Origin of the sequence: Methylomonas sp. HYX-M1 (assembly GCF_040741385.1) — a bacterium.
Taxonomy (GTDB): domain Bacteria; phylum Pseudomonadota; class Gammaproteobacteria; order Methylococcales; family Methylomonadaceae; genus Methylomonas; species Methylomonas rhizoryzae.
Genome location: NZ_CP160405.1, coordinates 114,859 through 345,544 on the forward strand (window position 1 = coordinate 114,859; position 230,686 = coordinate 345,544).

200 protein-coding genes, 1 tRNA gene and 2 pseudogenes (2 of these 203 running past the window's edge) are annotated in these 230,686 nt (G+C 52.7%); 100 read left to right on the forward strand and 103 right to left on the reverse strand.

From position 1 onward, the window contains the following. The 4 genes from AB0A83_RS00545 to dnaN all read right to left on the reverse strand — a co-directional run. Positions 1 to 1,290: the 5' portion of an N-6 DNA methylase gene (locus AB0A83_RS00545; RefSeq protein ID WP_367155114.1), read on the reverse strand. The gene continues 1,071 nt to the left of window position 1, outside the view; 1,290 of the gene's 2,361 nt are visible here — the first part of the coding sequence; the start codon lies at positions 1,288 to 1,290; its stop codon lies beyond the left edge, outside the window. A gap of 309 nt (positions 1,291 to 1,599) precedes the next feature. Next, entirely contained in the window at positions 1,600 to 4,005 is a 2,406-nt protein-coding gene (gene gyrB / locus AB0A83_RS00550; protein WP_150046055.1) for a DNA topoisomerase (ATP-hydrolyzing) subunit B, read from the reverse strand. Between the two features lie 105 nt (positions 4,006 to 4,110). After that, a complete protein-coding gene (gene recF / locus AB0A83_RS00555) occupies positions 4,111 to 5,184 on the reverse strand; it encodes a DNA replication/repair protein RecF (protein WP_150046056.1) in 1,074 nt (357 codons plus the stop codon). 8 nt (positions 5,185 to 5,192) lie between these two features. Beyond that, entirely contained in the window at positions 5,193 to 6,299 is a 1,107-nt protein-coding gene (gene dnaN / locus AB0A83_RS00560) for a DNA polymerase III subunit beta (RefSeq protein WP_150046057.1), read from the reverse strand. Between the two features lie 336 nt (positions 6,300 to 6,635). Here dnaN and AB0A83_RS00565 point away from each other — a divergent pair, with 336 nt between their 5' ends. Continuing rightward, positions 6,636 to 8,204 (forward strand): bifunctional aminoglycoside phosphotransferase/ATP-binding protein, encoded by a 1,569-nt coding sequence (locus AB0A83_RS00565; RefSeq protein WP_150046058.1) that lies wholly within the window; start codon positions 6,636 to 6,638, stop codon positions 8,202 to 8,204. A gap of 39 nt (positions 8,205 to 8,243) precedes the next feature. Here AB0A83_RS00565 and AB0A83_RS00570 read toward each other — a convergent pair whose 3' ends face one another. Further along, a complete protein-coding gene (locus tag AB0A83_RS00570) occupies positions 8,244 to 8,807 on the reverse strand; it encodes a TetR/AcrR family transcriptional regulator (protein ID WP_150046059.1) in 564 nt (187 codons plus the stop codon). Positions 8,808 to 8,915: 108 nt separating this feature from the next. Between AB0A83_RS00570 and AB0A83_RS00575 the strand changes: the two genes are divergently transcribed. Continuing rightward, positions 8,916 to 9,566 (forward strand): glutathione S-transferase family protein, encoded by a 651-nt coding sequence (locus AB0A83_RS00575; protein ID WP_367155115.1) that lies wholly within the window; start codon positions 8,916 to 8,918, stop codon positions 9,564 to 9,566. A 115-nt stretch (positions 9,567 to 9,681) separates the two neighbouring features. Here AB0A83_RS00575 and AB0A83_RS00580 read toward each other — a convergent pair whose 3' ends face one another. The 8 genes from AB0A83_RS00580 to AB0A83_RS00615 all read right to left on the reverse strand — a co-directional run bounded on the left by AB0A83_RS00580 (position 9,682) and on the right by AB0A83_RS00615 (position 22,268). After that, positions 9,682 to 9,957, reverse strand: a complete 276-nt coding sequence (locus tag AB0A83_RS00580; protein ID WP_150046061.1) for an acylphosphatase — start codon at positions 9,955 to 9,957, stop codon at positions 9,682 to 9,684. Continuing rightward, positions 9,954 to 12,149: a bifunctional 23S rRNA (guanine(2069)-N(7))-methyltransferase RlmK/23S rRNA (guanine(2445)-N(2))-methyltransferase RlmL gene (rlmKL, locus tag AB0A83_RS00585; protein WP_367155116.1), complete on the reverse strand. Its 2,196-nt coding sequence runs from the start codon at positions 12,147 to 12,149 to the stop codon at positions 9,954 to 9,956. Before rlmKL ends, AB0A83_RS00580 begins: the two co-directional genes overlap by 4 nt. Before the next feature lie 308 nt (positions 12,150 to 12,457). Beyond that, positions 12,458 to 14,050, reverse strand: coding sequence for a diguanylate cyclase (locus AB0A83_RS00590; protein WP_367155117.1), 1,593 nt, complete (start codon positions 14,048 to 14,050; stop codon positions 12,458 to 12,460). Positions 14,051 to 14,346: 296 nt separating this feature from the next. Further along, entirely contained in the window at positions 14,347 to 14,916 is a 570-nt protein-coding gene (locus tag AB0A83_RS00595) for a hypothetical protein (RefSeq protein ID WP_367155118.1), read from the reverse strand. Positions 14,917 to 15,317: 401 nt separating this feature from the next. After that, positions 15,318 to 15,887, reverse strand: coding sequence for a hypothetical protein (locus tag AB0A83_RS00600; RefSeq protein ID WP_367155119.1), 570 nt, complete (start codon positions 15,885 to 15,887; stop codon positions 15,318 to 15,320). Between the two features lie 386 nt (positions 15,888 to 16,273). Continuing rightward, positions 16,274 to 17,560, reverse strand: a complete 1,287-nt coding sequence (gene aceF / locus AB0A83_RS00605; RefSeq protein WP_367155120.1) for a dihydrolipoyllysine-residue acetyltransferase — start codon at positions 17,558 to 17,560, stop codon at positions 16,274 to 16,276. Positions 17,561 to 17,683: 123 nt separating this feature from the next. Then, entirely contained in the window at positions 17,684 to 20,356 is a 2,673-nt protein-coding gene (gene aceE, locus AB0A83_RS00610) for a pyruvate dehydrogenase (acetyl-transferring), homodimeric type (RefSeq protein ID WP_150046067.1), read from the reverse strand. Positions 20,357 to 20,678: 322 nt separating this feature from the next. Further along, positions 20,679 to 22,268, reverse strand: coding sequence for a YdiU family protein (locus AB0A83_RS00615; protein WP_367155121.1), 1,590 nt, complete (start codon positions 22,266 to 22,268; stop codon positions 20,679 to 20,681). Positions 22,269 to 22,359: 91 nt separating this feature from the next. On the opposite strand from AB0A83_RS00615, the gene bamE reads away from it, so the two are divergent. Further along, entirely contained in the window at positions 22,360 to 22,707 is a 348-nt protein-coding gene (bamE, locus tag AB0A83_RS00620) for an outer membrane protein assembly factor BamE (protein ID WP_150046069.1), read from the forward strand. Between the two features lie 61 nt (positions 22,708 to 22,768). Here bamE and lpdA read toward each other — a convergent pair whose 3' ends face one another. After that, the gene (gene lpdA / locus AB0A83_RS00625; RefSeq protein ID WP_150046070.1) at positions 22,769 to 24,184 is read right to left on the reverse strand and encodes a dihydrolipoyl dehydrogenase; all 1,416 of its coding nucleotides are present in this window, start codon (positions 24,182 to 24,184) and stop codon (positions 22,769 to 22,771) included. Positions 24,185 to 24,566: 382 nt separating this feature from the next. On the opposite strand from lpdA, the gene ubiA reads away from it, so the two are divergent. From ubiA to AB0A83_RS00640, 3 genes are all read left to right on the forward strand, one after another. Further along, on the forward strand, positions 24,567 to 25,424 hold the full coding sequence (ubiA, locus tag AB0A83_RS00630) for a 4-hydroxybenzoate octaprenyltransferase (protein ID WP_150046071.1): 858 nt from the start codon (positions 24,567 to 24,569) through the stop codon (positions 25,422 to 25,424). A gap of 68 nt (positions 25,425 to 25,492) precedes the next feature. Next, positions 25,493 to 26,236: a pentapeptide repeat-containing protein gene (locus tag AB0A83_RS00635; protein ID WP_232056729.1), complete on the forward strand. Its 744-nt coding sequence runs from the start codon at positions 25,493 to 25,495 to the stop codon at positions 26,234 to 26,236. 10 nt (positions 26,237 to 26,246) lie between these two features. Beyond that, positions 26,247 to 27,641 (forward strand): amino acid permease, encoded by a 1,395-nt coding sequence (locus AB0A83_RS00640; protein ID WP_367155122.1) that lies wholly within the window; start codon positions 26,247 to 26,249, stop codon positions 27,639 to 27,641. Between the two features lie 65 nt (positions 27,642 to 27,706). On the opposite strand, the gene AB0A83_RS00645 is transcribed toward AB0A83_RS00640, so the two are convergent. The 3 genes from AB0A83_RS00645 to AB0A83_RS00655 all read right to left on the reverse strand — a co-directional run bounded on the left by AB0A83_RS00645 (position 27,707) and on the right by AB0A83_RS00655 (position 32,339). Further along, complete coding sequence (locus tag AB0A83_RS00645) at positions 27,707 to 29,986, reverse strand: EAL domain-containing protein (RefSeq protein WP_367155123.1); 2,280 nt, start codon at positions 29,984 to 29,986, stop codon at positions 27,707 to 27,709. Then, positions 29,983 to 30,321 (reverse strand): hypothetical protein, encoded by a 339-nt coding sequence (locus tag AB0A83_RS00650; RefSeq protein ID WP_150046075.1) that lies wholly within the window; start codon positions 30,319 to 30,321, stop codon positions 29,983 to 29,985. The genes AB0A83_RS00645 and AB0A83_RS00650 overlap by 4 nt, the downstream gene beginning before the upstream one ends. A 230-nt stretch (positions 30,322 to 30,551) precedes the next feature. After that, complete coding sequence (locus tag AB0A83_RS00655; RefSeq protein ID WP_150046076.1) at positions 30,552 to 32,339, reverse strand: bacteriohemerythrin; 1,788 nt, start codon at positions 32,337 to 32,339, stop codon at positions 30,552 to 30,554. A gap of 318 nt (positions 32,340 to 32,657) precedes the next feature. Here AB0A83_RS00655 and AB0A83_RS00660 point away from each other — a divergent pair, with 318 nt between their 5' ends. Together AB0A83_RS00660 and AB0A83_RS00665 are read left to right on the forward strand one after the other, a co-directional pair. Then, entirely contained in the window at positions 32,658 to 33,776 is a 1,119-nt protein-coding gene (locus AB0A83_RS00660) for a hypothetical protein (RefSeq protein WP_367155124.1), read from the forward strand. A gap of 307 nt (positions 33,777 to 34,083) precedes the next feature. Continuing rightward, a complete protein-coding gene (locus AB0A83_RS00665; RefSeq protein WP_367155125.1) occupies positions 34,084 to 34,416 on the forward strand; it encodes an RHS repeat-associated core domain-containing protein in 333 nt (110 codons plus the stop codon). Positions 34,417 to 34,448: 32 nt separating this feature from the next. On the opposite strand, the gene AB0A83_RS00670 is transcribed toward AB0A83_RS00665, so the two are convergent. The 3 genes from AB0A83_RS00670 to AB0A83_RS00680 form a co-directional block, all read right to left on the reverse strand. Then, positions 34,449 to 34,679 (reverse strand): hypothetical protein, encoded by a 231-nt coding sequence (locus AB0A83_RS00670; RefSeq protein WP_150046078.1) that lies wholly within the window; start codon positions 34,677 to 34,679, stop codon positions 34,449 to 34,451. Between the two features lie 145 nt (positions 34,680 to 34,824). Then, positions 34,825 to 35,823 (reverse strand): IS5 family transposase, encoded by a 999-nt coding sequence (locus tag AB0A83_RS00675; RefSeq protein ID WP_367154089.1) that lies wholly within the window; start codon positions 35,821 to 35,823, stop codon positions 34,825 to 34,827. A 111-nt stretch (positions 35,824 to 35,934) separates the two neighbouring features. Beyond that, the gene (locus tag AB0A83_RS00680) at positions 35,935 to 37,632 is read right to left on the reverse strand and encodes a hypothetical protein (RefSeq protein WP_367155126.1); all 1,698 of its coding nucleotides are present in this window, start codon (positions 37,630 to 37,632) and stop codon (positions 35,935 to 35,937) included. 343 nt (positions 37,633 to 37,975) lie between these two features. Between AB0A83_RS00680 and AB0A83_RS00685 the strand changes: the two genes are divergently transcribed. Next, positions 37,976 to 38,227, forward strand: coding sequence for an RHS repeat-associated core domain-containing protein (locus AB0A83_RS00685; protein ID WP_150051707.1), 252 nt, complete (start codon positions 37,976 to 37,978; stop codon positions 38,225 to 38,227). A gap of 238 nt (positions 38,228 to 38,465) precedes the next feature. On the opposite strand, the gene AB0A83_RS00690 is transcribed toward AB0A83_RS00685, so the two are convergent. Further along, entirely contained in the window at positions 38,466 to 39,170 is a 705-nt protein-coding gene (locus tag AB0A83_RS00690; protein ID WP_150046081.1) for an FkbM family methyltransferase, read from the reverse strand. Between the two features lie 193 nt (positions 39,171 to 39,363). Between AB0A83_RS00690 and AB0A83_RS00695 the strand changes: the two genes are divergently transcribed. Next, positions 39,364 to 40,452, forward strand: coding sequence for an IS5 family transposase (locus AB0A83_RS00695; RefSeq protein WP_367155127.1), 1,089 nt, complete (start codon positions 39,364 to 39,366; stop codon positions 40,450 to 40,452). A 402-nt stretch (positions 40,453 to 40,854) separates the two neighbouring features. Here the strand turns inward: AB0A83_RS00695 and AB0A83_RS00700 are convergent, their stop codons facing one another. Together AB0A83_RS00700 and AB0A83_RS00705 are read right to left on the reverse strand one after the other, a co-directional pair. Next, on the reverse strand, positions 40,855 to 41,079 hold the full coding sequence (locus AB0A83_RS00700) for a hypothetical protein (protein WP_367155128.1): 225 nt from the start codon (positions 41,077 to 41,079) through the stop codon (positions 40,855 to 40,857). 575 nt (positions 41,080 to 41,654) lie between these two features. Next, complete coding sequence (locus tag AB0A83_RS00705; protein ID WP_367155129.1) at positions 41,655 to 44,546, reverse strand: autotransporter-associated beta strand repeat-containing protein; 2,892 nt, start codon at positions 44,544 to 44,546, stop codon at positions 41,655 to 41,657. A gap of 443 nt (positions 44,547 to 44,989) precedes the next feature. On the opposite strand from AB0A83_RS00705, the gene AB0A83_RS00710 reads away from it, so the two are divergent. Continuing rightward, positions 44,990 to 47,683: a cation-transporting P-type ATPase gene (locus AB0A83_RS00710; RefSeq protein ID WP_150046084.1), complete on the forward strand. Its 2,694-nt coding sequence runs from the start codon at positions 44,990 to 44,992 to the stop codon at positions 47,681 to 47,683. Positions 47,684 to 47,689: 6 nt separating this feature from the next. On the opposite strand, the gene AB0A83_RS00715 is transcribed toward AB0A83_RS00710, so the two are convergent. Beyond that, complete coding sequence (locus tag AB0A83_RS00715) at positions 47,690 to 48,274, reverse strand: TIGR02281 family clan AA aspartic protease (protein WP_367155130.1); 585 nt, start codon at positions 48,272 to 48,274, stop codon at positions 47,690 to 47,692. Positions 48,275 to 48,525: 251 nt separating this feature from the next. Between AB0A83_RS00715 and AB0A83_RS00720 the strand changes: the two genes are divergently transcribed. Continuing rightward, positions 48,526 to 49,638: a hypothetical protein gene (locus AB0A83_RS00720; protein WP_232056732.1), complete on the forward strand. Its 1,113-nt coding sequence runs from the start codon at positions 48,526 to 48,528 to the stop codon at positions 49,636 to 49,638. 169 nt (positions 49,639 to 49,807) lie between these two features. Here AB0A83_RS00720 and AB0A83_RS00725 read toward each other — a convergent pair whose 3' ends face one another. Next, complete coding sequence (locus tag AB0A83_RS00725; protein WP_150046086.1) at positions 49,808 to 50,134, reverse strand: hypothetical protein; 327 nt, start codon at positions 50,132 to 50,134, stop codon at positions 49,808 to 49,810. Positions 50,135 to 50,609: 475 nt separating this feature from the next. Continuing rightward, positions 50,610 to 52,625, reverse strand: a complete 2,016-nt coding sequence (locus tag AB0A83_RS00730) for an RCC1 domain-containing protein (RefSeq protein WP_367155131.1) — start codon at positions 52,623 to 52,625, stop codon at positions 50,610 to 50,612. Between the two features lie 139 nt (positions 52,626 to 52,764). On the opposite strand from AB0A83_RS00730, the gene AB0A83_RS00735 reads away from it, so the two are divergent. Continuing rightward, the gene (locus tag AB0A83_RS00735; RefSeq protein WP_367155132.1) at positions 52,765 to 53,058 is read left to right on the forward strand and encodes a transposase; all 294 of its coding nucleotides are present in this window, start codon (positions 52,765 to 52,767) and stop codon (positions 53,056 to 53,058) included. A 43-nt stretch (positions 53,059 to 53,101) separates the two neighbouring features. Here AB0A83_RS00735 and xerC read toward each other — a convergent pair whose 3' ends face one another. Genes xerC through AB0A83_RS00760 form a run of 5 tightly spaced genes read right to left on the reverse strand, consistent with a single transcriptional unit; the run spans position 53,102 to position 56,918 of the window. Next, positions 53,102 to 54,004: a tyrosine recombinase XerC gene (gene xerC, locus AB0A83_RS00740; RefSeq protein WP_367155133.1), complete on the reverse strand. Its 903-nt coding sequence runs from the start codon at positions 54,002 to 54,004 to the stop codon at positions 53,102 to 53,104. Beyond that, a complete protein-coding gene (locus tag AB0A83_RS00745) occupies positions 54,001 to 54,699 on the reverse strand; it encodes a DUF484 family protein (protein ID WP_367155134.1) in 699 nt (232 codons plus the stop codon). Before AB0A83_RS00745 ends, xerC begins: the two co-directional genes overlap by 4 nt. Further along, positions 54,696 to 55,526, reverse strand: coding sequence for a diaminopimelate epimerase (dapF, locus tag AB0A83_RS00750; protein WP_150046091.1), 831 nt, complete (start codon positions 55,524 to 55,526; stop codon positions 54,696 to 54,698). Before dapF ends, AB0A83_RS00745 begins: the two co-directional genes overlap by 4 nt. A gap of 4 nt (positions 55,527 to 55,530) precedes the next feature. Then, positions 55,531 to 56,778, reverse strand: a complete 1,248-nt coding sequence (gene lysA / locus AB0A83_RS00755; RefSeq protein ID WP_150046092.1) for a diaminopimelate decarboxylase — start codon at positions 56,776 to 56,778, stop codon at positions 55,531 to 55,533. A 2-nt stretch (positions 56,779 to 56,780) separates the two neighbouring features. Then, a complete protein-coding gene (locus AB0A83_RS00760; RefSeq protein WP_190303213.1) occupies positions 56,781 to 56,918 on the reverse strand; it encodes a lipoprotein in 138 nt (45 codons plus the stop codon). Between the two features lie 290 nt (positions 56,919 to 57,208). On the opposite strand from AB0A83_RS00760, the gene murI reads away from it, so the two are divergent. After that, entirely contained in the window at positions 57,209 to 58,042 is an 834-nt protein-coding gene (murI, locus tag AB0A83_RS00765) for a glutamate racemase (protein ID WP_367155136.1), read from the forward strand. Positions 58,043 to 58,087: 45 nt separating this feature from the next. On the opposite strand, the gene AB0A83_RS00770 is transcribed toward murI, so the two are convergent. From AB0A83_RS00770 to AB0A83_RS00780, 3 genes are all read right to left on the reverse strand, one after another. Then, positions 58,088 to 59,413 (reverse strand): hypothetical protein, encoded by a 1,326-nt coding sequence (locus tag AB0A83_RS00770; RefSeq protein ID WP_367155137.1) that lies wholly within the window; start codon positions 59,411 to 59,413, stop codon positions 58,088 to 58,090. Positions 59,414 to 59,486: 73 nt separating this feature from the next. Next, positions 59,487 to 59,969: a YajQ family cyclic di-GMP-binding protein gene (locus AB0A83_RS00775; protein ID WP_150046094.1), complete on the reverse strand. Its 483-nt coding sequence runs from the start codon at positions 59,967 to 59,969 to the stop codon at positions 59,487 to 59,489. Between the two features lie 100 nt (positions 59,970 to 60,069). Beyond that, positions 60,070 to 60,378 carry a hypothetical protein gene (locus tag AB0A83_RS00780; protein ID WP_150046095.1) on the reverse strand — a complete coding sequence of 103 codons (309 nt, stop codon included), beginning with the start codon at positions 60,376 to 60,378 and terminating at the stop codon, positions 60,070 to 60,072. Between the two features lie 348 nt (positions 60,379 to 60,726). Between AB0A83_RS00780 and gnd the strand changes: the two genes are divergently transcribed. The 5 genes from gnd (at position 60,727) to AB0A83_RS00805 (ending at position 69,148) form a co-directional block, all read left to right on the forward strand. After that, positions 60,727 to 62,172, forward strand: coding sequence for a decarboxylating NADP(+)-dependent phosphogluconate dehydrogenase (gene gnd / locus AB0A83_RS00785; protein WP_150046096.1), 1,446 nt, complete (start codon positions 60,727 to 60,729; stop codon positions 62,170 to 62,172). Positions 62,173 to 62,362: 190 nt separating this feature from the next. Further along, complete coding sequence (locus tag AB0A83_RS00790) at positions 62,363 to 63,676, forward strand: hemolysin family protein (RefSeq protein WP_150046097.1); 1,314 nt, start codon at positions 62,363 to 62,365, stop codon at positions 63,674 to 63,676. Positions 63,677 to 63,865: 189 nt separating this feature from the next. After that, positions 63,866 to 64,426 carry a hypothetical protein gene (locus AB0A83_RS00795; RefSeq protein WP_367155139.1) on the forward strand — a complete coding sequence of 187 codons (561 nt, stop codon included), beginning with the start codon at positions 63,866 to 63,868 and terminating at the stop codon, positions 64,424 to 64,426. Between the two features lie 84 nt (positions 64,427 to 64,510). After that, positions 64,511 to 64,816 carry an antibiotic biosynthesis monooxygenase gene (locus tag AB0A83_RS00800; RefSeq protein WP_367155140.1) on the forward strand — a complete coding sequence of 102 codons (306 nt, stop codon included), beginning with the start codon at positions 64,511 to 64,513 and terminating at the stop codon, positions 64,814 to 64,816. Between the two features lie 45 nt (positions 64,817 to 64,861). Next, positions 64,862 to 69,148: a DEAD/DEAH box helicase gene (locus AB0A83_RS00805; protein ID WP_367155141.1), complete on the forward strand. Its 4,287-nt coding sequence runs from the start codon at positions 64,862 to 64,864 to the stop codon at positions 69,146 to 69,148. A 706-nt stretch (positions 69,149 to 69,854) separates the two neighbouring features. On the opposite strand, the gene AB0A83_RS00810 is transcribed toward AB0A83_RS00805, so the two are convergent. The 14 genes from AB0A83_RS00810 to AB0A83_RS00875 form a co-directional block, all read right to left on the reverse strand. Further along, positions 69,855 to 70,751: a hypothetical protein gene (locus AB0A83_RS00810; RefSeq protein ID WP_367155143.1), complete on the reverse strand. Its 897-nt coding sequence runs from the start codon at positions 70,749 to 70,751 to the stop codon at positions 69,855 to 69,857. Positions 70,752 to 70,864: 113 nt separating this feature from the next. Further along, a complete protein-coding gene (locus AB0A83_RS00815) occupies positions 70,865 to 71,659 on the reverse strand; it encodes a hypothetical protein (protein WP_150046102.1) in 795 nt (264 codons plus the stop codon). Positions 71,660 to 71,871: 212 nt separating this feature from the next. Then, the gene (locus AB0A83_RS00820) at positions 71,872 to 73,119 is read right to left on the reverse strand and encodes a TIGR03862 family flavoprotein (protein WP_150046103.1); all 1,248 of its coding nucleotides are present in this window, start codon (positions 73,117 to 73,119) and stop codon (positions 71,872 to 71,874) included. Positions 73,120 to 73,135: 16 nt separating this feature from the next. Next, positions 73,136 to 74,008, reverse strand: a complete 873-nt coding sequence (locus AB0A83_RS00825) for an aldo/keto reductase (protein ID WP_150046104.1) — start codon at positions 74,006 to 74,008, stop codon at positions 73,136 to 73,138. Positions 74,009 to 74,098: 90 nt separating this feature from the next. After that, positions 74,099 to 74,566, reverse strand: coding sequence for a nuclear transport factor 2 family protein (locus AB0A83_RS00830; protein ID WP_150046105.1), 468 nt, complete (start codon positions 74,564 to 74,566; stop codon positions 74,099 to 74,101). Positions 74,567 to 74,630: 64 nt separating this feature from the next. Continuing rightward, complete coding sequence (locus tag AB0A83_RS00835; protein ID WP_150046106.1) at positions 74,631 to 75,992, reverse strand: sigma-54 dependent transcriptional regulator; 1,362 nt, start codon at positions 75,990 to 75,992, stop codon at positions 74,631 to 74,633. Then, complete coding sequence (locus AB0A83_RS00840; RefSeq protein ID WP_150046107.1) at positions 75,989 to 78,142, reverse strand: ATP-binding protein; 2,154 nt, start codon at positions 78,140 to 78,142, stop codon at positions 75,989 to 75,991. The genes AB0A83_RS00835 and AB0A83_RS00840 overlap by 4 nt, the downstream gene beginning before the upstream one ends. Continuing rightward, complete coding sequence (locus AB0A83_RS00845; RefSeq protein ID WP_367155145.1) at positions 78,124 to 78,708, reverse strand: DUF4390 domain-containing protein; 585 nt, start codon at positions 78,706 to 78,708, stop codon at positions 78,124 to 78,126. Before AB0A83_RS00845 ends, AB0A83_RS00840 begins: the two co-directional genes overlap by 19 nt. Continuing rightward, positions 78,683 to 79,978: a 16S rRNA (cytosine(967)-C(5))-methyltransferase RsmB gene (rsmB, locus tag AB0A83_RS00850; protein ID WP_367155146.1), complete on the reverse strand. Its 1,296-nt coding sequence runs from the start codon at positions 79,976 to 79,978 to the stop codon at positions 78,683 to 78,685. The genes AB0A83_RS00845 and rsmB overlap by 26 nt, the downstream gene beginning before the upstream one ends. Continuing rightward, complete coding sequence (fmt, locus tag AB0A83_RS00855; RefSeq protein WP_367155147.1) at positions 79,975 to 80,901, reverse strand: methionyl-tRNA formyltransferase; 927 nt, start codon at positions 80,899 to 80,901, stop codon at positions 79,975 to 79,977. Before fmt ends, rsmB begins: the two co-directional genes overlap by 4 nt. A gap of 7 nt (positions 80,902 to 80,908) precedes the next feature. Then, entirely contained in the window at positions 80,909 to 81,415 is a 507-nt protein-coding gene (gene def / locus AB0A83_RS00860) for a peptide deformylase (RefSeq protein ID WP_150046111.1), read from the reverse strand. Positions 81,416 to 81,594: 179 nt separating this feature from the next. Continuing rightward, positions 81,595 to 81,975: a VanZ family protein gene (locus tag AB0A83_RS00865; RefSeq protein WP_150046112.1), complete on the reverse strand. Its 381-nt coding sequence runs from the start codon at positions 81,973 to 81,975 to the stop codon at positions 81,595 to 81,597. Positions 81,976 to 81,979: 4 nt separating this feature from the next. Further along, positions 81,980 to 82,528, reverse strand: a complete 549-nt coding sequence (locus tag AB0A83_RS00870) for a response regulator transcription factor (RefSeq protein WP_150046113.1) — start codon at positions 82,526 to 82,528, stop codon at positions 81,980 to 81,982. After that, positions 82,506 to 83,876, reverse strand: a complete 1,371-nt coding sequence (locus tag AB0A83_RS00875) for an ATP-binding protein (protein ID WP_150046114.1) — start codon at positions 83,874 to 83,876, stop codon at positions 82,506 to 82,508. Before AB0A83_RS00875 ends, AB0A83_RS00870 begins: the two co-directional genes overlap by 23 nt. Positions 83,877 to 84,435: 559 nt before the next feature. Here AB0A83_RS00875 and AB0A83_RS00880 point away from each other — a divergent pair. From AB0A83_RS00880 to AB0A83_RS00890, 3 genes are all read left to right on the forward strand, one after another. Continuing rightward, positions 84,436 to 85,125 (forward strand): SDR family oxidoreductase, encoded by a 690-nt coding sequence (locus AB0A83_RS00880; protein WP_150046115.1) that lies wholly within the window; start codon positions 84,436 to 84,438, stop codon positions 85,123 to 85,125. Positions 85,126 to 85,544: 419 nt separating this feature from the next. Then, positions 85,545 to 89,174: a pyruvate:ferredoxin (flavodoxin) oxidoreductase gene (gene nifJ / locus AB0A83_RS00885; protein ID WP_367155148.1), complete on the forward strand. Its 3,630-nt coding sequence runs from the start codon at positions 85,545 to 85,547 to the stop codon at positions 89,172 to 89,174. Position 89,175: 1 nt separating this feature from the next. After that, the gene (locus AB0A83_RS00890) at positions 89,176 to 90,189 is read left to right on the forward strand and encodes a dihydroorotate dehydrogenase-like protein (protein WP_367155149.1); all 1,014 of its coding nucleotides are present in this window, start codon (positions 89,176 to 89,178) and stop codon (positions 90,187 to 90,189) included. 186 nt (positions 90,190 to 90,375) lie between these two features. On the opposite strand, the pseudogene AB0A83_RS00895 reads toward AB0A83_RS00890, so the two are convergent. Further along, positions 90,376 to 90,902 (reverse strand): annotated as a pseudogene (locus AB0A83_RS00895) (ATP-binding protein); the annotation flags it as partial. Between the two features lie 13 nt (positions 90,903 to 90,915). Between AB0A83_RS00895 and AB0A83_RS00900 the strand changes: the two are divergent. Together AB0A83_RS00900 and AB0A83_RS00905 are read left to right on the forward strand one after the other, a co-directional pair. Further along, entirely contained in the window at positions 90,916 to 91,284 is a 369-nt protein-coding gene (locus tag AB0A83_RS00900; RefSeq protein ID WP_367155150.1) for a hypothetical protein, read from the forward strand. 233 nt (positions 91,285 to 91,517) lie between these two features. Further along, a tRNA-Lys gene (locus tag AB0A83_RS00905) sits at positions 91,518 to 91,593 on the forward strand. Between the two features lie 369 nt (positions 91,594 to 91,962). On the opposite strand, the gene AB0A83_RS00910 is transcribed toward AB0A83_RS00905, so the two are convergent. From AB0A83_RS00910 to AB0A83_RS00940, 7 genes are all read right to left on the reverse strand, one after another. Beyond that, the gene (locus tag AB0A83_RS00910; protein ID WP_367155151.1) at positions 91,963 to 92,757 is read right to left on the reverse strand and encodes a formylglycine-generating enzyme family protein; all 795 of its coding nucleotides are present in this window, start codon (positions 92,755 to 92,757) and stop codon (positions 91,963 to 91,965) included. A gap of 308 nt (positions 92,758 to 93,065) precedes the next feature. Then, on the reverse strand, positions 93,066 to 93,569 hold the full coding sequence (locus tag AB0A83_RS00915; RefSeq protein WP_367155152.1) for an RNA-directed DNA polymerase: 504 nt from the start codon (positions 93,567 to 93,569) through the stop codon (positions 93,066 to 93,068). 55 nt (positions 93,570 to 93,624) lie between these two features. Next, positions 93,625 to 93,774, reverse strand: a complete 150-nt coding sequence (locus tag AB0A83_RS00920; RefSeq protein ID WP_367155153.1) for a hypothetical protein — start codon at positions 93,772 to 93,774, stop codon at positions 93,625 to 93,627. A gap of 274 nt (positions 93,775 to 94,048) precedes the next feature. Further along, positions 94,049 to 94,552, reverse strand: coding sequence for an HRDC domain-containing protein (locus tag AB0A83_RS00925; protein WP_367155154.1), 504 nt, complete (start codon positions 94,550 to 94,552; stop codon positions 94,049 to 94,051). A 107-nt stretch (positions 94,553 to 94,659) separates the two neighbouring features. Next, positions 94,660 to 97,530 (reverse strand): formylglycine-generating enzyme family protein, encoded by a 2,871-nt coding sequence (locus AB0A83_RS00930; protein ID WP_367155155.1) that lies wholly within the window; start codon positions 97,528 to 97,530, stop codon positions 94,660 to 94,662. 11 nt (positions 97,531 to 97,541) lie between these two features. Continuing rightward, positions 97,542 to 98,555 carry an AAA family ATPase gene (locus AB0A83_RS00935; RefSeq protein WP_367155156.1) on the reverse strand — a complete coding sequence of 338 codons (1,014 nt, stop codon included), beginning with the start codon at positions 98,553 to 98,555 and terminating at the stop codon, positions 97,542 to 97,544. Further along, complete coding sequence (locus tag AB0A83_RS00940) at positions 98,548 to 99,798, reverse strand: hypothetical protein (RefSeq protein WP_367155157.1); 1,251 nt, start codon at positions 99,796 to 99,798, stop codon at positions 98,548 to 98,550. The genes AB0A83_RS00935 and AB0A83_RS00940 overlap by 8 nt, the downstream gene beginning before the upstream one ends. A 342-nt stretch (positions 99,799 to 100,140) precedes the next feature. Between AB0A83_RS00940 and AB0A83_RS00945 the strand changes: the two genes are divergently transcribed. The 3 genes from AB0A83_RS00945 to AB0A83_RS00955 all read left to right on the forward strand — a co-directional run bounded on the left by AB0A83_RS00945 (position 100,141) and on the right by AB0A83_RS00955 (position 102,010). Beyond that, positions 100,141 to 100,395, forward strand: coding sequence for a hypothetical protein (locus AB0A83_RS00945; protein WP_367155158.1), 255 nt, complete (start codon positions 100,141 to 100,143; stop codon positions 100,393 to 100,395). Beyond that, positions 100,386 to 101,303, forward strand: a complete 918-nt coding sequence (locus AB0A83_RS00950; RefSeq protein WP_367155159.1) for a hypothetical protein — start codon at positions 100,386 to 100,388, stop codon at positions 101,301 to 101,303. Before AB0A83_RS00945 ends, AB0A83_RS00950 begins: the two co-directional genes overlap by 10 nt. A gap of 491 nt (positions 101,304 to 101,794) precedes the next feature. Then, on the forward strand, positions 101,795 to 102,010 hold the full coding sequence (locus tag AB0A83_RS00955) for a hypothetical protein (protein ID WP_367155161.1): 216 nt from the start codon (positions 101,795 to 101,797) through the stop codon (positions 102,008 to 102,010). A gap of 200 nt (positions 102,011 to 102,210) precedes the next feature. Here the strand turns inward: AB0A83_RS00955 and AB0A83_RS00960 are convergent, their stop codons facing one another. The 7 genes from AB0A83_RS00960 to AB0A83_RS00990 all read right to left on the reverse strand — a co-directional run bounded on the left by AB0A83_RS00960 (position 102,211) and on the right by AB0A83_RS00990 (position 111,576). Continuing rightward, on the reverse strand, positions 102,211 to 106,149 hold the full coding sequence (locus AB0A83_RS00960; RefSeq protein WP_367155162.1) for a YCF48-related protein: 3,939 nt from the start codon (positions 106,147 to 106,149) through the stop codon (positions 102,211 to 102,213). Positions 106,150 to 107,043: 894 nt separating this feature from the next. Further along, a complete protein-coding gene (locus AB0A83_RS00965) occupies positions 107,044 to 108,060 on the reverse strand; it encodes a tyrosine-type recombinase/integrase (RefSeq protein WP_367155163.1) in 1,017 nt (338 codons plus the stop codon). 460 nt (positions 108,061 to 108,520) lie between these two features. Further along, entirely contained in the window at positions 108,521 to 109,483 is a 963-nt protein-coding gene (locus tag AB0A83_RS00970) for a tyrosine-type recombinase/integrase (RefSeq protein ID WP_367155164.1), read from the reverse strand. A gap of 235 nt (positions 109,484 to 109,718) precedes the next feature. Further along, complete coding sequence (gene radC, locus AB0A83_RS00975; RefSeq protein WP_367155165.1) at positions 109,719 to 110,246, reverse strand: DNA repair protein RadC; 528 nt, start codon at positions 110,244 to 110,246, stop codon at positions 109,719 to 109,721. Between the two features lie 178 nt (positions 110,247 to 110,424). Next, a complete protein-coding gene (locus AB0A83_RS00980) occupies positions 110,425 to 110,748 on the reverse strand; it encodes a hypothetical protein (RefSeq protein WP_367155166.1) in 324 nt (107 codons plus the stop codon). A 108-nt stretch (positions 110,749 to 110,856) separates the two neighbouring features. Further along, complete coding sequence (locus AB0A83_RS00985; RefSeq protein WP_367155167.1) at positions 110,857 to 111,213, reverse strand: type I restriction endonuclease subunit M; 357 nt, start codon at positions 111,211 to 111,213, stop codon at positions 110,857 to 110,859. A 93-nt stretch (positions 111,214 to 111,306) separates the two neighbouring features. After that, complete coding sequence (locus AB0A83_RS00990) at positions 111,307 to 111,576, reverse strand: hypothetical protein (protein WP_367155168.1); 270 nt, start codon at positions 111,574 to 111,576, stop codon at positions 111,307 to 111,309. 564 nt (positions 111,577 to 112,140) lie between these two features. Here AB0A83_RS00990 and AB0A83_RS00995 point away from each other — a divergent pair. Genes AB0A83_RS00995 through AB0A83_RS01020 form a run of 6 tightly spaced genes read left to right on the forward strand, consistent with a single transcriptional unit; the run spans position 112,141 to position 116,166 of the window. Beyond that, complete coding sequence (locus AB0A83_RS00995; protein ID WP_367155169.1) at positions 112,141 to 113,628, forward strand: N-6 DNA methylase; 1,488 nt, start codon at positions 112,141 to 112,143, stop codon at positions 113,626 to 113,628. Further along, on the forward strand, positions 113,625 to 115,088 hold the full coding sequence (locus tag AB0A83_RS01000) for an N-6 DNA methylase (RefSeq protein ID WP_367155170.1): 1,464 nt from the start codon (positions 113,625 to 113,627) through the stop codon (positions 115,086 to 115,088). The genes AB0A83_RS00995 and AB0A83_RS01000 overlap by 4 nt, the downstream gene beginning before the upstream one ends. Before the next feature lie 12 nt (positions 115,089 to 115,100). Beyond that, a complete protein-coding gene (locus tag AB0A83_RS01005; protein WP_367155172.1) occupies positions 115,101 to 115,310 on the forward strand; it encodes an addiction module protein in 210 nt (69 codons plus the stop codon). Next, a complete protein-coding gene (locus AB0A83_RS01010) occupies positions 115,307 to 115,594 on the forward strand; it encodes a type II toxin-antitoxin system RelE/ParE family toxin (RefSeq protein ID WP_367155173.1) in 288 nt (95 codons plus the stop codon). Before AB0A83_RS01005 ends, AB0A83_RS01010 begins: the two co-directional genes overlap by 4 nt. 45 nt (positions 115,595 to 115,639) lie before the next feature. Beyond that, a complete protein-coding gene (locus tag AB0A83_RS01015; RefSeq protein WP_367155174.1) occupies positions 115,640 to 115,828 on the forward strand; it encodes a hypothetical protein in 189 nt (62 codons plus the stop codon). 17 nt (positions 115,829 to 115,845) lie between these two features. Then, complete coding sequence (locus tag AB0A83_RS01020; protein ID WP_367155175.1) at positions 115,846 to 116,166, forward strand: hypothetical protein; 321 nt, start codon at positions 115,846 to 115,848, stop codon at positions 116,164 to 116,166. 65 nt (positions 116,167 to 116,231) lie between these two features. Here AB0A83_RS01020 and AB0A83_RS01025 read toward each other — a convergent pair whose 3' ends face one another. Then, on the reverse strand, positions 116,232 to 117,320 hold the full coding sequence (locus AB0A83_RS01025) for an IS5 family transposase (RefSeq protein ID WP_367154800.1): 1,089 nt from the start codon (positions 117,318 to 117,320) through the stop codon (positions 116,232 to 116,234). A 135-nt stretch (positions 117,321 to 117,455) separates the two neighbouring features. Between AB0A83_RS01025 and AB0A83_RS01030 the strand changes: the two genes are divergently transcribed. Then, positions 117,456 to 118,406, forward strand: coding sequence for a restriction endonuclease subunit S (locus tag AB0A83_RS01030; RefSeq protein WP_367156147.1), 951 nt, complete (start codon positions 117,456 to 117,458; stop codon positions 118,404 to 118,406). A gap of 2 nt (positions 118,407 to 118,408) precedes the next feature. After that, entirely contained in the window at positions 118,409 to 121,375 is a 2,967-nt protein-coding gene (locus AB0A83_RS01035; protein WP_367155176.1) for a type I restriction endonuclease subunit R, read from the forward strand. Between the two features lie 180 nt (positions 121,376 to 121,555). On the opposite strand, the gene AB0A83_RS01040 is transcribed toward AB0A83_RS01035, so the two are convergent. Continuing rightward, on the reverse strand, positions 121,556 to 122,065 hold the full coding sequence (locus tag AB0A83_RS01040) for a hypothetical protein (protein ID WP_367155177.1): 510 nt from the start codon (positions 122,063 to 122,065) through the stop codon (positions 121,556 to 121,558). 190 nt (positions 122,066 to 122,255) lie between these two features. On the opposite strand from AB0A83_RS01040, the gene AB0A83_RS01045 reads away from it, so the two are divergent. The 3 genes from AB0A83_RS01045 to AB0A83_RS01055 all read left to right on the forward strand — a co-directional run bounded on the left by AB0A83_RS01045 (position 122,256) and on the right by AB0A83_RS01055 (position 126,189). After that, complete coding sequence (locus AB0A83_RS01045; protein ID WP_367155178.1) at positions 122,256 to 122,936, forward strand: hypothetical protein; 681 nt, start codon at positions 122,256 to 122,258, stop codon at positions 122,934 to 122,936. Between the two features lie 195 nt (positions 122,937 to 123,131). Further along, positions 123,132 to 124,988 carry a UvrD-helicase domain-containing protein gene (locus AB0A83_RS01050; protein WP_367155179.1) on the forward strand — a complete coding sequence of 619 codons (1,857 nt, stop codon included), beginning with the start codon at positions 123,132 to 123,134 and terminating at the stop codon, positions 124,986 to 124,988. A 349-nt stretch (positions 124,989 to 125,337) separates the two neighbouring features. Continuing rightward, positions 125,338 to 126,189 carry a hypothetical protein gene (locus AB0A83_RS01055; protein WP_367155180.1) on the forward strand — a complete coding sequence of 284 codons (852 nt, stop codon included), beginning with the start codon at positions 125,338 to 125,340 and terminating at the stop codon, positions 126,187 to 126,189. Between the two features lie 111 nt (positions 126,190 to 126,300). Here the strand turns inward: AB0A83_RS01055 and AB0A83_RS01060 are convergent, their stop codons facing one another. The 4 genes from AB0A83_RS01060 to AB0A83_RS01075 are packed head-to-tail and all read right to left on the reverse strand — an operon-like array spanning position 126,301 to position 127,664. Next, on the reverse strand, positions 126,301 to 126,714 hold the full coding sequence (locus tag AB0A83_RS01060) for a type II toxin-antitoxin system VapC family toxin (protein WP_367155181.1): 414 nt from the start codon (positions 126,712 to 126,714) through the stop codon (positions 126,301 to 126,303). After that, on the reverse strand, positions 126,711 to 126,986 hold the full coding sequence (locus AB0A83_RS01065; protein WP_367155183.1) for an Arc family DNA-binding protein: 276 nt from the start codon (positions 126,984 to 126,986) through the stop codon (positions 126,711 to 126,713). The genes AB0A83_RS01060 and AB0A83_RS01065 overlap by 4 nt, the downstream gene beginning before the upstream one ends. A 41-nt stretch (positions 126,987 to 127,027) precedes the next feature. Next, positions 127,028 to 127,393 carry a PIN domain-containing protein gene (locus AB0A83_RS01070; RefSeq protein ID WP_367155184.1) on the reverse strand — a complete coding sequence of 122 codons (366 nt, stop codon included), beginning with the start codon at positions 127,391 to 127,393 and terminating at the stop codon, positions 127,028 to 127,030. A gap of 10 nt (positions 127,394 to 127,403) precedes the next feature. Beyond that, complete coding sequence (locus AB0A83_RS01075) at positions 127,404 to 127,664, reverse strand: hypothetical protein (protein WP_367155185.1); 261 nt, start codon at positions 127,662 to 127,664, stop codon at positions 127,404 to 127,406. 503 nt (positions 127,665 to 128,167) lie between these two features. Between AB0A83_RS01075 and AB0A83_RS01080 the strand changes: the two genes are divergently transcribed. The 3 genes from AB0A83_RS01080 to AB0A83_RS01090 all read left to right on the forward strand — a co-directional run bounded on the left by AB0A83_RS01080 (position 128,168) and on the right by AB0A83_RS01090 (position 130,161). After that, positions 128,168 to 128,521: a hypothetical protein gene (locus AB0A83_RS01080; protein ID WP_367155187.1), complete on the forward strand. Its 354-nt coding sequence runs from the start codon at positions 128,168 to 128,170 to the stop codon at positions 128,519 to 128,521. After that, the gene (locus AB0A83_RS01085; RefSeq protein WP_367155188.1) at positions 128,461 to 128,922 is read left to right on the forward strand and encodes a hypothetical protein; all 462 of its coding nucleotides are present in this window, start codon (positions 128,461 to 128,463) and stop codon (positions 128,920 to 128,922) included. The genes AB0A83_RS01080 and AB0A83_RS01085 overlap by 61 nt, the downstream gene beginning before the upstream one ends. Positions 128,923 to 129,028: 106 nt before the next feature. Further along, positions 129,029 to 130,161 (forward strand): IS3 family transposase gene (locus AB0A83_RS01090; RefSeq protein WP_367155190.1). Its coding sequence is split into 2 segments (ribosomal slippage): positions 129,029 to 129,290 and positions 129,290 to 130,161, totalling 1,134 coding nucleotides; the frame shifts between segments, so codons are not numbered across the junction. Between the two features lie 63 nt (positions 130,162 to 130,224). Here the strand turns inward: AB0A83_RS01090 and AB0A83_RS01095 are convergent. From AB0A83_RS01095 to AB0A83_RS01125, 7 genes and pseudogenes are all read right to left on the reverse strand, one after another. Then, positions 130,225 to 131,237: pseudogene (locus tag AB0A83_RS01095) on the reverse strand (IS3 family transposase); the annotation flags it as partial. 116 nt (positions 131,238 to 131,353) lie between these two features. Beyond that, positions 131,354 to 132,481 carry a hypothetical protein gene (locus AB0A83_RS01100; RefSeq protein ID WP_367155191.1) on the reverse strand — a complete coding sequence of 376 codons (1,128 nt, stop codon included), beginning with the start codon at positions 132,479 to 132,481 and terminating at the stop codon, positions 131,354 to 131,356. Further along, positions 132,478 to 136,098, reverse strand: a complete 3,621-nt coding sequence (locus AB0A83_RS01105; protein ID WP_367155192.1) for an ATP-binding protein — start codon at positions 136,096 to 136,098, stop codon at positions 132,478 to 132,480. The genes AB0A83_RS01100 and AB0A83_RS01105 overlap by 4 nt, the downstream gene beginning before the upstream one ends. Further along, positions 136,095 to 136,778, reverse strand: coding sequence for a DUF4194 domain-containing protein (locus AB0A83_RS01110; RefSeq protein WP_367155193.1), 684 nt, complete (start codon positions 136,776 to 136,778; stop codon positions 136,095 to 136,097). Before AB0A83_RS01110 ends, AB0A83_RS01105 begins: the two co-directional genes overlap by 4 nt. Beyond that, the gene (locus AB0A83_RS01115) at positions 136,753 to 138,195 is read right to left on the reverse strand and encodes a Wadjet anti-phage system protein JetA family protein (protein ID WP_367155194.1); all 1,443 of its coding nucleotides are present in this window, start codon (positions 138,193 to 138,195) and stop codon (positions 136,753 to 136,755) included. Before AB0A83_RS01115 ends, AB0A83_RS01110 begins: the two co-directional genes overlap by 26 nt. 246 nt (positions 138,196 to 138,441) lie before the next feature. Beyond that, the gene (locus AB0A83_RS01120) at positions 138,442 to 139,704 is read right to left on the reverse strand and encodes a type II toxin-antitoxin system HipA family toxin (RefSeq protein ID WP_367155195.1); all 1,263 of its coding nucleotides are present in this window, start codon (positions 139,702 to 139,704) and stop codon (positions 138,442 to 138,444) included. Then, entirely contained in the window at positions 139,701 to 139,940 is a 240-nt protein-coding gene (locus AB0A83_RS01125) for a helix-turn-helix transcriptional regulator (RefSeq protein WP_367155196.1), read from the reverse strand. Before AB0A83_RS01125 ends, AB0A83_RS01120 begins: the two co-directional genes overlap by 4 nt. A gap of 473 nt (positions 139,941 to 140,413) precedes the next feature. Here AB0A83_RS01125 and AB0A83_RS01130 point away from each other — a divergent pair, with 473 nt between their 5' ends. Further along, entirely contained in the window at positions 140,414 to 141,412 is a 999-nt protein-coding gene (locus AB0A83_RS01130; protein WP_367155198.1) for a hypothetical protein, read from the forward strand. 9 nt (positions 141,413 to 141,421) lie between these two features. Continuing rightward, a complete protein-coding gene (locus tag AB0A83_RS01135) occupies positions 141,422 to 142,345 on the forward strand; it encodes an S-4TM family putative pore-forming effector (RefSeq protein ID WP_367155199.1) in 924 nt (307 codons plus the stop codon). Between the two features lie 244 nt (positions 142,346 to 142,589). Here AB0A83_RS01135 and AB0A83_RS01140 read toward each other — a convergent pair whose 3' ends face one another. Then, the gene (locus tag AB0A83_RS01140; RefSeq protein WP_367155200.1) at positions 142,590 to 143,786 is read right to left on the reverse strand and encodes a Fic family protein; all 1,197 of its coding nucleotides are present in this window, start codon (positions 143,784 to 143,786) and stop codon (positions 142,590 to 142,592) included. 51 nt (positions 143,787 to 143,837) lie between these two features. Between AB0A83_RS01140 and AB0A83_RS01145 the strand changes: the two genes are divergently transcribed. The 3 genes from AB0A83_RS01145 (at position 143,838) to AB0A83_RS01155 (ending at position 145,315) form a co-directional block, all read left to right on the forward strand. Continuing rightward, complete coding sequence (locus tag AB0A83_RS01145) at positions 143,838 to 143,981, forward strand: hypothetical protein (protein ID WP_367155201.1); 144 nt, start codon at positions 143,838 to 143,840, stop codon at positions 143,979 to 143,981. Positions 143,982 to 144,241: 260 nt separating this feature from the next. Then, positions 144,242 to 144,478, forward strand: a complete 237-nt coding sequence (locus tag AB0A83_RS01150; RefSeq protein WP_367155202.1) for a hypothetical protein — start codon at positions 144,242 to 144,244, stop codon at positions 144,476 to 144,478. A gap of 69 nt (positions 144,479 to 144,547) precedes the next feature. Further along, positions 144,548 to 145,315 (forward strand): tyrosine-type recombinase/integrase, encoded by a 768-nt coding sequence (locus tag AB0A83_RS01155; protein WP_367155203.1) that lies wholly within the window; start codon positions 144,548 to 144,550, stop codon positions 145,313 to 145,315. 89 nt (positions 145,316 to 145,404) lie between these two features. Here AB0A83_RS01155 and AB0A83_RS01160 read toward each other — a convergent pair whose 3' ends face one another. The 3 genes from AB0A83_RS01160 to AB0A83_RS01170 all read right to left on the reverse strand — a co-directional run bounded on the left by AB0A83_RS01160 (position 145,405) and on the right by AB0A83_RS01170 (position 148,325). Then, complete coding sequence (locus AB0A83_RS01160) at positions 145,405 to 145,692, reverse strand: ArsR family transcriptional regulator (RefSeq protein ID WP_367155204.1); 288 nt, start codon at positions 145,690 to 145,692, stop codon at positions 145,405 to 145,407. Between the two features lie 225 nt (positions 145,693 to 145,917). Then, positions 145,918 to 147,117 carry an ABC transporter permease gene (locus AB0A83_RS01165; protein ID WP_150051716.1) on the reverse strand — a complete coding sequence of 400 codons (1,200 nt, stop codon included), beginning with the start codon at positions 147,115 to 147,117 and terminating at the stop codon, positions 145,918 to 145,920. A gap of 2 nt (positions 147,118 to 147,119) precedes the next feature. Then, the gene (locus tag AB0A83_RS01170; RefSeq protein WP_150046146.1) at positions 147,120 to 148,325 is read right to left on the reverse strand and encodes an ABC transporter permease; all 1,206 of its coding nucleotides are present in this window, start codon (positions 148,323 to 148,325) and stop codon (positions 147,120 to 147,122) included. A gap of 72 nt (positions 148,326 to 148,397) precedes the next feature. Here AB0A83_RS01170 and AB0A83_RS01175 point away from each other — a divergent pair, with 72 nt between their 5' ends. Together AB0A83_RS01175 and AB0A83_RS01180 are read left to right on the forward strand one after the other, a co-directional pair. Further along, positions 148,398 to 149,309 (forward strand): DMT family transporter, encoded by a 912-nt coding sequence (locus tag AB0A83_RS01175; RefSeq protein ID WP_232056736.1) that lies wholly within the window; start codon positions 148,398 to 148,400, stop codon positions 149,307 to 149,309. 169 nt (positions 149,310 to 149,478) lie between these two features. Next, positions 149,479 to 150,411: a hypothetical protein gene (locus tag AB0A83_RS01180; RefSeq protein ID WP_232056737.1), complete on the forward strand. Its 933-nt coding sequence runs from the start codon at positions 149,479 to 149,481 to the stop codon at positions 150,409 to 150,411. Positions 150,412 to 150,434: 23 nt separating this feature from the next. On the opposite strand, the gene AB0A83_RS01185 is transcribed toward AB0A83_RS01180, so the two are convergent. The 4 genes from AB0A83_RS01185 to sucC are packed head-to-tail and all read right to left on the reverse strand — an operon-like array spanning position 150,435 to position 155,190. Next, on the reverse strand, positions 150,435 to 151,517 hold the full coding sequence (locus AB0A83_RS01185) for a hypothetical protein (protein WP_150046147.1): 1,083 nt from the start codon (positions 151,515 to 151,517) through the stop codon (positions 150,435 to 150,437). Continuing rightward, positions 151,514 to 153,145 (reverse strand): NAD+ synthase, encoded by a 1,632-nt coding sequence (locus AB0A83_RS01190; RefSeq protein WP_150046148.1) that lies wholly within the window; start codon positions 153,143 to 153,145, stop codon positions 151,514 to 151,516. Before AB0A83_RS01190 ends, AB0A83_RS01185 begins: the two co-directional genes overlap by 4 nt. 3 nt (positions 153,146 to 153,148) lie before the next feature. Beyond that, entirely contained in the window at positions 153,149 to 154,021 is an 873-nt protein-coding gene (gene sucD / locus AB0A83_RS01195; RefSeq protein WP_150046149.1) for a succinate--CoA ligase subunit alpha, read from the reverse strand. Beyond that, positions 154,021 to 155,190: an ADP-forming succinate--CoA ligase subunit beta gene (sucC, locus tag AB0A83_RS01200; protein ID WP_150046150.1), complete on the reverse strand. Its 1,170-nt coding sequence runs from the start codon at positions 155,188 to 155,190 to the stop codon at positions 154,021 to 154,023. The genes sucD and sucC overlap by 1 nt, the downstream gene beginning before the upstream one ends. Before the next feature lie 412 nt (positions 155,191 to 155,602). Here sucC and AB0A83_RS01205 point away from each other — a divergent pair, with 412 nt between their 5' ends. Both AB0A83_RS01205 and AB0A83_RS01210 read left to right on the forward strand, forming a co-directional pair. Then, positions 155,603 to 157,228 carry an ATP-binding protein gene (locus tag AB0A83_RS01205; RefSeq protein ID WP_150046151.1) on the forward strand — a complete coding sequence of 542 codons (1,626 nt, stop codon included), beginning with the start codon at positions 155,603 to 155,605 and terminating at the stop codon, positions 157,226 to 157,228. Next, positions 157,225 to 158,577, forward strand: a complete 1,353-nt coding sequence (locus tag AB0A83_RS01210) for a sigma-54 dependent transcriptional regulator (protein ID WP_150046152.1) — start codon at positions 157,225 to 157,227, stop codon at positions 158,575 to 158,577. The genes AB0A83_RS01205 and AB0A83_RS01210 overlap by 4 nt, the downstream gene beginning before the upstream one ends. A 7-nt stretch (positions 158,578 to 158,584) precedes the next feature. Here the strand turns inward: AB0A83_RS01210 and AB0A83_RS01215 are convergent, their stop codons facing one another. After that, on the reverse strand, positions 158,585 to 159,088 hold the full coding sequence (locus tag AB0A83_RS01215; protein WP_150046153.1) for a hypothetical protein: 504 nt from the start codon (positions 159,086 to 159,088) through the stop codon (positions 158,585 to 158,587). A gap of 139 nt (positions 159,089 to 159,227) precedes the next feature. Then, positions 159,228 to 161,096 carry a GGDEF and EAL domain-containing protein gene (locus tag AB0A83_RS01220; protein WP_150046154.1) on the reverse strand — a complete coding sequence of 623 codons (1,869 nt, stop codon included), beginning with the start codon at positions 161,094 to 161,096 and terminating at the stop codon, positions 159,228 to 159,230. Positions 161,097 to 161,277: 181 nt separating this feature from the next. Here AB0A83_RS01220 and AB0A83_RS01225 point away from each other — a divergent pair, with 181 nt between their 5' ends. The 6 genes from AB0A83_RS01225 to fdxA all read left to right on the forward strand — a co-directional run bounded on the left by AB0A83_RS01225 (position 161,278) and on the right by fdxA (position 167,021). Continuing rightward, positions 161,278 to 162,123 (forward strand): HDOD domain-containing protein, encoded by an 846-nt coding sequence (locus tag AB0A83_RS01225; protein WP_367155206.1) that lies wholly within the window; start codon positions 161,278 to 161,280, stop codon positions 162,121 to 162,123. A gap of 197 nt (positions 162,124 to 162,320) precedes the next feature. After that, positions 162,321 to 162,665 (forward strand): DUF2069 domain-containing protein, encoded by a 345-nt coding sequence (locus tag AB0A83_RS01230; protein ID WP_367155208.1) that lies wholly within the window; start codon positions 162,321 to 162,323, stop codon positions 162,663 to 162,665. Positions 162,666 to 162,670: 5 nt separating this feature from the next. Continuing rightward, entirely contained in the window at positions 162,671 to 163,369 is a 699-nt protein-coding gene (hda, locus tag AB0A83_RS01235; protein ID WP_150046157.1) for a DnaA regulatory inactivator Hda, read from the forward strand. After that, on the forward strand, positions 163,366 to 164,298 hold the full coding sequence (locus tag AB0A83_RS01240; RefSeq protein ID WP_367155210.1) for a ketopantoate reductase family protein: 933 nt from the start codon (positions 163,366 to 163,368) through the stop codon (positions 164,296 to 164,298). Before hda ends, AB0A83_RS01240 begins: the two co-directional genes overlap by 4 nt. 142 nt (positions 164,299 to 164,440) lie before the next feature. Next, positions 164,441 to 166,546: an elongation factor G gene (gene fusA, locus AB0A83_RS01245; RefSeq protein WP_150046159.1), complete on the forward strand. Its 2,106-nt coding sequence runs from the start codon at positions 164,441 to 164,443 to the stop codon at positions 166,544 to 166,546. A 151-nt stretch (positions 166,547 to 166,697) separates the two neighbouring features. Beyond that, on the forward strand, positions 166,698 to 167,021 hold the full coding sequence (gene fdxA / locus AB0A83_RS01250; RefSeq protein WP_150046160.1) for a ferredoxin FdxA: 324 nt from the start codon (positions 166,698 to 166,700) through the stop codon (positions 167,019 to 167,021). 82 nt (positions 167,022 to 167,103) lie between these two features. Here the strand turns inward: fdxA and AB0A83_RS01255 are convergent, their stop codons facing one another. From AB0A83_RS01255 to AB0A83_RS01285, 7 genes are all read right to left on the reverse strand, one after another. Beyond that, on the reverse strand, positions 167,104 to 167,505 hold the full coding sequence (locus tag AB0A83_RS01255; protein WP_150046161.1) for a hypothetical protein: 402 nt from the start codon (positions 167,503 to 167,505) through the stop codon (positions 167,104 to 167,106). Positions 167,506 to 167,558: 53 nt separating this feature from the next. Beyond that, complete coding sequence (locus AB0A83_RS01260; protein ID WP_150046162.1) at positions 167,559 to 168,287, reverse strand: DUF3240 family protein; 729 nt, start codon at positions 168,285 to 168,287, stop codon at positions 167,559 to 167,561. Between the two features lie 218 nt (positions 168,288 to 168,505). Then, positions 168,506 to 168,811 carry a DUF3240 family protein gene (locus AB0A83_RS01265; protein WP_150046163.1) on the reverse strand — a complete coding sequence of 102 codons (306 nt, stop codon included), beginning with the start codon at positions 168,809 to 168,811 and terminating at the stop codon, positions 168,506 to 168,508. Then, a complete protein-coding gene (locus AB0A83_RS01270) occupies positions 168,808 to 171,870 on the reverse strand; it encodes an efflux RND transporter permease subunit (RefSeq protein ID WP_367155211.1) in 3,063 nt (1,020 codons plus the stop codon). Before AB0A83_RS01270 ends, AB0A83_RS01265 begins: the two co-directional genes overlap by 4 nt. Beyond that, a complete protein-coding gene (locus AB0A83_RS01275; protein WP_150046165.1) occupies positions 171,870 to 172,964 on the reverse strand; it encodes an efflux RND transporter periplasmic adaptor subunit in 1,095 nt (364 codons plus the stop codon). Before AB0A83_RS01275 ends, AB0A83_RS01270 begins: the two co-directional genes overlap by 1 nt. Then, on the reverse strand, positions 172,961 to 174,241 hold the full coding sequence (locus AB0A83_RS01280) for a TolC family protein (RefSeq protein WP_150046166.1): 1,281 nt from the start codon (positions 174,239 to 174,241) through the stop codon (positions 172,961 to 172,963). Before AB0A83_RS01280 ends, AB0A83_RS01275 begins: the two co-directional genes overlap by 4 nt. 100 nt (positions 174,242 to 174,341) lie before the next feature. Continuing rightward, the gene (locus tag AB0A83_RS01285; RefSeq protein ID WP_150046167.1) at positions 174,342 to 174,731 is read right to left on the reverse strand and encodes a hypothetical protein; all 390 of its coding nucleotides are present in this window, start codon (positions 174,729 to 174,731) and stop codon (positions 174,342 to 174,344) included. A gap of 371 nt (positions 174,732 to 175,102) precedes the next feature. Between AB0A83_RS01285 and AB0A83_RS01290 the strand changes: the two genes are divergently transcribed. Beyond that, positions 175,103 to 176,047 (forward strand): Tim44 domain-containing protein, encoded by a 945-nt coding sequence (locus AB0A83_RS01290; protein WP_367155212.1) that lies wholly within the window; start codon positions 175,103 to 175,105, stop codon positions 176,045 to 176,047. Continuing rightward, positions 176,048 to 176,665: a class I SAM-dependent methyltransferase gene (locus AB0A83_RS01295; RefSeq protein WP_367155213.1), complete on the forward strand. Its 618-nt coding sequence runs from the start codon at positions 176,048 to 176,050 to the stop codon at positions 176,663 to 176,665. It abuts the gene before it with no gap. Between the two features lie 9 nt (positions 176,666 to 176,674). On the opposite strand, the gene nirJ is transcribed toward AB0A83_RS01295, so the two are convergent. The 3 genes from nirJ to AB0A83_RS01310 all read right to left on the reverse strand — a co-directional run bounded on the left by nirJ (position 176,675) and on the right by AB0A83_RS01310 (position 179,616). Then, positions 176,675 to 177,826, reverse strand: a complete 1,152-nt coding sequence (gene nirJ / locus AB0A83_RS01300) for a heme d1 biosynthesis radical SAM protein NirJ (protein ID WP_367155214.1) — start codon at positions 177,824 to 177,826, stop codon at positions 176,675 to 176,677. A gap of 3 nt (positions 177,827 to 177,829) precedes the next feature. After that, positions 177,830 to 178,309, reverse strand: coding sequence for an Lrp/AsnC family transcriptional regulator (locus tag AB0A83_RS01305; protein ID WP_150046171.1), 480 nt, complete (start codon positions 178,307 to 178,309; stop codon positions 177,830 to 177,832). A 290-nt stretch (positions 178,310 to 178,599) separates the two neighbouring features. Next, complete coding sequence (locus AB0A83_RS01310; RefSeq protein ID WP_367155215.1) at positions 178,600 to 179,616, reverse strand: GlxA family transcriptional regulator; 1,017 nt, start codon at positions 179,614 to 179,616, stop codon at positions 178,600 to 178,602. Positions 179,617 to 179,753: 137 nt separating this feature from the next. Between AB0A83_RS01310 and AB0A83_RS01315 the strand changes: the two genes are divergently transcribed. Then, positions 179,754 to 180,827, forward strand: coding sequence for a class I SAM-dependent methyltransferase (locus AB0A83_RS01315; RefSeq protein ID WP_150046173.1), 1,074 nt, complete (start codon positions 179,754 to 179,756; stop codon positions 180,825 to 180,827). Between the two features lie 210 nt (positions 180,828 to 181,037). Here AB0A83_RS01315 and AB0A83_RS01320 read toward each other — a convergent pair whose 3' ends face one another. Continuing rightward, positions 181,038 to 181,232 (reverse strand): hypothetical protein, encoded by a 195-nt coding sequence (locus AB0A83_RS01320; RefSeq protein ID WP_150046174.1) that lies wholly within the window; start codon positions 181,230 to 181,232, stop codon positions 181,038 to 181,040. Positions 181,233 to 181,551: 319 nt separating this feature from the next. Between AB0A83_RS01320 and yihA the strand changes: the two genes are divergently transcribed. Further along, the gene (gene yihA / locus AB0A83_RS01325; protein ID WP_150046175.1) at positions 181,552 to 182,160 is read left to right on the forward strand and encodes a ribosome biogenesis GTP-binding protein YihA/YsxC; all 609 of its coding nucleotides are present in this window, start codon (positions 181,552 to 181,554) and stop codon (positions 182,158 to 182,160) included. Between the two features lie 69 nt (positions 182,161 to 182,229). Further along, positions 182,230 to 182,763: a hypothetical protein gene (locus AB0A83_RS01330; protein ID WP_367155216.1), complete on the forward strand. Its 534-nt coding sequence runs from the start codon at positions 182,230 to 182,232 to the stop codon at positions 182,761 to 182,763. A gap of 63 nt (positions 182,764 to 182,826) precedes the next feature. Here the strand turns inward: AB0A83_RS01330 and zwf are convergent, their stop codons facing one another. Continuing rightward, on the reverse strand, positions 182,827 to 184,323 hold the full coding sequence (gene zwf, locus AB0A83_RS01335) for a glucose-6-phosphate dehydrogenase (protein ID WP_150046177.1): 1,497 nt from the start codon (positions 184,321 to 184,323) through the stop codon (positions 182,827 to 182,829). A gap of 292 nt (positions 184,324 to 184,615) precedes the next feature. Here zwf and AB0A83_RS01340 point away from each other — a divergent pair, with 292 nt between their 5' ends. The 20 genes from AB0A83_RS01340 (at position 184,616) to AB0A83_RS01435 (ending at position 206,527) form a co-directional block, all read left to right on the forward strand. Next, positions 184,616 to 185,614, forward strand: coding sequence for a hypothetical protein (locus AB0A83_RS01340; protein WP_367155218.1), 999 nt, complete (start codon positions 184,616 to 184,618; stop codon positions 185,612 to 185,614). A 103-nt stretch (positions 185,615 to 185,717) separates the two neighbouring features. Continuing rightward, the gene (locus AB0A83_RS01345) at positions 185,718 to 186,473 is read left to right on the forward strand and encodes a peptidase (RefSeq protein WP_150046179.1); all 756 of its coding nucleotides are present in this window, start codon (positions 185,718 to 185,720) and stop codon (positions 186,471 to 186,473) included. 220 nt (positions 186,474 to 186,693) lie between these two features. After that, positions 186,694 to 187,011 carry a hypothetical protein gene (locus AB0A83_RS01350; RefSeq protein ID WP_367155220.1) on the forward strand — a complete coding sequence of 106 codons (318 nt, stop codon included), beginning with the start codon at positions 186,694 to 186,696 and terminating at the stop codon, positions 187,009 to 187,011. Positions 187,012 to 187,036: 25 nt separating this feature from the next. Further along, complete coding sequence (locus AB0A83_RS01355; RefSeq protein WP_367155222.1) at positions 187,037 to 187,306, forward strand: hypothetical protein; 270 nt, start codon at positions 187,037 to 187,039, stop codon at positions 187,304 to 187,306. Between the two features lie 555 nt (positions 187,307 to 187,861). Next, complete coding sequence (locus tag AB0A83_RS01360) at positions 187,862 to 189,289, forward strand: circularly permuted type 2 ATP-grasp protein (RefSeq protein ID WP_150046183.1); 1,428 nt, start codon at positions 187,862 to 187,864, stop codon at positions 189,287 to 189,289. Between the two features lie 3 nt (positions 189,290 to 189,292). Next, positions 189,293 to 190,282, forward strand: a complete 990-nt coding sequence (locus AB0A83_RS01365; RefSeq protein WP_367155225.1) for an alpha-E domain-containing protein — start codon at positions 189,293 to 189,295, stop codon at positions 190,280 to 190,282. A gap of 31 nt (positions 190,283 to 190,313) precedes the next feature. Next, positions 190,314 to 191,081 carry a proteasome-type protease gene (locus AB0A83_RS01370; RefSeq protein ID WP_150046185.1) on the forward strand — a complete coding sequence of 256 codons (768 nt, stop codon included), beginning with the start codon at positions 190,314 to 190,316 and terminating at the stop codon, positions 191,079 to 191,081. A 154-nt stretch (positions 191,082 to 191,235) separates the two neighbouring features. After that, positions 191,236 to 194,520 (forward strand): DUF2126 domain-containing protein, encoded by a 3,285-nt coding sequence (locus AB0A83_RS01375; protein WP_367155227.1) that lies wholly within the window; start codon positions 191,236 to 191,238, stop codon positions 194,518 to 194,520. 116 nt (positions 194,521 to 194,636) lie between these two features. After that, entirely contained in the window at positions 194,637 to 195,860 is a 1,224-nt protein-coding gene (locus AB0A83_RS01380; RefSeq protein WP_150046187.1) for a hypothetical protein, read from the forward strand. Between the two features lie 452 nt (positions 195,861 to 196,312). Beyond that, entirely contained in the window at positions 196,313 to 197,392 is a 1,080-nt protein-coding gene (hisC, locus tag AB0A83_RS01385; protein ID WP_150046188.1) for a histidinol-phosphate transaminase, read from the forward strand. Between the two features lie 159 nt (positions 197,393 to 197,551). Further along, positions 197,552 to 198,151, forward strand: coding sequence for a ubiquinol-cytochrome c reductase iron-sulfur subunit (petA, locus tag AB0A83_RS01390; protein WP_150046189.1), 600 nt, complete (start codon positions 197,552 to 197,554; stop codon positions 198,149 to 198,151). Then, the gene (locus AB0A83_RS01395) at positions 198,148 to 199,545 is read left to right on the forward strand and encodes a cytochrome bc complex cytochrome b subunit (protein ID WP_150046190.1); all 1,398 of its coding nucleotides are present in this window, start codon (positions 198,148 to 198,150) and stop codon (positions 199,543 to 199,545) included. Before petA ends, AB0A83_RS01395 begins: the two co-directional genes overlap by 4 nt. 3 nt (positions 199,546 to 199,548) lie before the next feature. After that, positions 199,549 to 200,271 (forward strand): cytochrome c1, encoded by a 723-nt coding sequence (locus AB0A83_RS01400; protein WP_150046191.1) that lies wholly within the window; start codon positions 199,549 to 199,551, stop codon positions 200,269 to 200,271. Between the two features lie 169 nt (positions 200,272 to 200,440). Beyond that, positions 200,441 to 201,043: a glutathione S-transferase N-terminal domain-containing protein gene (locus AB0A83_RS01405; RefSeq protein WP_197737401.1), complete on the forward strand. Its 603-nt coding sequence runs from the start codon at positions 200,441 to 200,443 to the stop codon at positions 201,041 to 201,043. After that, positions 201,044 to 201,424, forward strand: coding sequence for a ClpXP protease specificity-enhancing factor (locus AB0A83_RS01410; protein ID WP_150046193.1), 381 nt, complete (start codon positions 201,044 to 201,046; stop codon positions 201,422 to 201,424). 76 nt (positions 201,425 to 201,500) lie between these two features. After that, positions 201,501 to 201,878 (forward strand): 4a-hydroxytetrahydrobiopterin dehydratase, encoded by a 378-nt coding sequence (locus tag AB0A83_RS01415; protein WP_150046194.1) that lies wholly within the window; start codon positions 201,501 to 201,503, stop codon positions 201,876 to 201,878. Between the two features lie 10 nt (positions 201,879 to 201,888). Then, a complete protein-coding gene (locus AB0A83_RS01420) occupies positions 201,889 to 203,148 on the forward strand; it encodes a formylmethanofuran dehydrogenase subunit B (RefSeq protein ID WP_367155233.1) in 1,260 nt (419 codons plus the stop codon). Positions 203,149 to 203,157: 9 nt separating this feature from the next. After that, complete coding sequence (locus AB0A83_RS01425) at positions 203,158 to 204,822, forward strand: formylmethanofuran dehydrogenase subunit A (protein ID WP_367155235.1); 1,665 nt, start codon at positions 203,158 to 203,160, stop codon at positions 204,820 to 204,822. Further along, entirely contained in the window at positions 204,819 to 205,715 is an 897-nt protein-coding gene (gene fhcD / locus AB0A83_RS01430; RefSeq protein ID WP_367155237.1) for a formylmethanofuran--tetrahydromethanopterin N-formyltransferase, read from the forward strand. The genes AB0A83_RS01425 and fhcD overlap by 4 nt, the downstream gene beginning before the upstream one ends. Further along, positions 205,712 to 206,527 (forward strand): formylmethanofuran dehydrogenase subunit C, encoded by an 816-nt coding sequence (locus tag AB0A83_RS01435; protein WP_150046198.1) that lies wholly within the window; start codon positions 205,712 to 205,714, stop codon positions 206,525 to 206,527. Before fhcD ends, AB0A83_RS01435 begins: the two co-directional genes overlap by 4 nt. Before the next feature lie 77 nt (positions 206,528 to 206,604). Here AB0A83_RS01435 and AB0A83_RS01440 read toward each other — a convergent pair whose 3' ends face one another. The 3 genes from AB0A83_RS01440 to AB0A83_RS01450 form a co-directional block, all read right to left on the reverse strand. Further along, the gene (locus AB0A83_RS01440; RefSeq protein WP_150046199.1) at positions 206,605 to 206,994 is read right to left on the reverse strand and encodes an exosortase system-associated protein, TIGR04073 family; all 390 of its coding nucleotides are present in this window, start codon (positions 206,992 to 206,994) and stop codon (positions 206,605 to 206,607) included. 114 nt (positions 206,995 to 207,108) lie between these two features. Then, positions 207,109 to 209,385, reverse strand: coding sequence for a Tex family protein (locus AB0A83_RS01445; RefSeq protein WP_150046200.1), 2,277 nt, complete (start codon positions 209,383 to 209,385; stop codon positions 207,109 to 207,111). A gap of 166 nt (positions 209,386 to 209,551) precedes the next feature. Beyond that, positions 209,552 to 209,749, reverse strand: coding sequence for a hypothetical protein (locus AB0A83_RS01450; RefSeq protein WP_150046201.1), 198 nt, complete (start codon positions 209,747 to 209,749; stop codon positions 209,552 to 209,554). Positions 209,750 to 209,954: 205 nt separating this feature from the next. On the opposite strand from AB0A83_RS01450, the gene pap reads away from it, so the two are divergent. The 7 genes from pap to AB0A83_RS01485 all read left to right on the forward strand — a co-directional run bounded on the left by pap (position 209,955) and on the right by AB0A83_RS01485 (position 216,078). Then, positions 209,955 to 211,451 carry a polyphosphate:AMP phosphotransferase gene (pap, locus tag AB0A83_RS01455; RefSeq protein WP_150046202.1) on the forward strand — a complete coding sequence of 499 codons (1,497 nt, stop codon included), beginning with the start codon at positions 209,955 to 209,957 and terminating at the stop codon, positions 211,449 to 211,451. Beyond that, a complete protein-coding gene (locus AB0A83_RS01460) occupies positions 211,435 to 212,298 on the forward strand; it encodes a TRAP transporter TatT component family protein (protein ID WP_150046203.1) in 864 nt (287 codons plus the stop codon). The genes pap and AB0A83_RS01460 overlap by 17 nt, the downstream gene beginning before the upstream one ends. A 23-nt stretch (positions 212,299 to 212,321) precedes the next feature. Continuing rightward, positions 212,322 to 213,332, forward strand: a complete 1,011-nt coding sequence (gene dctP / locus AB0A83_RS01465; RefSeq protein WP_150046204.1) for a TRAP transporter substrate-binding protein DctP — start codon at positions 212,322 to 212,324, stop codon at positions 213,330 to 213,332. Next, on the forward strand, positions 213,329 to 213,823 hold the full coding sequence (locus AB0A83_RS01470) for a TRAP transporter small permease (protein WP_367155242.1): 495 nt from the start codon (positions 213,329 to 213,331) through the stop codon (positions 213,821 to 213,823). The genes dctP and AB0A83_RS01470 overlap by 4 nt, the downstream gene beginning before the upstream one ends. Next, positions 213,820 to 215,103, forward strand: coding sequence for a TRAP transporter large permease (locus AB0A83_RS01475; RefSeq protein ID WP_367155244.1), 1,284 nt, complete (start codon positions 213,820 to 213,822; stop codon positions 215,101 to 215,103). Before AB0A83_RS01470 ends, AB0A83_RS01475 begins: the two co-directional genes overlap by 4 nt. Positions 215,104 to 215,125: 22 nt before the next feature. Further along, a complete protein-coding gene (locus AB0A83_RS01480) occupies positions 215,126 to 215,488 on the forward strand; it encodes a SirB2 family protein (protein ID WP_150046207.1) in 363 nt (120 codons plus the stop codon). A gap of 215 nt (positions 215,489 to 215,703) precedes the next feature. Next, complete coding sequence (locus tag AB0A83_RS01485; RefSeq protein WP_232056740.1) at positions 215,704 to 216,078, forward strand: septal ring lytic transglycosylase RlpA family protein; 375 nt, start codon at positions 215,704 to 215,706, stop codon at positions 216,076 to 216,078. Positions 216,079 to 216,149: 71 nt separating this feature from the next. Here AB0A83_RS01485 and AB0A83_RS01490 read toward each other — a convergent pair whose 3' ends face one another. Next, entirely contained in the window at positions 216,150 to 216,815 is a 666-nt protein-coding gene (locus tag AB0A83_RS01490) for a Bax inhibitor-1/YccA family protein (protein WP_150046209.1), read from the reverse strand. Positions 216,816 to 216,935: 120 nt separating this feature from the next. Here AB0A83_RS01490 and AB0A83_RS01495 point away from each other — a divergent pair, with 120 nt between their 5' ends. The 11 genes from AB0A83_RS01495 to AB0A83_RS01545 all read left to right on the forward strand — a co-directional run bounded on the left by AB0A83_RS01495 (position 216,936) and on the right by AB0A83_RS01545 (position 228,925). Beyond that, positions 216,936 to 217,352 carry a group II truncated hemoglobin gene (locus AB0A83_RS01495; protein ID WP_150046210.1) on the forward strand — a complete coding sequence of 139 codons (417 nt, stop codon included), beginning with the start codon at positions 216,936 to 216,938 and terminating at the stop codon, positions 217,350 to 217,352. Further along, a complete protein-coding gene (locus tag AB0A83_RS01500) occupies positions 217,345 to 218,106 on the forward strand; it encodes a M48 family metallopeptidase (protein ID WP_367155246.1) in 762 nt (253 codons plus the stop codon). Before AB0A83_RS01495 ends, AB0A83_RS01500 begins: the two co-directional genes overlap by 8 nt. A gap of 557 nt (positions 218,107 to 218,663) precedes the next feature. Continuing rightward, positions 218,664 to 219,485 carry a VPLPA-CTERM sorting domain-containing protein gene (locus AB0A83_RS01505; RefSeq protein ID WP_367155247.1) on the forward strand — a complete coding sequence of 274 codons (822 nt, stop codon included), beginning with the start codon at positions 218,664 to 218,666 and terminating at the stop codon, positions 219,483 to 219,485. 131 nt (positions 219,486 to 219,616) lie between these two features. Next, a complete protein-coding gene (locus tag AB0A83_RS01510) occupies positions 219,617 to 220,357 on the forward strand; it encodes a hypothetical protein (protein WP_367155248.1) in 741 nt (246 codons plus the stop codon). Continuing rightward, complete coding sequence (locus AB0A83_RS01515) at positions 220,354 to 222,030, forward strand: hypothetical protein (protein ID WP_367155249.1); 1,677 nt, start codon at positions 220,354 to 220,356, stop codon at positions 222,028 to 222,030. Before AB0A83_RS01510 ends, AB0A83_RS01515 begins: the two co-directional genes overlap by 4 nt. Before the next feature lie 40 nt (positions 222,031 to 222,070). Further along, positions 222,071 to 222,667 (forward strand): cohesin domain-containing protein, encoded by a 597-nt coding sequence (locus AB0A83_RS01520; protein WP_367155250.1) that lies wholly within the window; start codon positions 222,071 to 222,073, stop codon positions 222,665 to 222,667. Between the two features lie 350 nt (positions 222,668 to 223,017). Beyond that, entirely contained in the window at positions 223,018 to 225,657 is a 2,640-nt protein-coding gene (locus tag AB0A83_RS01525; protein WP_150046215.1) for a UPF0182 family protein, read from the forward strand. Between the two features lie 17 nt (positions 225,658 to 225,674). Next, positions 225,675 to 226,511, forward strand: coding sequence for a hypothetical protein (locus AB0A83_RS01530; RefSeq protein ID WP_150046216.1), 837 nt, complete (start codon positions 225,675 to 225,677; stop codon positions 226,509 to 226,511). Positions 226,512 to 226,559: 48 nt separating this feature from the next. Further along, complete coding sequence (locus AB0A83_RS01535) at positions 226,560 to 227,039, forward strand: histidine phosphatase family protein (RefSeq protein WP_367155253.1); 480 nt, start codon at positions 226,560 to 226,562, stop codon at positions 227,037 to 227,039. 9 nt (positions 227,040 to 227,048) lie between these two features. After that, positions 227,049 to 227,897 carry a penicillin-insensitive murein endopeptidase gene (mepA, locus tag AB0A83_RS01540; RefSeq protein WP_150046218.1) on the forward strand — a complete coding sequence of 283 codons (849 nt, stop codon included), beginning with the start codon at positions 227,049 to 227,051 and terminating at the stop codon, positions 227,895 to 227,897. A 20-nt stretch (positions 227,898 to 227,917) separates the two neighbouring features. Further along, positions 227,918 to 228,925: a hydrolase gene (locus AB0A83_RS01545; protein WP_367155255.1), complete on the forward strand. Its 1,008-nt coding sequence runs from the start codon at positions 227,918 to 227,920 to the stop codon at positions 228,923 to 228,925. A gap of 101 nt (positions 228,926 to 229,026) precedes the next feature. On the opposite strand, the gene AB0A83_RS01550 is transcribed toward AB0A83_RS01545, so the two are convergent. Next, positions 229,027 to 229,251, reverse strand: a complete 225-nt coding sequence (locus AB0A83_RS01550; RefSeq protein ID WP_150046219.1) for a HipA N-terminal domain-containing protein — start codon at positions 229,249 to 229,251, stop codon at positions 229,027 to 229,029. Between the two features lie 975 nt (positions 229,252 to 230,226). Between AB0A83_RS01550 and AB0A83_RS01555 the strand changes: the two genes are divergently transcribed. Then, positions 230,227 to 230,686, forward strand: the 5' end (the start) of a protein-coding gene (locus AB0A83_RS01555; protein WP_367155256.1) for a hypothetical protein. Its footprint extends 1,607 nt past the window's final position; the window shows 460 of its 2,067 coding nt (coding positions 1–460); its start codon is at positions 230,227 to 230,229; the stop codon falls past the right edge of the window.

Here is a 230,686-nt window from a genome sequence, read left to right on the forward strand (position 1 = left end):
GGCTTTCAGTGTGGCGTTGTCGACGATGGCCGAAAAACCATCGATAGCCTGGTATTGGTCGAAGGTGGTGACGATTTTTTCGATGTGTTCCGGCAGCAGGAAATTCTGCGCCCGGCCTTCGAAGTATTCGCGGTCGGCGTTGATGAACAGCACTTTGCCTTGGCGCTCGGTGGGTTTGCCGCTGACGCGATTGGCACCGTCCTGCACGTGTTGGCGTAACACCAAAATGCAGGCCGGAATGCCGGTGCCGTAAAACAAGTTGGGGGCGACGCCGATTACCGCCTCCAGCAAGTCGGCTTTTTTGGCGCCGAGCGGCACTTGGCCGTAACGGAAGCGCTCGGGGAATTTCGGCGCCCAGGCCGGGGTGCCGTCGGCGTTCTTTTCGGTGTTGCCCCAGTTGATCGAGAACGGCGGATTGGTGAGGATGCGGTCGAAACGGCGCAGCTCGCGGTTTTCAATGTGGCGCGGATCGGCCAGGGTGTCTTCGTTTTCCAGATCGGCGGTACTGATGCCGTGTAGCAGCATGTTCATCTTGGCGATGGACCAGACCGTACCGTTGAACTCCTGGCCGAACAGATTGGCCTTGCGGCCGTCGGCACCGTGTTCGTCGATGAATTCCTTGGCGGCAATTAGCATGCCGCCCGAACCGCAGCAGGGATCATAAACGTGGTGGTGTAGTTCCGGCTTGATCAGCCGGACCATCATCCGCACCACGGCGCGCGGCGTGTAGAACTCGCCGCCTTTCTTGCCGGCCGAGTCGGCGAACTCGCCGATCAGATATTCATAAGCGGCACCGAGCAGGTCGGGGAATTCAAAATCTTCGTTGCGCAGCCGGTGCTGGCCAAAGTGACTGATCAGCTGACGCAGTTTGATGTCGGGGATTTTGCTTTGACCGACCTTGCGGGTGAAGTCGATGTGTTCCAGTACGTCGTGCAGGCTGGTATTGGCGGTTTCGATGCCAGCCAGAGCTTTGTTCAGGTAGTCGCCGACATTATGGTGAGCATCGTTGAGCAGAAAGTCGTAACGCGAATGCAGCGGCACCCAGAACGTGCTTTCGGTTTTGTACCAGCGGGAGATTTCGGCATCGGCTTCCGCTTCCGTCTGGGTTTTGCCATTATCCAACCCAAGTTTAATCACCTCTTCCCGACGTTGCTCGAACACATCCGAACAGCGTTTCAGAAACAGCATGCCGAAGATGTATTCCTTAAATTCCGAGGCATCCATCTTGCCGCGCAAAATGTCGGCGGCTTTGAAGAGATGGCGTTCCAGTTGGGGCAGGGTTAGCGGCATTTAATGGTCCGTTATGCTTAATCCATGAATCATACAGCGCTTCGAGCCTGGTTCGAAGCCATCTAGCATTCAGCTATTCGTCTTTAAATAACGGTAAGGCTATAAGGAGAGAACTTCACCCCTCCCGACAACCAATCCCCACTAGATAAGAACTAATCTCATTTACTGCTTTTCATTTAAGGTGTGTCCCCAAAAACATGTGGTTCGCCGTTCGCAGACCACTTCAAAGCACCATTAATAAATTTTGAGATTTCACATAAGAATTGTGAGACAAATTTAAGAAATTATGAGATCTGACAGACAAACATCTTATATATCAAGATTAGCTACATCCAATGCGTTTTTAACGATAAAGTCTCTACGCGGTTCGACTATATCCCCCATTAGAGTCGTAAAAATTTCATCCGCGGTTATCGCATCTTGTATAGTAACTTGCAGCAATCGACGGCTATTTGAATCCAATGTAGTTTCCCAAAGTTGTTCCGGGTTCATTTCTCCCAGCCCTTTGTATCGTTGGATGTGTTGACCTTTCTTGATTTCTTTCATCAGCCATTCGAAAGCTTGTTTAAAGTTCGTTACCGAAATTTCCCGCTCCCCCATTTTCATCAAAGAATCCGGTCCAAATAGGCTTAGTGTTTGTGCTGCGTAGGAAGCTAACTTTTGATAGTCCGGGCCTGAAAAAAAGGTGGCGTGAAGTACGAAAGTTTTGGTGACGCCATGCAATCGCTTAGTGACTGTAACATCGAAATCGTCGGTACCTTCGTACTTTATATCCGTACTGTAATCTACATTGCGGTCACTAGCGTTTAATGCTTTTTCCAACCTAGAGAACCAATCCAGCAATTTTGTCTTATCTGTTTTGATGTATTCGCTTAACGGTTCGATATAGGTCATTTGCTCCAAGTACAAATCATCGTAACGCTTTGCCAAGCGATTAATGATCGACATTACTCTTGCAAACTCGGTCGCTAGCTTTTCCAAACCCTGGCCTTGAATGGCTGGAGTTTCAGGATTGGGTTGCAATTGAGCTTTGTCCAACGCTAGTTGTATGAGGTATTGGTTTAGCGCGTTGTCATCCTTGACATAGTGTTCTTGTTTTCCCTTCTTAACTTTGTATAAAGGCGGTTGTGCGATATAAATGTGACCTCTTTCGACTAATTCCGGCAATTGGCGATAAAAAAAAGTCAGCAACAGTGTTCTGATGTGAGAGCCATCGACATCGGCATCCGTCATAATTATGATTCGATGGTAGCGTAATTTATCAATATTGTATTCATCCTTACCTATACCGCAGCCCAAAGCGGTGATCAAGGTTCCAACCTCTTCCGATGAAATCATTTTGTCGAAACGGGCTTTTTCCACGTTCAGAATTTTACCTTTCAACGGCAATATCGCTTGGGTTCGCCTATCCCGTCCTTGTTTAGCCGACCCGCCTGCAGAATCTCCTTCCACGATGAACAGTTCGGATAAAGCGGGATCCTTTTCCTGACAATCGGCCAATTTCCCAGGCAACCCGGCTATATCCAACGTAGTCTTACGCCTAGTCATTTCTCTAGCTTTTCGTGCAGCTTCCCGAGCACGGGCTGCATCAATAATTTTACCGGCGATGGATTTAGCTATGCTTGGATTTTCCAGCAAGAAATCGTTTAATTTTTCACTCAGCGTCGATTCGACAAGCGGTTTTACTTCGGAGGAAACCAATTTGTCTTTTGTTTGTGACGAAAATTTTGGATCGGGTACTTTAACCGATAAAACAGCGGTGAGTCCTTCCCGCGCATCATCCCCGGTAGTTGCTACTTTTTCCTTTTTAGCCAGCCCATTCATTTCAATGTATTGATTTATCGTACGTGTAAGCGCCGATCTAAACCCAGCCAAATGAGTTCCGCCATCACGCTGAGGAATATTGTTGGTGTAGCAAAACACATTTTCTTGATAGGAATCATTCCATTGCATGGCGACTTCGACAGTTACCCCCTCCTTTTCCACTTGGAAATAAAAAACCTGCTCAAAAAGCGGTGTCTTATTTTTGTTCAAGTGCTGTACGAACGCACCTATTCCCCCTTCAAATTCGAATACATCCTGTTTACCGCTACGCTCATCGGTCAAGACGATTTTCACCCCGGAGTTCAAGAACGATAATTCTCGCAATCGTTTAGCCAGTACATCATATTGAAATTCGACATTAGTGAAGATTTTCGAGCTAGGTTTAAAATTGATATAGGTACCGGTCCCTTCAGCATCTCCAATCACCGCTAAAGGTTCAAGCGGCTCGCCTAAAACGTATTTCTGCATGTGCAGTTTGCCGTTTTTACGTATTTTAAGAATCAACTCTTCAGATAAAGCGTTAACGACCGACACCCCTACTCCGTGTAAGCCACCGGAGACCTTATAAGCGTTATCGTCGAACTTACCGCCGGCATGTAATACGGTCATGATCACTTCGGCAGCCGATCTACCTTCTTCCGCATGGATATCGACCGGTATTCCACGACCGTCATCGGAAACCGATACAGAACCATCCTCGTGAATGATGACTTCAACCCCCGTGCAATACCCTGCTAAAGCTTCATCTATCGCATTATCAACAACTTCAAACACCATATGGTGCAGCCCGGACCCGTCGTCCGTATCTCCGATATACATTCCGGGTCGTTTTCTAACTGCATCTAAGCCTTTAAGCACAGTAATATTTGAACTGTCGTATTGTTCGCTCATACTTTATCCATAACCTGGTTTATTAGCGCCAGCTAGGCGCTTTGCGGTTGTTCGACACCAATTGCTGTTGTTGATGCGAATTTTTATTGTGTTTCACGTGAAACACTATGCTTCAGAAATGCATCCTTGTTCCACGTGAAACACTTTATAATTTTCAATGTGCGGTAAATCACCTAAGTCTTTTGTTTCATTACAGGTAATGAACACTTGGCAATTCATCTGAGTTAAGTATTTTAACAACTTAAGTCTGTTTTCTAAATCCAATTCGGAACTAATGTCGTCTAACAAGATACAACAGTTAGCACGCGCGAATTCTTCTAGTAAATGAACTTGGGCCAACAATAGCGCCACAATCAATAATTTCAATTGCCCGCGGGAAAGAAAATCCCTCGCTAAGCCGCAGTGGTTGCGAATAATTAGGTCTGCTCTATGTGGACCGGAATGAGTAAATCCATACCTTAAATCTTTGTCCAGGTCGGATTTGCAAACTTCATTGAGAGACAACGCCTGATTCCAACCGGAAAAGAAATTAACGTCCAAGGACTGAAAAGGAATAAAGAAATCTACCAATTGAGTAAATACGGGTAAGAGTTTTGTGACATACGTTTTCCTTAGTTCGTCAATCATTAAGCCGTTTTCAATGAGTTCTTTGTCCCAGGCTGGAATTTGATTAGCGTGTCGACTTTTCAGCAAGGCATTACGTTGCACAAGCGCACGTTGATATCTGCGCCAATATTGAAAAAATCGTTCGTCATCGTTGAATACCCCCCAATCCAAAAATGCTCGTCGATGTTGCGGACCGGCTTCCAGCAAATTGAAACTTTTGGGATTGATTAATTGAATTGGAAGCAAATAGGCTAAGTCGGATTTGCTGCGGGTTTCTCGATCGATATGAATTTGGGTCTGCTTGCAGTCTATTTGAATGCCTAGATGACGGTTAACGCCGCTATGTGCGGATTGTTGGGCAACCACTACAAGTTCAGTAGCATGGTAGTGAATAGCCTGCTTAACTTGATGAGTGCGGAAAGACCGTCCTCTTCCCAGCAAAAAAACTGCTTCCAATAGAGAACTCTTTCCGCAACCGTTACCGCCGATGATGAAATTTATACCGGGGGACGGAAATATACATGCAGACCGGATATTTCTGACGAAGCGAATATCCAGCTTACGTAACGCCATAAAAGCAATTACAAACGCATAGGCATTACGATATATCGATAACCGGCATTGACATCTTCATCATCGATAAAACAGCTACTAAGATTTGCCGCAATTGTGATCAAAATAGATTCGGAATCCAAATTAGAAACGGCATCTAACAAGTATTGCGCATTAAATGAAATATTGATCGCCTGACCTTCATAGTCGATAGAAATTTCCTCTTCGGCTTCGTCGTGTTCCGGGTTATGGGTACTTAGCTTTAATATCCGGTCAATAATGTCAAAAGTTATCCCCTTGTATTTTTCATTCGCTAGAATGGCAACCCTGACTAAAGCATCTCTTAGTGCCTGTTTAGGAATGGATATAGGCACATTCATGGATTGCTGAAATACTTTGGAAAAATCCGGAAATTTTGCGTCGATGAGCTTAGACGAAAATATCATTTGTTCGTAAAATATTTTTATATGCTGCGACGAAAATTCTATTTTCAGGTCAATATCCTCGTCGTCAATAAGCCGGCTGATTTCATGTACCGCTTTTCTCGGCAAAATAATCCTGGCTTCATAACCCGTTGCGGCTTCCAAGTCGTCTTCAAAAAGTGCCAATCGGTGCCCGTCCGACGCTACTAATTTCAACTTAGAGTTGCTGATGTGTAATAACAAGCCGTTTAGATAGTATCTGACGTCTTGATTGGCCATACAAAATAACGTTTTATCCAATCCTTTCTTAAATTTTCCGCCCTTTATAGCAAGCTGATAGTCGGCTTCCGGCTCATTGAACTCAGGATAACTGTCAGCGGGCAAAGTATTTAACAGAAATCGGCTACGGCCGGATGTCACTTTTACCTTATCGTCTTGTTGTTCAAATTTGATTTCCGCACCTACGGGTAATAAGCGGCAAATGTCCAGAAATTTGCGTGCCGGAACCGTAATCTCTCCTTCGTCATTATCGTCGTTAACAACAAGAGAACTAATAATTTGAATCTCGGTATCAGTACCGGTTAGGAACAGACGATTGTCTTTTAGTTGAATCAACACATTAGACAAAATCGGCATTGTTTGCCTTTTTTCGATTACATTGACTATCCGTTGTAATACCACGAGTAGCTGGTCTCTATTAGTAATAAACTTCATATAAATATTTTATGCTTATTATTAGGTGCTGAAATAGTTGTGTATAAGTGATTAATTTATATAAAAATCAATTGTTTATGACATTTATACAGTTGTTGTTTGTTAGCAAAACAGGCTGTTGATAAGTTGTGTGTCTTAGCGAGGAATCAAACACTACACATTTTGTCCACATCATAAACCGAAAGTAGACAACAATCTTGCCCACAAACCGATTTAGCAAATTTACGGGCTGTATAATTTCTTCGCCTGGTTTTTGAGGCGCTTGTGTGCCACGCTGTTGGCCACCGCTGAAAATGACACGATTCGATTTATTTCGAGGGGAACAAGCAAATCTGAATGAACACTGGTGAACTAGACGACAGCCTGATCCAAGCGTTGATGCAACCCAATCGCTACCCGTATCCGGTAAGCGCGGTTGAACGCTTGGAAACACATATTTCCTGGCTGTTATTGGCCGGCGATTACGTATACAAAATCAAGAAGCCGGTTGATTTTGGGTTTTTGGATTTTTCCAGTCTGGAGCGGCGCCGGTTCTTTTGCCAGGAAGAATTGCGCTTAAATCGACGTTTGGCTCCAACGGTATATTTGGATGTCATCCCTATCGGCGGTAGCCCGGTGCAACCGGAATTCGGCTGTGAGCCCGCCATCGAATATGCGGTAAAAATGTGCCGTTTCGCCGAGACCGATTTGTTGGATCACAAACTGCAGCAAAACGCCTTAACCAATGAAGACATCACCGCTTTAGCCGAAACGTTGGCGGTTTTTCATGCCGAATTACCCCCGGCCGCTGCCGGTTCCGACTACGGGACGCCGGACGCCATCGCCGTTCCGGCACGGCAAAATTTCGAGCAGCTAGTACGTTTGCTTGGCACTGAGCATCAACCGCGCCTCAGTGCATTGCGTATTGCTAGTGAAAGTGAATTCCAGCGTTGCCGGCTGCAGTTCGCCGAGCGCCTGCACGCCGGCAACGTTAAGGAATGCCACGGCGATTTGCACTTGGGCAATATTGTCATGCTCAACGGTCGGCCCACTCCGTTCGACGGTATAGATTTCAACCCGAATTTGCGTTGGATAGATGTCATCAACGATATTGCTTTTTTAGTGATGGACTTGCAATTTAGGCAACGAAGCGATTTGGCCTATGGCTTTTTAAACGCCTATTTGCAATACGGCGGCGATTACCCGGCTTTACAGGTACTGCATTTTTATTTGGGGTATAGAGCCATGGTAATGGCCAAGGTCGGGGCGATACGTTCCGCGCAACAGGGTGGAGTTGAAAACGGACGCTGGCAACGCTATCTGCAGCTTGCGGAAGACTATTATGCGCCGGTCTCGTCCCGGTTGCTTATCACCAAAGGCCTGCCGGGTTGCGGTAAAACTACGGTTTCTCAACAAGTGCTGGAACAGTTACCGGCTATTCGGATCCGATCCGACGTGGAACGCAAGCGTTTGTTCGGCATGGCTGCCGAACAACGGAGCGGCTCGCCTATCGACGGTGGAATTTATACCCAAGCGGCCACTGAAAAAACTTATGACCGCTTACTGGAGCTGAGTCGCTTGATTCTACAAAGTGGATTTAGCGTGATCGTCGATGCGGCATTTTTACGTCAGGCAGAACGCTGCCGTTTTGCCGACTTGGCAAACGAATGCGGGGTGGAGTTTATGATTTTGGACATCGATTGTCCGGAGCCTTTGCTGATACAACGCATACAGCGGCGGCAAATCCAAGCACAGGACGCTTCCGAGGCTGACTTAGCCGTCTACCGGTGCTTGAAAGCTTTCAACGAACCCATAGCGGCGCAAGAGCGGCCTTATACCCTTTCTATACATAACGGGGAACATTCGCTTGCGGTAATGCCGGACGGATTGCCTTTACTGACCGCCTTACAGCGCAAAGCTAAGTAATCCGATTGAGCTTAGCCCTGTTCTTGCCGGTTACAGCATTTAGGTTGCCGCAGCCGCCAATAACATTTCGGCCGCTTGCTTGGCAGCCGGGATGACAGGCAAGCCGGTTTGCATCTGCGCCCGCACGGTCGCGCCTGCCAATAACATCAGTATCTGCTCGGCTAGGGTTTCCGGGTTGTCGCATCCGGCTTGCTTGGCCAGCTCGGTTAATGCCGTTTGCAGGGATAGGTAAAACTCGGCAACGGCTTGTGCTACCGGACTGTCGCCGTCGGCGAATTCGGCCGTGGCATTGATGAAAGGGCAGCCGCGAAAAGCGGGGTTGCTGTGCATTTCGGCAAATACGTCGAATACGGCTAATAATTGTTGTGCCGGACTCATACCCTGATGTTGGATTCCAGCCAGAATTTTCGCTCTCATGGTATCGCCGCTTCGATGCAAATGTGCCAGTACCAAATCGTCTTTGGACGGAAAATATTTGTATAAGCTCATTTTGGTAGTGCCGGCGGCTTTGACGATGGCGTCCACCCCGGTGGCTTTGATGCCCTGGCTATAAAACAAATCGGATGCGGTATTCAGAATATGTAAACGGAGATCGCGTGTCATAAAAGTCGAAAAACAAAGTTGCAAATATACAGACCGGTATGTATTATTACAACAGACCGACCGGTCTGTCTGTATATATTTATTCTTTAATCAAACGGGAGATGCACCATGATCACACTGTACGGTTTTGCCATTAGCAATTATTACAATAAAGTTAAATTTGCTCTGCTGGAAAAAAACATTCGGTTTGTAGAAGAGGTCATTCCGCCTAGCCAGGAAGAAGCCGTATTGAAACGTTCGCCGCTGGGTAAAATCCCGTTCATCGAAACCGACGCCGGCTATTTGTCCGAATCGCAAGCGATTTTGGAATATTTGGAAGACGTGTTTCCGGACAATCCCTTGTATCCGGCCGATGCGTTTCAGCGTGCGAAATGCCGCGAGTTCATTCAGCACATCGAATTGAACATGGAATTGATCGCCCGCCGTTTGTACGGCGAAGTGTTGTTTGGGGCAAAAATTTCCCAAGAAACTAAGGACGAAGTTTTACCTAAAGTAGAAAACGGTTTGAAAGGTTTAGCCCGCATCGCCGGCTTTGCGCCGTTCGCGCTAGGGGAACAGTTTACCGCCGCCGACATCGTGGCTTGGCCGCATTTTCAATTGGTCGGATTCGTGACTCAACAAATTTACGGCCGCGATTTGGTTGCCGAGCATATTCCAGGCGCCGCAGATTACATCAAATTGATAGAAAGTCGGCCGCATGCGCAAACCGTCACCGCCGGCCGTAACGCCGCGTTGGCGGAATTTTTCAAAAATCGTTGATTCTTGCTGGCTCAGGGTGCTGCTTAGACAAGATAGCGCGGGATAGGGGCCATGGACGGCAAACGCCGGATAATGCTAGGCAGGCGGTATGATCTGCCCCTAATCTAGCGTTCGCTTACTGAACGATTTCGAAACCGGCGTAGCTTTTCGGATCGGAATAAGCCGACACCAATACTTCGCTGACTTTGGCCAGCAGCGGGCCTTTATGACACCAAGCGACCAATTCCTGCAAGGCGTCGCGCTCGCCGACGGCAACGATTTCTACGTCGCCGTTGGCCAGATTGCGGGTAAAGCCGCTGATATTGCGTTTGACCGCCTGTTTTTGCGTATTGGCGCGAAAACATACACCCTGCACCCGGCCTTTGACGATGATGTGCAAACAATCCTTCATCGGCTAATCCTCCAACAATAATGAATCTTTGGGTCGCGAGCAAAATCTTCCGGTATTGTTGCCGCGCTGATGTCTTGCAGCGTCACACCGGTCAACGCCTGCTCGTCCATTTTAAAGCGACGGAAGTTGGTGGAAAAATACAATACCCCGCCCGGTACCAATAAGGCCAGCGCGTTTCGAATCAGCTGCACGTGGTCGCGTTGCACGTCGAACACTGTTTCCATTTTCTTGGAATTGGAAAAGGTCGGCGGGTCCAAAAAGATTAAATCGAATTGCGGTTTATTGCGGGCTGCGACTTGTTCGGCCAGCCATTGCACGCAGTCGGCCCGCACCAGTTTATGTCCGCCGCGGATGCCGTTTAGTTCGAAATTGCGTCCGGCCCAATCCAGATAAGTGTTGGACATATCCACCGTGACGCTGGAAACCGCTCCGCCCACGGCGGCATGTACCGTGGCGCTGCCGGTATACGCAAATAAATTCAAAAAGCGTTTGCCGGCTGCTTGCTGCTGAATCAACAAACGGATAGGCCTGTGATCCAAAAACAACCCGGTATCCAAATAATCCTCGAAGTTCACCCAAAACTTGCAGCCGCCTTCTTCCACGACATGGTAGCAGCCGCGCTCGCCTAACTTTTCGTATTGATCGCTGGCTTTCTGTTTGCGCCGGACTTTCAAAAACACTTGATCGGCTGGTACCTGCATGACTTTAGGGATTTCCGCCATGGCACCCGCCAAGCGCAGATTGGCTTTGGCCGGATCTATGCTTTTAGGCGATTCGTATTCCTGTACGCTCACCCAAATCTTTTCTCCGCGGTATACGTCCACCGCCACGGCATATTCCGGCAGGTCGGCATCGTAGGCGCGATAACAACGCACGTCGTTTTGGGCGAGCCACTTGCTGAGTTTTTTCAGATTCTTGCGCAAACGGTTGCCGAACATTTCCGCTTGCGGATCTTGCTGCTCGGTTTGTGCGCGGCGATTGATCGATTCGATACGCTCTTGCTGCGACTTGGCCTTGGGTTCGAAAAATGCTTTTTCCTCGATATTGAAACGCAATAACTTGCATTCCAGCGCAGCGTTGAACAGCGTCACCGGCCTTTGCGAACGCAGCCCCAAGCGAAACCCGAGTTCCGGATTGCTGATGATCATTGCCGCCCGCCAACCGACAAAGCGCTGTTTCAACACTTCGCCGAAACGGCGATACAACGCCGCGGTTTCCGCTTCATCCCCCAAGCGTTCGCCGTAGGGCGGGTTGCAGACTATCAGCCCCGGCGGCCAGCTTTCGGCCGACGCCGCATCGGCTATGTCGCGCTTTTCCACGTGAATCTTGCCGGCTAGACCGGCGTTTTCGATATGCTGCAGCGCGGTCGCGACCGTGCGCCGGTCTTGGTCGAAACCGGCGATGACCGGCAGTTTCGCCAAACCGGCCGCACGGCGCTGTTCGGCTTCCTCCAACAAGGTTTGCCATAACACAGCGTCATGCTGTTGCCAACCTAAAAACCCGAAATAATCGCGTCGCAAACCAGGGGCGATGTCGGCCGCCATCAACGCACCCTCCATCAGCAAGGTGCCGGAACCGCACATCGGATCCAGCAATGTGCCACCTTGCGCGGCAATTTGGGGCCAGCCTGTACGTAGTAAAATGGCCGCCGCCAAATTCTCTTTGATCGGCGCGGTAATGGCGACGTCGCGAAAACCGCGTTTATGCAGGCTATCGCCGGATAAATCCAAACTCAGCTGAGCGATATCGTTATGCAGGTATATGTTGACGCGTATCGCCGGCCGTTCGGTATCCACGCTGGGCCGTAGACCGAACTTAGTGCGCAGTTGATCGACGATGGCGTCTTTGACTTTCTGGGCGCCGAAATGGGTATGCTTGATCGCCGGGCTATTTTTAGCATTGAACGATACCGCCAGACTGGCGTCGGCTGACAAATGGCGGCTCCAGTCCGTGCGCTGCACGCCGGTGTACAAGTCTTGTTGCGACCGGACCGGAAAGCTGTCCAAGGCTAGAAATACCCGGTTAGCCACCCGCGACCACAAACACACCCGATACGCCAATGCCAAATCGCCTTGGAAACTCACTCCCGCCATTTTTTCGTTGACTTCGGCCGCACCGAGGCCGCGCAATTCGTTGGCTAAAATGCCTTCCAAGGCTTTGGGTGCGGTGGCATAGAGTTGCAATGATTTCATTGAATGCTGCGAATGGTTAAATCGGTCGCAAAGCATACCAGCGCGCCGTCGGGAAAGGGGAGATTTTTACCCCCGCCGACACGCTTCAAAGTCGGTTATTGCCAGGATAGGTGCTTGAGCCAAAGGGGGATTGCCAAGGCCGGTAAGCCAGCGCGCTTAATGTACCGGGGGGGCTTTACCAATCAAGCATTCGGGTTTATCGTCGGACAAATCCCTGTCCGGATGATTTTGGCCGAATGGGTCAACAAACAAGTTCCATTGCCTAGGAATCGCTGCTCAATATTTACAACGTGCGATCACGTCGAATCTTATGGAGAAGACATACCCCGATCTTGCATTTGCGGTTGAAAAACCCGTACACAATTTCTACCCTCGGCTTTGGCGTAATACATGGCGATGTCCGCGTGCTTGATCAGAGATTGGGTGTCTTCGGCGTGTTCCGGGTAAACCGCCAGACCTATGCTAGACGAGATATTTAATATCAATCCGTTGATTTCGAACGGTAAATTGAGCGCCTGTCTGAGTTTTTCCGCCACGTCCACCGCATTCTTTACCGCCGGTAAGGCTGGTAGTAGTACCACGAACTCGTCACCGCCGATACGCGCCGCCGAATCGGTTTTTCGTAGGCAGCCGCGGATACGTTCCGCGACAAATTTCAGCAGCAAATCGCCGATATTGTGGCCGTGCAGGTCGTTAACCGGTTTGAATTTATCCAAATCGATAAACATCAAAGCCACCATATTGCCGGTAAGTTCGGCTTCAGTCTGCGCCTGTTGCAATCTATCCAAGATCAACGACCTGTTCGGCAAGCCGGTTAACGCATCGTGATAGGCCATATGTTCGACGTGGTCTTCCTTGAGTTTGCGTTCCGTGATGTCGTAAAACCACGCTAATATTGCCGCTTTGTGTTGATATTCTATGGGCGAATAAGAAGCCAAGGTCCATTTTGTCCAACTTTGTCCATCGAGCGAACGTAGTTCCAGCAATTTATTACTGATCTGGGTACCCGCACGAATGTGTTCCGACACCGCTGTATAATCTTCGGGTTTGGCATAGTAGTCGACGGGGGAGACTCCGACGATCTGTTCCGGCGAAGCTTCGATCAACGCCAAATAACTTTGATTGACGAATAAGATCCGGTTGTCCGCCGCATCGGCAATGCAGGTCGCGATGGGACTGTTTTCCAGCATCTGCCGCAGTTTGGTTTCGTTCTCGGTGGCGATGTGCTGCAAGCGAAAATTTTCTTCCAACTGCAGCGCGGAGTGTCGGGCACTTGCTGCCAGAAAAAACAAAAACAGCGAACTCATGACACTCATGCCCAAGGACGCGCTGCCGCCTAGATTGGCGAGAAAAAACGTATGCGGCAACAAAACCGCAATCAAAAACCCGTTGATGGTCAGGCGATCTACCGCCAGCGACGATGCGGCGCCGGCGCATAAGCCTATCAGAACGAAAGACACGTAAAAGATATGCCCGGTATTGCCGGGCGGCGCCAACACCACGCCGCCTATTCCCCAAACCGTACCGGCAAGCACGGCGCCGATGCGAAACAGCAACAACCAGCGGCGCATGGCCGCGTGACTGCTTTCGTCCGCGCTTCGCCGCCATGCCGCGAATAATACCGCCCTTGCGCTCAGCACCAGCGTCAAGGCCAAAGACCATGCGGTCAGGCGTTCCGGATCGATAACCGTGGCCTGAACCGTCACCAGAATAAACGCCAACATGCCGCTGACGCCGATGGATACAGGCAGATTGGCATACAGCAGGCGCACGCGCAGGGCTTGCAAACTCTCGGCATGCAAACTGAGTTGCGGATAATTTCTAAAAACGGAGGGGGTTAGAAAGGTAGCGACCGAAAAAGACGCCGTATCCGCGTTGCGATTTGTCGATGTTTTAACCACAGCTTGTCATGCCCTTAGAACCATTTGATCACCCAATAACAACAAGCGCCCGACCGCCGTCCGAAGAGTTAAACATAGCATCATACCCATATCTTTCGCGGTTACAGCGAGTGATGTTTACCAAGCGAATCGGGGTACCGCGCTAAGGCACCAAAGAAGCGGCACCGATCCTGTTCGACAGCGGCCGATGCAAATCGGGCCGAGGGCCAGCCCGGCGGAAGCCGTCCATCCGGCTGCGCCCGCTATTAGCCCGCCTATTCCGGCGGATCGCCAGCGGCCGCTTGGCTAGACACCGCTTACAGCAACCATCTCAAGCTGTAAGGCACTAGATTACGCAAGGCGCATAGCGCCCAGGCCAAAAGGCACAGGGCGAAGATAAGGCTGAGTAAACGGTGGCCGAACAGGTAATCGGCGAAATCCTCGGCGTCGATCTTGCCCAACGCGGTGCCCTTCAGCACCTGCGTAGCCCAGGCTCTGGCGTTTGCGGCATCCGGCCCTATGCTATCGGCCCACAGCCCGGCCAGGCCCAAACTCCAGTGCAGCAGGGTCGGCAGGACGTTGGTGGCGGCCAACAGCAACAGCCACATGACCGAGGACGGATCGGCGTTGAACTGCTCGATCACGGCTGTCGGCTCCACCCCCCAACCCAGCCGGCGCAGCAAGCACAACAGGCCGGCTGCGGCGAAGTACAATGCGGCCACCAATACCACCGCCTCGTCTGCCGCCCACCACGCCAGCCGCCATTTGTCCCGCCGCATCAGGCCCAGGAAATACTGGGTAGCGCCGACCGACAGATAATCGCACACCGCGTTCAGTAGCGGCAGCCAGCCGAGGAAAAATAGCAAAACAAAACTTGGTCTATCCACTGTTGCCCAATCTGTTTGGATCCCAGAGGATAAATGCTCTAGCCATAGGGGCATGGAAGACACACCTATTAACCAACAAATCAATAAGCTCGGCAAACGAAATGAATGTTTGAAATTAACGAATGAAAACTCGCCGCTCCTTGTTTGAACCTTTGTATTTCTCAAAAATGAAAGGCAAACGACGCCGAAAACGACAGAAACCGCTGTAAACACAGCCGCTCTAATATCGGTTACATTATGGACGGCTCCCGCGTATACGAAGACGGATACTATGATTACCGTACTAACGCCGATGAACAACTCAGCCATAAACTTGGCGACTATTAAAGCTACAGTCACAGCGAAAATGACATTTACCGCTAATAAATAATCAAGTTCATCAACGAACAAACTTAATTCAATCAGCATAATGCCAACGGCAAGAACCAAAAACAAAATACAAGCCAAATACGTTCGCCACAACGATGAGTTACCCATTGGTATGCCAAAGTTAGCGCCATCGGCAAAACCACTAACATGCGCGTTGGCCAATCCAAATTGTCTGGTAATAAGGCAACTTTGCCCAACTTGCCGGAAGCCCCGCAAATCCACGGCAACAACCAAAACAGCAGGGTAAAGGCTTTCGCGAAAGCCGCCGGCGCGAACGGCAGCGGATGGTATAAGGCCGCTAATACTTGTTGCGCCGTATCAGCGGCGCTGCGGCCGGCGGCGATTTGGGAGATGCGAGCGCGGTATTTGATGCCGTAATCGACGTAGTTACGGCCGTTTTCATCCGGGCGTTCCTTTTGTAATGCTTCTGCCAACGTTTTGCGCCTGGGCAACCAACTGCTACCCAAGCCGGTAGCTTGTAGAACGTACAAAATCAGCCATACCGCGGTTAGCGTCAACGCAACGGCAAACAGCCAATCGGTTTGCCAAAGATTTAAATACCCGCCCCATAATCGGTTTTCGGTTTCCTCTAGCGTTGTCATGGCCATGCCGTCGAATTTCGAATACCTGGATTTTACCTGCTACCCGGCTTATTCGGGCAAGCTTGCGATTTGCCCGCCCGTATCTGCCCGTAAAGCTCAGCCAACCGGCATTGATCACAGGCCGGCAACAGCCGTCATATCGGCAGGGAATGCCAATGTCTAGTGCACAGGGATTTGAAAGCACGGCGCCTACCGCTTGAGTTGCCGGTCAAAGAGACGAGAACAAGCCGCTTCCTTACAGTTTGGGTTCCGGCATTCTCTGCCGGAACGAGGCGGTCTGAAACGATAGCCGATCGATCTGAAATTGCCGGTAGCGCAATCTAAGGGCGAAAACCCGAACTGCAGCGGCGGCCTTACGCCGAATCTCGGATCAGGCCGAGTGGGTTTTACAGCAACAAACGGCGAATATCCGCCAGGTTGGCCTTCAAGGCTTCCATGAAGCGGGCGCCTTCGGCGCCGTCGATGACGCGGTGGTCGTAGGTAATATCCAGCGGCAATATTAGCTTGGGCTCGAATTCCTTGCCGTTCCAGACCGGTTGTACCTTGGAGCGGGTGACGCCCAAAATAGCCACTTCCGGGGCGTTGACGATAGGGGTGAACGCGGTGCCGCCGATGCCGCCCAGACTGGAAATGGTCATGCAACCGCCTTGCATGTCGGCCGGTTTCAATTTACCCAGCCGGGCCAGTTCGCTGACCTCGGCCAGTTCTTTGGACAGTTGGAAGATACCTTTTTTATCGACGTCGCGAATCACCGGCACCACCAGGCCGTTGGGCGTATCGACGGCGATGCCGAGGTGGTAATACTTTTTCAAATACAGCTTGTCGCCTTCCGGAGACAGCGAGCTGTTGAAGGATGGAAACTTTTGCAGCGCCGCCACCAAGGCTTTCATGATGAACACCAGGCCGGTGACTTTGATGCCGTCCTTGCCTTGGCCGGCATTGACCGCCTTGCGGAAGTCTTCCATCTCGTCGATGGCGACTTCGTCGTGGTAGGTTACCAGCGGCAGGTTCAGCCAGACTCGGGTCAGATTCTGGCCGGTCAGGCGTTTGATTTTACTGAGCGGCTTTTCCTCGATTTCGCCGAATTGGCTGAAATCCACGGCCGGAATCGCCGGAATGCCGGCCCCGCCGCCGCTAGCGGTCGCGCCGGAGCTCATGACTTGCTTGACGAAGTTCTTGACGTCTTCCTGCAAAATTCTGCCCTTGCGGCCGCTGCCGGCCTGAATTTTGCTTAGGTCTACTCCGAGTTCGCGGGCGAACAGGCGCACGCTGGGCGTGGCGTGCGGTTTAACGCCTTCGCTGCCGGCTACGGCTACCGGAGCCGGTTGGGCGGCCGGTTCGACCGGTTTGGGCGCTTCCGCGACCGGCGCGGGTGTTGGCGCCGGTTCGGCTGCTGGTGCAGGTGCCGGCTTTGCAGTCGCTGCTATCGCTTCGCCGACTTCCACGGTGGCGATCAAGGTACCTTCGGCGACTTTATCGCCCGGTTTGATATGTACGGCTTTGATCACGCCGGCGGCGCTGGACGGTAAATCCATCGTCGCCTTGTCGGTTTCCATCACCGCCAGGGTTTGTTCGACGGCGACCAGGTCGCCGGGTTTGACCAATACCTCGACGATATCGATTTCCGGCACGTTGCCGACGTCGGGGACTTTTACTTCAACTAAAGAACTCATGGGTCGATTTCCGTTATTGTCGTCGCATGTCGAATGGAATGACCTCGCCCCGACCGCCGCTCACCGGCATTAGCCGGTTGGCAACGGGAAAGGCGGGTTCGATACGCAAGGTATCGGGCATGGTTAAATCAGCCAAGGGGCGGTGGCGTCCGGGTCGATACCGTATTTGGCGATGGCGACGTCGACTTTGGCCGCGTCGAATTCGCCGGCTTGCGCCAGTGCGTTCAAGGCTGCCACCGCGACGTGGTATCTGTCTACTTCGAAGAATTTGCGTAAGTTGGCGCGAGTGTCGGAACGGCCGAAGCCGTCGGTGCCCAGCACGGTATACGGCCGTTTAACCCACGGCCGGATTTGTTCGGCGAAACTGCGCATGTAGTCGGTCGCCGCAATGACCGGACCGATTGCGTCTTGCAAGCAACGTTCGACGTGCGGCACGCGTGCGGTCTCGGTCGGATGCAGGCGGTTCCAACGCTCGCAGCTGTAGCCGTCGCGGGCCAGTTCGGTGAAGCTCGGGCAGCTCCACAAGTCGGCGTCTACCCCCCAGTCGTCGTGCAGCAATTGGGCGGCATATATCACTTCGATGAAGATGGTGCCGGAACCCATTAACTGTACCCTTGGTTTATGGCTATGCGGACCGGGTTTGAACAAGTACATGCCTTTGAGAATGTTGGCTTCCGAACCCTCGACCAAGGCCGCCTGCTCGTAGTTTTCGTTCATCAAGGTAATGTAATAGAAGATATCTTCTTGCTCCACGTACATACGGCGCAAGCCGTCGTGGATGATCACCGCCAATTCGCAGGCGAAGGTCGGGTCGTAAGAGTAGCAGTTCGGCACGCTGGCGGACATCAGATGGCTGTGGCCGTCTTCGTGCTGCAGGCCTTCGCCGTTCAGCGTGGTGCGGCCTGCGGTACCGCCCAGCAGGAAGCCGCGGGTACGTTGGTCGGCGGCGGCCCAGATCAGGTCGCCCACCCGCTGGAAGCCGAACATCGAGTAGTAGATAAAGAACGGGATCATCGGCACGCCATGGGTCGAATACGAGGTACCCGCCGCGATCCAGTCGCACAAGCCGCCGGCTTCGTTGATGCCTTCCTGCAACACTTGGCCGTGCTTGTCTTCCTTGTAGAACATCAGCTGCTCGGCGTCTTGCGGCGTGTACAGCTGACCGACCTGCGACCAGATGCCTAGTTGACGGAACATGCCTTCCATGCCGAAGGTGCGCGATTCGTCCGGCACGATGGGGACCACGCGTTTGCCGATTTGTTTGTCTTTAACCAGTACGTTCAGGATGCGCACGAAAGCCATGGTCGTGGAAATTTCGTGACCTTCGCCGGTGCCTTCCAACAAGGCTTTGAAGGCGGACAAAGCCGGAATTTCCAGCGAGTGGGATTTGGCCCGACGCGACGGCAGGAAACCGCCCAGATCGGCGCGGCGTTGGCGCAGGTATTTGAATTCTTCCGAGTCTTCCGCGAAACGGATGTAAGGCAGGTTAGGCAGCTCTTCATCGCTGATCGGTAGTTGGTAGCGGTCGCGCACGGCCTTGATCGATTCCACGCTCATCTTCTTTTGCTGATGGCTGGTATTTTGTGCCTGGCCGGAATCTCCCATGCCATACCCTTTGATGGTTTTGGCCAAAATTACGGTAGGCTGGCCGTTGTGTTTTACCGCCGCGTTGAAGGCGGTAAACACCTTGATCGGATCGTGGCCGCCGCGGTTCAATTCCCAAATGTCGCGGTCGGTGTAGTCTTTGACCAGCTCCTGCAATTCCGGGGAATTGAAGAATTTTTCCCGCACGTAAGCGCCGTCTTTGGATTTGAAGGTTTGGTAATCGCCGTCTACGCATTCCATCATGCGCTTAACCACCAAGCCTTTTTTGTCGCGGGCGATGATGGGATCCCAACGCCGGCCCCAGATCACTTTGATGACGTTCCAGTTGGCGCCGCGGAAGTTGCTTTCGAGCTCTTGAATGATCTTGCCGTTGCCGCGAACCGGGCCGTCCAACCGCTGCAAGTTGCAGTTGATCACGAAAATCAGATTATCCAGTTTTTCCCGGCCGGCCATGCCGATAGCGCCCAAAGTTTCCGGTTCGTCGCATTCGCCGTCGCCCAAAAACGCCCAGACTTTGCGGCCGTCGGTGTTGGCCAGGCCGCGATCTTGGATGTAGCGCATGAAACGGGCTTGATAAATCGCCATGATGGGGCCTAGACCCATCGATACCGTTGGGAATTGCCAGAACTCCGGCATCAGCCAAGGATGCGGGTAAGAGGACAAACCGTTGCCGCCGACTTCTTGTCGAAAACTATCCAGTTCCGCTTCGCTCAAACGACCCAATAAATAGGCGTGGGCATACATGCCCGGCGCCGAATGGCCTTGAGAAAACACCAAGTCCCCGCCGTGTTTGTCTGAAGGGGCGTTCCAAAAATGGTTTTGCCCCACGTCGTATAGCGTGGTGGCCGAGGCGAAACTGGCGATGTGACCGCCGACATTGGTATGCTTGTTGGCGCGCAGCACCATCATCATCGCATTCCAGCGGACATAGGAGCGGATGGTGCGTTCGATGTCGAAATTGCCGGGAAATTTGGGTTGCTTGTCGACCGGGATGGTGTTGACGTAAGGCGTATTGGCGGAAAACGGGATATCCAAGCCCGCTTGCCGCGCGGTGCTGAGCAAGGTCTCTATCAAAAAGCTGGCGCGTTCGCTGCCCTCTTTTTCGATGACCGCTTGCAAAGCCTCCATCCATTCTTGAGTTTCCGCGGGATCAATATCGTGTTTGGCGACGTTGTCGGTATTGTTGGTCATTTCGCAACCTGGAAGATCATTAGCTTAGCCTGAAAAGGATACCTGAATTACCGGGCTTCAGCATCTTTTTTGTCCCCCCAAGGTTCGCATCGAGGCCTTCCGTTGGGAAACGGCCGGTCGGCGACTTTAGAACAAAGGTTTTTCCGCATCCGGTAATGTCAAGCGCTCGAAGTGATGTGTGAGACTAAGGCTTCCTGCCGTCGGCAATGGTGAACCGCGCATTGCCGGGATCGATGCGATTTTGCATCGCACCGCTGGAAATAGCGTAACGCCAACCAACCGCCCTGCCAAGCGTGTAGCGCCGGGTTGCGTAAAACAGCCGTTAAGAACTGCAAGACAGCATGGAACAGCCCGGTTTGTGTCGGGCCCAATCGGGGCGTTTTTCCGCGAAGCGTTCACGGCCCGGTTGTTCGTCGTAAGGTTTGCGCAATACCTCCAGCAACTCGTTGACCAGCGCGAAATCGCCTTGCTCGGCAGCGTCTATCGCTTGCTGGGCCAAGTAATTGCGCAGCACGTATTTGGGGTTGACGGCGTTCATGGCTAGCCGGCGTTGTTCCTTGGGCCTGCCGTCCTGGCGTAAGCGGTCTTGATACTGCTCGAACCAGGCTAATGCTTGCACGTGCACGTCGTCTTCCAGCGGTTTGTAGCCGGCTTTATCCATCAAGCCGGCAAACTCGGCGCCGGTCGAATCCTGATCGACCCCGGCCAACGCACGGAAGAACAAAGTCATATCGGTTTCAGCGGTGTGCAACAGCGAGAACAAATCCTTGACCAGTTGGTCGTCGCCTTGGTAACCGCTAAAGCCCAATTTGTCGGCCATCATGGTTTGCCATTGGCTGTCGAAGGTTTCGCTGAAGGCGTTAAGCGCTTGCTGCAAGGGATCGGCTTTTTTGATGATGGGATATAACGCATTGGCAAGTTGGACCAGATTCCAATAAGCGATCTTGGGCTGGTTGCCGAAGCGATAGCGGCGGCCCTGCGCGTCGGTGGTATTCGGGGTCCAATCCGGATCGTAATTTTCCAACCAGCCGTATGGGCCGTAGTCGATGGTCAAGCCCAGAATCGACATATTGTCGGTGTTCATCACCCCGTGCACGAAACCGACGCGCTGCCAATGCACGATCATTTGCGCGGTCAAACGGCAGACTTCCTCGAACCACTGCAAATAGACGGCTTTGCTCGGTTCGCCCAGGTGCGGAAAATCGGTACGCAAGGTAAAGTCCAGCAATTGAACCAGGGTGTCCAGATCGTCGCGGGCCGCGAACAGCTGAAAATTGCCAAAGCGGGTAAACGTCGGCGCTACCCGGCATACCACCGCGCCCTGCTCCAATTGCGGATTGCCGTCGTAAAACATGTCGCGGATGACTTGGTCGCCGGTCAAAATTACACTCAGCGCGCGGGTGGTCGGCACCCCCAAATGGTGCATGGCTTCGCTGCATAAAAATTCGCGAATAGAGGAGCGCAGCACGGCCAAGCCGTCGGCACTGCGCGAATACGGGGTCTTGCCGGCGCCTTTCAGCTGCAAGGCCCAACGGCGTCCTTCGGCGTTAACGATTTCTCCCAGGTTGATTGCGCGGCCGTCGCCCAATTGTCCGGCCCATTGACCGAACTGGTGGCCGCCGTAGCACATCGAGTAAGGCTGCATGCCTTTAGCGAGTTTATTGCCAGCGAAAATCTGACAAAAATCGTCGGATTGGCAATCTTGCTCCGTTAGGCCCAACTCCGCCGCCATTTCCGGCGAGTAAGCCACCAGGCTGGGTTGTTTGGCGGCGCGCGGTTGTACCCGGGAATAACAGGCTTGATACACTTGGCGACGGTAATTGTCCGGTTCTGGATCGCCCGGCAATTCCAGCACGAAGCGGTTGTCGAAATTCAGTTCGTCTAGCGGCGAACAGGCTAATGAGTCAGTCATGGCAATCGGATAAAATCGTTAACGGTCGGCGGCGGCTAAAAGGTCTGTCCGCTACTTTATAACAACCATCCCAGACATTAAGGTTCAATTTATGAAAACACTGTTTCTCAATCGCAACTTACGCGCGCTGAAACTGAGTTATCTTTTAATCGCGGCCGGTTTGGCCGCCACGCAACTGACCGGGTGTTTCACGGTAGGCCAGGAATTTGCCGGCTCCAAAGTACCGGAGATCAAAATCGGTCAAACCACCAAACAAGATATAACCAATATTTTCGGGCGGCCTTGGCGCACCGGCATGGAAGACGGCCACACCACCTGGACTTACGGCATTTACAAATATTCGCTGTTCGGTGCCGACGATACCCAGGATTTGCTGATTCGTTTCGACAATCAAGGTGTGGTGCGCTCTTACACCTTCAATTCCAGCCGCAAAAACTAAGTGTAGCGTCAGTGCTTAAATTCCGGCCGTCGCCAAGTCGGCGGCGGCCGAATGGAACCGCTTATTTTTTGACGTACAAGTCGGTAATCGTGCCGTCTATCATTTCCGCCGCAAACGCGAAGGTTTCCGACAAGGTCGGATGCGGATGAATGCTCAAGCTGATGTCGGTCGCATCGGCACCCATCTCCAGCGCCAGCACCGCCTCGGCGACCAATTCGCCGGCGCCCGGTCCGGTCATGCCGGCCCCGAGTATCCGCCCGGTTTGTTTGTCGGTCAGGATTTTGGTCAAGCCCTCATTACGGCCCAACGCCAATGAGCGGCCGCTGGCGGCCCAGGGAAAAGTGGCCTTGTCGTATTCCATGCCTTGCTGCTGCGCTTGGGTTTCGGTCAAACCCATCCAGGCCACTTCCGGATCGGTGTAGGCTACCGACGGAATGGTCAGCGCGTCAAAACCGGCTTTGTGGCCGGCGATGGTTTCGGCGGCGATTTTGCCTTCGTGAGTGGCTTTGTGCGCCAGCATCGGATTGCCGACGATGTCGCCGATTGCGAAAATGTTGGCGATATTGGTGCGGCCTTGTTTGTCGACCGGAATGAAACCGCGCTCGTCGACCGTGACTCCCGCGTGCTCGGCACCTATCAGCTTGCCGTTGGGGCGGCGGCCGACCGCGACCAACACCGCGTCGAACGTTTCGCTTTCCGGTGCATCCTTGCCTTCCATTGTTACTTTAATGCCGGCGGCAGTGGCTTCCATGGCTTTGACGCTGGTTTTCAGCCACAAGTTAGCATATTGCTTTTTGATCTTGCGTTGCAGCGGTGTGACCAAGTCTTTATCGCAACCCGGGATGATTTGGTCCATCAATTCCACCACGCTGATTTTAGAACCCAGCGCGTGGTAAACCGTGGCCATTTCCAAACCGATGATGCCGCCGCCGACGATCAACAACTTTTCCGGCACGGATTGCAGGGCTAACGCGTCGGTGGAATCCCAAACTCTCGGATCGTCGTGCGGAAAACCCGGAATCTTGGTCGGTTGCGAGCCGGCGGCGATGATGGCGTGGTCGAAGGTGATAGTCTGAGTGCCGCCGTCGCCTTCCACCGTCAAGCTGTTAGCCGAAGCGAATTGGCCGGTGCCGTGGATCACCGTGACTTTGCGTTGCTTGGCCAGTTTGCTCAGGCCTTGGTTCAAGGTGTTGGTGACGCTTTGCTTCCACTCGCGGACTTTATCCAAATCCACTTGCGGCTGGCCGAAGCTAACCCCGTGTTCGGCCATGGCCTCGGCTTCGTGGATGATTTGCGCCACGTGCAGCAATGCCTTGGACGGAATGCAGCCCACGTTCAAACACACCCCGCCCAACACCGGATGGCGTTCTACCAAAACCACTTGCTTGCCTAAATCGGCAGCGCGAAAGGCCGCCGTATAACCGCCGGGGCCGCCGCCAAGGACCAAGACTTCGGCGTGAGTTTGTGTGTTGCTCATGATAATGACACTCCTAATTGACGAATCCGATGTTGGGCGCGGCCTGTGGCGCATGCCGCCAAACCGATGGCCGGCGAGATCGGCGCACCGCCCGGCGCTTGTGCCTAACGCGGCTTGCCGCGATACGCTATGGTAGGTAGATTCTACCGGTTAGCGCGGTGGATAAAAACCGGATGCGCAGGAAAAGTTAGGCCGAGGATGACCATAAGCCGATTCAAACGGACGCTGGTCCGGTGAAATAGTAGCTGTAGCAGGGTATTTTGATCATCCAAGTGCGTTGACCGGGAATCTTGCCCTGAAACGTGCTTATGGCGCAAAAACCAGACAAACCCGTTGTTTCTAACGGAAAATAGCGGCTTTTAGAAAACAGAACGATTTCCCCATGAACATCCGCGAGCGTTTACAGCAGTATTGGTTATTGGCCCGGTTCGATAAGCCTATCGGCATTTACATTTTGTTGTGGCCGACCTTGTGGGCCTTGTGGATAGCCGGCGAGGGCAAGCCGGACGGTTTGGTATTGACCGTGTTCGTGCTGGGAGTGGTGTTGATGCGGGCGGCCGGGTGCGTGATCAACGATTATGCCGACCGCGATTTCGACCCGCACGTGGACCGCTGCAAGGCTAGGCCGATCGCCGCCGGCAAGGTGTCGCCGAAAGAAGCCTTGGCCGTGTTCGTTACCTTGTGTCTGACCGCGTTTGCGCTGGTGCTGTTACTGAACTGGTACACCATCGCACTATCGTTTATCGGCGCGTTTTTGGCCGCCAGCTATCCCTTCATGAAGCGTTACACGCATTTGCCGCAAGCCTATCTGGGCGCCGCGTTCGGCTTTGCCGTGCCGATGGCGTTCGCCGCGCAGACCGGCAGCATTCCGCCGCTCGCCTGGATTTTGTATTTGGCGGTACTGTTGTGGGCCTTGGTATACGACACCATGTATGCGATGGTGGACATAGACGACGATTTGAAAATCGGCGTCAAATCCACCGCAATCTTGTTCGGCCGTCGGGTACGCGAAATCACCGCAAGCTTGCAAATCGTCATCTTGGCCTTGCTGGGCACAGTCGGCGCAATGCGCGGCCTGACTTGGCCTTTTTACCTGGGTCTGACGGTCGCCGCCGGTTTGGCGATATACCAACAGATGCTGATTTTCCATTTTCACAAACCCGATTGCTTCAAGGCGTTTCTGAACAATCATTGGTTCGGCATGGCGGTTTTCGCCGGTATCGCCGCCGCTTACCTATGATCGACGCCGGCCTTTAGCCGGTGTTATGCTGTGGGAAAATGACAATGACAGCTATTTCGGGAGGTAACGTGACTCGTTCGATAAACCATCTGGCCGCGGTCTTGCTGGCGCTGGCCGGTTTTACATCGACCGCCGGCGAAATGAGCAGGGCGCAAGTCGAGCAACTGTTGGCTAAGGCCGATATACAGCACCCGGCCCAACTGCGCCGCAAGGATTTGACCGATCTGGATTTATCCGGCCTGGATTTTCGCAACGCCGACCTGTGGGGTGCGGATTTGCGCCGCTCGGATTTGAGCCGCAGCAATTTGTCCGGTTTGGTGTTGGATTTAACCGTGATGACGGCGATTAAACTCGTCGACGCCGATTTGTCGAACACCAGCATATTCGGGGTCAGTTTGGCGCGGGCCGACGCATCCGGCGCCAATTTCAGCGGCAGCCGGGTCATCGCGGTGATGGAAGGCGCCAATTTCAGCCGCGCCAAGATTACCCGTGCAGACTGGGCGGCGGACATGAAAAACCAGTCCATGGGCTTGATGCGCGCCAATCTAAAAGGCGCGGATCTAAGCGGCGCGGATTTGAGCGACAGTCAGTTCGGCCGGGCGCTGCTGCGCAACGCCAAATTGAAGGGCGCGAAACTGCGTAATACCGATTTGTTTTCGGCGGAAATGGCCGGCGCGGATTTGAGCGGCGCGGATTTGAGTAACGCCAATTTGTCGTCCGCCAATTTGCAGGACGCGGTGCTAACCGGGGCGATTACACAAGGCGTGCGGCTGGAAAACGCCCAAAATCTGCCGCCCAGTTTGGCGCGCTAAGGACGGTGACATGCGCATTCCTAAACAACTGTTGCAATGCAAACCGGTTGACGCCCTGACCGCGATCGAAAATAGCCTGAAACAAACCCTGAGCGCCAAGGACCTGACCCTGCTCGGCGTCGGGGCTATCATAGGCGCCGGCATCTTCGTGTTGACCGGTATTGCCGCTGCCAAATACGCCGGCCCGGCCATCACGCTATCGTTTGTGCTGGCCGGGGTGGCTTGCGCGTTGGCCGCTTTGTGCTACAGCGAACTCGCATCGATGATGCCGGTATCCGGCAGCGCTTACAGCTATGCCTACGCGACACTGGGCGAGCTGATGGCTTGGATCATAGGCTGGGATTTGGTATTGGAATATGCTTTGGCCAGCAGCACGGTGGCAATTGGTTGGGCCGGTTATTTAAATAGTTTTTTGCAAGCCTTGGGCTGGCAATTGCCTCCCTATTTAAGCACTGCCTATTTGGCCGACCCGGCGGCCGGTTTCGTCAATTTGCCGGCGGTGGTGATCGTGCTGCTGTTGACCGGTTTGCTGATCGTGGGGATACGCCAATCCGCCGTGTTCAATTTTTTTATGGTGCTGATCAAGCTAGCGGTGATCCTGGGCTTTATCGTCGCCGGCAGCGGGCACATTCAAACCGCAAACTGGGCCGATTTCACCCCGTTCGGTTTCGGCGGGGTGCTCACCGGCGCCGGCGTCATATTCTTTGCCTATATCGGCTTCGATGCGGTGTCGACCGCCGCTCAGGAAGCCGTCGACCCACAACGGGACGTGCCGTTCGGCATTATCGTTTCCCTAGCCTTGTGTACCGTGCTGTATATCGTGGTGGCCGCGGTATTGACTGGCTTGGTGCCATACACCGAATTGAACGTGGCTGCGCCTATTGCATTGGCGGCCGATCGTATCGGCATGAGTTGGCTATCGCCCATCATCAAAATCGGCGCGATAGCCGGGTTGACCTCGGTAATGTTGGTACTGTTGATGGGGCAAAGCCGGATATTTTTCGCCATGGCAAACGACAGGCTGCTGCCGCCGTTGTTTTCCAAAGTGCATCCCCGCTTTCAAACCCCGCATTTGTCTACCTTGCTGGTCGGCGTGGCGGTGGCCTTGTTGGCGGGTTTCATGCCTATCGAAAAATTAGGCGAACTGGTCAGCATCGGCACATTGTTCGCCTTTGTTCTGGTCTGCAGCGGGGTGATGGTGTTGAGAGTTAGCCAACCGGAATTGCACCGGCATTTTCGTTGTCCCGGTTCGCCCTATGTACCCGCCTGCGGAATCTTGGTTTGTTTGAGTTTGATGGCGGGGTTGCCGTTGGATACCTGGATACGTTTGTTGGTTTGGCTGCTGGTCGGATTCGCGATCTATTTCGGCTACGGCATTAAACACAGCAAACTGCGCGAACCGTGACGGCTGCGAGCGCTTCGGGCATTCCCGGCGCAAATCGTAGCGTTAAGCAGCCAAGCCAAGTTTTTTTATACCGCCTCGACCGGTAAATCCAAGCGCCGGTCTTCGCATAGCCATTCGGTCATAGTCTTAGCACTCAGCGGTTTGCAAAATAGGTAGCCTTGAATTTCGTTGCAATGGTGGCGGTGCAAAAACGCCAATTGCGCTTCGGTCTCCACTCCTTCAGCAATCACGCAAAGATTCAAGCTATGCGCGAGGCTGATGATCGAATGAGCGATGATCGCATCGTCGGGATTGCTGGTAACTTCGTTAACGAAGCTGCGGTCTATCTTCAGCCGGCTAATCGGAAAACGGCGTAAATAACTCAGGGAAGAATAACCGGTGCCGAAATCGTCTATGGATATGCTGACGCCCATGGCTTTGATTTCGTGCAATTGCTTGTTCACCGCGTTTACATCTTGCATCATCAGGCTTTCGGTGAGTTCCAGCTCCAGCATTTCGACCGGTAGACCGGTGTCTTGCAACACCCGTGTCAAAATACTGGTAAATTGTCTGTCGTAGAATTGCCGCGGCGATAGATTGACCGCCACCCGCAAATGCCCGAAACCCTGCTGCAGCCACAGTTTACCCTGCTCGCAAGCTTTACGGAGCACCCATTCGCCGATTTCGACTATCATTCCGGTTTCTTCGGCGACCGGAATGAATTCCATCGGCGGCACTTCGCCCAATTCGGCGCTTTCCCAGCGAATCAGGGTCTCTACGCCGACAACCGTGCCGCTGCCGGTATGGATTTGCGGTTGGAACACCAGGCGAAACTCGTTGCGCTCCAACGCGCGTCGCAATGCTTGCCGCAATTCGCTATAGCGTTGCGCCGCCTCATTCATGCTGGAATCGAAAAACTGGTAGGAATTTCGGCCTGCTGCCTTGGCCTGATACATAGCCGTATCCGCCGTTCGCAACAAATCGTCGATATTGACCGCATCGGTCGGAAAGATACTGATGCCAATAGATGCGGTGGTATAAAATTCGTGGTCGAGCAACGTGCAAGCCGGGGCCAACACGTCCAAGATTTTCTGCGCCACGGTGGCCACGTCTTGCAAGTCGGCGATGTCCGGCAACATTACCATGAATTCGTCGCCGGATAGTCGGGCGACCGTATCGTCTTCCCTGACGCAGGACTGAAAACGCGCTGCCACGATCTGCAGCAATTCGTCGCCAATGTTATGCCCGAATGCATCGTTGATGTGTTTAAAATTATCCAGATCGATGAACAGCACAGCCAGCTTTCCGGAGTACCTCTGGGCGTGCGCTTGGGCTTGCCTGAGACGATCCAGCGCCAATTCGCGGTTAGGCAAGCCGGTCAAGGTATCGAAATGCGCCAGATAATCCAGATGCAAGCGGGCGGTGCGAATTTCCTCGATTTCCCGCGCATTTTCTAAGACCAAGGACAGCGACCGGGCAAAACTCCAAGCGAGTAACTCGTCTTCGTCGGAAAAAGGCATCCCGTTTAACTTATCGCTGATGTATATCCGTCCGTATACCACGCTACCGCGCGATATAGGTACCGCCAGCAGCGAAGTCATGGGCGGATGGTTAGCCGGGAAGCCGATGCTATTCGGATGCTTTTTCAAATCGTCGAGCCGCAAAGCCACGTTATCCCTCGTCACTTCGCCCAGCAAACCTTTCCCTTCGGGGAATCGATCGATCAAGCTCGCCTGTTCCCTATTCACCCCGGTATAGATGAAATGCAACAATTGACCGCCGTGGTCCAAAATCCCGATGGCGCCGTATTTAGCCTCCAACAATTTGGTCAACGCCTCGATACCGACTTGCAACAAGTCTTCTTCCAGCGACGTGCGCGCCAACACGTTCAGCAAGGTACGCGAGGCTTCGTGCAGCTTTTCCAAGCGTCCGGACCACTGCTGTAATTCATTGCGCTCGAGTTTGGCGACCTGATATAGACGGCGGGTTTCCGCCAGTAACTGCATTTCCCGCCGTAACAGCTGTTGCAATATGCTGGTTTGCGTGACAACCCCGATAAATTGCCCTGCTTGATCTAAAATCGGCAGTGCGTCGCGTTTGCTTAAGTGCATCTGTTTCAGCACGTGATGCAAAGGCGCTTCGCTAGTGACGTGTAAATTAGGCCGGTGTTCGACTAAATCGGCGAATATCCACTCGGGATGTGCGGCGATATCGCTGTGCGTCGCCACTCCGCAAAAAGTCCCGCGATGAATGTCTTCGCTGAAGACGGCGTAAACGGCGCCTTCCGCTAGCGCGCCCGGTCGCTCTTCTTCCAATACCCGTTCGACCAGTGGCCACAAGCACTGGCTCGCTACCGTGGGTTTCATGTTCCGCCGCCGGAAACGATGACCTCTACATCCAACTCGAGGTGCAATACCTCGTCCGCCGCCATGATGGGTTTGATTTGCGATAGCACGAAATTTACCAATTGCTCTTGCGGCAAACGCTTCAACAAAGATTCCCGCACCAGAATGTCCGAAACGGTATCGTCGTCCAATTCGACGTGCGCATATGGGGCTTTGATCAATAGAGACAAGGCCCGGCGCATCGCCAGGCAACCAATCGGGGATTCTCGTCCCAAAACCAAGGCATCTTTGACCGGCGGAATTTTATAATCGGTGATCCGAGCGGAAAGCGCACTCTTCACGTGAGCATTAGTCATAACTATTTCTTAATAAATTTAAGGAAATCCTAACATTGGGGCATCACTACGACAAGTGCACACAAGTTCGAGCGGCTCATCGTAAACAGAAGATCGATAGGTCGAAAGAAGATTCTAGTAGAAGCGGTGGAATATCGGTGAGGCCTTACTAAGTGACGGCGAAGCGGTTTGGTCGCCTACGGGCACCAGCGGGTTGTCGGGTAGTCGAAAATAGACGGGACCGGGCTTGATTAGGGTTTATGCAGCGGATGCACCGGCAGCAATATCCGAAACAGCGTGCCGACTCCCGGTTGGGAATGGACTTCCAAGCGGCCTTGATGGTCCTGAATGATTTTGTAGGATAGCGATAAACCCAAGCCTGTCCCCTTGCCTATCGGCTTGGTGGTAAAAAACGGATCGAAGATCTTGGCCTTGGTGGCTTCGTCCATCCCGCTACCGGTATCTTCGATTTCCACGCACACCCAGTCGGCGTCGCGGTAGCCGGTGCGTATGGTGATTTTGCCGAAATTGTCTATGGCTTGGGCGGCGTTGACCAGCAAGTTCATGAACACTTGATTGAGTTGCGCGCCCACGCATTCGAACGGCTTAACCCCGCTATATTCCTTGACGACTTCGGCCTTATATTTAATTTCGTTACTGGCGATATTCAATGTGGCGTCCATGCCGGCCTCCAGGTCGAACATTTCCAGAATTTGATGGTCCACCCGGGAAAAATCGCGTAAATCCTGAACGATTTTTTTAGCTCGGGTGGCGCCTTCCAAGGATTCGCTCACCAATTCCGCCGCGTCTTGCTTCATGAAATCCAAATCGGCGCTTTGCTTAAGGCCGGCAAATGCCATGGTCAACGGATGGTCGGCAGGTAGCGACGCGGCCAAGCGTTCGGCCAAATCGGCCAGTTGCAGCAAATCCGCGACGTATTGCTGCAAGGTATGCAAATTGGAATAGATATAGCCTAAAGGGTTGTTGATTTCGTGGGCCACTCCGGCCGCCAGCTGGCCGAGGGAGGCCATTTTTTCGGACTGGATTAAGTGGCTTTGCGCCTCCTGCAATTGTCGGTTCAATTCGACTTGCTGGTTTTTTTCCCTTTGCAAGGCCAGATTGGCCGCGGTCAGAGCCTGGGTACGCTCGCTGACCCGGTTTTCCAGCTGCTGATTGACCGCGGCCAAGGCCGCTTCGGCTTGTTTTTGGCTGGTAATGTCCATGCCGCAACCCATCAAGCCGGCGAATTTACCGTCTTTGCGCACCCTGGGCACCGCGGTTTCCAGTATCCATACCGTGTTGCCGTCCGGATTGTTCAAGCGGTATTGAATTTTGAAACGTACCAATTCCTCGGCGGCTTTGCGATACGCGTCTACCACCGGTTCTCTGTCTTCCGGGTGGATGGTATTCAACCACTGATCTTTTTCGACAAAGCCACGCTGGATGCCGAAGGTTTTATACCAAAAGGTATTGCAAAAAATCGGCAAATGCCGGGCATTGGTGATCCAAATCAGGGCCTGCAGGTTATCCGCCAGTTCCTTGAAGCGGTCTTCGCTTTCCCGTAGCGCCGAATACAGATTGCTGTGCAAGATGTCCATTTGCTGGTAGCGGTCCAGTTGAATTTGCGCCGGGTCTATGCCCTTGTTCAGACTGATCGCCATCAGTTTGTCGGATTTCAAGGTGTGGTGACACACCCAATCGACCAAAAAATCCAATAAATCTTTAGAGATGCTGCCGGCGTCGGTAATGGCCTGCCGTTCGACCTGTCGGATTTTTTCGATGAATTCCCGATGCTGTTGGCAGTGCTTGGCGAAATACTCCGGGTTGTAACCGGCTTGCGCCATCAAATCTTCTTCGTGCTGGAAATGGTCTTGGGTGTAGGCCGCCAATTCCGCTATGGTATCAATGATGGTGCGTTGGTCGGCGCCCAGCGCGACCGCTTCTTCCAGGCGATTGATGGAATCCACTAATGCCTGATGTTCGCCGTCGACGTTGTCGATACCGACTGACAGTTGGTCGTTCCAGGTCAGTATGCTCATATTCACCACCGTTTCCGGCCGGATCGGCCGCCGCTAGATCTAACGCAGAAAATTATGGCAGATTACTGCAATCGCTCCGCTATTTTTAGACTGGCCTACACTTTTGTTTGACGAACTCGTGTCCGCCCAAACGCAAAACAGGCTAATAAGAACCGCGTACATACCGACTGTCTGTTCGGATAGATACCAATCAGACGCCGCCCTCGAAACGCAAACAACCGGAACATGGCGTTATGTGCCGATGAAGCGCAAGGGCAGGGGAGTTTCGTCTCTAATTTCCGCATCGTTCTTGCTGCTTTACAACTTAGGAGTTCCACCATGTCAATGAAATACGCCCTACTTCCGGCTTATCTGCTTGCACTGAGTTTATCGCCTAGCGTCTTTGCGCAAAGAGTGGTGGACTGCGACCGCGGCGCATCGCTCGCTAAAGCGCTTGCCCACAGCCATGAAGGGAAAACCATCCTGTTTACCGGTACCTGTAGCGGCCCCATCGTCATCGATACCGACGGCATCGTGCTGCAAGGCCAAGGAACGGCGGTTATCGACGGCAAGCAACAAAACGCCGTCACGGTGCGCGGCGCGCAAAACGTCAAAATGGCGGATTTGGCCGTGCGCAACGGCTTGATCGGCGTTTTGGTGGATGCGCATGGCCAAGTCACGCTGAGCAACGTCACGGCCGATCATAATGTCGTCAGCGGCCTGGACGTCGAAAACACCTCCTCCGCCACGATAACCGGTTTATTCACCAGCGAACACAATCAAGTGTTCGGCATCAACGTGAACGGCGGTTCCGGCCTGACCGTCAGCCGTGGCCAAATCGTCGCGCAAAACAACTTGTTGGGCGTACAACTGGGTACTGCGGCCAGCGGGTTTTTAGCGGACCCCAGCGCTAAAATCACCGCCGCCAACAATCAAAGTACCGGTTTGACTGTGGTGTCCGGCTCCCATCTGGTGTCTTTTGGCGGCAGCATCGTCGCCAGCGGCAACGGCCGCAACGGAGTATCGGTAAATTCCAAAGCGGGATTGGATTTGGATGCCGCGTCCGTACTGGAAAGCTACGACAACGGCGCTAACGGTGTACAGCTGGCCGAATCGTCGGTGATGACGCTGTTCAATACCACCGCGTTTTCCGGCGCGCCGGGCAGCACCACCTTGCGCGTGCACGATAACGGCGGCAATGGCGTAGCCGCATTGCATGCTTCCAATTTCACCATGGTCAACCAAGTGGCGTTGACCGGCAGCGGCAACGGCGGCGCCGGCTTTTTCGCCGATAACGGCAGTATGGCTACCTTGTTGAATGCCACCCTGAGCGGCAATGCGACCGACCTGATGCTGTCCTTCGGCGCCCGTAGCGATATTCGTGCATCGTCCGCCAACAGCATCGTCTGCGACGCCACGGTGCTAAGCCGCGGCGATTTGGTATGCCCTACGCCTTAAGCGCCTGGATTTTCTAATTAAGGTTACTAGAAGCCTGTCCGAGAATACAAAATCTCAAAAATTGACCACAAGGTGTTGAAAACCAACGGAGCCGGGCAAACCCGCTACGTTTACGACACCGCCGGCCGCTTGATCTACGAACAGGCCGGCAACGGCAGCGCCCGCAACTACGTGTGGCTGGGCGACGTGCCGCTGGCCGTGCGACCAAAAAGCCGACGGCAGCCTGGCCGCGATCTACTACATCGAAACCGACTTCGCCAACACCCCGCGCTATCTGCGCCGCGCCGCCGGCAATCTCAGCCAGCCGGTGTGGAGCTGGCCGTTCGCGGCCTACGGCGACGCCGTCGCTCAAGAAGACCCGGACGGCGACGGTGCGAAGGTGACGTTCAACCTGCGCTACCCCGGCCAATACTACGACAGCAGCACCGGTCTGCACTACAACCACACCCGCTACTTCTCGCCCCGCACCGGCCGCTACCTGCAGCCGGACCTGATCGGCCGGGAAGGCGGCACCAATGTGTATACTTACGCCAACGGCAACCCGGTGATGTTTACTGATCCGACGGGGACTTATGCCCTTGAAGCGGTTGCCGCGTTTTTCGAGGGATTTAGGGCCGTAGGTCCGATTAGCGAAGCGTAATCGGAGGAATGAAAATCCAAACATTCGTACGATTACGCAAAGCTAATCGTACCTACGCGGGCTTTGAATAAAGAGGGATAGGCATAACGACCAGCGCCGCTAAACATATAATCCTGCATGTCGTATTGAATGCTTACCTGACTCGGCGTACCTGTAATATTTGTGTTCCAAGGACGAATATGTAGGTTGTAATCTTCGGCGGATGGTGTTTTGGTACCGAATAAGTACAGTTTTATAAGTTCTATAGGATCGTAATTTGCCATGACAATATTCCTTTAAGGAACCTCTGAAAAACTGCCGTTTTGAAAATCAGCAGTGTAACTAACCGGTTAAAACTCAATAATCGACTGTATTTTTCATCAAAACAGCCGATTTTTCGCTGCCCAAGTCCCTTATCCGGGCCATTTTTCAAACTTCAGACGCAATCAGGCAGCGACATTCATAAGCGTCACCCCGAAGCACATTGGCAATCGCGGTCAGAAAGGTCAGGCGAGCAGTGTTTTTGGCTAAGCCCCGATAGCGGTTCTTGGCGTAGCCAAAGCGGATCTTAATATCCCGGAACACATGTTCGACCTTGGCGCGGCGGCTTGCCAGTTCTCTGGCTGCCGCGCGCAGTAATTGAGCCTCTTCGCTGTCGTCTTTCGTCAGCTTGGTTAGTTTGCCAGGACGCATCGCAACCACGCAGGTCGGTGGATTTTCGGCGGGCATCTCCGGGCGCTTTTCCAAGCCCTGATAACCGGCATCGCCGTGCACGAACTGTTCCTCGCCGTGCAGCAAGTGGGCGGCTTCGGCTACGTCGCTGACGTTGCCTGAGGTGACCTTGAGCGTATGCACCAAGCCGGTTTCGTGGTCAACGCCGATATGAAACTTACTGCCGAAAAACCATTGATTGCCCTTTTTGCTGGAATGCATCTCGGGGTCGCGTGACTGGCTTTTATTTTTGGTCGAGGTCGGGGCAGCAATCAGGCTGGCATCGACGATGGTGCCGGCTTTTAGAAACAGCCCGCGATCCGCCAGCGTTTGGTTGATGGCGTTGAAAATCTGCTCGGTTAGCCCGTGGGTTTCCAGCAAATGCCGGAACTGCAATATCGTGCTTTCATCGGGCACCGTTTCCAGGCGGATGCGGCAAAAACGCCGTAGCGATTCAATTTCATACAGCGCGTCTTCCATGCCCGGATCAGAGTAGTTGTAGACAATCTGCGCCACGTGAACATGCAGCATCGCACTCAAGGGAAACGGTTTGCGACCACGCCCTTGGCCGGATGCATAATGCGGTTCAATCACCGCCAGCATGACGGACCACGGCAATAAGTCTTCGAGTTGATCGAGAAACTTTTCACGCCGCGTGACTTTGCCTTTGTTGGCGTATTCGGCGTCGGCAAAACTGAGCTGTTGATATTGATCCATGCGCGCTATCTCGAAATCGGGGCTGTTGATGAATTATATCGCTCGCGGGGTATTAATCAGAGGTTCCTTAATGATAAAAACAGTGGCTATATAACTAATAAAAAAAGTCTATTAGTTCTTTATACTAAGATCGATAGGCTTATCCGGATCGAGTTTTGCTACGCAATGAGAGCTTGGCGTATCTCGAACGATGAAATAATCCTTACGTTTTCCGGTTGTAGTGTTTTTTGTTTCAAAAACGAGAAAATTCTCCATAGCGTTCGCTGCGTAACCAACATTTCCTAAAGAGGTAGGTGTTGACGATACAATAATAGGGCGAATGATTTTGCCATCCCCAATACCAATCGCATAATTGCCCATCCAAAACATTAAATCAGGCGTTCTAAATATCCTTCCAAGCAGACGAGGAAAATATTTAAAATCATCAGGTTCAGGAGTAATTGAAACATTGAGATCAGGAGTTAGCTCGCCTAGTAAGCGCCTTTTTTCTGCAGTAATTAAAATTGTCCTCTCCGATATGACAAACCAATTCAAAACTTTTTCGTTTTTTATTTTATCGAATAAGGAATTTACTTTTTTTCCGTCATAAAACAGCGCTTCTCCATCTGCTCCTTCAAACACTACGCCGCCCAACGAAGGTAATTCCTTGAAATTCACCTTAAGATGACCCCAGGGAAAAGGTGGACTTAGAACGGATTTCTCGGCTTGTTTGGCAATGGCATCGGCTAATTCCGGAGGCAGGAGTCTGGCTTGGCCGTTGACGATTTCTACTGCCGTCGCCGGTAATAAGCCGAAAAACGAGCGCCGGATGCTATAGACGAAAACCCTCTCCAGCGTTCGGCTGTAATAGCCGCTGGAACCAAAGCAGTGTAAAAAAAAGCCGGTTCCCGGCAAACATTCGTTGCCGAGCAGCGCGGATAATTCAAGCGGTTCACCGATGGTTGGTGGTGCAGTGCTAGTATCGACCGGCACCAGATAATCGGTATCGCTGCCATCCACCCACAACCAACCGTCTTTGGTTAGCGCCAGATTCCAGACGGTATAATATTCGCTGCCATTCACAGGGTCTGCCGAAAAGATGGGAACGCTTGTTACCTGTTTACCTTCGCCATCAAATAACCCCAAAAAGCCATAAATGCCATATTCAGGGAAGCCTTTCGTCAAAAATCGGTAGGGTTTGCCGCCGGCAATAAACTCCAGATTGACGAATTCCTTGGTTTGGATGTAGGGAGGAGTGAGCGAGCCGATATAGTCCGTGCCACCTTCCACGATAAAGTACCCCTTGCCGACTTTTAACTTGGTGATCCGACCTTCGTCCTGATGTGCCGACGCAATTTGCAATACCTTGTGTTGATCGTCTTGAAGGGCGACGTGGTGTCTGCCGGCGACGAGATAGTAGGTCTTGCCGTTATCTTTGTATTCGACCATTAGCGGACTGCTGGTAACCGACAGTTCGTCGTATTCATCGTCGCTCCGTTGCGCTACAGGCCGTTGGCCAAGTGCGCTCAAGCATAGGCCTTCAATAGGTTTGGCAAAGGAAATATTGGCTAAAATAAGGGATATATAGGATAGAATTGCGGTTTTTAAGAACCATTCTAAGTATTTTTCTTCACGTTTTAAACACATATATATCCTTTTAGGAGAATTAAAATATCGTGAATAGGGCCGTAGGGCGGATAAGCTTGCGTCATCCGCCGAATGAAATAAACTTGTTCCATGCCAAACTATCGACGCAATCGCATTCCGGGCGGGACTTATTTTTTCACGGTTAATTTGCTTGAGCGAAAATCGGCATTGTTGATCGAGCATATTGCCGAATTACGGGAAGCGGTCCGCGCAACTCGGCAACAACAGCCGTTTCATATCGACGCCTGGGTTGTTTTGCCGGATCACATGCACGCCATTTGGACATTGCCATCTGGTGATGATCAATACTCCAATCGATGGCGAGCTATCAAAAAAGCTTTTTCAAAAGCACTCCCAAAAATCGAATATCGCCCCCAAATCAAGGCCGTAAGGTGGAACGCGTGCCGGCTGTTGAAAACCAACAGGGCCGGGCAAACCCGCTATGTCTCCGACACTGACGGCCGCTTGATTTACGAACAGGCCGGCAACGGTAGCGCCCGCAACTGGCTAGGCGACGTGCCGCTACCTGCAACCGGATCTGATCGGCCTGGAAGGCGGCACCAATGTGTATACTTACGCCAACGGCAACCCGGTGATGTTTACCGATCCGACGGGGACTTTCGCGCTCGAAGATATTGGTTCGTACTTCGAGTCGTTTAGTTTTGGTTCGATGTTTAGTTCGATAGGTAGTGCTTTTGAGGGATTTGCTGGGGGTATAAACTCGATTGCATGGAATGTAATTTTAAATTCAGCCACTTTTGTAATAGTTTCCGAATAAAAGGGCTGACAATATCCTGAATCCGTGATTTCATCTATAAATCATTGAATGTAGGTTATTTTCCAACCGGCTTAGGTGAAATCTTAAAAACCAGTTTTCGTATTTTATTTCAATGAGTTTTAGTGGTTTTGGGTTTTAAAGTCACGGATTCAGGCATTAATACACCGCTGGCGGTTAATGCAGTAGTTTGATTATTTTTTGGAAACTTCAGACAATGAAAACTTTCATAAACTTATGATCAAAATTGTAAAGGCTGCCAGAGCTCACGTTTAAAAGCAGAAATGGATGGACATAAATCAACAGTGATCATATCTTTACGTACGAAAACAGCATCAAACTGATACAATGATTGCCCATAATAAACAATATCAACTATATCAATTAGCTGAAATCCATTGCTTTGCAGATACCCCATTCGTTCTATTGCGCTCAAATAAGTGCATTCAATAATTACGACTGACGCGAGGCTTAGTTTGGACCCAAAGCCTTTAATAACATTCAAATCCTGACCATCAACATCAACTTTTAGTAAAAAATTAGGATCTATAGTTGATGTTAACGCTAATGCATCAAATCTTTTTACGTCGATCGGCAAACAATCAACGACATCTTTGCCGTCAATCGATACCGATTGAGTACTAATCTTACTGTGAGTAACTTTCCCATCTTTATGTAATGAAGTTAGAATTAAATAAATTTGGGAGCTTTCATTGGACAAGGCAATCGGAAATAACTGGTAATTAATATTACTATAGTTCCGTTCAATATCCTTGAAGAAAAGACTTACTGGCTCAAATAAATAATGTTTTTTACTTGGAAAACATTGAATTAATTCTCCGGTACATTCTCTGACGCCCACGTCAACAATAGAAGTTACAGGTATCGCATTATAAATTCTCGCTAAAACATTTAGTTTGCTTGGCTTCGGAATAGATATACCCATAATTACCCCTATTGTTCAAATATTTTGATTGTAATGAATTATAAAGAGTGTTCTTCACTCCCAAACTATCAGGCTGTTGATTTTATCTCCCCTGTAACCCGCATTGGCTGGTTGAGTCAGATGTGTTGGTAAATCATAAAGTATTGTTCTAAATGATAAAATAGTTCTATCTCCAATCTATTGCATTGACCCCATGCGCGGCGCCGACATTACTCAAGAAGACCTGTTCAGTTACCGAACCCTGGAAAGCCGGATTCCCAAAAAGCATCCGCTACGCAAGCTGCGTCAAGTGGTCGACTTGTTGCTCGCCACGCTAAACGACGAGTTCGACGCGCTCTACGCTCGTCGCGGTCGAGATTCCATTCCGCCGGAACGCTTGTTGCGCGCCAGTTTGTTGCAAGTGCTATTTTCCATCCGTTCGGAACGGCAACTGGTGGAGCATATCGACTTCAACCTCTTGTACCGCTGGTTCGTCGGCTTGACGATGGACGACGAGGTATGGGATCACTCGACCTTCAGCGCCAACCGCGACCGTTTGCTCAACGAACGGATCAGCCGCTTGTTTTTCGAACGGGTACTGGCCTTGGCGGATTGGAAAAAGCTTGTCTCCGACGAGCACTTCTCCGTAGATGGCACACTGATTCAAGCCTGGGCCTCGCACAAGAGTTTCGTCAAGAAAGACGGCTCGACCCCGCCGCCGGAAGATGGCGGCCGCAATCCCACGGTCAACTTCAAGGGCGAGAAACGCAGTAACGAAACCCACGCATCACGCACCGACCCCGATGCTCGGCTGTACAAAAAGAGCGAGGGCGACAAATCGCAGCTGGCTTTCCTCGGTCATGCCTTGATGGAGAACCGTAATGGCTTGGTCGTCGACGTCGAAGTCACCCAGGCCACCGGCACCGCAGAACGCGAGGCGGCCCATGCCATGGTCAAACGCACGATCCACAAACCGGGCGCGACCTTGGCCGCCGACAAAAATTACGATACGCAGGATTTTGTCGCCAAGTTACGCCAGCGCAAAGTCACGCCGCATGTCGCCAGCAAGGAAAAAGGTTCGGCCATCGACGGACGTACCACACGGCATGAGGGTTACCGGAAAAGCCTCAACGTCCGCAAGCGGATCGAAGAAGTCTTCGGTTGGGCCAAGACGGTCGGCCCGCTACGCCAAACCAAGTTCCGGGGGTTAAAGAAGGTCGCCGCGCAAACGATTTTTACCTTTGCCGCCTATAACCTGACGCGCATGGGTACCATTTTCGGCTGGCGATACAGTACCGCCTAGGCGGTGGTGCGCCTGAAATCCGCCAAAAGGCGGAATTTAACGCCCTTCGGGGCGAATATAACCGGCTAAAACCGGTTTTTGAGGCCTGATCGGGCTTCCAGAAGCCCAACAAAACCAAAAAATGGTTTTGAAGCCGAAGGCATATAGGCAAATTTCAACACCCTGCTATAGCGCCACACGACTCTGGAGCGCTCTTGACTACATTTCCTATCAGAAACTTGATAACGACGACACGAACTATTGCTTAATTCCGTAAGTTAGCGATAGTATTTCGTAATTGCGCACTGCGGACCTCTCGTTTCCGCCAACGAAAGGGTGTACCGCAGGATTGTATACGGCAACGAAGTCTTCAATCGCTTGGCGTGGCTTACGATGTTTTGGAAACTCGCACCCCGCAACGCTTTACGCGGCAAAATACCGAACCAGATTTCCACCTGATTCAGCCAACTGGCAGAGATCGCGTGAAGTGGAGGTTCGGATGCTGTGCTGACCAAGCATCGCATTTTTGTAGGTACAGTAATTGTCCAAAATCACAGGCAATTTTTTGTCCACCAGTGTCTCCGCAACAAAGCTGTCCATAAAGCCGAGAGATACGGCGCTTGGTTTCGGTGCTCCGGGTAGTGACATTGCCGATCGCGATCTGCAGAGTAGCAAGCAAGTTGAGTGTCCTATGTCACTTGTAGGTACTCTTGAAACCGCATGCAATTTTACCGCTGTTGGTCTCAACAACCTTTTGTATCTGCTCGCCATTTCAGGCAACCCAGAATCATCTGCACTCGCTCGACTACGCAAAGCTCTTCCGTACAGCTTGTCGGGCGGCGTTCCAACTCCGCTCGTGTGCTTCCGCGGAACATCCAATTTTGGAGCTACTCGTGACATGTCTCTAAGGTTACATTATTAGCGCCTAATAACGCAATTCACGCAGATACGCTGTCGGCTTTGGGATGGGGCCGAGTTAGATGGCAGTGGGTTACCGAGCAATATTGGGTTGGTCGGATGCAAAGGGCCTGGGGGCGCAGCGGTTAAGGTACGGCGTTGAACAGAGGCAGCAAACGCCGGCGGTAACATAGGACGGACGCGGGCACTTGCGCCCAAGGTATCCGCCAGCCAATCCAATGCGCTGGTTTCCCGGCCGGGAACGCAGGTGGTTCCGGGAAGATAAGCACCTCGGCAATCGGTCATGGTGAACAGCTTTAAGCGGGTTACGCGAATGATGCGGTTCGTGCCTCACCGCATCTACGGCCCTGAGTTCGAATGACCAGAATTACGGAGGTAATGAACATCCACACCGAGCTCGGTAACGGAACGCCCGAGACCTTGAGTTCGCCGAAGGTTTCAAGTCGGCTCGTGTCCCACGCTAGCTTGCCGAACAGTTCAGGCAACACGACCTCACCGAACTGCCCGATATGCGTACCGTTGAAAGCGAACAGCATGAAGCGGTCGCCGGCATGTGGAACGTAGCCTTCGATCAGATTCACCTTAAGTGTGTTCTTGTTAAAGAAGACCGAGTCATTGAAGATCAGTGGTGCGTAGCAATCCGAACAGCGATCGGAGGAGGGCCCGGAAATGTCAAAGTCGATGATGGAGGTGGTCTCGAAGACGTGAGTGCCGTCGAGGTTTAAAAACGTCTGACGGTTTCCGACATGGAACTCCGCTTCGTAAATGGATTTGCCGTCTCCGCTAAACTCGCCAAGGCCGCTAACCCGGCCCTTAAAAGTCGCCGTGGCGCCCAGTTCGACATTGAATGTACCATTGTTTTCGACACCATCGAAAAAAGTGACCGCGCTTTTGTCCGCAAGACTGATCTGTCCTTGAGTATTATTGAGGTCGGCATGCACTTCGCTGTGGCTGGCGAGAAATTCGATACGACCCTCGTTCACTAATGTATCGGCTCGCAGCGTGCCCTTGCCGACGATGGTTCCCGCGTTGCGTAACGTTTGGTCTGCGTTAAGCGTTGAGCCATCCAGTTGGACCCGTGCATCGGCGGCGAGCGTCAGATTGCGGGCCTGGAGCGTCTGAGTGTTGTCAAGCGCAAGAGACCGGGGGAGCAGCGGTGCGCCTGCAGTTAGCGTGTAGTCATCGAGAAATCGCAGACGGCCTCCGCGCCAGTCGAACTGAGCGTTAGCCGAATTTCCAACGACAACCTTGCCTGCGTTCAAGGACAGAGTACCTTCCTGCAATACGTAAAGTCCACGCTTTCCAACGCCCAGTTCGAAGCGGTCGTTGATTTGAGTTTCTCCACCGAGTTGAAAGTATTGCCCGACGTTTTTCGATTCGGCTGCATCGACTCTAAGATTCTTAATCGTCACTGTGCTGTCCGGCCCCTGGATGAAGCGCGTTTGAATGTCCATGTCGTGCACGGTCAAGGCTCCCCCGTCCATAGCGACGCTGTTGGAATCGATCAGTTTGACTTGCCAAATGTCGATATCCGCATGGTTCAGCACGAGCGAGTTTGCGAAGTTCACGCCAAATTCACCTTTCATCCGACCGGCAAACTCCCCAGTGCCGATTAACAGCGTTGTAAATGGACCGGAGTTTTCTATTGCACCCTCGCCGGTTAGCTGCGCGATGTGGGCGGACTTCCCCCCAAGGTCGAATATTCCTTGCGCTTCGATATTCAGTTGATTGATCTGATGATGTTGTACGCTGGCGGCCGAAGCCCTGACCGTGCCGGCAACAACGTCGACAACATCGACGTCAGTGAAACCAAAATTAATAGTTCCATCCGCGAGTCTATCGCCGAAGCGCAAGGTGTAGCCCGGTTGCTCGCCATGAACATCGGCTGGATTCCAGCGTAGGATGGTGCCGTGAGCAGCGGTTATCACCGATGTGCCTGCAACGAACAGCCGATTGGTGAGTGTGGTGTCGGAAAAGGTATGAAATTCCGCCGACCGTAAACTAATCTGCCCGGAGCCTGGGGTAGCCCCTGGTTTCAAATTAATTGCCCCACCCTCAACATCCAAACCGCCGGAGAACGTGTTGACAGCATTGAGGGTTAGGAAGCTGCTGTTTTGCTTGTTGACTGAACCCGTTCCGGTAATGGGCGCATCAAGGCGGATGTCGAAAGGGGTGTCGATGACGAATGCTCCGTTGTTTTCGATCGCGCCGGTCAACGTGCCTTCGCCTTGTAGCGTCAGCGTGGCGCCATCGTCAATCACGGTCCCCTGATCGGGGCGAATCTCCCCGGATAGGATGGTGTCGCCCGCCACTGCGTCGAGTTGCAGATTGCCCGAGATTTTCCCCGCGAAGTTTCCACCCGCGACCGCGAATATGGCCTTGGATCCCGAGTTGCTAATATGCCCCGTGCCGCCGGAAAGGCTGGACACTAAATCGTATCCGTTGAGTTCAACAGCAGCCTTTGCTTGCACGCTAAGATTGCTTAGCAACGCACCCGCCGGTGCGTTCCCAAGTTTAAGTGAGCCGGCGGAAACGTCCACGTTGGTGGTCCGCAACAATTCTGAGTTAATCGTTGGTGAGGCGGCTAGGATGACCGTGCCATCGGCACCGGCCATGCCTATCCGGGTTTGGGCGGCTTGCGCGATAGTCTGAATATTATCAAGCGTGAGCGTCGTGCCGGCGGCCGCGGCGATCAGATTGCTCCCGGTTAGCTCAAAAGCGTTGTTCAGATTGGTGGTCGCCAAGGCGCGGAGCGTACCGCCTGCCAACTTTACCGCGCCACTGCCCAATGCAACGTCGTTTGTTACTGCGATAGTGCCGGCATTGACGGTGGTGCCGCCCGAGTATGAATTGGTGCCCGACAATATCAGCGTTCCCGCCAGTTGTTTGGACAGGGCGCCGGCGCCGCTGATCTCGCCGGATAATTCGACAGTAGGCGCGAAAGTCTGGAAATTCGCCGTGGCACCGCTGAAAATCGAGATTGGATTCGTTAGAACCATCGAGTTCTGGAAGAATAAGCTGCCCGTGTTTCCCAGACCGGAAGGGAGAATAGCCAGCGCGCTGTCGCCGATGACGGCCGGGCTGTCGATGACCAGGCCGGTGCCGCCGAGTACCACGGTCGCTCCTACCGGCGCTGACCCGCCCAGAATCATTGCGATAGCACCGACAAGCGCCGATAAGGAGTTGGCATTCTTCATATCGTATGATCCCTGTTTGTTTGATTAGCTTGCGGCGCTGCCAAAGGCGCACGAAAAATTATAAATGTCAATAATCCGAATGATGTCATTCAGCTGAAATAGTGAGCTGATTCGCAAATACTGTCAAGGCTAGCTAACAGGTTAACTGATTCGATTAGAGATACGCAATCGGACGGTTCGGTTCGATAAAATCAACGCTGTTGTCGCTTGGCAACCCTGTTGATCCATAAATATTTTTGGCACTTATGTATAACGCTGAGCGTAGCGCGTGGGAATAAGGGATAAGCCACTTGCCGTAATAAGAAAAGGCGACGGAACACCCAGCGTTTTCCCCATATTTATCTACAACCCCATCTTGGTTGTCCCTTTCGCTTCGAATTTTCGGCAAGGGATGTCGGATAATACGCTGAGTCTTTTTTCACTGCGCGGATGACCGTCTAACGATGCAAAAAAACCACGAAATTGACTGGCACGCCTTATCGGCCGAGCACGTAGCGGCACAGTTCGCCGTATCCGCCGACAGCGGACTGGACAGCGCCGAAGCGGTGCGCAGGCTAGCCGAACACGGCCCCAACCGCTTGACGCCGGCTCGCGGCAAAGGCGCGTGGCGCCTGCTGTTGAGCCAGTTTCAACAGCCTTTGGTTTATATTCTGTTGTTCTCGTCCGCAACCACGGCACTGTTGGGCGAATGGACGGACAGCAGCGTGATTTTAGGGGTGGTCATCGTTAACGCCCTCATAGGCTTCGTGCAGGAACGCAATGCCTTGCAGGCCATAGGCGCGCTGGCCCGCACTCTGGATACGGGCGCCACCGCGTTGCGCGACGGCCGTCGCCGCGCATTGAGCGCCACGGAACTGGTACCCGGCGACATTGTGTTTTTGCAATCCGGCGACCGCATCCCGGCCGATCTGCGGCTGCTGCAATGCAGGGAGCTGCGTATCGACGAAGCCGCGCTTACCGGCGAATCGGTACCGGTAGACAAGCAAACGCAAGCGTTAGCCGCCGCTACGTTGCTGGCCGACCGCAGCAACATGGCCTATTCGTCCACGCTGGTCAGCTACGGTAGCGCCATTGCCGTTGTAGTCGCTACCGGCGATTGCACCGAAATCGGCCGCATCAACCGGATGATCGCCGGGGCCGAACCCCTCGAAACCCCGTTAACCCGCAAGATGACCGCCTTCAGTCAATGGCTGCTGTGGGTCATCGTCGGATTTGCGGTAGCTACCTTTGCGGTCGGGGTTTGGCGCGGCGAAAGCTGGCTGGACATGTTCATGGCCTCGGTGGCGCTGGCGGTCGGCGCTATCCCGGAAGGCCTGCCGGCGGCCCTCACCATCACGCTGGCCATAGGGGTATCGCGCATGGCCAAACGCAACGCCATCATACGCAAACTGCCGGCCGTGGAAACCTTGGGCAGTACCACCGTGATTTGCTCGGATAAAACCGGCACCCTGACGCAGAATCAAATGACCGTACAGGCGGTTTATGCCGGCGGCGAGTTGTTCGACGTCGACGGCAGCGGTTATACCCCGGAAGGCGCTATCTCGCTTGCCGGTCAACGCATCGAGCCGCGCGCCTATCCGGCTTTAATGGAATGCTTGAAAGCCGGTTTGCTGTGCAACGATGCGCGGATCTATGCGGACCTCGACTGCTGGCGTATCGAAGGCGATCCGACCGAGGCTGCCTTGCTGGTTGCGGCCCATAAAGCCGGCCTGCACCATAGCCCGGTATGTGACGCACATCCGCGCCTGGACGCGATTCCGTTCGAATCGGAACGGCAGTTCATGGCCACTTTGCACCATAACCAACGCGACGACGTGCAGCACATTTACCTGAAAGGCTCGTTGGAAAGCGTGCTGGAGCGTTGCGATCACAGCTTGGACCGCGAACTTAAACCGGTTGCACTGGAACACGCCGCCGTCCGCCGCCAAGCCGAGTTCTTGGCGGCTCAAGGCTTACGGGTGTTGGCGCTGGCCCGGGTCGAACACGGCGACCGCACCCTGGAGCATGCACAAGTCGCCGGAGGACTCGGCCTGCTCGGCCTGCAGGCCATGATAGATCCGCCCCGCCCGGAGGCGGCTATTGCAATAGCCGCCTGCTACCAAGCCGGTATCGCCGTCAAAATGATCACCGGTGACCACCCTCTGACCGCGCAAACCATCGCCAAACGCCTGGGCATGCGCCAAACCGATCAAGTGACCAGCGGCGCGGAATTGGCGCAATTCGCCCCCGAAACTTACCGGCGCCGGGTCGAGCAATGCGACATTTACGCCCGCATTACGCCGGAACAAAAACTGCTGCTGGTCAAAGCCTTGCAAGCCAACGGCCGGGTAGTAGCGATGACCGGCGACGGGGTCAACGATGCCCCGGCATTGCGCCAAGCCGACATCGGCGTTGCCATGGGCATGGGCGGTACCGAGGTCGCCAAAGAAGCCGCCGCCATGATTCTAACAGACGACCATTTCGCCACCATCAAAGCGGCAGTCGAAGAAGGCCGCGGGGTATTCGACAATCTGGTCAAATTCATCGCCTGGACCTTACCGACCAACTTAGGCGAAGGCCTGGTCATCATGGTGGCGGTATTCGCCAACGTCGCCTTGCCCATTACCCCATTGCAAATTCTGTGGATCAATATGACTACCGCAGTACTGCTGGGTTTGATGTTGGCCTTCGAACCCAAAGAACCCGGCTTGATGCGGCGCCGGCCACGCTCGCCGGGCCAACCCATACTGACCGGTCAATTGATACTGCGTATTGTCATCGTCGGCCTGTTACTGCTGGCCGGGGCGTTCGGCCTGTTCGAATGGGAATTGCAGCAAGGCGAACCGTTGGCAAAAGCCCGCACCGTCGCCAGCAACGTGTTCGTAGTCGGCGAATTGTTTTACTTGTTCAATTGCCGCTCCCTGCACTATTCGATGCTGCGCGTCGGCCTGTTTTCCAATCCGTGGCTGCTCGGCGGCGTCACGCTCATGGCCGCCCTGCAAGCCCTGTTTACCTACTGGCCGCCGATGCAAGCCTTATTCGGCACCGCCGCCATTGGCTCGGACGAATGGCGTCTGATTGCCGCAGTCGGTTTGACGATCTACCTAAGCGTCGGTCTGGAAAAACTACTGATTCGCCGCTTGCGCCGTCACCGTTAAGCACGCTTAGTTGCTAAAGCGGGTAATACAGCGCTGGTTCCGGTCGCATATCACCTGCTTGGTAATCGGCGATGACGGTCTTTGGTCGACCGGCGCAGACGGCGCGGATCCGGTCGTCTTGGATTGCGCCTCGGTTTGCATCGCCTCATTCGGTGTCAGCGTCATGCTATCGGCGGTTTGATTAATTTTGAAGGACTTCAGTACATTCATGCCGATCAACACTTCGGACAGATGTTGGCTCAGATGGGCATCGACGTTGTGCAATTCGCAATCGCCCAATTTCAGACTGCCGATCACGGTCGATTTATTGAAAACCCGGCCGCCTGCGGTATGCGCCTCCACTTGCGCGCCGTAGGGCAAACGAGCCTTAGAGGCCAGTTGCATAGGCACTACCGTCAGCGTCGCCCCGGTATCGATCATAAACGGCACGGCCACCTCGTTGATCCTGGCGCTACCGGTAAAGTGGCCTTGCTTATCCGCTTTCAGCACGATGGCTGTAGTAGCGGTATTGTCTTGCGCAACAACCGGCGATACCCGAACAAACAGGCTTAAAGTTAAAGCAACCCGCAAAGCGTTGATGTTTCCGGACATAGTGATTTCGCCATTGTGCCGTGACTAAAGTCATTACTATCGTTGCGGCGGGCAAAGCCTGCGAAAACAATCGCGCCGTCGGCCTGACCGCTCGGCCGACCCGGCGCCTACGCTACAATGCCGCCTAAAACCATTCGCCGGAATTATATATGCCAAATCCCAGGCAAATCCCCATAATTAGCCAACTTTTACGTTGGCTCAGCCCACTTGCAACTGCGATCGTTTTACCGGGCTGCCTGTCGCCGATAGCGTTGAATAACGCAGTGATGGCCTACGACCAGAGTACCTCCGATATTCAATCGCAACAGCTGTTGTTGAATGTCGCCCGCGCTCATCAGCACCAACCGCTGCATTTCACCGGCATCTCCAACATCGCCGCCACCTTTAATTTTCAATTCAACGCCGGCGCCACGCCGGCCTTGACCGGCGAATCCGGCTCGTTGCTGACCCCTATTTTCGGCGGCACCGTTTCGGAAAACCCGACCATCAGCATCGTCCCGATAGAAGGCGAGGAGTTTACCCAACGTTTGCTCACACCCTTTCACGAGCATAAGCTGACCATGTTACTGCGTCAGGGTGCGGATATAGATCTGGTGCTGCGTTTGCTGGCCGGAGAACTGCGCCTCAAAGGGAATACCGAAGCACAAGACGCCGTTTTCTACAACAAACCGAGCGATAAAACAGGCTACAAACGCTTTCGCCAGCTAGTTACGCAAATATCCACCGTCCAAGACCGTCACCGCCTGTTTGTAGAACCTTTGCAATTCGAGCAAAGCTGGCATATTCCCGCGGATACGTTGGCTGCGGAACAATTCGCCGGCTTGCAAAAAGAATACGACCTCGATTTTGATGCCGCCGGCAAGCGGCTAACCTTAACCAAACGCTTAATCGGCCATACCGTGATAACCAATTACGATCCGCAATCCCTCACTAACGCACAACGTATCGCCTTGAACGACGAAGCGGATAAAGGCTTGCTCAACGATGTCATGGTCGACATCCGTTCGGACTATCCCGGCGGCGAAGTGCCGGTACACGGTTTTTTCCGCTTGCGCAGCTTTTACAATGTCGTGAATTTTCTGGGTAGGGGCATAGACGACGAATCCGAATATCCCGTCGAAAAGTTGCAGGCCACGCCGCACGTCAAAGAAAACCCGATTCACACGCTGGGCATTTCGGTTACCGAAGACGCACCGAACGATGACTCGCTTTACGTCGAATACGCAGGCAATTACTACGCCATCGCCCCGGAGGCCGGCTACCAATGGAATCGCGAAGGCTTCCGTCTGTTGCATCAGCTGTTTCAAATGACCATGACCGAGCTCGCGCAACGCGGCGCGCCCACGCTGACGATTTCGAAATAGCGCCTACCGGCGGCCGCGTAATTCAACGCGGCCACACTCTTTCCGTCAAACGTTCAATGCTCGTGTCGCAAATTTACAGTAGACCGAAAACGCGTTAACCCTTGGGGTAAGTCGCAAAAGTATTTTCCAATCCAGACATGAGCCTGAGAGAAGGGGGTATGAAAATTGCTTAGGTGGCAAATGCGTCCAATTTTTCCAACGTGATTCCCGGTTTGAGATAGGCTTCCGCCTCGGGCAATGAGCGGAACTTTTCATAGGGTGTCATCATGTCTTGATATTGATAGCGCGTGCGAATTTTGTCTTTCTTATACAACCCCGGCATCAGATAAAAATGCCGTTGGTAAAAAGTTGGCTGTGGCTCGGTGACGAAAGGCACGCGGTATGCGCCGGCCCAGCGAGCGTCGGACGGCGACTGTTCCAGCACCGTGCCATCGGCCAAGGCCACGGTGGATATGTCGGTATGGGTCACCCGCATAACCGGTCGGCGAAATTCCACGCCGTGGGCCAAGGTCGTGTACAGGCGCTGGAAGGGTTCCTGCCTGGTGCCATATCAACAATCGTTGGTGACGTTGACGATATATAGGGTGTCTTAAGCGGCCAAATCGTTGGACAATTTCGGAAACCGTTCGGGGCGGATGCCGCTCGGCAATCCGCCAAATCGAATGGATGACTTCATCATCAGCATACAAAGGAACCCTGTAAACCGATCCGCCGCCTTTGGGACGTGTCGGCACAACGCAAGGCGCTTTTCGAACAAACCCACGCACAAGATCTCGTCGTGCAGTAAAGACATCCATAACTTGAACAGCATCCATACGGCGCATCTCAGTTCGTATCGCGCCGAAATCCAAAACAACGCCAACCAGGACCAGATAGGCTGCATAATCTTTACTTCGAAGCGACAACTAGCTTAACTGCGCCAGCAAGAGCTGACTACCATGCCGGCTACCGCTGGAGAAGGCAGCCGAAATCTATTTATTACCAAAATCAATAGCTGGCAGGCTGCCACCCATTTCGTTTGCTTGATCGCCGCGGTTTTCGCTGTCGCCTAGAGCAAGTTGCCCGTTAGTGTTTGCGCCCCAGCATTTCATAGCGTCATTGTCCAACAATGCGCAGCTGTGATTGCCGCCAGCAAAGATTCGTTTGGCAGTGCGACCGGCTCCCAAGTTGACTGTAGGCAGGTTATCGCCCATTTCGGTTGATAAGCGGCCACGAAATTTGGTATCGCCCAGTCCCAATTGGCCAAAGCTGTTGGCTCCCCAGCATTTGACGGTTCCGTTATCCAACCGGGCACAAGAATGGGTTATTCCTAGGGCAATTTCAACGGCATAGCGGTCCACGCCTAAGTTGACAGCGGGTAGATTGTCGCCCATTTCCGACACAACGTCGGTACCACGGTCTTGGGTGTCGCCAAGGCCTAATTGCCCTGATTCATTGGCGCCCCAACACTTTAGCTGGTTATTATCGAGGATCGAACAATTATGCAGTGCGCCCGCCGCCAATTGAACTGAAGAGCGGCCTACCCCGAGATTTACGGCAGGCAGGTTGTCGCCCATTTGTCCCGGTTCATCACCAATATTACCGATGAATTCATGGGGGTCGAACAAACCAATGCCTAGACGGCCATGATCATCACTACCCCAACATTTGACACTGCCATCATCCAGTCGAGCGCAGGAATGGGCTGAATCGGGAGCCGCTTGGCTAAGCGCAACCTGCATGGCGGTTCGCCCCGTACCTAAATCGGTTGCCTTCAGCGCATCTCCCATTTGCCCAGGTTGGCTGCCAACTGATTGATTATCGGAACCGTTACCAAGTTCTCCCCACAAATTATTGCCCCAGCACTTTAATGAATTGTTGTCCAGTTGGACACAGTTGTGGTCGCCACCTACTGATAACTGAATAGCTTTTTGGTTAACGCCAAAATCCAAAGAGGGCAGGTTATCGCCCATTTCGTTGTTATTGAATCCAATATCGCCGAAAGAGCCCAGGCCAAGTTCACCGGATAGATTGCTACCCCAACACTTTACATCATTGTTATCGAGAAGGGCGCAAGTATGAGCGTAGCCGGAACCAATTGCCTTGGCGGTGCGTCCTGTTCCCAAGTTAACATAGGGGACAGTATTTGCTGTTTCTTTTGGGTGATCGCCGACTCCCAGAGAGTCATCGTCTGTAAATAAATCAAAAATGAAGCCAAGGCCAAGCCGCCCTCCAATGGAGTAACCAAAGCATTTAACTTTTTGATTACTCAACAGGAAGCAGCTGTGTTCATTCCCTAAGCTGGCAGAAACGGCTTTAATCGAGGTGCTGCCACCATTATTTCCACCAGCATTCACTCCACCCGTTTCAGTTACAACGGCATCGACAAATGAAAGCATCGATGTGGCTATTGCGGATGATTCAAGCCCTGAATAGCTAAATCCCTTGGCAGTCGCCTTGTTTATTTTGGCGTTTGCAGAGGCGATAAACTTGTTTTGCGCTTTTAACAGGGCTGAGGCGAGCTTGTCTGCATTGGCCTTGGCGGCGTTGGTTGCATGAGCAGTCAATGCCGATGTGCAATGTGTGCCAGCGGCAGACAATAAACCGGAGTAGAGAGAATTGCTGGCTGTATCGGATGAATCCCAACCGGTTTTAAAGTCGGACAACAAAGTTTCTATATCGAGAATTTCACCAGCCACTAGCGTATTGCCACTGTCGGATAATGTGCACTGACCCCCTTTTTTTGCTTCTTTGGCTAATACCTTATCCCAGCTGCTGACAAATTTGTCTTTGGTTTTAAGAATACAGCTATCTCTTTTGGTGGTTTGCGGGTCTTTGCCAGGTTTCTTTGTGTAAGTACTCTCGCATGAAAATGCTTTCTTGCATAAAGTGGCTACTGCTTTAAGCTGCGCAGATTGGCAACTTGCTGTTGAGGCAATTGAGATGGATGGAAACACAAATGTCCACAAAATTAAAACGTTTGCTAGCTTGAACCAAAATGGGTACATCAATTTATTCCTCTATACAGATTTTGGAGTTTTAAATTTTCAATATGAGTTAACAAAAAGTTTTTAATAACCGAAGAATATCTCAATTTCGTCGTAATCGTCAAAACCACATGTTCAGAAACACGTGTACTAATCGACCGTGCCGGCATTGAAATCGATCGGTATCGATAAAATCGCGTTGAAAGGGGCTATGTTGGCGTTTCGTATGAACCCAATGGCTGGAACGGATCACGGCATTAGGGCTTACCTGTTTTGCCGCCTTTGCGACCACATCACCCATTACTTTGTTGGGTGCACAACCAGCGGTTTTGTCGAAGGACTCAACAATAAGATCAAGGTGATCAAGCGCCGTTGCTACGGAATTTATAACTTGGGACGATTATTCCAACATATTTGGCTCGACGTCCGGGGGGCGGAAGGTTCTGTTCGCTGAACACCAGATATTGGGGTTACCACGGGAAATGCGCACCGAGAGTTTATTCGGATCCACGTTTTTTCGCTCTGGGGTGAGCGTTGTCATAGACTTTTGCTAGATGCTGAAAATCCAGGTGCGTATAGATTTGCGTCGTACTGACGTCGGCATGACCCAGTAATTCTTGCACCGCGCGAATATCTTGGCTGGACTCCAGCAGATGACTGGCGAACGAATGTCTGAGCATGTGCGGATGGATATGTTCCTTTAGTTCGCGCCGCTCGCACCAGCGCCGCAAGCGCAGTTGCACGTTGCGTTGGCTTAATCTAGCTCCGCTACGGGAAACGAACAAAGCGGGCGACTCACAATCCGGCCGCTGCGCCAACCAAGCGCGCAAGGCCGCTACGGCCTTAGCGCCTACCGGCAAGTAACGTTGTTTGCCGCCTTTGCCGTGGCGAACCAATAACATGCCTTCGCTCTGATTAAGGTCTTTGATATCCAGCATGACCAGTTCGCTCAAACGCAAACCTGACGAATAAAACAGCTCGAACATGGCGATGTCGCGCAATTCCAAGCTACTGTCGGCAGGAGCATCCAACATGCCGGCCACTTGATCGACATCCAAAAGCTTGGGTAACTTTTTAGCCGGCTTGGGCGCTCGGACTCCTTGGGTCGGATTGTCGACAGCCCTGCCTTTTTGCATCAAAAAACGGTAAAAACTGCGGATGGCGGCCAATTTCCGGCGTAGCGAACTGGCTCCAAGGCGATTTTGGTGGCGAAAAACGATAAATTGCCGCACGTCGGCCGCGCCGGCTTGGGTCCAATCCGCCAATTTCCGGCTGACACAGAATTGTTGCCACTGCTTTAAATCGCGCCGATAGTTGCTAAGGGTGTGCGCAGAGGCCCTTTTCTCGCCACGCAAGTAATCGATGAAACTGTCGATCGCCTGCGTGGCTTCCGGTGTCATTGCCGGCTTAATTGCGACAACAAGGAAATCAGCCGGGTACCGACGATTTCGCTCATCTGCGTTAAAAACAAGCTGCCCAAGCTGTAATGGAAGCGTCCTTCGTCGCGGCTACCTATCGCCAGCAAGCCGTCCAGTTGGGTAAACGCCATGGGAATGATCGCGCAGGACTTGACTTCCACCGCGGCGTCGCCGAATAGAAAACGCGCTTGGGCCAAGGTCGGCCTCCCGCATTTGGGCTGATTAGTGGTCATTTCCTGATTGAAAAGCTTCAAGTTCGCATCGTCTGCTGCCACAAACAGATTGCTGAGCGGCGAGTCCGGGCAAGCACCGACGATTTTTACCGCCACAAAATCGGTTATAAAGCATTCCGCCATCACGTCGGTCAGATTGGCGACCGCTTCCTCCAAACTGTTTGCTTCCAGCATGGCCAGGGTCAGCTCGTGCATGCGGCTGAAGGCCGCATCGTTTTCCCGGGCAATATCGATCAGCGCGTTCAATTGGTTTTCCTGCTCCTGGTGTTTAACCCGGAACAATTCCAATTGCTTGGCAATCAGCGAAATGGCGTCGCCGCTCGGGTGAGGTATCCACATGCGTTCCAGCAAATCCAAATGGCTGTGGAAAAATTCCGGGTGCCGTCCCAGATACTCGACGACTTCGGCTTCGCTCAGCGAAGAAATCTGTGCTGTCTCGTTCATAACGTTATTTGTCCTTGATATACCGTGACGGCAGGACCGGTCATCATTACCGGCCTGCCTCGCCCGGGCCAGTCGATGCGCAACGACCCGCCGGGCAAACTGACTTCGACCCGGTTATCCAGTAGCCCCTGTTCTATGCCGGCAACCACCGCCGCGCAAGCCCCGCTGCCGCATGCCAGCGTTTCCGCCGCGCCGCGTTCGTAAACCCGCAGCTTGACATGGCTTCGGTCGACCACTTGCATGAAGCCGACGTTGACCCGCTCCGGAAACAAAGGATGGCTCTCCATCAATGGCCCGATGCGCTCGACCGGCGCCGTATCGACGTCGTCCACCGCAATCACCGCGTGCGGATTACCCATGGACACTGCCGCGAAGGTTAAGTCTTGACCCGCTATCCGGGTATGGTATAGCACAGACTCGGCCGGCATTTGAAGCGGAATCTGCTCAGGAGCGTGCCTAGGAACGCCCATGTTGACGGTAATCGCCCCGTCGCTATCGAATTTGAGCTGCAACTGCCCGGCGCCGGTATCGACCACCAGCAAATCTTTATCGGATAAACCCTGTTCCCGCACAAAGCGGGCGAAGCAGCGGGCGCCGTTACCGCATTGCGAGACTTCGCTGCCGTCGGCGTTGAAAATCCGGTATTTGAAATCGGCATTGGCGGCCTGCGGCTTTTCGACTAGCAGCAATTGGTCGCAACCGACGCCGAAATGCCGGTCGGCGATGAAGCGAATGTGCTCCGGGCTCAAGGCAATCGCTTGGTTGACTGCGTCTATCACCACGAAGTCGTTGCCCAAGCCGTGCATTTTTCTGAAAACGATGTTCATGCTGTTACGGCAATAGCTGTTCGCCGGCCCATAATTGTTCCAGGGATTCGCGTCGGCGCACCAGATGCGCGCTGTCGCCGTCGACCATCACCTCCGCGGCGCGCGGCCTGGAGTTGTAATTGGAACTCATGGTAAAGCCGTAGGCGCCGGCCGAGCGCACCGCCAGCAAATCCCCCGGCGCAATCGCCAAAGCTCGGTTCTTGCCTAAAAAATCGCCGGTTTCACAAACCGGGCCAACCACATCCCAAAGCTGTTCGCCGCCAGCGGATTCAGCGTCCACCGGAATTATGTCCTGCCAGGCGCCGTACAGCGACGGCCTAACCAAATCGTTCATCGCCGCGTCGACGATGGCGAAGTTCTTGCCGTCGGTCGGTTTTAAATATTCGACTTTAGTCAGCAAAATGCCGGCGTTACCGGCAATCGCTCTGCCCGGTTCCAGCATGATTTCCGCCGTGCGCCCGCCCAGTTTGTCCAGCAGCGCGGCGACGTATTCGGCCGGTTCCGGCGGCGTTTCGTCGCGATAACGAATGCCCAAGCCGCCGCCCAAGTCGATGTGTTGCAAGACTATGCCTTCGGCTTGCAGTTGATCGACCAAAGCCAGCACCCGCTCGAAAGCGTCCAGGAACGGCAGGGTGGCAGTCAATTGCGAACCGATGTGACAATCGATCCCTACTACTCGGACGTTAGTCATTTGCGCGGCACGCCGGAATTCGTGCGCGGCAAGTTGAATGTCGATGCCGAATTTATTTTCCTTCAGGCCGGTCGAAATATAGGGATGGGTTTGCGCATCCACATCCGGATTTACCCGAAACGACACCGGCGCCACCATGCCCAACTCGCCGGCGATGCGATCGATGCGGTCCAACTCGCCGGCGACTTCCACGTTGAAGCAGCGAATACCGGTATTCAAAGCCATGCGAATTTCGTCTTCGCGTTTGCCGACCCCGGAAAACACAATTTGGTCCGCCCGGCCGCCGGCCGCCAACACGCGCTGCATTTCGCCGATCGACACAATGTCGAATCCCGATCCCAAACGCGCCAGCACGTTCAACACCGCCAAGTTGGAATTGGCTTTGACCGCGTAGCAGATCAAGTGCGGGTGTTGGCCGAAGGCTTGGTCGAATGCCCGCCAATGCCGTTCCAAGGTTGCGCGCGAGTACACGTAGCACGGGGTACCGAACCGGGCGGCGATCTGCTCGGCTGCAACGTCTTCGGCATACAAACGATTTTCGCGATAGTTGAAATAATCCATGCTCAACGCTCGTCCGAAGGTAAAGGTTTGGCTTGTTTGGCGCTCTCCGGCTTATCCGGTAAATACAAAGCCCCGGTTTGGCCGCAAGCTTGGGCGAAATACGCTAAGGTAATCAGGAAGAAAATTCGAAACGATAACATGCTGATAGACTGAGGTTTACCGCGCGGGATGTGCGCAAAATGGCCGCAAACTATAGCATAAAAACCTTGAAATCCGGGGGCCGCAGGGACCGCTAAGATCGACGGGCACACCGCGCCTCGAAAAATTGACTTCACTGCCGGCAAGCCTTTTAATTAGGGGATTTTCGATTTGTCCCATCCCTAGCAACAACGCCTTGCCATCGAGTTTAGAAAAAATGCCGCATATCCCGCTCCGTCGCATTTGCACGCTACCCAAACCGTCTAGCTTTGCGCAGTCGTTCGGTTATTGAATGACGACTGCAGCACCGTTTTTCGACAGCAAGGCTCGGTTAGGCACTCTCGACAGTCCCATCGGCGTTTACGATTCCGGGGTAGGCGGATTGTCGGTATTGCGTGCCATTCAAGCGGTTTTACCGGGAGAGTCCTTCGTGTACATCGCAGACAGCGGCCATGCGCCATACGGCAACCAGGGCCATGCCTTTTTGCAAGCACGGGCGCATCGCATCGCCAACTTCGTCGTGGAACTGGGCGCCAAAGCCCTGGTGCTGGCCTGCAACACCATCAGCGTCGCCACGGCGGCGTCCTTGCGTAGCAGTTACGATCTACCGATAGTCGCGATGGAACCCGCGATCAAACCCGCGACTTTAAACAGCCATTCCCGGGTGGTACTCGTGTTAGCCACCGCCAACACGATACAAAGCGCCTCGGTTGCCCGGCTATGCGCCTCGTTCGGGCAAGGGGTGCACATCATTTTGCAGGCTTGCCCCGGCTTGGCGGACCAAGTCGAACGCGGCGAATTGGATTCCCCCGCTACTTACGCCTTGCTGGAGGCCTACGTGAAACCGGGTATCGCGGCGGGCGCGGATACGATAGTCCTGGGTTGCACCCACTATGCGTTTTTAGCGGAACAAATCGGCGAAGTAGCGGGCAAACACGTGCAATTGCTCGAACCGTCCGTAGCGGTTGCCCGGCAATTAGCCTACCGCTTGGAACAGGCGGCCATTCCACGCTCCGCGCAATCGCGGCCCACACTGTTCTATACCTCCGGCTGCCGGGATAAGCTCGGAGCCTTTCTCACTTCGGTCGGCATCCCGGCCGCTCGGATTCATCGCTTACCGGGTTGAACCCGGCTCTGCGCCGGCACAGTGCGGAACGATCCGCCAATTCGGCTAGAACGCTTCCGACTCGTTGCCCAAAGGCCGTTCCGGTACGACCACGACATTGGCGAATCCGCCGCCCACTGTGCGAAAATTAGTCGTTTGCCCTTGGTACAAACGGGCGCATACCGATTGAACTCGACCGTCGTACACGTAATTGCGTATATCCAGCTTCAATTCGGTCGTTTCCTCGCCTATCTGCCATTGCCGTTCGCTGGGTTGCACGATGGCTTGCACCACGTAGTCGGCCGCGACGATGTCCCCGAACACCCGGCGGGTTAGCTTGTCGCCCCTATAGGCGGCCTTGCTGCCGTATCCTTTGGCCGGCTTGAAAAACCATTGCTTGCGCTGCTGCCATAAACTATCCGCATCCATACCGGCCACTTTGAGCGTCTTTGCCACCCCGTCCAGCAATACGGCCTGCGTCCGTTCGTCCAGCCCCAAGCTGCGCAAGAACTCGGCATCGGTCAATAACGCCAAATTGCGCTTGTCCGCATACAAAGCATGACTGTGCGGATGCGGGGTCACCACGGCAGCCTGATCGAGATAGGCTTGCAATAATTGCCGGTGCGCCGGCTGTTCCAACCCGAAATCGGTCAAGCGGTTGTAAACCAAATCTATCGCCAGCTCGCCGTGCCACAATCGGCCGGCCCGCAATTGCAACTCTGCCGGATCGCATATCACCGCTTGGATTCTGTGTCCGGCAAACAAGTTTTGAAACAACAAAAATTCCGGCAACATGTATTGCCGGTTCGGCTGTTCGTCGACGATAGCGATGCTGGCCAGCGGCCGTTGGTTTCCGCTTAAGCGCCATTCGTTCCGAAACATCGCGACGATGGCCAAGGCCGCTTGCACCGGAGAGTCCGGAAAGGCCAAGCTGCAAGGGCAGCTGTCGCAAGCGCTATGCGCGCTGGCCATTAACAAATTGATCAAGGCGCCGCCGGCGTTGGTATTGATCTCTATCAGTTTCGGCCCGTCTTGACCCAGATGGAAGTCAAACCCCAGGAACACCCCGCGCGCCTTGGGCTGAAACCGCGCGGCCTGCGGCGCGTAGCTCAACACCTGCTGTCTATACCCAGGATGTGCAATCACCCGTTCCAGCGCTTCTATGATTTCGCGCTGGCGTTGCAAGCTGGACTCGGCGACAAACACCGCCGCATCCGACAATAAATGCGGCCGTTCTTCGGTAATCATCTTAAACAAGCGTTCGCCGTCCGGCTGCTGCGCCAGTTGCCGTCGCAACTGCGGGCGACTTAAAGACACGCAATGGCAATCCCTGTTCAGCTGCTCGGCACGCCGCAGCCCTAGGTTATGGTCGAAAACAGTCATGCGGCTCATGGGAGTAACAGGTGATGCCGTAAAGCGGTCGCAGTAAAATCACGCCACCGATTCGGCAAACTGCGGAACAGGATTAATCGCGGAAATTGTTGAATTGTAGCGGTTGGCCTAAATCTTCGGCCCGCAGCATTTGGATGACTTCTTGCAGGTCGTCGCGCTTTTTGCCGGTGACGCGAACTTTATCGCCGTTGATCGCCGCTTGCACCTTCAGTTTTTTGTCTTTGATCAATTTGACGATTTTTTTCGCCAAGTCGCTGCCTATACCTTGTTTTAACGTAATCGGCTGTTGCGCGGTTTTGCCGGTATCTTGAATCTTGCCGCTTTCCAGACTGGAAATGTCGATACCGCGCTTGCCCATTTTGGAATACAAAATCGGCAGCATTTGTTGCAGTTGAAAGGTCGACTCCGCTTTCATCAAGATGGCGTCTTCCTGCTGCTCGAAGCTAGCGTTGCTGCCTTTAAAATCGAAACGGGTAGACACTTCTTTATTAGCCTGATCGACTGCGTTGGTCACTTCGTGACTATCCAATTCGGAAACGATATCAAACGATGGCATGGCGTTGATTTTTCAATGCAAAAGGGTTACGCACTATAAAGGCTGCGCCGGGTAAATTCAAGACGCGGCACAGGGATGTCGGCCCGCTAGCCTGCGGGACTTAATCCGCATCGCGGAACAGCTCCAAAATCATCTGCTTTTCTTCTTCGTCCAGGATGCTTTCGGTGCTGAAGAAATAGGGTGCGCGCGAATATTTGGGCTGGTCAGCCCTGCGCAATGCCCTGCGCCTATCGATCTTGCGTCTGTCCTTGGCGCGTCTATCCTTTTTTCGACGCTCGGTTTTCGGCCACATCACATAATGCTCCTGCATCATGGCTATCCATTCCGGCGAATTAAAAGCAAAGGTATTGACCCGCCGCTCTTTTTGCCTGCGCACGTAGGTGCGGCGAACTTCGGTTTCAGAATTCATGCTTAGTACGTGCTTAGCAGTCATATTCAATACATAAAACGTTAACGAGCAGGAGTGCACCAGGCGATTACCAAACTTTAATCTTAATAATCAATAAATTACAGACATATTATCAGGTTTGGCGGCGTCATGCAGTAGCCCATAAGTATCTGTTGCGCCAACCCGTTTATTGTTCCAGACCCGAAAAACCGTAGAAAGTTGATTAATGCTTTATTAATATCGGAAGCACGGCGTAGTTCTCAAGCGAGGAAACGGAAAAAGCTTGAAAAAGATTGTTAAACAAAGCGAGCCACCGTTAGCCGCCTGCCGTGTTACTATCCGGAGAGTACTGTTGCGCTGGAGGCTAATATGCAAGCGAACATCGGTTTAATAGGCCTAGCGGTCATGGGCCAAAACTTGGTCTTGAATATGAACGACCATGGTTTCAAAGTCGCGGTTTACAATCGCACTAGGTCCAAAGTGGACGAATTTTTACAAGGTCCCGCCAAGGGAACGCAAGTCATAGGCGCATATTCCCTGCAAGCACTGGTAGATCAACTCGAAACCCCGCGTAAAATCATGTTGATGGTCAAAGCCGGCAACGTGGTCGACCAATACATCGAAGACCTGCTGCCGTTGCTGTCTGCGGGCGACATCATCATAGACGGCGGCAATTCGCTGTTTACCGACAGCAACCGTCGCACCCAATACCTGAAGGAAAGGGGTTTGCTGTACATCGGCACCGGCGTGTCCGGCGGCGAAGAAGGCGCCCGCCACGGCCCCTCGATCATGCCGGGCGGCAACGCCGCGGCCTGGCCGGCGGTTAAACCGATATTCCAAGCGATCAGCGCCAAGGTCGATGGCGAGCCGTGCTGCGAATGGGTAGGGGACAACGGTGCAGGACATTACGTAAAAATGGTGCATAACGGCATCGAGTACGGCGATATGCAATTGATTTGCGAAGCCTACCAACTGCTTTCCGAAGGGCTGGGCTTGAGTACCGACCAAATGCAGACGATTTTCGCCGACTGGAACCGCGGCGAACTCAGCTCCTACCTGATCGAAATTACCGCCAACATCCTGGCTTATAAAGACGAAGACGGCTCAGCGCTATTAGATAAAATCCTGGATACCGCCGGGCAAAAAGGCACCGGCAAATGGACGGGCATTAATGCGCTGGACTTGGGGATACCGCTGACCTTGATCGGCGAATCGGTCTTCGCCCGCTGTTTGTCGGCGCAAAAAGACGAAAGGGTTAGAGCCGCGGCAGTCCTTAAAAAACAAGTGCAGCCTTTCGAAGGCGATCGGCAAGCCATGATCGGCGCGGTACGGCAAGCCTTGTACGCCTCGAAAATCATTTCCTACGCCCAGGGTTTCCAATTGATGCGGGAAGCGTCCAAGGAATACGGATTTGCCTTGAATTACGGCGAAATCGCCTTGATGTGGCGCGGCGGCTGCATCATCCGCAGCCAATTCCTGCAAGCGATCAAACAGGCTTATCAAAAAAAACCGGATTTGGAGAATCTGCTGTTGGCCGATTTTTTCGTAGCTGCGATGCAACAAGCCGAATCCGGCTGGCGGCAGGCTGTGATTCTGGGCATCCGGGCCGGCATCCCCACGCCTGCGTTTTCCTCGGCGCTGGCCTATTACGACGGCTACCGCAGCGAGCGCCTACCCGCCAACTTGCTGCAAGCGCAACGCGACTATTTCGGCGCCCACACTTACGAACGAGTGGACAAACCGCGCGGCGAGTTCTTTCATACCGACTGGACCGGACACGGCGGCAAGACTACCTCGACCACGTATAGCGTTTAGCCCGCCGCCATGCGCCGAACCGACCCGCAGTTGAGCCACGGGCCAACATCGGCCCAGGACCGATAGGCCGAAATCGTCCGGGCACGGCACTGCCGGCGTCAAAGCCTGTCGGGCGTCGGATTTAGCCCCCTACTAACTGCGCGAACATGTCCCTACTTTATTTCCCTCTTCAGCACAGAGCTGTTATCGCATGTCTTTTGAATTCGGTTTGATTTTAATATTGATATTTCTAAACGGCATTTTTGCAATGTCGGAAATGGCGGTCGTCTCGTCACGCAAGATCCGCTTGCAACAAATGCTCGAGCGGGGCCACAGCGGAGCGGCCAAGGCCCTGGAACTGGCAGAACAACCCACCCGCTTTTTGTCTACGATACAGGTTGGCATCACCTCTATCGGCATTCTTAGCGGCGCGTTGGGCGAAGAGGCCATTACCAAACCATTGATACCTTGGCTACAGTCGTTTACTTACCTAGCGCCGTATGCCGAAAAATTGGCTTTAGCCGCCACAGTGATTTTAATTACTTTCTTGTCCTTGATTGTCGGCGAGTTGGTGCCTAAACGCCTGGCGCTGAATTTTCCGGAACGGATAGCCGCGCTGATAGCCCGACCCATGCATGGCTTGTCTTTGCTGGCTTTGCCGGCGGTAAAGCTGTTGAGCTTAGCCACGGAAGTCTCGTTATGGCTGATGCGCATCAAGCCCAAAAACGAACCATCGATGACCGAGGAGGAAATTAAGCTTCTGTTGGCCCAAAGTACAGAGGAAGGCGTACTGGAAGAGGCCGAATTCCATTTCATGGAAAACATCTTGAGACTCGACAAGCGCAATGTCGCCTCCATCATGACGTGGCGTCAGGACATCGTTTGGCTGGATCTGCGCAAACCGTTCCAGGAAAATCGCCGGCTGATCATCGAAAGCTCGCACGGGGTGCTACCGCTTTGCGCCGGCGGGCTGGAGACGGTCGTTGGCTTTATCAAAGTCAAGGACATTCTTGATCGGGTATTGATGGGAGACCAGCCCAGCCTCGACAAAATCATGGTCAAGGCGCTGTTCGTCCCCGATTCGATTAGCTTGATGGGCCTTTTGGAACAATTCAAGCAAGCCCACCTGCATACCGCGCTGGTAGCCGATGAATATGGGGAGATCAATGGTTTGGTGACGTTAGGCGACGTATTGGAAGCGATCGTCGGCACTTTGGCGACCAGTCCGTTGGAAGATAGGCCGGAAATGTTGCAACGCGAGGACGGTTCCTGGCTGGTGGACGGCATGCTGGACATTCACGAATTTCGGACGCATTTTCGCTTGACGCCGGTCCCCGAACAGTCCGATAGTCACGTCAACACCGTTGGCGGCTTCGTCATGTTGCATCTGGGCTATGTGCCCAAAGCCACCGATCATTTCGAGTTGCAAGGTCTGCGTATCGAAGTTGTGGACATGGACGGCAACCGGGTGGACAAAGTGCTGGTTTCAAGCCCGACCGGATCCAATCAAAATCTTGGGCATTGATTGCAACGAGACGGTCTACCCGCGCCTCGCAGGCCCCGGCATCGAAACCGGCAACCGTTTTTTCCGCGATGGTTATGGTTACTATCGGCGAGGTTCAGGCCGGCATCGATTTGACGCGTGAGCACGATTCGGCGCAACCACAGCGGCTTACGCAGCTTGGCGCTATGGTATTCGTCATGAAAGGCTTTTATGGTGCAACGTTCATTACTCATTGCTGTACTTTTACTTCCCGCCGCCGCTTGGGCATTCATCAAGCCCGTACGGGTCGTTGCCCCCCGGCTGACAGGTATTTCATGCAGCAGCGAATTCATCTGCACGGACGCCCCGGCTCGATACCCGGAAGCCGCTACGCTTTACGATGAGGCTGTGCATTTTGTCGAGTCGGCCGCCGGCCCGATCGGAAAAAAGCCTCGCGTCACGTTCTGCGCGACCGCAGCCTGCTTTCAAGCCTTTGGCTTAGGGAAACGTTCGGCCGCTACTATCGGCACCTTGGGTATTGTGATCAGCCCTCGCGCATGGAAGCCTTACTATGTGCGCCACGAAATGATTCATCACTTGCAATACGAGCAACTTGGCATGATAAAGGTGTGGCATGGTCCCGAATGGTTTATCGAAGGGATGGCGTACGCATTGAGCGAAGATCCGCGTCCCCAGTTATCCGAGTCCTTTGAACATGACCGTTCCCGGTTTAAGAATTGGTATCGGCAGGTCGGCAAACAACAGCTTTGGATCGAGGCAAGTCATCTATGAACACGCACAGTCCCGCGCTCAAACCGGATTGCGTCGACGCGCCGTCCTTGCGCCGCACCAGCTGGGAGAGGTAGCGTCCGTACCATGATTCTCGAGGTCGCCCCACTCCGGGTCCGAGCCGGTCAAGCTGAAGAATTCCAAGCCGCCTTCCTGGAAGCGCAGCACATCATTTCGGCAATGCCCGGCTGCTTGTCTCACGAACCGGGGCGCTGTCTCGAGCATCCCAATGAATATATTCTGTTGGTGCGCTGGGCGTCGCTGCAAGCCCACGAAGCCGGCTTTCGCCAGTCGCCGAGGTACCAGGAATGGAAACGGCTGCTCCATCACTTTTATCAGCCTTTTCCGGCCGTGTCCCACTATGCGTCGGTACCAGGTGCCGACGGCGGCTAAGCCATCCCGTCCAGACTACGTCTTGCAGTTGCGCGCGAACCGCCTATGCCCTTAACCGCTTTCCATCCCCTCGTGGCCGATTGGTTTACCGGGCGATTTGCCGCGCCATCGCAGGTACAGACCCAGGCCTGGCCGGCAATCCGGGCCGGACGGCAGACGTTGATTGCGGCGCCGACCGGCTCCGGCAAAACCTTGGCGGCATTTTTGGCGGCGATCGACGACTTGTTGCAGCAAGGATTGCGTGCACCGTTGCCGGACGCAACCCGGGTGTTATACGTGTCGCCGCTTAAAGCCCTGTCCAACGACATCCGCAAGAACCTGGAACAACCCTTGGCCGAAATCCGCTTCATGTTGCTGGAGGCCGGCCTGCCGGACGTAGCGATTCGCGCCCAAACCCGCACCGGCGATACCTCGCCGGCCGAGCGGCAAGCCATGAAACGTAATCCGCCGCATATCCTGGTCACCACGCCGGAATCTCTGTACATCTTGTTGACTTCGGATTCCGGCCGGGAAATGCTGAGCACGGTGCATAGCGTCATCGTCGACGAAATCCACGCCTTGGCCGGCAACAAACGCGGTGCCCATCTGAGTCTGTCGCTGCAACGGCTGGACCGTTTGTGTCCGACGCCGCCGGTGCGCATCGGCATCTCCGCCACCCAGCGGCCGATTGAGTTGATGGCCGCATTCCTGACCGGCAGCGAGGCGCGGCCTTGCACCGTCATTGATACCGGGCACGTGCGCCGGCGCGATCTGGCAATCGAAGTCACCGGCTCGCCGCTAGAGGCGGTGATGGCCGCCGAAGTCTGGAGCGAAATCTATCAGCGGCTGGAAGACTTAATCGCAGAGCATCGCACGACCTTGATCTTCGTCAACACCCGCCGGCTGGCCGAACGGGCGGCGGCGGCTCTGGCCGAGCGCCTGGGCGAGGACTGCGTCACTTCGCACCACGGCAGTCTGGCCAAGGAACACCGCTTGAACGCCGAACAGCGGCTCAAGCAGGGCAAGCTGCGCGCCTTGGTCGCCACCGCATCGCTGGAGCTGGGCATAGACATCGGCGAGGTCGATCTGGTATGCCAACTCGGTTCGCCGCGCGCGATCTCAGCCTTCTTGCAACGGGTGGGCCGCTCCGGCCACCGGCTGGGCGCAGTGCCCAAGGGCCGGCTGTTTCCGCTATCGCGCGACGATTTAGTGGAATGCACCGCGATTCTGGCGGCCATCCGCCGCGACGAACTGGACCGCATCCGCGTCCCCGACCATCCGCTGGACGTATTGGCTCAGCAGATCGTCGCCGAAGTCGCTTGCGGCGAGTGTTCGGAACCGGACTTGTTTCAACGCTTCGCCGGAGCCTGGCCCTACCGCGCGCTTAGCCGCGAGCAGTTCGGCAACGTGGTCAAGATGCTGGCCGACGGCTACCACACCCGGCGCGGGCGGCGTGGCGCCTACTTGCACCGCGACGCGGTACACGGCCAGCTGAGGCCGCGCAAAGGCGCCCGCCTGACCGCGGTCTTAAACGGCGGGGCGATTCCCGACCAATTCGACTACGACGTGATCATGCAGCCGGAAGGCCTGTTCATCGGCACGCTGAACGAGGACTTCGCTTTCGAAAGCCTGCCGGGCGACATTTTTCAGCTCGGCAACAATTCCTACCGGATGCTGAAAATCGAACAAGGCCGGGTCTTCGTCGAAGACGCTCACGGCCAACCGCCCAACATTCCGTTCTGGTTCGGCGAGGCGCCGGGGCGCAGCGACGAACTGTCGCAAGCGGTGTCCGAGCTGCGCAGCCTTATCGACGTCTTGCTGGAAACGGGCACAGAGGCCGCCAGCCGCTATTTACATGGCGAGTTGGCGTTGCCGGCAGCGGCGGCCGAACAATTGCTGCATTATCTGGCCACTGCCAAAGCTGCGCTGGGCGTGCTGCCTACCCAACAAACCATCGTGTTCGAGCGTTTTTTCGACGAAACCGGCGACATGCATTTCGTGGTGCATTCCTGCTACGGCTCGCGGATCAACCGCGCCTGGGGCTTGGCGCTACGCAAGCGCTTTTGCCGGCGCTTCAATTTTGAGCTGCAAGCGGCGGCCAACGAGGACAGTCTGGTGCTGTCGCTGGGGCCGACCCACAGCTTTCCGGTAGCCGAACCCGCTCAATACTTGAAGGCCGCCACTGCGGAACAAGTGCTGATACAGGCCTTGCTGGCCGCGCCCATGTTCCCGACCCGCTGGCGTTGGGTGGCCAATACCGCGTTGGCCGTGCCGCGCATGCGCGGCGGCAAGAAAGTCCCGGCCTATTTTCAGCGCAACGACGCCGAGGATTTGATCGCACTGGTGTTCCCGGATCAATTGGCCTGCCAGGAAAACATCAGCGGCGAGCGGCAAGTGCCGGATCACCCCTTGGTGCAACAAACCTTGTACGACTGCCTGCACGAGATCATGGACGTCGACGGTTTGCTTAACATCCTCAGCGGTATCGAACAGGGCACTATCGCGGTGGTGGCGCGCGATTTGACCAGCCCTTCGCCGTTGGCGCTGGAAATCCTGAACGCCCGACCCTACGCCTTTCTCGACGACGCGCCGGCCGAAGAGCGGCGCACGCTGGCGGTGCAACAACGGCGTTTTCTAGCGCCGGAAGATGCGGCCGAGATCGGCCGTCTGAATCCGGACGCCATCGCTCGGGTGCGGCGCGAAGCCTGGCCGGAGGTCGCCAATCCCGACGAATTGCACGACGCGTTGTCGGTTCTGGGATTTATCAGCGCTGCGGAAGGGCGGCGCGGCGCGGCGGCCACGCTGGCTGAAGTCGGCCCGGACTGCACACCCTGGTTCGACAATTTACGTCGCAACCGCCGCGCCACCTTGCTGACGATTCCCGGCGGTCATTCGTTATGGGTAGCGGCGGAACGCCTGCACGCCTTGTTGAGCGTATTTCCTGCGGCGGGTATGGAACCGGAGATTGCCGCGTTAGACGTAGAAACCGACGACCGCGACAGCGCACTGCGGGAAATCGTTCGCAGCCGCCTGGAAGGTTTGGGACCGGTCAGCGCCGCACAATTGGCCGAACCTTTGGCACTGCCGGCGACTGCGCTGGAACCCGCTCTACTGGCTTTGCAAAGCGAGGGTTTCGCGATTCAAGGCCGGTTTAGCGACGGCAGCGAAGTGGAATGGTGCGAGCGCGGCCTGTTGGCGCGTATCCATCGCTATACCTTGAAACAGCTGCGTAGCGAGATTGAGGCGGTTGCCCCGGCCGATTTCATGCGCTTTCTATTCCGCTGGCAGGGCGTGGACGCGACCGGCCGGGAACAGAGCAATCTGCCGCAGCGCCTACAGCAACTGGAGGGCCTGAGCTTGCCGGCGATCAGCTGGGAGGCCGACGTGCTGCCGGCGCGGGTGCCGGGCTATTTGCCGAGCGAACTGGACACGCTGTGCGCCAGCGGCAAACTCGTCTGGCTACGACTGGCCCCGTCCGCCGGCAAAAGCCCCGGCCAGCGCAAACTGCCGGCCGGCAAAGCCAGCGCTATTAGCCTGCTCGGCCGCGACAGCTTGCCGCACTGGCGCGCCTATGCGCCGCTGCCGTCCTTAGCCGACATCGAACTGTCCGGCATCGCGCTCAGGGTATACCAGGTGTTGAAAGGCTTGGGCGCCAGCTTTTTCGAAGAATTGGTGGCCGAAGCCGGCTTGCTGAAAACCCAAACCGAAAGTGCGCTGGCGGAACTGGCGGCCTGGGGTCTGGTCAGCGCCGACAGCTTTCAGGGCCTGCGCACCTTGATTACCCCGCAGCCGGTACTGCATCGGCGCAGCAAGCGCTATCCGGGCTACGATCCCTTCGCCGCGGCCGGACGCTGGTCCTTGCTACGTCAGCCGCCGCAAGTCGTCGACGCCGATCGTTACCATCACTGTGAATACTTGGCGCAAGTGCTGCTGCGCCGTTACGGCGTAGTATTCCGCAAACTGCTGGAACAGGAAGACGTACTGCCGAGCTGGCGCGATTTATTGTATGTATTCCGCCGCCTGGAGGCGCGCGGCGAACTGCGCGGCGGCCGCTTCGTGCAAGGCTTTGCCGGAGAACAGTTTGCCTTGCCGGAGGCCTTGGACATGTTGCGCGCCGTCAAGCGCCAGGCCAAGGCGGGCGAATTCGTCACCCTGGGCGCCGCCGATCCGTTGAACTTAACCGGCATCGTCACGCCCGGCCAACGCATCGCCAAGCAAACCGGGCGGCGCATTCTGTACCGCGACGGCCTGCCGCTGGCCGCCAGCCAACAAGGCGGGGTCAATTTCCTGCAGGAGTGCGCCGTGGAGGAGCAGCCGCACTTGAAACTGGCGCTGTTGCGCCGGTTGCGCTAAATGCCGTGCCGAAAGAATTGGGCTATTTTGAAAATATGGTTGGCAGGGCAGCAGCCGGACTTTATCGGTAGGTCAAGCAAACGGTTGGAATTTCGCAGCCTTGTCCAATGACACATGAGCCTGAGCGAGGCGTTGTATTTCCAGCGCGAGATGAGCTTGGAAGCGCAAAAGTCGGGGGCATGGAGGCATTCGTGACGATACAAACTCAAGGACTAAAACGCTGGCGTAAGTACGAGCCTTTGTTTCCGGCAATCAGGCCGTCGCGTTTACGCTGACGGATCGGGTCGAGGCTTACGGCTGGATGAGCGATACGCTCAAGCAGTTTCGTTGTGCCCGCTGCACCCGTGCCGATATATGAAAAGTTTCGCTCATTGCCCGAGGCGGCAAGCTATCTCAAACCGGAAACCACCTTGGAAAAGCTGGAGATATTCGCCGCCCAACACCTCAATGAGGCTAGGGCGACACTCTTTCAATCAATAAATCCCAACAGAGTGGCGCTTAAGATCGTTCTCGCAAACAACCCTCGTCCAGGCTCATGTGTCCGGATTGAAAAATACTGATGACCGCATGACCGATGTTTCCGCCACAGCCAAGCCGGCCTCTATCCGAGCGAATTATGGAATGCGCGTATTATCCAGTAATCATCGTTTTAAATCATTAAGATACAGGCATGCTTGGCTTTTTAAGTCACGGATTCAGGATAATCTTAATGGCAAGCGCCTTTTACCGGGCCGCGACCGCTGCCGGTATTGGGTTTAAAAAACGGGGTACCTAGGATAAACGGTTTTGCGTCCCAGGCTTCCCAGTATTGCGGATTTTGGATTTCGGCCGAGCTCAGGGTGACCGCCCGGTTGGCATTGACTAAAAATGCCGTAATCAGCCAAGGTCCTTGTGGTAGGCGCTTGCCGCGCGCCGCTTTGTCGAACAGCATCGGCGCGCCGAACAAGGTTGTCGAGAACTCGCTGCCGAGAAAACTGTCTGCGGGTTTGTAAATGGCCTTGGCCGGATCTACTTCCGTGATATTGGAATAAGGTTGCAGCGAAGCCGGGTTGTCGTTGAAAGCCGGATTGGTCACTACCCATATTTGCGCGTATGGGAAGACGGCGTCGGAGCCGCCGGCCAGCCAGGCTTGCTGAAATTGGCTATTGCTTCCGTTGGCGTTCGGATTGACCAAAAACACGTATAGATGGTTGTCCATGATGCCGTCGCTAGCGGCGGCACCGGAGGCGGTCAAGTTGTCCTCGTTGACGACGGTAATCTCGAAATTGAATTGGTCGGACGGCAGCGTAGTAGCGGCCGGTTTGACTTTATTGGCTTTCGCCAGTCCGAAGCTTTGATTGGTTTTGGTGCACGGCAACCAGGGCTGAGTCGAATAGATGCGGGCGAGATTCGCGTCCGCACCGGCGCTGGCGACCGGGGCGGTGACAGTAATGCTTACCGACGGCGCGGCTAAAACCGGCAGGGTCAGAAGGCAAGCGAGCGGATAGAGGTAGAACTTTATGCGGTGCGGAAGGGTTTGGGGGCTGTTTAGGATTTGGCTAAAAATAACTTCGCGAAATGACTTTTCCTGCCAAACCGTGCGTGCCGAGCTCGGTCGACGCATGAACGGTTTGGCGCGGTGGATGCTCGGACTTTCCCGTCCATCCTTCGACAAGCTTAGGACGAACGGGAAAGTCCTGGTTACCCGAAACAGGGAATTGATGTGTAACCATAACCTTAATGACATTGGCCGTTGCCTCCGCTTAAGCCGGTGCCGGTGGTCGGCTTGGGAAACGGCGTACCGAGCAAAAAGCTACGCGCATCCCAAGCGTCCCAATTTTGCGGATTCTGCAGCTGGTTGGCGCTAATGGTGTTCCAGGGCAGTTTTTTGGCGTTGATCAGCATGGCCACTGCGATCCACGGTCCTTGCGGCATGTATTGGGCAAGGGCGCTGGTCCCGCGCCAGGCGGTGTCGAAAAACATCGGCCCCTCCAATAAGGTTGCGGCAAAAGTGGGCGACGTGAAGCTGCCGGCTTTTTTGAACACCGCTTGCGCCGGCTTTAGGGTTTTCAAATTGGCAAATGGTTTCAATAACGACGGATTGCCGGAAAACGACGCATTCATCACCGCCCAAACCTGGGCGACCGGCACGATTTCGCTCATATCGGCGGCGGATTTGAAGGCGGACGCCGATCCGGTCGCGTTGGGGTTCAATAAAAAGATATACAAGTCGTAATCCATTTTGTTGTCGCCGTTTAAATCCTGGTTGGTGACGGTAATATCGAATTGCAAGGCATCTTTTGGCTGGGTGGTGCCGGCCGGCGAGACGGGGTTGATCAGGCCGAAGCTTTCGTTGGATTCGGTGCAAGGAAGCCAGGGCATCGTGGCGTAAATGCCGGTGAGAGTGCTGTCGGCTCCGGCGGTGGTATCGGGAGCCGTTACCGTCAATTTCACGCTAGGTGCCGCAGAGCCGGTTTGCCAAAAGCAACAGACAAGGGCAACCAGCATCTTGCAAAAATGACTATCTACCATGAGGTTTACGGGGATTGTGGTTACGGTTCGGTCGAAAGTCCGGATAGTTTAGTTGTTTGTAATAACTATGACGACCTCGCGTTGCCGCGCGACTTTGCCCCGAAGCGTTAGTAGGCGCATGTGTTTGCTGGGGCGCGGTCTCGTAGCGGCACGGCCTCGTTCCCACCAGATTGACCTATGGATTTAGGGACGGCGCCCAGGCTTTATGAGTGTCAGTCGCCGTCGGCCGGGGCGGTTGCCAGCCAGTCGGCGATGGCGGTTCCGGCCCAATGACCGCTGGCCAGGCAAGCGCTGAGCAAGTAGCCGCCGGTGGGGGCTTCCCAATCCAGCATTTCGCCAGCACAGAATACGCCGGGCAACTTTCGCAGCATCAAATGGTCGGTCATTTCCGAGAATTTTACCCCGCCCGCGCTGCTGATCGCCTCCGCCAGCGGCCTGGGCGCTCGCAACTGCACGGGCAAGGCCTTCAACAGCTCGGCCAGCTTGTCGCCGTCGTTCAATACGGCTGGCGCAGCAATTTCCCGCAACAAGGCGATTTTAATGGCGCTTAAGCCCAAACGTTTGCGCCAGTAATTGCTGGTCGATTCCTTACCGCGCGGCAGTTGCAACCTTTCCAAGGTCGAGGACAGCGAGCGGCCCGGCAATAAATCCAATCGGATTTCGGCCTGACCTGCCGCTGCGATAGCGTCGCGCAACTGTGCGGAAGCGGCGTAGATCAAACCGCCCTCCAAACCGTATGCGCTGACGGTCAATTCGCCTTGCAGGGCATGGCTGCGGCCGGATGAGTCGGAAAATTCCAAGCGAACCGGCTTGAGCGGCTGACCGGCGTAAGTTTCCCGGAAGCGAGCGCTCCAGTCGACTTCGAAGCCGCAATTGGCCGGGCGTAGCGGGGCGATGTCTATGGCGTGCCGGGTTAATGCCTGTACCCAAGCCGCGTCGGAACCTAATTGCGGCCAGCTGCCGCCGCCCAGCGCCAGTAACACCGCCCGGGCCCGGCAAAGCGTATCGCCGTGCGGAGTGTGAAACCGTAACTGCCGGTCGTGCCAATCCAGCCAGCGGTGGCGCATGTGAAAACCTACGCCTCGCCCGCGCAAGCGGTGCAGCCAGGCGCGCAATAACGGCGCGGCTTTCATTTCGCTCGGAAACACCCGACCGGAACTGCCGACGAAGGTTTCTATCCCCAAATCGTTGGCCCAAGCTCGCAGGGCTTGCGGCGGGAAGGCGCGCAGCATGGGTTCCAAATCGCGACTGCCGCTGCCGAAGCGGGACAAAAACGCATCGAAGGTTTCGCTATGGGTTAGGTTCAAACCGCCTTTGCCGGCCATCAGGAACTTGCGTCCGGCGGACGGCATCGCGTCGAACACGTCTACTTCGATACCGCGTTGCGACAAAACCTCCGCGGCCATCAGGCCGGCCGGTCCTGCGCCGATGACGGCGACCTTGGTTGTGTTTGGCGTCACGGTACCGGCGAGAGCATCAGGATTGATCCGTAGTCGCGAGCAATAGGGCCTCGATTTCGGCGCATTCCGAAGCGCTGAGCTCGAAGCCGAAAATCGCCAAATCTTGTTGCATGTGCTGCGGGGATGAGGTGCCGGTTAACGGTACGATGCCCAACTGGGTTAGGCAACGAAAGAAAATCTGCGCCGGAATCACGCCGTATCGTTCGCCTAAGCTAACGAGCAGCGCGTGTTTGAGCACGTGCGGGTTGGCGGTCAGCGTCCAAAAGCTTTGATAGACGATGCCGTGCCTGCGGCAGAAGGCGCGGATGGCTTGGTCGTAGCCGGTTTGCGCATAAAAACGGTTTTGCACAACGGCCGGTTTAACCTGCGCGGTTTGGTGAAGGTATTCGAGCAATTCAGGCTCGTAGCAATTGCTGATCCCCAGTTGTTTGACGTCGCCTTGCGCGACCAAGGCCTCCAGCGCCCGCCAGGCTTCCAGGGTTTGTTTCCGATCGGCCAGCGGCGAATGCAGGATCAAACCGTCCAGATAGTCGGTTTGCAGATTGTCGAGTGAAGTTGCGAACGATTGCGCCACTTGTTCGGCCAGTCCGGCGTTGGCATCGTAGGGGATGCGGAGCGGGTCGTGGCCGTTCAGCGGGGTGAATTTGGTTTGCAGATACAAGTCCCTGCGCTCTATTTCGGAACGGGCGCAGGCCGCGGCAATCGCCGCTCCGACGCCGGCTTCGTGATAGTGTTTGGGTTGGCAGGCGGTGTCTATGCCGCGAAAACCTTGGGCTATGGCCAGCTCGACCAGTTCTTGCGTACGTTCCTGTTTCCACGCGGTGCCGTAGAGGATGCGCGGCATGCTGACGCCGGCGGCGCTTAACACGGTATTGGGGGCTGCGTTCATCGAAATTACCTGAGTCTCAAATGCCGCCTAGCTTAGCGCAAATGCCCGGCCGAATGCGTGCCGAACCCGGGCACGATAGAGGCAAAGGCCTCACAACCCGAGTTCGCTGAGGCTGGGATGATCGTCCGGTCTGCGACCCAACGGCCAAAAGAACAGGCGTTCGCTTTCGATGATGGGTAAATCGTTGATGCTGGCGAAGCGGCGACACATCAGGCCGTGCTCATTGAATTCCCAATTCTCGTTGCCGTAGCTGCGAAACCAGCTGCCGGAATCGTCGTGCCATTCGTAGGCAAAGCGGACCGCAATGCGGTTGTCGGTATAGGCCCACAACTCCTTGATCAAGCGGTAATCCAATTCTTTCGCCCATTTGCGTTGCAAAAATTCGCGAATTTGGCCGCGGCCTATCGGGAATTCGGCTCGGTTGCGCCAGCCGCTGTCTTCGGTATACACCTGCACGACTCGCTCGGGATCCCGACTATTCCAAGCATCTTCGGCCATGCGCACTTTTTGCGCGGCGGTTTCGACGGTAAAGGGCGGTAAGGGTGGTTTGGTTTCCATCTCAGTCTCCGAGGGTTGAGCGTTGTTGTTATTGTTATCGGTTGAAAACCGGCGTCGCACTATCCTACAGTTTAATTTTCAACGAATGTAGTTTACGGTACAAATGGGTGCGTTCCATGCCTATGGCCGAGGCCAGTTTGGCGACGCTGCCGCCGTTCTTTTCGAAATGGTATTCCAGATACGACTTTTCGAAATGGTCTCTGGCTTCTTTGAGCGGCAGGTTGAAAAACTCGGGTACGTTGCTGCCCAATTTCGGTTGCTCGGCGATCGAGCCCAGGGCGTTTTTGACTTCATCCAGTTCGATGTCGTCGCCGGCGCCCAGTATCATCAGACGCTGAACCAGATTGCGCAGTTCGCGCACATTGCCGGGCCAGACGTAGTTGCGCAGATAGTTTTGCGCGGCCATGGAAAAGCGGCGAAACGGCAGTTTTTCGTGAATGATGAAATGGTCCACGTAATAATTCAGCAGGCTGGGCACGTCTTCGCTGTGCTCGCGCAAAGCCTGAATTTCCAGGGTTACCTCATTCAACAGGTAATACAAATCCTGGCGAAAGCGGCCGCTGTTGACTTCTTCGTCCAAAGCCATCCGGGTCGAGGCGGCTACCCGCACGTCCACCCGCACCGCTTGGCTACCGCCGACCCGTAAAAACGAACTGGACTCCATGGCGCTCAGCAGGCGTGCCTGAGTTTCCGGATCCATACCGCCGATTTCACCCAAGAACAAAGTGCCGCGATGGGCTTGTTCCAACAAACCGCGATATATGCGACCGTTATCTTCCCGACCGAAAAATTCCACGGCAGCGTTTTCCGGGGCGATGCTGCCCACCGAGACGTCGACGAACGGGCCGTCGCGGCGCGGGCTGTTGTTGTGCAGATAGCGGGCGAACATCTCTTTGCCGACACCGGGTTCGCCGACGAACAACACACGGGTATCGTGTTGCGCCAAGCGTTTGACCTTGTCTTTGGTGCGTTCGATCACGGCGCTTTTGCCGACCGGTTCGACGGTGATCATCAATTGTTGTTTTAGTCCGGCGTTTTCCCTTTGCAGCAAGCTGGCTTCCAGCGCGCGTTCCACGATCAACAGCAGTTTGGCCATCGATAATGGCTTTTCCAGAAAATCGTAGGCGCCCAAACGGGTAGCCTCCACGGCCGACTCCACTGAACCGTGGCCGCTCATCATGATCACCGGGCACATAGCGCCATCTTCGGCCACCCATTCGCGCAGCAAGGTAATCCCGTCGCAGTCCGGCATCCAGATGTCCAGCAGGATTAAATTCGGTTGGCGTAGATTTTTTTGCCGTCTGGCTTCGGCGGCGTTTTCCGCCATGGCCACTTCGTAGCCTTCGTCGGCCAGAATTTCAGATACCAATTGACGAATGTCCTGTTCGTCGTCTACCACCAGTATGTAGGGCGCTTGCTTGTTCATGCACTGTTTCCATATTCAAAGACCGGGAGCTGGATTACGAAACCAGCGCCCGCATTATAAGATGTATCCACCCAAATCACGCCGCCGTGTTCCTCGACGATTTTCTTGACGATGGCCAGGCCCAGCCCCGTGCCTTTAGCCTTGCTGGTGACATAGGGCTCGAAAATCGTTTCGATTTGTTCCGTATTCAAACCGCTGCCGTTGTCGTAAAGCGCCAATTCGACGAAATCGACGTTGTTGCGTTCCGCTTTGCCGATTCTGACTTCGATGTGGCATTGCTCGCCGGTGGCTTCTTGGGCGTTCTTGATCAGGTTGTGCAGCACTTGGCGGATGCTGATCGGATCGACTTCGACGATGGCTTGCCGGGTGGCGAACTTGGTAGTAAACACGATGGCGCTTTGATAGAGGGCCAGCACTTCCTGGATCAATTCGATCAAGTTGATTTTTTCCACCCGCTTTTTGGACGGACGAGCGTATTCGGAAAAATCGTCGACCATGCGCTTCATGGCTTCCACTTGTTGCACGATGGTACGGGTGCCGCGTTGCAAAAATTCGGCCGGGCCGTCTTGCAGTTCCTTGGACAATTTGTGCTGCAAGCGCTCGGCCGATAACTGAATCGGCGTCAGCGGGTTCTTGATTTCGTGAGCCAAGCGGCGCGCGACCTCGCCCCAGGCTGCATTCTTTTGCGCCTGGATCAAGTCGGTGACGTCGTCGAATACCACCACGGCGCCAACCCGGCTGCCGTGTTGCGAAAACAGCGGCGTACCGCGACATAACAGTTCTTGGCGGCCGTTCGGGCCTAAAAACACGATGCGCTGCTCCCAAATGTCGTCGGCTTTTTCCAGCAACTGTTCTATGGTCAACAATACGTCGGCCAGTTCCTGGTGGCGGCCGGCCAGCTCCGGCAGGGTTTGGTCGACGAAATGGCTGACCGGAATGTGCAGAATCCGGTAAGCGGCCTGATTGGCGGTGCGAATATGAAACGTGGCGTCGAAACTGATCACGCCGGCGGTCAGGTTGGACAAAATGGTTTCCAGATAGGCGCGTTGGTTTTCCACTTCCAGGCCGGCGGCGCGGGTTTCGTCGCGCGAGCGGGCGATGCGTTTGGTCATTTGATTGAAGGATTCCACCAAAAAGCCCAAGTCGTCCTGGCTCATCACCGGCAGTTCGTGTTGATAGTCGCCGGCCGCCACGGCTTGGGTGCCCTTGACCAGCTCTCTAACCGGAGCCACGATGTTGCGTATGCTGATAAACGCCACCCATATCGCGGCCAATAAGCTGAGCAGCAATACCAGCAGCAAAATCAACGAAAAGCTGGTTTTCAGCGCATTGCGCAAAAACGTCATTTCCTGATAGCGGATAAAGGCGAATTCGATCGAATCGGCCAAATCCGTGACCCGAACCGGAATCGGATACAGTACTTGCAGAAAGCGGCTTTGATTGCGGTCTATCGGCAAAATGATGCGTACCAGCATTTCGTCGTTGTCGCCGGGGTCGAAGGCGAAGTATTCCTTGTTTTGCCGCAGTTGCAGCCAGATTTGTTCGTCCGGCATATGCGGCAAAATGTCGGTCGGATTGGCGCTGCTGGAGGCCAATATCCGCCCCTGGCTGGAAAAAGCCGCCATTTCGGTGGCGCCGGATTCCAACCATAAGCTGCCGATTTCCAGCGCGATCAGGCTGTCGGAGTTATCTTCCAAGCGGGCGGCGATCTGCCGGGTTTGTTTGATATGCCAGTTCATGCGTTGCGCCAAGCTCGATTGGCTGAGCTCCAGCGCGTCGTCCATCGCCCGGTCGATTTCCACGTTGAACCAGCTGTCTATGCCTTGATGCAGGAACTGCACCGAAAAGTAATAAACGATGGCCGCCGGCGCCAGGGCCAGCACGACGAATAAAGACACCATGCGCGTGGTCAAACGCGAGCCGGCTTCTTTTTTCTTCAGTTCGCGGATCAGCGAATAGGCGTTGACCACGACCAGAGCCAACAGCATGATGGAACCCAGGGTGTTGATGACCAACAACCAGGAATGCATCTCGCTGAGTTTGGAGGATTCCTGGGTGGAACTGCTCATTAGCTGCAAGGACAGGACGATGAAGCCGAACAGGATGGCAATGGAGGCGCTGGCGGGCAGTTTTATTTTGGAATTGGGCATATGAACCAAGCGCTGGATAAAGACCATTGGGAATCCAGATACGCGAAAGGGCGTAGCGGAACGGGTAGCGTTTCCCGGTCGAATCTGATTTTTAACGCCAGTTTGTAGCGTTTGCCGGGCTGAAACAGCGCTGCGGGAATTGGGGCCAGGCCTTGCAAGCCGGACATGAAGTTCAGCGCGGCATTCAGGGTTAAATACATTTCGCTTTGCCGGGTGGGCGGGGTGACTTCGTATTGGTTCAACAAGGCGTGAAATTGCAGGGTATAGGGTAGTTCCCGGGCATATACCACCGCGTCGTACCAGCGCCCGATTTCGCGGATTTGCAAGTCTACCATCCAGGTTAGCGCTACCCCTTTCAGCAAAGCGTCTTTGGCGGTGGGGCTCAGCTGATAATCGATGCGGGCCTCGACCGTGTAGGCCGGCGGCGCGTGTTGCGAGGCGTCGGAAAGTTGTGCGTGGCGGATGCCGACACCAAAACCCAAGTCAGTTGCAAAGGCCTGGCCAGGCGCAAGTTGCCAAGCCCACAATAAAATCGCCCAGCTAAACCGTTTTACCGAGCTTGGCATAATAAAAACCGTCCATTTGCCGGTCGCCCGGCAGAATTTGCCGGCCGTGCGGACGGGCGATGCCCCAATGCGCCTTGATGGGCAATTCCCTCGCTTCGGGGTGCCCGGCTAAAAACTCGGCGATTTGCCGTTCGTTTTCGCGCTTCGATATGGAGCAGGTCGCGTACAACAATAGCCCGCCCGGCGCCAGCAACGGCCATACGCTTTCCAGGATAGCGCGCTGCAAGCCGACCAGTTGGTCGATGTCGCTTGGCCGTCGCAGCAGTTTGATGTCCGGGTGGCGGCGAATCACCCCTAAGCCGGAACACGGCGCGTCCAGTAGTATCCTGTCGAACGCGGCATCACTCGCCCAGCTGGCCGGGTCTGCCGCATCGGCAGCGCGCAGCTCGGCTTGCAGTCCCAGGCGGCGTAAATTTTGTGCCACCCGTTCCAGCCGCTGCGGATCGACGTCGACGGCCAGCAGGTAACGCAAGCGGGGTTCGCGCTCCAAAATGGCGGCGGTTTTGCCGCCGGGTGCCGCGCAGACATCCAGAACCCTTTGGTCGCTGTGCAGTTCCAATAGCTCGGCCGCCAGTTGCGCGGCGCCGTCTTGTACCGAGACCCGGCCGTCGGCGAAACCGGGCAGTTGTTCGACGCTTATGGCCTGATCCAGCACCAGGCCGCTGGCGCAATCGGCTATCGGTTTGGCGCCTATACCTTGTTCGGTCAGGCTCTCTAAGTATTGCGCCCGGTCGTTGCGGCTGAGGTTGACGCGTAAAGCCAACGGCGGCGAACGGTCGTTGGCGGTTAAAATCATGCCGGCCTGCTCGGGCCAGTCGCTTTCTAGCAAATCCAACAGCCAGGCCGGATGGTTTTGCCTGGCCTGCCGTTCGGTCGCCGCGGCTTGCAGCAGCGTTTCGCTGTCGCGCAAATAGCGGCGTAACACCGCGTTGACCAAGGATTTTGCCCAGGGTTTGTGATGGGCCGCGGCCACGGTCTCGGAGACGGCCGCATGCGGTTTGACGCGCATATAGCGCAACTGGTACAGGCCTGCCAGCAGCAGAGCTTTGACGTCGCTGTCTTTGGCTTTCAAGGGCTTGTCCAACAAGCGCCCGAGTAGGTAGTCCAGTTCGAAGTAATGGCGGATCACGCCGTAGCAAACCGCTTGAATAAAGGCGCGGTCTTGGTTGTCCTTGATCTTGCCTAGATGCTGGTCCAGCGCCGCCGTCAGGGATTGGCCGTCGCCGATCACTCTGGCCAGTATTACGGCTGCGCAGTTGCGTTGTTTCATGCGCCCAGTCGAACGCCGTCGATAGCGTGGGCGTTGAGAAAGTCCTTGCCGGCGACGCGTTTGCCGCCCGGCATTTGTACTTCCAACAACCTGACTACGCCGTCGCCGGTGCTGACGTCGAGAGCATGTGCGCCGCAATCGACGCTGCCGGGCGGCAGGTCGCTGCGCGTGCCGGGCAGGCAGGAGTTCCATACCCGCAGCACTTTGCCGTGCAATAAGGTTTGCGCGACCGGCCAGCCGTTCAGGCCGCGGATCTTGCGGTCCAATTCCTCGGCGCTGAGCCGCCAATCCAGTTCGGCTTCGTGCTTGTCGAGTTTATGCGCGTAAGTGACCAAGGCTTCGTCTTGGGGTTGTGCCGAGTCATTGCCGGCGGCGATGCGATCGACCACCTCGACCAGAGCTACGGCACCCATCTGCGCCAATTGATCGTGCAAACTACTGCTGGTGCTGGCCGCAGTGATCGGACAGGCGACTTTATGCAGCATGTCGCCGGCGTCCAGCTTTTTGACGACCCGCATGATGGTAACCCCGGTTTCCCGGTCGCCGGCCATCAGGGCGCGGTGTATGGGCGCCGCGCCGCGCCAGCGGGGCAACAGCGAGCCGTGGACGTTGATGCAGCCCAAGCGGGCGGCGTCTATCACGGCCTGCGGCAGAATCAGGCCGTAGGCCACCACAATCATTAAATCCGCGTTTAAAGCCTTTAGCGTTGCAATGGCCTCGGCGGCTTTGAAGTTTTCCGGCTGATAAACCGGTAGGCCGGCCTGCAACGCCAAGTGCTTGACCGGGCTGGGGCTTAATTTGCGGCCCCGGCCGGCGGGCCTGTCCGGCTGGGTGTAAACCGCGCAAACCTTGTGCTGCGAATTCAGCAAGGCTTGCAAACTGGGTACGGCAAACTCCGGCGTCCCGGCGAAAACGATGTCCATGGCGATGTTATTGGCCCTGTTGTTTGTGAATTTTTTCCAGCTTGGCTTTGATGCGATTGCGCTTGAAGGCGGATAAATAATCCACGAATAACTTGCCCTGCAAATGATCCATTTCGTGTTGTATGCACACGGCCAATAGACCGTCGGCCTCCAGTTCGAAAGATTCGCCCGCCCGGTTCAGCGCTTTGATCTTGATGCGTTCGGCCCGGCTGACTTTTTCGAAAAAACCCGGCACCGACAAGCAACCTTCTTCCGACTCTTCTTTGCCGGTTTCTTGGATGATTTGCGGGTTGATCAAACAAATCGGCTCGTCCTTGTTTTCGCTGACGTCCATCACGATCACGCGTTTGTGCACATTGACTTGGGTCGCGGCCAAGCCGACGCCCTTGGCGGAATACATGGTTTCCAACATGTCGTCCACCAACTTTTTGATATGGTCGTCGACTACGGGAACTTCCTCGGCCACATTGCGCAAGCGGCGGTCGGGAAATTCCAGGATCGTCAAAATACTCACCTAAAACTCCGAAAATTAACGCGAATGTAACGATTTTATCTTTTTTTGCTTTAATCCGAAATACGCAGACACGCTGTCGGCTTTGGGACGAGGCCGAGTTGTCCGATCCGGGCAGAAGGCGGTGGGCTGCCGAGCAATATCGGGTTGGCCGGACGAAAAGGGCCTAGGGGCGCAGGCGGTTAAGGTACGGCGTTGAACAGAGGCAGCAAACGCCGGCGGTAACATAGGACGGACGCGGCGCTTGCGCCCAAGGTATCCGCCAGCCAATCCAATGCGCTGGTTTCCCGGCCGGGAACGAAGGATTGGTGCCATTCGTCGCTAAGGCCGTACAGGCTGCAAAATGCAGCGCTCGCCAGTGCCAGACGCAACTCGCCGAATCCGGTGTGGCGCAGTGCGCGCCAGCTGCAAATGCCTATCGCAAAATAAGCGGCGGCATGCTCCAGCTTGTCTTGCCAGTCGAACATCATGGGAACCGGCAGGGTTTCCTGGGCCGATAGCCAGAAAATCAGGCTGCAAAAGCCTAGCAAAACGCTGAAGTCTAAGGTGCGGTTGTTTAACATCGGGTCACTCCCTAACCGGACGCTTTTCCAGTTTGCGTTGCAAGGTGCGCCGGTGCATGTTCAAGGCGCGGGCCGCGGCGGAAATGTTGCCGTCGTGCTGCATCAGCACTTTTTGCAAGTGTTCCCATTCCAAACGTTTGACCGATAACGGGTTGTCGCTGATTGCCACGCTAGCGTCGCCTTCGTTTCTATGCAAGGCGCTGACGATTTCGTCCGGACTGGCGGGTTTGGTCAGATAGTGAATCGCGCCCAATTTAATGGCTTCGACCGCGGTGGCGATACTGGCGAAACCGGTCAGCATGACGATTTGGGTGTTGCTGTCGAGCGAGATCAATTTTTTGACCATCTCCAAACCGGAGTCGTAACCGATGCGCAAGTCGATGACCGCATATTCGGGTTCGGTTTGTTCCGCCAGCGCAATGGCGGTGTTGACGTCGTTGGCAATGGTAACTTGAAAGTTACGCTTTTCCAAGGCGGGCTTCAGTACCGTACAGAATGTCACGTCGTCGTCGACTAGCAATAAATTGGGTTTATCCGTGGTAACTTCGGTCATAAGCACTCTCCTTAGTAATTAACGGTAAGTGAATTTCGACGCAAGCGCCGCCGGAATCCAAATTGTTGAAGCTGATCGTACCCTTGAGGCGTCTAATTGTGGTGCATGCCAAAAACAAGCCGACTCCCATGCCTTGTTTGTTGCTCTTGACCGGCTGTTGCCCGGCGAAACCGACCAGTCCGGGCGGCAGGCCGGGGCCGAAGTCGCGAATTTTAACGCATAAGTTGTCTATGTCCCATTCGGCGTGAAACTCGATACCGGCATCCTCTCGGGTGACTTCCGAGGCGTTGTTGAGAATGTTGATCAAGGAATGCGTCAGCGTGCGCTCGGCGATGATTCGCGCGTCCAGGTCGACATTATGCGCAATGAACAATTTTAGTTTGGTGGCGGCTTTATGGGTGCGCCATTGTTTCAGTACGTCGTCCAAATACTCGCTAACGTGGACGACTTTGCCGGATTCGGCGCGCATTTCGCCGGCCGACGCCGACATAACCGACAAGGCTTGTTTGCAGCGGTCTAATTGCTGTTTGAGGATGACCAACTTTTCGTTCAGTTCCGGAAAGCGACATTCGGGGAAGTCTTCGGCGATTTGATGGGTCAGGATGGCAATCGTCCCTAACGGCGTCCCCATGTCGTGGGCGGCGTTGGCGGCCAGCGTGCCCAGCGATACGACTCGCTCGTCGCGCAGGGCCGCTTCGCGCGCTTCGGCCAGGCTGCGCTCGCGTTCTTTCAGAGTCTTGGCCAATGCGACCACGAAAAACGCCACCAGGCCGGAACTGAATACGAAGCCGAACCACATGCCGAAAATGTGCAGATTGAAATAGCGCCGATCTTCCAGCAGCTGCATGCGCAAACTCATTTCCGGCGTCAAGTTGGTCATGTGGTGTTCGGCATGCGGTGCCAGCGCCGGCAACGGAATGTTGTAGGCAATCAGAACGGTGTAGACGCAGGAGGTGATGATCACCATGTTCCAGGCGTAAGATTGCGGCAGCATGATTGCGGTGACGATCAGCGGCAACAAAAATACCCAGATGATCGGATTGGAGGCTCCGCCGGTCAAGTACAAGAGATAGGCCAAGGCCAATACGTCCATGCAGATTTGCGAAAAAATCTCGTGTTCGGTCACCGGTTCCGGGGTGCGCAGCCGCAGCCAGGTATACAGATTTAAAATCGATATCGCGAAAATCGCCAGCCATAACTGGTTCATCGGTAGTTCGATGCCCAAGCCGTGTACGGCGATGAACACCAGGATGACCACTCCGAACAACAACAGGTTACGCAGGATGTACAACCAGTTTAAGTTTTCCCGAATGGAGATTTCGGCTTTGGGGAGGATGTGTGACAGCATAGCGAGGGCATTGAAAAACCTAACCGGGCTATGGTACTCCTGTTTGTGCGGCGGGCGGCAATAATTCGTCACCCTGAACCTCATTGTGGGAGGGGCACCACGGTCGCGACAAGGACGTCGCTCTTTCCGGCGACTTGTCGTTTTTCGCGGCGATGCAGCGGTTTCATGGCTGTTGGACTCGCACGGTGCTGGCGTTTCTGAGGCGGCGTTCATCGTTGCGCTTGTATGGGGTGAGCGATTTTCGAGTCTCGGCTGGCTGTGTGCTCGCCACCGGACTGGATCTGCACCGCGGATAGCGGCACCGCGGCGTGTACCGGCCGCCAGAAAGGTCACCGCTCGCCTGTTTCGGATACGCAGTAAGCATGGTCCGTACTAATCGATTCGTAAGGACATGCGTCGGCCTATCCAATCGCTTAGCTCCAAAATGCTGCCGAGCATGGGTTTGACTGCTATGTTCCCGGCCTAGAAATATTGCCGTTTCGCTGTTTGACCCGAAAATACAGCGTTCCGGAGGCAGTGGGTTACAATCATTTTCCTATCCATTAGCGGGAGGTTAGTCATGTCTAGCATTTTAGTAACCGGAGCCAACCGCGGCTTGGGTCTGGAGTTTTGCCGTCAATACGCCGCGGCCGGGTGGCGGGTGTTTGCGACTTGCCGCGAGCCTGGGGATGCGGCTGCCTTGGCGGAATTGGCAAGTCGTTTTCCGTTGTTGAGCTTGCATGCTCTGGATGTTGCAAATTTCTCGCAAATAGACGCTTTAAGTGCGGAATTGGCCGGAGAGTCGTGCGATTTGTTGCTGAATAACGCTGGAATCTACCCGGATAACAGCGGTTTGGGAAACTTGGATTATCAAGTATGGGCGCAGGCATTTTGGGTGAATACACTGGCGGCGGTAAAAATGGCCGAAGCGTTTCTTCCCCAAGTTGAGCGTAGCGAGGGTAAATTAATCGCGGCTGTCAGCAGCTTAATGGGCAGCATGACCGACAACACCAGCGGCGGCAGTTATTTGTATCGGACGAGCAAGGCCGCTTTGAATGCGGCGTACAAGAGTTTGTCCATCGATTTGCGCCCTCGCGGGGTGGGCGTGTTGATTTTGCATCCCGGTTGGGTGCAGACCGATATGGGCGGTAAAAACGCGTTGATTGACGCGAGCGAAAGCGTGGCGGGAATGCGGACGCAATTGGACGCTTTCACACTGAAGCAAACCGGGGGTTTCATTCGTTACGACGGCAGGATTGCGCCTTGGTAAGTTTGCAGGTTCAGCGAATCGTCCTTGACAGTTCGATCTCGGTTATGCACAGAGCGGAATTGTGCTCACGATAAAAAAACGCTTGACACTGCAACTCGTTGAAAAAAGTTCAAAAAAATTAAGCTATTGATATTTAAAGAGTTATTTGGCTGATAAAGTTTGCGCCAATTTAAGCTTAGCCCTTGAAATTCTAGGGGTGCAGCAAATTTTCGACACGTAATACACAAAGTTATCCACAGAATTTGTGTATATCTTTAGCCCGCTAGAACATGATTGCCGATTCGTCAAGCAGGCCTCGGTTTTTTAGCGCCGTAGCAATGGAGCGCTTGTCGGTTTGCGCTGGACTATACTTCCTAGACAAGTCGTAGGGTTATTCTTCGACTTTACCATGACGGTTTCGCAAACTACAGGAGTGTGTCATGACTACCTCTAAGACACTCACTATCGACGGCAATCAGGCGGCTGCCGCTGTCGCCCATAAATTGAACGAAGTCATCGCCATTTACCCGATTACCCCGTCGTCGCCCATGGGGGAATGGGCCGACGACTGGTCGGCGCGCGGCGTGACAAATCTCTGGGGTAGCGTACCCCAGGTCATCGAAATGCAAAGCGAGGGTGGTGCAGCGGGGGCCATTCACGGCGCGTTGCAAGCAGGCACCCTGGCGACCACGTTCACCGCGTCGCAGGGGTTGCTGCTGATGCTGCCCAACATGTACAAGATTGCCGGCGAACTAACGCCGACCGTGTTTCACATCGCGGCTCGTTCGCTGGCTTGTCAGGCCTTGTCGATCTTCGGCGACCACAGCGACGTGATGGCGGCGCGCAGTACCGGCTTTGCGATGCTGTGTTCCAACGCTCCGCAAGAAGTACAAGATTTCGCGTTGATCGCCCAGGCCGCCAGCCTGGAGGGCCGAATCCCCTTCATGCACTTTTTCGACGGTTTTCGCACCTCGCACGAAGTCGCTAAATTATTCGCACTGGACGACGCAATCTTGGAGGCCATGATAGAAAAGGAATGGATTAGCGCCTTTCGCGGCCGGGCATTGACTCCCGACAAACCGGTGTTGCGCGGAACGGCGCAAAATCCGGACGTGTATTTCCAAGCGCGCGAAACGGTCAACCCGTTTTATGCGGCATTACCGGACATCGTGCAACGAGCGATGGATAGGTTCGCGGATCTGAGCGGGCGCCGTTACCGTTTGTTCGAGTATGTGGGTGCGGACAATGCCGATCGAATCGTTGTCATGATGGGATCAGGCGCCGAGGCTGCCGAGGAAACCGTCGAGTTTTTGAATCGGCAAGGCGAAAACGTCGGTTTGTTGAAGGTACGCTTGTACCGGCCGTTTTCCCCCGACTATTTGTTGGCCGCGTTGCCGGCCTCGTGCCGAAAAATTGCCGTGCTGGACAGGACCAAGGAAGCGGGGGCGGACGGCGAACCGTTATATAAAGACGTGTTGACAGCCATCGCGCAAGCGGCGATGACCGGCAACGGTCGGTTTGCGCAAATGCCGGTCGTGGTAGGCGGTCGTTACGGATTATCGTCCAAAGAATTTACCCCCGGCATGGTGAAGGCCGTGTTCGACGAGTTGGCTAATGACAAACCGAAGAATCAATTCACCCTGGGTATACACGACGATGTTACCCATAGCAGCCTGGACTGGGATGCCGCTTTTCGTACCGACGCCCATGGCGGCGTGGTGCAGGCGATGTTCTACGGTTTGGGCAGCGACGGTACGGTGGGTGCCAATAAAAATACCATTAAAATCATAGGCGAAGAAACCGATTCCTATGCGCAAGGCTATTTCGTTTACGACTCCAAAAAGTCCGGCGCGGTTACGGTGTCGCATTTGCGTTTCGGGCCAAAGCCGATTAAATCGACCTATCTGATCGGCGAAAACGATGCCAATTTCATCGGTTGCCATCAAACGGTATTTCTGGACCATTACGACATGTTGGCCAACGCTGCCGATCATGCGGTGTTCTTGCTGAATACTCCGGTCGCGCCCGACGCGGTTTGGGACAGCCTACCCCTGCGCATGCAACAACAAATGCTGGATAAAAATATCCGTTTTTATGTGATAGACGGCTATCGGGTGGCGCAAGCTTGCGGCATGGGTAAGCGTATCAATACCATCATGCAGACTTGTTTTTTCGCGATCTCCGGCGTGTTGCCGCAACAGCAGGCTATAGCCGCCATCAAGCACGCGGTCGAAAAAACCTACGGGAAAAAGGGTCCGCGTATCGTGGAATTGAATTTCAAGGCCATAGACGCCACCCTGGCCGGTTTGCATAACGTGCTTTTGCCGAAACAGGCTACTGCCAGTTTCGACTTGCAAGGCCGGATCGACGAAACCGCGCCGGAATTCGTGCGGCGGGTGACCGCGGAGATCATCGCCGGCCGCGGTGATGCCCTACCAGTCAGCGCTTTGCCGGTGGACGGTACCTTTCCCACCAGTACCGCTGCTTACGAAAAACGCAATCTGGCCTTGGAAATCCCGGTATGGGAAACCGATTTATGCACCGAGTGCGGAAAATGCGCGATGGTATGCCCACATGCAGCCATACGCAGCAAAATTTATCCAACGGAAGCGCTGGCATCGGCGCCGCCGACCTTCAAGTCCGCGCCTATGCTGGGCAAGGATTTCCCGGCCGGCTTGGCGATGAGTTATCAAGTGGCGCCGGAAGATTGCACCGGTTGCAGTTTGTGCGTGGATATTTGTCCGATTCGGGACAAGTCCAACGCCAGCCGCAAGGCCTTGAACATGCGCCCGCAACCGCCGCTCCGCGAACAGGAACGGGAAAACTGGCGGTTCTTTTTGTCGCTGCCGGAGTACGACCGTACCCAAATCAAACTCAACACCATCAAAGGCGCCATGGTGTTGCAGCCTTTGTTCGAATTTTCCGGCGCTTGCGTAGGCTGCGGCGAAACGCCCTACATCAAGCTGGCTTCGCAGTTGTTCGGCGACCGTATGATAGTCGCCAATGCGACTGGCTGTTCGTCCATCTACGGCGGCAATTTGCCGACCACCCCTTGGAGCAAAAATGCCGACGGACGCGGGCCAGCCTGGAGCAATTCGCTGTTCGAAGACAATGCCGAGTTCGGCCTGGGCATGCGCTTATCCATAGACAAGCAAGCCGAATTCGCCGCCGAATTGTTGCATAGTTTACGTGAGCCCTTGGGTGGCGATACGGTCGACGCCTTATTGCAGGCGGACCAATCCGACGAGCCGGGCATTTACCAACAACGCCAACGCGTTGCCGAGCTCAAACAACGCTTGTCCGGATTGGCCGAGCCTGCCGCGCAAACCTTGCTGGAGTTGGCCGACTTTTTGTGCAAGAAAAGTGTTTGGATCATTGGCGGCGACGGTTGGGCATACGACATTGGCTACGGCGGCTTGGACCACGTGCTGGCCAGCGGCCGCAACGTCAATATTTTGGTATTGGATACCGAGGTGTATTCGAATACCGGCGGACAAACTTCCAAAGCCACGCCGCTGGGTGCGGTGGCCAAATTCGCGGCCGGCGGCAAAACCACGGCCAAAAAAGATTTGGGCTTACTGGCGATGGATTACGGCAACGTCTATGTCGCCCACGTGGCCTACGCCGGCAAGGACACGCAGACCTTGAACGCGTTTTTGGAGGCCGAAGCGCACGACGGTCCCTCCATCATTATTGCCTATGCGCCCTGCATCGCGCACGGCGTGGACATGTCCAATAACCATAGGCAACAGAATTTGGCGGTAAAAAGCGGTCACTGGCCGTTGTTTCGTTTCAATCCCAAGCGCATTGCGCAGGGCAAAAATCCGATGCAACTGGATTCGCCGGAGCCGTCGGTACCTTACCGGGAGTTTGTGATGAGCGAAACCCGCTTCAGCATGTTATGGCAATCTCACCCGGAGACTGCGGAAGCTTTTCTGGCGCAAGCGCAGCAACAGGTTAAACACCGTTATCGCTATTACAAGCAATTGTCTGAGCTGGAATGGAGCGAATCCGCCAGCGTCTTGGCGTTAAAAGCGCAAGCGGCGGCCGAAGCCGCCAAGGAGGCCTGACATGGCTGATTTATCCACCCGTTATTTGGGGCTGAATCTAGCCCATCCCTTGGTGCCGTCCGCTTCGCCTTTGACTAAGAATTTGGACTCGGCGCGGATTATGGAAGACGCCGGCGCCGCGGCTATCGTGCTGCCGTCCTTGTTCGAGGAAAAAATAGAAGCCGAAACTCAGCAAATGGAGCGCTTCTTTTTTAGCCAAAGCCTGGGGCACGGCGAGGCCGACTCGTTCCATCCCTTGCCGGAGCGGATTTTGACTTATCAAGATCAATATTTGGATGAACTGCGGCGGATAAAAGCGGCATTGGCCATTCCGGTCATCGCCAGCTTGAACGGCACCAGTGCCGGCGGCTGGATAGAATACGGCAAAGCCTTGCAGGACGCCGGGGCCGACGCCTTGGAATTGAATATTTATTATCTGGCGGCCGATTCGACCGAGTCCAGCGTCTGCGTGGAGCAGTTGTATTTGGACATTTTGCACGCATTGCGCGCGCAGGTAAGTATTCCTTTAGCACTGAAATTGTCGCCGCAATTCAGTTCGCCGATTCATTTCGCCCAGCGTCTGCAAGCGGCCGGAGCGGACGGTATCGTGCTGTTCAACCGCTTCTATCAAGCCGATATCGATTTGGATACCCTAGAGGTAGTGCCTAAATTGGAGTTGTCTACCCCCGCCGAAGCGTTGTTGCGCATCCGCTGGGCGGCATTGATGTTCGGCAGGGTCAATCTGTCGCTAGCGGTTACCGGTGGCTTTCATCATGTTGCCGACGCCATCAAAGCGTTGCTGGCCGGGGCGGACGTAGTGCAATTGTGCAGCGTGCTGTTGCAAAAAGGCCCGCATTATTTGGGCCAAATGCGTACTGAATTGGCGCAATGGCTGGACGCTCACGAATACCAGTCGGTTGCGCAACTGAAAGGGAGCGTCAGTCAACAACACGCAATAGACCCTGCCGCTTACGAACGTGCCAATTACATTCAGGTATTGGATAGTTACACCCCGGCTAGCGGGGTGTTGCGCTAGGCGTGTTGTCTCTCAATCCGGCCAAAAAAAACACAAGGTGTTGGTGCCGGGCGAAAATTGACCAACCGTACCGGTTGAAATTTGACCAGGGGGCGGAACCGGTTTTTGGGGTCAACGGCTGTGGATAAGTGTAAAGGAAACGGATAGCAATCGGGTAGTTTTGCCATCCGTTTCCCAGCGGGATTTTTAGAACGGATTCTCCTCGTACAAGATATCGTCTGGCGTTTTTCCGTTGCGTTTCGCTTTCTCTCTGGCTTGTATCCTTGCCTTGGCTTCTTCAGAGCTTTGCCGGAAGCGGTAGGATTCATTGCCGGTTTCTATGATATAGCAATGGTGCGTGAGTCGATCCGGTAAGGCGGTGGTCATTTTGGCATTGCTGAACACGTTGGATCATTCGGCAAAGGTCAAGTTGGTGGTGATCACCACACGGGTTCGCTCGTACAGTTTTGATAGTAAATGAAACAACAAAGCGCCACCATCCTTGGAAAATGGCAGATAGCCCAGTTCATCAAGAATGACCAAATCGACTTGAATCAAACGGTAGGCCAATTTGCCTTGATTGCTTGCCGCCTTTTCCCGTTCCAGTTGCGTGACCAGATCAATGGTAGAGCAGAAGCGGACACGTTTGCCGTAGTCGGTAATGGTTTTGACGCTCAAGGCAGTACCAGATGGGTTTTGCCGGTGCCTGTGCCGCCGACTAACACAACGTTATGCTTCCCGCACTGAATGGCCGCTTGTTTATGGATTCACTCACAGCTTCCCGTCATCGCTCGACGTTTGCTCTATCCGAGTTCGAGCAGCTCAATAGCCAGCCTGGGTGCCTTTACCGAGCAATTGACGACATGGTTAGAGACCGCGCGGCCTTACCGGGCAAAAAAGCGTAAACGCACCGTTCAGCGCTTGTATGAATGCTTACAGGTGGAAGACTATGTGGGTGGTTACAGTGCGGTGCCACGTTTTGTAAAGACGTGGAAAGCATCGCGTTCTGCGAGTCCGGCGATCAAACAAGCCTTCGTGCCGCTGCTGTTTCCGGCGGGCGAGACCTGTCAATTCGACTGGAGTCATGAAAACTGGAAACTTTTCAAAGCCGTTTGACATACTCCGGATAATTGGCAAAATTTCTAGCTGTTAAACTCGACTCCAGGGGCGAACTTTTGAATTCAGCGAATTTTAGAATAGCCTGACAAATAAAAGGGGGTTGGCAATATGTGGGGTCACGGATTCAGGTAAAAAGGATGCCAAGTACCCATCCAGGCTAAAAAAAGACAAATTTTGAAAATAGACTTGCAAATTTAGGTTATAGCTATATAATGTATGGATTCAACGACGGGTCGTTAGCTCAGCCGGTAGAGCACCGCACTTTTAATGCGATGGTCGTGCGTTCGAATCGCACACGACCCACCAATTAAGTCATTGGAAAACAAGCAGTTATCGATTATTCGAAGCTGCTTTTTTTATGCCCGAAATTTATGTGCGCGAGATTTACGCGACTTGAATTCCTGTTCTGTTATGCGTGATTGGACATCAGCTAACAACGCAATCCGTACATAAAAATAGTGATTTGCTGTTGCTGGCTTATTGGATGTGCGCTACGAGAACGCATATGCCGGCACCCTCGCAAAATTCCATACGTTAGCCTTGAAAGATCTGAAGGCCGACAGATGCGATGCGACTATCGAGCCGCTCCAATCGTCTCGTCGTCGCTGGCCGCCCGTCCCCCGTCCGTGTCCCGCGCGCCCGGCGCGCGTGCCCCAGCCGGCTGCCGGACTGCGCCTATCCCGACCGACCGGCTGTTGGACCTCGGGACAAGCGGAACCCGCAGTTGAGGTCCGAGCCGCCGGCACGGTCGCGGAAGCGAACGGCGGAACGGCAGAACCAGGCAAAGACGTTCCACGAGCCGCCGCGCAACACGCGGGAATCAGCCTCCGGCCCTACCGGATCGGTGACCGGCCCTTGCGGATAGGCCGCATAACCGTCCCGACACCATTCCCAGACGTTGCCGTGCATCTGGTACAAACCCCAGGCATTAGGAGGCAAGGATTTTACCGGTAGAGTATTGCGCCCCGAACAATTGACTTGCTCCGTCCTAATGGCCTCTCCAAACGAGTAAGCCGTCGCGGTGCCGGCCCGGCAAGCGTATTCCCATTGCGCTTCGCTCGGCAAACACAATTGCAATTCCGGCTGCAAGCCGTTTAGCTTAGTTAAAAATGTCTGAACGTCATTCCAGCTTACACTGTCTACCGGACGGTCCTTGCCTTTAAATTGACTGGTATTACCGCCCATCACCGCTTGCCACAAGGCTTGGCTGCACGCCGTGTCGGCCAGCCAAAAGCCTTGGCTCAACGTCACTTGGTGCTGCTGTTCATCGTCATCCCTTCCGGCTTCGCCCGGCGGCGAACCCATCAGAAATTGGCCAGGTTCTATCCAGCGAAAACATTGGCGAGCACCCTTGTAAGAAAATGCCATCCAAAAACTCCATTCGCGGTTCTCACCCATCCGTTCCTGCCCCCACTCGCTGGCCCAGCTGGCGGGAAATTCGTCGGGTATGGCGCGTAGGGTTTTATTCATTTGGAAACATTAGTAATAAAAGGGCGGCCCTCCGGCGAGCGTTTAGCACACGAAGTCTGACTAGCACGTCCGGGAGCCTTGGTTTTTGCCGATTCGGACAATGCCGAAACGGGCAGGACGAAAACCTGGTCATAAGCGCTCATTCCAACAGCGCTTTGAATTCGGGACAAGCGGAACCCGTTGTTGTGGTTCGAGTTGCCGGCATGGTTGTGGTTGCGATAGGCGGAACGGCAGTTCCTGGCATTGTCGTTCCACGAGCCGCCGCGCAACACGCGGGAATCAGCTTTGGCTTTCACCCTCATTTTATTTTATCCCGATACAGGCGGATGCAAACGAAAATTCTCCCGCCGCCACTGTTCGCTGTCGGCGCCTTTCAAAATAGCCTGTACCCCAGCGTAGGCCGATTGCAATTGTTTGGCGTCTATCCGCCCTAACCGGTATTGCCGCTCCCAAAATAGCCGACGTTGCTGGTAGCGGCGTTTTCGCCGCAAGCTCAAGCGGGTAACGCCCGGAAAAATCTGAAAGCCGCAAAAACTTAGCCCTTGCGCGCTTTTATGGATTTGCGGGAAATCCTTAACCCTTAACTGCCTTTCCTCCCGCAAATAATCGACGATCCAACTCAAAGATCGCTTGGCGGCCGCTTTATCCTCGCACCACCACACTATGTCGTCCATGTAACGGATGTTGGACCGCACTTCCGAAAGCTCCGCCAACCATCGATCCAAACCATCCAAATAATAATTAGCGAAATATTGCGAGGTCAGCGCGCCTATCGGCAATCGGCAATCCGCGATCCCGGCCGGTAACGGCAAGCAAACGCGTTAATTGCGCCGAGAAATCCGCTCCCTTAAACTTGCGATTTAATAACTACAACAAAATCGAATGATCGATGCTGGCAAAATACGAGCGGATATCGATCTTCACATACCATGGAAAGCGCTTGACCGCCTGTTCAACCGATTCCACAGCTTTATGCACGCCATAGCCTTTGCGGCAAGCGAAACTGCGGGTGGTCATGGCGTTGTCCAACACTGGGCCTGCCCAATTGATCAGTGCATGGTGAAATATGCGATCCTCGAAGCACGCTGCTTCGATAGTCCGACGCTTCGGATCGTGGATCACAAACGTTTTAGATCGGCCGTATGGCTACTTTTCGGCCATGATATCGACTGCCAATCGGTTAAGATTTGATTCTGCGTTGCTCAAGTAAGCGAAAACTTGATCGCGCTGACGCTTGCCTTTGGCCGCTTGATATAAAGCCAAATTTAAATTTGCCTGCTCGGCTATCTGCTCAAGGGTGATCCGTACCCGTTTCATCGATTCCGGTTTTCGGTTGATCCGCCCAAATAGCCGCCAATTTAGTGAGAAAATGCTGGCCATATTTTTCTATGCGCGCTTTCCCGACGCCCGGTATTTGCGCCAACTGCGTATTGTTGCTCACGCGCTGCTGCACCATAGACGCCAATTGATCGTTTGTGAATAAGGCATAGGGCGGAACGTTTTGCAACTCGGCCAGCTGTTTACCAAAATTGCGCAGTTCCAAATAGATGGCGAAGTCGGCCGCATTAAGAATTTTTTTATAATCGATTGCCGGCTGGGCTGAATGGTTCTCCGACCTAGTTAGGCTTGCCGAACCCTCCAACCAACAAACACAAACGGCCCAATAGCTGTGCTGACCGTCCATAACGAAATGCTTTTCTACGGAAACAACACGGTGGGCCAGACAAAAAGCGTTGAAATCCGCTTCCAGCCATTCGGAGTGCGTCGCGGGTATCGCAAAAAATTTATAGTGCATGCAGACGTTCCCCGGTGAATCATGGTTGGATGCCGAGTTGATTTAAAAAAACCGCAGCCCGCCCCCCGTCCGTGTCCCGCGCGCCCCAGCCAGCTGCCGGACTGCGCCTATCTGGACCAACCGACTGTTGGACCTCGGGACAAGCGGAACCCGCAGTCGCGGGAAGAGCTGCCGGCACGGTCGCGGCCGCGACAGGCGGAACGGCAGTCCCTGGCGTCGCTGATCCACGAGCCGCCGCGCAACACCCGGAAATCAGCCTCTGGCCCTACCGGATCGGTGACCGGTCCCGGCGGATAGCCCGCGTAACCGTCCCGGCACCATTCCCACATATTGCCGTGCATCTGGTACAAACCCCAGGCATTAGGAGGCAAGGATTTTACCGGTACAGTATTGCTTCCCGAAAAATTGACTTGCTCCTTCCTAATGGCATCTCCAAACGAGTAAGCCGTCGCGGTGCCGGCTCGGCAGGCGTATTCCCATTGCGCTTCGCTCGGCAAACACAGCTGCAATGCCGGCTGCAAACCGTTTAGCCTAGTTAAAAATGTTTGAACGTCATTCCAGCTTACTCCTTCTACCGGACGGTCCTTGCCTTTAAATCGACTGGTATTACCGCCCATCACCGCTTGCCACAAGGCTTGGGTGCACGCCGTATCCGCCAGCCAAAAGCCTTGGCTCAATGTCACTTCGTGCTGCTGTTCATCGTTTCCCCTTCCAGCTTCGCCTGGCGGCGAACCCATCAGAAATTGGCCAGGTTCTATCCAGCGCATGCGTAGTTTTTGGCCTAACACCTCGATATCTTCGAACAAGCCGAAGCGGTCGCGGCCTAAGCCTTTGCGATCATCGACACGGGCCGAGTAAAACCAAAATCCCGGATAACTGCGCCCTTCTGTATCGCTATCCCAGCGCGGCGCCGCAACCGGCGGATGCCAGAACCACTCGAAAATCTTGCCCTGCGCGCTTTGGGTTTGCATCAAGACCAGCCCCTGTTTCACCCCATAGCCCACCATCCAGGACGGGATTTCCTGAGCCGCACTCGCCTCAATGTGCAATACGTCGTTGTTGATCGTAACCGGGTGGACCGTCGGCTGCCGCCTGCCGGATACGGGCGTCGGCAAATCCAGCGTATGCTCGACCTCGGCTAAATCCACAGTCTGCAAGGCTGATGGCGTGCCAGTGTCCGGCAGCTGCAGCACTTGCCATTTTGATAAAACTGTTTGCCGATGCACGACATAAGGCTCAGAAAAATCGGCCTTTGACTCGGGCCTGGTCGTCAACAATAACTTGCCTCCACGTTGCAGCAAGCTTATTTCAAGCTGGTTTTGTGCCGGCGGCGCTAATTGTTGCAACAATTCGTGGTCTATTCCCTGCGGCCAAGCAAACTCGTTCTGAGCGGTGGCGTTGTCGCGCAGGCGCGATAGGATGTAGATAGCTTGTTGCTGACGGCTTAAGGCGTAGTCGCCGGAAAACGCCAAGCGCTGCCCAAAGCGCGTTGCCCAATCGTTGAGCCCGGCGTGTTCCGGATGTTCAAAACAGGCTTGCACCAAGCGCGACAGATAGCGCTCTCCTCGCTCTTTGATCGCCTCATTATTACGTTCGTCCTGATGCAATGGAATGCTGAGGCGGCTGAGCTCCGCCACGACTTCGAAATAAAACTCGTCGCAATATTGGCCGTGATAGGCGGCGATGAGCGCAATCAGCCGATTTTTTTGCTCTGGCGTTAACCGTTCGAACTGGCTTAAAAATGCGGTTAAGTGGGCGCGTTTACCTTCAGCCTGCCAGTACCAATCCTCGCCAGCGTTCGCCTGCACCTGCGATGAACGGCGCACCGCCACTTCGTAACTCACATCGGTCGCCACCGGCAACAAATAGCGTATCGCCCGTAACAGACCGGGCGCTACCCGAACGGCCGGGTAACACAAAGCCAGCAATTGCTCGAGAATGTCCGCCGAGTCGCCTTGCTCCGCTGCAGAACCCGGTATCTGCAATGGCTGCAAATCGCTGCCCCTATCCCAAACAATGCAGCGGTAAAACGGCAGCAAGCGCACATCGACCAGACGGCCGGCCACCGGTAACAACACAGTGGGCCGGATACCGTGTTGCCGTAACCGGCAGCCGAACGCCAACCAATCCAGCACCGCCTGGCGATTGTCGCTATGCAGGCCTAAATCGGACAAGATCAACAGCGGCGTGGTGCGCTCCGGCATTTGCCAGCCGGCGAAGATGGGCCGATTGCCGTGGTAACGCACGCTGACCTGACCCGGCCGGCCTTGGTAGACATATTGCACGTCCAAGCCTTCGCTACCGCTCCAATCCTGCAGTTGCTGCTGCAAAGCCCGATAATCCCGGCGAAACGGCACGGAATTAGGGTTGTTGTCGATCAACAGCCAAATTTTGCTTTGCCAGGTATAGCGCTTTTTTTTCGGCAGCTTGGCCGCTTGCCGTCCGGTCGCCAACCAATCCGCCAGTTTGCCTTCGTCCAAGCGAGTTCCCGGCACCTGTCCGCCCAAGCTCTTTAACAACATTGGTAACAATCGGCTCCAGGGCAGCAACGGCGGATCGACGACTTTGATTTTATGGCAAGCCGGCACCTCGCTTTTCCCCTGTTGCAACACATCGCCTTCGATTTGGGTAAACCATTCTCGTGCCTGCTCGGAGTCTTCGGCTTCCCGGGTTTTTTCCAGGCGGATCAAGCGGAAATAATGGCATTGGTCCGTTGGCGGCATCGGCGCTTCTTCGATAGCCGCGACGGGCTCCGACGCTTCGCCTGCCATGGCGGGTGTTTCCGGTTGGACAACTGGCTGGCCTGACGGCGACGGCTGCGACCGATCCAGCGTAAATTTAAATAGCTTGGCGACCGCAATTTGTTGCGGCTCGGACAATGCCGGCCCGGCATACAGGCTGCACAGTAAATCCGCAAAGCCAACACTCCCTTTGGGATAAGGGCTGCCGTTACGTTGGTGCTGCCTTTCGATCTTCATCGGCGTTCCGCTTAATCGCCGAGCATCTGCGGGTATTTATGCAGCGTAAATTTGCTCACGCTGTCCAGCATGGTTTTGTGCTGTTTGCGGTCGTTTTTACCCAGCACGATGATAGCCTTGACCAGATCCAGATATTCCGCTTGACCGGGTTTGTAAATAAGGCCCTTTTCCTGCGCTCGTTCCCGCTCTCTGAACACTAATTCCGCGGCGCTTTGATAGATGTCCTTGCTGCAGGCCTTCTCAAAATGCAATTGCGCTCGCGCAACCAAGCAATCGACAAAGGCCGATTGATCTTTGGGCAAATCCAGATGCAACACCAGGCATCGTCTGACAAACGCCAACGGCAACTCGCGTTCCTCGTTGGTGGTAATCATGACCAACGGCGGCGTTGCGGTTTTCAAGCCTATGGTTTTATTCAAATGCGGAATATGCAATGCATTATTGCCCAGCAGTTCCAGCAGCGCGTTAGGTAATTCCAGATTGGCTTTATCGATCTCGTCGATTAACAGCACGCTGCCAGTGGGCTGCCAATTTTTCCGTTCGAGTTGTTCGGGCTTGCTCAAGCGATATTGGCTGTTGCTATATACTTTGCCCGCATCCTCCCAGTCGAATGCCCACCATACCGGGCCCGGCGAAATGAAGCGCATGACGTCCAGAACTTTTTGCCGGTTTTTGGCAACGACACCTTGCAGGGCTTGAGCCTCGGACAGCCGCGCTACTGCGTCGAATCGCCACAGCAAGTCCTGGCTTTCGGTATGGGCGTCTATAACTTGGTAAACAAACAGGCGATCCAAGGCGTAAGCCGCCGCCCTGGCTAATTGGCTTTTGCCGACGCCGGGCTCGCCGCGCAATAGCAGTGGCCGGCCTGTGGCTAACGCGGTACGCAAGGCGTATCGGCTATCGTCATCGAATTGATGCATGGCTCGGGGCCACGAAGAATGCTCAGGCAGCGCTTGCTGTACCGCAGTTTGTATCTTTTCGATGTCTTGGCTGATTTGGTTTAAGGTTTGTTCCGTTTCAGGCATATGCATTCCATACCTTGTAATATTCGGTAATTACTCTTTCCAAATAGGTATCGCTAAACCAGAATATTTCTTCGCTAGCATCCGATTTAAGAATTATCCAGTGTAAATGTTTGATATGCGATTTAATCCAGTCAATCACTTCGGTTTCTCCAGCAGTTCCGTCTTTAATAATCCAGAAAAAATGCTCTTTGAAGTCTATGTCGCTGCTTTGGCTCATAAACTCCATAGCTTCGTCAAGTTGTCGAGCTAATCTATTGTTCAATTTTTCTCGGTCATCCTGGGACATTTCCGAGCCCCTGGGTACATCGGGCAACGACATATTGGCATCGACTATTCCCGCCAAGGCTATCAAAAAATCGGTAATACGCGCGCCCAAATCGATATTGGGGGCGTTAGGCAGTTGATGACTCTGTTGTTTCGCCAAATTAGGCACACAGTGTGTTAACCTGGAATGCACCACTTTTACAGTATTGGGATGAAGATTCGGCAAACTATACTCTTGCGTTATACCGCCCCGTTTTTGCTCAAGCCATTGCTCCCGTATAGTGAACAACAATAATTTGCCGAGTAAGCGATCCGCGGTATTTTTTAAGGATTGAACCGCACTGCTTCCCGTTACGTCGCCGGCAATTGCTAGCAGCCGCTCTTTGAATACGGTGCGCAAAGAGTCAATTAATGTAGTTAATGAATTTTTTGTACAGCAAGCTTGAGTGAAATGGGCAGTTAACTCAATTGATGTGGGACTTTCGCTAGTGGAGTTGATTTCGGAGTGGAATCTAGTCTGCATAGCGGCAAGTAGTGTTTTATTTGCCTCCAAGTCGCTGATCAAAGAATCAGTGACTTTTTGTAGAAAATCGTTTTCGTTATTTTGCTTGTTTTTGTAAACTTTCCAATCATGTTCTGAAAAATCCAGAACTGTCATCAATGCTTCTAGGGTTTGTTTCTCTGGCTTAGATGGAATTTCCTTTATTTTGAAATAGCGCTTAAATTGTGTCTTTGCTGCGTCACGTGGATTTGTTGATTGAGCATCTTTAATATCTTCTAACGCATCTATAACTAAGTTTTCCGCTATTTTAGAAGCCTCAGCTAATTTTTTTTCCCACGCTCGCTTTGCATTATCATCCGAGGCTTTATCTATCTCCTGCTGAAATTCTTGCGTTTTTTTCAGCTCCAAAGCTTTCAGCCGTTCATTTAAAAACTCAAAAAACCACTGCTTGTCTTGTTGCGATGGTAGTTGGATCATTTGAAAGTAAGCCTCATGTCCAGATCAATCTTTGCAATGTTGGATTATATAGTCCACTAACATATTAAAACACCAATCAGGATAAGGCCTATGTACAGGCGCCACGCCACGCGTAGACCACCCGAAGAAAAACAATTAATTTTATTGATTTATCAATCAGTTGAAGGCCAGTCAAGCTAGCCTAGCTTCTGACATAGACATGTCGATGCGCGTGTCTATATATGCGCCGGAAAATAATTTTCGACATTTCATTCAACGTCCGAATGTCCCGCCAAAATCGAAACCGCTAGCAGCAAAAAACACCAAGGCCTTGGTTTTTATTCGATTAACCGGAGTAAAACCATGAAACAAACGCATGACGCAACAAAACTAGCGAAAAGCTACCGGCTGCGCTTAGCCCTGAAAAACCGCTTTCCAAACTGGAGCCAATGGTTTTGGAGTTGGTTAACTGGCATTGCCCTACCTGGGCAAGAACCGTTGATCGTCTGGCGGCCTGAAACACGCGCCCTGGCCCTGTTTTTTCAGATCATTTTGGCGGCGTCCTTAGGTACATCGCTCATTAACCACATTGTAACGAGGATTGAATTATGGACATAGTATTCGATTTGTTGGGACTATTAGCCTGCCTAATTCTTTTGGGCAACGCGCAGTTGTATGCGGCCTCGGTGTTGATACACCACACCGGCCACGGACACGGCGCGAAGCCGCGCTGGTTTGGCAAACTCCTCGCCGAGTTAGCCGGCATACTCACGTTGAGACAACCGCTGGAGGTATACAGAGCCACCCATGGCCTGCATCATAGCGAATCCAGATTCGCTCGCGCCGGCTTAGACCCAGATGCGAGTTTTGTGCAAAAACAAGGCTTTCAACTGGGAGATAGCGTTTGGCTATCGTACTGGAAGCTGTTAAGACTGGTGTTGAACGTTAAACTGCAATACAAGCTGATTAAAAAACGGTTGACTTTGACCTTCGCCTGGCAAGACGGGCGTTTGCGCAATGTCGCTGCTGGGATAATTTGGACAGTGATTTTGTGGACCGTCATTCACCTAGCGGTATTCTTGCCGTTCGTGATTCTACTGATTTTGGCCATGGTGGTCGGCAATTTCTCAGCGATTGCAGAACTACTCTCCCGGCATAAGTGGTTCGTTGAAATTGACGATGAAACAAACCGCCAATGGGTGCTCTCTCACGCTAGGTTTTACGGCGCATTGCCACCCGTCGAGGGTGCGTCGGTCGGAGCTTGGTTGCTTTGGTTCTCCAAGATCCTTCAGGCTGTGATCGAACGTTCGCTAGTCGGGGCTGGCGATTTGGGATGGCACATCGCTCATCATGTGCGTTGGGATCTGGATGAATATCATGGCCAGCCGGCTTGGTGTAATCCAGTTTATGCTTATTATCCGTATCTGGACCAACTAGGAAGCGAGAAAATATATTGGTCAACCGCCGAAGCTATAGATGCGTGGTTTTTGGCAATGGAAGAGCAAGACATCTCGGACGATAAATAATATCGCCGCGATTTTTATGAAAAGCCAATGCGTGCCATCAACTGGTGGCGCGCATTGCGTCAGAGTGTCATTAAAATAGAGTTTTTATCTTCGAACATTTTTTTCGTCGGTGAGCATCATCCCCGCCAAACAGACAGTTGAAGATCAGCACCTCCCGAAGAAAAGGCGTGAAAAGCTACCTCAACTGTGCCCAAGTCAGAGTGATGGTTGAGGAATAATTCAGTGTGCATCTAAAGATGATTTCCCGCTACGTATACCAGTAGCCGAAACGTTATAGGATGTCTGATCTTAACGATCAAAGCCTACAAATATTCAACGGTGTTTATTCCCTGTTTTTTGTTTGAAACTCGTCATTGAACGAAGCTAACCTGAAACTTACCGAGGGCAACCAATACAGCATGGAGACGACTGTCTTAATTGATCAAATGTTGTTCAAAGATTCAATCAATAAACCTGATACGAAGTATTGCGAGCAGATGAGGAAACTTAAAATGACAGCATTCAAAGCAAAAGATGCTTTCAATACATCTCGATCTGAATTTCTGAAAGCGATTGAAGAGTGCTCGCCAAATAATATCGAAGCGGTATCAAAAAGCACTGTAGCCACCGCCAGACTCAAATTTAGTAGCGATTTAATTGTAAAATTGAATAAATTATTAGGTGAAAATAAGGACTGGAATAAGGAGTGGTGCGAAGAAGGGCAATAGCGGTAACCCGCCCGAATAGGCGGAAAGGCGGGGTTAGCGTGTTCCGAATAAATAACAAAGAAGGGTTAGGCGCCAACTATTTCACAGATACTTATACGCCTTCACGTCGCACGAATTCTTAAAATCAACTAAATTCAGCAGATCGCAGCCTAACTAATTTTCGCCATACCCCAAATTTGATTCTTTCTCCTTCACTATCACTACATTTCCAAGTTCTTACCAGATGTAGGAAATGTCGTTAACTGTGTCCATCCATATTTTTTAGCATAAACCTGATGAACAATTCGCAACGCAGACATAAAGCCACTTGCTTGTTCGCCCAACTCCGTTACTTTTTCAATTAGTTCTCGCCAAGAATCTACGTTGTTACCGCATCGATTCGCATGGGCAAATGCTGCGAGATATTCTGCAACTGGGTCAAGAGCAAAAGTGATCATATATCCCCCGCCTACTTGCCGCTGCTCCAACACTTGATTGTCTAGTAATCTTTGCAATGGCTTCAACTCATCGCCGAGTAAGCTTTCTTTTTTTAGGGCCTTTTCTGCCTCCTGTTGGTCGACCCGCTTAGGGCGGAAATCGTCACCCATTTCGACACAAGCTAGGATACCTGCAGCTAACAGCATTTTCTCCTTTGGCAAATAGTTTTTTGATGATTCGTCGCTTGGATTAATGCTACATAAGTATTCAAAATACACATCAGGTATGTTTGCAGGCATAGATTCAAAAACATTGAGCGAAGTATCATCCAACATTTGAATTAAAGCTTTTTTAACAAATAAAGTCACCAACAATGGTGTAATCTTTTCTTCCACTCCATTGATTGTAATAGTATTAGCTAAAGAGCGAAACAAATCACCTTGCGTTTTTATGTCCTTTAGTACAAAACCATTATCTGAGCTTTCAACTAATTCCTCTATAAAACTCATCAAACTTTCAGCGCCTAAACCGATTGGTTCAATATATTTAACATTAGCTTGATTTAAGTTGATTTTATAACGAGTGGTAAAAACTGCGGAACCTAACCACCCTGGTAGGTGTTTCATAGCCTCAACACTAATTGGTTGACGTTCTGATAATCGATCCACGATAAGTAGTATCCTCTTGGTTTTGAACAAGGCATGAACAAAAGATTCAGGCAAATCATCATCACGTACTATTTCCCGAACCCTTCGCACTAACCATAGCCTCACATCAGTCACATCTTCATCTAACCACATAGGCACCATGACATGATTTGTTAGTTTTTTGGCTAATCCCCAACTACCTAATTGCGCGGCAAAGCTTGTCTTGCCAGAGCCACCAGAACCGATAACCTGTAACAAGGTATGAGAGGATAAGAAATCGTTTATAAAATCCTGTGGTCGTGGGTGACGGACAACTAACTGTGTTTCACTCCTGCGCAAAGGTAGTGGATAATAGTGCAAACGCATGACTGCATCTTCTTCTTCGAAAACCTTCTTCCATATATCGATGTTTTTCTCAATCCAAGCATCTAAAACACGGGGTCTGGTAATTAACCATGGTAGAACAGTAGCTTGCATCGCAACTTGGAAACCTTCAACCCAGCTAGGCATATTCAATTTTTGAACCCCTTCAAATATGCCTAGACGTCGATAAAGTCCTAATAGGGAAAGTGGGTTAAACCAGTATAGGATAATAAGAATAAAGAACAGGACACCAACGGTTAGGGCAGTATAGGTCAATCGAGGATCGACTAGGTAAGGAATGAGAAATGCACGTTTATCAATAGGGTAGTGCAGAGAAAAATTGCTTCCCTTGATCATAACTTCAAGGAAAAATTTCTCACCAGCAGCTAAACTGAAATTTTTTGGATCAACCACACCCTCCCAAACACTATCAATTCGATTAAGTTGTACTTGATTTAAATTTCTATGGTTTTTGAAATCCACTTCATTTCGGCCCATAGCTTCCAATTTGCAATTGGTGCTTTCCAAACACATTTCATCTGGGTCATCTAATTTCAATCGAAGCCGCAACTGACCCAAATCATTCGGTAAGGAGCGATAACCTATTTCTTTAAGCATAGGCATGAGATTTCCATCTTCGTTTAAAACTAAAATGGCTCCATACTTGCCTAATACTGCCAAACGATTAGTGCCACCAGAAATAGAATTAAAGCGAGCTTTTGTGCCGCTCGTATCAATAAACCAGCTTCTACCGTCATCGTCCGAGTGTACTATGGTTCCTTTAGTACCTACGGAAATCAAACGATCTCCTAGACCATAAATTGCTTTAAGGTCTGCTTTAGTTCCGCTGTTCACAATATTCCAGCTTTCACCGTCGTCCTCTGATCGCATGATGACACCTTTGTCACCTACGGCTATCAAGCTGGTCTCATTGCCATGAATACCATTAAAGTGTGTTTCACTGTTACTAGTTACAACCGCCCAGTGTTCTCCCCCATCCTTGGAGAGAAAGATCATTCCATAGTCACCAACCGCTATAAATCGTTCATCTTTACCATATACAGCTTGAATTCTAGAATTTGTACCAGTATCCACTAATGCCCAAGAAGAGCCTCCATCATTTGAGCGCAAAATCGCACCACCATCACCTACCGCTACCAGTCGTTTTCCATTACCGTGAATAGCAACAAGAATATGATCAATGCCCCTATTCACGGTCTTCCAATTATTGCCATTGTTGCTTGAGCGAACAATCGTTCCGTCATCACCAACCGCTATCAATTTTTCACCATCACCATATATAGCTCGAAGCCAAAATTCGCTACCACTATGGACTAATTTCCAGCTTTCTCCGCCGTCTGATGAGCGTACAATCGTTCCGTCACTGCCCGCTGCAAGCAAAATATTACCAAGACCGTATACAGCTCGAAAATTAGAGTTTGTCCCGCTAATACGATTCACCCAGGACTTTCCAGCATCATTAGACTGAGCGATAACTCCATTATCGCCCGCCACCACTATTAGGTCACCGTCACAATATATAGCACCTTTTGTACTGTGGTGAAGACCATCTGAAGCCGTCCACGTCTGACCACTATCTTCTGATATGAAAATTGACCCAGATTCACCAACCGCGACGAGATTAGGGCCATCCCCGTAAAGAGTACTTAGATTCGCATTTGTTCCTATATCTTTGTTATTCCAGGTAATTCCATTATCATCAGATCGCCAAATTTCGCCCATCCCTATAGCGACCAACCATTCCCCAGCATCATAAATGTAATTAAAATAGCCTTCGTTATTGTTAACCACCTTGTCCCAGTGTATACCCCCGTCTTCAGAACGGATGATAAACCCATCACTCAAAGCTACTAATCGATCTCCGGCACCTTTTATTGATATAAGATCACCTTCGGTGTTGCTTTCCCTCTTATTCCATGTAACGCCACCATTATCAGAGCTTATGATAGTTCCAGAATTCCCCACTGCTATAAGTCGCTTACTGTTACCATGTATTGCGTTTAGGCTTTCATCAGTATTACTAACTTCCTCAGTCCAGCTTAAGCCGCCATTCATAGAGCGCATGATAACCCCAGTGATAGAGACGGCTACCAGTCGCGTTCCTTCAAGTGTTCTTTCGCCGTGAATAGCATTGAATCGTAACCCCCGATTGAGTACATGGTCCCAATTTTTGCCACCATTGGCAGAACGCAATATATGACCATCGCCAACCACCACCAGTTGCTCATCATCGCCATAGATGGCAGTGAGCTTAACGTTAAGGTCGAGGGGGATTACCTTCCACGTATGACCATGGTCATCAGAACGTATAATGGTTCCTTTCTCACCGACAGCTACCAATTGATGGCTGTCACCGTAAATAGCAAAAAGGCTAGAATCCGAGTTACTAGCTTCTGATGACCAAGTTTTACCCCAATCCAAAGAGCGTTTTATATTTCCCCCTTCACCGACTATTACACACAATTTTTCAACAGATTGACACCAGACTCCGGACCAAGATGGGGTGATTAAATTAATGGAAAAAGTCCTACGTTCTAGTTTAGATTTTGTATGCGGTTCACCATCAATATATTGATATCCATCTTTGTCACTACATCCTTGAATCAGACATGTCATAATTAAAATTATAAATATAAAAATAATATTTGTTGGCATTCTGGCTATAAGATAGCGTGCTTTCGATTTAATCATTTGGCAATTATCCTTTTACGGGTTTAAGCGCACACCAGCGGGTTTTTAAACTTATTAATAAATCAATAATTTGAAAAATCGGCTATTCAAAATTATGTAATTTTGTAACTACTCGCTTCCATCTAGAGTCAATTGAATAGCGATGAACGGGTCACCCCCTTTATTAATTTTCTTTTGACAAGTCATTTTAATTACTCTCTCACTCAGTATCGGAGGACTTTAGCAGGCTGTTGAAAAACGCATTTTGGCAAAAAATTTGGCACAACATATTGTTTAAACCTTCTTCAATAAACTAAATATGGATTTTTCTTACTAAAATTTTTAGAAAATCAACACCTGTTAGGTATTCCTCGCGAACCATTTCAAACATCCTGTAATGAATTAAGTATAGTGATTATATTTAGCGTCCGCTTGTACATATTTTAGCAGGAGCTTCGGAAAAGCTTGAATGGCAGTATTGGTCGGGGAGGCAGTGATAATGTCATTTTGCTAGCCCAATAACGGGCAGCCGGTTGGGTGGAAAGATGCCTTAACTATTGAAATCGGATAGCGACCCCGACCGGTCGGTTATGGCCGATCCAAGGCATTCAGAATCTAGCAGGGTTTGAATCGGAACCCTTGACGGCATTTCGACCGGACTGTCTGGCGGATTTGAAGTCGAAATCAGTGGTGGTTTTGATCGAAATACACTACAAATAACAGTATTACGATTTAATTGAGCTTATAGATTCGGCAAAATGAAGTTTTAACTTATTTCGCGGTGGTATTGTCCAAAGCCAGAGAATTTCTGGCTTTCCAAAAATGCCCAAGCGAAAACATTCAAAATTCAGAGGGCCGGATCAATAGGCTGCACCCAAATGGTTTAAAGCGTTAACGCTGCCTCAGCTCAAAACACTATTGGCTATCACATAAGCGCTCGACGGCCATTTTTAACTCGGCTATTTCGGCTTGACAGTAATGGTCGGTGATTCGTTTGGATTTATGCCCTAACAAATCCTGCCGACTCTCGAAACTGACACCGACTGCTCTGAGCCGGCGGCCGAAAGTATGACGCAAATCATGCACCCGACATTGTTCCAACTCAGCGCGGGTTCTAGCCTTTCGCCAGGCATGGCCATTTAGTCGTTGAACCGGTTCGCCTTTGTACGTAAAAACATATACTGCATGTAGCCCACGTTGCTGTTCGATGATTGCTTGGGCTACGCTATTGAGCGGAACAATTCGATCCTGGCCGTTTTTAACTCGCTCACCTGGCAAGATAAAAATGCCTTGCTGCTGATCTTCCTCACTCCAGCGTAACCGCGTAAGTTCTGTTTCACGCAGTCCGGTATGTAATGCAAACATTACCATCGATTTTAGATGTTCAGGTAATTCCATTAATAGCCGTTGCTCTTCTTCGTGGCTGATCGGGTACGGTTTTCTTGAATCAGATTTCAACATTGGCAATAAAGGCGGCTCATGCAACCAAGCGTTGCCTAGCTCGTCTCGCCATAAGCGCGCAGCCAAGGTCAAAACCCGTTTAATGATGGCTAAGTCTCGGTTGATGGTGACGTCCTTTAACCCAGCTTTACGTCGTGCGGCAATAAAAGTTTCCAAAGTCCCCATATGAATACGCTCTAGGGACAGTTCACCGATAAAGGGCACCGCTGCCTTTAGACTCACAGCATCGCGATCCAAACTTTTCTTTTCGGCTATTTGCAGATACTTAGTCGCCGCTTCGATAAATGTATAGGTTTTACGTTCACCGTAAATCAATTGGCCGCGGATTTCGTTAACCCGTTTAGCTAGGTAGCGTTCCGCTTCTTCGAGATCACTTGATCCAGTACTTTCGTAAATGCGTTTTCCTTTGACGACTTTGTTGATATGCCAGTAGCCGTTGCGTTTTGTGAGGCCAGGGCTCTTTTTTGCCATGAGATTTTTTCCTGATCTATTTTGTTTAAATTCGAGGTTTGTTTAATGCGACCTGCGCGATTGATATATCCGTCCGCCCACGCATCCAATTCGTTACGGTCGAAAGCGATGCCTTGACAACCAATTGAAATTTCTGTCAGCGACGGTCTGACCTCTTGGTTAAATCGGTTTTTGTCCATACCAAGATAAAACGACGCATCGCGCAATCGAATGAATCTCGGTGGAAATGGATAGCGAAAAGAAACGTGATTTGACATGTGTTTCACCACAGTGAGTTGAGTCACTACGCTCTTTACAGTTCTGAAAATCGTGGTTTTTTTGCGCCAACAGTTAGTAACGAATATTCCAACAAACAATTTGCAACACTGGTTTCTTACCGCTTCTCAACTGATGGAATGACGAAAATGAATGAACCCTCCGTAAGTGGGGCAATAAATACATGCGGATGAATTAAGAATCATCACAACCGAAATTGCGCCATGGCTTGCCTCTGTTGTTTTTCGCCACGCCGGTCATACAACGAAGTGGTTTGTATGTGCTCGTGTCCGGCCAATTGCCGAGCGGTGTTTAAATCCACGCCGAGTTCCAATAAACGACTCACAAAAGTGCGACGTAAGTCGTGTGGTGAACACTGCGCGATGCCGGCTTGGCTGCAACGCCGCCGTAGCAGCGCATATACTTGATGCGGCGTGAGCGCTGAAAACGGTTGATTAAAACCACCTACTTTGCCGATTGATTGCGACTGATCGATTTGAACAAACATGGGGCCCGGCAGAGTTCCGCGCTTCTTTAGCCAGATTTTTAGCACCTGTTTTGCTGCTATCGGCAGTGGCAAATTTCGTGACTTTTGGCCTTTACCACAGCGAATATGTAAATCGCCTAAACGCGTATCGAAATCTGATATCTGTAACTGAACTAGCTCCGCACGCCGCAATCCGGCATACAACAAGACGGTCAATATTGCTTCGTCTCTTAGCGCCACGCGTGGGTTCGGATCGTGACGACATGCCGTCATCAAGCGTTGCACTTCCCGCGCGGTTAATTGGCGGCCTTTAGCGCTCCTCGATACCGATACATTCGCCACGGATTGCACATGTAGCCAAGCATCGTGGGGAAAAACTCCGAGCTGAAACCCAACTTTAAGAATGCCGCGCACAGCAGCTAAACAGGTATTAATGCTGTTCGCGGACAATTGCTCCGCTTGTAAAGCCGAGCGCATGCTCATCAGATCGGCATAACGTAATGACAACCAAGGCCAATGCTCTAATGGACCATGCCAGTCACAACATTCGCCGACTCGTTGCAATAACGATCGCATAGATCGGCGCCCGGACGGCGCCAAATGATCGAGATAGATTGTCAACGCGCGGTGACTGTTTTCCACGTCTATTGTCGGGAGCGATAAAGTTGCTTCCGCGTTCATACCCAACCTCCTCCGATACTAGCGAGATTAGAAATGGCCACAGGCGCTAAAGAATGCCTCACACGTGATCGACACCGCCTGCGATACGCCACACACTGCAACACGTTAATACACATTAACGTGTTCGACCGGCTAAGAAAGGCCGTTCGCCACATGTCTCTCCGCATCCGATATCGAATACTTCTCAACTGGTGTGCGGAGTTTCGCCAATTGGCGACTGCGATCAAATCAGCGTTCATAAGCAACCTGCCTCGGCGAATGAGTAAAAATCGCCGGCAGCCACAATGACATGGTCCAGCAACCGAACTTCCACCAATGCCAACGCTTGTTTCAAATTACGCGTAAGTTGTCGATCAGCCTCACTGGCATTGACGGTGCCGGACGGATGGTTGTGCGCAACCACCAAAGCGCATGCATTTAATGCCAGAGCTTGCTTAACGATTTCTCGCGGATGCACACTGGCGGAATTGATGGTGCCAAGGAAACATACTTCCGCTTGTAGAATACGATGTTGATTATCCAAGTAAATGCAATAAAACAGCTCCCGTTCTTGAGTTCCCAATGCTAAGGCCAAAAACGCTCGGCAATCACTCGGACTCTCCAACGCAGCACCGCGCGCTACTTGCTGAGCAACCAACGCTAAGGCCTTCGCGATGATTTCCTCCCGAGACGCTGGACGAAGCAATGTGTATTGGCCGTCCTCTTCCAGCAAAAACGGTAGGCTTGTGGAAAGAACTCCGGTACTCAATTCGATGGGACTCATAGACTTATTCTCCAAATTCGATAGACGCGACGACGCCTAGGCCGCTTGCTTCCAACAGCGACGTCACATCTGAGTGTGTAAGTGGGGCCGTCAGCCGATTTGGGCCGTACGACAAAGAACCAGGTCGAACCGGCAGCTATCTAACAGAGCGAATAGCATGCCGCTAACCTTGAGAGCATTACGCAGTAGGCGGTTGTAACAAAGTGTCTATGTCGTCAAGAATCGCTTGGACACTGATTAGGGACCGGCGCAACGACTTAGTATTCAATCGCCGGGCGCTGAGCTGTTTGACCGTGTCCTTCAATTCCGACAGCAGTTCTTGAACCTCCTGAGATATGGGTTGCGCTAAAGTAACGTTGTTTACAGATGGGTTATGTAATGCCGGCTGGCTCGCGGCAGCGGCCGGTCCGCTCGGGGAGCGAATTTGACCTCGGCCTGAACGGCTTGCGGTCGGTGAATCACCCGCTGAAACGGAGGCTTGGTTTTCGGTGGTCTCAGCCATAGATACTCCTAATGTGTTTGATAAAACTATCGATCCGGCGCAATGGAAAGACGGCAATACCACTACCACTGCGCTCAATCTTTCAATTTATTCGCCGGTATGTCGCGTTTAATATTCTTCCGGCAATAACAAGGTAGTAACGCGACGATCTGCTTCGGTGATCAGCCAGACACGTAATGGCGAATCAGCTGAGGTCTTGTGTGCTTGCGCTACACTGGGAAACTGGTAAACCGACAATATTCGGCTCCATTGACTCAATGCCTCTTCATTAGCCTGCGCGTCTTCGCTGCTCACATTCCCCCAATCGCCACCTAGATGGCGTTGTAAAAGAGCCTGAGGATCAACCCCAATGCTTTTCAAAAGCGCCAATGCCCCCCGAGTTCCAACGAATTGGCCCGGATGGAAACGCAGTTGCGGAAGTGGATTCTGATCTTGTGGATCATTGTTGTTGGTACAGCTTGACATGATGCATCCCCTATAAACGAACTCAAAAATCAATCTAACTTAAAAAGTAAGCCGCCAATATACGAACCGATAAGAACAAAAGAACTATCGCAACTATTCTTCAAATTCATCGGCCTCTTCGGTTAACGGTGACCAACTCAACTCGTTCAATTCACTGAGATCCTGATCCTGTTCGCTCAGAGTAGAACATAACACCAAAGTCAGGCAACGCGCTAAGAAACGCACGCTAAGCCCCAGTTCTACTGCGAGCGAATACGACTCAGCCTGTTGTACCGCAAGGGCGTACTCCTTGCAGATGGATTTAAAACCTTCGGCCAGAACTTGCAATGATTCGCTTTCCCTATCGACAGATAATGAAGCCATAAAATTTCTCCTAGATAACATATAACTTGCACGTTTAATAAAACAGAACTCCCCCTTTAGCTCGCGCGATCAATTCCAGCGCTATGACGGACATCAGCTCGCGTATTAGCGTATTTAATTAGACAGGCGTCTAGAATAGAAAAGTTAATGGGAAGAGGAGCGGGGATAATTGCTTTCCTCCGCGGCGACAATTATAACATATTTTCATTATTTTGTCAATTAAATCAATAACTTAACCAATAATTACCGACTTTTGTCTTTAGCCAGCGATCGCCAGTGAATACCAAATCAGAAAATGACTTCAGCCTTCTGGAGAGCTTCAATGTCGTTTGCTATATGAACGTATCTTTTAGTATCTATTACCGTTTTTGATAATTCCGATAGTATCAGTTGTTCGCGTATCTCGGGGGTTATAAATCCCTACGGACAAATGTTCCATTTCCGCTACGTTTCTTTCTACTTTTAAGAAACTTAAGATTCCATTTTTTCATCCGATCTCAATCAGCTTTCGTGGCTATAATCCAGCCTCTGTAGATTTGCCAATTAAGGACAGTAAGTTCTTCAATGACTGAAAACAAGCTAACACTCTCTCAACTGGAACAATACCTTTCCAAAGCTGCCTGGATATTAAAAGGCCCCGTCGATGCCTCGGATTTCAAGGTCTACATCTTTCCGCTGCTTTTCTTCAAGCGTATCTCCGATGTGTACGACGAGGAATACAATCAAGCGATGGCCGAATCAGGCGGAGATGAAGATTACGCCTTACTGCCGGAATTTCACCGTTTTGATATTCCGCAAGATTGCCACTGGAATGACGTGCGGGAAACAGCTACCAATGTTGGATTGGCGATTGAAAAAGCCTTGCGCGGCATAGAGCAAGCCAATCAAGAATTTCTATACGGCATTTTCGGTGATGCTCAGTGGAGCAACAAAAACAAACTGTCTGACAAGCTGTTAATTGACCTGATTGAACACTTTTCCCAGTACCGCTTGGGCAATGAAAACGTCAATCCCGACATGCTGGGCCAAGCCTATGAATATCTCATCAAGCACTTTGCCGACCTGACCAACAAGAAAGCCGGCGAGTTTTACACCCCGCGTTCGGTTGTTCACCTGTTGGGTTTGATCCTCGATCCGCATGCCGGCGAAAGCATTTACGACCCGGCTTGCGGTACTGGCGGCATGCTATTGGAATGCGTAGACCACCTTAAACACAACCATGAAGATGCGCGTACGCTAAAACTTTACGGCCAGGAGAAAAACCTGACGTCTAGCTCCATTGCCAGAATGAACATGTTTTTGCATGGCATTGAAGATTTCGAGATTCTGCGCGGCGATACCTTACGCAGCCCGGCATTTTTTGAAGCCGATGGCTTAAAAACCTTTGATTGCGTGATTGCCAATCCGCCATTTTCGCTGCAAGACTGGGGTGCGGAAAACTGGGTCAACGATCCGTTTGGACGCAACATCGCCGGTGTTCCGCCAAAGAGCAATGGTGATATGGCCTGGGTGCAGCACATGGTCAAATCCATGAACAGCACAGGCCGTATGACTGTCGTGCTACCGCATGGCGCGTTATTCCGTAAAGGTTCGGAAGGCACAATCAGGCAAGCATTGATAGAGCAAGACTTGCTGGAAGCGGTGATTGGTTTGGGGCCTAATATTTTCTATGGCACTCAGTTAGCCGCTTGCGTGATGGTATTTAAGCAGAACAAAGCCCCTGAGAAAAAACGCAACGTCTTGTTTATCGATGCTTTGGATCAAATCCGTGTCGGTAGAGCGCAAAACTTCCTGGAGCCAAGCCACGTCAAGCAAATTTACGACTGGTATCAGGCCTTTGAAGATGTTCCCAATTATGTAAAGGTCGCCACGCTGGAAGACCTGAAAGAAAACGATTACAACCTGAACATCCCGCTGTATGTGGAAAAAATCATTGAAGACAATCTGCCCAGCGTGGAAGAAGCTCTGAGTGATTTAAAAGCGGCTTGGCAAGCTAGCCTGCAAGCAGAAGAAAAGTTTAAAACCCTGTTAAAAGAATTTATCCAGCCATGACCCAGCAAGAACTCGAAAAATACCTCTGGGGCGCAGCCACTGCCTTGCGCGGCACCATCGATGCCGGAGATTACAAGCAATACATCTTTCCGTTGCTTTTCTTCAAGCGTATCTCCGATGTTTACGACGAAGAGTTTGCCAACGCCTTGACGGAAAGCGATGGTGATTTGGAATACGCGGCTTTTGCCGAAAACCATCATTTCCAGATCCCCGATGGCGCGCATTGGAACGATGTACGGGAGAAAACCGTCAATATCGGTGCGGCCTTGCAAGAAGCCATGCGAGCCATCGAACAAGCCAACCCGGATACTCTGTTCGGCATTTTCGGCGATGCCAGTTGGACCAACAAAAATCGCTTGTCCGATGCCATTCTGACCAATCTAATCGAGCATTTTTCCCAGCACAAACTCAACATCCGCAACGTCCCGGATGACCAACTGGGCAACGCATACGAATACCTGATTAAGGAATTTGCCGACGATAGTGGCCATACCGCCGCCGAGTTTTATACCAACCGCACCGTGGTCAAACTGATGACGCTCATCATGGACCCGCAACCCGGCGAAAGCGTTTATGACCCGACTTGCGGTTCCGGTGGTTTGTTATTGAACTGCGCCTTGCATTTAAAAGAGGAAGGCAAGGAATACCGCACCCTCAAATTGTACGGCCAGGAAATCAATCTACTCACCTCCGCGATTGCCCGTATGAACATGTTTCTGCACGGTATCGAGGAATTTAGTGTGGTGCGCGGCAATACTTTGACGAATCCGGCCTTCCTAGAGAATGACGAGCTGAAGACTTTCAACGTCATACTCGCCAATCCGCCGTACTCGATCAAAGCCTGGGACCGCAAAGCCTTCGAGAGCGACCCTTTTGGGCGTAATCTATGGGGTACGCCGCCGCAAGGTTGCGCGGACTACGCGTTTCAGCAGCATATTCATAAAAGTCTGGATAAAGACAATGGCCGTTTTGCCATTCTTTGGCCGCACGGCATTTTATTTCGGGATGTCGAAGCGGAAATGCGCCGGAAGATGCTTGCAACCGATCAAATCGAAGCCGTCGTTGGTTTGGGAGCGAATTTGTTTTATAACTCCCCCATGGAAGCCATGATTTTGGTGGGTAATACCAATAAACCAGCGGAACGAAAAGGCAAGGTATTGTTTATTAATGGCAAAGAAGATGTCGTCGAAAACAAAGGCCAAGCTTATTTAACGGATGAGCATATCAGCAAGCTCTATAAAGCCTTTTTAGACTTCGTCGATATACCGCATTTCGCCAAGGTCGCAACCCAGGAAGAAATTCTGGCGCTAGATGGCAATATGAATATCAATTTTTACGTCAAGAAACAAAATACCGGCGATGACATTTCTTTTGCGGAAGCCTACCAAAATTGGCAAGATGCATCGGTACAATTGAACAACAGTATGCAGCGACTTTTCGATTCACTGACATCAAGCTGAAAGAGGATTACCATGAATTCGCAACAACTATTAAACGAAGCATTGCAACTCAAAGCCTCGGAAAAATTTTCGATAATCGACGCCTTGTTAAACAGTCTCGACAAACCGGATAGCGAAGTGAATGAAGCATGGAGTGTCGAAGCCGAAAAACGTTTAACGGCGTATCGGGAAGGACGATTAAAAGGGGTTCCAATGGAAGAAATCTTTAGCGATCAATCATGAAAGTCGTTTTTACCGAGCTGGCTAGATTAGAGCTATTGGACGCCATTGACTATTACGAACTGGAATTTTCCGGTTTAGGCAAACGCTTTCAGCAGGAAGTCAAAAGCGCCATTAAACGTATTATTCAATATCCCGATGCCTGGCCGTCAGAACGAAATGGCATCCGAAAATATGTGATGCACAAATTCCCCTACAAGCTTATTTATTCGCTGGAACAAGATCATATTTTAATCATCGTTGTCGCCCATCAGCACAGAAAACCGGATTATTGGGTCGATCGATAGCTTCATGACGATTAAGCGTAACCTTAGAAATATCCTATAAAAGTCATGAAAATTGAAATTAATATACCCGACAATTTACCGCAGACGATTGCGCTGCAATACTTGGCTACCATTCAGAAGCAAATAGATTTATTGGGGCAATTGGCATCTGGAAACAACCTAAATACAGCTAAGGCCAGATTAAAAAGAGGTTCTGCAAAGGGTAAAATTACCTTTATGACAGATACTTTTTAACCGGTTGAATAAATAAAATGGATAATTTTGTAATGGACCAAGCAACAGAGCTTCAACTGGATCGAAGTGATTGGCAACTGGTTAAATTCGGCGATCTCGCCATTCAGCAAAAAGAATCGATAGATCGGGATAACACCGAATTGACTCGCTATGTCAAAGGCGAGCACATGGGCTCGGAAGATTTGCACATCCGAGAATGGGGTGAATTAACCGATGAATATTTAGGCCCAGCTTTTAACAGGGTGTTGAAATTTGCCTATATGCCTTCGGCTTCAAAACCATTTTTTGGTTTGGATGAGCCTCTGGAAGCCCGATCAGGCCTCAAAAACCGGTTTTAGCCGGTTATATTCGCCCCGAAGGGCGTTAAATTCCGCCTTTTGGCGGATTTCAGGCGCACTACCGCCTAGGCGGTACTGTATCGCCAGCCGAAAATGGCGCCCATCCGAGTCAGGTTATAGGCGGCAAAGGTAAAAATTGTTTGCGCGGCGACCTTCTTTAACCCCCGGAACTTGGTTTGGCGTAGCGGGCCGACCGTCTTGGCCCAACCGAAGACTTCTTCGATCCGCTTGCGGACATTGAGGCTTTTCCGGTAACCCTCATGCCGTGTGGTACGTCCGTCGATGGCCGAACCTTTTTCCTTGCTGGCGACATGCGGCGTGACTTTGCGCTGGCGTAACTTGGCGACAAAATCCTGCGTATCGTAATTTTTGTCGGCGGCCAAGGTCGCGCCCGGTTTGTGGATCGTGCGTTTGACCATGGCATGGGCCGCCTCGCGTTCTGCGGTGCCGGTGGCCTGGGTGACTTCGACGTCAACGACGAGGCCGTTGCGATTTTCCATCAAGGCATGACCGAGGAAAGCCAGCTGCGATTTGTCGCCCTCGCTCTTTTTGTACAGCCGAGCATCGGGGTCGGTGCGTGATGCGTGGGTTTCGTTACTGCGTTTCTCGCCCTTGAAGTTGACCGTGGGATTGCGGCCGCCATCTTCCGGCGGCGGGGTCGAGCCGTCTTTCTTGACGAAACTCTTGTGCGAGGCCCAGGCTTGAATCAGTGTGCCATCTACGGAGAAGTGCTCGTCGGAGACAAGCTTTTTCCAATCCGCCAAGGCCAGTACCCGTTCGAAAAACAAGCGGCTGATCCGCTCATTCAGCAAACGGTCGCGGTTGGCGCTGAAGGTCGAGTGATCCCATACCTCGTCGTCCATCGTCAAGCCGACGAACCAGCGGTACAGCAGGTTAAAGTCAATGTGTTCCACCAGCTGCCGTTCCGAACGGATCGAAAACAAGACTTGCAACAGACTGGCGCGGAGCAAGCGTTCCGGCGGAATAGAGTCCCGGCCGCGGCGGGCGTAGAGTGTATCGAATTCGTCGTTGAGCGTGGCGAGCAACAAGTCGACCACTTGACGCAGCTTGCGTAGCGGATGCTTTTTGGGAATCCGGCTTTCCAGGGTTCGGTAACTGAACAGGTCTTCTTGAGTAATGTCGGCGCCGCGCATGGGGACAGTGCAATATATTGGAGATAGAACTATTTTATCATTTAGAACAATGCTTTATGATTTGCCAACACATCTGACTCAACCAGCCAATGCGGGTTACAGGGGAGATAAAATCAACAGCCTGTTATCCGAAAAATTGAGCAAGGCGATATTCTTTATGGTTCCAGACGGACCTATCTAAGAAAAGTTGCTGTCGCTCATTTTGACGGCATTACTTCCAATACCACCTTTGTTATTAAAGCCAACGAAGCCAAGATTGATAAACGGCTGTTGCCTTTTGTTATGCTTTCAGAAGGCTTTGCTGAACATTCGATTCGTAATTCTAAAGGTTCGGTGAATCCTTACATCAATTGGAAGGATATAGCCAATTATGAATTTTTGCTTCCCCCAAAAAACCAACAAGCGAAATTAGCTGAATTGCTTTGGGCTATGGATGAGGTGATTGAGAAACATCTGGATTCATTAAGATGTAGCGAGTTATTAATTCAATCTAATGAAAATTTGTTACTTAACAAATCGGATTACGTTACTAAAAATATTTTAGATGTTGCTGAAGTTCAACGTGGAAAGTTTGCGCATAGACCAAGAAATGCACCGCAATTTTATGGCGGGAACATACCATTTATTCAAACTGCAGAAGTTGTGGAAGCGAATAAATGGATAAAAAAATACTCGCAAACATTGAATGAGATTGGATTATCAATTAGTAAAATGTTTAAACGAAAAACAATTGTCATGACAATAGCCGCAAATATAGGATATGTTGGCATGTTAGATTTCGATAGCGCGTTTACTGACAGTTTAGTTGGAATAAATTCATTTGAAGACATACTGTCCCAAGAATATTTATTCTACTACTTGAATCATAAGCAGAAAGAAATAGAGAGCTTATCAACTGAAAGCGCTCAGAAAAACCTTAGTCTTGAACGCTTTGAAAGTTTCAAAGTAAATTTTCCAGAAAGTTTATCTGAACAATTACGGATAGTTGCAATTCTTGACAACATAAGAAACAACATGGAAGTAATTGAACTTAATGTTTTGGCTTCTACTTCTCTCCAAAAAAGCCTAATCAACCAAATCTTCTAACGATGGCTTTCACCGAACTTAACAGCGTCGAACATTACATCATTCACCAAATCAGCGGCGTGAATTTGAATAGCAGCAAGGTGGCCGATCCCAAGGCCGGATATGGCATGCAGTGGCTGTATCAATCTGCCGACGAGTTGCCGCGCGGCATCAACGAAGTACTGGTGGAAAGCGAACTGAAAGTGGCGCTATTGCGGTTGAATCCGGAAATCAATCAACGCCCGGAACTGGCCGACGAGGTAATTTACAAACTGCGGGCCATTTTGATTTCGGTGAATCAAATCGGTTTGGTCAAAGCCAATGAAGAGTTTTTTAAATGGCTGAGCGGCGAAAAGACCATGCCGTTTGGCGAAAGCAATCGCCATGTGCCGGTGCGTTTGCTGGATTTCGACGACTTGAGAAACAATCGCACTATCGTCACTAATCAGTTCCGCATCCATCACCGCGAAACCAAAATCCCCGACATCGTATTGTTGATTAACGGTATTCCACTGGTGGTCGGCGAGGCGAAAACGCCGATACGGCCTTCGGTGAGTTGGCTGGATGGGGCCCATGAAATTCATCATATCTATGAAAACGCCGTGCCGCAGTTATTCGTACCGAACATCTTGTCGTTTGCCACCGACGGCAAAGAGCTGTTTTATGGGGCGATTCGCTGTCCGCTGGAATATTGGGCACCGTGGCGCTTGGAGTCGGACAGTGGTGACATCGCCAAAAGCCTGGGTTTAACGGAAATCGGCAAAGAGCTAAGGGATTTGCTCAAACCCGAACGGCTGCTGGACATTCTGCAAAACTTTTCGCTGTTCACCACCAATAAAAAGAAGCAGCGCAGCAAAGTGATTCCGCGTTTTCAGCAGTACGAAGGCGCGAATAAGATCGTTCAGCGGGTGATCGAGGGGCGCATCAAGAAAGGCTTGATCTGGCATTTTCAAGGCTCGGGCAAATCGCTATTGATGGTATTCGCCGCGCAAAAATTGCGTAGAGCCACTGAACTTAAAAGTCCGACCGTGATTGTATTGGTGGATAGAACCGATTTGGATACCCAAATCAGCGGTACGTTTAATGCCGCCGATGTGCCGAATGTGGAAACCACCGATAGTATTAGCGAGCTGCAAACCCTGCTGGAACGCGATACCCGTAAGATCATCATTTCGATGATTCATAAGTTTCGCGATGCCAAGCCCAACATGAATGCCCGCGACAATATCATCGTGCTGGTCGATGAAGCGCACCGTACCCAGGAAGGCGATTTGGGCCGGCAAATGCGGGCGGCACTGCCGAATGCGTTTTTGTTCGGTTTGACCGGCACGCCAGTCAACAAGGCCGATAAAAATACCTTCTGGGCCTTTGGTGCCGAGGAAGATCAAGGTGGCTATTTGTCGCGTTATACCTTTCATGATTCGATTCGCGATGAAGCCACCTTGCCGCTGCATTTCGAGCCGCGTTTGGTGGATGTGCATGTCGATAAGGAAGCTATTGATCTAGCCTTTGCCGAATTCAAAGACAGCGCGGCTTTAACCGATGAAGAAGCCGATGCCTTGAACCGTAAGTCGGCAAAAATGGCGGCATTCTTGAAGGCGCCGGAACGGGTAGCGAAAATCGTGGCCGATATTGCCGGGCATTTTAAAGAAAAGGTCGAACCGCAAGGCTTCAAAGCCATGATTGTTACCCCGGACCGCTTTGCTTGCGTGCAATACAAGGAAGAGCTGGATAAACACTTTGCAACCGAAGCCAGCCGAGTGGTGATTTCGACTTCCGCTAATGACGATTTCGAGTTTAAGCAAAAGTGGGCCTTGGATAAGTCTGCACAGGAAAAGGTGGTCGATGAGTTTAACGATGCCCATGCCGAGCTGAAATTTATCATCGTCACTGCTAAACTACTAACCGGCTTTGACGCGCCGATACTGCAAACGCTGTATCTGGATAAATCGTTAAAAGACCATACCCTGTTGCAAGCTATCTGCCGTACTAATCGTTTATATCCGCACAAAACCTTTGGCCGTATCGTGGACTATTTCGGCGTGTTTGACGATGCCGCTAAAGCCTTGGAGTTTGACGAGGAAAGCGTCAAGCAGGTCATTACCAATCTGTCGGCCTTGCGGGAGCAATTACCCGAAGCCATGCGGGAAACGCTGGCTCACTTTGCTGGAGTAGATAGAACGCTGGAAGGTTTTGAGGGCTTGGAAGCCGCGCAGAACGCTATCAACAGTAACGAGAAAAAGGATGCCTTTGCTCGCGACTTTAAGTATTTGTCGAAGCTATGGGAATCCTTATCGCCGGATAACCTCCTGAACCTGTATCAAACCGATTACAAGTGGCTGGCTCAGGTCTACGAATCAGTAAAACCGGCGTCGGACAATATCGGCAAGCTGCTTTGGCTGTCTTTAGGCGCGCAGACCACGCAATTGATTCATGAAAACATCCATGTCGGTGATGTGCATACCTTGGAAGAGTATGTGCTGGATGCCGATGTCATCGAGGACATTTTCAATCACCCCGACCAGAAGAAAATCAAACAGCTGGAAAAACTGCTGGTCAAGCGCTTTCAAAAACATGCCGACCTGCCGCAATTCAAAAAGCTCAGCGAGCTATTGGAAGAACTGCGTGATAAGGCTGAAAAAGGCCTTATCAGCTCGATTGAGTTTGTCAAAGAACTCTGCAAACTGGCTAAAGAAACCCTTCAGGCTGAAAAAGAATTAGAAGAAGCGTTACAAGAAAAATCACCGCAAGCGGCGCTGACGGAGTTATTCCTGGAACTGAAAACCGACCAAACGCCGGCTGTAGTGGAGCGCATCGTCGCCGATATAGACGCTATCGTGCGAGTCGTGCGCTTTCCCGGTTGGCAGCATTCAACGTCCGGCGAGCGCGAGGTGCAAAAGTCGTTACGAAAGGCGTTGTTGAAATACCAGTTGCATAAGGATCAGGCGTTGTTTGATAGGGCTTATGCTTACATCAAGGCATATTATTAGGGGGGCTGTTGCCGTTTCGAACCAATAGTCTTGAAATTAGGGAGCGCTGCCTCATTGATTAACTTTTCGAACAAAAGGCAAGCAAGCGATGCCTCGGCAGCTTACGGATCTCCGCTGCTTTAAATTTGTTGATTTAGACGCTGTTTATTATCCTGTGCCAACTAGAGTCATCGTTGATCGTCACAACCGAGAAAAATCTGGCATATCTAACCCCTTGTCTTCTATATATTGTCTAAATTCTTCCCCCCAAGAAGTTTGCAACATTCGCAACAGCGTTTCGCGCGCGCCGCTAGCAACATAGACCCGCTTTTCATTGTCTTTCCTGCGGGTCGCAATAAGCATTAAGCGGAATTCACCGAGCGGCTTACATACCACTGCCGTACGTCCCACCATTGAGCTAATAGCTCTTTCCGTTAATAGTCCACATGTCAGTTGCAAGTGAGGATTACGTAGGTTTTTAAACGTCGCGTAAACTCCCTTGTCCGTTTCACCTTCACGAATAGTCAACACTGTCACCGCTAATGCGATCAGCTCCCAAGAGCATTTTCGCCAGGCAATCTCTATTGCATTTTCGATACTGACACCAGCATTAGACTCTAATAGACTGTGCATTGTGTTTAATATATGATGCAGGCTCTCGACATCATTTATAACTTCGGTATCAAAATCAAAATTGATCGAAACCTTCATTAGTGACTCCATTTATTCTTAATGACTACCCTTTCGTACGATTGATAATACGTCGAAAACTTGCTCTAATCACATTATAGACTGTATTAGACTGCACATATTGTCTATGATGAATCGGATGCCCATTACGTTAGTCAATCGAGGACATTCGACTACTTTCCACCCTCAACAAAAAAAACGAGATAAACCTATGAGCAAAAAATCCCCCTCAACAAGCAAACACAAAATGGATATATGGATTAACGATTTGCTTAAACATGGCATTGACGAAATTTGCGATCAGGACATCGAAGAGATCCTATCTTATCTAGAGGAGGAAATCTTAGAATTTAGTGAACTAACTACAGAAACCAAAACCTGTCGATTTAACCTACGAAGAGCGATTTACCTTCTTGACTCGGGCGGCGCAGAAAGGCTTGGTTACAGTTCTCTGAAGGAATGCTTCAACGACCTACTCGAAACCAATAACCATCCCTCAACGCTGTATCGGGAAGCCGCTGCCGCTCGCGTAGAGGCAATCTTGTTAGGGCCTAACAAAATCGGGACCATCAAAGAGTCGGTTCTCAGGCCACTAACGAAGTTGCAAGATATCAATTTCATTAAGACCGCTTGGAAACAGGCAATGGATTGTAGGCAAACACATTCGGGCTTCCCAACTGCGGCGATTGTCCAAGCTTCCATTCTCAAACTCCGAATGGAGTCAACAAACACTAAAAAGACTTCGTGGTCGGAAGGGCGCGCGGAAAAGATAGCCGAACAATTCGCCAACAAATTAAACAATATGGCAGTAAAGTTTAAAGGAGGATTAACTAAAAATCGGATCATACAAATTTTGGACATACTTGAACTTAAGCTAATTGAGCGCACGTGACAACAGCCAGGCGCGCTTATCATCATTTCGCAAAAAACCATTATCTCAATAACGCAGCTTGACTATACCGCTGTTACGGATTCGGCGAATGCGGAATCCGTTTTCAATAGCCAAATCCATATTCAACGCATCCTAATAGTTACTGTTTGAAAATGTTGAGGTATCTACCAATCTCTTGTTTTATATGTATATCCGATGAAACATAAACCCACTTACGAGCAATTAAAAATAATCAGATTCATCAACGGCACATGCCAAGTGACTGCTGGACCTGGCTGCGCTAAAACTACAACTTTAGCGATGCGCGCGCAATATTTAGTCGAGCGTGGCATCGTGCCCGGACAGATTGCGATAGCAACTTATTCCAAGGCGTTAGTTAACGATATTAATGCCGCACTAACCAAACTGCTAGGTGAAAAAATAGCAAGCCAAATTTCGGTAAAAACTCTTCACAGTTTTGGCTTATCGTTCATACAAAGTTATCAGAAAAGCCAAGGTGAGCATGAGTACAACGTTCTTAGTGCAGGCATGGCTGATCACATTTATCAGCAACTGGCGAATACCCATAATCTGTCGTTAAAACAAGTGAAACAGGGCTTTGCTTGTCTTGTTGCTAACAAATCAATGAAACAATTAGACGGTACTCAGAAAAAACGCTGTGAAAAAGCTTATCGCGAGTACTGCAATCAAAAGGAATTGAAGAATGTGATCGATTTTAATGACATGCTCATTCGCAGCCGAAAACTTCTAAGTCTAAACAAGCTAGAACCACCATTTAAACACCTAATGATCGATGAATTACAAGATATTTCAGCGATTGAGCGGGAGTTTATCTTAGCCTGCGAGCCATATTTAAATAGCTTGGTGTTAGTAGGAGACCCTTTGCAATCGATTTATGGTTGGCGCGGCGCCGGCCGAGAACACTGGGACAAGTTACTAAAGAAATTAAAGCCTAAAACTTTTTGGCTAACACAATCATTTCGCGTCCCGGACACCTGCATGAAGCTCTGCCATTATGTTGGAGTTCAAATCGATAGTGAGTTTGCATTACGCTCCAAGCATACTGGCCCGCCACCGAGGTTAATTGTAAGTGTCGATCAACATGCGCAATACCAATGGTTAGTACGACGTCTGAAGAAAGCTCAAGGCAATGGTGTATCGTTTAACGATGTCACTATTTTATGTCGAACTCGCCGCGAACTGCATCAATTAGCCTTGGCATTACGGGCCAACGGTATTCCAGTTTATGAAAGTTATCGTACGGAAGAGGATTGTCATCTTGAACATTTATGGGCATTAATTCAACTTACGATTTTGCAACAAGCTTGTGACAAAAAGCGCATTAAACAACTGAATCGTGAGCAGATTGGTCAAGCTCAAGCTTGGATCGACCGACTTTGGCTAGGCGCTAGTTTGAAAAAAACGTTGAAAGATCGGATACGGCAAAAGCCTAGCAAGTTGCTCAGCGTCAAATCCGACCATAGATGTTACTCGATGGTAAACGGAATGGATAAGGCCATTCGAAAAGCTACTCAACTAAAATGCATCGAAAGCGCAATTCAATGTTTGATCGATGCTTGCGGCAAAACGATCGAGCGCCGCAACCAAACACAAAAACCGTTTCTGATGAGCGACTTGGCAACCATCAAAACCCGGATTCGGCAGCAAAACTTGCAAACCCTGGATGTCATACCTTTCGCGCTTTTCCAACGAGACCGTGAAGCCGAAAAACCGCATAAAAGGATATTGCTGCAAACTATACACCATAGCAAAGGCGGTGAGTGGCCTTACGTCATAGTATTGAATGTCGTCGATGGAGTTTTTCCTCGTGCCAATACCCAAAATATTGTAGAAGAACTGAGTCTTTTCTTTGTGGCGATCACGCGTACCAGCCGACAGTTGTACCTTTTACAAACACCGACACCACCAATGCAACAGGCTCGCAAGGAAAATCGACGTGCTAGACGTGGATTGTGTTTGCGAGACCAATGCTCCCCCTTTCTAGGGAAACCTAAACGCTTAGGCATCAAAATCGCAAAGTCAAAAACGTAAAGATTACGTACTACATGATTCTTTAATATTTAAAAGCTGGAATCAAGAACCGAAATTAACCTAGTTTTTCGCGCTCAAGACTTAAATAAAAATAGACGCACGAAGTAGCTATTTTGATATCTTACTCTGACTAGCCTTATTATTGATTGTGTTTTCTAAATCGACCATCAATAAACTTAGAGACATACTTCAGTATCAGTCATATTATTTATATATCACGCACAATTTACAAGCAATATTGTTAGTGTAAATAGCAAAAAAAGACTGGTATTTGCAGGTTTTTAGCGATTTTTGCTGGAAATCTCTACCAATAATTTATGGATATATATAATTAACATTGGCGCAAAAAATGAAAACAGCACAATTGAGTTTTTCAATCTTTGAAGCAGTTTTAAGCAATTACGGTTTTGAAGTTATTCCTTATTTCGACTCTATACATATTGGACTGGATAGTACTTGTGACATAGCATCCGTAAGAATCTTACAATCTGAATACACCAGTCAAAATAAAAATAAGATCAAAATTTCACCATACTCATTAATGAAGCGTCCAACTATTAATACAAAGATCGAACTTGAACAACCGGAAGAGGCGTTATTGACGAAATTGAATGATGCTCTCAGTGGAGACTATTTGATTAATGAAGTCGAATTTGCGATTGATATTTGTTCCAAAAGCATAAAAAAGATTGAAATGTTGAGAACATTTTTCGATGACCACATGCTTTATCAGAGTAAATCACAAGGACAAGATCATTTTTATCATCATCGCTACGTTAATCAAACCGACTACTTTGCCAAACGCCGTCAACGCAGAGGTACGTTGGTTGTTTATAATATGCCTTCATCAAAAATTAGATATCAACCTTGCGTGCATATTGAGATGAGGATTTGTTATTCAACAGATTTAAAGGACATAGGTATTTACAGCTTGCAGGACTTGATTGACTTTTTACCTGATAAGTTTTGGAAAAACAGACTTGATTTAAGGGTATTAAAGTTTAATCAATTGGGTCACTTGACTCAACCGATCGAAACCGGTTTGAGCATGAGTAGCTATCAGCGTCGAGGCCAAAGGCTATATGAAAATTTTCACAGCGCTCAACATTTACTGAATGATTTCCCACAATACGAACCCGCGTTTATGCCGATTACCAATCGCCGAATGTTGGAATCACGATTGTTACGGGTGTTAGAATAATTATCTTGAGGTCCATTGAAACGGCCAGAATGAATTGGCATCGCCGGCCGCACAGTGAGATGAAAAATCAACAGACAAAGCCACAAAGGCTGAAATAGTAAACGAAGATTATTAGGCACTTGCCTGGAATAAAAATTCGTCTAAACTCACCGCCGTTTCCGGAAATTCTTTTAATAGTCTTTTGTCTTGAGTGACTAGCGTTATGGATAGTTGTCGAGCTAAAGCCACAAATTCACAGTCATAAACAGAACAAGTGCTACTGGCAACGAGGTTCATGACCGCGACAGAAGGCAAGCTAAACTCTCGGTCGGTCATCAACGATTCGGCTTCGTCTTGCAAAGCCAGCGCTTCGGTCAAGGAAAGGATGCTCTGCCTCATATACAGTGCAAGCACATTACGGAACTCGCTTCGCCAAAGCTCAGGAGCAGCCCAGTCAGGATCAACTTGAAACAACTGACTTGCTTTCTCGGAATAATTCGTCGGCAAGAACAAGTAGCTAATGATATTGGTATCGGCAACGATCATGGACGCCCATTCTCGATAGCTTGATTGATGTCGTCTGCTGTAATGATATTGGAGGTAATGCTGGTTCGTAGCTGCTCTATGCGTTGTAAACGGTCATTGCTGTTGGTTTTCTTAGCAACCAACACCTTCTCAAGACAAACTAAAACCTCACTGTTGATGCTACGCCGATGAAGTTCGGCAGCAGATTTCAATTGTTCGTACAACGAGTCTGGAATGTTTTTGATAGTCAAGGCGGGCATGGGTTCAGCCTCAGTAAATAAGCTTGATTGCATTATGGTTGCTAATCGAAACTCATGCAATCAGGTATTTCTAATCAGTTTTCATCAGGTTGGTAATGATCGAGCATCAGTCCATTGATTTGAGAAAAGTGCTTAATATTGCCCGTACATAACAACTCATTATGTTCCATCGCTGTAGCAGCAATTAAAGCGTCACCCATTTCCATGCTATGGCTCAAGGCAAATTGACGGACCAGCTGCCGGGCATGATAGGAAATGCTATGATCTACTTCATGAATGGTGAATTGAAGAGCTTGCAGCATCTTTTCAAAGATCGCCAATTCCTTTTTGTTTCGGCAAAACGGCACATACTCCATGTAAGTGACTGCGGAGAGAGACCGTTGCTGAGTGCTTAGAATCAACTCTTTGGCTGAAGCAACGCCCCGATCAGCATAGATCAATATGTTAGTGTCAAAGATCACTCAGCTCGCTCCGGCGACCTTTACGAATATTGCGTAATTCATCTTCCACGGTAGCAATACCTGAATCACGGTGCATACCGAAAAATTCATTCATAGCGGCTTCTTGCTCTTTTGAATTAACAGTGGGTACAGCCGGATGAACGACACCAAGTGTTTGGCCGTGGTAAGTAATCTCTACGATCTCTCCACGTTTAAGAGCGTCAATAAGCGCCTTGTGTTTGGATTGAAGTTGGGATGCTGTGAGCCGCATAATAGGAAAAATAAATACTTTAGATTATTTATTTTATCATTTTGAGGGCGCAAAACAATACAGGCGCAATGTTCAAGGCTAAAAATCTTACGCGAGATTTACGCGACATAGTTATGCGCTGTCGTGATTCGTACGGACATTACGCGACATTCGATAACAATTAATCATAACAATATCAATAAGTTATGAATTCGTAATTGCACTTTTAATGCGATGGTCGTGCGTTCGAATCGCACACGACCCACCAACTTTCGATAAATGAATCAACCAGTTAGGCACATGTGTCGGCTGGTTTTTTTATGCCTAAAATCCAGCTTGTCGTAAATGTGTCACGTAAGATTTTGGATTTTACTGACGTATTCCGCCAGATGATCCGCCGATAGATGCGCATAACGCATGACCATTGTCATGTCTTTCCAAGATCCCAGTTGTTAACCGGCGTGCAAAACTTTCCAGGGTCCTGGGGAAAAGGGCGTCGAAAAGTTTCCACCCCAGGTTGTTCAATGCCCGGCTTTTTGCCGGAGAATCCTGGAGTGATAGACGTGGAAGAAGTAGCCGAAATTCGGCGGTTGCATTTTGTGGAGAAAGTGACCGTCAGCGAGTTGGCCAAACAATTCAAATTATTCCGCCCCACCATCCGTAAACATCTCCATACGCTGGATGAACCGGTGTATCCGGTGCGTAAATCCCAGCCCCATCCCACGCTAGGCCCATTTCGCAATCAGCTTGAGCAATGGTTGGAAGCCGATAGTCGATTAAGGCCGTATCGGTGCGTGTCACGGCGAATCGCGTGCGTATGGTGGCTGAAGGACAGGTTATCGCTGACCACCCAAGACACTTCGGACGCGACCGGTTGATCTGCGATCCTTGGCATTACTTGCCGGTATTAGAGAAAAAGCCGGGGGCATTACGTCACGGTGCACCGTTCGTGACTTGGGATTTACCGGTCTCGATCACGGTGGTGCGTGACCGCGTACTGAAACAACCCAAAGGGGATCGCGCGTTTGTCGAGTTACTCATGATGGCAAGGGACCTGGGCGACAACGGCTTGGATGCTCTGGAAGTGGCTTGCGATTTAACCTTGCAGACCGGTATTATCAGTGCGGCGATTGTGCTGAATGAAATGCGCCGACTCACCGAGGCCGCACAGCCCGTGGCATTAAGCGAAACCGGTTCGGCGACGCCGACATTGACCATCGAGCCCATCGCCGATTGCAGCCGTTACGATAGCCTGCGGAGCGTGAATCATGTCCATTGATCGCGCCGCCCAGCTCAAAGAGGTGGTGCCGAAAAATTGAACAACCGATTAAGTGAAAGACCTGCTACTTTTGAACGTCCGTAAGGACAAAGCAATGGAGCAGAAGATGTCTAAAAAACCGCGAAGAAAACATTCACCGGCCTTCAAAGCCAAAGTCGCCCTGGCGGCCTTGGCGGGCGATAAAACCTTGGGGCAATTGACCCAGGAATTCGAGGTTCATCAAAATCAGATTGTCGATTGGAAGAAGCAGCTGAGCGAGCGGGCCGCCGAGGTGTTTGGGAAGCCCGCGGAGCCGGAATCGCCCCCCGTCGATCTGCAAGCCCTACACGCGAAAATCGGTCAACTGACATTGGAGAACGATTTTTTAGAAGGCGCGCTCACCAAGGCGGGATTGCTGAGCGCAAAGCGATGATCGACCGTCAATCCAAATTGCCGATTGGTCGGCAGGCCAAGCTATTAGGCATCAGTCGCGGCAGTGTGTACTACCTGCCCAAGCCGGTTCCGGAGCGCGAATTTGACATCATGCGCCGACTCGACGCACTGCACCTGAAACACCCATTCATGGGCGCTCGCCAGTTACGGGATCAGCTGAATCGGCAAGGCATCCCGATTGGCCGCAAGCATGTGAAAACCTTGATGGCGAAAATGGGCATCGAAGCCGTGTACTGCAAACCCAATACCAGCAAGAAGACGCCGGGGCATGAAATCTATCCCTACTTGCTGCGGGGCATGACCATCAACCGTGCCAATCAGGTCTGGGCGCTGGATACCACCTACATCCCGCTGGCCAAAGGATTCGCGTATTTAACGGCGGTCGTCGACTGGGCCACTCGCAAAGTCCTGGCCGCCAAGGTGGCGATTACGCTGGAAGCCTGTCATGCGGTGGACGTGCTGGAACAGGCTTTCAAGCGCTACGGCAAGCCGGATATCGTCAACACTGACCAAGGCAGCCAGTTTACCGCCAAGGCGTTTGTCGATGCCGTGAAAGGTCAGGGCTGTCTGCTCAGTATGGACGGTCGGGGTGCTTGGCGGGATAATGTCTTTGTTGAGCGCCTATGGCGATCGGTCAAATACGAGCGGGTTTACCTGCATGCCTACGATTCCGTCGGCCAAGCCCGCGCTTCAATCCTGGATTATTTCGAGTGGTACAACCACGAACGACCGCATTCCAGTTTGAAACGAAAAACGCCTCATCAGGCGTATAACGATGGGGTGCCAACCCTCAAGTTGGCCGCCTAAACCATGGCAGGGATTTCACTTTAAATCATCGATTTACTGTTCAAACCAATGGGGCCACTTCTCTCTCGCCTGAGCCACCGAATCATACGCATATAGGTAAACCCGTTCGTATTTGACCGATCGCCATAGTCGTTCGACGAATACATTATCTCGCCATGCGCCCCGTCCGTCCATGCTCAACTGGCACCCTTGGCTTTTCACGGCCTCGACAAACGCCTTGGCCGTAAATTGGCTACCTTGATCGGTATTAACAATCTCCGGTTTGCCGTATTGCCGGAATGCTTGTTCCAGCACATCCACTGCATGACAGGCTTCCAGCGTGATGGCGACCTTGGCGGCCAGGACTTTGCGACTGGCCCAATCGACCACGGCTGTCAGATACGCAAAGCCTTTACTCATCGGGATATACGTCGTGTCCAAGGCCCACACCTGATTAGCCCGATCAATGGTGATGCCGCGCAGCAAGTAAGGATAGATTTCGTGCCCGGGCGTTTTCTTGCTGGTATTGGGCTTGCAATACACCGCTTCGATGCCCATGCGTTGCATCAAGGTTTTCACGTGCTTACGGCCGATTTTGATGCCTTGCAGGTTCAGCCGATCCCGCAACTGGCGCGCGCCCATGAAGGGGTGCTTCAAATGCCATTCATCGAGTCGGCGCATCGTGTCTCGATCCCGTTCTGACAGTGGTTGGGGCAAATAGTACACACTACCGCGACTGATGCCCAATAGCCGGGCTTGCTGACCAATCGACAGTTTGGATTCTCGGTCTATCATCGCTTTGCGCTCAGCAATCCCGCCTTGTTGAGCGCGTTCCCTAAAAAATCGTTTTCCAGTGTCAGCTGGCCGATTTTCGCATGCAGGGCTTGCAGATCGACCGGCGGCGAGTCAGATTCTATCGGCTTACCAAACACCTCCGCTGCTCGCTCGTTCAATTGCTTTTTCCATTCGACAATCTGGTTCTGATGAACTTCGAACTCCTGACTTAACTGAGCCAGGGTTTTATCGCCCACCAAGGCCGCCAAAGCGACCTTGGCTTTGAATGCTGGCGAATGTTTTCTTCTTGGTTTTTTGGACATCTTCTGCTCCGTTTCTGTGTCCTTGCGGACCCTAATAAGTAGCAGGTTTTTCACTTAACAGGCTGTTCAATTTTTCGGCTCCACCTCTCTAGTTCGGAATAAACTTGCGATTAACACTAAAATTCTTGATCTAAAAACTTACCGGCAGCAGCAAGTGCCGATAGCAAAATGTTATCGGCATACTCGGCACCAGTTGAATCAATGGACTTTTGCTTGCTCTTGTTTGCGGCAATTGCTTCATGACCATTGCCAGCAAGTAACTCATTCAGCATGGGTTGATAGCCGGGTTGCCAGGCATCGAGCCCCTCAAAAGAGTGGCGCAGCGATTTTATAATCTGCATGCCCGAATAATCTAAATCACCCCAGAACCAAACAGGCAGTTGCTCTGAATCATGGATTAGCCAGTCACAAAAACGTTGGCAATCTTGATGTGCCAAATGCCCATGGGCCGCGAAATACACCGATACGCCAGAAATCGTGCGCAAGCGCTTTGCGCTGCCTTTAAAACCAGAGGCAAAGACGATAGCCAACCCGTCAAAACGGGTGGTTGTGTCGCGACTGGCTTTTTCAAAGGTCGCTAGATTCTCGATGAACAATACGCCGCTAAAGGGTGTTGTGGACAAATAAACCTGTAATTGGATCGGCGACTCTGGAAACGGACATTCATCCACATTAAGCAAAGTGGCGATCATAGCTTGCCGATTATCCAACACCTTGGACTGCCCCCAGAATAGGCGGGCCGAGACTTCGCGTAACAGTAAAGGCTCATCGATTAAGTTGGGTAGCAGATTGAGCCGCTCGACGATGTCTGCTGCCGTTTTGCCTGCGATTTCCAGTTTCTGTCCCGCAACTTGCTCTCGAATGGTTTCATCCACATTCAATTTTGAATACACAGCATCACGCCATAGCTGGGCCGAGCTTTTAACCGGTTGCGGGCGCTCGGTGACTTGGCGTAACAACGCCGGATCAACGATCTCAATACGCGGATTTAATTCGTATTGCGCTTTGCCGGGTTGGGTCTTGTCGGTTCTGATCGCCAGCCAGCCCCATTGCTGCATTTGCATTAAGTATGACCAATAAACCTCTTTGTCGGCTTCGAACTCGGCATCAAACAATGCGGGCAAAATTTTGCGATCGAGTTTCACTGGGCGCAACGGTTTGTCGTCGGCTTTATCGAGTTTATCGACCAAGCGATGCAGCAGCGATTGAACGTCTGGCTGATTCAGCCAATGTGGTCTATTCATGCGTTCGATTGTTCATCGGCCTCAAATGCCAACAAGGTTTGCTGACGCACTTGCTGGCGGCGCAATTCCCACAGCTCACGCAGCTTGTCGGGACGCAAATCGCGCTCATCGGCTTCCGAGATGAAATCCACTTCGCCGTTGCCTTCTGCCTCGGTGCGCGTAAAACTCCATTCCTTGTTGAATTCGGTTTTGATGGCACCGGCATGTTTGGTGGGCATGGCGCAGATCAATTGCATGTCCAGACTGTCGCGGATAAAACGGATGACATCATGGGCGCGGCGTTCGTCCATTTTGGCAAATGATTCGTCGTTGACCAGTAATTTCAGATTCATACCCTTATCGAAATGCTTGAGGCGATTGGTGACGACAGCTGCGCGAATGATGTAAGCCGGTGTTTCCAGCTGACCGCCGGAACCCGTACCCCATTCAGATAATGCCACGCGCGAACCGCTGTCCGAGTCTTTCCAGATTTCATAACGGCGGTAATTGCGATAATCAGCGACCCGCTGCAACTCCTTCAAGGCTTGTTCCTGATCATCGGCCAGCAATAGTCGGACCAATCGATCACGGATTAGGCACTGTTCTTGACTGAGTTCCTGATTGTCGAACAAATCCCCGGCATCCTGCGATTCCGACAAATCGTAGGCCGCACAGAAGAAGTCGTAATACTCCTTGAATTCTGGCACCCACACCGACCAGTCCAGCTTGAACTGATCGGTGCCGAATTTCAGTCTGCCGAGCTCGGTGTTGAGGATTTTCAGGGTTTTTACGCCTTGATCGACACTATTCCTGATCTCATAGCAAAATTGCTTGGTGAACACGTCTTTGAAGGACGATTCGGCGGTGCGCAATTTATCCAGATTTTTGACGAAGCCAATCTCGCGCTGCTCCTGCAATTGCTGACGTAAGCCTTCCAATAATTGAATTAGCTGGCGATATTGCGCCGCAAAGTCACTGTCACGCATCTGATGATCGTGCGGTAAATGCAGTTGCTCATGACCACGTGCATGCACGTTGTAATCGCCGATGCCTTCATGAATGCGACCATAGGCTGCCGTGGCCTCAATCAGTTGTGTGCGGTGTTTATCCTGCAATTCATGATTGGATAAAGCACTCACCATCAGTTCATCCACCTGTTGTTGGATGTTGGTTAACGATAGTGCTTGGTTGACCATGCTCAGCCATTGAATCGGTTGTAAATCATCTTCAATTTTCTGCTGTTTGGCGGCTAGACCACGCTGCAAAAGGCTCAGGGTGTTGTGTTGCTGCTCCTTGTCATGCAAGAATTTTCCGGCTTTCAGCGTGTGCTGTTGCACCTGTTGTTCCAAGGCGGACATCTGTTGATCTAGCGTATCTTTCTCGGTTTCCAGCAGTTGCACTTCCGTTAAATCCAGACGTGCCAAATCGGCCTGTGCTGCCTCGTGATCGCGTAAAGCCTGCTCTAGCTTGGCAGCCTCGCTAAAGCTGGGGGGCTGTAAATTTACTAACAAGCCCAGTAAGGCGTTGAGCTGTGTACCTTCGGTTTTTAAGGTTTGTAACTCCTGCTCGGCCCTGATGTAGTCATCCATGGCCTTCTGTCGGGCCTGAAACTGCGCTTCTTTACCAAAGACTAAATTGTCGGTTTCAGAGGTAAACATGGTGCGCGAGCCAGAGGCATTGCCATCCCTCATCAATCCCCGTGGGGTATAACGTAATTGTTCAACCGTATCGACTTTAACTACCGGACCGAATTGATCCACCAAATAGGCATAGGCAATGGGATGCTCGGTATGCAGCTCATGAACAATCGAGTCTTTTGATAACAACTCCGGCTTGGCTTTTTGTTTACATAAAGCTCCTTGAACGATTTTGGCATTCAGATGCTTTTGCTTGACGAACTCGATACTGCGCGCTTCCCAGGCTTCATCGACCACAAAGTTGAAACGGGCTCCGGCCAGATAGCCTTCAATCGCCGGTTGCCATTGCTGACCTTTGGGCTCGATCAAGTCACACAATACTTGCGCACGCGCAGCGGGTAGCTCAGTACGAAAGGCCTTCAGCGCACGGGCGATGTGATGAGGATAATCCGCGCCACCTTCGGCCAGGTTGGCTTTGCGATCGGCCAATTGTCGTTCTTGCGTTTTGGCTTTTTCCTGGCGAGTTTGTAACTGCCCCAGTTGACTATGCACTGCGGCTTGAAAGCTGTTTTGGGTACCGGCTAGCACTTGATGCAGTTGCTGGAACCGTGCTTCCATGCCGTCCAATATCCGCACCACCTGCAACAATAGATGCGCGTCGGCTAGTGGTTGCTGACAAAGCTGTGTCACTTGTTGTGTCAGCTCATTTAACGGTGCTTGCTCAATCGCTGCCAGCATATCTGCCAGGGTTTGTGCGGCCTCGGCTAATTCTCGCTTGGCAGGCGGAAAAGCCATGCCAATAATGCTCAAAGCCGTGCTGTGCAATTGACTGGCCTGCTGCAACGACGTGTTTAGACTCAGAACGGCGGCATTGGCTTGGGCCAATACAGCGCTAAGCCGGTCTTCAATGTGCCGTTTTTGATTGGATGCCTCAATGCCACTTAAACGTGCGGCCAAGCGTACTTGACTATCGTACAGGCTTTTTTTGTCACGGTTTAAACCCTCAATCTGGGTCTGTGCGCTGTGAATGTTTTTTTCCAGTTCGACGATAGCCCTGGTTGCCTGATCGATTTGCTCCTGGTCATGTAGCAAATTACGCTGCGACAAAGCCAGTTGATACTGCAAGGCAGATTCATACGCCGTATTAGCCTGATCGATCAGCTTTTCCACCCGTTCCAGACGCAGTACATTGTCCTTCAGACGATCACCTTCCTGGCGAAGATTATGGACCTGTCGCATCAGCTCACTGATTTGTCCAATACGTTGTGGCAATTGCTGGGTATCGTTTTCCAGAATCTGGGTTTTGACCAACTCGTCGACGCTGCCAATGGGTTTATGGGCAATCGATTGGCTCCATGCTTTAGCGGCCAGTTCGGCTTCCTGAAACGATACATTGCGCTGACCGCGAAACCGGCCATACAGCTGACACAGATATTCGCGCTTGGCATCACGTAAATTCAACACCTGCGGATACTTGGCTTTCAAATGGTTTTCGATTTTCTCAACCTCAACCACGCAGAGCTGCTCGCCACCGTCCATGCTGACCAAATCCGGTAAGCTTAATACCGCATCGTCAATGAGCAACAAGGCCAAACGTTCCTGCACCGCCTGACGACGTTCGCCGGAACCGTCGACCCGCGCCGCCGCCGCAATCAAGGCGGTAAATGGCTTACCATCTTCACCCGTATCCGGCTTGAACACGCCAGCCACATAGCCATGAGCACCGTTGGGACGGGCAAACAGATTGTCTTCGGCTCCGACGATGTACGACCAAAGCGTGCGCTTGCTCTTGCTGCTGCGCGAGGTTTGGGTGGTTTCGTCTTGGCCGGGATTGTAGCTGTAGATGTTTTGGTGGGCGGCGGTCATCACCGTTTGCAAGGCATCCAGCAAGGTGGATTTGCCGGAGCCGGTAGGACCGGTCAACAAGGTCATATTACCCATCGGATATTCATCGCTGCGCAATGAACCCCAGTTAACCAAAATTAATTTATCCAGCTTCATGCCTGCTCTCCGCTGCCATCCGGCTCACTGGTAACTTCAATCTGCCCTTCGGCTTCCAGAGCGGCTGCCAGCACATCCTCACTGATAATACCCAGTATGGTCGGCCTGATTGCGATCAAAGCATCTTCATCTTGCATGGAAAACAATGTGTTGTACTGAATCAAACGGTGGCGTTTCAAGTCTTTCAGCAAGCGCTCGCGGTCGCCCAAATTGTCGGGCAATGTCCGTTTGATCTGAGTTTGCAAAGTGGTGGCCAACTCGTCAAAACGAATCAGAATCTCACCCGCATCGCTGAGGCGGCTACCGCCTTCCACCAATCCCTGCTGATATAAAAACCGTAAAGCCAGCGCCGCTGCGACAAAATCCGCAGATAAACGCGCACGTAACGAGGCCACGACATCGACATCGTCTTCGACCATGCCGGGAATTTGCGCACCAGGCGCGTACAACCGGAAAAACTCGTTTTGCAGATCGTGGATTAACCGAAAACCGGCAAGCGCAAAGTATTCAACCAATAAGTTTTCGATGCGGCAGGCATCGTCGTAACAGCGCTGTTCCACGCCGTCTTCGTCGCGCACAATAATGCCCCAGGCAAACAAACGGGCAACGATTTCCTGAAAACGTTGCAGCTTTAGGTTTTCCGGCTGCAAACGGTCAAGAAGGCTTTGAGTCAGGGGCATGGTTCAGTTGGATTTGGTAGTCACTACCGGTGTAGTAAGGAGTTTGCAGTTGGCTGGGCAATTGCGTTGCAGTGAGACTTTCATCGCGGGCAGCACGTACTGCTTCCACCATTTGCATGTTTTGTAATAAATCGGTGACGGTTTCAACCGGCAGACTGGACAAGCGAATGGGCCGTTGCCGCAACCGCAATTCACCGCGTATGAAATTCACCACATCCTGATTGGACAAGGTAAACGCCGCTGCTTCAGCGCGTTGTATGGCCGCATTCAATCGTGCATCACGACTGATTTTGGGCAATGCAGTCACAGTCAAGGCCTTGCGGCGCTGCGAGGCACTGCGTAATTTAAAAGCAGATGGGTCTAATAAGCGTACTTCGCTGGCGGCAATAGAAGCGCCCAAGGCCTGCAAAAATTGCGTCTGATCATCACCTTCCAGAGCCGCCACTTGGGCAATTGCCCGACTGAAACCTTGCCGACTTTGTCCGCCTTGGAGCATCAAGGCTTGCTGCACAATACTGGCGGCACGGCGCATGTAGATATTCATGGCCTTGATCAGTTCAGGATGTTTGCCGGTACAGGCGACTTCTACCCGGTCTTCAATTCGATCCAGTAGCCAATCAAAAATACTGCTATCACCGCGTTCGGCATCGGCCCAACTGGCAATATCCTGTAACTGATTTTCAAAGGCCTGGAATTTACTGCTGTCCAAATTACGCAAGCGACTTAAGTTATCGAGGATGGCCTGACGATGGCGATCCACGTTGTCGGCAGTTAGTTGCTTTTTGAACTCTTTTTCAAAGCGATCCAGAAACTCGATGAATTCGTCCCAGGGTGTATTGGATGCTTCGCTCATCAAACGACGCACCAGTTCCTGAAAATAATCCACACCTTCCGATAAGTCGCTGATGATTTTTTCCGCGTAGTCGTAGGCGTCTATCAAATCATAAGCGTCGATATTTTTACGGGCGGCTTCCAGCGCATTGCGGCAACTGCGTACATTGCGTTGACGACTACGAGCGCGCATACGATCCAGCGACCACAACGCTTCGGCAAAGAGTTTGCCCGCGCGACTGAAGCGATAAGCCGTAACCAATCCAGAACGGTCACCAAAGGTTTCCAGCCAGCCGTCTTTTAATAAGGTACGAATCAGCACCGTGATTAGTTGCTGATCGTCAGCGCAATCTAACGCAGAAAGCTCGTCACCATCCTGAATACAGTCAACCGCCAAATCATTCATCAAGCCTTGCACAGACGCACTCAGCAAATCCTTTAAAGCATCGCGCGTCAGGTTTTGTGAATAATCCGCACTAGGGCCGTGCAAGCGCTCGTACAGTACACGCAAACAGGCGACCACCAACTCTCGGCGTTTGCCGGTTAGGGGACGAAAAAAGTGTTGCCGTTCAGACTCAAAGAACACTGGGATTTATAAAAGACTCAGGGAAAACGCTGATTCTATAGTGGGTAGTTGTGAAGCGAAAAATATTCTGCATTAGTTAATGTAGTAATCTGAATGTCATTCAAGATCAGCCCAGTCGCACACCGATTTTTATACAGCGAGAGAATCACTGAATGGCTTGCTATTGAAGACTCTGAAATTCAGCGCATGAACATTGAAAAATAGGTCTTCGTTAATCTGCTGGCTCGGATATTGAGTTTTACCGAATCAAGATTCGACTCTGGATTTAACCAATTCAACTGAATGGTCAATTTGGTTTTTAACCTTCTCAATCATCTGCAATTCTTCTTGATTGGAAATCATCTTCTTTAATTCCACCACGACATTAGGCAATGTCGATTCAATCCGCTCAATCATTTCAGTCATCAATTTTTCGATAAATCTGGGTTTGACGGCAACATACTCGGCAAACCGCAGCCAATGGCGGGCCATCAACCATTTAGGGCGATTTTCTCCACCAATCTTAAAGGCCAATTTCTGGCTTAGATGGGGATAAACAGCCGTGCAGACTAGATCATAGAATGGTGCTAATTGTGTCCGCTTGCCTTGGGTCATTAACGACAGGTTTTTGGCATGACCATCCATGTTGCCGACCAGCACATTGAAAATCACCCACTCGATCAGTCGTTTCTTATCCAGCGCTGGTTGACTGCTATGCGCCAATACCGCTTCGAAACAGGTTTTGAGTGAAGGTCCGCCTTCGGCCTCGTATTTTTTGCCGGATGAGATGCCTAAAATCTGGCAAAGGTCGTTTTGGTGCAGACGTAGCAAGCGCCCATCATCATCAATGGTTCGATCATAACGGGCGATAATCGCCGCCGTTAATTCCGGTGCGTAGCGAGCCTTTGCGACCTTCATGCCAATCCGTTCCGCCAAGACCATCACCAAGGCTTCATTGATTGCGGTATGAGGGATATCCTGCCGATGTTGAATAGATGGCTTGATGATATGGCTGGACGGCGCAGCACCCAGCGGAATCGACAAATTGCGTTGACCATCGATCAATACCGTCATTTTGTCTTGAGCACCTGACAACGACATGCGCGCCTGTTCGCCGGAAATATCCAGCGGAATGCCTCTGGAACGCTCGAACCAGGCTTTGATGTCTTCCGGCGTGACAGGCAGATAATGCGGCTCGCCGGTGGGTTCCATGTCATCCGGCAAAATCGAAAAAGCTCCCGCCGTATCGCCGCCAAATCGTTCCAGTAAGCCAAAGATATTACCCTGAGAAATCTGCGCGGCTTTGCTGATGAAATTCAGTACATCGCCTTCCGGTAGCAGGTTTTCGAAAAAAGCGGTGACAGCGTCGCCACTGAACGTTTGTTCGGTGAGCGGCAGATTGGGAGAAAGTCCGAAAGCATCGGATTTAGCTAACCAATCAGGTGTGTAGCTGAACTCCAATTCGTACTGTTTGCTTTCCTGTAAATGACCCACCAAATGGTCGCCAGCGAATACGGCCAAGCGTTTCATGATTGCCGATCCATGATCACAACATCCAAGCCCAGCAAATTCAGAATATGCATGACTTTATCGAATTGCACCGTGCCCTTGCCATTTTCCAGATCGCTGATGAAGCGTGTGCCGGTCTGAGCTAATCCGGCTAAATCCGATTGCGTTAAACCTTGAGCTTTACGCTGGCTGGCAACCATCTTTCCTAATTCCATGGCATTCTGAATATTACCGAGCGGTGGTTTTGGGTTTGTCATGGCATCGTGTTGTCGTTATATTACCGATCAGGAATTTTAGAAGATGCGCCATCCCTTTGCCAAGTAAACATTACCGATCGGTATTTTTTAATTAATGAACAACCTCGAACACGAGATCGCCGAGTTAGAGCAAAGGTTCCATATCTTGGATGCCGAGCGCGCGACGGTGGTTCAAGCGTTGGCAATACTTAGGCACAACGACGGCAGGAACAAATTGAAAGCTTTGCGCAACGGGTGGGCTAGGCAACGGTTACGCATCAATCAAGCCCGTCACCTTTTTTGATAGAATCTCAGGATAAAATTGAGTGGCGACTGTCGAGCCAGAGTTGACAGATATTATTTGAATGAAAAGGCAGAAGCTGTCATTGATAATGTAGGTGCGATTAGCGAAGCGTAATCGCACTTTTTTTATGAAAACATTCCTCCGATTACGCTATCGCTAATCGGAGCTACGCGGGCTAAGCAAGGGAAACATGGCAACTACTGTAACAGCAGCATTTAATGAGTTTTTGAAAGACAAAGTAAATTTAGATAGAAATAAAGTTTCAACAGCACGGAGTAGTAGGAATAGCCTTATAGATGAAATACATAAACTTCCTTCTAAAGATTCCTCATTTCCAGACTTGTATTCTGACAAAGATATAAATTTTGGTTCTTTTGAAAGAAAAACAAAAAAAAGGCCTCTTGATGATATTGATATGATGATTTGCTTGAATGCAAAAGGAGCAACTTACTATGAATACTCAGATAGAATTGAAATAACGGTAAATCCTGATGCAAAGAACCTAAAGGCATTGTGTAATCAGTCGACAGATACGCTCAATTCAATAAAAGTAGTAAATAAATATGTTAGTGGATTGAGTAATGTTCCAATGTACAAAAAAGCCGAAATAAATAGAAGGCAAGAAGCTGCCGTTTTAAATTTAACAAGTTATGATTGGAATTACGATATTGTTCCTTGTTTTTTCACTTCTGAAGATGTTTTAGGAAAAACATATTATCTAATACCGGATGGTAATGGGAGCTGGAAAAAAACAGACCCGAGGATAGATAGGTCTAGGACTTCAAAAATTAATCAAAACAATAATGGAAATATTCTTAATGTTATAAGGATAATGAAGTATTGGAATAAAAGGCCAACAATGCCTTCTATGTCATCTTATCTAATTGAAAACATGATATTGAACCATTACGAGTACAAAACCGATGCAAGTCAATATGTTGATGTGAACCTACCAGAAGTTTTTCGTTACATAAGAGACAACATATTTAATACCGTTCAGGATCCAAAAGGGATACAAGGAAATATAAACACCTTAAGCTATGATGAAATGCTAAAAATTCATAGTAGAGCAGATTTAGACTACACAAGGTCTTGCGAAGCGAGAAGGCTTGAAGATGAAAATAAACACAAAGAATCGATAAATAAATGGAGAGAAGTTTTCGGTTCTGAGTTCCCAGCTTACGGATAAATAAAATTTATGGATAATGAAATAATACTTAAGCAGAATAGAGCGGAAAACTTAGATTGCCTGGCGGCAATGCGTTACTTATACAGCAATGCTAAGTTTTATATGAAATGGCAGGTGTTTTTTAATGTAATTTTTATAGCCGTATTCTCCATAGTCGCTTATCTAACAAACAGCGATTTATTGTGGTTTAAATATGATATGTCTGCTCATCTGGCCTTTTTTAGTATTGTAGTAACCCTTATGAACACATTGGTATTTGTTCCGGTAATAAAAAGCAAAAAAGAGTTAGCAGCAAAAATACAAGAAAAATTTGATACAAATGTTTTATCTTTTGATTGGAATGATGTAAATATTGGTAATCCTCCTGACAACGAAATTATAAAACTTTTTTCCGAAAGGTTTAAAGAGAAAAGGAATTATTCAGAGTTGAAGGATTGGTATGCCAAATCTGTGGCAAATGTTCCGTTTTATGTTGCAAGATTTCTTTGTCAAAGGTCTAATCTTGTGTGGAATGTTGGCTTAAGAAATGAGTACATAAAGTACATTTTTAAATTTTCCGTTATTTTTGGTCTTGTAATAGCTGTATTTGGCTTTTTGTCAGATATTACATTTAGTAATTTTGTGCTCAATGTTGCGACTCCGTTATTGCCAATTCTTACTTTTTGCATAGAGCAATACAGAGAAAACAAGGATTCCATTGAAAATCTTGAAAAACTTAAACAGGATATGGACTCATACTGGCAGGAATTGATTGGAAATAAAGACTCAATCGAAAATGATGTTTTTGCTAGGAGAATTCAAGATGAAATTTACAAAAACAGAAAGGACAATCAGCTATTTTTTGATGAAATTTATGATAAATTAAAAAATAAGTATGAAGATGCAATGTACTATAATGTTAATCAAATGATCGAAAAATATAATAGAAGTTAGGGCCGTAGGCTGGGTTAAGCAACGCGAAACCCAGCAAAAGCTTTAAAACAATCTATTTCCCTTGCATTAAAACAATCATTTGTATATCTCAAATAATCACCTTCGACGCTGGGTTTCATTATCATTTAACCCAGTCTACATTAGCAAACCGACCGTCGGCTTATGGCGAACACAAACGCTCTGACTGCCAGTGTGTACTGATTGAAATCCAGCCAAACCGAATTCGCCTGAGCAACTCAACACATCAGCTCTCAGCAAACAACCTCGGAAACAGCATGTCAATGGATTGGCTGGTAAATCGCAGCGATATGGGGCCTTTGGGGGTCTGTGAATTGACGATGCCATCCTTGACCAAATCGGCCAACACCATGCGGGCGCTGCGTTCTTTCAGGCCGGTCACCCGCTCTGCTTCGCCGCGCGGCATTTCCCCTTGCAACAGAATCCGCTGCAAAATGAAAAAGGCTTCAGGTCGCAAACCTTGTCTTTCGGTGTAGATTTTCAATCGGTTGGCGAGTTGATCGAACTCGAACAATGAGGTCATGAATTTTGCCTGATCGATACAGACCGACAGGAACCATCTAACAAATTCGGTTAATGCTTGCTGCGACAGGTTACCGCGCCCATCCAAATCGCCTTGTCTTGGGCTATCGGCGACATCCATCATCTGTTTATATTCTTGCCTGCTGTTCAGGCCGCGAGCCAATCCCCTGGAAATCGACCATAACCCGAATGCGCCGATTCCGGCCTTAAGCCCCATGGCGTGGCTCATTAATCGGCTGACACGGCCATTACCATCGGGAAACGGGTGAATAAAGGCCAAACGGTGATGCGCAGCGGCCATCGCTAAAATTCGGCTGCCTTTGCCCATGGTTTCAAGCCGGTAACGCTGTTCGAAGTGCCGCATGAAATCCGTCACCGCTTCACTGCTGGGTGGCAGGTGGCGACCGACAGCCACATCATGAACAGTTAACGATCTGAATTCCCCTGGCACCATTTTGAAGTCTTGTTGGCCTTGCTTGATCATCAGCATCTCATCACTGGCGTCTCGGTAGAACTCGGCATGCAGCCATTGCAAAAAATCGCAAGACGCCGGTTCCGGCAAAGCATTTTGCGTGTGCATCTCGTCGATCAGTTTTTGCACACGAATATGCGCTCTGGCTTCGATCTGTAAATTGCGCCTGGCTTGATCGTTATCGAGTTCGTTGGCCAATGCGCGTTCGATATCGCGGGGCAGAGTGTTATGGCCTTCAATCAGATTCGAGTAATAGCAATTCATGATTCGCACCATATCGGCCAGGCTGGCTGCGGCATCGGGATGTAATCTGGCACCTAGCTGCTCAGTCAGTGAGGTCAATTCAGCCACCAAATCGACTACATCCAGCGGCGGATTTTGCAGCAGACAAGGCTCGATGCAATATATTGTTTCGGTTGGTGTTGGCATGCCGATCTTTAACTAATCTAATGAATTGTTTTTCATAGACTAATTATACAGATGGCTAAAATTATTGCCGATTTTGTTGCCGATACAATAAAACCAGATAATCAGCTGATTTCATTGAAGTTTAATGACATGTCGAAGGAAGAGAGTGCCGGTTTTGTAGGAGAACTGAGGTTGTTGGACATAAATGGCGCGTGATTAGGCGCACAATCATAGTAATGCGGTTTCACGCGTAAAATCGTCGGCGGTATCTTCCAATAGGGTAGCGCGCGTGCCACAAAAGCCAATCTTAGAAATGCCAATCGCTCAATACCCAGCCATGCGGCAGCCGTACCTGAAGACAACTTACCCTCTTTAAAAAGGTGGATGTCAGCCTGTTTTTTCAAATAGTCTGCAAATGGAAGCAATCAGCACAATCATTGGCGTAACCAGCGGTACCTATTTCGTGGCTCAAGGCGGTGATGGAAGGTATCGTAAAAAACAAGACCTTCCCCACTGAGAAACTTGCGCAAGTTTGGGCAGATGACATTGAGCACTGCATCAAAGCTATTCCATTGATGTCGCCGGCTCAGCTGTCGGCGCTGACCGAAGCCGACATCGAAGCCATGGGCGGCGCCGAGCTGTTTATCAAGGCCGGTAAACGTATCCGTTACAAGACTTTTCGCGTAGTCTGCGATGAATACCTATCTCGGTGAGGAAAGAAAGACTACAAAGGCCAGATGCAGCGGGTTGATTACTGGTGCAGGGTGTTCGGGGACCGCATCATGACCGACATCGACATCTTCGACTTGCGCGAACACGTTGACGACATGCTCGATGCAGGCGAACGGACTACCACGATAAACCGTAAAAAGGCAGTGCTGTCGAGCATCTACAAATTCGGCCTCAGTCGTGGCTATGTCGATGAAAACATCGTCCGTAGCGTGGTAGTCGATGACGACACCAAGCGTAGGGATCGGGTGTTATCGGATCAGGAGCGCCAGCGCTTGATTAAAGCCTGCCAACTGTCGCATTGGGACAAATTGTATCTGTTAGTGGTCATGGCCATGACCACCGGCGCCCGAAAAGGCGAGTTGATGAATCTGCGTTGGAACGACATCAATTTCAAAGATGGTACCGCCTTTTTAGGCGACACCAAAAACAGCACTAGCCGAGAGCTGTACCTTGCCCCGGTTGTTATTGCTGAATTGAAGCTTCACCAGGAAGTCGGTACGAACTTGATTTTTCCATCGGTCGAGCTTCCAGAGCAACCGATGGATTTCCGCGCAGCTTGGCGCAACGCCTTGAAAGCCGCCAATATCTCCGACAAAGACGTTTTGAATGCGGACGGCAGCGTTAAGATTGAGCGCTTTACCTTCCATTGCCTTCGGCACGGCTTCTGCTCAGCCTTGTCCGACGCCGGTAAAGAAATCAATCAGATCGCCAAACTAGCCGGCCACAAGAGCATTCAGACCACGATGCGTTACATCCATCAAGGCCGCGACCAGAAACGGCAAATCGTCAACGAGCTAGCGCAGGCGTTTAATCTGTAAAGACTTGCCGCCGCCTAGTTCTTGGATGAATTGGCCTACCCTTCAATTCATGACACAAATAATCGAGCTGATTGGGGCTTTACGTTTAGTCAATATGAGCACCGATCTACGTCACTCGATCCTAATCGACTATCGGCTTCCAACCATTGCTCAAGCTGATTGCGAAATGGGCCTAGCTTGGGATGGGGCTGGGATTTACGCACCGGATACACCGGTTCATCCAGCGTATGGAGATGTTTACGGATGGTGGGGCGGGATAATTTGAATTGTTTGGCCAACTCGCTGACGGTCGCTTTCTCCACAAAATGCAACCGCCGAATTTCGGCTACTTCTTCCACGTCTATCACTCCAGGATTCTCCGGCAAAAAGCCGGGCATTGAACAACCTGGGGTGGAAACTTTTCAACGCCGGTTGACAGTTTGCAGGCCGATATTCGCCCGAAATAGGGCAAAACCGGTGTCCGGACAACACATCTTCGTGCGGCGGATTAATTGTAACTCATTGATTTATAATAAATTAATTGATTTCCGTGTGGCTGCTACTTAGAATGACACAACGAATACTGGAGGTTTATAGCCATGGCTTATGGACTCAGGCCTTAACTATTCCGCTCTCAATGCTTGCAAAGGATTTAAATTGGCTGCTTTGATGGCGGGGACTACTCCGGTAGCGATGCCGATAAAAACCGAGACAAAAAAAGCACCAAGCAAATAGCTTCCGGCTAACTGAACAGGTAACGCGGGGACGAACAGGCCTGCCAAAACGACTAGGGCAATGCCCAGTACCAACCCGCCGACGCCGCCTGCGGCGCTTAGGAGGACCGCTTCTCCTAAAAACAATCGGAATATTGTGGATTTGTCCGCGCCTATCGCCCTCAATAACCCGATTTCGGTGACTCGCTCGGAAACCGCTATGCTCATTACGGTCAATATTCCCACCGACCCGACCAGTAGCGAAATGCTGCCCAAGGCAGCCACGGCCATGGTCAATACGTTCAACACCGAATCCATCTTTTCCAGCATTTGATTTTGGCTGATAAGCGTGAAATCTTCGCTGCCGTGCCGCATAATCAAACGCCGTTTGATGGCACGTTCCACATCTTCGGCGCGGGCTTGGTCGCTATACAGCACGTCGATTTCCATGACGCCTTGCCGATCGAACAGCTCCAATGCTTTACCCGCAGGAATGTAAACGGTGTCATCCAGATCGAATCCGAGTATCTGTCCCTTGGTTTGCATCACACCGGCCACGCGAAAGCGATCGTTGCCAATACGAATGCGTTGGCCGAGCGGATTGGTCGAGCCGAACAATTCCTTGCGCATTTTACTGCCCAACACCGCAAAAGCCCGCGGACTATTGAAGCTATCGTCAGGTAAAAATCGGCCTATTTCCAAATCGATTTTCCAAACCTGCGGAACGGCCGGCCCCACGCCCAAAATCGTGGTACGGCGTTGGCGTTGGCCCGCCTCTACCAGCGCATTTCCCTGCACGACGGGAACTACCGCTTCGATTTGCTCAATGCCGGCAAGGCTCGCGGCATCGTCCTGAGATAACGGACGCACCGTGCTGATGGTAGCGCCGGACAAGCCGAATGTAGTGGTTTTGCCGGGATATACGGCTATCAACCGGGTGCCGAACTGAGTAAATTCGCCCAGCACGAAGTGATGCACGCCGCGGCCGATAGAGGTCAAGATCACTACTGCGGCAATGCCGATGATCAACCCCAACGCGGTTAACAATGAGCGCTGTTTATGACTGACAATGCTGCGTAGCGCGAATTTTGCCGAGTCTTGCCAAAACATGCTCACCTTCGGCTCAAGGCATTAACCGGGTCTAACTTAGCGGCTTTTCGAGCCGGCAGTACGCCAAAGATCAAGCCTGTAGCCAATGCGACCCATACAGCAGCTAACCAGGCCCACACCGGCAAACTCACCGGAAATTCCGGATAAGCCCATGCCAATATCACGAGTCCGAGTTGCCCGATAATTGCGCCTAACAACGCGCCGGCGCAAGATAACAATGCGGCTTCAGATAGAAATAAGCCCAGCACTTGGTTTCGTGTCGCCCCCAACGCTTTCAGCAGACCAATTTCCGCAGTGCGCTGGCTCACGCTGACCAGCATGACGTTCATCACCAGCACGCCGGCCACGGTCAGACTGACTGCCGCGATGCCGGTTACGGTAAGCGTCAGCGCGCCGAGAATTTTGTCGAAGGTGCCGACTACGCTGTCTTGGGTAATGATGGTGATGTCGTCTTCGCCTTCGTGGCGCATTTGGATCAATTGCCGCACTTCGGCTTGTGCTTTGCGCATCGCCGAATCGGATGGCGTTTCGATCAAAATTCGAAACAAGGAATGACTATCAAATAATGCCATCGCCGCAGCAACCGGCACGATGACCAGCTCGTCGAAACCTACGCCTATCGACTGACCCTCGGCTGCCAACACGCCGATCACCCGAAAACGCCTATCATTAATCCGCAGCCATTGCCCGATTGCCGGACGGCGGGCGAACAACTCTTCGCGGATGGTTCTGCCGATGACGCAAACCGGCATCTCACTATCGATTGCCGATTCCGGCAAAAATCGGCCTTGCTCCACGCTCAAATGCCGCACCCGTAGCAAGGCATGGGTAGAACCCATGATATTGGTTTCCCGCTCCAACCGGCCGGCGGAAATCGGTGCCGAACCGACGGCAACCGGCGCCATCGCGGCGATGTGGCGAATTTTGAGCAAGGCACCGGCATCGTCCAAGGTCAAGTCGCGCGGGGTCTCGCCGAAAACCGGCGGATGGCCGCCGGTGGTTTCGTTTCTACCCGGCAGTACGATTAGCAGATGTGTGCCTAAAGCCTCGAATTCGTTGACCACATACTGCCGGGCACTGTCGCCCAGCGCGGTCAGCACGCAAACAGCGGCTACTCCGATGCTCATCGCCAATACGATCAGGCCTGAGCGTAACGGCTGGGTTTTGACGGCTTTAGCGGCTTGTACCAGAGTGTCACGCAATTGCATGACGGCAGTGTATCGCTATTGTAAATAAAGACCCAGCCTTATTCCGAGTACACTAAACCATTGTTTGCTCAGATGAGTTCCGTGATTTCGAAATTATTACTCTTGCATCGGTCGGCTTGGATATGCAGCATTGCCCGTCGAGGTCTGTTGCAGATGGTGCTGGCTTGCATATTCTTTTCGTTGATGAACGCTTGCGTGTACGGTATTCGCCAATTGGACGGCAGTTTGCCGGCTACGGTAATCAGTTTCGTCCGCATTGTCTGTAACTTGTTGGTAGTGTGGATTCCGGCCAGTTTAAGCCGTCGGGCCGGCGAGCTGATCGGCGACAAGCGACCGTCGTTGTGGTTACGCGGTTTGTTCGGCACTATCGCACTGATGTTGTCGTTCACGGCGATTACCCGAATCGGGCCGGGCGAAAGTGCGTTTTTAGCCGCCAGCAGCGGAGTATTTGTTGCCTTGCTAGGGCCGTGGGTTTTGGGCCAGAGCAATAGCTTTTTGGGATGGCTGGCAATTTTGGGTTCGTTTGCCGGTGTCGGCTTGATGTTTCAACCAAGCGCCACTCCTGCCGATTATTTGGGCCGAGCCATGGCCCTGGCGGCGGGTTTTCTATCGGCGTTAGCCTATTTGATGGTGGCGCGAGCCGGGCGCAGCAACTCGCCGCAATCGGTGATTTTTTATTTTTGCCTGGTGGCATTGATGGTGCATCTGGCTTACTTTGCCGTTTACGGCTATCGCTTGCCGCAGGGTTGGCGTATCTGGACGTTGCTGCTGGCCGCCGGCTTATTAGGTAGTGCGGCACAAATGGCGATGACGCGCGCCTATCAACAAGCGCCGGCCGCCATGGTGAGTGCCGTCGGCTATTTGGCGCCGGTATTGAGTTCGATCTGGGCTGTTTTGTGGTTCGCGCGCGTGCCGGACGGTACGACGTTATTGGGCTCCGCACTGATCCTACTGTTCGGCGTCCTATTGCCGTTTTTGCGTTGATGTTGCCTTAGGACAACGAATGTTACATTGTTGCCACAACGGTGCGCGTTGCACCATCTGATTCACGCTGGATTGCGAGGTTATTCGCCAAGACATTGAAATGTATTGCTTAAATCATGGCGCACTACTTGCTTTACTAGAAGTGTTTTCGTAAACACGAGGTGAGCTTATGGCAACCTGTCAACGTTTTAGCGATATCTCCGTATCGGAACGGATTCTGAACAGCTTGTTTTTACTCAGTATTGCCGTGGGTTATTTGTTTTCGCTGGGGCAAGTATTTTTCACCCATCAAGGTCGCGACGGCGCACCGGGGATTTCGGTGGCGGATATCGCGATTGCTTATCACGGCAGCCCTGATCAAACCCGTTTGGCCGCAGCCATCAATGGCCCCATGGCCGGAAATTTGAAATCGCCCGCCGATAAGTCGGCCATTCTGGATTGGATAGACGCCGGCGCACCGCAGGCTTGGTATCAATCGCAAATCGCCCCAATATTGCAGCGCGACTGTCTCGGCTGTCATGCCCCGGCTAGTGGGATGAATGTGCCGCCTTTGACCAGTTACGAACACGTCGTCAAATTAACGGAATCGGATCGCGGCGCATCGGTGCCTTCGCTGGTGAGGGTGTCGCATATCCACGTATTCGGTATCGCGTTCATTCTGTTCTTTGTCGGCAGATTATTCATCCTGTGCGAGATTCCGGTTTGGTTGAAACGCCTGACGATCGGTATTCCTTTTATGAGTATGCTGACCGATATTTTTGCTTGGTATCTAACCAGGGAGAATCCGGGGTTCGCCTATTTGTTGATTGTCAGCGGCGGGCTGATGGGTTTGTCGTTGAATTTTCAAATCGGCTTGAGTCTGTACCAAATGTGGCAACCGGAACTGAACTGGCGGCAAATCTACTCAGGCGCTAAAGCCAGCGTATGTCAATTGACCGCCTCCGTTTGCTTAGGCGTAAGCTGGGCGAAAGATCTGGCTTCGCCGGCTTTGCAGGCCTTTTGGGCGTCGGTCAACGACAGCCGTAGCCACGACGGGTTACGGCATTTTACGCTTAACATCGGCAAGCAAATACACGATAAGTTGGTCCGGGCAAAACGCTAGACAAGAGTCCGGAGACTATCGGGCTAGCCTTGCTCTATTTGTTGCAGATAGCTGCGGGCGATTTTACGCAATCCGTTGGCGGACAAGTCCAACCCCAGCGGGGTCGTAACGGTTTCCAGCTCGTGCATGACGTCGGTCGGTGCTAACAGGGTTAAAAAGCGTAGCCCCTCAGCGCCCGGAATATGGTTGGCGACAGTGCGCAGCAACGGGGTCAGATCGCTCCAAGAATCGTTTAAAAAACGGCGTAGCGGATCGGCGGCTTCAGGTGTTGCCAGCAGCGCTTGTTCTAAGGTTACTCCGGCTTTCTGCAACATGGTTTGCAAGCCGGCGCGCTGAGCCTCTCCGCCGCTTAACTTGGCGTTGGTGATGGCTTGACCCAACGAGCCCTGCCATTTTTGCCAAACTCGCCGCCATTGCTGCATCTCTTCTGGGTTGAACGGCGCGCTGACCAAGTTGCCGGCCGGTGGTCGGTTGGCGCTGAATGCGACGTCCAGCACGATGTTGCCGGCATTGGCTTGCACCTTGCGGAACCGCAAGCTGTTGACGGTATCGTACAATTGCTCGCTGTTTTCGTCCGGCACGAAAGGCAGCAAGCCTTTGACGATATCGCCGCGAGCGCTGGCCAAGTCGATTTTCAAGGCAGCCAAACGCGGCGCAACGGCTTGCTGCAGCAAGTCTTGCAACTGGGCAATGTCCAATTTGCGGCCCTGATTGTCGAAGGCATCGATGTGCGTCACCGGAAAGCTCAACACATTGCCGGAGGCGTCCAGCGTCGGCGCCTGCAGCGTTTCCAATATGCCGTTCCATTCCACCAACTTCATGCAATTATTGCCGAGCTGTGCGCCGAACCTGGCATGCACGTGGTTGCTGATTTTCACCTGGCCATCCGCGCCGGCAAGCTGCGGGTTGGCCAAGTCGACATAATTGCATTGTTTGGCGTCTTTCCATACCCGGGCGCTTTGTCCGTTGCCGGTGAACAGTTGACTGACCAACACTTGGCGAATCAAGCGGTAATCCATCGGCACGGACAACGTCGTTTCGGCACCGAAGCTCGCCAAGCTAAAACCGAGCGAGCAAATCAATATGAAACAGCGTTTGATGGTCATGATTTATCTCCGCTCAGTTGCATGGCGCCGCGATACGCCGAGGATATCGGATAGCGCCGGTCGCGGCCGAAAGCGCGGGCGGTAATGCGGATACCCGGCGGCGATTGGCGGCGTTTGTACTCGTTTCTGTCCACCAAGCCGATTGCCCGCTCCACGGCTGCGCGCGGGTAACCCAGGGCGACGATTTCAGCCGCCGATTTATCCTGCTCTATATACAAGGCCAGAATCGGGTCCAAAATCGCATAGGGCGGCAAGGAGTCTTCGTCTTTTTGATCGGGGGCCAGTTCCGCCGACGGCGGACGTTCCAGCACGCGCTGCGGAATGACAGGGGAAATGCCGTTGCGGTATTCGGCCAGTTTATAGACCAGCAGTTTGGACACGTCTTTCAGCGGAGCGAAGCCGCCGGCCATATCGCCGTACAGCGTGGCGTAACCGACGCTCATTTCGCTTTTGTTGCCGGTAGTCAACAGCAGTTTGCCTTGTTTGTTGGACAGCGCCATCAGCAAAACGCCGCGGCAGCGGGCTTGGATGTTTTCTTCGGTGGTATCTTTTTGGGTACCGACAAACAACGGCGCCAGCATGTCGGTAAACGCGTTCACTGCCGGTTCTATCGGAATCGTATGCAGCTTGACCCCCAACGCCGCCGCTTCCAAGGCGGCGTCTTCGTTGCTCATGCCCAGGGTGTAACGCGAGGGCATCGACACCGCTTCCACCCGGTCGGCACCCAAGGCGTCGACCGCCAGCGCCAACACCAAAGCGGAATCTATGCCGCCCGACAAACCCAAAATCGCACCTTGAAAGCCGTTTTTGCGCACATAATCGCGTATACCCAACACCAAGGCTTGATATTCGCTGACCACCGGTTGGTACAGCGGGGCTACCTCGGCCGGCTGCGGACCTTGAGGGCCGAATTCGACCACGCTGAGCTGTTCAACGAATTCGGCGGCGCGGAACACGATGTCGCCGTTTCGGTCGGCAACAAAGGAGGCGCCGTCGAATACCAACTCGTCCTGACCGCCGATCTGATTCACGTATACCAAGGGGATTTGCGCTTCTCGCACTTGGCGGCAAATGATGGTCTCGCGCTCTTGCATCTTGCCGGCGTTGAACGGAGAAGCGTTCAACGCCAGCACGATGTCCGCCCCGGCCGCACGGTTTTCGGCGATGATCCCGGGCTGCCAGATGTCCTCGCAAATCGCCAGCGCCAGCTTAACCTGGTTGACCTCGAACACTCTGATCCGGTGGCCGGCATGGAAATAACGCCGTTCGTCGAATACCCCGTAATTGGGCAGAGCTTGCTTGTGGTATTCGGCGACGATGGCACCGTCACGCACAACCACCGCAGCATTGAACACTTGTCGGCCGTGCAGTTGCGGATAGCCGATGACCGCAACAATTCCGTCGATTTGCGCGGCTAGTTCGGCTAGCGCGCGTTGCGCATCCTGAACGAAGTCGGCGCGCAGCAGCAAGTCCTCTGGCGGATAACCGGTAACGCACAACTCCGGAAACACCACGACGTCGGCTTGTTGCTGCTTGGCTTGATCGACGGCGCGCGCTATTTTTTTGACGTTACCGGCGATATCGGCGACGCTGAAATTCAATTGGGCGAGAGCGATTTTTAAGCTCATGGATTATTGGGGAAAACACGCGCGCATCGCCGCGCCGATGTCCGAAGGCGAGCTGACCATGCTAACGCCGGCCGCTTGCATCGCCGCGATCTTACCCGCCGCCGTGCCGCTGCCGCCGGTGACAATGGCGCCGGCATGGCCCATGCGTTTACCGGGCGGCGCGGTTTGGCCGGCAATGTAGCCGACCACCGGTTTGGTCACGTGCGCCTTGATGAATTCCGCCGCTTGTTCTTCATCGCTGCCGCCGATTTCCCCGACCATGACGATGCCGTGTGTGTCCGGATCGTCTTGGAAACGGCGGATCACGTCGATAAAGTTCATGCCGTGTACCGGGTCGCCGCCGATGCCGACGCAAGTGCTTTGTCCCAGGCCTTCGCGGCTGGTTTGATGCACGGCTTCGTATGTCAAGGTGCCGGATCTCGACACAATGCCGATTTTACCCGGCACGTGGATATGCCCGGGCATGATGCCTATCTTGCATTGGCCCGGAGTAATGACGCCGGGGCAATTCGGACCCACCAGCAAAGAACGGCTGCCTTGCATGGCCGCTTTGACGTTCAACATTTGCAGCACCGGTATGCCTTCGGTGATGCATACGATCAATTCGATACCCGCGTCCACCGCTTCCAATATCGCATCAGCGGCGAAAAAGGGCGGTACATAGATCATGGTCGCATTGGCGCCGGTTGCCTTTACCGCTTGTTGCACGGTATCGAATACAGGCAGACCCAAATGAGTGGAGCCGCCGCGGCCGGGCGTGACGCCGCCGACCAATTGCGTGCCGTAAGCCAAGGCTTGCTCGGAGTGGAATGTTCCTTGTTTGCCGGTGAAGCCTTGGCAAATGACGTTGGTGTTTTTATCGATCAAGATAGCCATTACGCTACGCCCTCCGCCAATTTAACCGCCAGTTCGGCCGCTTGATTCAAATCCGCGGCAGCTACCAGTCCCAAGCCCGATTCGTTGAGCATATTCCGCCCCAATTCGACGTTGGTTCCCTCCAATCGGACTACTACGGGGATGGTCAGGTGCATTTCCTCTACCGCAGCCAAAATACCCGAGGCGATCACGTCGCATTTGACGATGCCGCCGAAAATGTTGACCAGCACTGCTTTGACCGTACCGTCCGACAGTATCAGCTTAAACGCTTCTTTGACTTTGTCTTTGTTGGTGCCGCCGCCAACATCCAGGAAGTTGGCCGGTGCCCCGCCCTTTAATTTAACCATGTCCATGGTGGCCATGGCCAAGCCGGCTCCGTTCACCATGCAGCCGATGTTGCCGCCCAAGGTGATGTAATTCAAGTCGAATTGCTTGGCTTCGGCCTCTTTGGCGTCTTCCTGGCTTACGTCGCGCAGGGCCGCAATATCCGGATGCAAAGCCAGCGCGTTATCGTCGAAATTGATTTTTGCGTCCAGTGCCAGCAGGCGGCCGTCCTCGGTTTCTATCAATGGGTTGATCTCGATTTGGCTGCAATCTTTAGCCAAGAACAACTGATACATGCCGTGCAAAATAGTTTGCAGCTGCGCATGCAACGCTTTGGGCAAACCGAAAGCCGCGGCGATTTGCCGGCCTTGGTAAGCTTGCAGGCCGGCGGCCGGATGCACGCAGACTTTAACGATTTTTTCCGGCGTTTGCGCAGCGACCGCTTCGATGTCCATGCCGCCCGCGGCGGAGGCGACGAATATCAGCCGTTCCGTTTCCCTATCCAATAACAGACTCAGGTAATACTCGTTTTTGATAGCCGAAGCCTCCTCTACCCAAACACTGTTGACCGGCAAGCCGGCAGCATCGGTTTGATGCGTCACCAAGCGGGTTGCGATCAGCGCGGCAGCCAGTTTTTCGGCGTCTTCCGGACTGCGGGCCACTTTTACCCCGCCGGCTTTACCCCGGGCACCGGCGTGTATTTGCGCTTTGACCACGACCGCGGCGGCGTCCAAGCTTTGGGCGACCTGCAGCGCTTGTTGCGCACTTTCCGCCACCCCTCCTCGTGGAACCGGGATCGAAAAATCGCGGAACAGTTGTTTGGCTTGATATTCGTGAATATTCATTAATAAAGACTCCGCAGCTTTACCGTAAGAAGGAATAATCGATATGCCGCTATCATCGCACATCGCCCGCTTAAGGCGGCAGCGAAAATGCGCGAGGCGATTGCTGCGGCGGGGACCTGGGCGATTTCCAGCTGTGTCGCCGAATAAAACTCGGCGTCATTCCGGACCGTTTGTTGGTCATCGCCTCAATTGACGGTTGCTTGTCGCAATCAGGCATAGCTTTCCAGCCAATCTAAACGCTGCGGCCTAGGCCGGGCCGCAATGTTCGAGAAGCCGAGCCGCCGAGCGAATTCAGCGGCAACGATCGCCGATAGGCATTATGCTTATGTTAATTCCCGCAGAAAAGAGCTGAAACAGGGGGAAGCATTTCGATAAGCATATTCGCCTTACCCCCGTAACCAACCTTGTAGCGATGTCCGACAATCTGGCCGATACCATTTACCCCTGCCCATTTTCCAAGGCTTACGGCATACCGAGCCGGCAAGCTTGGTTGTTGTTGAAGATTTTTTTGATTTATCGCTTCATCAGCGCCAGCTTGTTTTCCATGCTGTTTTTTTTAGGTTACGGCATGTCGCTGCTGGGATCGCATGATGAAAGACTGTATCAAGTCGTCAGCCTGAGTTATTTAGGCATTTCCTTTGGCGCCGCTCCGGTGATATTCAAGCGCTGGCTGAGTTACAACCAAGTGGCGCAACTACTGATTTTGACCGACATCGTCTGCTTGACGCTAATGATGCACGCCAGCGGTGGGGTCGCCAGCGGCGTTGGCGGTCTGCTGGCGATATCGATTGCCGCGGCCGGTCTGTTGTTGGGTGGCAAATGCGCCTTATTGGTCGCAGCTTTGGCAACCTTGGCCGTGTTGACCGAAGAACTTTTCGCGATGTATAGCGGTTTTTTTAGTCTTAAGACCTTGAATTATTCCGGAGTATTAGGCATCGCCTTTTTTGCGATCGCGCTCATTTCGGTGGTATTGGCGCAACGCGTCGAACAATCGGTGAGTTTGGTCAAGCGGCATGCACAAACCATTACTCGCCTGGAGGAATTGAACCATTACATCATTCAACACCTGCAATCCGGCATCATGATAGTGGACAGCCGGCAGTTCATCGTGCAATGCAACCAATCCTTGTTGCGTTTGCTTAACCTTAGCAAGCCGCCGGTCCGCTTGGCGGACTTTTCCCCGGATATTCAACAGGCGTTTTTGCTGTGGCTTGAGCATCCCGATAGCGATTTCGCAATTATCGACATCGGGCAAAGCTCGGAGGTCCACGTGCGCTTCTCTCCTCTGCCGGTGGAGGGCGAGGGTTTGCATTTGCTGATCGTCGAAGACATTGCCTTATACAATCAGCGCTTGCAGCAAACAAAGCTGGCGTCGTTGGGCCGTTTGACCGCGAGTATCGCCCATGAAATTCGCAACCCGCTCAGCGCGATTAACCATGCCAGTCAGCTATTGTCCGAGTCGGCGGATTTAACGGGCGAAGACCTGCGCTTGACCAGTATCATTCGCAATCATTGCCGGAGGGTCAATAAAATCATCGAAGACATATTGACCTTATCGCGGCGCGAGCCTTCGCAGAGACAACGCATTGCACTCGACCAATGGCTGCCGGCCTTCGTGCAGGAACAAAATCAATTGTACGGCAGCAAGAAGCCGGCATTCGAACTGCAGAGTAAAACCAAAGGGCTGAACGTTTACGTAGACTCCGGGCATTTAAAACAGATTCTGGACAATCTATGCGCCAATGCTTTGAAATATGGTCAACCGGAACTCGGCCCGATTATGATAGAGGCGGACTTTTTCGCACAACGGCCATGTATCCGGGTGATCGATAACGGACACGGACTAGCCGGCGAACACCTCGCCCACCTGTTCGAACCGTTCTTCACCACTTCGCATCAGGGAACCGGCTTGGGCTTGTATATCTCCAAAGAGTTGGCCGAATTGAATCAAGCCGAATTAATTTACGCCAGGCAGCATGATAGAACTTGCTTTACCTTGTATTTGGCGAATGCCGACCACGTAGTAATAGAAATATGACCAAACCCGTTGCATTACTGGTAGACGACGAGCCCGACATTTTGGAGCTACTGGAAATTACCCTGAATCGCATGGACATTCAAACCTGCGGCGCACAAACTTTGGCGCAAGCCAAACAGTTGCTGGCCAATCAATCGTTCGATTTATGCTTGACCGACATGCGCTTGCCGGACGGAGACGGCTTGGAGTTGGTCGATTTGATTCAAAGTACCGGCTTGTCGCTGCCGGTTGCCGTAATCACCGCGCATGCCAGCGTCGACGTCGCAATCAAAGCCATGAAAAAAGGCGCTTTCGATTTTTTGACTAAACCGGTGGATTTACAGGCGTTAAGGCAGTTGATCGGCAACGCTTTACAGATATCCGAGCTGCAAGGCGCCAGCAAGGAACGCCGCACCCGCGATACTTTGCTCGGCGAATCGGCGGCGATGCGGGAAATTCGCTCCAAGATTCAAAAAGTCGCCAGAAACCAGGCGCCGATTTATATCAGCGGTGAATCGGGGTCGGGCAAGGAATTGGTGGCCAAGTTGATCCATCAACAAAGTCCGCGGGCGGACAAAGCCTTCGTTGCGATCAACTGCGGGGCGATCCCGCCTGAATTGATGGAAAGCGAATTTTTCGGACATAAGCGCGGCAGTTTTAGCGGTGCGATAGCCGACAAACAAGGCTTTTTTCAAGCGGCGCACGGCGGAACCTTGTTCTTGGACGAAGTCGCCGATCTGCCGTTGGCCTTGCAGGTTAAACTACTCAGAGCCATTCAGGAAAAGAAAGTACGGCCGATAGGCGAACAACAGGAAGTAGCGGTGGACATACGCTTACTCAGCGCCACCCACAAGGATTTGGCGAAAATGGTACAGGAAGGCAGTTTTCGTCAGGATTTATATTACAGGATCAACGTCATCGAACTCAGCTTGCCACCGTTACGGGCCCGCGCCGAAGACATCCCCCAACTGGCATTGCACGTGCTGCAACGATTGGCCAAGGCTAACGGCGTGCTTACCCCGCAACTGAGTGCATCCGCCCTCGCCGCACTGCAGCAATACGAATTTCCCGGCAACGTCCGAGAGCTCGAAAATATTTTGGAGCGCGCGTTGGCCTTGCACGAAGGCGATTGCATAGACGCCGGCGATTTAAACATACCGGCGCAGCACGGCAATGCGAGCTTTAACCGGGAACAGCAAGAAAGCGCACGGAAAAACATGACGTTGGAAAGCTATTTGCAAAACGTCGAAAAACGGGCGCTGACAGCGGCGCTGCAACAAAACAGCTGGAACAAAACGGCAACTGCACAACAACTTGGAATGACGTTTCGTTCCTTGTGTTTCAGACTGAAAAAATTCGGCTTGGATTGAGCGACCGTTACCGGTATTTTTCCATGCTTTTCAATTGGTCGAGAGCGGATTGAATCTTGGTATGCGTTTCGTCATCCAATTCGTTGTTTTTATATATTTTATCCAGCAGCCCTTCCTCTACTAACGCTTCTTTGATCCAGCGTTTAACGAAAGCATAATTGCCGGTGATTTTGACAATTTCCCCGGTCTTTGGATTTTTGATTTGATCACGCGCAAGCGCGGGGCCGGCAGCTACGGGCTTGGGTGTGGTAGTGGCTTTAGATTTAGCGGCGGGTTTTTTGGCCGCCGGTTTACTCGATGTTTTTACGGGAGGGGCAACCGGAACCGGGGTGGAAGGCGGCGCAGAGACGCTTACAGCCGTTTGCGTTTGCTCGATTTCCGCGTCCTTTGGGGGTGGGGGCGGCGTATCCAAGGCATCGCCGGATTCCGGTTTGCCCTTATTATCCGCAACGACTTCGAATAGTACATAAGCCACAAAAATGGTAGTCGCAACAAAAAGCAGTTCTGCCATAACCTCTCCCCTTGGTTGTTTTAGTTTTAAGAATAATGAGATAGCAATAAGGTATATCAAATTCGAATATACCAGACCCTATAAACGCGGTAAACCGCAAACCCTAAATTAACCGGTTTATCTCGAGTTTGTAGCCCGATTATTCGTCGGTCGTGTCCGCGTTTTCGGATTGACTTTTCGGCACCTGATTTTTTTGCGAATTCAATAAGATGGACAAGGCCACTTGTTGCCCGTCGAGTAAGTTGCGTTCCGGGCGGCCGAAGGCGTAGCCTTGCCCGAGGTTGACGCCAAACTCTTTTAACTTGAGGGCAATATTCGGAGTTTCGACAAATTCGGCGATAGTTCTTTTGCCGAGTTTTCCGGCAATTTCGACCATGGATTTGACCAAGATTTGGTCTGTTTCGTTATGGTCCAAATTTCTGACAAACTGGCCGTCAATTTTCACGAAATCGACCGGGAAAAACTTCAAATAATTAAACGAGCAAAACCCGGCACCGAAATCGTCCAGCGCAAATTTACAACCTAACTCCCTTATTTTGTTGATCATATCGCGCGTGCGTTCGAAATTGTCGACCGCTGCGGTTTCGGTGATTTCGAAGGTCAGGCGGCCGGCGTCCACCCAGGTTAATTCCAGCTTATCGCGTATCACTTGCAACAAATCCGGGTATTCGAACGCCGTACCCGACAAATTGATCGCTAGCGACACGCGGGAAAGATAGGGCGGCAGCGAGGCTAGAAAATCGATGGCGTGTTCGACCACCCATAAATCGAGGGCGTGGATTAAACCCATACGCTCCGCAACCGGAATGAACTGATCGGGCGTGATAATTTGGCCGTCTTCGCCGCGCATTCTCAACAGCACTTCGTAGTGGGAAATATCGCCGTTATTCAGCTGCACGACCGGTTGGAACACCAAAAACAAGTCGTTATCCCGCATGGCTTTGCGAATGATGGGCACCCAGTAGATGTCGCGGCGGCGTTCTTTGACCGACTGATCTTCGTGGTTATAAATTCTAATTTTGTCCCGGCCGCTGATTTTTGCGAATTTGCAGGCCTGGCGCGCGTGCAAGATCATTTCGCCGGGATGTTGGGCGGGATTGGCGGTATCGAGCGAGGCAACACCTATGGAGACGCTGACGCTGTAGCAGATTTCGCCGGTAAAAAATCGAAAATTCTCCACCGTCGCGCGTATGGTTTCCGCCAGCACATAGGCTTGTTTTTGCGCTTTGTTTTCCAGGAACAGGCAAAACTCGTCCGCGCCTATCCTGGCGAACAAGCTGTTCGCCGGAATCAATTTACGAATCAGTATGGTCAGTTCCACAAGTAAGCGGTCACCGACATCGAAACCCTCCAGCTCGTTGATTAAACTGAAGCGATCGATGTCGATAAACAGCAATGACCCCTCTTTTTTCATCTTGTTGCTGAGGTTCATAATCAGCTTCAGCTGGCGCTCGAAACTGCTACGATTGAATAAGCCGGTCAATTCGTCGTGAGCGACCAGAAACTTTAATTTGGCCTCGATCACACTTTTGGATGCCAGTTCGTTAATCAACTGTTCTTCTTGTTGATGGCGTAATAAACGTTCCTGCTTTAACCGCAGCAAAAAATTGACCGCCAATATCAGCGTGTTGGTATCCAGAGGCAGCTTGAGCTGGTAGGTCAGACATTGGTCTCCGGCGGAATGACTAGCAGGCCGCGTCGTAAAATTGCCGGAGTTCTGCCCCATAATAACGAACGGAATGAAACAACCGTCGCCTATCCCGGATAAGCTTTGATGCACTTCCTGCCAAACGCAGCCGGGCAACAGCTCGTTCAGAATAATCAAACCGATTCTGTCCGGCTGATCGTGAAATGGCCTGAGAATGTCGTAGATAGAACCGCCGTTCGCGGCTTGGCGGACGTCGCTAAATCCGTTTTGCTGCAAAGAAACGATGATCTGCTGCGCGGCGGTTTTGTCGTGCTCGGCAACGATGACGAGTTTTTCTTTCAAAGAGTCGCAAACAGTCATATACCATCCAGGTATGTTGGGTTATAAAAGGAGGCGGCGCTAAATCAAAAGCGTAATGTAATTAATTGCTTACGCTAGACTTGTATTTCTGCGGATAAAAGATAAGCTAAAAGTGTGTCCGCCCCCCATAACTCAAGGCTAAGGCCAGTATAGGCGCAATTTTCGCATTTGTAATTTGTTAATGACAATTTTTACTCAAACGCTGAAGGCAGAAGATTTATTACGAGGCGATCTAAAGTTAGCGTCGCCGCCTACCGTTTATCTGGCATTAACCAAAGTTATCGAAGATCCAAACAAATCCAATCGCGATGCTGCCGCAGTCATAGAAAGCGATGCCGGCTTGGCAATGCGTTTGCTTAAAATCGTCAATAGTGCTTATTTCGGCTTTCCTGCCAAAGTCAGCTCGCTACCGCTCGCGGTTTCTCTGATCGGGGTTAGAGAACTGCAAAATTTGGTGCTGGCGACTTTGGTGATCGAGCGATTTTCCGAGTTACCCGGCCAGCAGTTTTCCATACACGACTTTTGGGCCAGAAATTTGCGTTGCGCGCTCGCCGCACGGCATTTGGATGTTTTGTCGGGCAAAAAATATGCGGATACCGCTTTTTTATGCGGCTTGGTGCACAACATCGGCCAGCTGGTTATGTACAGGCGCATACCGGTGCTGGCTAGAGAAGTAGACCTTTTATTGCGCGCTCAAACCTCGCCCGACATTGACGAAGCAATGATAGAGACACAGATCATTGGTTTCGATAGGTATCAGGTCGGTGCCGCCTTGTCGACCATGTGGAAGTTACCGCCGATAGTGACTGATTCGATACGTTTGCATCGGTTTCCCGATTTCACCGGCCAGCATGCGCAGATAGCGACATTGGTAAGATTGGCCAATCAATTGAGCAAAGCGGATATGCCCGGACTTTCTGCGGCAATCGACGGGGTGGATTTGAGTGTGGAACAGATTAGCGTCGTGCTCGATCGAGTTCATGAGGAGTTTGCAACCTTATTCGATTTATTTTATCCGCCGGCGTAACACCCTGAAATAAAAGGCTCAATAACACTGCTAGGTTCCCTAGCCACCGGTTACGACATTCCACAAAAATCGACGCACAAGCAATATGCCTGACAAGCCTCTTCGATGAACACGCAGTAATGAACCTGCTTTTAACCACCGAGTTTGTGATAATGACCCGCCGTCGGCTATGAGCCGATATCATCCCTTGAATATCGATGCAGAGAATTTATTATCACTATGCGGCGTTAGCCGGTTTTTTCGGTTTGTTTTTTTTGCTGATGGCCTGGCCGACCTTGTTAGCGCCGAACACCGGTTTACCCAAGGCGTTGCTGTTGATCGTCAGTGTCGGGCCATTGTTGTTACCGTTCAAAGGCTTTTTAAAGGGGCACTTGAAAAGTTGCACCTGGATGAGCTATCTGAGCCTTCCATATCTGCTACACGGCATTACCGAGGCTTATGCCGATCCCATTCAAAGGCCGTTTGCATTAACCGAAGCGATATTCAGCTTGCTGCTTTGTTTCGGCGCAGGGTGCTACGTTTATACGGCGGAAAAGCGTTAAATTTCATGCCCGAACAACTGATAGTGCAATTCGAATATCGGAGCGACCGAACGTTTGCCGGCTATTACCCGGGGGCAAACGCCGAAGTGCTAAGGCATTTGCAACGCACGGCCATAGGCGAAGGCGAACAACAAATTTTTTTGTGGGGTAGCCGCGGCGGCGGGAAAAGCCATTTGTTGCAAGCATGCTGCCAATTCGCCAAGGCGCAAGGCAAGGATACGTTTTATCTGGATCTTTCCGTCCAAAGTCTGCCAAATCCTAACATCTTGGACGGTTTGGAGCACGCCGAGTTGGTATGTCTGGACGACATCCATAAAATTGCCGGCCAGCCTGATTGGGAACTGGCCCTTTTTCGGTTTTACAACGCGCACAGACAAAACGATAACCGTCTCATTCTATCGGCCGAAAGCCCACCTAAATACCTGGCTCTGCAATTACCCGATTTAAAAACGCGCATGGCTTGGGGATTGACGCTGAAAATCCAAGACATGGACGACGTCCAATTGAGCGAAGCGTTGCGTTTCAAGGCGAGGTACTTAGGGTTTGATATGCCGACTAAAGTAGCGCGGTTTTTAATCGCGCGTTATGTACACGATTTAACGGCGTTGTGGCAAGTATTGGCGCATATTGACAAAGCGACCCTATCGGCACACCGCAAACTAACCATTCCGTTTTTGAAACAAATCCTGGCGGACAAGCTTTGAGTGCGAATATTTTGATAGTCGGTGCCGGGGCGATAGGCGGATTTTACGGCGCATTATTGGCAAAAGCGGGGTGTAAAGTATCGGTAGTCTGCCGCTCGGATTACCGAATAGTCTCGACGCAAGGTATCGAAATCGACAGTTTCTCGCTCGGGCGTTGGACTTTCCGTCCCAGCCAAGTGCTACAACATAGTCGGGAATACAAAGGAGACCCGGATTTTCTGATCTTATGCTGCAAAGTCGTGCCTAGCGTAGACCGGGCGGCATTGCTACAAGGTGCGGTTGCCAATAAAACCGCGCTCGTGTTGTTGCAAAACGGCGTGGAAATCGAGTGGGAGCTGCAGCAAGCCTTCCCCGACAACGAATTGATCAGCGGCTTGGCGTTCGTTTGTTGCAATCGCACAGCGCCCGGCAAAATCGAGCATTTGGCTTACGGCCGCTTGGCCTTGGGAAGTTTTCCCGCCGGCCTCAGCCCGGCTACCGAACGCCTGAAAAATATGTTTAACCTAGCTGGCATGGAATGCGTCAGCAGCAACAATATCGTGGCCGACCGCTGGCAAAAGTGCGTATGGAATGCGCCTTTTAATCCGCTATCGGTTTTGTCCGGCGGTTTATCGACTGCCGAGATCCTGGCAACGCAAGAGGCTTTAGTCAGGCGCATCATGCAAGAAGTTTGTGGCTTGGCAGAAGCGTTAGGCTATCCGATGCCGGAACACTGCGTCGAATACAACATCGAGAAGACCCGCCGCATGCCGCCGTACAAAACCAGCATGTTATTGGACTTCGAGCGCGGACAGCCGATGGAAACGGAAGCCATATTGGGCAATGCGGTGCGTGCGGCCAAACGCCGCAATATCGCTTGCCCAAGTTTGCAAACCCTATATGAATTAATGTGTTTGCGCGAGCAGGGGCAACATAAAATCAAAACATAAAATTCTTGCAATAGAATTGACATTCTGTTTTTTTTGATTTTCGAGTAGAATGGGCGGATTTCTCATTGACACTGTTCGTGCAGAAAACTTCGGCAATAGTGCCAAGAGTAAAAACGTTTTCATCTCCATCAAGAGTATAACCATGACTGATCTATCGCTATATAGAAACATCGGCATCTTCGCGCACGTCGATGCCGGTAAGACCACCACTACCGAACGGATTTTGAAGCTGACCGGAAAAATCCATAAAATCGGCGAAGTACACGATGGTGCGGCGACGACAGATTTCATGGTGCAAGAACAAGAACGCGGCATCACCATTCAATCGGCGGCGACAACCTGCATGTGGGCGGGCAGTACCAATCAATTTCAACCGCACCGCTTCAACATCATCGATACTCCGGGACACGTAGACTTTACCATCGAAGTATATCGTTCATTGAAAGTACTGGACGGCGGTATCGGCGTATTCTGCGGTTCCGGCGGCGTTGAGCCGCAATCGGAAACCAACTGGCGCTATGCCAACGATTCTAAAGTCTCCCGCGTCATCTACGTCAACAAACTGGACCGGCTGGGTGCCGACTTCTACCGCGTCGTCAAACAGGTCGAAGACGTATTGGGTGCGAAGCCGGTCGTAATGACCTTGCCTATCGGCACCGAAGAAAACTTTGTCGGCGTCATCGATTTGCTGACTCGCAAAGCCTGGATCTGGGACAACTCCGGCGACCCTTTGAAATACGAAATTCAAGACGTGCCGGCCGACATGGCAGAGCAAGTCGAGGAATGGCGCGCTAAACTGATCGACCAAGTCGCCGATCAAGACGACGATATTATGGAAAAATATCTGGAAGGCGAAGAGCCGACCATCGAAGAAATTAAAAAATGTATCCGCAAGGGGACCATCGCGATGGACTTCTTCCCGACCTTCTGCGGCTCTTCCTTCAAAAACAAAGGCGTGCAATTGGTATTGGACGGCGTTATCGAATACTTGCCGAATCCTACCGAGGTCAATCCGCAACCGGAAACTGACATTGAAGGCGTACCAACCGGCGAACACGCCATTGTCGACCCTAACCGCCCATTCCGCGGCCTGGTGTTCAAAATCATGGACGACCGCTTTGGCGCGCTGAACTTCGTCCGGGTTTACTCCGGTAAATTGAAAAAAGGCGATACCGTATTGAATACCTATACCGGCAAAACCGAACGGATAGGCCGAATGGTGGAAATGCACGCCGACGACCGTAACGAAATAGAAACCGCGCAAGCCGGCGACATCATCGCGTTGATCGGTTTGAAAAACGTACAAACCGGCCACACTCTGTGCGACCCGGACAAGCCGGCCACATTGGAGCCTATGGTATTCCCGGATCCCGTCATCTCGATCGCGATTTCGCCGAAAGATAAGGGAAGCAACGAGAAAATGGGCATCGCAATCGGCAAAATGGTGGCGGAAGACCCGTCTTTCCGCGTCGAAACCGACCAAGAATCCGGTGAGACCATCATCAAAGGCATGGGCGAGTTGCACCTGGACATCAAAGTGGACATCCTGAAACGGACCCACGGCGTTGAGGTTAACGTCGGCAAACCGCAAGTCGCCTACCGCGAAACCATTACCCAGCGCATCGAAGACGAATACGTCCATAAAAAACAATCCGGCGGTTCCGGCCAGTACGCGAAAATCAACTACATTATCGAACCGAGCGAGCCGGGTAGCGGCTTCCAGTTTGAGTCATCCGTGGTCGGCGGTAACGTCCCGCGCGAGTTTTGGCCTGCTGTCGAGAAAGGATTTAAAGCCAGCATTGATAAAGGCGTGTTAGCCGGCTTCCCTTGCGTGGATTTCAAAGTCAATTTGACCGACGGTGCATTCCACGCGGTCGACTCGTCGGCTATCGCCTTCGAAATCGCTGCCCGCGCCGCTTACCGTCAAACGGTTCCTAAAGCGTCTCCACAGTTGTTGGAGCCGATTATGAAAGTGGACGTGTTCACCCCGGAAGCTCACGTGGGTGACGTGATCGGCGACTTGAACCGCCGGCGCGGCATGATTAAATCTCAGGATCCGGGCGTGACCGGCGTACGCATCAAAGCGGACGTGCCTCTGAGCGATATGTTCGGTTACATCGGCGATTTGCGCACGATGACCTCCGGACGCGGCCAGTTCTCGATGGAGTTTTCGCACTACACGCCTTGCCCGAAAAACGTGGCGGATGAAGTGATCAAGGAAGTGAAGGAACGCGAAAAGAATAAATAGCGGCCTGCACGGCAGTCGATAGCAGTCGCTATCGGTTGCCGTATTCAGGTCTTATCAGGCCAGCATCGGACTGCCAGCCGGCAGTCTTGTTATCAACCCCGTTTCCGCGCATAGCGGAAGTCCGTTCATTATCTAACCTTGGAAGGATATTATGGCTTTTGTAGTTACCGAAAACTGTATCAAATGCAAATTCACCGATTGCGTCGACGTGTGTCCGGTCGATTGTTTTCACGAAGGGCCGAATTTTTTGGTTATCGACCCTGATGAATGTATCGACTGCACCTTGTGCGAGCCAGAATGCCCTGCGAATGCAATCCATTCAGAAGACGACTTAGCTGACGATCAAGCACATTTTGCCGGCCTGAACGCCGAATTGTCCAAAACTTGGCCGTCGATTACCGAGGTGAAAGACGCCTTACCCGATGCCGAAGAATGGAACGGAAAACCGGGCAAATTCGCATTATTGGAAAAATAAGCTTGGAAAGCCGCTAAGCGCTTAGCGGATAACACAAATATTATAATTTTGCACCGCCATAAGGGTGGCCGGCGACGGTCGTTTACCAACGTATCGGGCTGTCGGCTTCACCCAATCGGGGCGGGAATTCTCTGACGATTTCAACCGTCGTCCCCCTGCGCCTATCCGCAACCCGCCTGTCTTGGCCGAAAACGTTTTTGAATGTCGGCCGGTTTTGCCGCACATCGTTATGCCAACTGCGGTAATAATACGGCCGAATGACGGTGAACTTGCCCTTGAAGCGATTGCCCCTTAATTTCTTAATTGCCCTGGCGGCCGCGCTGTCCGGCAGAACGTTGATCAAGCCGTGGCATTCTAAATTGCCGGTTTTCGGATCGTGTAATACCAGTACTCTGGCGCCGATAATTCTGCCGGCTTTTTTAAACAGCCCGCCTTTTAAAGCCGGTTCGATGAAATCCACAAGCTCCCGCGGATGGCTATCCATGGGAATTTTCCGCAAGAAAATGACCATTAGTATGTCGGTAGTTTAAACAAGCACTAAATAACCCCAAATTCCACGACGGGAGATACCCAATAATGAATATCATGCCCGGTAAATTGGCTTTTCAATTTTTCAATTAACGCCGAAATCACCTGTCGGGTTGCATAAAGCTGATAACGCTTGGACTGGTGTTCCGGACCGTCTAATTCGGTCATAAACCGGATAATATTATACTCTTGCCCAACCGGTTCTACGCTGGCTTCTTGCTTGTATTCCAATTCGAAATTAACTAAACATTCGGCAACAGCCAATTCTATTAACGACGGTACGACAAAAGTAACTTGATATTGTTGGTGATGTAAAGCGTTATAGAAATCGTCTTCGGTATTGAATCTATCGGAGACGTTTTTGATGACTTGCAAATTCTTACCGCGCCGCCGATCGCCGTGGCGTTTTTCGATAAAATCGCTGTTAGTTTGAGCGAGTTGTTGCCGCGGATCGTTATCCCAACTGCGGTGAAAATACGGGCGAACCAGCACATACCTGCCGTTTAAGCGTTTGTTGCGCAACATGTTTATCGCCTTGCCGACCGCCCATTCCGAATCTAAAGTCACCAAACCGTGATATTCGATAGAATCGTAACGAATATCTCGCAATGCCAATATTTCTATATTCAGTATGCGGCTGGGTTTTTTAAAGAAACCGTTATATAGTGCAGGTCTAACAAATTCGGAAATCTCAACGTGTCTCGTATTAGCGGGTATACGGCGTAAAAAAAGATTCATATTGCGACGCTTTTAATAAAAATTCGGTTATTAGAGTAGCAGCTTACGCGGAGTTTTGCTCGCCGCTCATGCCTGATGCCCGCAATAACAGAACAAGCTGCAGCCATGCTACCCCAAAACCTAGCCGCTTTTATAGTCTAAGGCGGAATCAATAGCCATTGCCGCCAAGACGGAAACGCCAAAATTCTGCTGCAGGCGGCTTGACCGGCCGAATGATGCTAAAGCGTGCCGTGCTCCAAGACCGGAACTATCCAGTAATGAAATCCGGTGCCGGAAAATTCCGTTTTGATTTTGCTTAATACAGGCGCTAGTAGCTGCTTGTCGATATACATCTGGAAGCCCACTTTGCGTTGCCGGCCGGTCACTTGTTCGGCTACCGATAGGCCCTCGTTTCGATGGTCGTGGGCATAAACCGGAAAACTGGAGAAACCTTGCGCGGTTTCGAAAGTCAGCAAGCAATCGACCATGGCTTCTTCCAAGGTCGGGGCAACGTGGATGGTCACTAAAAAAGCGTCGTGCATCATGCGGCGGACTCCCGGCCGTGGCCGAATAGCGAATACAAAATAGGCAACAAAATCAGCGTCAACAAGGTAGACGAAACAAGCCCGCCGGTTACGACGATAGCCAGCGGCTTTTGAATTTCCGACCCCGGCCCGGAGGCAAACAACAAGGGGATCAAGCCGAAAGCGGCGATACTGGCGGTCATCAGCACCGGGCGTAAGCGCCGGGCGGAGCCAACCATGACGACCCGCGCAATCGGCATGCCCGCGGCATGCAGTTGATTAAAGTAACTGAGCATGACTACGCCGTTTAGTACTGCAATGCCGAGCAGCGCAATAAATCCCACCGATGCAGGTACCGACAAATATTCGCCGGAAAGCCATAAAGCGAACACTCCGCCTATCATAGCTAACGGAATGTTGGACAACACCAATACCGCTTGCCGTACCGAGCCGAAGGTGGAAAACAACAGCAGGAAAATTAAACCTAACGATACCGGTATCACCAGAGCCAAACGGGCCGCAGCCCGTTGCTGATTTTCGAACTGACCGCCGAATTCCACTCGGTAACCCGGCGGTAATTGAATGGACTCGGCAACCCGCTTGCGCACTTCGTCGACAAATCCCACCAAATCGCGGCCTTCCACATTGCTGCGCACCACTACAAAGCGCTGACCTTTTTCCCGGCCTATCGATACCACGCCTTCGACTTCGCGGATATCCGCCGCGGCGGTAATCGGTATATGGCCGCCGTCCGGCAAAGTCAGCTGCAGATTGGCAAAGCCGGCGGTATCGGCGCTACCGCGCAGTAGCAAGGGGGTGCGTTTGACACCTTCTTGTACGATGCCCAGCTGCGTGCCTTCGATTTGGGCGCGCAACATGTTTTCTATCCGGTCGCTGTCCAAACCGAAGCGTCCGGCTGCATCCCGCTTGATGTTCAATTGCAGAAACTGCATGCCTTCGTTTTTGCGCATAAATACGTCGCTGGAACCTGGGATGCCGCGCAGCAGCGTTTCGATTTGTTCGCCTAGGCTGTTTAAAGTGCTGAGATCGGTGCCGAACACTTTGACTGCCAGATCGCCGCGGGTACCGGTCAACATTTCCGACACCCGCATTTCGATAGGCTGGGTGAAGCCGTAGGCGATACCCGGGGTGTGCGGCATGATGGTGCGAATATTCTCGATCAACTGGCTTTTGTCTTCGCTACGCCATTGTTCTTTTGGTTTCAATATCAAAAACATATCGGTTTCGTTCAAACTCATGGGATCTAGTCCCAATTCGTCGGCACCGACCCTGGACACTACGGTTTTGACTTCCGGTACGTGTGCCAGAATGTTTTTTTGTACCAACCCGTCCAACTTGACCGAGTCTTGCAGGCTGATGGACGGCAGTTTTTCCAGCTGAACCACGATCTCCCCTTCGTCCATGGTCGGCATAAACGTACTGCCGATTTGGCCGAAGACTAGGATGGTGGCCGCGAACAGCGCACCGGCGGCAACGAATATTTTGGTTGTATGCGCCAAGCACCAAACCAAAACCGGCTGATAAAGGCGTAGCAATTGGCGCGGCAACCAAGGTTCTTCGTGCGAAACGTCCCTTAATAAAAAAGACGCCAGCACCGGTATCACGGTAAGCGACAACAGCAGCGAACCGGACAAAGCAAACACGATGGTCGCAGCTACCGGTCCGAACAACTTGCCTTCCAGCCCCTGTAAGGTCAAAAGCGGCAAGAATACGATGACGATGATCAGAATGCCGGAAGTGACCGGCACCGCGACTTCGCGGGTCGCCCGATAAATCATGTGCAACCGCGGCAAGCGTTCAGCTTTTTGGTGGTCGGCCAGCTGGGTGATGATGTTTTCCACCACCACTACCGCACCGTCGACCAGCATGCCTATCGCAATCGCCAATCCGCCCAAACTCATCAAATTGGCCGACATGCCGAAGGCCTGCATCAACATAAAAGTGATCATGGCAGCCATGGGCAAGGCTAGCGCTACGGTTAGGGCCGCGCGCAGTTCGCCTAAAAACAAAATTAACAATACGATCACCAAGGCAATGGCTTCGAACAAGGCGCTGCTGACCGTATGCACCGCTTTGCCGACCAGATCGCCGCGGTTGTAAAACACGTTAATCCGCACGCCGGCCGGCAGAGTGGGTTGCAGTTCAGCCAACTTAGCTTCGATCAAATCCACGGTACGGCGAGCGTTTGCGCCGCGCAGGCTCAAAATGACGCCGGTTACCGCTTCGCCGTTGGCGTCCTTGCTGACCGCGCCGTAGCGGGTCAGCGCACCGATTTTGACCTGCGCGACATCTTGAACCCGTATCGGCACCCCATGCTGTTGAGCGATGACAATGGCGCGGATGTCGTTTTCGCCGGTAATCCGGCCTTCGGCCCGCACCACCAAGGCTTCCTCTCCTTCGGTCAAACGCCCGGCGCCGTCGTTACGGTTGTTGGTTTCCAGAGCGGCGCTCAATTGCTCCATACTGATGTTGCGGGCCGCCATCTTCATATTGTCGGGTATGACCTCGAAGCTGCGCACCAAACCACCCAGCGCGTTGACGTCGGCGACGCCCGGCACCGTGCGCAGTAGCGGGCGTATCACCCAGTCCAACAAGCTGCGGCGGTCCATCAAGCTCAAGTCGCCGCCCTCGATCGCAAACATGAACATTTCGCCCAACGGCGTAGTCATCGGCGCGATGCCGCCTTGCACGCCGGGCGGCAGATTACTCCAGACGCCGTTCAAACGTTCGGCGACTTGTTGTCTGGCCCAATAGATATCGGTGCCTTCCTCGAAATCCAGGGTAATGTCGGTAATCGCGTATTTAGCCAACGAACGCAACATGGTTTGATGGGGTATGCCCAGCATTTCGATTTCTATCGGCATGGTGATGCGGTTTTCCACCTCTTCCGGAGTCATGCCGCTGGCCTTGACGATGATCTTGACTTGAGTGGGCGAAACTTCCGGAAAAGCGTCTATCGGTATGTTTTTAAAGGCGTAATAACCGCCGCCGCCGAGCAACAGCATTAGCAGGCAAACCATCAGCCGCTGCGATAACGCGAAGCGAATCATGCTTTCCATCAGTCGTCACCGCCCAAGCCCAACCATGTCGCCTTCAAGGCTACGGCCCCCTGAACCGCAATCGATTGCTGCTCGGTCAACGGGCCCTTGATCAGCGACGCGTTTTCCCGTTTACCGACAATCTCGACCGGCGTAACCGCAAAACCGTCTGCGTTACGAACGAAGACATAGCTGCGTCCGGCATTTTGAGCGAGTGCGGTGTTGGGCACGTTAAAACCGGGACTTAGCGCTTGCTGCAAGACTTCCACATTCAAACGTTGACTAACCTTCAATTGTCCGGCGTCGCCCTCGACCACTGCGCGGGCCAGCAGGGTCTGGCTGTCGGGATCGACACTACGGCCGACAAAACTGATGCTGCCGAATTGTTGAGTGCCGGTGATTTGCACTCTGTCGCCGACCTGAATCCCGCCGCCGCGTTCTTGCGGTAGATAGATCTCCAGCCAAAGCTGCGACAGATCAGCCAACCGGTACAACGGCGCTTGAATATCCAAACGCGAACCCAAGGTGGCGAAGCGGTCCAAGACTGTGCCGGCTATCGGCGCCTTGATGGTCAGCGTGCTACTTAAGCGATGAGTTTTCGCCAGCGCGTCTATCTCTCGAGTAGACATGCCGGCCATGCTTAACAATTGCCGCGATTCGTCGGCTACCGCGGCCTTGCTGGCGTATAGCGCTTGGGTTTCCTGCCAGCGCCGCTCGGCAACCACGCCGGCGTCGAACAGTTTTTGGTCCCGGTTGCGTTCCAATTCCGCCAAATGCAAGGCGCTACGGGCAGTCAGGAATTGTTGCTGCAAGCCGACCAATTCCGGGCTGTGTATCTGCGCAAGGGTTTGGCCTGACTCGACTTTGTCGCCGATATTGACATGCAAGCGGGTTAACAAACCGGGTTGCGGCGCGGTCAGCAACAGCTCGCGGTCGGTGGGGACGGCGACGGTGGCCGGCGCGGATAGCGCCGGAACTTGCCGGCTGGCTTGCAATGAGGCCACTTTAATGGCCAGATTGTCGATTTGTTCCGCGGTCATGCTGATCTGCATCTCGTCTGCGCCCGCGGCCGGCGCGCAACTCAATAAACCGATGAAAATAACGATGCGCTTCATGGTAGTACTCCCACCGCTTGATTGTAGAACGCGGTATTGCGCCGCAAGTTCACCTCTTGTTCTTTGGCATAGCGGGTCGCCTCGAAGCTGCGCGCTTGAATTTTCAGTAAATCCAACAGATTGATTTCGCCGGCTTCGAAACTGAGCGTCATCATTTGCAAATGTTGCTGGGCGATTTCCCGCATTCTTTTGGCTATCGCCAATTCAGTGCGATTGACTTCCAATGTGTGTTCGGCCTCGTGCAAGCCCTTTTCCAACTGACGTTGCAAATGTTCGCGCTGGGCCAACATACGGTTGAGTTCCAAATAGGCCGCGGCGATCTCCGGGGCGTCGTAAGTACTGTGACCGAACGGAATGACCACGCCTATATTGGCGCTCTGCAGGTCGTTACCGCCTCCGGCGTCGCGGCTGCTATTGGCGCCGATGTGTACTTTCGGCTGGTTGACGGTATCGGTGGTTTTCGCCCATTCGACTTCGGCTTGCCTGCGGGAAATTAAAGCATTAATAGCTTCCAACAGCGGATGGTCCGGGCGGACCTCCTGAATCGTGCTTAGGGTTTCCGTGAAATTGGCGGGAACGTGGGTGGTCTGGGTCAAGCTGGAATAGGCTTTACGGCTGTGCATCAGTTCGGCTTCCGCTTGCGCCAATACGCTTTGATTTTGTAGATGATCGGTTTCGGCCAACAACAAATCCGCGCGGGGCAAATCGCCCAACTCCACTCGCCGCTCGACTTTGGCTAACAATTGTTTGGAAATTTCCAGATTGTTTCGGGCTTGTTGCAAACGGTTATCGGCCAATGCAATGGCCCACAAGGCTTCGCGGGTTAAACGGGCCACTTCCAGTTTAACCACGGCCGATTGTTTGGCGGCGGAAGCGCCGGCTTGTTCGGCGATATTTTGCGCGGCGCTACGTTGCCCCCAAAACCAAGGCGTCCATTCCAGGCTGGCGGAGGCATCGCGGGCGCCTTTATCACTGCCGATCCTGTCGTCGGCATATTCCAAGGCCAGTGCGGTAGAGCCGGCAAACCAGGCGTCGCCGCGGATTTTCAACGCGGATGCTTCGTCCGCCAAGGCCTGGCTGATGAGTCTGTCCGGAAATTTATCCAAAGTCTGGTCCACTAGTTGGCTTAAGCTCAAGCCGGGATCGATTTCCAAAGGGTCAAGATGTTCCACCAATAGCGGAGCTTCGGCGGTAGGACTAAGCGGTTCGGCACGGCCGGGTAAGACGGTCAAACACAGTAACGGCAAACAGTAAGTCATATGACGTAAACGTGTCATATCGAACTCCAAGGAATGAAGAGAACCGGGCTTGGTCGTTAAAAGCCGGGTATGGCAAAACATAGCCGAGACGCAAAAACAGAACGGCTACGGCAAAAGTTTAGGCGGGAGGGGCGCGGGAAGGAGGTTGTTGGCTAAACAGCGTTTGGAGGTAAGCCGCTACGTGCGGTGAAAAATTCAGCGTATCGGCGCAAAAAATTCGCTGCGGGCCAGGTTCGGCCGCGACACAACAAGCAACATGATCGTTGTTGTCCGGATGTTGCGGCTTGATGGCCGATCCGAGTTGTACGATGGCGCTTTGTACTCCGGCTACGTAATCCGGAAGGATTTGCAGTTTGGATTCGGAAGATTTGACGGACAGATGTTCGAATTCATGCAAATGAATGCCGAAATTCAGATTGGTTTCGTCGACATGGGCGTGCACCAGCGGCGCGGCGAATTGCAGCGACACCAGAGCAAGCACCAAAAATTGACGCAATAATGCAACCATTCGACGATTTAATAGTCATTCAGTGGGTTTGCTGCGCTATGCTATACCTTACACACCCCCGGCGCATCTGTTACCTCGCCTCTCAGAGAGACCGGGGTGGATCAAAAAACCGAAGTATGAAGTGCGATGACTAAAGATTGTAGCGCGCTGCATAAGCCGATATTCTACTTGAAATTATACAAACAGCCCTAATTTATTGCCGGGCCGAAGCAGAAAGCAGCAGCGTTTTGCGAGCCGTTAACATCGGTGAACAGATCAGCTAAGATATTGAAAATTATGTATTTATTTAAACGTTGTATCGAATCGCCCCATAGCCGGCCGGTACCGGCCGCATTCGGAATCCCAAGATAACCATCACAGGTAATCCAGCCATGAACAAAAAAATCGGCCTGTTGGCCACGGTATTTTTATCTTTAACTTTGTTGGCAACCGGCATACAGGAAGCCCAAGCCAAACGCTTGGGCGGAGGTAGTTCTTTCGGTAGCCGCCCCAGTTACAGCGCGCCTTACCAACGTTCGACCAGCCCGTCGTCTCCGGCCGCTCAAGCCAGCCGCACGCCAAACCAGCAACAAGCTGCAAGCCAAAATCAGGCGGCTCGGCAAAGTTGGGCGAATCGCGGCGGTCTGATGGGCCTTTTGGGCGGATTGGCTTTAGGAGGTTTGTTGGGTTCCCTGTTTTTCGGCGGTGCGTTCGAGCATCTTAATTTGATGGATATGCTGATATTTGCCGGCATCGCTTATTTACTGTTCCGCCTGTTCGCGGCCAGGTCCGGCGCCCGCCAACCCACGCCCAGCAGCGTGTACGGCCGCAACGACAACCACGATGCCGTCGGCAATCAGTACGGCAATCAAGGCCAGTACGGCGGCAGTTCGTCGGGTTTCGACACCGACGTGATGTTCGGCAAAGATGGTCGGCGGGAAAACCATTCGCAAGCGCCCAACGTTCCGGCGGATTTCGACCAAAAAGCCTTTCTGGCCGGTGCGGAAAGCGCGTTTCGTTATCTGCAATCGGCTTGGGATAACCGCGACTTGGCGGCGATACGCGGCTTAAGCACCGACAAGGTATTTGCCGAGATTCAAGCGCAATTACGCGCTTCCGACGCACAAAATAAAACCGAAGTGTTGAAAGTCAGCGCTGAATTGTTGGAAGTCAGGGAAATAGACGCCTATCTGGAAGCCAGCGTATTGTTCGACAGCATCATGCGCGAAGACGACGGCGACACCGAGCAAGTGCGCGAGGTGTGGCATTTCGTCAAGCCGGTGAGCAGCAAACAAACCAAATGGTTTTTAGACGGCATTCAGCAGCTGGAAATTTAAATGTCGGCCAGCGGCGAGGAGATTCGCCAGCGCTACGACCGCTTGGCGCCTTGGTTCGACAGTCTGGAAGGTTTGGTGGAAGGCTTGATCTTCCGCCGCTTTCGTAAAAGACTGTGGGACCAAGTGCGCGGCGAGCATGTGCTGGAAGTCGGGGTGGGCACGGGTAAAAATTTCGCGTTTTACCCGGCCGACGCCCGGATGACTGCCATAGATTTCAGCCCGAAAATGCTGGCACAGGCGCAACGCAAAAAAATGCGTAACAATCTGGACGTGCATTTGGATTTAATGGACGTGCAAAGCTTGGCCTATGCCGACAATTGCTTCGATACCGTGATAGCCAGTTTCGTATTTTGCTCGGTACCCAAGCCGCGCAAAGGTCTCAAGGAACTGCACCGGGTACTAAAACCCGGCGGGCAATTATTGCTGTTGGAACACGTGTTGAGCTCCAACCGGGCCTTGGCATGGCTGATGAACGCGATCAATCCCATGGTCGTGCGCCTATTCGGTGCCAATATCAACCGGCAAACCGTAAAAAACCTGCAAGCCTGCCCTTTTCGGCAAATTTATGTCGATCCGGCCAGTACCGACATGATCAAACTGATCCGGGCCACCAAATAAGTCGTTTCGTTAGGCGTAACAACTGTCCAGAATTTCTTCGTCCAGCAAATAACAACCCGGATCTTCGGCCCAAAAATTACCGGTGAGTTGCTGGGCCCGCACCCGAGTGTTGCCGTTGCAGATGTTTTGAAAATCGCAGCGTTCGCAACGCCCTTGCAACGGCCGCGGCGAAGCTTTTAAGCCCGCCATCAACGGATCGGACACGTCTTGCCAAATTTCCGAAAACGGCCGCTGCCTGACGTTGCCCAAGCCGTAATGCCACCAGAACGTATCCGGGTGCACGTTGCCCAAATTATCGATGTTGGCGACGTTGACCCCGGACGCGTTGCCGCCCCATTGCTGCAATTTGGCTTGAATGTGTTCCGCCTGCTCGGGAAAACGCCGCCGGACCCAATGCAGAAAATACACTGCGTCGGCGTCGTTGTTGCCGGTAACCACTTCCCTATGTGTGCCGGCAATTTCCCACGCCAAGGCTTGTTCGAACAAGCGGTCCATCACCTTACGGGTTAATTGAAACTCGGCATCGTCTTTGCGGTTTTTATTGCCGCGGCCGCCGTAATTCAAGTGCGACAGGTAAAATTTGTCTATATCCTCGTCGTCCATCAAGCGCAGCAAGGCGTCGAAGTCGTGGGCGTTGTCCCGGGTCAGGGTAAAACGCACGCCGGCTTTGATGCCGTGTTGGCGGCATAAGCGGATGCCGGCCAATGAAGCGTCGAATGAACCCGGTTTCTGCCTGAATTGGTCGTGAGCGTCCCGCATGCCGTCCAAACTGACGCCGATGTATTGATAATCGATGGCGGCGATTTGCTCGATATTCGCTGGGCTTATACAGGTGCCGTTGCTGGACAAGGCCACATAAAAACCCAAATCTCGCGCCCGTTGCGAAATGGCAAAAATATCCGGATGCAGCAAGGGCTCGCCGCCGGACAATATCAATACCGGTACTTTGAATCGTTTCAAGTCGTCCATGACCGCATAAATCTCCGGCGTGCTCAGTTCGCCCGGAAAATCGATGTCGGCGGAGGTGGTATAGCAATGCTTGCAAGTCAAGTTGCAGCGGCGAATCAAATTCCAGATCACCACCGGGCCGGAAGGCTTGCGCGGCGGCGTTAACGGGCTGGGGTGCAGAAGTTCTCGGACGTATTGACTGAGTCTGAACATGGCTTACTCCGCGATTCTCAGGCCGGTTTTTTTCAGGATTTTACTGCTGTACAGCACGTCGTGCGCACGGGCGTGGCTACCCAGAACCTCGGCCACTTGGACGACCAAGGCTTGCGCCTCGGCTTCGGTTTTGCCGTGTATCATCGCGAACAGATTGTACGGCCATTCCGGCAAATGCCGCGGCCGCCGGTAACAATGGCTGACAAAGGGCAAAGCCGCCACATCAGCACCTAATCGGTCGACACAATCGTCCTCCACGTCCCACACCGTCATGCCGTTATACCGATAGCCTAACTTGAAGTGATTCGGCACCGCGGCAATCCGGCGGATGATGCCGGTTTCTTGCATTATCGTCAGGCGTTGCATCAGCTCCTGCTCGGAAAGTTGCAGTTGCTCGGCTACGGCACGGTAAGGCTCTGACACCAAAGGCAGGCCGGCCTGAGTGGCAAGGATGATTCGGCGATCTACGGCGTCTATAAGCATGGCGTCATTATAATATCGATTCGAAATTTTATGTTATGGCGCATATGATGGCAGAAACCGACCAGAGTTGCCTCACAGAATAAAACCACAAAACACAGGCAGACGAGCGCGCTTACGTCCCGTTGGCATTGCGCAATGCCTGATCCAACAGAGAATACCGGCTGGGTTGCTTTGCCGGTTGGCTAAACCACGCCCGGAAATGCACTCGGCCGATATGCATGACTGGATGTTGATGACCAAACTCACTAACTACCTTGTTCTAAGGTAGAGCCAACCCGAGCCGGTGCCGATTATTCGTCGTCCTGTCCGAAGCGGGGCAAGCTAAATTTTCTGCGGTAATCTCCAGGCGAAACGCCGACGATACGTTTAAACAAACGGCGGAACGAAGCCGAATCTTGGTAACCAACCTGCCAGCTAATCTGCTCGACCGACGCTCCGCTCCGTTCCAGACGGCGTTTGGCAGCTTCGATGCGCAAATGCTGCACATATTGGATCGGCGAATAACCGGTGGCCTGGCTGAAGCGGCGCTTGAAACTGCGTTCCGGAATTCCTGATCGCTTGACCAGTTCTGCGACCGGAGCGGCCGCCGCAAAATGGCATGCCAACCAAGTTTGCGCGTCTTTCACCACGGCGTCCTGATGATCGACCGGTTGCTCGAACACCAAGTACGGGGTTTGACCGTCTCGGTGCCATTCCAGCGCAAAAAATTTGCAGAAAGCTTGCGCGGCAGCCGGCCCGACGAAGCGCGCAACCAGATAAAGCACCAAATCGTGCCAGGACGCGGAAGCGCCCGACATGACGAACTGCTCGTGCTCTCCGGCGATGACCAGCATTTTCTCCAGGCGTAGCAACACTTGCGGAAAGTTTTGCCGGAAAGTCCCTGCAAAAGCCCAATGCACCGTCGCCGCTTTGCCGTCCAACAAACCGGTTTCAGCCAACAATAATACGCCGGAGCAGGCCGAACACAAGATCGCCCCCCCGGCATGCACGGTTTGCAGCCACTGCACAATGACCGGATAGCGCCCCGTCTCCCAAATCGCATTCTGCACCGCAACCGACGGAACAATCACCACATCGCTGGTTTGAAGATCGTCGAACGTACGCTGCGGTTGCAAGGCCAAACCGCTGGCAGTTCGAAAGGACTCGCGGGAAGGGCCGACGATGTCGACCTGAAACGGCGAGCTTTCCGGGATCACATTGTCGTAACCGCTCAACAGCGTAAAGGCGTTTAACACGTCGTAAATCCCGCTAAGGGTCGAAAACATCGCATCGGGAATTGCAACGATACTGACATGAATCTTGGCCATGGTTAAGACCTCGGGTCTGTGGCTCATTCCCTGGCATAAATGAACCGAACCTGGCCATTCTGACACTCGCCCGCTGAAGTTTAAAGCCGCAAACTATGACTACGACCTGATTTAACCCAAAAAAACCGGAGGAACAGATGACCGCTACCGCACAACCCGCCGATCAGCAACAATTGCAACACTTCCTGGACCGAGTAGTAGGGGATCTGGCAGCCTCCTACGGTGGCGTGATGGTCAGCCTCGGCCGCAGGCTGGGTCTGTATCAAGCCATGGCCCAAGCCGGACCTTTGAGCCCGCAACAACTCGCCCGGCGAGTCGGCTGTGCCGAGCGCTACGTCCGCGAATGGCTCAACAGCCAAGCCGCCGCCGGCTATGTGCAATACCACCCGGCCGGCCAGTGCTACGAACTGACGCCGGAACAGGCCATGGTATTAGCCGATGAGGACAGCCCGTTTTTCATGGCCGCCGCCTGGGACGTCGCCGCATCGATGTGGCTGGACGAGGAAAAAACCCTGCACGCCTTCAAGTCGGGCGATGGCGTCGGCTGGGGCGAGCACCACGATAGGCTGTACTGCGGGGTCTCGGCTTTTTACCGCAACTATTACAAAGCGCATCTGGTATCGCAGTGGCTGCCGGCCCTGGACGGCGTCGAACAGCGCCTGCGGGCCGGCGCCCGCGTGGCCGACGTGGGTTGCGGCCACGGCCACTCCACGCTGCAAATGGCCGCCGCTTATCCCAACTCGCGGTTTTGGGGCTTCGATATCCATCCTGGTTCAATCGAGGCCGCGCGGCGGCATGCCGAGCAACAAGGGCTGGCGAAGCAGGTCCGTTTCGACCTTGGGCATGCCCAGGAATACCCAAAAGCCGGTTTCGATCTGATTTGCTTCTTTGATTGCTTGCACGATATGGGCGATCCGCTGGGCGCGGCAAAATATGCCGCCGAAGCCTTGACTCCGGGCGGTACGGTGATGCTAGTGGAGCCCTACGCCAACGACCGGGTCGAGGACAATCTGAACACCGTCGGCCGGCTGTTTTATGCCGCCTCCACGACGATTTGCTGCGCGCATTCGTTGTCCGAGCACGTCGGCCTGGCCCTGGGCGCACAAGCCGGCGAAGCGCGCTGGGCCGAGATATTCCGAGAAGCCGGTTTCAACAACCTGCGCCGGGCGGCGGAAACGCCGTTCAATTTGATTCTGGAAGCCGGAATATAAAAATTCGCGCACCTGACGCCCCGGCTAACCGGCAGCACCTTGTGGTCCGGTTTACCGCCGCTTTAGGCATTTCGTCGGTTTGTCTCGATACCGGGACGACTTGAAATCCGGATTGTTGCCGAATTTGTCGATCGGACGATAAAGGTACCCCCCACTAACCTTTGATCGTAATACAGGATACGGCTTTCAGGCTGTCCAAAGCCCCGGTGATCACGGCGCAAAAACGTGCCACAGTTTGCCGGCAAAGCTGATGTCCGTGCTGTTGCCGAAACCTTGCGTCTGTTTGGCCGTCCCCAACAGGCAAAACCGGATAGCCGCCAAATGGATGGACGCAATATAGGCGGCATAGCGGTTTTTTTTCAAATACACTTCAATGGCCCGGCGCATCGAATACAGTTCCAGCATTTAAGCCGGTGACAGGTCCTATCGGTCGTCAGAAAGACCGCTCAATCATGCTTGCCGGTCTATCCGTAAAGCCTGCCCGACCATAGGGCATAGGCTTGTCGGAGTGCTACGCGCCCTTGTATTAGGCGTTTTTGACGGTAAACCACCAGCCCGGTGGCTCAGGCAAAAGCCCGCCTGGCCGATGAATCCGCAAAACCCCGGCACCGGCTTGTCGGAGAACGGTTTGGCGGAGTGGGGAAAACCCGAAACGTCGCCCGCGCGCGGACAGGGTACAATCGAGGCTTTTATCGAATTAGCCAAGAGCTTTTACCTATAGACGATGAATCCCCTTTATTATCAGGCTCGTTTTGTCTGCAGTGCGCCCAAGCTGGAGTCGGCTCCCGCCGACCAGGGCATGGAAATCGCGTTTGCCGGACGCTCCAACGCCGGCAAGTCCAGCGCCATCAATACCATCGTCAGGCAAAACGCCTTGGCGCGGGTCAGCAAAACCCCGGGCCGTACCCAGTTGCTGAATTTTTTCGAGGTGGACGAGCAGCGCCGGCTGGTGGATTTACCGGGCTACGGGTATGCCAAAGTGCCGGAAGCGGTTAAACGCGATTGGCTGAAAATGATGGAGCGTTATCTGCAGCAACGGCAAGCCTTGTGCGGCATCGTGTTAGTCATGGACATTCGCCATCCTCTGACCGAGTTCGATTGGCAGATGGTGCGCTGGTGCGAGCACAGTCGCTTGCCTTTGCACATCTTGTTGACCAAGGCGGATAAGTTGAATTACGGGGCGGCTAAAAATGCCTTGCTCGCGGTACAAAATGACTTGGGGCAGGCGCAGGTGGAGATCAGCTTGCAGCTGTTTTCCGCGCTGGCCAAAACCGGAGTCGACGACGCCCATCAAATTCTGGACGAATGGTTCAAGCTGGATGCGCCGTCGTAAATTGCGCGGTGCAACCGGCTCGGGTAAGGTAAAGCCGGTAAAACAATCATATATTCGAGGGGGGAAGCTATGAAAACAACCTTGTTCTGGCTGGGTGGCGCGCTGGTAGCCGGGGCTATGCTCTCCGGTTGCGATTCCAAGCCGAGTGCGGCCGTGACCGAAAAGCCGCGGGCGGAGAACTATCAAACCGTCAAAACCTTGCAAGGCTTGGTGACCTTAGACGAGGGGCCGGCGAAAACCGGCATCGTCAAGGCCTTGAGCGAACAAGGCAAGGTTTTGGCGGAAACCCGGCTGGAAGACGGTCCGCACTACGCGCTCGATATTCCGGCCGGCACTGAGTTGCCTATCGTGCTGGCCTATTATCCGAGCGCCGAGGCGGGCGAAAAACAAGGCATGATTTCCGTGGTGGTGCACGCGGCGGCGAGCAAGTTCGACATCAATACCTTGAGTACCCGCATCGCCAAACAAGCCAAAGCCTTGGGCGGCTATACCCACAAAAATCTGGTGCGGGCTGCGGAAGAATCCGGCACCGTACCCGCAGCCAATAAAACCACCGCCGGCTTCCGCGGCGATCCGACCACCCAGTACGGCGGTTGGCATTGATCTCGGCAGAGCCCTAGCGATTGCCGGTCTAAACCGGAGTTGCCCGCGCCGGGTTAAATTAAATCAAGTCTCGCCGCACTCCGGCTCCAGCGAACTGCGCCAGTAATGGCCTTCTTTGGTAAACAGGCGGCGGCTTTCGGGCGGGCCCCAGCTGCCGGCCGGATAAGTGGGGATGTAGTCGCGTTCGGTCACCCAGGTTTGCAGGATCGGGTCTACGATGCGCCAGGCGTACTCGACTTCGTCGAAGCGCAAAAACAACGAGCGGTCGCCGTGGATGACGTCCAGCAGCAAGTCTTCGTAAGCGTCGATATGGCGTTGGTCGGGCTGGCGAAAACTGGCGTCCAGGCTGGTGGTGTGGGTGCGCATCTCCAAGCCCGGCTGCTTGACGGTCATTTCGATGCGTATGCATTCTTCCGGTTGTATGCCCATCAGCACCCAGTTGGGATTCATGCAACTGACGTGGGTGCCGTGGAAGAAATGCAGCGGCGGGTGGCGGAAGCAAATCGAAATGCTGGATTGGCTGGCGACCATGCGTTTGCCGGTGCGCAGATAAAACGGCACGCCGCGCCAACGCCAGTTGTCGATCAGCAATTTCATGGCCGCGTAGGTTTCGGTGGTGCTGTCGGCCGGAATGCCGGCTTCTTCCAAATAGCCGGGGACTTTTTGCCCGGCTATGCTGCCTTTACTGTATTGGCCGCGAAAGGCGTGAGCGTGCACGGCTGTTTTAGGGATAGGGCGGATCGATTTCAACACTTTGACTTTTTCGTCGCGTAACGCTTCGGCGTCCATTGCGACCGGCGGTTCCATCGCGACCAAGGTCAATAATTGCAGCAAATGGCTTTGCAGCATGTCGCGCAGGGCCCCGGCGCTGTCGTAATATTCGCCGCGGGTGCTGATGCCGATGTCTTCGGCGTGGGTGATTTGTACGTGGTCGATGTAATTGCGGTTCCACAAGGGTTCCAGCATGACGTTTGCGAAGCGGAATACCAGCACGTTTTGCACCATGCCTTTGCCCAGATAGTGGTCGATACGGTAGATTTGTTCTTCGGTCAGATAGCGTTGCAGGCGTTTTTGCAAGGCTTGTGCGCTTTCCAGATCGTAGCCGAAGGGTTTTTCGATCACCACGCGGCGCCAGCCGTATTCTTCGCTCAGCATCTCCACTTTGCTTAAGGATTCGATCACGTGGCCGAAATCGTCCGGCCCGATCGCCAAGTAAAACGCGACGTTTTTCGGAAACTGTTCGGCGTCGTCGTTCAGTGCAGCCGCTAATTCGGCGTAACAGGCCTCATCGTCCAAATTGCCGCGGTGGTAAAACAGACGAGAGCTGAAACGTTCGAATACCGCTTGGTTGAGTTTGGTGCCCTCTTTTTCCTCCAGCATCTGCCGGGTTTCCTGCAGCCATTTGTCTCTATCCCAGGGCCTGCGGCCTACGGCGAGAATACGCGTACCCTCGGGCAATTTATTTTCCATTTCCAAATGATAAAAACCGGGCATGAGTTTGATGCGGGCCAAATTGCCGGTGGCGCCGAAAATTACATAAGTGCAGGCTTCGTAAGACATAGGCGGAACTCCTAAGGTCGAGTGGGGGCGGTGAAGCGCCGCGACTACTGCCGGCGCTACGGTTTAACTTTACTACGAAACCGCTGTTCCATTCCCCGCAAAATACCGGCGGCTGAGTGCACGATTTTTAAATCGGACGAGTTAGCTGACCAAGGTTTTTGCAAAAAAAGTTTCATTACGGCCGTATTTGTAGTAAATACAAGCGGCTTAGCCGGGTTCGGTTTTAAGAATTCGCTAAGGCGCATCTATGATCCGCAGATAACTACAACAAAATTACGATTAGGAGGGCATCATGGAACCTGCACAAGACAATATGGCCGAATCTGCAGCGGCTTGGGGAACGAACGAAATTATGCTGATGGTCGCAGTGGCGCTGGCGGTGCTGATCGCGGCGGTCGTATACGCCTTAAAGAAAAAAGACGCCGGCCGGACTGAGCTAAGAGCTGCGCCGGAACCGACTGCACAACCTGAAATTGCGCCCGTGCCGGCAGTCAGCACGCCGGCTGTCGAGCCTGCATCCGTGCCGGAAATTTCGTTGGCAAGCACAGTGGAGGCCGAACCGCAAGCCGAGCTGACTACCTCGCCAGCCCGGGCCGAGACCGTTGCGACAGAGCCGGAAGACTCGGTGTTGCATCGGCATTACGAGGCCGAACAAACGGCAAAACACGACGCGCAAACCAACCCCTATCCGACCGATTCGGTATTGCGCCGGCATTACGATAGCGCGCACAAATTGGTGCCGGATCCTGCCCCTGCCTCTGTTGTTGAAGCTGTAGTAACCGAGCCGGCAGTCGAACCCCCGGCAACGTTGATCGAGAAAGCGGTAGCGCAAGCCTTTGCCGAGCCGGCACCGAGTAGTGACTCATCCGAAGTGGCTCCAGCGGCTGAAACGCCTGCCGCGGTGCCGGAAGATTCGATTTTGCATCGTCATTACGAAGCCGAGCAGGCCGCAAAACGCGAAGTGCAAATCAACCCTTATCCGACCGATTCGGTGCTGCGCCGGCATTTCGATGCGGCGCATAAATTAGCGTCGGAACCGGCAAGCAGCGCCGTAGTTAACGATGCGGCGCTGGAGGTTGTCGCTCCGGCAGCAGTCGCAGCTCAACAACCGGGCGCAGAAGAAATCAAAACAGTAAGAATACCGCAGGATTCGGTGCTCAGAAGGCATTTCATCTCGCAGCTTAAATATCAAATCGAAGCGGAATTGCCGCCTATTCCCAGCGATTCGGTGTTGCGCCGGCACCATGAAGCTTTACTGAACGCAGAGCTTAGCAAGCGTTTATCGGCATGATCAATCGCTGGCTCGGATCGGATTTCGCTGTTCGCGCGGGCATAGTGTTCGCCGGCCAAGTTTAGTAAACTGCCCAATCGATTTTTTCACGATTCAAAAAAGCATGACCTACTGTATTGCTGTGTCGGTCAGGGATGGCTTGGTTGTCACATCGGATTCCAGGACTAATGCAGGTATCGACAACGTCAGCGTGCATTGCAAAATGCACGTGGTGCCGACTTTCGAGGATCGCAAGATTGTCTTGCTGAGTGCCGGCAATCTTGCGACGACCCAAGCGGTGTTGGATCAGCTGCGGCGCGACATCAAAGAATGTTGCGCCGTCAATATGAACACGGTGCACTATCTTTCGGAAGCGGCGGAGTATCTAGGCCAGGTCAGCCTGGAAAAACAAAACCGGTTAGGCAACGCGGGGCAAAACAGTTTCTTTCCGGCCGCAACCTTTTTATTGGCCGGCCAAATCGGCCAGGACCCGCACGGTGCCTATTTGGTGTACCCGGAGGGAAATTACATCACCACTTCCCTGCAAACCCCCTATTTGCAGATCGGCGAAATCAAATACGGCAAGCCGGTCTTAGACCGCTTTCTGAACGTCGAGACCTCGCTGGAAGATGCGGCCAGATGCTGCCTGATTTCGATGGATTCCACCATGCGCAGCAACGCCAGTGTCGGCCCGCCGGTCGATTTAATGATTTACCGTAAAGACGGGTTAGCCTTCGACAAATATTATAATTTTCAAGAGGATGATGAATACATCATCCAAATGCGCCGGATCTGGCAAGAGAAACTCAGCGAAGGCTTGGCGGCGATGCCTTCGCTGGAGACCTCGCTATCGCCTAAAAACTTCCCCTCGCTGAGCTAGCCTCAGCTTAGCTCCGCCTCGTTTTTGCCGGGGCGCCGTCATTTGATTGCGAACGATTTCTTCGTAAGCAACTGAACCTCCTTTTTGATTATCAATTGGGGAAACCGTAATTGCCTGGCTTGGCAAAATGGCAGCCATGTAGATACGCACTGCGTACCTTTTTTGGCGTTTGATTTATCGGAAACCTACCCGTTGTTTTTGCCGCCCGATACGACCGGACTTGCCCCGTATCGGGCGGCCGCACAAATACGGTCAACGCCTGACGGCCGAAGCGATTGCCGGCTTGCCGTTGTGCGAGCGGTCGTTAACGCTGCACGGCAAACCCCAAAAGCTGCGGCTACGGTCGGCAGTGGCCTTGGCCCGCTTTCTGAAAGACGCGCCGGTGCGGGCCGTCTGGTGCGAGTTTTACGACGACCGGAAACAGACTTGGGAGAAGCCCCGCCTGGCTGCTGGTCACCGAAACGGCGTTATCGGCCTCGGCCATTCTCGAACTGTAGTGCTCGCCGTTGGGGCATCGATCCCTTGTTTCATCATCTGAAACGCTGCTGGGGCATTAGCAATCTGTGGCAACAGTCGCCACCGTGCTGGAAACCTGGATGCAAATTCGCTCCACCGCTTGGACGCTGGCACAGTTGTTGGCTTTGGCCGTCGACGAGACCTTCCCGCTACGTGAAATTGCGCCCTGGCGCGAAGGGCATCCCTTGACGGCGGGTCTAGTCGCGCAAGGGTTGCGGATTGAATTTACAGGACTTGCCTTTTGCGACGGTTTTGACCCGAAGTCGCAAAAATTCAGCGTCCCAGAACAGCGCGGCGCCTCTCGATTGTCGCCTTGACCAGTTGGTCTCACGAAAATACGCGGGTCCATCGCTACGCGGCCCCTTCGTCTTTAGGTCAAGCTGGCGCGGCGCGGCCAGTGCTGTGTCTAAAGTCGATTGCAAGGAATGTAATTTTAAATTCAGCCACTTTTGTAATAGTTTCCGAATAAAAGGGCTGACAATATTTGAAGTCACGGATTCAGGTTCATTCTATAAAACCAGTACCGTGAAAGATCACGTGCATGCCATTTACACCAAACTCGGGGTGCGTAATCGGGATGAAATATTGCCCAGGCTGATTTCGGATGGTGGTTTTAGAGACGACGGCACACAATTGAATTGACGCGCGTCCGGTTGTTTCGCTTGTCAGTGCGCGCAAATTAGGCCGGATTACCACGTGTTCCTGCCGGCGCATGAGCGGGCGGGCGATTGCGCACCAATTCGGCGTTCAATTTTGGTGCAAAGACCGGCGCGCAGCCAATGTCCTCGTACCAGTCAAACAATGCTGTACAGAAGCAATCTACATCACTTATAGTTTGAGCCCAATGGCATAGCTCTTGCTGGACGCTAGATATGAGCACACAAAATACCCCTACCTACTTTGACGAGATGCGGAACGGCGAAAACGTCGTTCGCGATATTTACGGCAATTATCAACGTTGGCTTGAGCAACTTCCGGACGGCACCCTGGAGCGAAAGAGTGCGGAAGCGGAATTGTTGTTCAGGCGCTTAGGCATCACTTTTGCGGTTTACGGCGAAGCGGCCGGTTCCGAGCGGCTGATTCCGTTCGATATCGTGCCGCGCATTTTCGGTGCCGAGGAATGGCGCAGGCTGGAAAAAGGCCTCAAGCAACGGGTTCAGGCGCTAAACGCCTTCCTGCACGACATCTACCACGATCAGGAAATCATCAAGGCCGGCGTGGTCAGCGAACGGCAGATCCTGGGTAACGTGCTGTTCCGCAAGGAAATGCAGGGCATCGATTTGCCGAATAAGGTGTACGCCAACATTGCCGGCATCGATTTGGTGCGGGTGGCGGAAAACGATTTTTACGTGCTGGAGGATAACCTGCGCACGCCGTCCGGCGTCTCGTACATGCTGGAAAACCGCAACACCATGATGCGTTTGTTTCCGGAATTGTTCGCCAGTCATACGGTGGAGCCGGTCGAGCATTACCCGCAAATGTTGTTGGATACGTTGCGGGAATCCGCGCCGGCGAATGTTTCCGACCCGACCATCGTGGTCATGACGCCGGGTTCCTACAATAGCGCTTATTTCGAACATGCTTTTCTGGCCAGCCAAATGGGCGTGGAACTGGTGGAAGGTCAGGATATGTTCGTGCACCAAAATAAGGTGTATATGTACACCACGGAAGGGCCGCAGCAGGTGCACGTGATTTATCGGCGGGTCGACGACGACTTTCTCGATCCCATGGCGTTCCGGCCGGATTCGGCGTTGGGCGTGCCCGGTTTGTTCGAAGCCTACCGTAGCGGCAACGTGACCTTGGCCAACGGCGTCGGCACAGGCGTGGCGGACGATAAGGCCACCTATCTGTACGTGCCGGAAATGATTCGTTTTTATCTGGGCGAAGCGCCGTTGTTGTCTAACGTGCCGACCTGGCGCTTAAGCGAGGCGGACGATTTGCGTTACGTGCTGGCGCATTTGCCGGAGCTGGTGGTTAAAGAAGTTCAAGGCTCCGGCGGCTACGGCATGTTGGTTGGCCCGACCAGCAGTAAAGAGGAAATCGCAGCCTACAAACAACGGATTTTGGCGGAGCCGGCCAGTTTTATCGCCCAGCCGACTTTGGCGCTTTCCACCTGTCCGACCATGGTGGAGTCGGGCGTCGCGCCGCGTCATGTGGACTTGCGGCCGTTTGTATTGTCCGGCAAAGAAATCCGCTTGGTGCCGGGTGGTTTGACCCGGGTCGCGCTAAGGGAGGGGTCGTTAATCGTCAATTCGTCGCAAGGCGGCGGTACCAAGGATACCTGGGTATTGGAGGAGTGATTCATGCTGGCACGTACTGCCGACAACTTGTTTTGGATGGCGCGCCATATCGAGCGTGCCGAAAATACCGCCAGGATTTTGGACGTGGCCCATCGCTCGGCGCTGTTGCCGTTGGATATTGAGGGTGCGGAGGCGTATCTGTGGTACGCCCCGCTTAACATTACCGGCTGTGCAGCCAGTTACGAAGTTAAATACGGTCTGGCGCGCGGCGACGACGTCACCCGTTATATGGCGTTGGATCCGGATAATCCTTCCAGTATCTATAGTTGCTTAAAGCTGGCTAGGGAAAACGCCCGGGCGGTGCGCGGCGCGATTACCTCGGAAATGTGGGAGGTCATCAATTCCACCTGGCTGGAACTGAACCGCATGACCTGGAATATGGATATCGACAAATTTCCGGATTTTTTCGATTGGGTAAAAGACCGGTCCCACATGTTCCGCGGGGTAACGCTAGGGACGATCATCAAAGATATTGCCTTGAGTTTCGTCAAGTTAGGCACTTTTTTGGAACGGGCGGATAATACCGCCAGGATACTGGACGTGAAATACCATATCCTGTTGCCCAGCGTGAACGACGTCGGCGGTTCGGCGGATTATTATCAATGGGGTTCGTTGTTGCGCTCCGTGAGTGCGTTCGAGGCCTACCGCAAGATTTATCGCGATGTGATTTCGCCGCTGCGGGTCGCGGAATTGTTGATATTGCGCGACGACATGCCGCGCTCTTTGCATGCATGTATGAACGAAGTCGAAATGGCTTTGATCGATATCAACGGTAACTCCGGGCGCGAAGCGCGCCGGCGTGCCGGCAGACAGCATGCGGCTTTGCATTTCGGTTCGATCGAAGACGTGGTTGCCCAAGGTCTGCACGAGTATTTGACCGAATTCCTGGATCAAATCGCCTTGTTGGGGCAAGACATCCGCGCCGCCTATCTCTCTCGGCGCGATCAATTCGAACCGGTACAGTCACGCTGGAATGGCATGCAAATGCAATAAGCACGCGCTTATCGACTCAAAGAAATTTTCCATGACTTATTGTGTAGCTTTGAAACTAAATGCGGGGATGGTATTTGCTTCAGACTCGCGTACCAATGCAGGCATCGATCAAATTGCCTGCTTCAAAAAAATGCGCAGCTTTGTCGAGCCGGGCGATAGAACGATAGTAATACTCAGTTCGGGCAATCTGTCGATTACCCAAAACGCGACCAATCTGTTGGAACAGCACGGCCGGCATCCGGAGAGGCGTAACATTTGGAATGTAGAATCGATGTTCGACGTCGCCCAATTGCTGGGCGAGGCGCTTAGGGAAGTTCGCCAGCACGACGGTGCTTTTCTGGCGCAGAGTAATGTCGATTCCAGCGCCAATTTCATCGTCGGCGGCCAAGTGAAGGACGAAGACATGCGCCTGTTTATGGTCTACGCCGAGGGTAATTTCATCGAAGCCGGCCAAGAAACGCCCTATTTCCAAATCGGCGAGACCAAATACGGCAAGCCTATCATCGACCGCGTCATTACGCCCGACATTCCGCTCAGTGAAGCGGTGAAGTGCGTGTTGGTGTCCTTCGATTCGACGATGCGCAGCAATTTGTCGGTGGGTCTGCCGATAGACGTGGCCTGTTACACCAAAGCCAGCTTACGCTTGGACTTGGAGCAACACATTACCCAAGACGACCCGTATTTTTCCCAAATCAGCCGGCGTTGGAGCGACGGATTAAAAGGCGTGTTCGCCTCGTTGCCCAATCCCGAATGGCTGGTGGACATAGACTTCAACAGCCATTTATCGAACAACGATTGAATGAGCGTCTGACATTCGAACGGCCGGTTTTTGCGGTTTCGGGATAAATGGCGGTTGGCAGGAGAAGTGCATAGCATTCGCTAAACCGCAGTATGTATTTGAACCACTGTTAACGAGCCGCTACGGCTTCGATGACATTACACACGGAACCATTATGACCATCCGCGTTGCCTTACATCATAAGTCCCATTACATTTTCGACCGAGCGGTCGTCGCTTCTCCGCACGAAATCCGCTTGCGTCCGGCCGCGCACAGCCGTACGCCTATCACCGGATATTCTTTGAAAATCAAGCCGGAGAAACATTTCATACACTGGCTGCAGGATGCTTACGGCAACTTCGTGGCGCGGATAACCTTTCCCGAGCCGACGCGGGAAATCGACGTCACGGTCGATCTTCTAGCCGACATGACGGTGATCAATCCCTTCGATTTTTTCGTAGAGGAATGGGCGGAATATTTTCCGTTTAAATACCCGCCGGCGTTGCAGACGGAATTGGCGCCGTATTTGGAGGTAACGCCTATGGGCCCGCTGCAACAAGCGTGGCTGCGGCAATTGGATGCTGACACGCCGAAAGAAATCACCACCACCAGCTATTTGGTGATGATCAACCAGCGGCTGCACAACGACATCGCCTATACCATCCGTCTCGAACCCGGCGTGCAAACAGGCGAGGAGACTTTGGTGAAAAAATCCGGTTCTTGCCGCGACAGTGCTTGGTTGCTGGTGCAAATTCTGCGCAGCAAAGGCATTGCCGCGCGTTTTGTATCCGGTTATTTAATCCAGTTGGTGGCGGATCGAAAGCCTCTGGACGGTCCGGCCGGGCCGGAGGCGGATTTCACCGATTTGCACGCATGGTGCGAAGCGTATATTCCGGGAGCGGGCTGGGTAGGATTGGACGCGACCTCCGGCCTCTTGGCCGGCGAAGGCCACATTCCGTTGGCGGTCAGCGCCGCACCGGCTTCCGCCGCGCCGGTTACCGGCATGACCAGCATTTGCGAAGCCGAACTGAAGGTGGAAATGCAGGTCGCCCGCATCCATGAAGATCCGCGGGTGACCAAGCCTTATACCGAGCAACAATGGCAAGCCATCAGGGCGCTGGGCCAGCGCATCGATAGAGAATTGCAAGCCGGCGACGTCCGGCTGACCCAAGGCGGCGAGCCGACTTTCGTATCGGCCGACAACATGGACGGCGCCGAATGGAACGTAGCTGCGCTGGGCGAACAGAAATGGCAGCTGGCCAACGATTTGCTGAGCCGCTTGCAGGCCCGTTTCGCGCCGGGCGGCGTAACTCATTTCGGACAAGGTAAATGGTACCCCGGCGAACCCTTGCCGCGTTGGGCGCTGAACGTGTTTTGGCGTAAAGACGGCGAACCCGTATGGCATAACAAAGCCTTGGTCGCCGATACTCCGGACGATCTGCAAACTCCGGCGGTGCAAGCGTTCGGTGAGGCCTTGGCTTTGAGATTGGAGTTGAATTCCGGCTACCTGATTCCGGCCTACGAGGATCCTTGGCACGCTTTGGACGAAGAAAGCCGTTTGCCGCCCAATATCGATCCGCACGAAACCGACTTGGAAAAAGCCGAAATTCGTAGTGCGCTGGCCAAGCAATTGCGGGCGGGCTTAGCGGCGGTAAAAGGTTTTGTACTGCCTTTGAAAGCGGTCGGCGACGGCCATACCATTTCCTGGCAATCCAGCGTCTGGCCGCTCAAGCACGAGCGTTTGTATCTGTTGCCGGGCGATTCGCCGATGGGCTTGCGCCTGCCTTTGGGCAGCTTGCCGTGGGTTGCGCAGCGCGAAAAGGAAGTGGAAACCCCTACCGACCCGTTCGTAGCCCGCAGGGATTTAGCCAGCTACCCGCGTGACCGCATCCTGAAAAGACCGCGGCCCTTGTCCATAGAGCCGATTGCCAAGGACGTGATACATACGGCTTTGGCGTTGGAAGAGCGCGACGGGTTTTTGTACCTTTTTCTGCCGCCGATGAGTACACTGGAATCCTGGCTGGAATTGGTCGCCGCAATCGAAGATTGCTCGGAAAAATTGCAGCAGCCCATCCGCCTGGAAGGCTATCCGCCGCCGCACGATCCGCGCTTGCTGACACTGTCGGTGACCCCGGATCCCGGCGTTATCGAGGTTAACATTCATCCGGCCGAGAATTGGGACGTGCTGGAAAGCCGTACCGAGTCGCTCTACGAAGATGCCCGGCAAACCCGCTTGGCGACGGAAAAGTTCATGCTGGACGGACGGCATACCGGCACCGGCGGCGGCAACCACATCACCCTGGGCGGTGCGACTGCGGCGGATAGTCCCTTTCTCAGACGGCCCGACTTATTGCGCAGTTTGGTGGTGTATTGGCAGCAGCATCCGGCCTTGTCGTATCTGTTCTCCGGGCAGTTTATCGGACCGACCAGTCAAGCGCCGCGGGTCGACGAGGCGAGAGACGATAATTTGTACGAGCTGGAAATCGCTTTTCAGCAGATGGAGCAGGTTCTGCTGGTTGGCCAAGAAAATGCCAGGCCGTGGCTGGTGGACCGGTTATTCCGCAATCTGTTGATCGATTTGACCGGTAATACCCATAGGGCGGAGTTTTGCATCGATAAACTGTATTCGCCCGACAGCGCAACCGGGCGGCTGGGATTGCTGGAATTACGCGCCTTCGAAATGCCCCCGCATTACCGCATGAGCTTGGTGCAATCGCTGTTGCTGCGCGCGTTGGTGGCACGGTTTTGGAAAACGCCGTATCCAGGCAAATTGGTGTACTGGGATACGTCCTTGCACGACCGCTGCATGTTGCCGCATTTCGTGGAACAAGACATGCGCGACATCTGCCGGGATATGCGCAGCGTGGGTTACGAATTCGACGACAATTGGTTTGCGCCGTTTTTCGAATTCAGATTTCCCCACTACGGCAGCGTGGTTTACGAAGGTGTACAGCTGGAGTTGCGTCAAGCGATAGAGCCCTGGCACGTGCTGGGCGAAGAAGTAACCGGGGCCGGTACCGCGCGCTATGTCGATTCCTCGGTCGAGCGCTTGCAGGTCAAGGTCAGAGGTATGATAGGCAGCCGCCACGAAGTAGCCTGCAACGGCCGCAAGGTTCCTCTGCATCCGACCGGGATTCCGGGCGAATACGTAGCCGGCGTGCGATTCAAGGCGTGGTCGCCGGTTTCCGCACTGCACCCGACTATCGGCTCGCACGCGCCGTTGGTGTTCGACATCGTCGATAGTTGGAATAATCGTTCGTTGGGCGGTTGTACGTACCATGTCGGTCACCCCGGCGGGCGAAATTATGAAGTGTTTCCGGTCAATGCCAACGAAGCTGAAGCGCGGCGCCGGGCGCGGTTTTGGGAACACGGACATAGTCCGGGGCCCATGCATTTGCGCGACGAGCCGCTCAATCCGCGTTTTCCGATGACCTTGGATTTCAGATGGCAACCGCGTTGAAGACGATTTGCCTAAATTGGAGCCGCGAGAACGTCAGGTTGCAAAATCGCTGCTTGTTAGCCGCACTGTTTGCCGCGTAAATGCGGTGCCCTAATGTCGTGAGGTAGGTACCGACTATGTTGTGCTCAACCAAAATGCCGCGCTTTGGCGATAAACAGAATTCGCCGTTTTTCGAAGAGTATCTGCAGCGCTTGTTGGAGCAGCGCGACCGTAGCGGATTGACCGAAATGATAGGCGGCATCGAAGCCTTGATGATCAGCGTCGAGCCGGGCAACTCGGTGGAATACATCGCCGAATTGGCCTTGATGACGCCGTACCAATATTTGGTCACGCTGGACGGCGACAAGCACATGACACACGTGCTGCGCATAGACATGAATTCGCCGGACATTTTGTTGCGAGAAGTGAAAGGGCCGGACCGCTTCGATATTTTTCGCAGCTTGAACGATTTGTATCCGGTGGGGGCGATTCGCCCCCACAGCCGTTATCTGGGCGAAATTTTGTTGGCGAGCGACAGGCACGCGGTGGTTGCCGAGCAGCAACAGCGTCAATTTCGGTTTTTCTCGGTAGGCGAACTGGCCGATCTGGACTTGCCGTTAAACGTCAGTTTGTCCAAGCCCTCCCCTTATACCCAGAATCTGGTCGGCTATATGGAAAGGCCGATAGACGGGATCAGGGTTTACCATCATGGAGAATGCGTTATCTTGTCCGCGGCTCAAGCAGCCAACGACAGGGGCAAAGAGATGCAGCAGCGCTTGGGGATAACCGATTTAATCCTGCCTATCGATCATCTGGCGACCCGGGTGTATAGCCAAAATCGCGAGGTCGCAATACTGGAATATCTGGCCTTGTCCAGCTATTACTACTGGGGAAGTTACGACATCAAAGACCAGAACTCGTCTACCAATGTGACCAAGAACATCCGGGAACAGCCCGAATCCATGAGTCCGGCCAAAGTTTTTACCGCTAATAATTTTCCCTATTGCGTCGGTCATTTGGACAATCTGCCGAGTCCCACCGAAAGTTTCGTTCGCAATTACGGACCGCGATTGCACCATATTGCGGTAGAAGTCAAAGACGGTCAGACGCAAGGCAAGGAAAACATCGATTTCATTGTGGAGGCGATAGCCGCGCAAGGAAAAGGATTTTTATTGGAAACGGTAGGGTCGCGCGAGGAAGGTTTGAAGCAAATTTTCTCGTCGGCTTCCGATTTTTCATCGTTGATTATCGAATACGTACAGCGCTTTGGCGATTTTCAAGGCTTTTTCACCCGGGAAAACGTCGCGCTATTGACCTACGCCGCCGGTCAGGAAGAGGGTGTGAAGGGCAAAATTTCCTAAGGTTTACCGCTAGCTAAACCGGCGCGGCGACTGTTGCCGGTTGGGCATGCACTCGTCGTCAGCTAGCGATACAAAACAATCGTTGCAGCAACCGTAGCGGTCCATGTAAGGCGCCGGTAACAAACAAGCGCCTTATTCGATGACAGAAGCGCATTCATGCGCCGGCCGGCGTTTAAAAGTGCTCTATCGCGTCCCATTATCCGACAAGTTATTTCCGGCTACATGCCAAGCTTGCTAAACCTTTACCGTGCGAATGGGCCGATGATAAAATTCCCCACCGTTTCGCGCGCACCGTAGCGTGCGATTCGCGTCAATGCGGACGCAGGGTAGCTGGTCAAGGTTATGCTTTCGTCCTCCGCTTTGTTAAAATCTGCGGGTATTTCCCTTCGCAGCGCGTCGATGGGACTGAATTTTACCTGCGCTGCTCATTCCGATTCCGTCGTTTTACCCATATGCCTAAGCAACCGTTGACAGCCTTATTTCGCCCCGAAGTTTTGGCAATGTCCGCTTATCACGTAGCGGACGCCAGTCGTTACATTAAACTGGACGCCATGGAAAATCCCTATACTTGGCCGGAAGAGGTGCAGCAAGCATGGTGGGACGAGCTAAAGGCTTGCCCTATCAATCGCTATCCGGACCCTGAAGCTCGCTTCTTGGCCGAGACGTTACGCGATAGCAATCAAATTCCCGGGTGTGCGGACATTTTATTGGGCAACGGTTCTGACGAAATCATCCAAATTTTGCTGATGGCGCTGCCTAGCACTGCGAGCGTTATGGCGCCGGAACCGGGTTTTGTCATGTACAAGCAGATTGCCCGCAGTTTGGGATTACGTTATTGCGGCGTACCGTTAATGGCGGAAAGTTTCGCATTGGATATGCCGGCCATGCTGGAAGCGATCCGTAACGAGCAACCGGCGGTGATCTTTTTGGCATATCCGAACAACCCGACCGGGAATTTGTTCGATGCCGAGGCGATGGAAGAGTTGTTGCGAGTGAGCACGGGATTGGTCGTGGTCGATGAAGCTTATGCGCCTTTCGCTGACGCCAGCTTTATCGGTTTGTTGCCGAGGTATAAAAATCTCCTGGTCATGCGGACCTTGTCGAAATTGGGTTTGGCCGGCTTGCGCTTGGGGTTTATGGCCGGTGCGCCGGAATTGTTGGCGGAGCTGAATAAAGTACGGTTACCGTACAACATCAATTGCTTGACTCAAGCGACCGCTCGGTTCGCCTTAAAGCATTCGGGATTTTTATTGGAGCAGACTCAGGCGATTCGCCAACAACGGACATTTTTGGCGGGCGAATTAAGCGGGCTGGCCAAACTGCAGGTGTATCCCAGTGCGGCAAACTTCATTATGCTGCGGTTGTTGCACGGTTCGGCCGACGGCGTGTTCGAGTCCTTGAAACAACAAGGCGTGTTGATCAAAAATTTGTCGCCTCAAGGTGGAATGTTGCAAAACTGCCTAAGGGTTACGGTGGGTAAACCCGATGAAAATCAAGTGTTTATTCGGGCCTTAACGCAGGCTTTGGCTTAATGGGACGGTTTTGCTCTCGTTGGCTGCTTGGGCAAAGCCGGGAAACGTTCCTGTCGAACGCTTTTTTGCTTTAAACCGGCCGAGCAGTGGTATATTTGCGGCAAAAATTATAATAATTGATGTGGTATATGCGCATCATCTCAATCAGGAGTGTTATTTATGAACCATGAAGGCGTAGATACTTCAAAGCGCCAGTTCCTCACTTCCGCGTTATCGGTGGTTGGGGCCGTGGGGGCCGGTTATCTGGCTGTTCCGTTTCTTTCGCAAATGCAGCCTAGCGCCAAAGCAATGGCAGCCGGTGCGCCGGTAGAAGTCGATGTGACCAAAATGGAGCCCGGTCAATTGCTTAGGGTGGCGTGGCGCGGCAAGCCGGTATGGGTGTTAAACCGTACCCCCGACGTGCTCACCACCTTGGGGACCTTGGACAGCAAACTTGCCGATCCCTTGTCCAACGAATCTCATCAGCCGGATTACGCTAAAAACGCGTTCCGATCCATCAAGCCGGAAATTTTTGTTGCCATCGGTTTGTGTACTCATTTGGGGTGTTCGCCGACTTTCAGGCCGGAAATCGCGCCCAGCGACTTGGGTAACGATTGGAAAGGCGGTTTTTTCTGCCCGTGTCACGGTTCGTGGTTCGATTTGGCCGGACGCGTGTTCCGCGGGGTGCCGGCGCCCAGTAATTTGGAAGTGCCTCCTTACCGCTATGTAAAGGACACATTGATCATCATTGGCGAAGATAACGAGGCGAAACCGGCATGAAACAAAGATTAAATCGTTGCAGCTCATGGCTGCTGGAGCGTTTCCCTATCTCCGATTTGTGGAACGAACACATGGCGCACTACTATGCGCCCAAGAATTTCAACATTTGGTATTTTTTCGGCTCGTTAGCCTTATTCGTCTTGGTCAACCAGTTTGTGACCGGCATTTTGTTGACCATGAACTACAAGCCGGACGCCAAACTGGCATTCGATTCGGTCGAGTACATCATGCGCGACGTCAACTGGGGTTGGTTGGTGCGCTATATGCATTCGACCGGCGCGTCGGCGTTTTTCATCGTCGTGTATTTGCATATGTTCCGCGGCTTGATGTACGGCTCGTTCAAGCAGCCGCGCGAGCTGATCTGGATCTTCGGCATGCTGATCTTCGTTTGCCTGATGGCCGAAGCCTTTATGGGCTATCTGTTGCCGTGGGGGCAAATGTCCTACTGGGGCGCCCAGGTTATTATCTCGCTGTTCAGTGCGATTCCGGTCATAGGCGACGAATTGTCGTTATGGATACGCGGCGACTATGTGGTATCCGATGCAACCTTGAACCGCTTTTTCGCCTTCCACGTCATCGCAGTGCCTTTGGTATTGTTGATTTTGGTGTTTTTGCATATCGTCGCCTTGCACGAAGTCGGTTCCAATAATCCTGACGGCGTCGAAATTAAGGAAACCGTCAATTGGCAGGGCAAACCGGTGGACGGCATACCGTTTCATCCTTATTACACGGTAAAAGACATCGTCGGGGTCGGCGTCTTCATGTTTTTCTTCGCCGTAGTGATTTTCTACATGCCGGAAATGGGCGGTTACTTTTTGGAGCATGCCAACTTCATTCCGGCCGATCCTTTGAAAACGCCGGAGCACATTGCCCCGGTCTGGTACTTCACCCCGTTCTACGCGATATTGCGCGCCGTGCCGGATAAATTCGCCGGGGTCATCGCGATGGGCGGCGCCATCGTGGTGTTGTTCATGCTGCCCTGGCTGGATCGAAGCCCGGTTAAATCCATCCGCTACCGCGGCGGCATTTTCAAAAAAGCTTTGTTGTTGTTCGTCATCGCTTTCGTCGGCTTGGGGTATTTAGGCACCCAACCCGCGACGCCGGTTGCCACATCCATAGCACGTGTATTTACGGCCATTTACTTCGGATTTTTCTTGCTGATGCCGTTGTATACGCGTTGGGAAAAAACCAAGCCTGTTCCGGAGCGTCTTTCGGAACAGCCGACCTTAGAGGATCACATCCCGGCATTAAAAGCATTGGTAGACGAAGTCGTTAGCGTTGAAACTTCTCCAGGCATGATGGGGGCCACCATCGTCAAGCGAAAACCGAATTGGGTCGGTGTCAAAAGCGTATTGATCCGTTTCGCCATCCATTTGAAGAAGAGCCTGGATTGAGTCATGAAAAAAATTCTCTTTATTTTATTGTTTTTATTGCCGATTGCCGTCCATGCCAGCGGCGGCGGTGTCGAATTGGAATCGGCGGACATCGATTTGAGCGATAGCGCTTCGTTGGAACGCGGTGCAAAATATTATGTAACCTACTGTTTGGGATGCCATTCGGCCAAGCACATTCGTTACAAACGTATTGCACTCGACTTGCATTTGGACGAGGGCGAAATCCTCAAAAATGTCGCCCCGCTAGGCGCCGGTATTTACGATCAAATGCATTCGGCGATGAACGGTCATGATGCGGAAAAGTGGTTCGGCACGACGCCTCCCGACCTGTCGTTGATTGCCAGGTCGCGCGGAGCCGATTGGCTGTACAGCTATTTGAAGGGCTTTTACAGCGAACCCGGCAAGCCCACCGGCGTGAACAATACGGTTTTCAAAGACGTCGCGATGCCTAACGTGTTTTGGCAGCTGCAAGGTACCCAAGCGGCCGTTGTCGAAAAAGTCGACGGGCAGGATGTGGTGACCGCTCTCAAGTTGGAAGAACCGGGGCAGCTGTCGCCGCAGGAATTCGATAAGTTGGTGAACGATTTGGTGAATTTTCTGGTTTACGTCGGCGAGCCGGTCCAGTTGGAGCGTCAGGCAATGGGTAAATTCGTTTTGTTCTTTCTGTTGATGTTTATCGCCTTGGCTTATTTACTCAAAAAAGAGTATTGGAAAGACGTCCACTAGGCCGCAACTACGGGGTGCCGATTCGGCGTCCCGCCTGCTGCCAAGCGGGGTTAGGCCCGCTTGGCAGCCCCCAAATCCATGTGCAACCATGGTACAATCCGCCCCGTTTTTAACCCCGCTCCGCATAGAGGTTTTTTTCGTGGCAAACATTTCTAGCCGAAAATCTGCAATGGTTTTGTTCACGTCGTCGAACTGTATCATGAGCCATTGCGCCCGCCTGGTGGTTCACGAGAAAGGCGTACCGGCCGATATAGAATACTTCGATCCCAACGAACCGCCCGAAGACCTCCTGGAGCTCAATCCCAACGGGACTTCCCCCACTTTCGTAGAGCGCGACCTTGTGCTGTACGACGCCCGCATCATCATGGAATATTTGGACGAACGCTTTCCGCATCCGGCTTTGCATCAAATGGACCCGGTATCGCGCGCCAACACCCGCATGCTGATCAAGCGCATAGACCAGGAGTGGTATCCGTTACTGGAAGAGATGCAGGTTCACGGCGATAAAAAAGGCGGTAAAGCCAGAAAAATGTTGAAGGAAAGTTTGATGGCAGCCGCGCCGGTTTTCGATGCCAACACCTATTTCATGAGCGAGGAATATTCGTTGATCGATTGCGCGATGGCGCCGTTCTTGTGGCGTTTGCCCAGCATAGGCGTCGATATTGCCGGTTTGGGCAAAGGCATCACCGGCTACGCCAATCGCCTATTTTCCCGTAAGGCGTTTCAAGAGAGTTTGAGCTTCGAAGAAAAAGCCTTGATGGCAGCCAAATAAATGACCCCGCTCAAACCCTATTTAATCCGTTCGATCTACGAGTGGATCAACGATAATCAATTGACGCCGTATCTGTTGGTCAATGCGGAGTTCCCCGGCGTCAACGTGCCGAACGAATTTGTCGAAAACGGCAGAATCGTCCTGAATATTCGTCCGCAAGCCATTCAAGGATTGGCGCTAGGTAACGACGAAATCGAATTCAACGCGCGATTTTCCGGTAAAGCCATGCGGATCAATGCGCCCATTCAAGCCGTATTGGCGATATATGCCAAAGAAAACGGCCGGGGAATGGTGTTCGATCCCGACGATCACGAGTCCGATCCGCCGCCGGAGCCGGAAAACGAACCGCCGAAAAAACCGCAACTCAGAATAGTCAAATAACCGCCGGCTGAGTTATGGCGAAACCGATTTGCAAGGTTAAACTAAGCTATCGTTTGCCGTTCAACGGAGTATCGCCATGACTCACGCCAGCCTCGAAGTGTTGTCCGATACCGAAATCGAATCCCGTTTGGCGGCACAATTGCCGCATTGGTATTACGAAAACGGTTGGATCAGGCGCAAATATAAAACCAGCGGCTGGAAGGCCACGTTGATGGTGGTCAATACCATCGGCCACTTGGCCGAAAAAGCCTGGCACCATCCTGACTTGACGGTTTCCTATGCGTTCGTGATCGTCAAACTGGTCACCCACGCCGCCAAGGGCGTCACCGACAAGGATTTCGCGCTGGCGAAAAAGATAGAGGACGTCGTGCAATGGGATGCCGCCGCCGAATCCGACGGCATTTTCGAAGGCACGCCGGACGACCCGCGTTTCAAATACATCAAAAAAGACTGAGGACAGCACGATGACTGAAATCACCGAGGTACCCAGCCCGTTCTGCGGTATCGGCACCGACGATCTGAGCGTCAAGGTGGACGGCTTGGCCGTGACAGTGACCGCCAACGGTTGCGCGGTCAACACCCCAGGCTTCGAGCAGCCGCTCACCGACACCGCGCCGCGCGTTGGCGGTCTGGCTGTCGATCTGGACACGGCGGTCGCCAAAGCCGCGGAATTGCTGCGCGGCACCCAACAACCGGTGATCGCCGGTTGCGCCACCGACGTCAACGGCATGCGCGGCTTGCTGGCTCTGGCCGATAAAGCCGGCGCGGTGGTGGATAACATCAACTTCCCGGCCGCCCGCCGCAACCTGCTGGCCTTGCAGGATTCCGGCTGGATGAATACCACGCTGGCGGAGGTCAAAAACCGCTGCGATTTGTTGCTGATCGTCGGCACTGATTTGGAAGGCTTCGCGCCGCGCTTTTTCGAGCGCTATTTGTGGACCGAGGAAGCGATGTTCCTCGACAACACCGCCAACCGCGAAGTGATTTATTTGGGAAAATCGCCATCCGGCACGGCCTCTACTTCACCTGCCGGTAAAACGGCAATGAGCTTGACTTGCGCCGACGCCGACCTGCCGGATGTAATTGCTGTGTTGTCGGCACTGGTCAAAAAACAGCCGGTGCAAACGCAACATGTCGCCGGCATTGCCGTTGCCGAATTGCAAGCGATTGCCGACAAACTCAGAAACGCAAAATACGGCGTGATACTGTGGGGCGCCGCCGCGCTGGCTTACGACCACGCCGAATTGACCGTACAAGCCATTTGCAACATCGTCAAGGACATCAACCTACAAGGCACGCGCTGCTCCGGCTTTCCACTGGGCGGTCGTGAAGGCGATCAAACCGCCAACCAAGTGTGCGGCTGGACTACCGGCTATCCGGCGCGGCTCAATTTCGCCCGCGGCTACCCGGAATACGATCCGTTTTTGTACGACAGCCAAGCCATGTTGTGCAACGGCGAAGCCGACGCCCTGGTTTGGGTGCATGCTTTCAACAGCAACGCCAAACCGCCAGAAACCGAATTACCGATCATCGTAGTCGGCCGTTCCGGCATGGCCTTCGATAAAGAACCCGACGTCTTCATTCCCGTAGGCACGCCCGGCATCGACCATGCCGGCCACGCCTACCGACTGGATAACGTGGTGGCGATCCGCCTGAAAAAACTCAGAGATTCCGGCCTGCCCAGCACCGCCGAGGTGCTGCATGCCATCGAACAAGCCCTTTAGGATACCGACATGCTGACAAAACTCACAGGCGGCACCGTTTACGATCCGGCCAGCGGCATAGCCGGCCAGCAACAAGACCTCTACATTCAAGACGGCCGTATCGTCGATGCGCCGAAAGACGGTCGCCCGGTAGACCAGGAATACGACTTGCGCGGCAAAGTGGTGATGTCCGGCGCCATCGACATGCACACCCACATCGGCGGCGGCAAGGGCAACATCGCCCGCACCCTGTTGCCGGAAGACCACCGCCTGGACCCGGTGCATCGCACATCCATCACTCGCTCCGGTAATGGCCATGCGATGCCGTCCAGCTTCGTCGCCGGCTATCGCTACGCCGAGATGGGCTACACCGCCTGCTTCGAACCGGCCGTGTTGCCGATCAATGCCCGTCAGGCGCACATGGAAATGGGCGACACGCCCATCGTCGATAAGGGCGGCTACGTGATGCTGGGCAGCGACGATTTCCTACTACGCATGCTGACCGCGAAGAAAGACCAGAAAGCCGTCAACGATTATGTGGCCTGGACGCTGAACGCCGCCAAGGGCATCGGCATCAAAGTCGTCAACGCCGGCGGCATCAACGCCTTTAAATTTAACCAGCGCAAACTGGATCTGGACGAGCAAAATAGCCATTACGCCGTCACTCCCAGGCAAATTCTGCAAACGCTGGCCAAGGCCGTGCAGGAATTGGGCATCACCCATCCGCTGCACGTGCATGGCTGCAACCTGGGCGTGCCGGGTAACGTCGATACCACCTTGAATACCATTCAAGGCGTGGAAGGCTTGCCGATGCACTTGACCCATATCCAGTTCCACAGCTACGGCACCGAGGGCGATTTCAAATTCTCCTCCGGCGCCGCGCAAATCGCCGAGGCGATCAATAGCAATAAAAACATCACCGCCGACGTCGGCCAGATTCTGTTCGGCCAGACCGTCACCGCCTCCGGCGACAACATGCGCCAGCACGCCAACCATCGCTTCGCCAGCCCGAACAAATGGGTGTGCATGGACATCGAATGCGATGCCGGCTGCGGCGTGGTGCCGTTCAAATACAAGGACCAGAACTTCGTCAACGCCTTGCAATGGGCGATTGGCCTGGAAATCTTCCTGTTGGTCGAAGACCCGTGGCGCATTTTCCTGACCACCGACCACCCCAACGGCGCGCCATTCACCAGCTATCCGCACTTGATCCGATTGCTAATGGACCGCAGCTTCCGCAACGACATGCTGGCAACCATCCACCCGGAAGCGCAGAAAATGACCACCTTGGCCAGCATCGAGCGCGAATACACGTTGAACGAAATCGCCATCATGACCCGCGCCGGCGCGGCCCGCATCATCGGCTTGAAAGACCGTGGCGCGTTGGCGCCCGGCAATTTTGCCGACATTACCGTCTACACCGAAAACCCCGACCGTCAGGCGATGTTCACCAAGCCGAATTACGTGTTCAAGGACGGCGAACTGGTGGTCAAGGACGGCGAAGTGGTCAAAGTCACCTGGGGCACGACCCACATCGTCAAGCCGGAATACGACCTGGCTATCGAAAGAGACCTCAAGCCTTATTTCGACAAATACCTGACCATGAAACTCGGCAACTTTAAAATCAGCGACGACGAAATCAGTGAAGACGGACGCGGCAGCTTGACGGCGCATCCGCTAAGAGGTGCAGCATGATCATCAACGGCGTAACCATAGACAAAACCTTCGCCGAAGCCTTCCCGATGAAGGCGACGCGGGCCATCATCACCGCCCAGAACGAGAAATGGGCGATGATTTCCGCGCAGGCCATGACCGGCTTTGCCACTTCCGTGATTGCCTGCGGCTGCGAGGCCGGCATCGAGCGGGTGTTGAGCCCGGAAGAAACCCCGGACGGACGCCCCGGCGTGGCGATCATGATTTATGCGATGGGCGGCAAGGGCTTGGCCAAGCAATTGGAAACCCGCGCCGGCCAGTGCGTACTGACCTCGCCGACCTCGGCGTTGTTTGCCGGCATCGCAGGCGGCAAGCCGATTCCGCTGGGTAAAAACCTGCGCTTCTTCGGCGACGGTTTTCAAATCGCCAAGAAAATTGTCGGCAAGCGTTATTGGCGGGTGCCGGTCATGGACGGCGAGTTTCTGACCGAAGCCACCACCGGCATGGTTGATGCGGTCGGCGGCGGCAATTTTTTAGTGCTGGCGGAATCGCAACCGCAAGCCCTGGCGGCCTGCGAAGCAGCCATCGAAGCGATGAAAAAAATCCCCAACGTGATCATGCCGTTCCCGGGCGGCGTGGTGCGTTCCGGTTCCAAGGTTGGCTCCAAATATAAAGCCTTGAGCGCTTCGACCAACGACGCGTTTTGCCCAACTTTGAAAGGTGTTACCAAAACCGATTTGTCGCCGGAGATTGAATCGGTGATGGAGGTCGTCATCGACGGTTTAACGAAAGAAGACATCGATAAAGCCATGCGCGTCGGCATCCAGGCGGTTTGCGACCTGGGTGCAGCCAACGGCATCAAGCGCATCAGCGCCGGCAACTACGGCGGCAAACTCGGCCCGTTCCACTTTCATCTGCAGGAGATCATGGCATGACCACGTTAACCTTCACTCTGATCGAAACGCCGCCGGCTCAACGAGTCGATATGTCGCCGCTGGTTTGTCAAAAATTAGCCGGGTTGAGCCTGGATCAAATTGCGGCGATTGAGCTTCAATGCGGTAATCGTACATTGCGGGTCGAGCAATTGTTTTACATCACCGGCAGCAATACCCAGGAGTTAGCGTTCGCCGGCAGTACCGATAAATTGGATTTCATCGGTAAAGAACTGCAGGGCGGCAGCATTTGCGTACAAGGCAATGCCGGTGCTTACTTGGGTATGCAGATGAAGTCCGGGACGATTAACGTCAGCGGCGACGTCGGGTTATATGCGGGCTGCGAAATGAAAAACGGTTTGATCCAAATCGAGGGCGACGCCGGCGATTTTTTAGGAGGAGCTTTGCCCGGCAACAAACAAGGCATGAAAGGCGGAACTCTCTTGGTTAAGGGTAATGTCGGCCAGCGTTGCGGTGATCATATGCGTCGCGGACAGATATTGATTGAGGGAAATGCCGGCGATTATTGCGGTTCGCGAATGGTGGCAGGCACGATAGCGGTCATGGGCAGCGTCGGCCGGTATGCCGGGTATGCGATGCGCCGCGGTACCTTGCTGTTATGGAACCGGCCGGCTTTGCAGGCGACCTTCAATGATTGCGGATCGCATACCTTGGCATTTCTGCCCATGCTGTTCGCTTCATTCAAGCATTTGAATTCGCGTTTTGCGGAGAGTGGCGCAGCCTTCAATCGGGTGCAGCGCTTTGGCGGCGATATGGCGGAAACAGGGCGCGGGGAAATACTGATCAAGCTATAAAATGCCTAACGGTCGCTCGATCAAGCGACCGTTCCATCCCTTCGTTAAACGTGGGGGTAAAAGGTACCGGCTGATTGTTATGGGTTGGGATCTACGAATGCCGGTCCGTAGGTGGTTTCCTTGTAAAAATCATCCCAAACATAGATAGGGTCTACGATCGGTTCGCTCGGAATGGGCGCGGTGAATAAATCCAACATACCCACGCCCATGCGTCCGCCCATGTGCAACATGCCTTTAAGCGTGCCGCCGACGAAGCCGTAGGCGAAATTGCTTTGGTTGTTGATGATAATAATATTCTTGGGAATTTCCGCCATGCCCGTTGTCATGTTGGCCAGGCCGCTCAGAATTTTGTGGCCGAAAATTTCGCCATAGCTTACTGTAGAGTCTTCCTCCGCCCAAGCGGTATTGGTCGCTAATAAATTTAGGGTTACCGCCAAGACTGCCAGAATCTGTTGCTTTCGTTTCATAAATTTTCCTGTCAACGGGTGCGGGTTGAGATGGTTGCGCCGCGCATGCTCTGCTGTTGCAGCCCGAATTTTTACCGGGCTGCGAGCAAGGCAAGTATAGCAGAGCCGTAGTTGTTACTTTTTCAGGGCGCGGGCGAACGCGTTACTCATGCTGTTTTGTAACGCGGGTTGCGGCTTGGCCTTTTGCGCGGATTTCGCCGGCTTGTCTTTTCTAACCGGATCGGCTTCCTCTATGCCGCTTTTCATACTCAACGAAATGCGTTGCCGTGCTACGTCGATTTCCAGCACGCGGACTTTGACGACGTCGCCGGTTTTGACTACGCTGCGGGGGTCCTTGACGAAGGTGTCCGCCAAATGGGAAATATGCACCAGGCCGTCCTGGTGTACGCCGATGTCGACGAAAGCGCCGAAATTCGCGACGTTGGTGACTACGCCTTCCAAGCGCATGCCGGGTTGCAGGTCGGAAATTTTCTCTACGCCTTCCTTGAAGGTTGCGCTTTTGAACTCGGGACGCGGATCGCGGCCGGGTTTTTCCAATTCCTGCAAGATATCGGTGACCGTCGGCAGGCCGAATTCGATACTGGTGTAATTGGCGGGATTCAATTTTCGCAAAAACGGCGCTTGCCCTATCAGTTCGTTAATCGATTTGCCGGTGTCGTCCAGGATGGCATTGACGACCGGATAGGCTTCCGGGTGAACTGCCGAGGCGTCCAGGGGATTATCGCCATTGACGATGCGCAGGAAGCCGGCGGCTTGTTCGAAAGCCTTTTCCCCCAGGCGTGGCACTTTCTTCAGTTGTTCGCGGTTGGCGAACGGTCCGTTCTGGTTGCGAAAGTTGACGATGTTTTCGCTAATGCCGGCACTCAGGCCGGATACTTGTTTCAATAGTGCAGCCGATGCGGTATTGACGTCTACCCCGACTGCATTCACGCAATCCTCGACTACGGCGTCTAGCGTGCGGGCCAGCTGGGTTTGGTTGACGTCGTGCTGGTATTGGCCGACGCCGATGGATTTAGGCTCGATCTTGACCAGTTCGGCCAGGGGATCCTGCAAGCGGCGGGCAATAGAGACGGCACCGCGTAGCGATACGTCCAGTTCCGGAAACTCTTTGGCGGCCAGTTCGGAAGCCGAATACACCGAAGCGCCGGCCTCGGAAACCACGATTTTTTGTATCGGCAAGTCCTGGTGGCGCTTCATCAAATCCGCTACTAATTGATCGGTTTCCCGGGACGCGGTGCCGTTGCCTATGCTTACCAAGCGGACGTTGTGTTGGCCGATCAAGCGCGCAAGCGTGGCGATGGATTGATCCCACTGGTTTTTAGGCGGGTGCGGATATATGGTTTCGGTTGCGAGTAATTTACCGGTAGCATCCACGATAGCTACTTTAACGCCGGTGCGGATGCCGGGGTCTAAACCCATAGTGGTTTTATGGCCCGCAGGTGCGGCAAGCAGCAAGTCGCGCAAATTACCGGCAAAGACCCGGATCGCTTCTTGTTCCGCGGCTTCCCGCAAGCGCAGTTTTAAGTCCATGTCGATGCGGGTGAATAACTTGATCTTCCATGCAAAACGGGCCGTTTCCGCCAGCCAGGCATCGGCGGGTCGGCGGGTGTCGCTGATCTCGAGGCGACGGCAGACGAATTGCACGCATAATTGATGTTCTTCTTGGTCGTGCTCTGCAGGCTTCAACGATAATGTCAACAGGTCTTCGTTGCGGCCGCGGAACAAGGCTAGGGCCCGGTGCGACGGAATTTTATTGATAGCTTCGCGGTAGTCGAAATAATCTTTAAATTTAGCGGCTTCGGTTTCTTTGCCGCTGGTCAGCGTCGATTCCAGAATGCCGTTGTTCCAAATCCGTTCCCGCAGTTCGGTTATTAGTTCGGCGTCTTCGGAAATGCGCTCCATGATGATTTGCCGGGCTCCGTCCAATGCGGCGGCTATGTCCGGCACGCCTTTGCCCGCGTCTATATAACTTTGTGCGACTTGTTCCGGAATCAGATTGCGATCGAGCAGCAAGGCGTCGGCCAAGGGTTCCAAGCCGGCTTCGCGGGCGATTTGCGCCTTGGTGCGCCGTTTCGGTTTGTAAGGAAGGTAAAGGTCTTCTAATAAGGTTTTGGTTTCGGCCGCTAAAATAGCTTGTTCGAGTTCCTGGGTCAGTTTGCCTTGAGATCGAATGCTATCGAGTATGCTGTCGCGTCTGGCGTTGAGTTCGCGTAAATACAATAGGCGTTCTTCCAGATTGCGCAATTGCGTGTCGTCCAAGCCGCCGGTTGCTTCTTTCCGGTAACGAGCGATAAACGGGACCGTGGCGCCGGCATCTAATAATTCGACCGCAGCGGCGACTTGATTGGGATGGGCGGATAATTCTTGGGCTATGCGTTGGATGACGTCCATATTAAAAACTTAATCGGCTATGAAGCCGGTCATTTTACCAAGCGCCGGGATGTTTGCGGAAAACGGACTGGAGGACGAATATAGCGGAAACAAAAAAGCCATCTCCCAACGCGTTAGGAGATGGCTAGATCGTTTTAAGAGCTTATTATTGTTGTTGTAAGCTTGCTTATTCTGCTTGGCTCAGTACGTCGTTGTTGTAGTCTTTGTGTCCTTTCAGAACTTGAGCTTCTTGGGTAACGTCAGAAGCGCCGCCGTATTTCAAGTGTTCGGTTTCGCGGCTTTTCAGCAGGAATACACCAATGATAGCGATCAGAGTAACTGCGATGACGACGGTCATAGTGTTATCTTTTTCTTGTTCAGCCATTTTTAAATCCTCATTTGATTGTTGTAATAATAAAAGCCCTTTATAAAAAGGAGCAACTCGAGTTGCATGTCGAAGTTAGTATTATTCTTGGTCGACGGGGCATTTTTTACACGTAAATTTGTTTTGTGTCAAAACATAATTTTCATTCGTTTGCGTTATCGAACGGCGGGCTGCTGAGACGGCAGAAAAATTGAGGGGGTGTAAGGTGTTTGAGGTAGCTGAACTTGGGCATCGCATCGAAAAATCGGTGTACAAACAGCGGTCGGCAGAGCTGCGGAGCCGCTTGCTAACCATTCAAGATAAGTTGAAGGCTTATCCCTTTCCGGTGATCATAATCATCTCCGGGGTGGACGGCGGCGGTAAGGGCGAGGTCATCCATACCTTGAACGAGTGGCTGGATCCGCGCTATTTGCGTACTATCGCGTTGGCCGAGCCGTCCGACGAAGAACGGGAAAGGCCTAAATATTGGCGTTATTGGCGAACCTTGCCGGCCAAAGGCGGCATAGGTATCTATGTGGGGTCTTGGTATAGCGAGCCGATAGCGCAACGGGTTTATCGTAAAATCGACGACAATGCCTTACAGGCCGAGTTGGCTCGCATAAACCAACTGGAACAGCTATTGGCCGACGATAATGCCCTGATCATCAAGTGTTGGTTGCACTTGAAAAAAGAAGCGCAAGTGAAAAGGCTGAAAGATTTGGCGAAAAATCCGGCTACCAAATGGCGGGTAACGGATAAGGATCGTCAGCATCTGGGGCTGTACGACGAATTCATACAGGTCGCGGAAAAAGTGCTCAGCGAAACCGGTAACGTATACGCTCCATGGTTGATCGTCGAAGGTTCCGACAGGCGTTATAGCAGCGTGACGGTCGGACAATACGTGCTGGAACGCATAGAGCGGCATATCGGAGCATTCGACCGTGCGAGGAAAGAACGCCAGACGAGCCAGCCTGCGAATGATACTTTGGTGCAGCAAAATAATCTGCTGGATGTTTTGGATCTAAAGCTCAAGCTGCCCAAGTCGGAATACAAGAAGCAATTGGAAAAATATCAGGGAAAATTGAACGAATTGAGTCGTTTCGCGTTGGCGGCCAAACGTTCCAGCATTTTGGTGTTCGAGGGCTGGGATGCCGCAGGCAAAGGCGGGGCAATCCGGCGATTGACCGAGGCGATGGACGCCAGGCATTATCAAGTGATCCCCATCGCGGCGCCCAGTGACGAAGAAAGAGCCCATCATTATCTGTGGCGTTTTTGGCGACATATTCCTAGAGCCGGACAGGTGACCATTTACGACCGCAGCTGGTACGGCCGGGTGCTGGTAGAGCGGGTAGAAGCTTTGGCAAGCGAGGCCGAATGGCGGCGGGCTTATTCGGAAATCGTCAATTTCGAAGAGGCGTTGGTAGGCCACGGCATAGGGCTTGTCAAGTTCTGGCTGCACATCGATAAAGACGAGCAGTTGGCTCGCTTCAAACGCCGGGAAAAAACCGGTTATAAGCAATTCAAAATTACCGATGAGGATTATCGTAACCGGGAAAAGTGGGACGAATACCAAAAAGCGGTCAACGAAATGATAGCTCGCACCAGTACCGGCCGCTCGCCTTGGTTGCTGGTGGAAGCGAACGATAAATATTTTGCGCGGATAAAAGTGCTTAAAGCGTATTGCGAACGGTTGGAGGAAATGTTGGATGAAATGGGCAAATAATGCCGTTAAGCCGCTGTTATGGCTGGTTATGGCGGCGGCAACCAACGGCTGTGGCTGGTTGCTCGATTCCGCCACCGAGCGATTTGCTTCCGGTTTGCAGCAAGCCGTGATGGCGCATAGCGACCCGCAAACGGTCGTGCAAGCATTACCGGCGTATTTGTTGGCCTTGGAAGCGGCTTTGGCGAAAGATGCGGACAATCCGGACCTGCTGCTGACCACGGCGGACTTGTACAACGCTTATGTCGGCCTAATACCCGACGACCCGGCGAGAAAGCGCCGCCTGACGCAAAAAACCTTCACTTTGCTGCAGCAAGGCCTTTGCCGGCAAGGCTCTGCATGGTGCGATTTTCCCAAGCACTCTGCCGAACGCTTGCAAGCCCGGGTGGCCGAAGCCGAAGTCGCCGAGTTGGAAAATCTTTACCGGATAGGCACTATCTGGGCGGCGTGGATACAGGCTAGGAGTGACGACTGGAACGCCGTGGCAGGACTCGCGGCGGTTAAAGCCGTCATGCTGCGGGTGGTCGAGTTACAAGACGATTACCAACAAGGCAAAGCGCATGCGTACTTGGCCGTGATGGAAAGTTTGCTTCCCGAGGCTTTGGGCGGGCATCCGGAGCTGGCTAAGCAACACTTTGTTCGGGCTTTACAGCTGGCGCCGGATAATCAAATGTTCGCGGTCTTGTATGCCAAGCATTACGCTAGAATGGCGTTCGATCGCGATTTACACGACAATCTGTTAAAAAAGGTGTTAAGTACGCAAATCGATAAACCTGACTTGAATCTGGTCAACGCCTTAGCGCAACAGCAAGCGCAACAGTTGCTGGACAGCGCGGACGACTATTTCTGAATAACAATAACTACAACCTTCCTATGTTTTGCAAATTCATCAATGCCTTAGCTTTAGGTCTGCTATTGCTTCAGGCGCAATCGGCCGCAGCGGCCGTCACCTTGAAAATCGCCACCCTATCGCCGGACGGTTCTTTTTGGATGCAGAAAATGCATGCCGGTGCGCAAGCGGTAGAGAAACTAACCGACGGCAGAGTGGTGTTTAAGTTCTATCCCGGAGGGGCGATGGGGGATGATGCGACGGTGCTTAGGAAAATTCGCTTGCACCAATTACAAGGCGCAGCCGTTACCAGTAGCGCTTTGCGCACCGTCTATCCGGATATTCAGCTGTATAACCAAGTGTTGCTGTTTCAAAACGACAAAGAAGTCGATTACGTCAGACAGAAAATGGACGGCGAATTGATGCAGGGCTTGGAGCAGCAAGGCTTGGTGGCTTTGGGTTTCGCGGATGTCGGCTTCGCGTATTTGATGTCCACCGTGCCGATTACCACCTTGGCGGATATGCACAGCCAAAAAGCCTGGGTGCCCGATGAAAATCCGATAGCGCTGGGAGCCTTCAAAGCGTTCGATTTATCGCCTATCCCGTTACCTTTGCGCGACGTGTTGATGGGCTTGCAGACCGGCATGATTAACGTGGTGGCCGGTTCTCCGGTCGGGGCGCTGGCGTTGCAATGGCATAGCAAAGTCAAATATGTCACCGATCTGCCCATGTTGTATTTATTCGGCGCTCTTGTCGTCGACAAATCGGCATTCGAACAAATATCAGGCGAGGATCAAAAAATCGTTAGGGAAACAATGGCGGCGGTGATCAGCGAAATCGATAGGCGCGGGCGCCAGGACAATCAAGATGCCATCCAGGCCTTGCGCAATCAAGGTATTGAATTTATTAAGCCGGATCCTAATGCGGCGGCCGAGTTTACCCGAAAAATTCTCGATTCTTCCGCCGATTTTGAACGGGAAGCCGGCTTTAGCAGCGAAAAAGTTGCTCGAATACGCGAGTATTTAGGGGCGCTACGTTCACAAACACAGCCGTGACCGCGCGCTGGACGGCTAAATTGCGTAGGCTGTTGTTGGTTGCCGAGGATTTGTTGCTGGCCTTAGCCGCAATGTCGCTAATGCTGGTGGCAGTGGCGCAAATCATTTTGCGCAATGCATTCGGCAGCGGGTTGTTGTGGGCCGATGCCTATATGCGTATTGCGGTATTGTGGATAGCCATGTTGGGAGCGATGGTCGCCAGCAGGCACACCAATCACATTGCGGTCGATTTAGTGAGCGCGCATTTGCCGGACACCTGGCAGGCGGTTTTTCTGAGGTGCCGGCATGCGCTTACCGCCCTGATATGCGTGGCGGTTGCCTGGTTTAGCGGCGATTTCGTTGTGCAAGAGGCTGGCTATGCCGACATCGCTTTTGCCGGTGTTCCGGTCTGGTGGTGCGAGGCTATTTTGCCGATCGGATTTGCCGTCATGGCTTGGAGGTATAGCGCCGCCGCACTGTTCGCAGACACAGACTGTCGGAAAGACCAATGAGCGCATTGGCCATTCTAGTACCGTTGTTGCTATTGATTTTGGGTTTACCGCTGTTCGCGGTAATAGCGCTGGCGACCATTTTTGGCTTTTACCACAGCGGGATAGACTTGAGCGTAATTGGCGCCGAGATTTACCGCTTGAGCAATACGCCGCTACTGGTCGCACTGCCGTTGTTTACCTTGGCGGGCTATTTATTGTCGGAAAGCCGAACCTCGGAGCGGCTGTTACGGTTATCGCGCGCCTTATTCGGCTGGTTGCCTTTCGGCTTGTCCGCAATCGCGCTGGTGGTTTGTGCCGCATTCACCGCATTTACCGGTGCTTCAGGCGTGACCATTATTGCGTTGGGCGCATTGTTACTGCCCATTTTGCAACACGAAGGTTATCAACACCGCTTCAGTTTAGGATTGGTGACCACTAGCGGCAGCTTAGGCTTATTGTTGCCGCCGTCGGTGCCGCTGATTTTGTACGGCGTGGTCGTGCAGCAAATGGATGTTGCGGCGGAAAAGTTTACCCTGCAACAATTGTTTTTGGCCGGGCTGCTACCCAGTGTATTAATGCTTGCATTGTTGATTGCTTGGACGCCTTGGGCTAACCGCGACATGGCGGTGCAGCGAACGGCTTTCGCCTGGAGCGAGCTTTGGCAAGCCGGCAAAGCTGCGGCTTGGGAGCTGCCGTTACCGGCGTTTGTATTAATCGGCATTTTCGGCGGTTATTTGGCGTTGTCCGAAGTGGCCGCCGGTACCGCATTGTACGTGTTGATCGTCGAAATGTGCGTTTACCGGGAGATCGCGCCGTCGGCATTGCCGGCAATTGTCAGTAAAGCCATGCAGATGTTGGGCGGTATTTTGTTGATTTTGGGCGTGTCTTTGGCTTTTACCAATTACTTGATCGACGCGGAAGTGCCCACGGTATTGTTTGAATGGGTAAAGTCCCATGTGGACTCTAAGAACAGCTTTTTACTGTTGCTGAATGTGTTTTTATTGGCGTTGGGTGCGATTTTGGACATTTTTTCCGCATTGGTCATCGTGGTGCCGTTGATCGTGCCCATCGCCGTCGGATATGGCGTGCATCCCGTGCATTTGGGGATTATTTTTCTGGCCAACATGCAAATCGGCTATTTGACTCCGCCTGTCGGCATGAACTTGTTTATCGCCAGCTACCGGTTCGAAAAGCCGATTCCGGAGCTGTACCGTGCTACTTTGCCGTTTATGTTGATTTTGTTGGTCGCGGTGTTGATCGTTACTTACGTACCGTGGCTAAGTCTCTGGTTTTTACCCTGATCCATATACCCTAGGACGTTTTATGCTTAAACATTTACATTTGTTGTTTGTGGCCATCGTGATCGTTAGTTTCGTTGTGCGCTTGGCGGCCGCCGAATGGAAACCGGAGCTCAATCAGCAAAAGTGGTTGAAAATCGCACCCCACGTATTAGCTACGCTATTGCTGCTGAGCGGAATCGGCTTGGTGTTTCAAGGCAGTTGGTTGAGCGCTAACTTCGGTTGGATAGTCGCTAAAATCGTGGTGATGTGCGTTTTCATCGGCTTGGGCATATTGGCGATGCGCTCGCAAGGTCAGCAGCGTTGGCTGGCGGCGGCGGGGGCCTTCGTGAGTTTTTTTTATATCGTTAAAGTGGCTTTTAGCAAAGCAATTTTTCCGTTTTTTTAAAATTGCATAGCCACAAGTAAAAACATCGGCAAGCCCCTAATCGCGCTAGGCTAGCGATATGTGATATGGGCCACTTTTTGTAGCCAAAGTGCAACATTGGATGCTGTTCGGCCACGAAAAGGGTTGTCAAAGATTAGATGCTGGGTTACCCTGAACCGCCTTTTATCAATTTACTCGATGTAAGGAGGTGAAGGATGCGACAAAACAGATGGATTTTGAATGCCATATTTTCTGTTTCGCTGATGTCCTTTTATTCCGTCAGTTTGGCAAAGGCTGACAAACCGGTTGGCGATTCTTATCGAAAAACCGGTGTCGCTTCGATCTATAACGATAGATATCAAGGCAAAGCCACTAGCAGTGGCGAAGCCTACGATAGAAACGCTATGACCGCAGCGCACAATACTTTGCCGTTGGGTGCTACAGTGCGAGTGACCAATTTGCACAATAATCAAGCTGTAGTGGTTCGCGTGAACGACCGCATGCGTAAATCCAATAGCCGTTTGATCGATTTATCGAAGCAAGCGGCACGTAAACTTGGGTTTATCACGGCCGGTCTCGCCAAAGTAAAAATTGAAGTTTTAAGTATCTAAAGTTTCAATTTTTACCTCGTAAAAACAAAGCCCGGCATAGCCGGGCTTTTTTATGCCGCAAAACAAGACGGTTAATCGTCGCCGCCAAATACGCCCAACAGTTGTAACAAGCTGGTAAACAAGTTATACAGCGAAACGTATAAAGAAACGGTAGCCAGAATGTAATTGGTTTCCCCGCCGTGGATGATTTGGCTGGTTTGAAACAATATCATGCCGCACATCAACAGGATGAACATCGAGGCGACCGCTAGGGACAAAGCGGGTAGCGAAAATAAAATAGCGCCCAAGCCGGCGAAGAACGCCACCAATATGCCCACCATCAAGAATCCGGCCAAAAAGCTGAAGTCTTTGCGAGTAGTCAGCGCGTAAGCGGAAAGGCCTAAGAAAATAACGCCGGTACCGCCCAAAGCAGTCAAAATTAATTGATGACCGTTGCTAAAGGCATGTAAATACATGTTGAGTATAGGGCCTAGCGTCACGCCCATGAAGCCGGTTAAGGCAAACACGCAAGCGATGCCCAAGGCGCTATGGCTAAATCTATGGGTCAAATACAGCAGACCGAAATAGCCGACCAAGGTCACAATCAAGCCGGGGTGAGGCAAATTCAGGAACATTGCCAGCGCGGCCATGGCAGCGCTGAACAGCAGCGTAGCGGACAGCAATAGATAGGTATTACGTAATACTCTATTGGTTTCTAAAACTTCCGTTTGCGAACGAACGGCTGCATTTAAACGCATGTTAATATCCTCCTTAGGAATGAGAGCGTCGATAGGACTGTACGTTGGGGAAAGAGTTTCCAAACAGTGCGTTCCCGCGAGCTAGTATAAACAACATCAGTTGCGAGGGTGTAATTCGTCATGTCAGGTCAAACGCCTTACGACTTTATCGGCGGGGAGCCCGCGATTCGCGGTTTGGTCGACAGGTTTTATTTTTATATGGATATTTTGCCCCAAGCGCAAGCTATCCGGGCCATGCATCAAGCCAATTTGGCTACGGCAAAGGAAAAATTATTCAAATACCTGTCAGGATGGCTGGGAGGCCCGAATCTCTATGTAGAAGAATACGGCCACCCTATGCTCAGGATGCGGCATCTACCGTTCAGAATCGGTGCAGCCGAACGCGATCAATGGATGTTATGCATGAATAAGGCGTTAGAGGAAACGCCGATGGATTCCAGGCTCAGAGAGAATATTCGGCAAGCTTTGCAGCAATTGGCTACGCATATGATTAATCTGGAGCCCAATATAGCTCCGGCGCAGTCCGAGCATGATTGAACTGAAAATGCCCGCTTGGGCGGCAAAAAACGGACAGTCTTTCGAATATCAAGTGCGGCGCAGCGCCAAGGCGAAGCGGACGCGTATTGTGATCACCAACGAAAAAGTGGAAGTGGTGGCGCCGTTCGACGTGCCGGAGAGTCGAATTCAGGCTTTTATCGCAGCCGAGCAAGAGTGGATAGAAAAAGCGCTAAATCGGGTGCTTAGTCGGTCTGCCGGCGCCGGCTGTTTAGGTTTAGCGCCCGCCGACTATAGCGAAGGCGTGAACGTACCGTATCTGGGCCGCATGTTGCCGTTAACGATAGCCAAGACTACAACTAACAGGCTACGAGTAGAATTGCAGGGACTGGAGCACTTTACCGTCTATGTTCCGCAAAATCTGATCGGCGATCGTTCGGAACACATTCGCGCCGGGTTGGCAAGTTGGATGAGGCATCAGGCAAGACAACACGCGCAAGCGTTAATTGCTAAACATGCCGGTAAATTCGGCCTATATCCACGGCAATTACGTATCAAAACGCTAAAGTCGCGCTGGGGCAGCTGCGGACCGAACAACGATATCAACCTGAATTGGCTGTTGATGCTGGCACCGGCGGACATGCTGGAATATGTGGTGGTCCACGAGCTCTGCCATATCAAGCATAAAAATCATTCGCCGGCCTTTTGGGCCTTGGTGGCTGCGCACATGCCCGATTATCCGCAACGCCGGCAATGGCTCAAACAACATGGGGCCGGTGTGATGCGTGGTCTATAAAGTAGTGACGGCGGATGCTGGTCTACCGGGCACGCCGGGCCCTTCGCTCGCCACTGAGTTTTTAGGTTAAATGCCGCAAGGGGTGAGCAGAATGACTCAATTCAACAATGAGGCCTGTAAAAACAATTGCTTGTAAACCGCAACAATCGCGGCTTTTGTGTTATTTGCCGGTAAGCCCTATAAAGCTTCGGCAAATTGGCAGGATACCTCGCTAATTTTTTGGTTCGAGCCGGTTAGACTTTTGGCCGGGCAGAGCATAAAACTTATTTAAATTCATGTTGTTGTAGCTGTTGTTGCAATATCGTCCCCGCCCCTCGGCTGAGGCGGCGCCGACTTTAAACTTCAAAAAATTGGCGCGCTAAATGCTTTCCCGCTAGCGCGTTTCCTTTGCCGTTTTTATCCGCGGTTTTCTTTCCGAGTCATTTCGTTCCGGCAGCGGCCAAGCCGCGCTCTAGCGGAGACCAGCCGGCGGGACGCGCTCCTCTGTTTGGCGTCCCGATTGATTGAATCGCTCGCCGTGGTTTCGAAATTGACCTTCTACCGATAGGACTGACTTTATGACTTTAACTGGACCGATGACTTTGAATGCGCCCAGAGCGCTGGTGGCGGCTATGGTATTGTTGGCGGCGAATACCGCCGGCGCCGGTACTTTGAACGGAGGGGTATTTAACATTTCGTTCGACCATCCGGATAATTTGCTGGAAGGATTGACCCTGGGACCGGGTGCGGTTTCCTCCTACTATGTCGCTAATTTTTTCGATAAATCTTTAGCCGATTCCGAGGCCTTAAACGAAACCGGCGAACTGATCGCCGTGCCTAGCTACACCTACCCGGCCTCCGAGACGCTATCTTTCGAGCTTAATCCCACCAGTCTGGCAGGAACCGGGATTCCCTCCGGCAGCGGCGGCCGCAACAACCAGATCACGACGCTGGCTTGGGCGGCCGATCAAGACGCCTTGGTCGATGCTTCGAGTTTTAGCGCGACAGGCCAAGTCGGTTTGAACGGGGTGGTGATGACCCGCGGCAGCTTCGGCGGCACATTGATTTCCGGCGATTACAAATTTTCCTATATTGCCGCCCGCAACGACGGCATCAATAGCGGCTGGGCCTTAACCAACTACATCAGCTTCGCTTCCACCACTTACGATACCCGCAATATCAGCGTCACCACCGACGGGGATAGCCTGGTCTTTACCGGCGAACTGTGGTGGTCGCCCAGCACCTCGGCGTTTCTATTCGGCGGTGACGGATCGTCCTCGGCCGGACGCGCCGGAACTTTCAGTCTGATCTCTCCGGCGCCCGTACCGCTGCCGGCAGGCATTTGGTTATTCGCTAGCGGCCTCCTTGGCGTGATTGCTTCCAGGCGCCGCCAAGCCTAAGCGTCTCAGGCGTCCGACCGGTCGTGGTCGGACGCATCCGTTCAACCTTCGCCGAATCATCACCCATGTTATTTTATCGCTCAATTCGTTTGTGTTTATCCACCCTTTTCTCAGTCAAACTCGGATTTTGCATGCTGGCGCTGCTGAGCGTAACCTTATCGGTACGGGCCGCAACGGTTTCCGGCGGCAACATGATCATCAATCTGGATCGCGACGCCTTGGCGGCGGCCATCGCGCTGGACGCCACGCCGGCCCCGTCGATGTATCTGGAGGAGTTTTTCGACGCACAAGCGGCGAATAGCCGTACCTTCAGTCAAATTCTGGAAGATCATATCGTGCCGGGGGTGGCCGAAATTCCGGCCACCAACCTGAGCTTTGCGGTCAACGGCAGCCAAGTGAGCAATCTGACCGGGCGCTTCGGCAAACCGACCACGATAGACTTCGATCCCGCCCATTTCGAGAGCAGCGTCAGCGGCGCCATCGGCTTGGCGGGGGTGCTGCGTTACCGCATCGATATTGATTCGACGCACAACCGCATTCTATCCGGCGATTACACGCTGGAATACGATGCGAACAAGGTTGACGCCGGGTCCGGCCGGTCCGGCTGGACTTTGTACAACCACGTTTCGTTTGTTGCCGAGTCGTTCAATCTGTTCAATGTTGTCATGGATTTGGCGAATGGCAGTTTGATATTGACCGGCGATTTGGGGCTGGGCGAAGGCTACGATCATTTGTCCGGCAGCCGCGGGGCGCTGGTCGGCGACTTTCGTCTGGAAACCGCGGTGGTTCCGTTGCCGCCGGCCCTGGGGTTGTTCGCGAGCGGATTGTTGGCTCTGGGAATGCGCCGATTTACTAAGGGTGAGCGCGGATGAGCGCGGTGCACGATGCTGCGGATTTTGAACTGCCGCGGTACCTGCTAGGCGGCATTGCCTTATGGCTGCTGGCTTGCGCTCCGCCAAGCGCCTCGGCGCAGACGTATGCGACGGGGGCTTACCGTAGCGTACAGATCAATGTCGACGCGGCCGGTAACAATATCGTCGGCGACGCCGCCAACGAACCCACGCTGGCGGTCAATCCCCTGGATGCTAACAACATGGTCGCGGCCTGGCGTCAGTTCGATTCCGCCGCCTCGTCGTTTCGCCAGGGCGGCTGGGCCTATACCGGCGACGGCGGCGCACACTGGCATTTTTCCGGAGCGCTGACGCCGGGGGAAGGCCGCAGCAATCCGACCTTGGATGTCGATGCGCTCGGCCATTTTTATTATCAAAGTCTGCATTTCGATCCGAGCTACACCTTTGTCGATGAAATTCAGCTGCTTAAATCGCTGGACGGCGGGCGCAGCTGGGAAACCCCGGTATTCGCTTACGGCCAAGGCGGCGACAAGGCCCAATTGGCGGTGGATCGTAGCGGCGGCGCCGGCGACGGCCACGTGTATCTGAACTGGCGCGATTGTCTGGCGGAGCAATGTTTCAGCCGCTCGGTGGACCGCGGCGCCAGTTTCGAGCCGCCTATACAGCTGCCGATCACGCCGACCTTCGGGACGATGCGAGTCGGTAACGACGGTGAATTGTACATGGCGGGCCGGATCGAACCGCCGTTCTTCGACGAAGAAAACATGGACCGCAATCTGCATAAACACGTGTTCGTCAAATCGCTGAATGCCCGCGATGCAACGCGGACGCCTAGTTTCCAAACCAGAGAAATCGATTTGGGCGGTTGGGCGCCGTTGTTTCTGTTCAAACAAAATCCCAATGCCTACGGACCGGTCGGCGACGTGCAAATCGCGGTCGACACCTCGGCAGGTGCGCGCCACGGCGAGCTGTACGTGCTGGCCGGCGTCGATCCGCCCGGTGCGGACAATCTGGATATCAGCTTCGTTCGCAGCAGCGACGGCGGCGACTCCTGGTCCGCGCCGATACGGGTCAACGACGATCCGCAGGGCAAGAATAATTGGAACTGGTTCGGGATGATGGGAGTTGCGCCGAACGGTCGCATAGACGCGGTTTGGTACGACACCCGGGATAGCGGCAAATACCAAGTGTCCCGCCTGTATTACAGCTATTCCTGGGACGGCGGCCGCAGTTGGAGCCGGAATCAACCGGTCAGTCCGAGTTTCGATACCAGCATAGGCTTGCCGCACGGCTCGCAGAAAATGGGCGATTATTCGACCTTGGTGGCGCGCGAGGACGGCGCCAGCGTGGCATATGCCGCGACCTACAACGGCGAACAGGACGTTTACTATCTGAACGTATTTCCGGACTGCAACGGCAATGGCCGCTCCGATGTGTCGGATATCGAACAGCGCCGGGTGGGGGATGCCAATTTCAATCACATTCCCGACAGCTGCGAGACTATCAAGGTGGCAGCCGATCTGGACGGTGACCGCGACGTGGATAGGGCGGATTTGGCGCGGCTTGTGGCGCAACTCAACCGGCAGGTCGCGGCCGGCGATCCTATGGACCTGGACGGTAACGGCCTAGTCAACGCACTGGATGCCCGCAAATTGACCTTGCTGTGTACCCGGCCGCGTTGTGCCAACCAATGAGATTGTTTTCCGGAAATTGAAATTTACGAGGAGGATAGCTATGAACAGCATGTTTAGCCGGGTCTGGCTTTTGGCCTTGCTGTTGTCGAGTGCCACTGCCGCCAATGCCGCGCTCGAACTATCCCTGGGTTCGCGCCAATCCTGGGCGGTGTTGAGCGTGAGCATTGCGATTTCCGGTTTGGAGGCCGGCATCGCGCCGGCCCTGTCAGCCTACGATTTGGATTTGTACTTCGACGCTTCCCGCTTGGCTTATCTGGACACAGTGGTCGGTGACGGGCAATTGGGGGACGAACTGGACGTGTTCGACGCGGGTAACAACCTGATTTCCGCCTCGCTGTCCCAACCCGGCCGGTTAAATCTGTTCGAATTGTCGTTCGACGATCCGGCGGATTTAAATGCATTGCAAGCCGACACGTTTCGCCTGGCGCTTGTGAATTTCGTGGTGCTGCAAGCGGGCGAGACCACGCTGGATTTGACAATCAACGCCTTAGCCGATGCCGACGGCGAGGCTTTGTCGGCCAGTCCCGCATCGCTAACCGTTGCCGCAGTCCCTCTGCCGCCATCGTTGGTCATGATGGCGACCGGCCTGATGCTGCTGTACACACGCCGGCGAGAGCGAGGCCGGCAACCGGCTTAGTCGGGTTAACCACGATGTCCCGCTCGTCATCCCGCTATGCCGGCTAGGCAAATACTTTACTGAGCGACGTAAGTCGCGCTAGCCCCACCGCCCGGTTTTGAGCCGGCGTCTCCCGGCCGACGCGGCAAGTCGGGGTTAAGCCGCATGCCTTGTGCCTCTTCTCGCCACGGGCTTTTTGAGCCGGTCTCCATTCGTAAGCCGGCTCCGTCCCGGTTTGAACCGTACCCCTACCTGACTGCGTTACAGCTATAACCGGCATTGCGTCTTAGGATGATAGAATGCCGGCGGGTGTGGCGGTGCGCGCCGTCGATTCAGCAAACGAGACCGAAATCTTTGATAAAGAGGAATGTATGCGTAGTTGGAAGCTAATACCTACGTTAGTCGGTGTGACGATAGTCGGTGCTATCGTTTTGTACATCGCATTTTATTTCGTGTTTCTGGATTTCTTCGTCGATTTATGGTGGTTTAGGTCGCTGGATTTCGAGACCTATTTCTGGCTGCGTTTGTTGTACCGATTCATTTTCTCCGGCGCGGTGACGCTATTTTTCTTTGGAGTGTTTCAATTTCATTTTTGGATCGCGTCGCGTTATTTGGGTTTGAATCCGCCGGAGGAGGTCTGGTTGGACGACAAAAAACGCCGGCGTTTTCAACGTTTTGCCGACACATTCATGTCCGGCTCGGTCAAGGTGTTTACTCCGGTTTCCGTGCTGTTGGCGGTCGCCATCGCCGTACCGTTTTATTTGCAGTGGGAAGACGCCTTGCTGTTTTTCTTCGGGAACGACGCCAAAATCGCCGACCCGGTGTACGGCAACGACGTCAGTTTCTATCTATTTTCCTATCCGATTTACGTGTTGATCCAAAAGGAGCTATTGACCACCGCGCTGATGGTGTTTCTGGCTACCGGTCTGTTGTATTGGATGGAACACATCTTTATTCCGAATCAAGGCAAGGAATTTCCGCTCGGAGCCAAGATTCATATGACGGTACTGTTTTTGTTCGTTGTCCTGTTCGTCGTCTGGGGTTACTTGCTGGACCGCTTCGGCTTGTTGTTTACCAATACCCGCGAGCCGGTGTTTTTCGGACCGGGATTCGTCGATTTACGCTTCCATCTACCGCTGATTTGGTTGTCGATACTGGCATTTTTAGCGATTGCCGGTTCGCTGATTTTTTACGTGTTCTCGGAGCGGCACCGCAGCAAAACCCCGATTGTCATTTCCGTGTTGAGCTTTTCGGCCATTTTGCTGTTGAAAAACTCCGACATGCTGCCGGGATTGATCGACAAATTCATTGTTAGGCCGAATCCGACCCGCACCGAGGGCGCATTCATGAAATACAACATCGACGCGACGTTGACCGCCTACGGTTTGACCAACATCCATACCATCGAATTGCCGATCAAGTTGGAACCGACCAAGGACATCGAAGACTGGTCCAATAAGGAGCATTTCGAAAATATCCCGGTGTGGGATAGAGAGTTTTTGATCGACAGCTACCAGCAACTGCAAGCGATCAGGCCCTATTACCGCTTTACTACGGTGGACGAAGACCGCTACTTCATTCACGACCACCATCAGCAAGTGAATTTGGCGGCACGCGAAGTCAATATCAGCAACCTGCCGCGCGAAGCGCAAAACTGGGAGAACACCCATTTGCGCTATACCCACGGTTACGGCGCGGTGGTGTCGCCGGCGGCCCAGGATGCCGGCATTCCCATCGTTTGGTATTTAAGGGACTTGAATCTGACGTCCAACGTCGGTTTCGAAGTTAAATATCCGGATATTTATTACGGTCAAGAAAAATATCCTTACGCGATCGTGCCGAACAACTTAATCATCAAGGATATTTCCGGTTCGGATTTGGACGATACTCCGGATTATCACGGCAACTCCGGCATACCGATTGCGTCGTACTTTCGCAAGTTGCTGTTTGCGTTTTATTTTAAAGACGAAAAGATATTTTTCTCGCCCAATATTACCAAGCACAGCAAATTGTTGATTCGGCGTAACATCGACGAGCGTATCGCCACGCTGACGCCGTTCTTGCATTTGGATAAAGATCCGTATTTGGTCATCGAGAAAGAGCGTTTTTATTGGATACAAGACGCATACACCTTATCGGATAAATATCCGGTGTCTCAGCCGGCGGCGGACGACTTTTTGGACGGCAGTCAGAAATTCAATTACATCCGCAACTCGGTGAAAATTGTGGTCGACGCCTACGACGGCAGCGTCGATTACTATATTGCCGAACCGGACGACCCTATCGTCAGCGCGTATAGCCGGGCGTATCCCGGCTTGTTCAAAAAACTGGAGGAAATGCCGGAGAGTTTGCTCAAGCATTTGCGCTACCCGCGCGATCTTTACTACATGCAGATGAAGCTTTACGCCAAATATCACCAGGACAGTCCGGAGCTGTTCTACGAGCAGGCGGAAACGTGGCAATATGCGACGGTGGACGGCGAACCGGTGTTGCCGTACTTCATCACCATGGACTTCGGTCGCTGCGGCAATCGGGAGGAATTCGTGATGATCAACCCCATGACGCCGGTGCACAGGGATAACTTGAGCATGGTCGGCGTGGCCAGTACCCTGGATCAGCATGCCTGCGACAATAGTTATAAACCGGGCGTCACCATTTATAAATTTCCTAAGGCGGTGCAGGTCAACGGGCCGTCCCAGGTTAATGCGTTGATCGACCAAAATCCGGAGATAGCCGCCCAATTCACGCTGTGGAACCAGCTCGGTTCCGAGGTGAAAAAAGGCCGCATGGTGATTCTGCCCATGGGTAATTCGGTGTTGTACGTGCAACCGATCTACATGTTAGCGACTAAAAACAAAATCCCGGAATTGGCGCGGGTCATTGTGTCCATCGGCAATCAGGTGGTGATGGACACCACGCTGTGGGGAGCATTTGCCAGCTTGAAGGAGTCGTTCCTCAAGCAGGCAAACGGTTCGACGTCCGGCACTACGATTAAAGCCCCCAAGCAGTAAGCGCTACCGTTTTTCGCATGGCCGGGAGCAAGCAAACCGAAGTCAGCTATCGGCTATTGATATTTTGCGCGTTGTCATGCGAAGCCAAACCGCTGATCGAGTATTGGCGTTTGAGGGCTTTGCCGGGCCTGGGGCCGTTCGGTTTTTTTGCCGATCGCGATAAGGCCCTAGTCGTTAGCGGCATAGGCAAAACCGCGATGGCGGCCGCAGTGGCGCACGCCTTGGCGGCTTTGCCGGTCGAGCCGCAGCCGGCGCTGTTGAATCTGGGGGTTGCCGGGCATGCCGAGGCGGCTTTAGGGCACGCGTATCTGGCGCACAAAATCACGGATGGCGATAACGGTAAAGTGTTTTATCCCCAGTTGCCATTCGTTGTACCGTGCCAAACAGCTAAGCTTTGGAGTTTGTCCAAACCCTCGGCCGAGTATGCGCATGCCGGTTTATTGGATATGGAGGCCTCCGGTTTTGCCGAGATCGGCCTCAAATTCAGCACGGCGGAGTTAGTGCACGCGCTGAAAGTAGTGTCCGACAACCCTAGCGAGCCGTTGGCGCAGGTTCAGCCGGATTTGGTTGCCAGTTTGATACGCCGGCATTTGCCTATCGTCGACAGTTTGAGTCAGGCCTTGTTGGAACTGCGCGCGGATTTACAGGAAACGGACGTGGAATTGTTCCATCGCTTGCGGCAAGAGTTTCATTTCAGCGTCACCGCTGCCGCACAGCTAAAAACCTTGTTGCAGCGTTGGTCGAGTCTGCGCGGCTTGGATTCTTGCCGGTGGCGGGAGCAAAATTTGCGTAGCGGCAAAGAAGTGCTGGCCTGGTTGCAGCAGGAATTGGCGCAAACCGAGTTTTTTTTGTGATTACCGTTGTCGGGCCGATAGCATGCGCCCGGAAGGGGATATAAAGCTATGTTGCTGACTTTTTTTCGGCATGCGACGGCCGAACAGCACGGTCTTTCCAAGCCTGATGCCGACAGGGCGTTAGTAGAAAAGGGCGAAAAACAAGTGCTTAGAGTTGCACAATTTTGCAGCCTACATCAATTGCTGCCGCAACGCCTGTTGACCAGCCCGCTGCTCCGGGCCCAACAGACCGCGCAATTACTGCGGGGCGAGTTGAGCGGCTGTCCCGCGCCGGAGGTGGTGGATTGGTTAAGGTTAGGAACGCCGGCCCAAACGGCCGGGCGCCGGATCGAAAGTCTTCGTCGCGAGGCCGACGATGTTTGGCTGGTTGGCCACGAGCCTGATATTTCCGCGCTGGTCGCCGAATTGCTTGGGATCGGCCAATTCTGTTTACAAGTAAAAAAAGCGTCTTTGACGCGATTACAGTTCGATAACGGGACGGGGCGATGGTTGTTATTGTGGAGCTTGCCTTGTGCTTTGATGCGGTAAACAACGGTTATGAATAAACTAGTGTTATGTTTGATTGCGGCCGGGTTCAGCGCCAATTGCGCGGCTCGTTCGGAAGCGGAAATTTGGGCGAAAGTGGCAGCGCCGACTAAAAGCGCGCGGGCCGAAAGCATAGGCAGCTATACCAACGGCTGTTTGCGCGGCGCCCAGGCCCTGCCGGTTACCGGCGTCGGCTATCAAGTCATGCGTTTGTCGCGTAACCGGTTTTACGGTCACCCGGATTTGGTCCGCTACATTCAAGACTTGGGCGCGTTTGCGTCAGGGCAAAAGCTGGGCACTTTGTTGGTCGGCGATTTAGGTCAGCCGCGCGGCGGCCCGACAGTCAGCGGCCATAAGAGCCACCAAACCGGGCTGGACGTGGATATGTGGTTTTTATTGCCGAACAATTTGGAAAGCCGGGTGTTGTCCAGCCAGGAGCGGGAAAGCTGGGGAGCGCCTTCGATGTTGGATGCCCATAACGCCGTCGATTTCGGCCGTTGGACTCAAGCCCACGAACAGCTGTTGGAGACGGCGGCCCGCGATGCCAGGGTGGAGAGGATATTCGTCAATCCGGCGATCAAACAAGCCTTGTGTAACGATAAGGCGCGCTTCGCCGACAGCGCATGGTTACGCAAGATTCGTCCCTGGTGGAAACACGACGACCATTTTCACGTGCGGCTTAAGTGTCCCGGCGGCAGCGACGATTGCAGCAGCCAGGAAGCGGTACCGGCAGGCGACGGGTGCGGCGCCGATTTAGCCTGGTGGTTCAGCGCCGAAGCGCTCGCCCCGCAGCCTGCCGCCAAGCCTAGCGTGAAACCGCCTTTGCCGGCTAAATGCGCCGAGGTATTGTCTCAGCCCTAATTCCGTCCGGGTAGCTTGTCGTGCCAATCACACAAAAGCGCTTGCCGGGCGCTATTTGGCTGGGAAATCCGCATTGGCAGACCATTTATCCCGCCTTGTTGCGCGCTCCCCTAACGCTGTTTCGCACCCGGGAGCGTTTGCCAACCCCGGACCAAGATTTTCTGGATTTGGATTGGTACGGCGAAACCGGGTCCGACGTCGTTATCATTTTGCACGGTTTGGCCGGCAGCTCCGAATCGCAATACGTGACGAGTTTGCAGCATTTGCTACGGCAACAGGGCTTTGCCAGTGCCGCGCTGAATTTTCGCGGTTGCAGCGGTCAACCCAACCGCTTGGCGCGCAGCTATCATTCCGGCGACACCGGCGATCTGAATATCGTATATCGCAGGTTGCGGCACAGATTTCCGCAAGCCAAGCTGTCGGCGGTCGGTTTTTCGTTGGGCGGAAACGTGTTGTTGAAATGGTTGGGCGAACAAGGCGAGCAGCTCGATTTGACGGCTGCGGTTGCGGTTTCCGTACCCTTGGTGTTAAGCGAATGCGCTGACCGGATGGATAGCGGATTTTCCAAATTTTACAGCGCCTATTTGCTGGCCGAATTGCGCCGCTACATCGGCAAAAAACGGGTTTTTCTCGATGCGCAAGGTTTGGACGCCGAAGCGGAAAAATTGCGCAACCTCGGCGATCTGCGCCGCTTGAAGTCTTTTTGGCAATACGACGATCAAGTCACCGCACCCTTGCATGGTTTCGCCGGAGTCGACGATTATTACCGGCGTTCCAGCTCCCGGCAGTTTTTGGGCCGCATCGCAGTGCCGACCTTATTGATTCAAGCCGAGGACGATCCTTTCATGACGCGGGCGGTCTTACCCGCACCCGCTGAGCTGGCGGCACCGGTGACTTTGGAGCTTTACGACCGCGGCGGTCATGTCGGTTTTTTAGACGGCGTCGGCCGCAAGGCGCCGCATTCCTGGCTGGATAAGCGCATTGCGGCTTATTTGCTCGAGCGGCACGCGGGTTCCATCCGCCTGTAGTTGGCCGGAATATTGAGTGCGCATATCGGATATCGGCGAATTAAGAATAAAACCTGGATTTCACCAGATCAACACAACATTCAGTTTGGTTAGCCATCTGCTCAAGCATTTGCAGTTCTGCAGGATTTGAAACCATCCGCTTTAATTTCGCCGCGACATTGGGCGCCTGTGAAGATTTGTTCGGTGAGTGGCAGATTGGCGCAAAGCGCAATGGCGTTGGGATTGGTCAACCAATCCGGCGCGTAACGAAATAACAGTTGGTACTGTTGGCTTTCCTGTAAATAACCGACCAATTGCTCGCCGGCAAATACGGCCAAGCGTTTCATGATTGCCTATCCATAATCACGACATCCAAGCCCAACAAATTCAGAGTATGCATGACCTTATCGAATTGCACCGTACCCTTGCCGTATTCCAGAGCGCTGATAAAGCGCGTACCGGCTTGGAGCGAGTCCTGCTAAATCGGCTTGCGTCAATCCTTGCGCTTTACGGTGAAGTGCGACGATTTGGTCCAAAACCATGGCATTCTGAATATTACCGAGCGGTGGTTTTGGGTTTGGCATAGCATCGTGTTGCCGCTATATTCCCGATCGGGAGCTTTAGATGATGAGCCATCCTTTTGCCAATCAAACGTTACCGGTCGGTAATTTATACCTATGAATAGCCTCGAAAGAGATCGCCGAGTTAAAGCAACGGCGTCACGCTTTGGATGAGGAGCGCGCGACGGTGGCACGAGCTTAAGGCAACGGCGCCAGAAGCAAATCGAACGCTCTGCGCAACGAGTGGCTAGACAACAGTAATGCATCAATCAAGCCCGTCACCTTTTTGATTGAATCTCTCGATAAAATTGATTGGCGGCTTACGACCCTTACGAGACGCTCAGCTCAAAAATGACCTTCCGTCTGCTCTATGACTCTGAGAAGCCATTCGCGACAGGCGAACAGCTGGCCTACTGGTGTTCGCATTTGGCGCAGTATTATCGTAAAAATTGCTTTGCCCATATATCTCCAACATTCGCCCTCGTGGTTGTTCCGTTGTTGTTCCGTAAATTTGTTGACAATGATAGCTTGCTTAGCTAGACTCTGTTTTCAGACATTTGGAACAACAACGGAACAACGGTGAAAATGATGAGCGACAACTTTTACACTGCGAGCTTAAGCAGAACTCAGGGCCGTAATACTTGGGCGGTAATCTTCCGACATCCGAAGAGGACTGATCCCACCACCGGAAGGGAGGGGTTACGAGTTAGACAAAGCCTTAAAACTGAAAATGACCAGGAAGCTGGAATACTTCGAGACCAAATGAATACGTTGCTAGCGAGCCCTAACCTATGGGATCTCGGCGCACGTGAGCAGGCATTAACCATATTCGATCAACGCGTCGTTGATATTTTCTTCTACAAGATCGAAGGTGGCGAAACTGACTTTCTCGCGCTACGAGATAGCGTAATAGAGCTTCCGTCTTCGCAGAATAGCGACTATCGCCGAGCACTATTTCTCGGCACCACTGGCGCAGGCAAGACGACAGCGTTAAGGCAAATTATGGGCACCGATCCATTGAAAGAGCGATTCCCGTCAACGTCGACGGCCAAAACTACCGTTCATGAAACGGAAGTAATCCTCCGAGAAGGACTTTACAGTGCCGTAATCACTTTTTTCCCAATGGAAGATGTTCGCGAGCATCTAAAAGAATGTGTCTCTGCTGCCGTTTTGGCAGCATACCGGAAGGAATCCGATGCCGACCAGATGCGCCGCTTGCTCA

What these genes read in the sequence shown, in the direction of transcription:
- AB0A83_RS01190 (WP_150046148.1), bottom strand. Translation starts at nt 153,145, where the DNA reads ATGAGCTTAAAAATCGCTCTCGCCCAATTGAATTTCAGCGTCGCCGAT.
- AB0A83_RS00955 (WP_367155161.1), top strand. Translation starts at nt 101,795, where the DNA reads ATGACAGCATTCAAAGCAAAAGATGCTTTCAATACATCTCGATCTGAA.
- AB0A83_RS00805 (WP_367155141.1), top strand. Translation starts at nt 64,862, where the DNA reads ATGCCCTTAACCGCTTTCCATCCCCTCGTGGCCGATTGGTTTACCGGG.
- AB0A83_RS01045 (WP_367155178.1), top strand. Translation starts at nt 122,256, where the DNA reads ATGAGCAAAAAATCCCCCTCAACAAGCAAACACAAAATGGATATATGG.
- dapF (WP_150046091.1), bottom strand. Translation starts at nt 55,526, where the DNA reads ATGAACATCGTTTTCAGAAAAATGCACGGCTTGGGCAACGACTTCGTG.
- AB0A83_RS01185 (WP_150046147.1), bottom strand. Translation starts at nt 151,517, where the DNA reads ATGACCATCAAACGCTGTTTCATATTGATTTGCTCGCTCGGTTTTAGC.
- AB0A83_RS01165 (WP_150051716.1), bottom strand. Translation starts at nt 147,117, where the DNA reads ATGTTTTGGCAAGACTCGGCAAAATTCGCGCTACGCAGCATTGTCAGT.
- AB0A83_RS00925 (WP_367155154.1), bottom strand. Translation starts at nt 94,552, where the DNA reads ATGCACTATAAATTTTTTGCGATACCCGCGACGCACTCCGAATGGCTG.
- AB0A83_RS01340 (WP_367155218.1), top strand. Translation starts at nt 184,616, where the DNA reads ATGGAACCTGCACAAGACAATATGGCCGAATCTGCAGCGGCTTGGGGA.
- AB0A83_RS01510 (WP_367155248.1), top strand. Translation starts at nt 219,617, where the DNA reads ATGCTGGCGCTGCTGAGCGTAACCTTATCGGTACGGGCCGCAACGGTT.
- AB0A83_RS01085 (WP_367155188.1), top strand. Translation starts at nt 128,461, where the DNA reads ATGGTGGCTGAAGGACAGGTTATCGCTGACCACCCAAGACACTTCGGA.
- AB0A83_RS01035 (WP_367155176.1), top strand. Translation starts at nt 118,409, where the DNA reads ATGGCTTTCACCGAACTTAACAGCGTCGAACATTACATCATTCACCAA.
- AB0A83_RS01110 (WP_367155193.1), bottom strand. Translation starts at nt 136,778, where the DNA reads ATGCCCCTGACTCAAAGCCTTCTTGACCGTTTGCAGCCGGAAAACCTA.
- AB0A83_RS01375 (WP_367155227.1), top strand. Translation starts at nt 191,236, where the DNA reads ATGACCATCCGCGTTGCCTTACATCATAAGTCCCATTACATTTTCGAC.
- AB0A83_RS01405 (WP_197737401.1), top strand. Translation starts at nt 200,441, where the DNA reads ATGGTTTTGTTCACGTCGTCGAACTGTATCATGAGCCATTGCGCCCGC.
- AB0A83_RS00730 (WP_367155131.1), bottom strand. Translation starts at nt 52,625, where the DNA reads ATGTACCCATTTTGGTTCAAGCTAGCAAACGTTTTAATTTTGTGGACA.
- gyrB (WP_150046055.1), bottom strand. Translation starts at nt 4,005, where the DNA reads ATGAGCGAACAATACGACAGTTCAAATATTACTGTGCTTAAAGGCTTA.
- dctP (WP_150046204.1), top strand. Translation starts at nt 212,322, where the DNA reads ATGTTTTGCAAATTCATCAATGCCTTAGCTTTAGGTCTGCTATTGCTT.
- AB0A83_RS01260 (WP_150046162.1), bottom strand. Translation starts at nt 168,287, where the DNA reads ATGAATCTTTTTTTACGCCGTATACCCGCTAATACGAGACACGTTGAG.
- AB0A83_RS00845 (WP_367155145.1), bottom strand. Translation starts at nt 78,708, where the DNA reads ATGCCAAGCTCGGTAAAACGGTTTAGCTGGGCGATTTTATTGTGGGCT.
- AB0A83_RS01410 (WP_150046193.1), top strand. Translation starts at nt 201,044, where the DNA reads ATGACCCCGCTCAAACCCTATTTAATCCGTTCGATCTACGAGTGGATC.
- AB0A83_RS00935 (WP_367155156.1), bottom strand. Translation starts at nt 98,555, where the DNA reads ATGCCTGAAACGGAACAAACCTTAAACCAAATCAGCCAAGACATCGAA.
- AB0A83_RS01360 (WP_150046183.1), top strand. Translation starts at nt 187,862, where the DNA reads ATGAGCACACAAAATACCCCTACCTACTTTGACGAGATGCGGAACGGC.
- AB0A83_RS00940 (WP_367155157.1), bottom strand. Translation starts at nt 99,798, where the DNA reads ATGATCCAACTACCATCGCAACAAGACAAGCAGTGGTTTTTTGAGTTT.
- AB0A83_RS00660 (WP_367155124.1), top strand. Translation starts at nt 32,658, where the DNA reads ATGTCAATGAAATACGCCCTACTTCCGGCTTATCTGCTTGCACTGAGT.
- AB0A83_RS00835 (WP_150046106.1), bottom strand. Translation starts at nt 75,992, where the DNA reads ATGAACAAGCAAGCGCCCTACATACTGGTGGTAGACGACGAACAGGAC.
- AB0A83_RS01420 (WP_367155233.1), top strand. Translation starts at nt 201,889, where the DNA reads ATGACTGAAATCACCGAGGTACCCAGCCCGTTCTGCGGTATCGGCACC.
- AB0A83_RS01225 (WP_367155206.1), top strand. Translation starts at nt 161,278, where the DNA reads ATGACAATTTTTACTCAAACGCTGAAGGCAGAAGATTTATTACGAGGC.
- dnaN (WP_150046057.1), bottom strand. Translation starts at nt 6,299, where the DNA reads ATGAAGTTTATTACTAATAGAGACCAGCTACTCGTGGTATTACAACGG.
- bamE (WP_150046069.1), top strand. Translation starts at nt 22,360, where the DNA reads ATGAAAACACTGTTTCTCAATCGCAACTTACGCGCGCTGAAACTGAGT.
- sucD (WP_150046149.1), bottom strand. Translation starts at nt 154,021, where the DNA reads ATGGCTATCTTGATCGATAAAAACACCAACGTCATTTGCCAAGGCTTC.
- AB0A83_RS01100 (WP_367155191.1), bottom strand. Translation starts at nt 132,481, where the DNA reads ATGAATAGACCACATTGGCTGAATCAGCCAGACGTTCAATCGCTGCTG.
- AB0A83_RS00950 (WP_367155159.1), top strand. Translation starts at nt 100,386, where the DNA reads ATGGACATAGTATTCGATTTGTTGGGACTATTAGCCTGCCTAATTCTT.
- AB0A83_RS01280 (WP_150046166.1), bottom strand. Translation starts at nt 174,241, where the DNA reads ATGACACGTTTACGTCATATGACTTACTGTTTGCCGTTACTGTGTTTG.
- AB0A83_RS01310 (WP_367155215.1), bottom strand. Translation starts at nt 179,616, where the DNA reads ATGGCCAAGATTCATGTCAGTATCGTTGCAATTCCCGATGCGATGTTT.
- AB0A83_RS01020 (WP_367155175.1), top strand. Translation starts at nt 115,846, where the DNA reads ATGGATAATTTTGTAATGGACCAAGCAACAGAGCTTCAACTGGATCGA.
- radC (WP_367155165.1), bottom strand. Translation starts at nt 110,246, where the DNA reads ATGAGTCCCATCGAATTGAGTACCGGAGTTCTTTCCACAAGCCTACCG.
- AB0A83_RS00600 (WP_367155119.1), bottom strand. Translation starts at nt 15,887, where the DNA reads ATGACAACGCTAGAGGAAACCGAAAACCGATTATGGGGCGGGTATTTA.
- AB0A83_RS00655 (WP_150046076.1), bottom strand. Translation starts at nt 32,339, where the DNA reads ATGAGCATACTGACCTGGAACGACCAACTGTCAGTCGGTATCGACAAC.
- fhcD (WP_367155237.1), top strand. Translation starts at nt 204,819, where the DNA reads ATGATCATCAACGGCGTAACCATAGACAAAACCTTCGCCGAAGCCTTC.
- AB0A83_RS01295 (WP_367155213.1), top strand. Translation starts at nt 176,048, where the DNA reads ATGTCGGCCAGCGGCGAGGAGATTCGCCAGCGCTACGACCGCTTGGCG.
- AB0A83_RS01490 (WP_150046209.1), bottom strand. Translation starts at nt 216,815, where the DNA reads ATGCGTTTAAATGCAGCCGTTCGTTCGCAAACGGAAGTTTTAGAAACC.
- AB0A83_RS01270 (WP_367155211.1), bottom strand. Translation starts at nt 171,870, where the DNA reads ATGGAAAGCATGATTCGCTTCGCGTTATCGCAGCGGCTGATGGTTTGC.
- AB0A83_RS01075 (WP_367155185.1), bottom strand. Translation starts at nt 127,664, where the DNA reads ATGCGGCTCACAGCATCCCAACTTCAATCCAAACACAAGGCGCTTATT.
- AB0A83_RS00615 (WP_367155121.1), bottom strand. Translation starts at nt 22,268, where the DNA reads ATGACTGACTCATTAGCCTGTTCGCCGCTAGACGAACTGAATTTCGAC.
- murI (WP_367155136.1), top strand. Translation starts at nt 57,209, where the DNA reads ATGACGACTGCAGCACCGTTTTTCGACAGCAAGGCTCGGTTAGGCACT.
- AB0A83_RS00650 (WP_150046075.1), bottom strand. Translation starts at nt 30,321, where the DNA reads ATGACTAATGCTCACGTGAAGAGTGCGCTTTCCGCTCGGATCACCGAT.
- AB0A83_RS01440 (WP_150046199.1), bottom strand. Translation starts at nt 206,994, where the DNA reads ATGAAACGAAAGCAACAGATTCTGGCAGTCTTGGCGGTAACCCTAAAT.
- AB0A83_RS00565 (WP_150046058.1), top strand. Translation starts at nt 6,636, where the DNA reads ATGAACACTGGTGAACTAGACGACAGCCTGATCCAAGCGTTGATGCAA.
- AB0A83_RS01315 (WP_150046173.1), top strand. Translation starts at nt 179,754, where the DNA reads ATGACCGCTACCGCACAACCCGCCGATCAGCAACAATTGCAACACTTC.
- AB0A83_RS00680 (WP_367155126.1), bottom strand. Translation starts at nt 37,632, where the DNA reads ATGCTCGATCAACAATGCCGATTTTCGCTCAAGCAAATTAACCGTGAA.
- AB0A83_RS01370 (WP_150046185.1), top strand. Translation starts at nt 190,314, where the DNA reads ATGACTTATTGTGTAGCTTTGAAACTAAATGCGGGGATGGTATTTGCT.
- AB0A83_RS01080 (WP_367155187.1), top strand. Translation starts at nt 128,168, where the DNA reads ATGCCCGGCTTTTTGCCGGAGAATCCTGGAGTGATAGACGTGGAAGAA.
- AB0A83_RS01330 (WP_367155216.1), top strand. Translation starts at nt 182,230, where the DNA reads ATGAAAACAACCTTGTTCTGGCTGGGTGGCGCGCTGGTAGCCGGGGCT.
- AB0A83_RS01065 (WP_367155183.1), bottom strand. Translation starts at nt 126,986, where the DNA reads ATGCAATCAAGCTTATTTACTGAGGCTGAACCCATGCCCGCCTTGACT.
- AB0A83_RS01365 (WP_367155225.1), top strand. Translation starts at nt 189,293, where the DNA reads ATGCTGGCACGTACTGCCGACAACTTGTTTTGGATGGCGCGCCATATC.
- AB0A83_RS00795 (WP_367155139.1), top strand. Translation starts at nt 63,866, where the DNA reads ATGGTGCAACGTTCATTACTCATTGCTGTACTTTTACTTCCCGCCGCC.
- AB0A83_RS01000 (WP_367155170.1), top strand. Translation starts at nt 113,625, where the DNA reads ATGACCCAGCAAGAACTCGAAAAATACCTCTGGGGCGCAGCCACTGCC.
- AB0A83_RS01025 (WP_367154800.1), bottom strand. Translation starts at nt 117,320, where the DNA reads ATGCGCGGCGCCGACATTACTCAAGAAGACCTGTTCAGTTACCGAACC.
- AB0A83_RS01205 (WP_150046151.1), top strand. Translation starts at nt 155,603, where the DNA reads ATGTCCGACAATCTGGCCGATACCATTTACCCCTGCCCATTTTCCAAG.
- AB0A83_RS00930 (WP_367155155.1), bottom strand. Translation starts at nt 97,530, where the DNA reads ATGAAGATCGAAAGGCAGCACCAACGTAACGGCAGCCCTTATCCCAAA.
- AB0A83_RS01130 (WP_367155198.1), top strand. Translation starts at nt 140,414, where the DNA reads ATGGCAACTACTGTAACAGCAGCATTTAATGAGTTTTTGAAAGACAAA.
- nifJ (WP_367155148.1), top strand. Translation starts at nt 85,545, where the DNA reads ATGACTACCTCTAAGACACTCACTATCGACGGCAATCAGGCGGCTGCC.
- nirJ (WP_367155214.1), bottom strand. Translation starts at nt 177,826, where the DNA reads ATGTTCAGACTCAGTCAATACGTCCGAGAACTTCTGCACCCCAGCCCG.
- AB0A83_RS01415 (WP_150046194.1), top strand. Translation starts at nt 201,501, where the DNA reads ATGACTCACGCCAGCCTCGAAGTGTTGTCCGATACCGAAATCGAATCC.
- AB0A83_RS01425 (WP_367155235.1), top strand. Translation starts at nt 203,158, where the DNA reads ATGCTGACAAAACTCACAGGCGGCACCGTTTACGATCCGGCCAGCGGC.
- AB0A83_RS00690 (WP_150046081.1), bottom strand. Translation starts at nt 39,170, where the DNA reads ATGGGTATATCTATTCCGAAGCCAAGCAAACTAAATGTTTTAGCGAGA.
- AB0A83_RS00840 (WP_150046107.1), bottom strand. Translation starts at nt 78,142, where the DNA reads ATGCCCAATTCCAAAATAAAACTGCCCGCCAGCGCCTCCATTGCCATC.
- AB0A83_RS01500 (WP_367155246.1), top strand. Translation starts at nt 217,345, where the DNA reads ATGATTGAACTGAAAATGCCCGCTTGGGCGGCAAAAAACGGACAGTCT.
- AB0A83_RS00640 (WP_367155122.1), top strand. Translation starts at nt 26,247, where the DNA reads ATGCGCATTCCTAAACAACTGTTGCAATGCAAACCGGTTGACGCCCTG.
- AB0A83_RS00900 (WP_367155150.1), top strand. Translation starts at nt 90,916, where the DNA reads ATGGCCGCTTGTTTATGGATTCACTCACAGCTTCCCGTCATCGCTCGA.
- AB0A83_RS01480 (WP_150046207.1), top strand. Translation starts at nt 215,126, where the DNA reads ATGCTTAAACATTTACATTTGTTGTTTGTGGCCATCGTGATCGTTAGT.
- xerC (WP_367155133.1), bottom strand. Translation starts at nt 54,004, where the DNA reads ATGACACCGGAAGCCACGCAGGCGATCGACAGTTTCATCGATTACTTG.
- AB0A83_RS00830 (WP_150046105.1), bottom strand. Translation starts at nt 74,566, where the DNA reads ATGGAAACCAAACCACCCTTACCGCCCTTTACCGTCGAAACCGCCGCG.
- AB0A83_RS01505 (WP_367155247.1), top strand. Translation starts at nt 218,664, where the DNA reads ATGACTTTAACTGGACCGATGACTTTGAATGCGCCCAGAGCGCTGGTG.
- rlmKL (WP_367155116.1), bottom strand. Translation starts at nt 12,149, where the DNA reads ATGAAATCATTGCAACTCTATGCCACCGCACCCAAAGCCTTGGAAGGC.
- AB0A83_RS00575 (WP_367155115.1), top strand. Translation starts at nt 8,916, where the DNA reads ATGATCACACTGTACGGTTTTGCCATTAGCAATTATTACAATAAAGTT.
- AB0A83_RS01395 (WP_150046190.1), top strand. Translation starts at nt 198,148, where the DNA reads ATGAAACAAAGATTAAATCGTTGCAGCTCATGGCTGCTGGAGCGTTTC.
- AB0A83_RS01445 (WP_150046200.1), bottom strand. Translation starts at nt 209,385, where the DNA reads ATGGACGTCATCCAACGCATAGCCCAAGAATTATCCGCCCATCCCAAT.
- AB0A83_RS00700 (WP_367155128.1), bottom strand. Translation starts at nt 41,079, where the DNA reads ATGTCACTACCCGGAGCACCGAAACCAAGCGCCGTATCTCTCGGCTTT.
- aceE (WP_150046067.1), bottom strand. Translation starts at nt 20,356, where the DNA reads ATGACCAACAATACCGACAACGTCGCCAAACACGATATTGATCCCGCG.
- AB0A83_RS01320 (WP_150046174.1), bottom strand. Translation starts at nt 181,232, where the DNA reads ATGCTGGAACTGTATTCGATGCGCCGGGCCATTGAAGTGTATTTGAAA.
- lysA (WP_150046092.1), bottom strand. Translation starts at nt 56,778, where the DNA reads ATGGATTATTTCAACTATCGCGAAAATCGTTTGTATGCCGAAGACGTT.
- AB0A83_RS01010 (WP_367155173.1), top strand. Translation starts at nt 115,307, where the DNA reads ATGAAAGTCGTTTTTACCGAGCTGGCTAGATTAGAGCTATTGGACGCC.
- AB0A83_RS01460 (WP_150046203.1), top strand. Translation starts at nt 211,435, where the DNA reads ATGAAATGGGCAAATAATGCCGTTAAGCCGCTGTTATGGCTGGTTATG.
- AB0A83_RS01120 (WP_367155195.1), bottom strand. Translation starts at nt 139,704, where the DNA reads ATGAAACGCTTGGCCGTATTCGCTGGCGACCATTTGGTGGGTCATTTA.
- AB0A83_RS00870 (WP_150046113.1), bottom strand. Translation starts at nt 82,528, where the DNA reads ATGACCGAAGTTACCACGGATAAACCCAATTTATTGCTAGTCGACGAC.
- zwf (WP_150046177.1), bottom strand. Translation starts at nt 184,323, where the DNA reads ATGTCTTACGAAGCCTGCACTTATGTAATTTTCGGCGCCACCGGCAAT.
- mepA (WP_150046218.1), top strand. Translation starts at nt 227,049, where the DNA reads ATGAATAAACTAGTGTTATGTTTGATTGCGGCCGGGTTCAGCGCCAAT.
- AB0A83_RS00880 (WP_150046115.1), top strand. Translation starts at nt 84,436, where the DNA reads ATGTCTAGCATTTTAGTAACCGGAGCCAACCGCGGCTTGGGTCTGGAG.
- AB0A83_RS01305 (WP_150046171.1), bottom strand. Translation starts at nt 178,309, where the DNA reads ATGCTTATAGACGCCGTAGATCGCCGAATCATCCTTGCCACTCAGGCC.
- AB0A83_RS00995 (WP_367155169.1), top strand. Translation starts at nt 112,141, where the DNA reads ATGACTGAAAACAAGCTAACACTCTCTCAACTGGAACAATACCTTTCC.
- AB0A83_RS01005 (WP_367155172.1), top strand. Translation starts at nt 115,101, where the DNA reads ATGAATTCGCAACAACTATTAAACGAAGCATTGCAACTCAAAGCCTCG.
- AB0A83_RS01145 (WP_367155201.1), top strand. Translation starts at nt 143,838, where the DNA reads ATGGCTAAAATTATTGCCGATTTTGTTGCCGATACAATAAAACCAGAT.
- AB0A83_RS01525 (WP_150046215.1), top strand. Translation starts at nt 223,018, where the DNA reads ATGCGTAGTTGGAAGCTAATACCTACGTTAGTCGGTGTGACGATAGTC.
- AB0A83_RS00695 (WP_367155127.1), top strand. Translation starts at nt 39,364, where the DNA reads ATGCGCGGCGCCGACATTACTCAAGAAGACCTGTTCAGTTACCGAACC.
- AB0A83_RS01230 (WP_367155208.1), top strand. Translation starts at nt 162,321, where the DNA reads ATGCAGAGAATTTATTATCACTATGCGGCGTTAGCCGGTTTTTTCGGT.
- AB0A83_RS00645 (WP_367155123.1), bottom strand. Translation starts at nt 29,986, where the DNA reads ATGAAACCCACGGTAGCGAGCCAGTGCTTGTGGCCACTGGTCGAACGG.
- fmt (WP_367155147.1), bottom strand. Translation starts at nt 80,901, where the DNA reads ATGGACATCGTTTTCGCCGGGACGCCGGAGTTTGCCGTACCCAGTTTG.
- AB0A83_RS00960 (WP_367155162.1), bottom strand. Translation starts at nt 106,149, where the DNA reads ATGATTAAATCGAAAGCACGCTATCTTATAGCCAGAATGCCAACAAAT.
- aceF (WP_367155120.1), bottom strand. Translation starts at nt 17,560, where the DNA reads ATGAGTTCTTTAGTTGAAGTAAAAGTCCCCGACGTCGGCAACGTGCCG.
- lpdA (WP_150046070.1), bottom strand. Translation starts at nt 24,184, where the DNA reads ATGAGCAACACACAAACTCACGCCGAAGTCTTGGTCCTTGGCGGCGGC.
- AB0A83_RS01275 (WP_150046165.1), bottom strand. Translation starts at nt 172,964, where the DNA reads ATGAAGCGCATCGTTATTTTCATCGGTTTATTGAGTTGCGCGCCGGCC.
- AB0A83_RS01215 (WP_150046153.1), bottom strand. Translation starts at nt 159,088, where the DNA reads ATGGCAGAACTGCTTTTTGTTGCGACTACCATTTTTGTGGCTTATGTA.
- AB0A83_RS01050 (WP_367155179.1), top strand. Translation starts at nt 123,132, where the DNA reads ATGAAACATAAACCCACTTACGAGCAATTAAAAATAATCAGATTCATC.
- AB0A83_RS01055 (WP_367155180.1), top strand. Translation starts at nt 125,338, where the DNA reads ATGAAAACAGCACAATTGAGTTTTTCAATCTTTGAAGCAGTTTTAAGC.
- AB0A83_RS01530 (WP_150046216.1), top strand. Translation starts at nt 225,675, where the DNA reads ATGGCCGGGAGCAAGCAAACCGAAGTCAGCTATCGGCTATTGATATTT.
- AB0A83_RS00910 (WP_367155151.1), bottom strand. Translation starts at nt 92,757, where the DNA reads ATGAATAAAACCCTACGCGCCATACCCGACGAATTTCCCGCCAGCTGG.
- AB0A83_RS01515 (WP_367155249.1), top strand. Translation starts at nt 220,354, where the DNA reads ATGAGCGCGGTGCACGATGCTGCGGATTTTGAACTGCCGCGGTACCTG.
- AB0A83_RS01180 (WP_232056737.1), top strand. Translation starts at nt 149,479, where the DNA reads ATGGCAACCTGTCAACGTTTTAGCGATATCTCCGTATCGGAACGGATT.
- AB0A83_RS01040 (WP_367155177.1), bottom strand. Translation starts at nt 122,065, where the DNA reads ATGAAGGTTTCGATCAATTTTGATTTTGATACCGAAGTTATAAATGAT.
- AB0A83_RS01285 (WP_150046167.1), bottom strand. Translation starts at nt 174,731, where the DNA reads ATGGTTGCATTATTGCGTCAATTTTTGGTGCTTGCTCTGGTGTCGCTG.
- AB0A83_RS01220 (WP_150046154.1), bottom strand. Translation starts at nt 161,096, where the DNA reads ATGACTGTTTGCGACTCTTTGAAAGAAAAACTCGTCATCGTTGCCGAG.
- AB0A83_RS01105 (WP_367155192.1), bottom strand. Translation starts at nt 136,098, where the DNA reads ATGAAGCTGGATAAATTAATTTTGGTTAACTGGGGTTCATTGCGCAGC.
- AB0A83_RS01400 (WP_150046191.1), top strand. Translation starts at nt 199,549, where the DNA reads ATGAAAAAAATTCTCTTTATTTTATTGTTTTTATTGCCGATTGCCGTC.
- AB0A83_RS01550 (WP_150046219.1), bottom strand. Translation starts at nt 229,251, where the DNA reads ATGAAACGCTTGGCCGTATTTGCCGGCGAGCAATTGGTCGGTTATTTA.
- AB0A83_RS00985 (WP_367155167.1), bottom strand. Translation starts at nt 111,213, where the DNA reads ATGTCAAGCTGTACCAACAACAATGATCCACAAGATCAGAATCCACTT.
- AB0A83_RS00790 (WP_150046097.1), top strand. Translation starts at nt 62,363, where the DNA reads ATGTCTTTTGAATTCGGTTTGATTTTAATATTGATATTTCTAAACGGC.
- AB0A83_RS00705 (WP_367155129.1), bottom strand. Translation starts at nt 44,546, where the DNA reads ATGAAGAATGCCAACTCCTTATCGGCGCTTGTCGGTGCTATCGCAATG.
- recF (WP_150046056.1), bottom strand. Translation starts at nt 5,184, where the DNA reads ATGGCGTTACGTAAGCTGGATATTCGCTTCGTCAGAAATATCCGGTCT.
- AB0A83_RS01175 (WP_232056736.1), top strand. Translation starts at nt 148,398, where the DNA reads ATGAGTTCCGTGATTTCGAAATTATTACTCTTGCATCGGTCGGCTTGG.
- AB0A83_RS01520 (WP_367155250.1), top strand. Translation starts at nt 222,071, where the DNA reads ATGAACAGCATGTTTAGCCGGGTCTGGCTTTTGGCCTTGCTGTTGTCG.
- AB0A83_RS01060 (WP_367155181.1), bottom strand. Translation starts at nt 126,714, where the DNA reads ATGATCGTTGCCGATACCAATATCATTAGCTACTTGTTCTTGCCGACG.
- AB0A83_RS00715 (WP_367155130.1), bottom strand. Translation starts at nt 48,274, where the DNA reads ATGTCCGGAAACATCAACGCTTTGCGGGTTGCTTTAACTTTAAGCCTG.
- AB0A83_RS00980 (WP_367155166.1), bottom strand. Translation starts at nt 110,748, where the DNA reads ATGGCTGAGACCACCGAAAACCAAGCCTCCGTTTCAGCGGGTGATTCA.
- AB0A83_RS01535 (WP_367155253.1), top strand. Translation starts at nt 226,560, where the DNA reads ATGTTGCTGACTTTTTTTCGGCATGCGACGGCCGAACAGCACGGTCTT.
- AB0A83_RS00775 (WP_150046094.1), bottom strand. Translation starts at nt 59,969, where the DNA reads ATGCCATCGTTTGATATCGTTTCCGAATTGGATAGTCACGAAGTGACC.
- AB0A83_RS00780 (WP_150046095.1), bottom strand. Translation starts at nt 60,378, where the DNA reads ATGAATTCTGAAACCGAAGTTCGCCGCACCTACGTGCGCAGGCAAAAA.
- AB0A83_RS01290 (WP_367155212.1), top strand. Translation starts at nt 175,103, where the DNA reads ATGAACAAAAAAATCGGCCTGTTGGCCACGGTATTTTTATCTTTAACT.
- AB0A83_RS01155 (WP_367155203.1), top strand. Translation starts at nt 144,548, where the DNA reads ATGACCGACATCGACATCTTCGACTTGCGCGAACACGTTGACGACATG.
- AB0A83_RS00770 (WP_367155137.1), bottom strand. Translation starts at nt 59,413, where the DNA reads ATGAGCCGCATGACTGTTTTCGACCATAACCTAGGGCTGCGGCGTGCC.
- sucC (WP_150046150.1), bottom strand. Translation starts at nt 155,190, where the DNA reads ATGAATATTCACGAATATCAAGCCAAACAACTGTTCCGCGATTTTTCG.
- AB0A83_RS00865 (WP_150046112.1), bottom strand. Translation starts at nt 81,975, where the DNA reads ATGTTAAACAACCGCACCTTAGACTTCAGCGTTTTGCTAGGCTTTTGC.
- AB0A83_RS00800 (WP_367155140.1), top strand. Translation starts at nt 64,511, where the DNA reads ATGATTCTCGAGGTCGCCCCACTCCGGGTCCGAGCCGGTCAAGCTGAA.
- gnd (WP_150046096.1), top strand. Translation starts at nt 60,727, where the DNA reads ATGCAAGCGAACATCGGTTTAATAGGCCTAGCGGTCATGGGCCAAAAC.
- AB0A83_RS01380 (WP_150046187.1), top strand. Translation starts at nt 194,637, where the DNA reads ATGTTGTGCTCAACCAAAATGCCGCGCTTTGGCGATAAACAGAATTCG.
- AB0A83_RS00710 (WP_150046084.1), top strand. Translation starts at nt 44,990, where the DNA reads ATGCAAAAAAACCACGAAATTGACTGGCACGCCTTATCGGCCGAGCAC.
- AB0A83_RS01450 (WP_150046201.1), bottom strand. Translation starts at nt 209,749, where the DNA reads ATGGCTGAACAAGAAAAAGATAACACTATGACCGTCGTCATCGCAGTT.
- AB0A83_RS01345 (WP_150046179.1), top strand. Translation starts at nt 185,718, where the DNA reads ATGACCTACTGTATTGCTGTGTCGGTCAGGGATGGCTTGGTTGTCACA.
- AB0A83_RS00965 (WP_367155163.1), bottom strand. Translation starts at nt 108,060, where the DNA reads ATGGCAAAAAAGAGCCCTGGCCTCACAAAACGCAACGGCTACTGGCAT.
- AB0A83_RS00825 (WP_150046104.1), bottom strand. Translation starts at nt 74,008, where the DNA reads ATGAACGCAGCCCCCAATACCGTGTTAAGCGCCGCCGGCGTCAGCATG.
- AB0A83_RS00890 (WP_367155149.1), top strand. Translation starts at nt 89,176, where the DNA reads ATGGCTGATTTATCCACCCGTTATTTGGGGCTGAATCTAGCCCATCCC.
- fdxA (WP_150046160.1), top strand. Translation starts at nt 166,698, where the DNA reads ATGGCTTTTGTAGTTACCGAAAACTGTATCAAATGCAAATTCACCGAT.
- AB0A83_RS01265 (WP_150046163.1), bottom strand. Translation starts at nt 168,811, where the DNA reads ATGATGCACGACGCTTTTTTAGTGACCATCCACGTTGCCCCGACCTTG.
- AB0A83_RS01495 (WP_150046210.1), top strand. Translation starts at nt 216,936, where the DNA reads ATGTCAGGTCAAACGCCTTACGACTTTATCGGCGGGGAGCCCGCGATT.
- AB0A83_RS00810 (WP_367155143.1), bottom strand. Translation starts at nt 70,751, where the DNA reads ATGCGTCGACCGAGCTCGGCACGCACGGTTTGGCAGGAAAAGTCATTT.
- yihA (WP_150046175.1), top strand. Translation starts at nt 181,552, where the DNA reads ATGAATCCCCTTTATTATCAGGCTCGTTTTGTCTGCAGTGCGCCCAAG.
- ubiA (WP_150046071.1), top strand. Translation starts at nt 24,567, where the DNA reads ATGAACATCCGCGAGCGTTTACAGCAGTATTGGTTATTGGCCCGGTTC.
- AB0A83_RS01170 (WP_150046146.1), bottom strand. Translation starts at nt 148,325, where the DNA reads ATGCAATTGCGTGACACTCTGGTACAAGCCGCTAAAGCCGTCAAAACC.
- AB0A83_RS00580 (WP_150046061.1), bottom strand. Translation starts at nt 9,957, where the DNA reads ATGAAGGATTGTTTGCACATCATCGTCAAAGGCCGGGTGCAGGGTGTA.
- AB0A83_RS01015 (WP_367155174.1), top strand. Translation starts at nt 115,640, where the DNA reads ATGAAAATTGAAATTAATATACCCGACAATTTACCGCAGACGATTGCG.
- AB0A83_RS00760 (WP_190303213.1), bottom strand. Translation starts at nt 56,918, where the DNA reads ATGTTATCGTTTCGAATTTTCTTCCTGATTACCTTAGCGTATTTCGCC.
- AB0A83_RS00570 (WP_150046059.1), bottom strand. Translation starts at nt 8,807, where the DNA reads ATGACACGCGATCTCCGTTTACATATTCTGAATACCGCATCCGATTTG.
- AB0A83_RS00990 (WP_367155168.1), bottom strand. Translation starts at nt 111,576, where the DNA reads ATGGCTTCATTATCTGTCGATAGGGAAAGCGAATCATTGCAAGTTCTG.
- AB0A83_RS00670 (WP_150046078.1), bottom strand. Translation starts at nt 34,679, where the DNA reads ATGGCAAATTACGATCCTATAGAACTTATAAAACTGTACTTATTCGGT.
- AB0A83_RS00920 (WP_367155153.1), bottom strand. Translation starts at nt 93,774, where the DNA reads ATGACCACCCGCAGTTTCGCTTGCCGCAAAGGCTATGGCGTGCATAAA.
- AB0A83_RS00945 (WP_367155158.1), top strand. Translation starts at nt 100,141, where the DNA reads ATGAAACAAACGCATGACGCAACAAAACTAGCGAAAAGCTACCGGCTG.
- AB0A83_RS00970 (WP_367155164.1), bottom strand. Translation starts at nt 109,483, where the DNA reads ATGAACGCGGAAGCAACTTTATCGCTCCCGACAATAGACGTGGAAAAC.
- AB0A83_RS01475 (WP_367155244.1), top strand. Translation starts at nt 213,820, where the DNA reads ATGAGCGCATTGGCCATTCTAGTACCGTTGTTGCTATTGATTTTGGGT.
- AB0A83_RS01135 (WP_367155199.1), top strand. Translation starts at nt 141,422, where the DNA reads ATGGATAATGAAATAATACTTAAGCAGAATAGAGCGGAAAACTTAGAT.
- AB0A83_RS00675 (WP_367154089.1), bottom strand. Translation starts at nt 35,823, where the DNA reads ATGGATCAATATCAACAGCTCAGTTTTGCCGACGCCGAATACGCCAAC.
- AB0A83_RS01435 (WP_150046198.1), top strand. Translation starts at nt 205,712, where the DNA reads ATGACCACGTTAACCTTCACTCTGATCGAAACGCCGCCGGCTCAACGA.
- AB0A83_RS01210 (WP_150046152.1), top strand. Translation starts at nt 157,225, where the DNA reads ATGACCAAACCCGTTGCATTACTGGTAGACGACGAGCCCGACATTTTG.
- petA (WP_150046189.1), top strand. Translation starts at nt 197,552, where the DNA reads ATGAACCATGAAGGCGTAGATACTTCAAAGCGCCAGTTCCTCACTTCC.
- AB0A83_RS00875 (WP_150046114.1), bottom strand. Translation starts at nt 83,876, where the DNA reads ATGCTGTCACACATCCTCCCCAAAGCCGAAATCTCCATTCGGGAAAAC.
- AB0A83_RS01255 (WP_150046161.1), bottom strand. Translation starts at nt 167,505, where the DNA reads ATGGATAGCCATCCGCGGGAGCTTGTGGATTTCATCGAACCGGCTTTA.
- rsmB (WP_367155146.1), bottom strand. Translation starts at nt 79,978, where the DNA reads ATGAAACAACGCAACTGCGCAGCCGTAATACTGGCCAGAGTGATCGGC.
- fusA (WP_150046159.1), top strand. Translation starts at nt 164,441, where the DNA reads ATGACTGATCTATCGCTATATAGAAACATCGGCATCTTCGCGCACGTC.
- AB0A83_RS00745 (WP_367155134.1), bottom strand. Translation starts at nt 54,699, where the DNA reads ATGAACGAGACAGCACAGATTTCTTCGCTGAGCGAAGCCGAAGTCGTC.
- AB0A83_RS01140 (WP_367155200.1), bottom strand. Translation starts at nt 143,786, where the DNA reads ATGCCAACACCAACCGAAACAATATATTGCATCGAGCCTTGTCTGCTG.
- hisC (WP_150046188.1), top strand. Translation starts at nt 196,313, where the DNA reads ATGCCTAAGCAACCGTTGACAGCCTTATTTCGCCCCGAAGTTTTGGCA.
- AB0A83_RS01125 (WP_367155196.1), bottom strand. Translation starts at nt 139,940, where the DNA reads ATGACAAACCCAAAACCACCGCTCGGTAATATTCAGAATGCCATGGAA.
- AB0A83_RS00815 (WP_150046102.1), bottom strand. Translation starts at nt 71,659, where the DNA reads ATGGTAGATAGTCATTTTTGCAAGATGCTGGTTGCCCTTGTCTGTTGC.
- hda (WP_150046157.1), top strand. Translation starts at nt 162,671, where the DNA reads ATGCCCGAACAACTGATAGTGCAATTCGAATATCGGAGCGACCGAACG.
- AB0A83_RS01160 (WP_367155204.1), bottom strand. Translation starts at nt 145,692, where the DNA reads ATGCCCGGCTTTTTGCCGGAGAATCCTGGAGTGATAGACGTGGAAGAA.